We start from the raw sequence: 230,004 nt of genomic DNA on the forward strand, positions 1-230,004 counted from the left end.
CAGAGGCAGAGGCAGAGGCAGAGGCAGAGGCAGAGGCAGAGGCAGAGGCAGAGGCAGAGGCAGAGGCAGAGGCAGAGAATGATTCCATAGTCACAGGCTTATGGGTATTGCTTGATACCCGCGATGGCGCCTCTGTTCACCCCTTAAACCTGATCAGCTGTTCCACGAGCCATAGCAACACTGATGCAATGGCAGGCAGAGCAACCGCCTATCCCCTTAGAGCGCGAATAAAGCATAATCGCATTACAGACGGTGCCTAGGTCAATCCTGGTGAGCCCCTCCCCTTGATCCTCTTCAAATCCCCAGTAATAACTGTTGTGGTTGCGATGGAACTGGGGGCGATTCACAGGGGATGATTACTCCCCCTGAATCGCACGCATAAAAAAACCGGCGCCTTGGCGCCGGTTTTTGCTCACTATCTCTCGATTACAGAGAAGCAGTGAAGGTACGGGTGATGACGTCTTGCTGTTGCTCTTTGGTCAAAGAGTTGAAGCGAACGGCATAACCGGATACGCGGATGGTCAACTGCGGATATTTCTCCGGGTTTTCCATGGCGTCCAGCAGCATTTCACGGTTCATCACGTTAACGTTCAGGTGCTGACCACCCTCTACGTTGGATTCGTGGTGGAAGTAACCGTCCATCAGGCCAGCCAGGTTGGCTTTCTGGGCTTCCATATCTTTACCCAGTGCGTTCGGAACGATGGAGAAGGTATAGGAGATACCATCTTTAGCGTAAGCGAACGGCAGCTTGGCTACGGAAGTCAGGGAAGCAACAGCACCTTTCTGGTCACGACCGTGCATCGGGTTTGCACCCGGGCCGAACGGAGCACCAGCACGACGGCCATCCGGGGTGTTACCGGTCTTCTTGCCATATACCACGTTGGAGGTGATGGTCAGAACAGACTGGGTAGCAACAGCACCACGGTAGGTGTTCAGCTTCTGAATCTTCTTCATGAAGCGCTCAACCAGGTCACAGGCGATATCATCGACGCGAGCGTCGTTGTTACCGAACTGCGGGTATTCGCCTTCGATTTCGAAGTCGATAGCAACGCCATCTTCGTCACGAATCGGCTTGACCTTGGCGTACTTGATGGCAGACAGGGAGTCAGCGGCTACGGACAGACCCGCGATACCACACGCCATGGTGCGATATACGTCACGGTCGTGCAGCGCCATCAGAGAGGCTTCGTAGCTGTACTTGTCGTGCATGTAGTGGATGATGTTCAGCGCAGCAACGTATTGCTTGGCCAGCCAATCCATGAAGTGGTCCAGACGATCCATTACGTCGTTGTAGTCGAGGTACTCAGACTTGACCATCTCGGTTTTCGGACCGACCTGGATCTTGAGCTTCTCGTCCATACCACCGTTGATTGCATACAGCATGGTCTTGGCCAGGTTGGCACGAGCACCGAAGAACTGCATCTGCTTACCAACGATCATCGGGGATACACAGCAAGCGATGGCGTAGTCATCGTTGTTGAAATCCGGACGCATCAGATCGTCGTTCTCGTACTGAACGGAAGAGGTCTCGATGGATACCTTGGCACAGTACTTCTTGAAACCGACCGGCAGCTTCTCGGACCACAGGATGGTCAAGTTCGGCTCAGGGGACGGGCCCATGGTGTACAGGGTGTTCAGCATACGGAAGCTGTTCTTGGTGACCAGAGTACGGCCATCAACGCCCATACCAGCCAGGGTCTCGGTCGCCCACATCGGGTCGCCGGAGAACAGTGAATCGTATTCCGGAGTACGCAGGAAGCGAACCATACGCAGCTTCATGACCATGTGGTCCATCAGCTCCTGGGCTTCTTGCTCGGTGATCAGGCCTTTCTGCAGGTCACGCTCGATGTAGATGTCCAGGAAGCTGGAGGTACGACCGAAGGACATGGCTGCACCGTTCTGGGACTTGACTGCCGCCAGGTAGGCGAAGTAGGTCCACTGTACGGCTTCTTTAGCGTTCTTGGCCGGTACGGAGATATCGCAACCGTACTTGGCAGCCATCACCTTCATCTGTGCCAGGGCACGGTGCTGCTCGGAGATCTCTTCGCGCAGACGGATGGTGGCTTCCAGGTTGACGCCGTTTTCCAGGTCAGCTTGCAGGGACTTGAACTGGGCCAGTTTGTCGGCCATCAGGAAGTCAACACCGTACAGAGCAACACGACGGTAGTCACCGATGATACGGCCACGGCCGTAGGCATCCGGCAGACCGGTGATAACACCAGACTTGCGGCAGTTCAGGATGTCTTTGGTGTAAACGTCAAACACGCCCTGGTTGTGAGTCTTGCGGTATTCAGTGAAGATCTTCTCGACCATCGGGTCCAGTTGACGACCGTACACTTCGCAAGAAGTTTTAACCATCTTGATACCGCCGTTGGCGATGATGGCGCGCTTCAGCGGCTTGTCAGTCTGCAGACCAACGATCTGCTCCAGGCTCTGATCGATATAACCGGCATCGTGTGCGGTAATGGTGGAGGGCAGGTCAGTATCAAAATCAACCGGCGCATGAGTGCGGTTCTCGATTTTGATCCCTTCCATGACCTTGTCCCACAGCTTGGTGGTCGCTTCGGTCGCGCCAGCCAGGAAGGACTCGTCACCTTCATACGGGGTGTAGTTCTTCTGGATGAAGTCACGGGTGTTGACAGAGGTCTGCCATTCACCGGCCGCGAAGCCTTCCCATGCTTTTTGGAACTGTTCGTTAAGTTCTGCCATTTTTCATTACCTCACACGGTATTGATGTAGTATCCCGCAATCATCCTTAATGATGACGACGGAAGATAAACCAGTAAGTCAGACCAACCATCACGCCACCACCGATGATATTGCCGATGGTCACGGGGATGAGGTTGTGTAGGACGAAGTTGGATACGGTCAGGTCAGCAAAGGTTGCCGGATCCTGGCCGATGGCCTGCCAAAATTCCGGACTAGCCACGCTGTGGATAGCGATACCAACCGGAATCATAAACATGTTTGCGATGCTGTGCTCGAAACCTGAGGCAACGAACATGGCAACCGGCAGCAGCATAACCACTACCTTGTCAGTCGCGCTGCGGGCACCAAAGGCCATCCAGGCAGCAAGACATACCATCAGGTTACAGAGGATACCCAGCGCCACCGCTTCAAAGAAGGTGTGGTGAATTTTGTGTTGGGCCACTTTGAGGGCGTTAAGGCCCCACTGGCCGTCTGCTGCCGTGTACTCGGCAGAAACGATGATCAGCGCCACCATCAGCAGACCGCCAATCAGGTTGCCGAAGTAGACCAGACCCCAGTTCTTGAGCAGCTGAGCCCAGCTGATGCGATTGGCAGCCTTGGCCACCAGTGTCAGGGTGGTGGAGGTGAACAGCTCGGCACCGAGCAGCACACAGAGAATAAGTCCGAGAGAGAAGCAGAGACCGCCCACCAACTTGGCCATACCCCAAGGCATGGTACCGGTTCCGGTCGTCACTGTGATGTAGAAGATAAATGCGATGGCGATGAAAGCGCCTGCGGTAATGGCCAGTGGAATGACCTTGTATGCCGGCTTGGTAGCCTTGGCATAGGTGATGTCTTCAGCCAGTGCAGCGATGGCTTCGGGCTTGAGACAATCGAATGGAGATTCAGCTTTCAATTATTTTCTACCTGAATGTTTTGCCTGTTGAAATCATAACAAAGGGCCAAATAGCCAAAATTGACATTGATCAAGTTTATCAGAGTGCGATTGTAATTTTACTACAAATATTTTAGTGCGATGGCTACGCCACTTTACACCAGGTATCAGCTGAAACAGAAATATCACATTTTTAATGCAATGATTTTAAAGAATTTATTCTAGAGCATGGAAATGTGGCATTGGCAAGATATCTTTGCAGATCGACAGCACATCCCCTGCCCTGCCATCAACCCCCTTAGGGGTATTTTTTGTTTTTTATTTCATCTTTGAATAACAATCCCGTGCCTTGCCGCACGATAAACAGAAGGGGCCACACGGCCCCTTCCTTTACAGCAACAATCACGCCCAGTGATGGGCTCGCTTGGCCTTCTGCAGCTTCTCGTAGGCCGCCAGCAGCTTCTGGTGCAGCGGGAACTGGGAGAGCGACAGGTCGGCCGCCTCCAGACCGTGGAAGCGAGCTTCGCCACTGGCGTTGGCCCATGCCTGTGCCAGCGTCTCTTCACCATACATGCGGGTGAAGACGGCGCGATACTGCTCCGGATCCCGCTCCTCGTCGAGGAACAACTCGACGCAGGCACGCAGGGCGCGGTAGTAGCTGGCACGCTCGGCAGTAAACACCGACTGGTTGAACTCCATGGTCCAGTCGATGAGATCCAGTGCGGTCTCCAGCTCACCGGCGGCCAGCGCCAGCATGGCTTTCAGCTCGCCAACGCGCAGGGTGTGCAGCGCGGTACCCTTGGCAGCGGCGATGCCCAGCAGCTCGCGTACACGGGTACGCTCGTCGTGCCCCTCTTCATCCAGTTGATCAAACAACGCCATGTACTGCTCGGCATCCCAATCAAGTGATGGCAGTGCCAGGATCACTTCGCGCAGGTTGGCGCCCATGTTGTTGTTGGCCAGCAGCAGATCTTCGGCCGGATAGATGTCGGACATGCCCGGCACCAGAATGCGGCAGGCGTAGACACCCAGATGCTCGTAGTCGGCGATATAGACCGGCTGTTCCAGCTCGTGGAAGATGCCGATCAGGTGCTCAAACTCCTCCTGCGAGGTGCCACGGAAATCCCAGTCGGCAAACTCGAAGTCCGCATCCTGCTTGAACAGGTCCCAGCTGATAAGGCCGGAGGAGTCGATGAAGTGGGTCTCGAGGTTGTGGTGATCCGCCACCTGTTCGTTATCGAATGACGGTGGCACGAATACGTCGAGCTCCTTGAGACCGCGGCCCTGCAGCAACTCGGTGACGGTCCGCTCGAAGGCCACTTCGAAGCGCGGGTGGGCGCCGAAGGAGGCAAAGCAGGTGCCATTGCTCGGGTTGAGCAGCACCACGCAGATGACCGGATAACGGCCACCGAGGGAGGCATCGAAGCTGTAAATGGGGAAGCCTTCCGCTTCGAGGGCGGCGATGGAGGCGGCAATCCCCGGATAACGGGCAATCACCTCGTCCGGGATCAGCGGCAAGCTGATGGCCTCGGCGATGATCTTGTTCTTCACGTGGCGCTCGAACACCTCGGAGAGCGCCTGGGTGCGCGCTTCGGTCTTGGTGTTGCCAGCGCTCATGCCGTTGGAGACATAGAGGTTGCCGATGATGTTCATCGGGATGTAGACGGTCTCGTGATCGGACTGACGCTCGAACGGCAGGGCGACGATACCGCGCTCTTCGTTGTTTGACTGCAGATCCACCAGCATGTCGGCGGTCACTTCACCGTCCGGGTTGTAGAACTTGCGAGTGAAGCTGTCGAGCAGACCGGCCGGGAACTGGTCACCCTCGATGGGGAACCACTTTTCGTTCGGGTAGTGAACGAAATCGCCGTTGGCGACCTGCTCGCCCAGATAGAAGTCGGCGAAGAAGTAGTTGGTGGAGAGACGCTCGAAATATTCGCCAAGGGCAGACGCGAGGGCCGCCTTCTTGCTGGCACCCTTGCCGTTGGTGAAGCAGAGGGCGCACTCTTTGTCGCGAATATGCACCGACCAGACGTTCGGCACGGGGTTGAGCCAGGAGGCCTCTTCAATATCAAAGCCCAAGGCTTGCAGCTTGGTCTGGAAGCGTTCGATGGAGTCTTCCAGCGCCGCGTCCTTGCCGGGAATAAAAGTGTGGTCAGTCATCACGATATCCTGATTTTTATTGGCTCATGTTCGGCCGCAGATAATAGCAGGGGTCGGCGGCTTTGGCAGGACAAAAATCAGCAAACAGGGATGAGTCGCACGGTGAGAAACCGGCTTGCCCCCTCTCCCCCACCACAAACAGCGCGGGCCCGGGGATTGCCCGGGCCCGCTGGTTACGCGACGCGATACATCGTCAGAGCTGCTTGCCCTGGCTCGCAATCACCTGGCTGTACCAGTGGAAGCTCGCTTTCTTGATCCGGCGAAGGGATCCCCCCTGCTCGTCACGCTCCACATAGACGAAGCCGTAACGCTTCTGGTAGCCGTTGAGCCAGCTCAGGATGTCGGTGAACGACCAGGCGCAGTAGCCGAGCAATTCCACCCCATCCTGCATCGCCTCCTGGCACGCCTTGACGTGGCTGCGCAGGTAATCGATGCGGTACTCATCGTTCACCTTGTCGCCCGCCTCCAGCTTGTCGAACTCGCCAAGACCGTTCTCGGTGATCATCAGCGGCAGGCCATAGCGGGAAGAGAGGCGACGCAGGGCGATGCGCATACCAGTCGGGTCGATGGCCCAATCCCAGTTGCTGGTCTCAAGGTGCGGATTGGGCGCTGTCTTGTAGAGGCCGGGGATGCCGCTCGATGGCGTAGTGCCTTTCTTGCCGGTGGTGTTGATCCGCTGCAGGGTCTGACCGCCCAAGGGGTTATCAGTGTAGGTCAGGGTGTAGTAGTAGTTGACGCCGATGTAGTCGGGCGTCCCCTCGCGCAGCAGCTCCATATCGCCCGGCAGGATCTCGGGTGCCTCGCCGTTTTCCCGCAAGTAAGCGAGCGCCGCCTGCGGATAGCGGCCAAAGCAGTAGGCATCCAGCCACCAGAGGTTGTTGAACTCCTCGGCGTTCTCATAGGCCAGCATATCTTTCGGATCGCACGACGCCGGATAGGCAGGGGAGTAGGCAAAGCTCGGGCCGATGAGGCCATTTGGCACATGCTGGCGAAACGCCTTGATCACCCGGGCATTGGCCAGAAACGCGATGTGGTTGGCGGCAAAGAAGCGCTTGCGATCCTGCACGGCCGGCGGATGGGTGCCGAGCTGATAGGCGTTGGTCAGGTTGTAGTTCTGCTCGTTGAGAGAGACCCAGTACTTCACCTTGCCGGCAAAGCGCTGATAGAGGGTCACGCAGTAGCGCTCGAAATCCTCGATAATGCGTCGGTCTTCCCAACCGCCGTACTCATCCTGCAGCGCCTGCGGCAGATCCCAGTGATAAAGGGTCAGCACCGGTTCGATCTGGTGGGCCAAGAGGGTGTCGATCAGCTTCTCGTAGAAGGCCAGCCCCGCCTCGTTCACCTCCCCCCGACCGGTGGGATAGATGCGCGGCCAGCTCACCGAGAAGCGGTAAGCCTTGAGCCCCATCTCGGCCATCAGCGCCACGTCCTCTTCCATGCGGTGGTAGTGATCCACCGCCACATCGCCGTTGCTCCCCTCAAAGGTCTTGCCCGGCAGCTTGGTGAAGAGATCCCACACCGAGGGCCCCTTGCCATCGGCATTCCAGCCCCCCTCCACCTGATAGGCGGCGGAGGCGGCGCCCCACAGAAAATCGCTCGGGAAGTCGTTGAACTTGTGGTGATGCATCTGGTGTTGCTCCTTCTGCGCTGATGGTGTCAACCATCTCTGATAACTCGGCGCCCCCTGTCTGGGCACCCGAAATGAATTGGCATAAGCATCCAACACTTCTAAAATTCCGTCCAATGACATATATGACCACTCAACATTCCCAACAGGAATGAAAGGAGCCCTGATGGAGCTACGGGATCTGAAAGCCTTCGTCACTCTGGGGGAGGTACTGCACTTCGGCCAGGCGGCGGTACGCCAGCACGTTACCCAGTCGGCCCTGAGCAAACAGATAAGGCGGCTGGAGGAGGAGCTGGGCGGCGAGCTGTTCGAGCGCAACGCCAGTACCACTCGCCTCACCGGACTGGGCAGGGCGCTGTATGAAGATGCCCGCGCTGTGGTCATCCAGAGCGAGCAACTCTCGCGCACCGCCCGCGACGTGCTGGCGGGCAATGTCGGCACCCTGCGCATCGGCTTTGGCGTGGCCACCAAGATCCTGGTGCCCGCCGCCATCGCCCGCTTTCGCGCCGAGCGGCCGCAGGTGACCATCGAGCTCAACGATCTCTCCACCCACCACCAGTTGCTGGCGCTGAGTGAAGGCAAGCTGGATCTCGGCTTTTGCCGCCTGCCCGCCCCCAAGGGGTGGCACGCCCTGCCGGTAGTCGAAGCCCACTTTGTCGCCGTACTGCCCGCCAGCTACCGCGATGTGAGGGAGTTGGCGGATCTGGTGGACAAACCGCTGGCGATCCTGCGTCGGGACAAGGCCCCATCCTTTTACGATCACCTGATGAACTATCTGGCCCAGAGCGGGCTGCGTTTTCGCGATATCCAGTACGTCAACGACTTCGCCGCTGGCGTCGCCACCGCGGCAGCCGAGATCGCCTGGACCCTGGTCCCCTCCTCCACCACCATAGAGCACCCGGATGTACTCACCCTGTCCCTTAGAGATGGGGAAGCCTGCTGGACCATTGGCCTTATTCGTCCGCCCCACAGCAAGGGGCCCTTGATCGATGCCTTCTGGGCAACCATCGCCGATATGGCGCCAAGATAGACACGCCGTTGGCAAACAGCAGATGGCGGCCGCGCATCAACGATAGCGTTCGACGATACGCGCCAACTCGCCGCTTTGTCGCAGCTGTTGCAGGGCATGGTTGAACTCGGTTATCCGGGTATTGAAGCGGGAGTGCTTGCCGATGCAGAGATTGAACGGGGTAGAGGCAAGCTGCAGCGGCACCTCGACCACCTGCCCGGACAATCCCAGCTGGTTGAGTTTGAAACGAGCCACCAGTGGGTCGGTCACCATCAGATCCCCCCGCCCCGCCGCCAGCATTTTGAAGACATTATCGACATTGATGGTGTGATGAACGGCGAAGCCCGCCAGGTTCTCCTTGCCCCAGCCGTTACCGAAATAGTCGAGAAAGGTAAGCGATTTGAAGTCGCTCAAGCGGCTGGCACGCTGAAACTCCGCCATGCGGGGATGGGCACGCTGGGTAAAAATGGTTAGCACAGTGGTGGTGACCGGCTCTTCCACAATCAGGGTATAGCTGCGCCGCTCCTGAGTGGCGATGGTGACAAAACCATCGGCCTGCGCCATCCGCACCAGTTTTTGCGCCCGTTGCCACGGATAACCTTCATGGTGCACCAGCAGCCCCATCTGTGCCGCCACCCGATCCATCACGTCGATCATCAGCCCGCGCATCTTGCCCTGTTCATCACGCCACGAATATGGGGCAAAGTCGTCAAAGTAGACCATCTTCAACTCGGCCGCTGGCGCCGCCCATGCACTCTGCCACATCAGCAATCCCCACAGGATTGCGCTCCCCAGACTGACTCTCATGGCCGCGACTCCATCCACTTCTGCCAACTCTGAGCCTAGTGCAAAGCGGGCTGCGGCAAGGTTCAGGATCCAGTGGAAAAAGTGGCCAACGAAAAAAGAGAGAGGAAGCAGTGGCTTCCCCTCTCTTATTCGTTTGTCAGCAAGCCACCTTACCGATGGCGGTCACGGCTTGCCGGTTACGCCAGCTCGGCCCGCAGCGCCTTGGTGGCATCGACCATCACCTTGAGGGCGGCCTCTGTCTCTTCCCAGCCGCGGGTCTTGAGGCCGCAATCCGGGTTGACCCAGAGCCGCTCGGCCGGGATCTGTTTGGCGGCCTTGCGCAGCAACCCCTCAATCCAGCTCTGGCTCGGCACGTTCGGCGAGTGGATGTCGTAGACGCCCGGGCCAATCTCGTTGGGGTAGTTGAAGCGTTCGAACGCTTCGAGCAGCTGCATCTGGCTGCGGCTGGTCTCGATGGTGATCACGTCCGCATCCAGCGCCGCCACCGCCTCGATGATGAGGTTGAAATCGCTGTAACACATGTGGGTGTGGATCTGGGTGCGGTCCGCCACCGGGCTTGCGCTCAGACGGAAGGCGCGCACCGCCCAGTCGAGATAGGCCTGATGATCCTGCTTGCGCAGGGGCAAGCCTTCGCGGATCGCCGGTTCGTCGATCTGGATGATCTTGATGCCGGCGGATTCCAGATCTGCCACCTCGTCACGAATGGCCAGCCCGATTTGCAGGGCAGATTGCTCGCGGCTCACGTCTTCCCGCGGGAAGGACCAGCAGAGGATGGTCACAGGGCCAGTCAGCATCCCCTTCACCGGCTTGTCGGTCAGGCTCTGGGCAAATCGGGTCCATTCGAGCGTCATGGGGGTCGGGCGGTCGATGTCACGGGTGATCACCGGCGGCTTGACGCAGCGTGAGCCATAGCTCTGTACCCAGCCGAAGCGGGTGATGGCAAAGCCATCCAGCAGCTCACCGAAATACTCCACCATGTCATTGCGCTCGGCCTCGCCATGTACCAGCACATCCAGCCCGATGGCCTCCTGACGCGCGATGGCATCGCGGATCTCGGCCTTAATGCCAGCCTCGTAGGCGCTGTCGTCGATGCGACCGGCGCGCCAATCCTGCCGCAATACCCGGATCTGCGAGGTCTGCGGGAAAGAGCCGATGGTAGTGGTGGGCAGCAGCGGCAGCTTGAGATCCGAGCGCTGCAGCTCGGCCCTGACCGGATAGGGGCTGTGGCGATCAAAATCGCTGTTGGTGAGGCTGGCGAGCCGTGACTGCACCACTTTTTTGTGCACCCGGCTGTCGGACTCCCGATCCACGATGGGCTGGCTGTAGGCGGTGATTTTGTCGAGCTCGCCCCCATCCAGATACTCTCTGAGCAGTCCCAGCTCGAAACATTTTTGCAAGGCGAAGGCGAACCAGCTGCGGGTCTGGGGATCCAGCTCCTGCTCCAGGGTCAAATCCACCGGGCTATGCAGCAATGAGCAGGATGAGGCCACCCAGAGCCGCTCGCCGAGTTTGGCTTTCAGTGCCTTCAGAGTCGGCGCCAGCTTGGCCAGATTGGCACGCCAGACGTTGCGGCCGTTGATCACCCCGGCGGAGATGACCCACTGGGCGGGCAGATGCGGCACCAGGGTCTCCAGCTGCTCGGGGGCGGCAACCAGATCCAGATGCAGGCCATCCACTTTCAGGCTGGTGATAATGTCGCGCTGATGGGCAACCGAACCGAAATAGGTGGTGAGCAGCAGCTTGCAGGAGCCCGCGAGGCGCTCGTAGGCGTTGAGGTAGGCCAGCCGCCACTCGTCTGGCAAGTCCAGCGTCAGCGCAGGTTCGTCGATCTGCACCCACTCCACTCCTTGGGCGGCCAGTTTGGCCAGGATCTCCTGATAGACGATGAGCAGGCGATCGAGCAGTTCAAGGCGGGAGAAGCCGCTCTCTTTCTCCTTGCCGAGCCACAGATAAGAGACCGGTCCCAGCAGTACTGCCTTGACCGGCAGCCCCAGTGCTTTGGCCTCTTCTACCTCGTCAAACAGCTGGCTCCAGCCCAGCTTGAAGCGCTGATCACGGCTGAATTCCGGCACCAGATAGTGATAGTTGGTGTTGAACCATTTGGTCATCTCGGCGGCGGCCGCCGCCGGGCCGGTCGGCGCACGGCCGCGGGCCACCCGGAACAGGGTGTCGAGATCGGTCTCGCCATGGCGGTGGCGGGCAGGCACTGCATCCACCAGCAGGCTGGTACCGAGCACCTGATCGTACCAGGCAAAGTCGCCCACCGGCAGCAGATTGACCCCAGCGCCGTGCTGGGCCTGCCAATGGCGCTCACGCAGCGTCTTGCCCACGGCAACGAGTTCGGCCTGAGTGGTCTCGCCACGCCAGTAGGATTCGAGGGCAAATTTCAGCTCGCGCTTGGCGCCGATACGGGGGAAGCCCAGGGTGTGTGCTCGTGTCATAGGTTCATTTCCTTATGCTCATTCATCTGATGGGAAACTGGATGATTTAGCCATCCAGATGTTTACACATCCAAAATGACAAGATAAGGTGACGCTGGCTATTGAATCCTCTTCAAGTGGCTCTCAAATAATCCTCAACTGACCGCCAATCAGGTTCACCGCGAGGATACAGAGGCCGATGTTTACAGGTGCAAGAGGTGCCGGAGTCAAGAAGCGCAACAGGCCACCGCCGACCGCATCCTCAGCGCCATACGCAATCTCACAAGGAGCCATCTTATGGCAGTGCCAAGCAATGCAGGGATAGAGATCAAACACTTGAAAACATTGACCGCGCTGGCCGAGCAGGGCTCGCTGGCCGGTGCGGCGCTGACCCTCAACCTTACCCAGTCCGCCCTCTCCCACCAGCTCAAAGAGCTGGAGACCCGCCTCAATCTGGAGCTCTACCTGCGCAAAAGCCGCCCGCTGGTGCTGACCGCAGCCGGCAGCCAACTGCTCGCCCTCGCCCGTCAGGTACTGCCCGCCCTGGCCCAGACCGAGAAGCAGTTGCAGGCCTTGCAGAGCGGCGATGCGGGCAGGCTGCATCTGGCGCTCGATTGCCACAGCTGCATCCAGTGGCTGCTGCCGCTATTGCCAGATTTTCGCCGCCAGTGGCCTGGGGTGGATCTGGAGGTGGAGTCGGTGCCGGGCTTTGATGCCATCAATGCCCTGCTAGGCGGCCAGCTCGATCTGCTGCTCACCTCGGATGTGCAGGCCCGCGGCGATCTCCACTTCGAGCCGCTGTTTGCCTTCGATCTGACTCTGGTGATGGCGCCGGATCATCCCCTCTGCCACCAGAGTCGCATCGAGCCGGGCGATCTGGGGGCGGAGGTGCTGCTGGTCTATCCGGTGGAGCGCAGCCGCATGGATATCTTCAGCCGCTTTTTGCAACCCGCCGGGGTGGAGCCCGCCCGCTGCAAGCCGGTGGACAACACCTCGGTGATGCTGCAGATGGCCGCCGCCGGCCTCGGCGTCGCCGCCTTGCCACGCTGGGCCAGCGACGAGTTTGTCAGACAGGGGATGCTCTGCGCCCGCCCCCTCGGCAGCGGTATCCGTCGCCATATGTACGGCGCGGTGCGGGCCGCCGATCGGGATCAAGCCTGCCTGCAGAGCCTGTTCGAGCGCATTCGCCGCAAGATGGAGGGATAGCCCTCCTCAGCGTGGCTGACCGACCTCTGCCAGCAGTGCAGGCAACTGCGCCTTGATAAAGTCGATGAGGGCCCTGACCGCCGGTGACAGACCGCGCCGCGCGGGATAGAGCATCACCAGCTTGCCATCTTTGGGACGCCACTCGGGCAGCAGTTGTTGCAGCCGCCCATCCGCCAACTCACTCACGCAGGCGTAAAGTGGCAAGCCCACCATCCCGAGCCCCGCCAGCGCCGCCTGTTTGAGGGTTTGCACATTGTCGCTGCGCAGCAGCACATTGACCGCCACCTCCTCACTCTCCCCACTGTCGTGCCGCAGCCGCAACAGATCGGCCTGACGCTCCAGCGAGCTGAAGAGCAGGGCATCCTCTCCTTCCAGCTGGCGTGGATGCGCCAGCGCATTGTGGCGCGAGAGCCACGCCGGGGTCGCCAGCACGCCCCACTGCACCGTACAGAGCGGCACCTGCACCAAACTGGAGGGGGGCTGCTCAAAGGCCACCCCGCGGATCACCACATCCAGCCCCTCCTCCAGGAGATCCACCTGCCGATTGCTGGCTTGCACGGCGAGCCTCACCTTGGGGTATTGGGCCATGAAAGCGGGCAGCAAGCGGGCAAGCAGCGCATCGGCCATGGTAATGGGCACGCTGATCCGCACCAGACCGCTCGGCTCCTGCTGCCGTTGCAGCACAGCCGCCTCTCCCGCCTGCGCCTCGGCCAGCATCGCCTGACAGTGGCGATAGAGCACCTCACCGGCATCGGTCAGGCTGAGTTGGCGCGAGGTACGTTGCAGCAGCCGGGTATCCAGCCGCTCCTCCAGCAGCCGGATCCGGCGCGAGATCCGCGACTTGGGCACGCCAAGCGCCCGCGCGGCGGCAGTGAATCCCTGTCGCTGCACCACATGGGTGAAGAGATAGAGATCATTCAAATCAAGTTCCAGTGGTGTCATCGGGCAGCCTTGGTCAGGGTGAGGTGCATTCACATCGTTCCAGCAATAGAACGATAAGAACCTATTTCACCAGATTGTCGCCATTTTTGCAGCCATCATAATGGCCCTGTCCCCATCAGACGGTTGCTGCACGGGCAATCCGCCCCACCAGCAAGGTCCGTTTGACTGTTCCGATATCACAAGGAGTTCACCATGAAACTGCGACAAATCTGCTCTGCCACCCTGCTCGGTCTGGCGACCCTGACCGCCACGCTGGCCACCACAGCGACACCGGCCATGGCCGCCGAGGCTGCCAGCCATCCGACCGTATCACCCAACCGCTATCTGGAGATGCTCTCCCGAGACAATGCAGTACTGCTGCTGGTCGACCATCAGGTCGGCTTGCTCAGCGGCGTGCGCGACACCACGGTGGGCGAGCTCAAGCACAACGTGGTGGCGCTGGCCAACGCCGCCCGCGCCCTCGGCGTGCCGGTGATCGTGACCGCTACCATGCCCGATGGCATGTGGGGCCCCACCATGCCCGAACTGACCAGTGCCCTGCCGGATGTGAAAGTGATCAACCGCACCGTCATCAACGCCTGGGACGATCCCGCCGTGCGCGCCGCCATTGAGAAGACCGGCCGCAAACAGCTGATCATCGCCGGGGTATCCCTCGAGATCTGCGCCAGCTTCCCGGCCCTCTCTGCCAAGGCTGCTGGCTATGATGCCCGGGTGGTGCTCGATGCCTCCGGCACCTTCAACGAAGCCAAGCGCACCACTGGGCTGCAACGCTTGCTGGGGGCCGGTATCCCGGTCACCGACTACGCCTCCGCTGCGGTCGAGATGCTGCGCAGCAACGTCGACCCCAAGGCGCACGATGTCTACAGCGCCCTCGACATGCCTTTCGCCACCCTGGTGTGGCAGATGCAAGAGGGTGCCAAGAAGTCGTAACTCGCCCCGCCTTCGGTCAGATGACCGAAGGCATCTTTTGTCTTCAAGAGGTTATATCGATGACCAGACGCCTGACTCTCTCCACCCCCGTCAAGGGCCAACCGCTGCGCATTGGCAGCGGCTTTGCAGCCAGCCATTTTGGCGAACACTTTTTCAACGGTCTGATAGACCCCGTGGTGATGGTGGATCACTTCCAGATGACCGCCCCCACCTTCGAGCCCCATCCCCACGCCGGGATCTCTGCCGTCACCTATCTGTTCGAGGATTCGACGAGCCCCCACGTCAACTACGACTCCCTCGGCAATCAGGGCCCCATCGAACCGGGCGCGATCCACTGGCTGGCGGCCGGGCGCGGGGCCGTGCATACCGAGCAGCCGGAGGGGGAATCGCCCTATGTCCACGCCCTGCAGATCTTCGTCAACCTGCCTGCCCGTCAAAAGATGATGTCGCCTTTTGCCGTCCACGCAGCCGCAGCCACCATCCCCGAGTTTCATGGCGAAGGGGTGCGAGTACGGGTGGTCGCAGGCCACAGCAACTGGATAACGGCACCACACTCGGCAGAACTACCCCAACCCTTTACCCTGCTCGATGGCCATTGCGCGCCCGGCAGCCGCTTCACCCATCTGCTGGCGGCAGGCTGGAATGCCATGATCTATCCCCTGACCGGATCGCTGACCCTGCTGGCGGAGGGAGAGCGGCACCTCATCCCGGCAGGTCACGGGATGGGTGTCAGCCTGCCTGCCGATGGCGGCGAGGCGGTGGCTCTGCAGCTTGAGGCCACCGAGCCCTGCCACTTCGTGCTGCTCTCAGGCCAGGCGCTCAATGAACCCCTGGTCAAACATGGCCCCTTCGTCATGAACAGCCACGACGCCATTGCAGATCGGCTGCATGCCTATCAGCGCGGCGAATTTGGTCAGCTCAACGATGAGTGGCTGCGCAACGGCCAATATCGGCCATGAGCACGCTCGCTGGCCACCAGCCACAAAGCACGCGCTGGCCTCTGGTCTTCCTCGCCATTTTTGCCGGTGCCAGCGGCGCTCTCTGCCTTGGCAAAGTGCCCGCCGTACTCGGCATACTGCGCAGCGAGCTGGGGCTGACACTGGTCGAAGCCAGCTATCTCGCCTCAGCTTTCAATACGCTGGCGATCCTCTTCAGCCTCTTTCTCGGCCTGCTGCTGACTCGCTGGAGTGGACGGCAAACCGGGGTTGTCGGGCTACTGGTTATCGTCACAGGCGGGGCGTTGGCACTACCCGCCACCGGGCTGGCCATGATGCTGCTGTCGCGCATTGTCGAGGGGATTGGCTTTTTGCTGGTCTCGGTGGCTATGCCCGCCTTTATCGTGGCGGTGACCCGGGAGGAGGATAAACGGCTGGCCTTGAGCCTGTGGGCGGTCAACCTGCCTCTCGGGGCGGCGGCGGGTATGCTGCTCACCCCCTGGCTCACGGCGCAAGGTGGCTGGCGACTTGCCTGGCTGATCCTGATGATCCCGCAACTCTCTGCCCTGCTGCTTCTGCTCGCCAGTCGCTCGGCAGATAAACTGCGGGTCTGGGCATCCCAAAACTCGATCAACTCGGGCCACCCGCTACGCCAACTGACGGTGCTCCGGCAGAAGGCACTCTGGCGCTACGGGTTGGCGTTCACGCTCTACAGCCTGATGCTCTGGGCGCTCTTTGTCTGGCTGCCAACCATGTTGCAAGGCAGCCCCGGGATTGGCCAAAGCCAGATCGCCCTGCTTTCGGCGCTGGCGGTGGTCGCCAATATTCCCGGCAACCTGATGGGGGCATGGCTGCTGCGCCGGGGCGTGGCACGAGATCGGCTCATCAGCTGGGCACTGGGCCTGATGGCACTGTGCGGCATGCTCGCCTTCTGGCCCGGCCTGTCGCCGTGGTGGGCCTATGGACTCTGCCTCGTCCTCTCCCTTTCGGGTGGCATGGCGCCGCCGGCGATCCTCTCGTCCGCGCAGGGAGTGAGTCAGGGGCCGGTGCAACTGGCCATCGTGCAGGGCTTTTTTGTCCAGCTCGCCAACTTCGGTCAGCTGCTTGGCCCCCTGTTGCTGGCGGCCCTGATGACGGACAGCGGCCATTGGGGAAGCGCTCGCTGGCTCTTTCTGGGCGGCTTGCTGCTGGTCGCGCTACTCTATGCCGCGGGCCACCTGCCGGGCTCAAGCATGGCTGCAAAACAGGCTCGATCGCATTCGCGGCAAGATGAAAGGTGACGAATAGAGAGGGAAACATCACAGTTATCGCAGGGAATACTGGCCGGACAAGAGGCTGTTCAGTATGTTAACTGTTTAATCATGCTTAACGGTAGCCACCATGTCTCAAGTCGATCTCAATCTCTTTCGCGTCCTCGATGCGGTGATCCGCTATGGTGGTGTCACCACGGCCGCCGAGATGATGGAGATGACCCCCTCGGCCATCAGCCAGGCCATCAGCCGCCTGACCACCCTGGTGGGCGAGCCGCTGTTTGTCCGCCAGGGACGCGGCATCACCCCCACGGCGCGAGCGCTCAGTCTGCACCACGAGATCATGGTGCCGCTGCACGACATGGAGCGCAGCCTGCAGCGCACCGATCTCTTTGATCCCCAGACCAGTCGGCGCACCTTTCGCATCGCGGGGGTGCCCGATATCGATATCTTCTTCCTGCCGGAGCTCAACAACCTGTTGCAGACCCAAGCCCCCAACTGTCAGCTGGAGTGGAACACCCAGGTGCAGGACGAAGCCCTGCGCCAGAACAGCCTCTATCTGCACAGCGTTGATCTGGTGCTGGCCACCAAGCCGATGGCAGAGCAGGGGATCGAAAACGAGCAGATCATGTCCCAGGCCCTGCGCATCGCCTGCCGCAAGGATCACCCCAGGATCCGCCAAGCCCCCGACATGGCCACCTTCTTCAACGAAAAGCATGTGGTATTGCAAACCAGGCGGCTCGACAGCTTGCTGCTCAACACCCTGACCAAGGCGCCGCTGCCGCCGCGCCAGATTGCCTACGAGAGCGACTCCCTGCTCACCGCCCTTCATCTGGTGAGTCGTACCGACTGGCTCTGCGTCGCCAGCCAGTGGCATATGGAGAAGCTGGGGCAAGCGCTGGATCTGGCCAGCTATCCCCTCCCCTGGCTCTCGGAGGATTGCCCCGTCTACATGAGTTGGCACAAGAGCTCCGGTCAGGATACCGGGCTTAATTGGCTCAAAGATCAGGTGCGGGCCGTCAGTTCGTTTTAAGTATGCTTAACAGTCAAGCATGCCCATCTCCTCATCCGGGCTATCGCTCTTCTCGACAAACCGCCTTATGGATAATTCCCCTTCAGGATAATCGGGGGCCTTTTCTCAACCATTAAGGCGCAGCTCATGACGACATCGTCGTGCCGAAGTAGCTGCGCAGCGCCTCCACCACCCGTCGCACCTTCTCCGGGATCTCCCGCTGCGGCGTGATGGCGTGGATCTCCATCGGCGCCACCCGAAAACCGGGCAACAGTTCGAGCAGACGCCCCTGCGCCAGATCCTCGCCAATTTCTCCCTCCGGTTGCAGCGAGATCCCCTGCCCCGCCAGCGCAAACTGGCGCAGGGGCAACACGTTATTGCAGAGCACCTTGGCCTTGAACCTCACCCTGTGCTCGCCCCCCTTCTCGTCAAGCAGCAGCAAACCGTTGCCCAGCATGTCGCCGCAGAGCCAGTCGTGGGTGGCCAGATCGGCGGGTGTGCGCGGCGTCCCCTTGCGCGCCAGATAGGCGGGCGCAGCGCAGAGCAGCATCCGGGTCTGCCCCAGTTTGCGGGCCACCAGGGTCGAGTCAGGCAAGGTGCCGACCCGCAGCGCCACGTCGATCCGCTCGGCAATGAGATCCCGTTTCTCGTCGTCGGCGATGATCTGGATGGTGAGGCCGGGATGGGCCTGCAACAGCGGCGAGAGGGCCAGCGCCAGCGGCTGGCCCGCCATCCCCACCGGGGCGGTGATCCGCACTTCCCCGAGCAGGGCGTCGCGCACCTCCGAGAGGCGCAGCTCGGTCTCGCTCAGAGTCTGCTGCAACGCCCGACACCCTTGCCACACCACCTCTCCCGCCTCGGTCAGACTGAGACGACGGGTGGAGCGATGGAGCAGGGGCAGTCCGAGCAGGCTTTCGAGCTGGCTGATATGCTGACTGACGGCGGAGGGGGTCATGCCAAGGGATTTGGCCGCCCCTGTCATGCTGCCCGCTTCCACCACGGCGGCGAAGATGGCGTAACGTCTGAGCTGTTCCATTATTAAATCCAGCTTATAAGTGAATGCATTTTTGAGGTGATTATTAAATCATAAATGGCGGCGTAGGATAGCCCCATTCCAACAGTGAAGGAGAGTTCCCCATGAAGATTGCCCTGATCGGTGCCAGCGGTTTTGTCGGTTCAGCCATCCTGAACGAGGCCATCAGCCGCGGCCATCACGTCACCGCCATCGTCCGCGATATCAGCAAGGTGGCCGCCCATCCGCAGGTCACAGCCGTGGCGGTGGATGCCCAAAACCCGCAGGCATTGGCCGAGGTGCTCAAGGGGCACGATCGGGTGATCAGCGCCTACAACCCGGGCTGGACCACACCGGATATCTACGACCAGTACCTCAAGGGCGCCAACGCGATCGTCGCAGCAGCCAAAGCGGCCAACAGCTGGCTGCTGGTAGTAGGTGGCGCCGGCAGTCTGGAGGTTGCCCCCGGCGTGCAACTGGTGGATACCCCTGAGTTTCCGGCCGAGTGGAAACAGGGGGCGCTGGCGGCCCGCGACGGTCTCACCGCCCTGCGTCGTGAAACCACCCTCGACTGGCGCTTTGTCTCTCCCCCGGTGTTCCTCGAACCGGGCGAGAAGCGCGGCGGCTATCGGATTGGTGGCGATCAGGTGCTGTTCAGCGGCGAACAGCCTGCCGGGATCACCGCCGGTGATCTGGCTGACGGTGTGCTGAACGAGGCGGAAAAACCGGCTCACCAGCGCCAGCGTTTTACCCTGGGTTACTGAGAGCCCGCAACCGGTTAAGGCCAGAATGCGCGGTCACTCGCCTGCGCACCCGGTCAGGTGAACACCCGCTCAACCAGAAGGGAGGCATCCGCCTCCCTGCTGTTTTGGCCATTTTCTGTTTTGGTCATTTTTACCGCTTGCAGCATGCCTCTGGTTATCACTCTCCTTCCCATCATTCCCCATTCCGCCCTTAATGGCTGAGCAAAAAGCAGCCAGCCCATTACACACCGAATTCCATTTCGAATTTTGTATATAACTAAGAATAATTTGTTGTTTCCGTCTTATAACACCGAACAGTAGCATCCCCTTCATTCCAGATGGCGCCACACCGCAAGCGCATACCGCCACACTGTCGCGCCATCCCGTTTGCCGCTCATCAAGCCTGCCCGCACCAGAGGCAGCAGAAGAGATGGCGCCAGAGATAACGAAAGAGTGAGGAGGTGCACATGGAACATTCACCACTGCCGATCATCGATCTGGCTGCCCTCAACGGGGCACCCGAGGTGCGTCGCCCTATGCTGGCCCGGCTGGCCGCGGCCGCCCGCGATGTGGGCTTTTTCTATCTGGTCGGCCACGGCTTGAGCAAGATTGAGATGCTAGAGACTCTGGCGCTGGCAGAGCGCTTCTTTGCTCTGCCGGAGCAGGAGAAGATGGCGGTGCAGATGGTCAACAGCCCCCACTTTCGCGGCTATAACCGGGTCGGTGCCGAGCTCACCCGAGCGCGGCCGGACCTGCGGGAGCAGTTCGATATCATGAACGAGGCGCAGGCTCTGCCTGCAGCCCTGATCCGTGAACCCTGGCAGCGGCTGATCGGCCCCAACCAGTGGCCAATCGCCCTGCCAGAGATGAAAGACCATCTGTTGGCGTGGCAGGATCGGCTGAGCGACATCACCCTCACCCTGCTGGCCGCTTTTGCCGAAGTGCTGGAGCAACCGGCCAACGTGTTTGACGACAGCATCCGCGGCGCACCCTACCAGCACATGAAGCTGATTCACTACCCGGGGCAAGAGGCGGGCGGCAGCAGTCAGGGGGTCGGCGCCCACAAGGATCCCGGCTACCTGACGCTGGTGATGCAGGACAATCATTCGGGGCTTGAGGTCGAGACGGCCAACGGCTGGATCTCCGCGCTGCCCCTGCCGGGAGCACTGGTGGTCAATATCGGCGAGCTGCTGGAACTGGCCTCCAACGGCTATCTCAAGGCGACCCTGCATCGGGTAGTAAGCCCGCCGCCCGGCGTATCGCGCCTCTCCTGCGCCTTCTTTATGGCGGCGCGGCTCGATGCCACCGTGCCACTGCTCACCCTCTCCCCCGCGCTGGCAGCGCAGGCGCAAGGGCCGGAGAGTGACCCGACCAATCCGCTCTTCTATCAGGTGGGGGAGAACGTGCTGAAAGGGCGGCTGCGCTCCCACCCGGATGTGGCGGCCCGTCACTATGGGGAACCCGCTCGCCTCCCGCGCACTGAAAGCGAAGCGATACCGGCCTGAGCAACGCAAAGATGCGCAGGCGGGTATATGCATAAGCCACAAGCAGCATGCACATACCCGCACTGACAAAAACAACAAGCAACGAACAACAAAACAAGTCATGGCCAGAGCCTGGCCATCACGGAGCAACACGATGAAATTCAAGACCATGAGCGTACATAGCGGCCAGCGGATCGACCCACAGACCGGCGCCCTCACCACCCCGCTCTACCAGAGCAGCACCTTCAGCTACTTCAACGCTCAAGCGGGCAAGGATCGTTTCGCAGGTCAGGCCCCCGGCTTTATCTACAGCCGCTTTGGCAACCCCACCACCGCCGAGCTGGAGCAGAAGCTGGCGGCGCTGGAAGGGGCTGACGAAGCGCTGGTGGTGGCGAGCGGCATGGCGGCGGTAAGCGCCATCATGTATGCCCTGGCCGACAGCGGCGATGAGGTGGCTTATATCGGCCCGCTCTACGGCGGCACCGATGCGTTCCTCAAGCAGACCTTCAGCCGCGCCGGTATCAAGATCACCGCTTACGAGAGCGATCGGGATCTGCTGGCCAACATCCGCCCTGCTACCAAGGTGGTACTGTTCGAAACCCTGACCAACCCCACCCTCAAGGTGGTGGATCCGCGGCTGGTGGTGGAAGCGGCCCGCAAGGTGGGCGCCATTACGGTATGTGACAACACCTTCCTCACCCCCTACCTACTGCGTCCGCTGGAACTCGGGGTCGATGTGGTGATGCACAGCGGCACCAAATATCTGGGCGGCCACGGCGACATCATCGCCGGGGTGGTGGCGGGCTCTCACGCCCTGATGAAGTCGATCCGCACCGTGGCCCTCAAGCATATCGGCTCCCCCATCGGCCCGCAGGAGGCCTACCTGCTGCAACGCGGGGTCAAGACCCTGCCGCTGCGGATGGATGCCCACCTGCACAATGCCCAGAAAGTGGCCGAGTTTCTGGCGGCACATCCGGCGGTGAAGAGGGTGATCTACCCGGGGCTTGCCAACCATCCGGGCCACGATGCTCTCAGCGCCTTCGCCAGCGGCTTTGGCGGCATGGTGAGTATTGAACTTGAAGGCGGGTTTGAGCGCTGCGCCACCCTGCTCGATAACCTGCAACTGTTCGTGCAGGCGGTGAGTCTGGGGGATCTCGAGAGTCTCGCTTGCCATCCAGCCAGCACCACCCACGCCGCCATGGACGAGGCGAGCCGCCTCGCCGCCGGGGTCAACGACGACCTCATCCGCTTCAGCATCGGGGTGGAAGATGCGGACGATCTGATCGCCGATCTGGCCACCGCGCTGGCGCAGATCTAACCGGGCGCGCTTTTACTCGCCGACAAAACAGCGGCGAGTGATATGCCTCAAACACAACAACGGCCCATCAAGGGCCGTTGTTGTTTGTTGCGCTATGGAAAGACGGGATTTACTCCTCCCACACCACCACCTGGGATGAGGGCCAGCGATCCCCGACCTGGGCGTACTTTTGCTCCAGCAGGTGACGCTTGATCTTCATGGTGGGGGTCAGCACGCCGTTCTCGATATTCCAAGGGGTTTTCACCACCAGAATGCCGCGAATTTTGGCATGAGATTCCAGCTGATCGTTGACCCGAACCCGCGCCGCTTCCAGCCTGGCGTTGACCTCCTCCCGATTGCCCTTCATGGCGCTCTCGGCCAGTTGCACCAGCGCAATGGGCTGGGGCATGCCGTAACCAATCACGCAGAGCTGTTCGATAATGGGCTCCTGCCCCAGCAGTCCCTCGATGGGCACCGGCGCCACATACTTGCCCTTGGCGGTCTTGAACACATCCTTCATCCGGCCGGTGATGGTGAGGTAACCCTCCCGGTCCAGCTTGCCCATGTCGCCGGTGTGGAGCCACCCCTCGGCATCGATGGCCTCGGCGCTGTGCTCGGGATCCTTGTAGTAACCCAGCATCATCCCTTCGCAGCGGCAGAGGATCTCCCCCTCCTCGGAGATCTTGATGGTCACCCCGATCCCCGCCTTGCCGACGGTGCCGATCTTGTCGGCGCGGAACGGGTAATTGATGGTGGAGTAGGCGTGGTTCTCGGTCATACCCCAGGCTTCAGTCACCTTGAGGCCGATGCTCAGATACCACTCAAGCAGCGCAGGGGAGACAGGCGCAGAACCGCAGCCCAACACCCGGGCCTGATCCAGCCCAAGCCCCTTTTGCAGCTTGCGTTTGATCAGGCCGGAGATAAGCGGGATCTTGAGCAGCAACTCCAGTTTGTTCTGGGGCAGCTTCTCGTGGATCTTGATGCGGAACATGGCCCACAGCCGTGGCACCGAGATAAAGACGGTGGGACGGCAGCGTTTGACATCTTCGATAAAGGTGTCGAGGGATTCGGGAAAGGCGATGGTAGCGCCGCCATAGAGGCTGCCGCCGTAGATGTAGACCCGCTCTGTAATGTGGGCCAGCGGCAGGTAGGAGAAGCCCCGATCGGCCTGGCTCAGGCTCACCGTCTCCACCAGCTTCTCGCACGACCAGGCGTAACGCTCAACGCTCAGCATGGCCCCTTTCGGCTTGCCGGTACTGCCGGAGGTGTAGACCAGACTCAGCAGGGAGTCAGGGGCCTGCACCGGGCTGTCAGGGATCGGCTCATGCGCCTCCAGCAGGTCATCCCACTGGTGGCTGGCCGGCATGGTGTCGTAGGGGAAGGCGATGCGCAGCAGATCGGCAGGTACGCCAGGCTCCTGACTCTTCCAGTCATCCAGCTTGCCGACGAAGATCGCCTTGGCCTCGCTGTGGCGCAGCACATATTCGATGGTGTCGACGTTGGCAGTCGGGTAGATGGGCACGCTCACATACTGCCCCATCTGCATCGCCAGATCGGCGATAAACCACTGGGCGCAGTTCTTGGAGAGCAGCGCCACCTTGTCACCGGCCACCAGACCGAGGTGACGCAAGGCCGTCACCATCCGCCGCGCTTCATCGGCCACTTCACCCCAGGTGAAATCGACATATTCGCGGTTGATGGTTTGACGCAGGTAGGTTCGATCAGGACACTGCCGCTCCCAGTGATAGAGCATCTCGAGCGGCAGTTTATTGGCAATGCGTGAGGAGGAGGCCATAGTTTAATCCCTGAAACAAAAGGCGAAACTTATTATTAACCTTTCACTAACTTCAGGGGAAGAATAAACTCAAACTTCAGTTTGAATTGTGTATCCGATCAAGCTTCTGCGTCTTGTTGCAAACGACTCCACATCGCCTGCACCAGTTTTTCATCCTCTTCAGATAGCTCACCTTGCAAGATCGCCTCGTTGAGGCTGCGCAGCACATAGCTCTTGACGTCCCGCACCAGGGTCTTGCCTTCCAGCTCGGCCCGGGCAACGGCCAATGAGATATGACCTCGCAGGTAACCCCCCGCAAACAGCTCATCGTCGGTCGCGGTGGCAACCATGCTGTCGATCAGTCCCAACAACTTGTGCTCAAAATCGTGAATCGTCATGTAACGCAGCCTCATTTGCGGCAAAAAATTCGGGGGTATGGAACCGCAATCCGGTTGATTGCAGCTCTCTGGCGCCAGGCCAGCAGCGTCCTTGGCGTCCTATTCCGGGTTGGCCACCGGGTAGATGACCTGATCCTTGTATCCCGTGGTTATTCGCAGATAACCACGCAACGCCCGGTTTAATTCGGGATCATCGGTGTCCACCAGCAGCGGCCTGCCCGCAAGGGCGGCAAGCTTGGCTTTGGTTGCCAGCACCTGGATATTCTCCAGCCCGACACACCGAATCACCTCAGGACTCAATTGCTGATTTCCGCGCCCGAACAGATGTCCCTGTCCGCCGATCAGGGTAATGATCAGTCGGCAGCGACGGCCGCGGATCCGGGTCAGGATCTCGGCGGCGCTGAGATCCTGCCCGATAAGTCGGCCATTTTCCACCAGATCCACACCGAGCAAAGTATTTTCCAGACCGAGCTCTGCCATACAGGCTGCCACCGTGCTGCCGGAGCCCATCAGATAGAGGGTATCGGGCTCCATCTGCTCCACCACACCGGCGGCGAGATCCGCCAACACCAGCTCTTCGGACTCCTTTCCCCCCTGCTTGACCGCCTGCACATAACGCAGATCACCGGGCACCTTCAGCTGGCCGTAGTGGCGGGCCCGCACCTTGCCCGCGCGAAACGCCTCCTCGTCGATGTCGCGCACCTCGGCATCGATCAGGCTGAGCAATTCCCCAGCAATCATCCGCGCCACCACCCGCCCGCTGGCTGCGGGCGTCACCCCGTAGACGCCGGAGTGGATCTTGCACCCCGCGGGAATGCCGAGCACATGGCAGGACTCCCCCACCGCGGCGCAGATATCCCGCGCCGTGCCATCGCCACCGGCAAACAGCAGCAGATCGACCCCGGCTTCGCGCATCAGCCCGGCGGCGTGGCGGGTATCATCGGCCGAGGAGCTCTCCCCGGCCGGTTGATAGATGACTCGACAGGGTAGTCCCAGAGATCGGGCCACCGCCTCCCCCATCTCTCCCGCTACCGTCAGCAGTTCAAACGGGACGCTCAGCTCGCACAGTGGCAACAGAGCTTGCCGCGCCCGATCCTGCGCCTTGGGCACGGCACCACGAGCAAGCGCCTCATCCACCACGCCGTCACTGCCCTTGAGCCCCACTGCGCCACCAATCCCGGCAACCGGATTAATAATGAACCCTAATCGAAACATGCCAGCCTCCCTTGCGATGGTCACCATTTTTATCTTTTCCCCCCTCTGGGACAAGCAGTGGCGCCCCTGCTAGAATGCGCTGCTTCAATTTTCCAACCAATTTTCAACCAAGGTTCAATCATGCTGGAATGGGTTCTTGATCCCTCTGCCTGGGTCGCACTCGCCACCCTTACCCTGCTCGAGATCGTGCTGGGCATCGACAACATCATCTTTATCTCCATCCTGGTAGGTCGCCTGCCGGAGGCGCAGCGTCAAAAAGCGCGCATTCTGGGTCTGGGGCTCGCCATGGGTACCCGGATCCTGCTGCTGCTCTCGCTGGCCTGGGTGATGCGCCTCACCGATCCGCTCTTCACCGTGCTGGGTGAAGCCATCTCCGGCCGTGATCTGATCCTGCTGCTGGGGGGCCTGTTCCTCATCGGCAAGAGTGCTCACGAGATCCACGTCACCCTGGAAGGGGCGGCCGAGCCGGAGAGCGTCAGCAAAGCGGCCTCGGGCTTTATCAGCACCCTGATCCAGATCGCCATCCTCGATATCGTCTTCAGCCTCGACTCGGTGATCACCGCAGTCGGTATGGCCGATCACGTGCCGGTGATGGTGCTGGCCATCATGATCGCCGTCTTCATCATGATGTTTGCCGCCAAATCCATCGGTGATTTCGTCGACAGCCACCCCACCATCAAGATGCTGGCCCTCTCCTTCCTCACCCTGGTCGGTTTCGCCCTGATGGCCGAGGGGATGGACCTGCATATTCCGAAGGGCTACATCTACTTCGCCATGGCCTTCTCGCTGGTGGTGGAGATGATCAACATCCGCCTGCGCAGCCATCACGACAATAACGGGCAAAATAGCGCGCAGTAACCCTGCCCCACATGCCCTCGCGACCCCAGCTGTCGCGATCAAAAAGAGCGCCGATCGGGCGCTCTTTTTTTTTATGGGTAACGAAACGATGAAAGGGTTATTGATCGCTGATGACGATGGCAACCCGGCGGTTGGCGGCCCGGCCCTCTCTGGTCTTGTTATCCGCCAGCGGCATGGTCTCGCCACGGCCATGGATCTCCAGATTGGCTGGCTTCATGCCGACCGAGACCAGCACATCGGCCACCGACTGGGCCCGCTTCAGGGAGAGCTGCTGGTTGTAGCTGCTCTCGCCGGTATTATCGGTGTGGCCATCCACCCGCGCCTTGTCCAACCCTACGCCAAGCAGTGTTTTACCCAGTTTTTCAACGGATTGGCGAGTCTGGGGATTGAGCGCCCCCACGTTGTTGGCAAACAGCACCCGGTTGGCCAGATCCAGCGTCCACCCCTCATCGGTCAGATAAAAGCCCTGCTCCTTGAGCACGGCGATCTGCTCCGGGGTCAACCCCTTGGGGGCACTCTGGCAACCGGCCAGCAGTGACAACATCAACCCCAGCAGGGTCACTTTCAACAGGTGGGTGATCTTCATGGTTTGCTCCTTGTTTATGTTGTTATGCTTGCCAGTCAGGCGATGGTTTGCTGTTCGCTGCGGCGCGCCCGTTTCGCCAGATACATGGCTGCATCGGCCTGATCACACAGCACGCTGGCACTCATGCCCGCCTGATAGACGGCAAAGCCGACACTCACCTCTGCCACCAGCTGACGACCGTCACGCAGCGCCACCGGTTCGCTCATCGCCTGCTGGATGCGGCCAATCACCTCTTCCACCTCATGCTGTCGCTGGAGTGGACCAACCAGCACCGCAAACTCGTCACCACCGAGGCGAAACACCAGATCATCCGGACGCAACTGATGTTGCACCCGTCTTGAGAGCGCGATCAGCACATCGTCACCGGCGTTGTGCCCCAACGTGTCATTAATTTGCTTGAAACGATCGCAGTCGAGATAGAGCAGCGCAAACCCCTCTTGCTCGCCGAGGGAGATGGCCTGCGCGAGCCGCGCTTCAAACAGGGCGCGATTGGGCAGTCCGGTGAGGGCATCGTGAGTCGCCTGATGGAGCAGGCTGGCATTTTCGCGGGCCTGCTGGGCCTGCCAGGCTTGCAGCTCGTCCAGCAGGGAGTTGAAGTCATCCCCCAGCTCGTTAATCTCGACGATATCGGCCGGTGGCGCCCGCATCCCCAGGGTGCGCTGTCGGCGTACCGAGTGGGCGACAAGTGCCAGTTTGCGCAGCGGTGCGGTGATGGAGACCTGCATCCGGTCGGCCACATAGAGTGCCACCATGGCGCTCAGCATCAGGCAAACCACCATCACTAGCAGCGCCGAGAGCAAAAACAGCAACAGATATTCACCGTGGCCACGCAGCTCGATGGTGGCGATCTGCTCACCACCCCGCAGCATGGGGAGCTTGACAGGCCCTGGCATCAGCAGTTGGGCCAGATAGTCTTCGAGCGTCACCAGCGGGTTGCTTCTGGGGCGTTCCCAACTGGCAAGCAGCTGACCATTGGTCAGCACGATAGTGGCTTCGGCCACCTCTTCCTTGGCAACGATACCACTGAGCGCCTCGCTCGCCGCCTCCTCATCGTGGAACACCACCGCCGCCTCGGCGCTGTAGCTGATGGCGCGGGCTACCAGCTCCAAATTGTGGTCGGCGTAAAAACGCACTACCAGTAGGGCCACCAGTGTAAAAAAGAGTCCCGCCACGCTGACGGCTGTGATGGCGGCCACCAGATGGGTTCGCCCCAGGCTCTGACGCAGGGTCAGACGGCGGGGAGCCGCGCTCACCTGTCGTCTCATGGGACCCCCTTGTCGGCATGAGCCAGCTTGAGCACCGCGGGATGCACCCGCACGCCGCTCAGGGCCAGGGCATCGAGGTTCACTTTAAACCGCACCCGCACGCTGTCCGGCGAGGTCTGCAGGCAGAACACCGAGCTGGTGGAACAGTCGTGGTTGTATTCGCTGATGCTGAGCACTGGGTGTCCCTGCAGGCGGGCAAACAGCGCAATCCGGGTCGGCTCGTCGAGTACCCCCAGATAGAGCACATCGCAGTGATCGCTGATGGCCGGATCGCTCGCCTCGTAACGATGGACCTGCACGGTACGGCCATTGGCCTGACGATCGATGGTAAAGAGGGCGCCGGCATATTCGGTCGGCGCCGCCACGCACATGCGCAGTACCGCAGGCTCGGTGGGCCAGCGGGTGTAACTCATGATATCGAGCACCAGCTCCCTGACCGCCGTCGCCCGGCTCTCTGCGGCCGTTTCCGCCAGCGCGCGGGGCAACAGCAGGCCAAACGCAACCAACAGGAGCGCCAGACGGGCAGTTAAACGGGGGGAAAAGAGTAACAGCATGATCGGGAGGTAGTCGCCTTGACAATACCGCTGCTATGGCATTGCGGTTCGGGTACATGAATCCAGATAGTAAGTTGGCTGACACTGGCCTGACAAGTCTCACCCCGCCATCAACTACAGAGTTCGTGTAAAGAAAACGCAGAGCCCGTCTGGTAACGGGCTCTCTGGTGGCAGGCAGCAAGGTGGAAATCACTTCTTGCTGATGCCGTATTCCCGCAGCTTGTTGGCGATGGCGGTATGCGACACGCCCAGGCGTTTGGCCAGCTGGCGCGTCGACGGGAAGGCGGGATAGAGCCGGGCCAGCAGCTGGCTCTCGAAGCGCTTCACCGCATCGTCGAGATTCCCCTCAAACCACTCGTCGATCAGCGGCATGGTATCGGCCGCCACCGGCAGGTCGATCTGCTCGGGCCCCAGCTCATCCCCTTCCAGCAGGGTCATGGCACGGTAGAGACAGTTGCGCAGCTGGCGCACGTTGCCCGGCCAGCGGTAGGCGGTCAGGTAGTCGGCCATGTTGCGGGTAAAGCGCGGACGGGGTCGCTGCAACTCGCTGGCAAAGCGGGAGACAAACTGCTGGGCCAGCACCATGATGTCCGCCTTGCGCTCGCGCAGGGGGGGCAACGCCAGACTGAGCACGTTGAGACGGTAGTAGAGATCCTCGCGGAAGGTTCCTTCGTGCACCAGATCCAGCAACTGCTTCTGGGTAGTGCAGATGAAACGCACGTTGACCTTCACCTCCTGCTCGTCACCGACCCGGCGGAATACCCCATCCTGCAACACCCGCAAAAACTTGGTTTGCAGATGGGGAGACATGTCGCCGATCTCGTCCAGCATCAGGGTGCCGCCGCTCGCCAGCTCCAGCACGCCGCGCTTGCCCTCGGTGTTGTTGCCAAAGGCGCCGGGGGCATAACCAAACAGCTCGCTCTCGGCCACGTTATCGGGCATGGCAGCGCAGTTGAGGGCCATAAAGGGGTGGCTGGAGCGCAGGCTGGCCCCGTGACAGGCACGGGCCAGCAGCTCCTTGCCGGTACCGGTCTCACCGACAATCAACAGCGGCGCGTCCTGCATCGCCAGTTTGCGCGCTTGCGACAGCACCTCTTTCATCTTGGGGCTCTCGGCCTGCAGATGCTCGAAGCCCCCCACTTCCACCGCATGAAGCGCGCTGAAGTGCAGGCCGACCCGACGGGCAGATTTGAGCACCACCACGGCCCCGGCCAGCGCCTGCTTGCCGCGGGCTTCTGCCACGAACAGCGGCATCAGATCTGCCAGATACTCTTCGCCATTGAAACTGAGCTTGCAGGTCTGCGGCTTGATCTCGCTCGCCTCCAGCCAGCGGGTGAAGGAGAAACCCTTGACCAGCGAACCGAGCGCCACGCCGCGTACCTCCTCCACCGGCAAGCCGAGGGTGGTGAGGGCAGACTGGTTGGCCTGGGTCACCTTGCCCTTGCTGTCGAGGGAGAAGACCAGATCCGGCAGCGCCTTGAGCAACGCCTCAATCTCGTGATGCTCTCGCTCGGAAGGCATGTAGGGGATGGTCTTGACGTCGTAGACGCCGGGAATGCGGCGGATCTCCGGCATCAAATGCTGAAAATCACTGAACTCCAGCTCGGGAAAGTTGAGATAGATGATGCCTGAGGTATCGATTTCGATGCCGCGCAGATCGATATTGTGCTCCACCAGGCGGTCGAGCAGTTCCCGGGTCAGGCCCAGGCGGTCTTCACAGCTGACTTCAAGACGCATTCGGGACACACTTCCTAGCTAACTCTATGAATGAGCGGATAATACAGTCTCGATCCCCCCAGTGCGAGCGCCAGCCCATAAAAATGCGGGCCCGCCCCGCTTTCGCAGGCAGGCCCGGGTCAACCGATGACGCTGGTGTGGGGCGCCATTACCGGAGCAACTGATCGGTACGCGCCGCCATGATGAAGTCGTTGCGATGCAAACCGCCGATCTTATGCATCCACCAGCTGACGGTCACCTTCCCCCATTCGGTCAGAAATGCAGGAAGGGGGATACTCCGCCTCAACCTGTTCTCAGATTATCTGGGCAATTGGTCTGTACGCGCAGCCATGATGAAGTCGTTGCGGTGTAATCCGCCGATCTTGTGGGTCCACCAGCTGACGGTCACCTTCCCCCACTCGGTCAGGATGGCCGGATGATGGAACTCCGCTTCCGCCAGCTCCCCCAGGCGGTTGGTAAACGCCAGCGCCTCCTTGAAGTTGCGAAATGTAAATTCTCGCCGCAGTTGCAGCGCCCCCTCCTCCACCAGCGGCTGCCAGTCGGGAATAAGCTGCATCAGCTCGCGCAGCTCCTCATCGCTCACCTTGGGGGCATCGGCGCGACACGCTTCACACTGCTGGCTGGCCAGTTCGGACATGGGTTACTCCTGCTTGAATTAATGAAAATGAAATAGGGTTGTTTGCTTTTGGTCAGCTCGCCTGTTTGCCAACGGGAACCTCAAAGCGCGGCGGATAGAGGCCAAGCCGACTGGCCTCGGCCAGAGCAGCCATGATCTCCTCCCCGGTCAGCTGGTAGAGATGATCGAGACTCGGCAGCACAAAATAGGTGGGCTGCATGATGTCGATGCGATAGGGGGTGCGCAGCACAGTCAGTAGATCGAAGGGTTGCAGCAGCGGCTTGCCGGAAAGGGCATAGGCGGTCTCGCCAATGGAGGAGAGAATGCCGCCACCGTAGATACGCAGCCCGTCCGGCGTCGCCAAGAGGCCAAACTCCACGGTGAACCAGTAGAGCCGCGCCAGAAAAACTCGCTGCTCCTTGCTCGCCTGCTGCCCCAACTGACCGTAGAGGTGGGTGAAGTGGGCAAAGGCCGGATTGGTCAGCATGGCGCAGTGGCCGAAGATCTCGTGAAAGATATCCGGCTCTTGCAGGTAGTCGAGCTCGTCCCGGCGCCGGATAAAGGTCGCTACCGGAAACTGGCGGTTGGCTAGCAGGGCGAAGAAGCGATCGAACGAAATAAGCGCAGGCACCGCCGCCACCGACCAGCCGGTCGCAGGCTGCAAGACGGCATTGATCTCGGCCAGCTGGGGGATGCGATCACGGGGCAGCCCCAGTCTGTCGAGACCGGCCAGATACTCGTTACACCCCTTGCCATCGAGAGCGGCGAACTGACGTTCGATCAGGATCTGCCAGGTACCATGCTCCTCGTTGCTGTAGTGGATCACCCCGTCAGCATCCGGCTGGTGGGCGGTGTAGAAGGTTGCCATAGCGGTTCCATCCTCTGGCGCCACATCAGGCGCCTTGCCGTTTCATCACGGTTTCACTGTAACGAAATGGCAACAAAAAAAGCAGCCGACCCATGAGTCGACTGCCTGAAACAGTTGTAAATAAATTGTGACAAGCCGCTAACCAATCCCCACTACAACTTGACCATGATATGGCGCGGCACAGTGTAATCCTCCAGCGCATAGAGGGAGAGATCCTTGCCGTAGCCCGACATCTTCATGCCGCCGTGGGGCATCTCGGAGGTGAGCATGAAGTGGGTGTTGATCCAGGTGCAGCCATATTGCAAGTGGCTGGCCACCTTGCTGGCGAGGCTCAAATCCTTGGTCCAGACCGACGAGGCGAGGCCATAGTCCGAGTCGTTGGCCCACTGCACCACCTGCTCGGCATCGTTGAAACGGGTCACCGACACCACGGGGCCAAACACCTCGCGGCGCACGATCTCATCCTCCTGCCGGGCCCCGACAATCAGGGTCGGCTCGAAGAAGAAGCCGTTGCCGGGACGGATCTTGCCCCCCGCCGTCACCTCCACATGACCGCTGCTCTGGGCCCGCTCGACAAAGCTGGCGACCCGGTTGCGCTGTCTGTCCGAGATAAGCGGCCCCATCTCCACACCCTCCTCGTACTGACTTCCCACCTTGATGGAGGCCACCGCATCGGTCATGGCGGCGACAAACTTGTCGTAGATCTTGCCCTGGGCATAGATACGGCAGGCGGCGGTGCAATCTTGCCCTGCATTGTAGAAGCCGAAGGTGCGAATGCCCGCTACCACCGCCTCCAGATCAGCATCGTCGAAGATGATCACCGGTGCCTTGCCCCCCAGCTCAAGGTGGGTGCGCTTCATGGTGCGGGCGGCGCTTTGCAGGATCTTCTGGCCGGTGGCGATATCGCCGGTGAGCGACACCATCCGTACCAGCGGGTGCTCCACCAGCGGTGCCCCCACGCTTTCCCCCCGCCCGCAGATGACGTTGATAACGCCGCGGGGGAAGATCTCGCTGGCCAGTTCGGCAAGACGCAAGGCGGTGAGCGGGGTCTGCTCGGAGGGTTTGAGCACCACCGTATTGCCCGCCGCCAGCACCGGCGCCATCTTCCAGGCCGCCATCATCAGCGGGTAGTTCCAGGGGGCGATACTGCCCACAACACCTATGGGGTCGCGGCGGATCATGCTGGTGTGCCCCTCGAGATACTCCCCCGCCAGCGGCCCTTGCAGACAGCGGGCCGCCCCGGCAAAGAAGCGGAAGCAGTCCACCACCGCAGGCAGCTCGTCATTGAGCACAGCCAGATAGGGTTTGCCGCAGTTGAGGGATTCGAGCGCCGCAAACTCCTCGGCGTGGCGCTCGACGAGATCCGCCAGACGCAGCAGCAGGTTGCTGCGGCTTGCCGGGGTGGTGCGGCTCCACTGGGCGAAGGCGCGCTGGGCACCGTTCACCGCCCGGTTCACCTGTTCGAACGAGGCTTCGGGTACGGCGGCGATCTGCTCGCCATTGGCCGGGTTGAGAATGGGTTCGGCCTGCCCCTCGCCGGTCACAAACTGGCCATCAATCAAGAGTTGGGTAGAGAGTTTCATGGTTGCATCCTTGCGCACGCGTTGAGTCATCATTTACCACTGCCAGCGACATCATGGGTGTCGCGAGTGAGGTAGTAGGCAAGCAAAATAGGGATAGTGGTGAAGGCCACTATGATGAGGGCCACCACGTTGGTGACCGGCCTGTCACGGGGACGGATCAGCTCCTGATACATCCAGATGGGCAGGGTGGTCTGCTGGCCCGCCGTAAAGGTGGTGACGATCACTTCGTCAAAACTCAGGGCAAAGGCCAGCATGCCCCCCGCCAGCAGCGCCGTGGCCAGATTGGGCAGGATCACGTAGCGCAGGGTCTGGAAGCCGTCGGCCCCGAGATCCATCGACGCCTCGATGAGGCTCTGGTTGGTGCGGCGAAAACGGGCCAGCGCATTGTTGTAGACCACCACCACACAAAATGTGGCGTGGCCGATAACGATGGTCCAGAAGCTGAACGGGATCTCCATCAAGCCGTAGGCCGAGCGCAGCGCGATACCGGTGACGATACCGGGCAGCGCGATGGGCAACACCAGCAACAGCGACACCACCTCCTGACCGAAGAAGCGGCTGCGGGCAATGGCCCCTGCCGCCAAGGTGCCGAGGATCATGGCCGCCAGCGTCGCCAGCCCCGCTACCTCCAGCGACAACTGGATAGCACGCCACACATCGGGGCGATTGAGGGTCACCTCGAACCATTTGAGGGTGAGCCCGGGGGGCGGAAACTGGTAACTCTTGCTCTCGCTGGTGAAGGCGTAGAGGAAGATAAACAGAATGGGAAAGTGCAGGAACAGAAGCCCGCCGATGGCGGCGTACTTGAGCAGGCCCGAAGGGCGCTCTCCCTGACGGCTCATTGAGCTAGCTGACATGACGGCCTCCTTGCTGCCGGTTCAAAGCGATAGGGTCAAAGCGCATCAAAAGCCCCCAGTCGTTTCGCAATCGCCAGATAGATGGCGATGATAAGGATCGGCACCAGCGAGAAGGCGGCGGCAAAGGGCAGATTGCCCGCCGTTCCCTGCTGCATGTAGACCACCTGACCGATATACATGGTCGAGTTGCCGATGATGCCGGGGATGATGTAATCACCTAGGGTCAGCGAGAAGGTGAAAATGGAGCCCGCCACCACACCGGGCAACGCCAGCGGCAGGATCAGGTTGCGAAAGGTCTGGGCGGGTGTCGCCCCCAGATCGCTGCTCGCCTCCAGCAGGGATCGCGGAATACGCTCCACCGCCGCCTGAATGGGCAGGATCATGAAGGGCAGCCAGACATAGACGAACACGATAAAGGTGCCGAGCCGCGAGAAGGAGAGCGACGGGCCACCGATCACCGGCAGGGAGAGGATGGCATCGAGCAGCCACTCCAACCCCATGCTGTCCGCCAGCCAGCTCACTACCCCCTCCTTGGCCAAGATCAGCTTCCAGGCGTAGACCCGCACCAGATAGCTGGACCAGAGCGGCAGCATGATCCCCACATAGAACAGCGCCCGGGTCTTGCCACTGGTGTAGCGTGCCATGTAGTAGGCAACCGGAAAACCGAGCAGGGCGCAGGCCAGGGTCACCAGCAGCGACATGCCGACGGTGCGGCCGATCACATCCAGATTCTCCGGTCGCAGCAGGGCGACGAAGTTTTGCAGCCCCAGCTCGTGGCGCACCTGACCGCTGAACTCGTCCAGCCCGAACAGGGAGTTGGAAAGCAGCATCAGCAAGGAGCCGACATAGATGATGCCGAGCCACATCAGCGGCGGCCCCAGCAGGATCGCCAGCAGCAGGCCGGGCCGACCATAGAGCAGGGTCGAGAGGCGCCGCAGCGGCCTGAAACGGGCAGGTTCGGGCTGATGGTTCATGGCAAGACTCGCACTGTGAGGGGCACTCATGGCTGCGCCCCCTGATGGGCGCCGCTCAGGCGATGGATGGCCTGCTCCGGCCAGCTGAGGCTGACCCTGCTGCCACGGGCCAGACGGGCCTGCCCCTCATTGGGGTGGTTGACGATGATCTCGAGCTGCTCCCCGAGATCAACCCGATAACGGACGAAGGGACCCAGATACTCCACCTCGCGGATCTCTCCCGACCAGCCCGGCGCACCCGCCTCAGCGAGCCGGATCCGCTCCGGGCGCACCATCATCTGGCTGCCGTCGCCGCACAGCCGTCTGGCCTGCTCCCCTTCGAACAGATTGACGGTGCCAACGAAGCGGGCCACAAACGGCGTCGCCGGAGCGTCGTAGATGGTATCGGGGGCGGCAATCTGCTCGATCTTGCCCTGACTGAAGATGCAGATCCGGTCGCTCATTGAGAGCGCCTCCTGCTGATCGTGGGTGACGAAGATAAAGGTGATGCCCAACTGGCGTTGCAACGCCTTGAGCTCAAGCTGCATCTGCTCGCGCAACTTGAGATCGAGGGCCCCCAGCGGCTCGTCCAGCAGCAGGATGCGTGGCTGGTTGATAAGCGCCCGGGCGATGGCGATGCGCTGGCGCTGGCCGCCGGAGAGCTGGCTTGGGCGGCGCTTGCCGACCCCAGGCAGTCGCACCAGCTCCAGCATCTCGTCCACCTTGCGGTAACGCTGTGCCTTGGCGACCCCCTTGAGCATCAGGCCATAGCCGATGTTGTCGCGCACATCCATGTTGGGAAACAGGGCGTAGTCCTGAAACACGGTATTGAGGTTGCGATCGTAGGGGGGCACGGTGGAGCAGGGTTCGCCAAACAGGCGGATCTCCCCCTCGCTCGGGTACTCAAAGCCCGCGATCATCCGCAGGCAGGTGGTCTTGCCGGAACCGCTCGGCCCCAGCAGGGTAAAGAATTCCCCGGAAGGGATCTGGAAAGAGATGTCGTCAACCGCCTTCACCTCGCCATAGTGGCGACTGACCCGGTCAAATTGTACGGCGTTCATGGGGCGTCCTTGTCTGTACTGGGATTGGCCGGACTCCTGTCCGGCCCGCTTGATTATCCGCTCTCGGCAGTCGTGCAGAGGAGGCGCAGCTCCCCTGCCGTTGGCAAGGTGGCAACGGTTCCGACCACCTTGCTCACCCCACCTTAGCGGCCGCCCAGAATGGCGATATAGTCGGAAACCCAGCGGTAATAGGGCACGCAAGTTCCCTGGCTCTTGCACTGGGAGACCGGAGTGCGCCAGAAGCGAACCCGATCGAAGTTGTCGATACCGTTGGTTTTGCACCCGGTCGGGCCCAGCAGGGCATTGCCCTCACAGGCGGCAGGCACCACAGGCACCGAGCCAAACCAGGCGGCGAGATCCCCCTGCAGCTTGTTGCTCAGGGAGTGTTCCAGCCACTTGTAAGCGCAGGTGAGGTTCTTGGCATCGCTGTGCACCATGCTGGTATCGGCCCAACCGGTCACTCCCTCTTTCGGCACAGTGGTGGCGATGGGCTGCTTGTCGGCGATCAGGGCATTGGCCTGGAACGGCCAGGAGCCTGACGCAACCACCCCTTCGTTCTTGAAGTCATCGATCTGGACGAAGGCATCATGCCAGTAGCGTCCCACCAGCTGGCGCTGCTTGCGCAGCAGATCGAGGGAGGCCTTGTACTGATCCTCGTTCAGCTCGTAAGGATCCTTGATGCCCAGGGCGGGCTGATGGGTCATCAGATAGAGGGCGGCATCGGCGATGTGGATCGGGCCGTCAAAGGCCTGCACCCGCCCCTTGTTGGACTTGCCATCCGCCAGGGTCTGCTCCTCGAACACCACGTTCCAGGAGTCCGGTGCCTTGGGGAACACCTTGGTGTTGTACATCAGGATATTGCCGCCCCACTGGTAGGGCACGCCGTAGTGCTTGCCATCCACAGTGTGCCAAGGGGCATTTTGCAGCCGGGGATCAATCTTGCTGTAGCTCGGGATGAGCGCCAGATTGAGCGCCTGCACCTTGCCACCGGCAATCAGACGCAGACTGGCATCGCCGGAGGCGGTCACCAGATCGAAGCCCCCCTCGTTCATCAACGCCACCATCTCGTCCGAGGTGGCCGCCGTCTTGACGCTCACCTTGCAACCGGTCTCTTTCTCGAATCCGGTCACCCAGTCGTAGTTCTTGTCGGTCTCGCCACGCTCAACGTAGCCAGCCCAGGCCACGATATTGAGCTGGCCTTCACCCTTGCCGAGCTCGGTCGGGGCAGCCTGGGTCTGGCCTGCCAGCAGCGCCGGAACAAGAGCCAGCATCAGAGGGGTCAATTTCATCATGCACTCCTTGCATTGTGTTGACTTGCATCAGGTGAAGGAACGCCACCATGGGCGTTAACATCCTGTTAACCAGCAATGAGCTTAGGGGAGTGGCAATACGATGAATATTTCAATTTTTGATGGCTCAGGTATCAGCTAAATCGATATCGAGTGCAGATGAATCTGATTTTTGGTGGCTACCCCGCAAGAGATGGCTAGCGAGGGAGCGCCTGACGGGCCCGCAACCGGCTCTGATCCCGCGCAATATCGATAAATTCCCGCGCCGTCCAATCCAGCCGAGAACCACGGCGCCACACCAGCCCGATATCGATGGCGGGAATGGGCTCCTTGATGGGGCGCGCCTCGACCCGCTCCTGCTCCAGCGACCAGGGGCGATAGGCAAAATCGGGCAACAGGGCGACCCCGAGCTGGCTGGCGACCAGACTGCGCACAGCCTCCACCGACGCGGTGCGCAGCACGATACGGGGGGAGATGCCGTAGCGGCGCAGGCCGCCACCGATGATCTGATCGAGCTGATCGGCGGTCAGCGAGATCATCGGCTCCTCCCCCAGCGCGGTGAGCGAGAGGGTCGACTCGGCGCAGAGCGGGTGGTTGGCGGCCAGCCAGAGCCGCAGCGGCGAACGGGTCAGCAATTCGGTATCAAACGCCTCTTGTCGGATGGTACGGTTGGTCATCAGGATCCCCACATCCACCTCGCCATTGACGATCTGGTGCTCCAGAAAAGGCTGTTCATCCTCCTTCACCTCGATCTGTACCGCCGGAAAGGCACGGCGAAAGCGGCCAAGCGCCTCTGAGAGGTAGTAACCCGCCACCAAGGTGGTCACGCCGATGGTGAGTCGCCCCTGATCCTGCTGGGCCACCGCTTTGAGGGAGTGGCTCGCCTCGGTCATGGCGCCGAGAATACGGCGGGCGTGGAGCAAAAACTGGTGGCCCTGAGTGGTGAGGGTGACGCCACGCGGGTTGCGCTCGAATAGCGGGGCGCCGAGCTCGGTCTCCAGCTCGCGAATGGCGCTGGTGACCGCCGACTGGGAGATATGCAGCTCGGCGGCGGCGCGGCTCACTGAAAAACTGTCGGCCACGGCAACGAAATAGCGGATCTGGCGAAAGGTAAAGTTCATCGGGCATCCTTGCCGATTGGTTCGATGAGTGTGATTGGTAAGATTGACTGCCAGCTTAACCGTAAACGGGCGTCTCGCCAAAACCGGGCACTGCTGCCAACTCAATGATCTGCCGATTAAAACCATGCCCCTGCGGCTTGGCGAGCACGACAGGGGCATGGGTCATCGCAGCAAGGTGCAGACAGGGCTATCAGGATTTGTTGAGATACCCCGCCAGCTGGCCGATCAGCCGCTTGCGCAGCTCGCCGAGTTTGGGTTTTTCGTCCGCACACCAGGGCAGCGGACGGCACGCTTCGATGGTGCGCAGGCCAAGACGGGCGGTGAGCAGCCCGGCCCCCACCCCTTGCGCCGCGCGGGCAGAGAGCTTGGCGGCAAACTCGGCGCCCAGCAAGTCCATCCCCACCTCGGTCACCAGCTCGGTAGCACCGGCGTAGAGCATGTTGCGAAACACCTGACGGATCAGACGTATGCGGCTCCAGTAGCCGAGCTCGATGGCGTAGACATCGGCGATATCCTCGATCATCCGCAGGTTGCGCCACAGCATCAGCATCATGTCGACGGTAGCGAGCGGGCTGAGCGCCACCAGCACAGCGGCCTCCCCCGACCATTTGGCCACCCGCGCCTGGGCCAGCTTGTCGCGTTCGCTCAATACCAGCTGGCTGTAGAGGGTCAGCACCTCCCGATCGCTGTGGCTCTCATCGAGCTGGGCCAGCCAGGTTTGATACCCCTCGCGCCCCTTGTCGCCACTTTTGACCGCCAACCCTTCGCAAAAGGCCAGCCCCTGCCCGACTCCCTGATGAGCCAGCAGATCTTCTGCTCGCGAGCGCACATCCTGACGCCGCTTGAGGGTGCGCAGCCGCAGCCACTCGCGCCCCACCACGCTGGCGGTCCCCGCAGCGACCAGCGCCGAGGCCGCCAGCCAGGCGCTGCCCCAGAGCGGGGTGGTGAGAAATTGATCGTAAAGAAAGGCACCATACTGGCCCAACGAGAGCAGACCGACTGCCCCCAGCCCCCACGCCAGCAGCCGATGGCGGCGGCGCGGTTTGCTGACGAGGGCGCTCTCCACCTCGGTGAACTCATCCAGCTCATCTAGACGCTCGAAACTCGCCTCCTCCAGCCGCTGGGCTGGTGCGGGCGGTCGCTCGCCACTGGCCACCGTCAAGGCAGGCTCAAGGATCACCTTGCCCTGCAGCGGCGGCCGCTCTTTTATCTGATCGTTCATCGCATTGTTCTCCTGTGCGCAGCCTTCGGCTCAGGTGCCAAGACCGCACACCGTTATTCGAGGTGATCCCCGAGCAGAAACTCCAGCGCCGCATCGAGCCGGATATGGGGCAGCGCCTGATGGGGGCTCATGGGCATGGGGCGAAACGCCTGAAAATCAAAGCCCTGATTGTTCCACCACTGCGCGGGTGGAATATGGGGCGGCACCTCCCCGGGGAACAGCAGCAGCGGCTCACCGCTCAGGCTGGTGCCACGGATGGCGGGGAACTCGCGGCCATTGGCCACCCCCTTGCCCACCTCGGTCGCCTTGATGGCGGCGAGCGCCAGACACTCGGTGGTGATCCCCTCAAAACGGGCCTGACCGCGGCCGCTGCGTACCAGATGCTGGAGCAGGGAGACCATGGGCGCATGCTGTTCGGGGGTGACGTGATCGGCCTTGCTCGCCACAAACAGCAGCTTGTCGATACGGGGCGAGAAGAGTCGCCGCCACCAGTTGCTCTTGCCGTAGGCAAAGCTCTCCATGATGCGGGCGATGGCCTGCTGCATGTCGCCAAAGCTGGCCGCCCCGGCGTTGAGAGGCTGCAGGCAATCCACCAGCACGATCTGGCGATCAAAGCCGGCAAAGTGCTGCTCATAAAAACCCTGCACCAGATGCTGTTTGTACTGCTCGAAGCGCTGCCTGAGAGTGGCGTAGAGGGTACCATCGGCGGGCTCGCTGTCAGGCATCTCCCACACCCAGGGGACAAATTGCAGCATGGGGGCACCGGCATACTCCCCCGGCAACACGAAGCGACCGGGTTGAATAAGGTGCAATCCCAGCTCCTGTTTGCAGGCATGCAGATAGGCGGTGTAGCGCTCGGCAAGCTCAGCCACCGGCCGCTCTTCGAAGCGCTGATCGACCTGCCACCCGGGTGTCAGCCAGCTGGCGGCAAGAGCCTGCAGCTCTGGGCGACGAAGCTGCTCGCGCACCTGTTCGCTCCACTGCTCGTAGCTCATCTCAAGGAGCGGCAAGTCGAGCAGCCACTCCCCGGGGTAGTCCACCAGATCCACGTAGAGGGTGGAGATCTCCCCCAGATGCTTGCGCAGAGGGTGACGGGTGCGATAGCGGATTTCGAGGCGCACCTCGGCCACGCCGCGGGTGGGCTCGGGCCAGGCAGGTGGATCGCCAAACAGGGAGTCGAGGCCACGCTCGTAGGCAAAGGTGGGGATGTGGGCATTGAGCTGCGGCACCCGGCGGGCGCCGAGGATGCGCCCTTGACGCAGGGCATCCCACAACGGCAAACGGCCATCGATGGCCGCGTGTTCCAGCTGGTTGACCAGCGCCGTGATAAAGGCGGTTTTACCGCTGCGAGAGAGGCCGGTCACCGCCAGCCGAATATGGCGATCCCGCACCCGGTTCACCACGTCATTCGCCTTGTGTTGCAGGCGAGTCAACTTCTGTTCCAGTTTATTGAGTATCAAGGCTTGACCCGTTCTCCCTTGGTGGTTGCATCTGGATAGCTGGTGTCGATGGTGGCGCATCACGGGAGGCGCCGCCATCGACATGGGGGCTTCAGCAAGAACTACAGCTTGCGAAATTCCCGCTGCAGGGTGAACTCCCTGGAGGTCACCAGCTTCTCGATCCGCTGAACTCTGGGCTCCAGCGCGTCAAGTTCCTGCGCGATACGGCCCAGCGCCTGATGAGGGGTGATCCCCGCCTGCCAGCTGCGCGCTTTCATCCGCACCTCGGCAAAGTCGGCATCCTCTTGCGAATAGAGTGTGACCGGCTTTTTATCGAGCAAGAACCAGGCAGCGATATAGGCGGTGAAGGTAATAAAACCGGCGAAGATAAGGCCACTGATGGCGAGCAGCCGCACGATCCAGGTCTCCACCCCGAAATACTCAGCCAAACCGGCACAGATCCCGGCTATCTTGCCACGCTGGGGATCGCGATAAAGGTTACGCCCTTCACGACTGACACTGCTCATACCTTGTTTCTCCAACCGGGTACTTCCGCATCCAGAATCGACTCCAGCGCCCCTACTCGCTCCTGCATCTTCTCGGTGCGAGCCAGCAGCCCTTGCAGCTGTTCCCGCTCGCTATCGGCAAGACCGGCGCCAATCCGCCCCTTGGCACGATAGTGCAGCACCAGCCAGATGGGAGCCACCACCACCATGAAGACCACCATGGGAACCATCAATACGCCCAGCAGATCTTCCATCTGTTACTCCCCCTGTTTGCCTTCGCTTTTGCTGTCGCCCTGACCCAGCTTCTGGCGCATGGCTTCCAACTCGCGGCTTATCTGATCGTCCACTTCCAGCTCGGCAAACTGCTGCGCCAGCGCCTTGTCGGACTGACCCAGATCGGCGCGCGCTTCCATTTCGTCGATGCGACGCTCCATCCGCTCAAACTTGCTCACCACCGCCTGGCTCTCGCCACGGGCTACCTGGCTCTGCACATTGAGACGGCTGCTGGCCGCTTCAGTGCGAATGGCCATCGCCTTTTGACGGGCGCGGGCATCTTCCAGCTTGGCTTCGAGCTGGCGGATCTCCTCACCCAGCTTCTCGATACCGCTGTCTACCGCCTGCTGCTCGCGGTAGAGGGTCTCTGACAACTCGGTCTGTTTCTTCTTCTCGATAAGGGCGGCGCGGGCCAGATCTTCACGCCCTTTGGTCAGGGCCAGCTCGGCCTTGGCTTGCCACTCGTCGACCCGCTCCTGATGACGGGCGACCTGACGGCCAATCTCTTTCTGGCTGGCGAGGAAGCGAGCCAGATTGGAGCGCTCCTTGACCAGCTCGTCCTCCATCTCCTGGATGATCAGGCGCACCATCTTCTGGGGATCTTCTGCCTTGTCGAGCAGGGCCGTCAGGTTGGAATTGATGATGTCGGCCAGACGGGAAAAAATACTCATGATTGCACTCCTGTTATTGGCATGGCTGGCATGGCGTTGTTTCTCCATTGACAATGGCAACTTGTGTGCCAATCTGGAACAAAATTTAACTTGTTGATTTATATGGGGCAGAATAGCCGAATTGCAAGATGTCTCGCGCAAGAGATGATTAAAATCACCAACTTTTGGTAAGATTGACCAGCTTTTACAACTGACAGGGATCACTATGACCACGGCCACGGAAAGCCTGCTGGGGGAATCCAACGCATTTCTCGAGATCATTGAGCAGGCCTCACGGCTCGCCCCGCTGCGCAAACCCGTGCTGATCATCGGTGAGCGGGGGACGGGCAAGGAGCTGATCGCCCACCGCCTACATTATCTCTCGGCGCGCTGGGATCAAAGCTTTGTCACCATCAACTGCGCCACCCTGAGCGAGAGCCTGCTGGAAACCGAGCTGTTCGGTCACGAAGCGGGATCGTTTACAGGCGCGGCCAAGCGCCATCAGGGCCGCTTCGAGCGGGCCGATGACGGCACCCTGTTCCTTGACGAGCTGGCCACCACCAGCGCCCGGGTGCAGGAGAAGCTGCTGCGAGTCATCGAGTATGGCGAGTTCGAGCGGGTGGGTGGGGCCAAGCCCCTCAAGGTGGATGTGCGACTGGTCTGCGCCACCAACGAGGATCTCCCTGCGTTGGCCGACAAGGGGCAGTTTCGCCACGATCTGCTCGACCGGCTCGCGTTTGATGTGATCACCCTCCCCCCCTTGCGGGAGCGGCGGGAAGATATCCTGATGCTGGCGGAGCACTTCGCCCACAGCATGACCCGGGAGCTGGGCTATCCGCTGTTTGCCGGTTTCTCGCGCAAGGCGACCCAGTTGCTGCTGGATTACCACTGGCCGGGCAATGTGAGAGAGCTGAAGAACGTGGTGGAGCGCAGCATCTATCGTCAGGGCAATCCCCAGCTGCCGCTCTCGACCCTGGTGCTCAACCCGTTTGATTCCCCCTGGCGACCACAGGTCACGCAACCTGCGCAAGAGGACCGAAGCGAGGTACAATCTGCATCCCCCCTCGCCTTGCCGCTCGATCTCAAGCAGGCGGTGGCGGAGTACGAGATTAATTTACTCAAGCAAGCGATGCAGCAATCCCAGTATAATCAGCGCAAAGCCGCTCAACTGCTGGCCTTAAGCTATCACCAGTTCCGTGGCATGCTACGCAAATATCAGCTGCTGGATGGCGATAACGATGCAGAACAAGAATGAAGGAGCGCGGTTGATGCCGACTCCAGCAACACGCCAGCCTTCGCGCTGGCACATTTGTATCAAAACGTGCGTACAAAACCCCTATAAGAACATGGTTCAACAATGAGAATGCTCACACCCTTGCTGCTGGGTCTGCTGGTGCTGGTCACCGGCTGCCAGAAGCAACCCGAGGCCTCCAAAACCGGACTCATCTATTGTGCTGAGGGATCCCCCCTCTCCTTCAATCCCCATGTTTCCAACTCCGGGGTGACACTGGATGCCAGTGCCCGTCCGCTCTACGACCGCCTGCTGGAGGTGAACCCCAACACCCTGGCGCTGGAACCAGCGCTCGCCACCAACTGGCATGTCAGCGAGGATGGCCTCACCTATACCCTGACCCTGCGCAAGGGGGTGACGTTTCACCATACCCCCTGGTTCAAGCCCACCCGCACTTTCAATGCCGATGACGTGGTCTTCACCTATGCCCGCCAGCTGGACGAGCAGCACCCCTATCACAATGTGTCCGGGGGCGATTACCCCTACTTCTACAGCCTGGGGCAAGATCTGCTGATCAAGCGGGTGAGCAAGAAGGGGCCGCAGACGGTAGTGTTCGAGCTGAACCAGCCGAACGCCTCCTTCCTCGCCACTCTGGCCAGCGACTATGCGGTGATCCTCTCCGCCGAATACGCCGAGCAGATGTTGCAGGCGGGCACGCCAGCCCTGCTGGATAGCCGCCCCATCGGCACCGGGCCGTTCAGCTTCAAGGAGTATCGCCACAACGAGTTCATTCGCTATCTGCGCCATCCCGGCTACTGGGGTGGCGATGCCAAGATTGAACAGCTGGTCTACGACATCACCCCCAAATCCGCCAAACGGCTGGCCAAGCTGCTGACCGGCGAGTGCGACGTGATGAGCACCCCTTCCGCCAGCCAGCTCTCGGTGATCAAGCAAAATCCGGCGCTGAGCCTCTCGGTCCAGTCGGGGATGAACGTCGCCTTTTTGGCCCTCAATACCCGCAAGCCGCCGTTCAACAACGTCAAGGTGCGTCAGGCCATTGCCAGCGCCATCAACATCGACAACCTGTTGCAGGCGGTCTATTTCGATACCGGCCTGCCCGCCAACAGCCTGCTGCCGACTCTCTCATGGGGGTACAACCCCAGCCTGCCCGAGCGCAAACCCGATCTGAAACGGGCGCGCCAGCTGCTCAAGGAGGCGGGTCTGGAGAAAGGGTTCGAGATGCAGGTGCTGGTGCAACCGGACGCCCGCCCCTACAACCCGGATGCGGTCAAGACCGCCCAGCTGATCCGCAGCGATCTGGCCAAGGTCGGGATCAAGCTCAAGATCGTGCAACGGGAGTGGCCGGTGATCGAAGGCCGCCTCACCAAGGGGCAGTACGACAGTCTGCTCTCCGGCTGGATTGCCGATAACGCCGATCCGGACAACTTCTTCCGCCAGCTGCTGAGCTGCTCGGCAGTGGAGCGCGGCAACAACTACAGCCGCTGGTGTAGCCCGGCCTTCGATCAGTTGCTGGATGATGCGGTCACCACGCCCCAGCTCTCGTTCCGGCTGCGTAACTACTACTATGCCCAGACCCTGCTCAACGAACAGCTGCCGCTGATCCCGCTGGCGCACGCCTTGCGTACCCAGGTCAGCCGCAGCGACATCGAGGGGCTGACGCTGATGCCCTTTGGCGGCACCTCCTTCAACCAGGCTCACAGGGAGTAAGCATGCTTCTATACACCTTGCGCCGCATCAACCTGCTGCTTATCACCCTGCTGGCGCTGACCTTTGTCGCCTATCTGCTGGACTATCGGCTGATCGGCCATCAGCTCAGCTTCTGGAGCGGCTATCCCGACTTCCTGCGCCGCATTTTCGCAGGTGACCTGGGGCTCTCCAGCGTCTCCGGGCTGCCGGTGCTGGACGAGATCCGCCACTACTTCCCGGCAACCCTGATCCTCTGTCTGGCGGCGTTCGCCATCTCGCTGCTGGTGGGCATTCCCCTCGGCACCCTGGCGGCCCTGTCCCAGGGAAAGACGCTGGATCTCTCCATCATGACTGCCGGTCTTATCGGCTATGCGGTGCCGGTGTTCTGGCTGGCACTGCTGGTAGTGATGCTCTTTTCGCTGGATCTCGGCTGGTTGCCAGCCTCCGGGCAGATCAGCCTGCTCTACGACGTGCCCCCCATAACCGGCATCGCGGTGCTCGATGTGCTGCTCAGCAACGAGCCCTGGCGGCAAGCGGCGCTGCATGATGCCCTGCGCCACCTGATCCTTCCGTCACTGGTGCTGGCGGTGGTGCCCACTACCGAGGTGATCCGCCATGTGCGCAGCTCCCTCATCGACGTGATGAAGCAGAACTACATCAAGGCGGCGGCGAGCCGGGGCCTTTCCAAGGCGCAGATCGTTTGGCGCCATGGTCTGAAGAACGCCCTGCCGCCGGTACTGCCGCTGCTGGGTCTGCAACTGGGTAGCGTGCTCACCTCCGCCATGATCACCGAGGTGGTGTTCGAGTGGCACGGGATCGGCCGCTGGCTCATCAGCAGCATCGCCCTGCAGGATTACGCCGCCATTCGCGGCGCGACCCTGGTGGTGGCCAGTTTCGTGATCCTGACCAGCGTCAGCACCGAGTTGCTGACCACCCTTATCTATCCGGCACGGCGCAAAGAGTTGTATGCCAAACAAGATTGAACGCGCTCATGGCGTGACCAGGAGCCAGGTATCCTATGCAAGATAAATCGAACATCTATCCCGAGCTCAAGATCCTCTCGCCCCTTGAGCAGACGTGGGCCTCCTACAGCCGCAATCCGCTGGCGATGGCAGGGCTTTGGTGCTTTTTGCTGTTGCTGCTCATCACGCTGGTGGGGCCGCTGGTCGTCCCCTACGGCATCGATGAACAGCACACCGACAAGCTGCTGCTCGCCCCCTCCTGGGCGGCAACCGGCAACATCGACTACTTCCTCGGCACCGACGATCTGGGGCGCGACATGCTCTCCCGGCTGGTAGTGGGGGCGCGCCTCACCTTCGGCTATGCGCTGGTCGTGGTGGTGATCGCCATGGTGGTGGGCTCCGCCATCGGTATCCTCGGCGGGATGAGCAAGGGGCTTAAATCGAGCGTGCTGCACCACCTGCTCGATACCCTGCTCTCCATCCCCTCCCTGCTGATGGCCATCATCATGGTCGCCATCATGGGGCCGGGTTTTGGCAATACCCTGATTGCCATTACGCTCGCTTTGATCCCGCCCTTTATCCGGGCCACCTATAACGCAGTGCATGCCGAGATGCAGAAGGAGTACATCACCGCCAGCCGCCTCGATGGCTCGCCTCCCTTCCGGATCATGCGGCTGGCTATTTTGCCCAACATCGTCGAAACCCTGGTGGCCCAGACCACCCGCACCTTGTCGGCGGCCATTCTCGATATCTCGGCGGTCGGTTTTCTTGGCCTCGGCGCCCAATCTCCCCAACCGGAGTGGGGCACCATGCTGGCCGATTCGAGCGACCTTATCTATCTCGCCCCATGGACCGTCACCCTGCCCGGCATCGCCATCCTGTTCAGCGTGCTGGTGACCAATTTAGTTGGTGAAGGCATTCGTGAAGCACTCAAAGAGGGGAATGACTGATGCCGCTGCTCGATATTCGCAATCTCACCATCGAGATCGACACCCCGCAAGGCAAGGTCAAGGCGGTGGACAAGGTGAGCCTGACCCTGACCGAGGGGGAGATCCGCGGTCTGGTGGGTGAATCCGGCTCCGGAAAAAGTCTGATCGCCAAGGTGATCGTCGGCATCGAGAAAGACAACTGGACGGTTCGTGCCGACCGGATGCGTTTCAACGACATGGATCTGCTGACCATGGCACCCAAGGAGCGCCGTCGCATCATGGGCCGCGAGATCGCCATGATCTTCCAGGACCCCATCAGCTGTCTCGACCCCTCCGAGGAGATCGGCACCCAGCTGGAAGAGGCGATCCCGACCGATTCGTTCGAGGGACAATTCTGGCAGCGCTTCCAGTGGCGCAAGAAAAAGGCCATCGCCCTGCTGCACCGGGTAGGCGTCAAGGATCACCGCAAGGTGATGCGCGCCTATCCCCACGAGCTGTCGGATGGCATGTGCCAGAAGGTGATGATCGCCATGGCCATTGCCAACCAGCCGCGTCTGCTGGTAGCCGACGAGCCCACCAGCGCCATGGAGTCCACCACCCACTCCCAGATCCTGCGACTGCTGGACAAGATGAACAAGCTGGGCAATACCACCATCCTGATCATCAGTAACGATATCGCCGCCATCGCCAACCTGACCGATACCATCAACGTGATGTACTGCGGCCAGATGGTGGAAGTGGGCACACGGGAGCAGATCCTCGAGACCCCGCATCACCCCTACACCGATGCGCTGCTCAAATCGATCCCCGACTTTGACAAGCTGGTGCGCCACAAGTCGCGCCTAGAGACATTGCCCGGCGTCATCCCGCCGCTGCAACACCTGCCCATCGGTTGCCGTCTGGGGCCGCGCTGCCCCTACGCCCAGAAGCAGTGCGTGCAGACCCCCCTGATGAACAAGATCAAGGGCCATCAGTTCAGCTGTCACTTCCCGCTGAACATGGAGGAGCCAAAAAAATGATGACCGTTAATGCCCCCATGAAGGAGCCCCGCTTGTGATCGAGCCATCCCTGTTGCAGGTCAGAGGCCTTAGCAAAACCTACCAGAACCGCACCGGTCTGTTCCGTCGTCAGGCTGTGGAGGCGATCAAGCCCCTCTCGTTCGACCTCGAAGTGGGCCAGACCCTCGCCATCGTCGGCGAGGCAGGCTCCGGCAAGAGTACCCTCGCCCGCATTCTGGCTGGCATGATCGAACCCACCAGCGGCGACATCGCCATCGACGGCCAACTGATGGTGCATGGCGATTACCAGACTCGCTGCAAACTGCTGCGGATGATTTTTCAGGATCCCAACACCTCGCTGAACCGCAAGATCCGGGTCGGCCAGATCCTGGAAACCCCACTGCGCCTCAACACCGAGATGACTGAAGAGGAGCGCCGTGAGAAGGTGGTGCAGACCCTGCGTATGGTGGGGATGCTGCCGGATCACGCCCTGTTCTATCCGCAGATGCTCTCCTCCGGTCAGCAGCAGCGGGTGGCGCTGGCGCGGGCACTGATCCTCAACCCCAAGATCGTGGTGGCCGATGAGGCGCTCTCCACCCTGGATATCTCGGTACGCTCCCAGATCATCAACCTGCTGCTGGAGATGCAGGAGACCATGGGACTGAGCTATGTGCTGGTAGCCAACGATCTGGGCATCGTCAGCCATATCAGCGACGAAGTGCTGGTGATGCACGAAGGTCGGGTGGTGGAGCGCGGCAAGACCCTTAAAGTGTTTGCCGATCCCCAGCATGAGGTGACTCGCCGTCTCATCCAGAACTACAACAACGAATACCGCAAATAGAGAGGCGCTGGCCACCTCCCTCACCGCTGTGTTTTGCCGAGCTCACACGGCGGGATCAAAAAAGCCCACTGCATGCAGTGGGCTTTCTGTTACCGGCGTTGCTGCTTAGGCTTGCAGCAGCAGACGGTTGATACGGGAGACGAAGCTCGCCGGATCGTTCAGTCCGCCCTGCTCGGCCAGCTGGGCCTGTTCGTGCAGCAGGGTGACCCACTCACCGAACAGTGCCTCGTCTTCAATGGTGTCGAGTTTCTTCACCAGCGCATGGTCAGGGTTGAGCTCCAGAATGTACTTCTGCTCCGGTACCGGCTGGCCGGCCGCGCGCATCAGCTTGATCATCTGGGTGCTCATACCGTAGGCGTCGGTGACGATGCATGAGGGGGAGTCGGTCAGACGGTGGGTGACCCGCACCTCTTTCACTGCATCGCCCAGGCTCTTCTTGACCCGCTCCACCAGACCGGCGTTGGCCTTTTCGGCCTCTTCCTGGGCCTGCTTGGAGGCTTCGTCTTCCAGATCGCCGAGATCCAGTTCGCCACGGGTGACGGAGATAAGCTGCTTGCCGTCGAACTCGGTCAGGTGGCTCATCAGCCACTCGTCCACGCGCTCCCACATCAGCAGCACTTCGACACCCTTCTTGCGGAAGATCTCGAGGTGCGGGCTGTTCTTGGCAGCGGCATAGGAGTCAGCAGTGATGTAGTAGATCTTCTGCTGGCCTTCCTTCATGCGACCAACGTAATCCTCGAGAGAGACGGTCTGGGCTTCGCCCTCGCCAGCGGTGCTGGCAAAACGCAGGAGCTTGGCGATCTCTTCGCGGTTGGCGTAATCCTCGGCCGGGCCCTCTTTGAGCACGTTACCGAACTCTTTCCAGAACTTGGCGTACTTCTCGGCATCGTCTTTCGCCAGCTTGGAGAGCATGGTCAGCACGCGCTTTGAGCAAGCCTTGCGCAGAGAGGCAGTCACCTTGTTGTCCTGCAGGATCTCGCGGCTGACGTTGAGCGGCAGATCGTTGGAGTCCAGCACCCCTTTGACGAAGCGCAGGTAGGTCGGCATAAACTGCTCGGCGTCATCCATGATGAAGACGCGCTGCACATAGAGCTTCAGACCGTGCTTCTGCTCGCGGTTGTAGAGGTCGAACGGTGCGCGGGCCGGTACGTAGAGCAGGCTGGTGTACTCCTGCGCCCCTTCCACCCGGTTGTGACCCCAGAGCAGCGGATCTTCAAAGTCGTGAGCAACGTGCTTGTAGAACTCCTGATACTCCTCGTCCTTGATATCTTTCGGGTTGCGGGTCCAAAGTGCCGTGGCGCGGTTGACCTGCTCCCACTCGCCCGGGGTGCCGACGATGGTCTCGCCATCCTCTTCCCGATCCGGGGTACCCTCTTTGAACATCTCGACCGGTACGCTGATGTGGTCGGAATATTTGCCCACCACGGAGCGCAGACGCCAGTCGTCGAGGAACTCGTCCTCTTCGGCACGCAGGTGCAGGATGACGTCGGTACCGCGACCAGCTTTGGTTACGTCAGCGACGGTGAAGGAGCCTTCCCCTTCCGATTCCCACTGTACGCCCTGCTCCGGAGCAGTACCGGCGGCGCGGGAGACCACGGTCACCTTGTCGGCCACGATAAAGGCGGAGTAGAAACCGACCCCGAACTGACCGATCAGCTGAGAATCCTTGCCCTGATCGCCGGAGAGGTTTTTGAAGAATTCTGCGGTGCCGGACTTGGCGATGGTACCCAGATGCTCAATCACCTGATCACGGGTCATACCGATCCCGTTATCGGAGATGGTCAGGGTACGCTTCTCTTTGTCCACCACCAGACGCACACGCAACTGGCCGTCGTTTTCGAACAAAGAGGCATCGGAAAGCGCCTTGAAGCGCAGCTTGTCCGCCGCATCGGAGGCGTTGGAGATCAGCTCGCGCAGGAATACTTCTTTGTTGGAGTAGAGGCTGTGAGCCATCAGGCTCAGCAGTTGTTTGACTTCAGTCTGAAAGCCGTGGGTTTCGGCATGAACACTTTGGGTCATGGACCAATCCTCAGAAACATCGGGTTGAACATATGCCCAACCTAGATGGGGACAGCGATCCAAATATCAAGGGGGCGAATGTGCAATCCTGCTCATTCGCCCCCTGTTGGCGTGTAACCGCCGATTTTATGTTCAGTTTTTCGCGACTTACCGCCACCCGCCCCTTACTTGAGGCGCTGGCGCCCCATCAGGGAGTGGGAAAGCGTAGTGCCATCCACCAGTTCCAGCTCGCCCCCCACCGGCACCCCGTGGGCGATGCGGCTCACCTCCACCCCGGCCGCACGGGCCATGTCGGCGATATACCAGGCGGTGGCATCCCCCTCGATGGTGGGATTGGTGGCGAGGATCAGTTCGCTGATGTGCTCTTCCTTCAACCGGCGCTCGAGAATATCGAGCCCCAGCTCCTCCGGGCCGATGCCGTCCAGCGGCGACAGATGACCCATCAGCACAAAGTAGCGACCGGAGAACTGGCCGGTCTGCTCGATGGCCGCCACGTCCGCCGGGCTCTCCACCACGCAGAGCAGGCCATTCTCTTCCCGCTTGGGATTGGCGCAGATATCGCAGCGGTCGTTCTCGGTAAAGGTGCGGCAGTGGCTGCAGTGGCCAATCTCGGTCAGGGCGCGAGAGAGCAGCTGGGCCAGCCGCAAACCGCCGCTGCGCTCACGCTCGAGCAGGGTAAAGGCCATCCGCTGGGCAGACTTGGGCCCCACCCCCGGCAATACCTGCAGGGCTTTCATCATCTCATCGAGCAGGGGACTGAACTTCATAACACTCCTTACACGGGCCTGCCCTCGCCACCACCAAGGCCACGACGGGTCAGCAAAACAGGATAACGCCATTGGCGCAGGACTATACCCGAGCCCGCCGCCCATCGCCATCGGCTTGCCCACAGCGCCCGCAAAAAACCCAGATAGCAAAAAGCCCTGATGTTTCCATCAGGGCTTTGCAATGTGGCGGTGAGGGAGGGATTCGAACCCTCGATACGTTGCCGTATACACACTTTCCAGGCGTGCTCCTTCAGCCACTCGGACACCTCACCAAATTTTGGTCTGTGGTTTAACGTGTTCAGCCAACACGATGTTCGCTGCGCTGTTGCGCTGGAACGGGGCGTAATTTAGGGGAAAGCCCCGCCCGCGTCAACGGCTTTTTTCACCTGGCGAACCGTTCGAACACTTAATGCACAGATTCCGGTGCAACCTGGATTTCCGGCAGGTTGAGGAAGCCGGAACGTTCGCATTCGGCAACCAGTTCGTGGGTGGCAGCGATGGTGCTTTGCACGAACAGCAGGAACTGCTCGACGCTGAGTCCGGCCTTGGTAAAGACGGTGTGGCCGACCACCAGCCGCGGCAGGTTGTCATCGATGATATCGAGAAACACCTTGAGGGAGGGGTACTGCATATTGAGTCGGCCCAGTTCGGCAACCAGCGGCAGCATTGCGGAGGGGCGCACTTCCAGCTCGGAGGAGAACAGCAGGCCTTCCTCTTCCACGAAGATCCGGCTCTCCTGAATACCATCGACCGACTGCAAAGAGACAATGTGGATACCGTGACACTGGTCGCAGACATAGTGCTCGATTCGAGCCTGTTGCAACCAACGCATTATCATTTCGGAGCTGGGGATATTCATCATTTCCACGACAAGATTGGGATCAAGGGGCGCAGTCTAAACCAATTTGCTATCAACAAAAAGCACGCCAACCCGATAACCCTGCGGCTCGCTTCTTTTTGGCAAGCGCTATGCATATACTCAGCCAAATCCACGATGACGCTTGCCCCACAGGGGGCCCCATGACTATCCAAGAAAAGTATCGCCTTCATCTGAAATCACTCTCGGATGAGCTGCTCACCCTGCAAAAACCCATCCGCATTCTGGATGCCATCAAATGGCCACGCCATCTGCAGGATCGCTTTCTGGCAAGCGGTGGCAGGGAGCTGCCCGCTATCGACAGGCACTTCTATGATGCCCTCCCCCTCGGCTTCGATCCGCGCAACAAGTATCTGGAGCTCAAGGAGCTGCGGGACCGGATCCGCAGAAAACTGGGGCCACAGGACGATCTTGGCCGGATCCTGCAAGAGACGGTCGATCAGTACATGGTAGTGATCGAGATGCTGCGCCAGCGGGGCCAACCCGATTTTCAGCGTTACAGCCAGCTGCTTTATGGCTCTGCCAGCGATCACCTGCGCGGGGATCGCAAGACTCTCAAGGAGCTGGGCGCCCGCCTGTGCGATATCTTCTCCCTGCCCGGCGCGCGCCATCTGGTGCGCCCCTACCCCAAGGAGTTCGAAGGAGAGGCCGCGGTCGCCAAACTGCAGGGCAAGCTGTCGAGCTACTTCAGTGACGGCACTGTGCAGGTGAAGCTGAGCGATGGCATCGTCTCCGATGCCGCGGCCGGTGGCGACTACATCAAGCTCAACTCCCACGCCCGCTTCTCCGAGCTGGACTTGCAGGTGCTGGAGGTACACGAGGGGTGGGTCCATGTCGGCACCACCCTCAACGGTCGCCAGCAGCCTTATGCCACCTGGCTGAGCGCCGGTTCACCGCGGATCACCGCCTGTCAGGAGGGGCTGGCCGTCCTGATAGAGACCCTCACCTTCAGCTCCTTCCCGGATCGGGCCAAGCGCATCTCCGATCGGGTGATGGCCATCGACATGGCCGAGCGCGGCGCCGATTTTATCGAGGTGTTTCAGCACTTTGTACAGCAGGGCACCAGCGAGCACGACGCCTACAAGATCACCCAGCGGGTCTTTCGTGGCGGCATGGTGGACGGCGGCGCCTGCTTTACCAAGGATCTCTCCTACGTGCGTGGCTATGTGGAAACGGTCAACTTTATCCGCAGCGCCGTGCTGGAAGGGGTGCCCGAAATCCTGCCGATGCTGTTTGTCGGCAAGGTGACACTGGATGACATTCCGGTGCTCTATCAGCACTATCTGGAGGGGCTGATCGCCGCTCCCCGCTATTTGCCGCCGATGTTTCGCGATCTCACCGGCCTCTATGTCTGGTTCGGTTTTGCCTCCGGCATGTCACTGGTCGATATCGGCCGGGTACAGCACCATTTTCGCCAGCTGTTTCAACGCCTGCCGGTGGCCGACCCCATCATTGCGCCGGTGGATATCGAGATCGACTAAACCACAGCGATACAAGTTGGGGAAAATAAAAAGGGCGCCAGATTGGCGCCCTTCTCGACGATTCAAACTGTCGCAGCCGACTTACTTGTAGGCCCGACCTTCGAGATAGTGTTTGCGACAGAGCGACACATAGCGATCGTTGCCGCCGATCTCCACCTGTTCGCCATCACGCATCACCTGACCCGCTTCGTTGACCCGGGAGTTCATGTGGGCCTTGTTGCCACACCAGCAGATGCTCTTCAGCTCTTCAAACTTGTCGGCCAGACAGAGCAGATGGTAGGAGCCCGGGAACAGCTCGCCGCGAAAATCGGTCTTGAGGCCATAGGCCATCACCGGAATATCCTGCTCATCGACGATGCGGGCCAACTGGTAGACCTGCTCACGGGTCAGGAACTGGGCCTCGTCCACGATAAAAACATCGATATGTTTCTTCGCATGGCGCGCTTTCACCATTTCAAACAGATCGCAGCTGTCGCTGAACACGTCCACCTTCAGCTCAAGGCCAACCCGGGCACTGATCACCCCGACCCCGAAACGGTCATCGATGGCTGGCGTCATCGCCAGAGGATGCATGCCCCGCTCCAGATAGTTGAAGTGCGCCTGAATGAGCTGGGTGGATTTGCCTGAATTCATGGTGGCAAATTTGTAGTGCAGTGAAGCCATGATACTGTTCCGAAACTGAATTTATGGGGCGCATGCTAACCAAAGCCCCTGACAAAACCAAGGGGCCCGCGGGCCCCTTGCTCTATAAATGTTACGCGGTGGCCAGCATTGGCCGCGCTTTGGCCTTTTTCAGGTGATAGCCGGTAAAGAGCACGAACCAGAGGGCACTGACACTGAAACCGGCCAGGCTGGAGTGCATCAAGCCCATCGCCAGGTAACCGATGGCCGCACCGAAGGCGATGGCCAGTGCATAGGGCAGCTGGGTCATCACGTGATCGATGTGATGGCAACCGGCGCCGGTGGCAGAGAGGATGCTGGTGCTGGAGATGGGCGAGCTGTGATCCCCGAATACCGAACCTGCCAGTACCGCGGCCAGCATCGGCAGCATCAGGCTGATGTCGCTGGCGGCGGCCATGTCACCGGCCAGCGGCAGCATGATGCCGAAGGTACCCCAGCTGGTACCGGTAGCAAACGCCATGGCACAGGAGAGGATAAAGACCACAGCAGGCAGCACTTCGATCGGCAGGTTACCGTTAGCCAGCGAAGCCAGATACTTGCCGGTCTCAACGTCACGCACCACGGCACCTATGGTCCAGGCAAACAGCAGGATGTTGATGGCTGGCAGCATGGCCATGACGCCTTGCGGAGCGGCCTTGATCCAGTTCTTGGCTCCCAGCTTCAGGCGCATCGCCAGACCGATGGAGACCACCAGACTGCACAGGGCACCGTAGACCAGCGAAGAGCCGACGTTGGTATTTTCGAACGAGCCGAGCACGCTGAATGGCAGCCCTTTCTCGCTCAGCACCGCAGCACCGGAATCAATCATGAAATAGATGGTGGCGGCGGTCAGGGTCAGGATCGGCAGAACCATGTCGATCATGCCGCCGTTGCTCTCTTCCGGGCTCTCCATATCCAGACCGATGGGGCGGCCCTTGGACTCATCCCACAGCTTGCCTTCCAGCGCCCACGCTTCGTGTTGACGCATCGGGCCGATATCGAGTTGGAATGCAATCACCACCAACACCATGATCAGGGTGAAGACGGCGTAGAGGTTCATCGGGATCATCTCGACAAACGCAGCGATGGGGCTCTGTTCAGTCAGACCGTGGGCCGCCATGATGCCGCCAACCAGGGCGATGATATAAGCCCCCCAGGAGGAGATGGGCATCAGCACGCAGACCGGCGCCGCGGTGGAGTCCAGCAGATATGCCAGTTTGGCACGGGAGATCTGGAAGCGGTCGGTGACCGGACGGCAGATTGCCCCCACCGACAGGCTGTGGAAGAAGTCATCGATAAAGAAGGCAAACACCATCATGCCAGTCAGGGCTTTGGCGCCCTTGCGGGTCTTGGCACGACGCTCGGCCCACTCGGCAAAGGCACGGGTCGCCCCGGAGACGCTCATCAGGCTGATGAGGCCACCCAGCAGCAGCATAAACAGGATCATGTTGACATTGTCACGATTGAGCGCGCCATCGACCCAGAAGATCTTGAGCACGGTATTCAACATGTAATGCAGGGATTCGAGGGGCGAAAACTGATTGAGCAGCAAACTGCCGGTGACGATGCCCACACCAAGGGACAGCAGCACGCGGCGGGTCATGATAGCCAGCGCGACAGCCAACAGGGGGGGAAGAACGGACCAACCGGAGTCGGCGAAATGACTAATATCCATGATCTCTTTGCACCTAAAGATTACAGGTGGAGATCTACCGAGAGGATCTAAAGAAACAAAACCTATGGGGAGGTCATACTCCTCAGCCCCTTCAGGTAGCGCTCCATAGTGGATGACTATGGCAGTCCTGCACCTATTAGATGCAGAACCAGCAGCCCGGTATGATGGCCTGGCCACTTCGGCGCTGACTCCTTTCCTTGTGCATCACAGGCATCACCCTCCGCACAAATACTCATAGGCAGCGCGCCTCTACTTAAAGGTATTCGCCGCACATTTTATCGAGATGGCAGCTTATAGCAAGTTTTTTGATTAAATAGTCACGATAAACATATCAAGGTCGAAAAATGGTAGTCAAATGATGCAACAACGCCTGTTTTGACGCTATTTTCACCTACTGCGGTTTCATTGGCATCCAATCTCCAAGCCTATTGCAGGCCATATTAAATATCTGTATTGATGTTCCCCACGGATATTATATTTAACCCGGCTTGACTTATTTAAATCGCCAAGCAAGAATCAGCTAGAACATAATATTTTTCTCTGACTCGACGTGGTAACTCCTATGAATGAATTTTTAAAGGTACTGCTTAATATCCGCAGTCTGCGTGCGACCTGCCGCGAACTTTCTCTGGAACAACTGGAAGAGGCACTGGAAAAACTCTCTGCGATCGTTGCTGAGCGTCAGCAGGATGAAGCTGCCGAGCGTCAGGCCCGTGAAGAGCATCTGCGGAAAATTAACGAATATAGCGAAATGCTGAAAGCCGCCGGTATTGACCCGGCAGAATTGGTAAGCGCTGTCGCTACCAACCCCGGCAAATCAGAAAAAGCCAAGCGGGCGCCACGTCCAGCCAAATATCGCTATCAGGATAATGGCGTAGAGAAAACCTGGACCGGCCAGGGCCGTATGCCTTCGGCTATTGCCAGCGCAGTGGCAGCAGGCAAATCACTGGAAGATTTTGCTATCTGACAGCGCTTGCGTTGCCAATAAAAAACCTCGCTAGGGCGAGGTTTTTTATTGCCGCTTAAACGTGAAATATCAGATAGCCGATTGCGGGCGATCTGCTGCCTTGACCCACAGCACTTCACGATCCCCTGCCACGCAGATGAGATAGCGGGCAACGGTAAAGAACCAGTCACTCATCCGGTTCAGATAGGGCAGCACCTCGGGATTGACCCGCTCTTCCCGGCTCAATGTCAGCAGCAAGCGCTCGCAATGACGCACCAGAGTACGCACCACATGTGCTTGCGCCGCGGCACGGGAACCACCGGGCAATATAAATTGGCGCAGCGGTGGCAATGGCTCACTATAACGATCTATCTGCTGTTCAAGGCGATTGGTCCAGGCGGCATTAACCTGCCAAATCGATTCATTCTGGGCGTCGCTGGAGAATGCCAACTCCCCCCCCAGATCAAACAACTCCTGTTGCAACAGCTGTAAATCAGCCAATAAACCGATCTCTTGCGACGGCACGTCACAAATCAGCAAGCCAATATGGGAGTTGAGCTCATCGATATAACCGTAGGTCTCAACCCGCAAATGATCCTTCGGCAACTGGATACCATCGGCCAGCCGGGTCATGCCCTTGTCGCCCTGCCTCGTATATATTCTCATACCGACATCCTGTTAATAATGGGAATAATCATGGATTCGAGTCCATTGAGTTTGATTTCGTAAGCCAACGCCAGCGTCTGGCCCAATTTACCCGCAGGAAAACCGCTGCGCGCCATCCACACCAGATAGGGCTCGGGAATATCGATGATACGCCGCCCCTGATATTTACCGTAAGGCATCTTGTTGGTCAGAGTCAGCAGCACCTGTTCGTCGGATAGCCAATCCATATTAATCGATATCCAGATATTTATGAGTCTGGATTGAGAGTCGCCAGTTACGCGCGATACAGGTATCCATCGCCAATTGGGTGGCCCGTGGTTTCTGGCTGATCGGCTGCAAGGCAATGACCACATCAGGGCGCAGGGTAGCAGTAGCGAGCAGCGTATCCAGCTCTTCAATATGGTGCTCGGTGGCCACCGGATGCTTGATCTCGTTGGCCCGCTCCAGCGCCGAGACCAGCACAGGCAGCCCCCCTTTCATGCCAATTTTGGGGGAGACGGTCACCCAGGTCTGCTCATGGGTCTTGATCTCGCTGGTGCCACTGGTTTCAATCTGCACCTGATAGCCCGCCGCCAGCAGGGCTGACGAGAGTTCGTGCAGATCGTAGAGGCAGGGCTCGCCACCGGTGATCACCACATGGCGCGCCTGATAACCCAGATCGGTAAAGCTCTTGATAATCTGCGTGGTGCTGAGTTGGCTCCAGCAATCGGATTCATTGGAGCGATCAAGCACCGCCTCCTTGCCCACTTCACGAGCCGGATCAACAACCCAGGTATGACGGGTATCGCACCAGGGGCAGCCCACCGGGCAACCCTGCAGGCGAACAAAGATGGCGGGCAGGCCGGTAAAGATGCCCTCCCCCTGGATGGTCTGGAAAATCTCGTTGATTGGGTAGTGCATCTCGATCACGGCTTGTTGCAAAAGTCGCGGATTATACCCCAAGCCACGGCAAGACGCAGGCTCACTCTGCGCTTTTCTCACCCAGCCCGGTTTTCTCAAATAGTCTGGCCATGATGCCCGCCTTGTCGGCCAGATAGTTTTTAAGACCGCGACTGCGCAGTTCACACGCAGGACACGTGCCGCAACCGTCACCGGCAATGCCGTTGTAGCAGGTCAGGGTCTGCTGACGCACAGTATCAAGGTGACCATAGTGATCCGCCAGTGCCCAGGTCTCGGCCTTGTCGAGCCACATCAAGGGAGTTTCGAAACGGATGCCGCGATCCAGCCCCAGCGACACCGCCTGATTGAGGGCCTTGACGAACTCGTCACGGCAATCGGGATAGCCGGAGAAGTCCGTCTCGCAGACACCGGTGATCACCGCTTCGGCGCCCACCTGATAGGCATAGATGGAGGCCAGGGTCAGGAACAGGATATTGCGACCCGGCACGAAGGTGTTAGGCAGGCCATTATCCTGCAGCTCGCAGCTGACCGGGATGTCGTCACGGGTCAGGGCAGAGACCGCCAGCTCATTGAGCAGCGTCACATCCATCACCTTGTGGGCGGCGATCCCCAGAGCACTGCCCAGACGACGCGCGGTGTCGATCTCTTCCCGATGGCGCTGGCCATAGTCGAAGGTGATGGCGTGCACTTCATCATACCGGGCCAATGCCTGTACCAGACAGGTGGTGCTGTCCTGACCGCCACTGAAAACCACGACTGCTTTTTTCATCTTGATAACTCCTTGAATTGTCACGCGCGGCGGCCTTCGGCAAAGTCCTGCCACTGGGTATTCAACCGATTGAACAGGGTCAGCAAGGGCGCATAGCGCTCCGGCCTCCCCTCCCACCGGGACAAGAGGTGATAGCCCGCCTCTATGGTAGAGAGGGCATCGGGAAAGGGTTTCTTGCGAATGGCATATTGACCGGCAATGGCACCAATGCCGATGCGGGGCAAGCAGGCCAGTGCCGGGTTGCTCTGCAACATGCGATAGGCTTTGCGCCAGGTGCCGTCAAGCAAGATAAAGGCGACTGATGCGGAGCCAGAGGATTCACTCTCCCACTGTTGGCGAAGATCGGTCAGCGAAATGGCATCCTCATCCGGCCAGAGCAAATAATAACGACGGGATTGGTCAGCCAGCAGCACATTGAGCCACTCATCGCGGGAAAAGTCCTCCCCCACATGGATCTCGCACTGTTGCAAAGAGGCCGCCAGCAGTGCCGCGGTCCCCTTGGGATGTGCCACCTCGTTGGGGTGCTGCAAGATGTAGAGGGGCGTGTGATTGTCAACCGGCACAATATAATCGCACAGGCAGGCTTTGAGGGCTCGGGTGCAACGTGTACAGTATCGACTGTTCTTGTCGTTGGACTGTTTCATGTTGTCAGACAAATCTGGATTGCTCTGGGTTATCACGCTCTCTCTCACCAGCTTGCTACTCTTCTTTACCGTTCCCAATCTTCAGCTCTCCTTCGATCGGCCCTTGATCGCCGGGGGCGAAGGGTGGCGGATCATAACAGGCAATCTGGCTCATACCAATCTGTGGCACCTGCTGCTCAATCTGGGCGGCCTCGCCATCCTCTATAGCCTGTTTCGCGACTATCTGGGTGGGGCTCGCCTGCCGCTGCTGATGTTGCTGCTCTGGTTGGCAGTGGGCTTGGGGATCTGGTGGTGGTGCCCGCAGACCCAGTGGTACATGGGGCTATCCGGCTCGCTGCATGGCCTGTTTGTCTGGGGGGCAATGCAGGATATCCGCCACGGACGCCGCACATCGGGCTGGCTACTGTTGGCAGGGATGGGGCTCAAGCTGGCGATGGACTTCTACAACGCAGGAGAGAGTCCGATATCCACCCTGATCAATGCCAGGGTACACATCGGCTCTCATCTTATCGGGGCCGGTGCAGGCCTGTTGCTCGGCCTGCACCGTGTATCACTGAGTGAGCCTGTTACGCACCAACCAGCTCGGCATTGATGCTGGCCAGCATGGCGGCCGGATCGGCAGCCTGTGTAATGGGGCGACCGATAACCAGATAATCGGACCCCGCCTCGACCGCCGCTTTCGGTGTCATCACCCGGCGCTGATCCCCGGCCGCTGAACCGGTCGGGCGAATACCCGGGGTCACCAGCTTGAAATCTTCGCCCAGCAAGGCTTTCAACTCATGGGCCTCGTTGGCAGAGCAGACCACCCCATCCAGACCGGATGTTTTGGTCAAGGTAGCCAGCCGGATCACCTGCTCGGCAGGGCTCACATCCAGACCAAGAGGGATCATGTCGGACTGCTCCATGCTGGTCAGTACGGTCACCCCGATCAACAATGGCGCCTTGTCGCCATAAGGCAGCAGCGCCTCTTTGGCGGCACGCATCATCCGCTCACCACCACTGGCATGCACGTTGACCATCCAGACACCGAGCTCGGCACTGGCTGCCACGGCTTTGGCAACGGTATTGGGAATATCGTGAAATTTCAGATCCAGAAAGACATCGAATCCCTTGGCCACCAGCTGGCGTACAAACTGCGGGCCAAACAGGGTAAACATCTCCTTGCCTATCTTGAGACGGCACTGGGCCGGAGAGATACGTTCAACGAACGCTAAGGCATCTGCCTCGTGCTGATAATCCAGCGCTACCAGTACTTTGGGATCTTGCATCTCACATCCTATTGCTTGTTATTCACCGTCCAGACCACGGATCGGCTTGATGGAACCCCACTGGCGACAAGACGGGCACTGCCAGAACAGCGAGTGAGTGGCAAAGCCGCACTGCCGACACTTGTGGGTTGACTTGATTTTGATCTGCTCGCCGACCAGTTGTTGCAGCAGCTCGAGGCTCTCCTTGGCAGGCCCCTCCTCCGCACTGGCCAGCTGAAAACCCACCAGCTGGTAAAAACCTTTCATCGACGGATGACGACGCAGCTGACGCAGCACCAGCGAACGGGCCTGGCTCAGGCCATCACGCTCTTCAACCAGCTTGGCAAGGGCCAGGGTCACGCTGACACCGGCGTGATCCTCCACCGCCTTCTCAAGCAGCGGGATCAACGCAGGCGTGCGCCCCAACTGCTGATAGCACTCGAGCAATTTGGGCATTGCCTCGGAGGCAAAGTCGATATCCTGCTCGAACACCCGCAGCAGCTCCTTGCTGGCCTGCTCATACTCCCCTTCCGCCATGGCAAGCTCAGCGAGGCGCAAACTGGCCCGGGCACATGCCGGATTGATACTGAGCGCCCGTTTGAGCTTGGCCAGCCCCTCCCCTTTATTGCCCTCACGCAGCGCGATTTCAGCTTGCTCGCAATAGAAATGGGAAATGGGGTCGGCCAGCTTCTTGCCCTGGAATTTTTGCAGACGCATCGCCACATCGATGGCCTTGTCCCAATCCCGCAACTGCTGATGGATGATCAACAGCTGTGCCAGCGCCGTCTCTTCATAGTCGCTGTCGTCACACAGCTCATTCCAGAGCGCTTCCGCTCGGTCCAGCAGACCGGCAGCCAAAAAGTCGCGCGCAAGCTCCTGCAGGGCAAGCTGTCGCTGCTCCCGGGTCAGTTGGCGGGTTACCAGGTTCTGGTGGATCTTGATGGCACGATCGACCTCCCCACGCTGGCGAAACAGGTTGCCGAGGGAGAGGTGTGTTTCGATGGTTTCACTGTCCACCTCCAGCAGTTGGATAAAGAGATCCACCGCCTTGTCGGATTCATCGGACAGCAAATAGTTGAGGCCCGCCACATACTGGCGGGAAAACTGGTTACTCTGTTTTTGGGTGTCCTGGCGAACACTCCTGCGACCCATGTACCAGCCATAACCGGCGGCGATGGGCAACAGCAGGAAAAGCAGTTCAAGCATTGAGGAACATTATTCCTTACCCGGTGACCGGGCCAGCTCCAACTCGCGGGATTGACGACGCATGGTGCGGTTGAGGGTGCGGTTTTGCATTTTCAGGCGCAGGAACAGCAGGCCGAATACCAGCCAGCCCAGCAGAAAGCCGCCAGCGAAGAAGAAGCCCAACAGCATGGCAAGCGAAAACTCACCCTGAGCGATCAAGTAATTGAACTGAACCAGCTGGCCATTTTGTGAGCCCAGCGCCAGGGTCAGAACAAACACCAGCACCAGCGGAATGAGGGCCAAAATACGCTTCATAAGAGCTCCCTGTCAGTATCTAATGAGAGGCTGATTATCCTTAAAATCGCAGGCAGACTCTAGAGTGAATGGGAAAAGAGTTTAAGAAACAAGACGATTGGCACAGGAATCGGTGCCAAAAAGAAAAAAGGCATACCCGAGGTATGCCCATTTCTGCATTATTCAATGATGTTGACGCGCTCGCGCAACTCTTTGCCTGGTTTGAAGTGCGGGACATATTTCCCGGTCAGTTCAACCTTGTCCCCAGTCTTGGGGTTGCGGCCCACACGGGGCGCACGATAGTGCAGTGAAAAACTGCCAAATCCGCGGATTTCAATCCGGTCGCCGTTTTGCAAGGTCGACGCCATCTGCTCAAGGATCTCCTTGATGGCGGCTTCGACATCCTTGGCCGGCATATGCATGCGGCTGGCTGCCAGTTGTTCGATGAGATCTGATTTGGTCATAACGTTAAATCTCCTTCCCCGATCACATGCAATATTCATTTTGCCAGGATAAAAAAGGGCGGCGCAATGCCGCCCTTTTCTTGCATCAAGGATTACTCACCCTTGGCGGCTTTGAACGCTTCCATCATAGCATTGCTGAACACAACTTCTTCTTGCTGGTTCAGGTTATCGATAGCAACACGCTCATCAGCCTCGTCCTTAGCACGGACAGACAGGCTTACGGTGCGGTTCTTACGATCAACGCCCATGAATTTAGCTTCAACTTCGTCACCAACAGACAGCACCAGAGTGGCGTCTTCTACGCGGTCACGAGCAGCGTCGGAGGCACGCAGGTAGCCTTCTACGCCATCAGCCAGTTCGATAACGGCACCTTTGGCATCAACCTCGGTAACCTTACCCTTCACGATAGCACCTTTCTTGTTGTCAGCCAGGTACTTGTTGAACGGGTCTTCTTCGATCTGCTTGACACCCAGGGAGATGCGCTCACGCTCCGGATCCACTTGCAGAACAACGGCTTCGATCTCGTCGCCTTTCTTGAATTCACGCACGGCTTCTTCGCCCTGGTTGTTCCAGGAGATGTCAGACAGGTGAACCAGGCCGTCGATGCCGCCATCCAGACCGATGAAGATACCGAAGTCAGTGATGGACTTGATCTTGCCGGAAACACGGTCGCCTTTGGCGTGAGTTTCGGCAAACAGCTGCCACGGGTTGGATTTGCACTGCTTCAGACCCAGAGAGATACGACGACGCTCTTCGTCGATGTCCAGAACCATCACGTCAACCACGTCGCCAACGTTAACAACTTTGGACGGGTGGATGTTCTTGTTGGTCCAATCCATCTCGGATACGTGTACCAGGCCTTCAACGCCTTCTTCGATTTCAACGAAGCAGCCGTAGTCGGTCAGGTTGGTCACGCGGCCAGACAGACGGGTGGTCTCCGGGTAACGCTTGGCGATAGCAACCCAGGGATCTTCGCCCAGCTGCTTCAGACCCAGGGATACACGGGTACGCTCGCGGTCGAACTTCAGAACCTTGACAGCGATCTCGTCGCCAACGTTGACGATTTCGGAAGGATGCTTAACGCGCTTCCACGCCATGTCGGTGATGTGCAGCAGGCCGTCAACACCGCCCAGATCTACGAATGCACCGTAGTCGGTCAGGTTCTTGACGATACCCTTAACTTCTTGACCTTCTTGCAGGTTAGCCAGCAGGCTTTCGCGCTCGGAGGTGTTCTCGGTCTCGATCACGGCACGACGGGAAACAACAACGTTGTTGCGCTTCTGGTCCAGCTTGATGACTTTGAACTCGAGTTCTTTGTTTTCCAGGTGAGCGGTGTCACGGATCGGACGCACGTCAACCAGAGAACCCGGCAGGAAGGCACGGATGCCGTTCAGTTCAACGGTGAAACCACCCTTGACCTTGCCGTTGATGATACCGATAACGGTAGCTTGCTCTTCGTAAGCCTTCTCAAGCTGCAGCCAGGCTTCGTGGCGCTTGGCTTTTTCGCGGGACAGCTTGGTTTCGCCGAAACCATCTTCGATAGAGTCCAGAGCCACGTCAACGGTGTCGCCGACGTTGATTTCCAGCTCGCCCATGGCGTTCTTGAATTCTTCAGCCGGGATAGCGGACTCGGATTTCAGACCGGCGTCAACCAGTACGAAACCGTTCTCGATAGCAACGACAGTACCCTTGACGATGGAACCTTGACGGGTTTCAACGGCGTTCAGGGACTCTTCAAAGAGTTGAGCAAAAGATTCGATCATTGTTTATGTCACAAATGAAACATCCACTTGCAATCCGGCACAAGCGGGGCTGTTTTAAATAATCTGCGCCATCCTTGGTGCAGACGACCGGATGTCAGCTTGCGCTGGCATCACCAAGTTGTTGCTCTGCATAGGCGAGTACTGTTGCCAGCACTTCATCTATGGTCATGGCGGTAGAGTCTACCACCAGAGCATCTTCTGCCGGTTTCAGGGGTGCAGTAGCGCGATTTCTGTCGCGATCGTCACGTTCCCGAATCTCGGTTAAAAGACGCTCAAAGTTAACATCAAAGCCCTTATCTTGCAACTGCTTATAGCGACGCTGGGCCCGTTCTTCGGCACTGGCGTCGAGGAAAATCTTTACCTCGGCCTCAGGGAAAACCACGGTCCCCATGTCACGACCATCGGCAATCAGACCCGGGGCCTGACGAAATGCCCGCTGACGGCGCAACAATGCTTCGCGCACCCGGGGGAAGGCGGCGATTTTACTGGCAGCATTACCCACTTCTTCGGTGCGGATGGTGCGGGAGACATCTTCCCCTTCCAGGATCACCTTGACCAGATCGCCCTCAACCTGAAATTGCACATCCAGATTGGCAGCCAGTGGCACCAGTGAGGCTTCACTGTCCAGCTCTACATCGTGATGCAGGGCGGCCAGGGACAACACCCGATAGATGGCGCCCGAGTCCAGCAAGTGCCAACCCAGCTTCTCAGCAAGCAGCTGACACAAGGTGCCTTTACCTGCACCACTGGGGCCATCAATTGTCATTACGGGGGCCATCTGAGGCATAACTTCTCTCCTGCACTGTGTTGCTCCCATCCCGAAGGGGTGGGTTAATGGGCGCCGATTATACCCGAATGTGGTGAGCCTGGCAGTCATCAATCCGCACAAAGGGCCAAAACCCCGCCGGACAGCTGTGCTTGTATCTCATTTGGAGATTTCATTAAGCAATGCAGGGACTTGTTCTTATGGTCGTTCCTGACAAGGCGCGCTAAACTGGCCCCCTTTTTTGAGCCGTTAGTAGTAAGGAGCAACCTATGAGCAGCGTTACCCTCGTGGCCAAATCCAAATTGCCAACCCCTTGGGGCACCTTCACGCTGGTAGGTTTTCAGGAAACCGGCACAGGCAAAGATCACGCCGCACTGGTGATGGGCGACATTACCGGTGAAGAGCCCGTGCTGGGCCGGATCCACTCAGAGTGCCTGACCGGCGACGCCCTGTTCAGCCTGCGTTGTGACTGCGGTTTCCAGTTGCAGGCGGCCATGGAGAATATCGCCAAAGCCGGTCGTGGCGTGTTGCTGTATGTGCGTCAAGAGGGCCGTGGTATCGGCTTGCTCAACAAGATCCGCGCCTATCACCTGCAGGATCAGGGGGCCGATACCGTGGAGGCCAACGTGGCCCTTGGTTTCGCCGCCGACATGCGCGATTACACCATCTGCGCCGACATGCTCAAGCAGCTTGAAGTCAAGTCTCTCAAACTGATGACCAACAACCCGCGCAAGATGAAAGCCATGGAATCCTTCGGTATTCCGGTGGCCGAACGGGTTCCGTTGCAGGAAGGACGCAATCCCCACAACGAGTTCTATCTGTCGACCAAGGCCAACAAGCTGGATCATATGCTGAAGAAGTGAGCCAGCATTGACGAATGCCAGATAGTCAAACGCCTCCCATTGGGAGGCGTTTTTCTTGGGATGACCACACATCAACCCAAGCTATCTAAGTGGTACGGTCAAATTGGCCAGCAGAGCTTCAAGCTCTTCGCCAGTGCGGGCAGCACAGTATTGTTCGACCCGCTCGCGGGTCAATTGCGGCGCGAGACGTTCAATCAGATCGTAGAGATAGCCGCATAAAAATGCCCCTCTGCGCAACCCGATAGCGGCCACACCGCCTGGTAGCCAGGGCGCCGTTTTGAGCACCAGATCCCCATCGCGCTGGGGCTCCCAGGCAAAGGTTGCCATCACCCCTATACCCATCCCTTGTCTGACATAGGTCTTGAGCACATCGCTGTCGCTCGCACAGCAGGCGATCCGGCTCTCGGCATGAGCACAATCAGTGCCATGTGCAGCAGAGAGCGCCCTTCCATCGGTCACCAATGCAAACTCCACCAGCTCGGCCGGGGTCAGCGATGTTGCTTTGGCCAACGGATGATCCTTGGGTAGCACCAAGCCCCGTTGCCACTGAAAAGAGGGGAGCACAAGCAGATCGCTCCCCTCCTCCGGTTCATCCGCCAGCAGCAGATCGGCAGCGCCATCATGCGCGGCTGCGCGGCACTGCGTCGCACTCCCCTGCATCACAGTTACGGCAACTTTGGGAAAGCGGGCCATAAACCCCTTGAGGATGGCGGGCAGAATATAACGGGCTTGCAGATGAGTAGCCGCAATGGTGAGGGTTCCCTGCTCCGGATGCACATGCTGCCTGGCCATCACTTTGATGGTGGCGACCTTGTCCAACACCTCGGCGGCCACTTTGATCACATCCCGACCGATGGGGGTGATCTGGGTCAGGTGTTTACCGCTGCGCTCGAAGATCTGGATCCCCAGCTCATCCTCCAGCATCCGCACCTGTTTGCTGATCCCGGGCTGGGAGGTAAAGAGGCTCTCGGCGGTGGCCGACAGATTCAGCCTGTGGTTCGCCACCTCGACGATATAGCGCAATTGCTGCAATTTCATGGTGTAGCCCTCAAGCGAACCCACCGTTAATAGTAACAAACTTTCAGCAATGGCCCGCCGCCATCAGGCCGGGCGATCCTTGAGTAGGAAATCACGCAAGGCACGGTTGGCCATGGAGAGCGGATCGCCACGCCGCCACGCCACACAGAGGTCGAGGTAGATGGGCGGGGCGAAGGGCACGCCACTCAGATCCGGCTCCTCTTCCAGCACCATCCGCAAGAAGGTGGTCACCGCAAAACCTTGCCGTACCACCGCCTTGAGCAGAGGGATAAGATTGCTCTCGAAGGCGATATCGGGTTCAACGTCCAGGCTCTGGGCTAGCGCCTCCATATGCTCTCGGTGGTAAAAACCACGGCGAAACAGCGCCAACTCCTGAGCAAAGAACTGCGAGAGGGTGACGGCCGATGCGCCACGCAAGGGGTGATCGTCCCCCACCACCATCAACATCTCTTCGCTCAGCAGATGCGCTCCCTCGATGGCGGGGGGCAGATCACTGGTGATGAGAATGGCCAGATCGAGGGAGCCATCCACCATCCGGCTGAGCAGCTCACGGGTGCCGGCCTCTTCGACCCGGATCTTGAGGCCGGGATAGCGATGCTTGAAGGCCATCAGACGAGGGGGAAAATAGTAGGAGCCCATCATGTAGGGGATCCCGATCCGCACCTCCCCCCGCTCCAACCCCTTGAGCTCGGCCATCTCGGCCTCGGCCTGATGCATCTGCAGCAACAAGCGCTCGGCATGGCGACAGAGCACCTCTCCCTCCGGGGTGAGCCGTACCGCCCGGTCCTGTCGATCAAACAGCCGCAATTCGAGCTGCTGCTCCAGCTTGGCGATGGCCATGCTGATGGCGGGCTGTGCCACATGCAGACTGTTGGCTGCCTTGGTAAATGAGCCGGCATCCCTGACCGCCAGCAGATAGGTGAGCTGTTTCAGATCCATGTATCAATTCATCTTATGAGATGGATAATTTAAATATATTATATTTATAACCGCAAGGACTCTACCCTGACCAAAAGTAGTCAGGACAATACGCAATGATTGAAGTTGGAAGTCGCGAGTGGATACGTGCAACCCTGGCCCTCAGCCTGGGCTCTTTTCTGGTGTTTCTGAACCTCTACCAGACCCATCCCCTGTTACCCCTGATTGCCGAGGTCTTCTCGGTCAACTCCCTCTCGGCCAGCTGGACCCTGGCAGGATGCACTGCAGGCCTCGCCGCCTCCCTGCTGATCTGCGCCAGACTGGCGGATCGCCATGGCCGTCGGCAAGTCATGCTGGGGACACTCACCCTGGCGATCCTGCTCTCACTGTTAATCCCGCTGGTTGAGCAGTTTGGCACCCTGCTGCTGCTACGCATCCTGCAGGGCGCGCTGCTGGCAGGACTGCCCGCGACCGCGATTGCCTATATGGGGGAAGAGTTCAGCAAACGGGCGCTCCTCTCGGCGGTGGGGGTCTATATTGCCGCCAACTCCCTCGGTGGCATTGCCGGTCGGGTGGTCGGCGGTCTGTTGGCGGGCTGGTTTGGCGACTGGCAGCATACCTTTCTGGGGATTGGTGTGATCAGCCTGTCACTGCTGCCGCTGGTCTTCTGGCTGCTGCCCCATCAGACCCGCTTTGTGGCGAGCGCCCCCGTTCGCGGCCAATTTGCTCGCGCCTTGCAGCAACACTTGACCAATCCCTTGCTGGTAGGGGCTTACCTTATCGGCGGGCTCAACTTTATGGTGTTTCTGAACCAGTTCAGCTATCTCACCTTCTTGCTGGCCAAGCCCCCCTTCTCCCTGCCCACCCAGTGGCTCGGCATGCTGTTTCTCACCTATCTCTCGGGAACGGTGGCCTCCTCCTTGAGCGGCCGCTTTGCCAACCGCTGGGGGGCACAACGGATGCTGCTAGTGGGGATCGCGCTGATGGCTATCGGCAGTCTGTGGCTGCTGCAGGGCAGTCTGCTCGGGATCCTGAGCGGCTTGCTGATCTCCAGCTTCGGCTTTTTCCTGGCACACGCCTGCGCCAGTGCCTGGGTCGGTCATCATGTCGAACACAACCGCGCCCTCGCCTCCTCCCTCTATCTGGTGGCCTACTATCTGGGGGCGAGTCTGGGTGGACTTTACCTGCACCCCTTCTGGAAGCAAGGCGAGCTGGGCGGTCTGGTCATGGGAATTGAACTGGTCCTCATCCTGACGGCGGGCTTGAGCCTCTGGCTCGGCCGTCTCAAGCAGCGAAGCCAATCGCCACTGCCCGCCCAGCACCCCCACCGACACGGGTAACGGGCTCAGCGCAAACAGGGTCACCCACGAGCAGATGGCGCTCTCGCAACCCAGCACCGCCAGATAACAAAAGGGGTCAAACCGGTGACCCCTTTTGCTGCGTTATTCAAGAGCCTGTCAGGCTCGCACGGTATTTAGAGCAGGATCACTCCTGATCGAAATAATCCGCAGGCACCGCGACCACAGCACCGGTCGCCACCTCTTCGGCGATCACCTCAGCCAGCGGGCGCAGATGAAACTTGATCTGTCCGGAGGGCAACATCAGGCCAATATCGGGGTTGCGGATATCCTGCATGTTGCCGGTTTTGAATGGCAGCTCGGGATAGCGCGCTACCAGATCTTGCAGTGAAGTGACCACCAGCTCGATATGTTCCAGCCCCGCCTGATGGGCGCGACCCGGTTTCGGTGCAGCCAGCTCTATACAGGATACCTGTACCTCACCAGCCAACAGCGGCTGATGCAACTGATAGGTGGCGATGGGACGTCCGCCAATCATACCCTCCACCAGCAAGGTACCTGCCTCAGCCAGCACAGCACATAGCGCGCGGTACTCCTGCAGGGTAGCCGCTCGATAACAGAGGTGATCGACCGTTGGCCGGGAAATGGTGACGCCAGTGGCGGCCAGTTCGGCCAACAGCTGAGAAACAAATGGGGCCATTGGCCCCAGTGTGGAATCGAGTGGGTGGGACATGCTTACCATTTCTTCTTGGGTTGAAACAGGACATCGAGCTCGTCAGCTTCCTTGTCCTTGATGTTTTGCAGATCCTGCGCGCTATTTTGCTGCTGCAGCTCTTCAAGCTCCTTGAGCCCCTGACGCATATCTTCTTCACGGGCCAGCAGATAGGGATCCTTGTCGCCCACGCTCGCCATGGCCGACAGACCCTTGGTATAGAGCTGGCGGCAAGTACCATATTGGCCCTGAATGCGGGCATCCATCGCCCGCTTGACCAGATTGGAGATGTTGATCTTGAGCTGCATCAGCTCGAGGCGGCGCTCTTCCTGGGCAAACCCCTGAGGGTCAATCTTGCCCTTGTTGTGCTCGACCCGCAGCACAGCCCGCATCTTCTTGACCAACTGCAGCATCTGGATCGCCTGACGATCGGACTCCGGGGTCTTGAACTGCCCCTCATCCTGCACGCTGTAGTTCTCCTGCACATTTTTGATCTGGGTCTGCACATCAACGATACGCTGCTTGATCTGATTGTTCGGCATCACCTGGGCGATGGCGCGATAGGCATCGAGGATCCGGTGCTGCAACAGCAACACCATGTTCTTGGAGAAAGGCACCAGATTGACGTTCAGCAACACCTCTTCGGTCTCGTCAGCCACCGTCTTGTGTCTGGCAACGGCGTGACGCTTGTCCGCCTCTGCCTTCTGCTTATATTGCTGCACCACGTTATAGGCGATAACCAAAAACAGGAGTGCGCCAATAGACAGCAATACCAAAGTTAAAATCATAGGATGTCCAAACCCCTGTTCCTATCCAATTGCGTGATCCTACAACAGCTTACCCACTTAAGGTAGCCTGCAGATCCCCCCTTGCCCACGATTTGTCACCAAGCTGTGCCCCCGGTCTCAGGGAGAGATTGCAGGATCAGGGGATGATGACCATGACGGTCACCTCCCCATAGTATCGCCCATCAGCGCCATTACTTGAGGTTAAAGCCCCGCGATTGCAGGAATCCCAGCATGAAAGGTCGGGACTCCTTGCCCAGAATGGCGCGGATCTGGCCGCTCCAGGTCTGCTGCTTGTTGTTGCTGCTACGGGCCTGATAGTAGTCCGCGATTTGCTGATCGTACTGGGCCAGCAGGTCGCGATCCAGCTCGTGCTGGTAGCGCTCCTGATGCACCACCAATCCCCTGGGCAGACGGGGTTTCTGTTCCGGCTGCTGGGCAGGATGACCAAGGCAGAGGCCAAACAGCGGGATCACCTGATGGGGCAAGCCGAGCAGTTCGCTCACCTCGGCCGGATGGTTGCGAATGCCGCCGATATAGACCCCGCCCAGCCCCAGCGACTGCGCCGCCAGCAAGGCGTTTTGCTCCATCAGGGCGCCGTCGATGGCTCCGATCAGCAACTGCTCCGCATAGCCGGTCTGGGCCTCGGGCACGATCTGGGTGTGGCGGTGGTAATCGGCGCAGAACACCAGAAACTCGGCCGCCTGCACCACATAGGGTTGATTGCCCGCCAGCATGGCCAACTGCTGACGCGCCTCGGGCTCGCAGACTCGCACAATACTGGTCACCTGCAAAAAGCTCGAGGTTGAGGCGGACTGGGCGGCGGCGAGAATGGCATCCAGCTGTTGCGGGGCGATCGGCTCGGCAGTGAACTGACGAATGGAGCGATGGGAAAGGATAAGATCGATGGTCTGATTCATGGCACCTCCAAAATGAGGTAACACCATAGCGAAAAAAACGAGGGAGCCCAAGGCTCCCTCGCACACCCAGCTTAAGGGGCCGGATAGACGTAAGGGGCTTGCAACCCGAGCGGGAAGCCGAGCGCCCAGTAGAGCAGCAGGAAAATCGTCCAGCTCACCAGGAAGGCAAGCGAGTACGGCAGCATCATGGAGACCAGAGTACCGATCCCGGTGCTCTTAACATACTGCTGGCAATAGACCACCACCAGCGGGAAGAAGACCATCAGCGGGGTGATGATGTTGGAGGCGGAATCCCCTACCCGATAGGCCGCCTGGGTCAGCTCGGGGGAGATCCCCACCGCCATCAACATGGGTACCAGGATCGGACTGATCAGCGCCCACTTGGCCGAAGCCGACCCCACCACCAGATTGACGCTGGCGGTCAGCAGGATCATCCCGACGATGGTCACTTCACCGGGCAGCGCCAGCGCATGAAGCACTTCGGCACCGGAGAGGGCCAGCAGGGTGCCCAGGTTGGAGTCGCCAAACGCCTTGATAAAGAGCGCGCAGAAGAAGGCCATCACCATGTAGGAGCCCATCTTGTTCATGGTGGCCGACATGGCATCGATCACATCCTTGCCACTCTTGAAGCTGCCTGCGACAAAGCCGTAGACAATCCCGGGCAGGATAAAGAGCAAGAAGATGAGCGGCACAATGGACTTCATCACCGGCGCGGCGAAGGTGGTCAGGGAGCCATCGGCAGCACGCAGCGGTGAATCGCTCGGAGAGAGCGCCAGCGCCAGCAGCACGATAGCCGCCAGCATGGCAAACCCGGCCCAGTTGAAAGCCCGGCTCTCTTGCGCGCTGTAGCGCCCCATCTCGTCGGCACTCTCCAGATCCTCGTTGAGCGCCACGTGCTTGAGGCGCGGCTCCACCACCTTTTCGGTGATGAACCAGCCGACGCAGATGATCAGCAACGAAGAGGCACCGGTAAAAATGATGTTGCACAGGGTGTTGACCATGTAGTCAGGATCGAGCAACTGAGCAGCGGACTGGGTAAAACCCTGCAGCAGCGCATCCCCGCCGGAGGGCAGGAAGTTGGCGGCAAAACCGCCGGAAACGCCGGCAAAGGCAGCGGCGATCCCCGCCAGCGGATGGCGTCCGGCAGCGTGGAAGATGATGCCACCGATGGGGATCACCAGCACATAGCCCGCATCTGCGGCGGTGTGGCTGACGATCGCTACCAGGATCAGCATGGGAGTGAGAAAACGGGCAGGCGTCACCTTCAGCAACTTTTTCAGACCGGTATTGATAAAACCGGACTGCTCGGCCACCCCGACCCCGAGCATGGCCACCAGCACGATCCCCAGCGGGGCAAAGCCGGTAAAGGTCGTGACCATGGTAGAGAGAAACTCGGCCAGACCGGCACCGGTCAGCAGGTTGTTGACCACTACTGCCTCCCCGGTACGGGGGTTGACCAGATCAAACTGGAATTGTGACAACACCCAGGAGCCGACCCAGACGATCAGCAAGGCGTAGAGGAACAGCATGGCGGGGTCGGGTAATTTGTTCCCGGCTTTCTCGACGCCATTGAGGAAACGGTTCAGCCAACCTTTGGGAGGGCTGGCCGGACGGTCATTGACAGCAGCATGACTCATTATTGCGATACTCCTTTCCCTAGAAACGAGGTCGCATGCTAGCAATTCCAGTCAATCCGTCTCATGACCGATCGCAAAAGAATGATTAATTTTGATTAAATATTGCGGAATAAAATCCCAAGTTGTGGCCTAACGCACACTTGTTACTCTGCCATCACGGCATCTAGCAGTGGATAACGCCCGACCTGGCACTCCACCACAAAACCGCTCGCCTCGACTTGCGCCACTGTAAGCGGCTTGCTGAACAGATATCCCTGGAACACATGGCACCCCTGGGTCTGCAGGGCGGCCAGCTCGTGAGGCTCCTCCACCCCTTCCGCCATGATCCCCAGCCCCAGATTGGTGGCCATGGCTGCAGTCGCCCGGATCACCGGCAAGTTGAGACCGACCACGAAGGAGCGATCCAGCTTGATGTTGTTGATCGGCAACCGGTTGAGATAGGCCAGCGAGGAGTAGCCGGTACCGAAATCATCGATGGCAATCTTGATCCCCTGCTCGCTCAAATCGTCGAGAATGCCGAGGCACCCCTTCATATCGAGCATCAGCACGGTTTCGGTCAGCTCCAGCGTCAACAGGGAGGCATCCACCCCGTGCAGCTCCAGCTGCTGGCGAACTTGCCCGGGCAGCGCCGACGAGAGCTGGAAACCGGAGAGGTTGACGGAGACCGGCACCCGCTGATGGAAGCGCTTCTGCCAGCTGGCTACCTGTGCCAGCGCGGTGGAGAGCACCCAGCTGCCGATCTCGCGGATCAGCCCCATCTCTTCGGCCAGCGGGATAAATTCCACCGGCGACACATGGCCGAGCACCGGGTTGTACCAGCGCAGCAGTGCCTCGTAACCGATCAGACGCCGTTTGGCGGCATCGACCTGCGGCTGGTAACAGAGGCTCAGCTCCTGACGGCCGATGGCCTTGGCCAGAAACTGTTTGAGATTGAGCTTGCGCTGCAGGGTCTGTTGCATGCTGGGGGTGAAACGCTGCCAGCGCAGCCGCCCCATCTGCTTTGCCTGATACATGGCCATATCGGCACGGGTGATAAGGTTGTCCCCGTCATCCGCATCATCGGGATAGATGGCGATACCGATACTGCCACCGATGGTCACCTCCGGCAGCCCGCTCAGTTGCAGCGGCTTGGTCATCTGGGAGAGCATCTGATCGGCCACCTCTTGCGCCCGATCCCCCTGATTGCCCAGCGGCACCAGTGCGGTGAATTCATCGCCACCGAGGCGAGCCAGCTCCACATCCCGCGGGCAAATCTGTTTGAGGCGACCGGCGACCCGCTCCAGCAGGCGGTCTCCCGCCTTGTGGCCGTAGTTGTCGTTGACCAGCTTGAAGTTGTCCAGATCCATGAACACCAGCGCGAAACGCTCCCCCAGCCCACAATAGGCCTCAAGGGATTTCATCAAGCCATACCGATTGAGCAGGCCGGTCAGGGAGTCGTGCCAGGCGAGGTGGCGATGCTCCAGCTCTTCGAGTTTGCGATCGGTAATATCCCGCATGGTGAGCAGAATGCGGGCCCCCTGCTGGATATAGCGGAACTGATACTGGAACCAGCGCATCCCCTTGAGGGTTCGGCACTCCCCCTCGGTCACCACTTCATCGAGACGGGAGAGCTTCTGGTAGAAGCTGTCATCATTGCCGGAGAAAACCTGGGAGAGCTTGGCGATCTGGTGGCCGAAACACATTTCGAAGTGATAGTTGCCACTCTCGAACACACCATGGCTATCGAACAGGCAGGCAAGGGTATCGCCGGTTGCCAGCGAGGACTCCTGATAGAGGGTATCGGAGTCGAGCACCGCTTCGGTCATCATCATCAGACGGCCAGCCAGCTGAATGCCAGAGAGGCGTAGATAGATCTGCTTCTTGACCCCCTTTGGGGAGAGGGTCCACCACTCGTTGTAACTGCGCCCCTGCTGAAAATCACCCAGATAGCGCTGTAGCAGCAGATCGATGGCGGTTGCCATATCGGCAGAGAAGTCGCGGGAGCAGAGTTCGTCGAGAGACGTCGCCTCCCACACGGAGAGCGCGGCGCTGTTTGCCCAGAAAATATGGTGATGCTCGATGTCATAAACCCAGATCGGGGTATGCAGAACATCCATCGTCTTCAGTAACCGTTCGTCAAGCGTATTCATCTGGTCAAGGTCATTCATGCTGGATGGTCACTGGTTAACCGGAAAACAGATCTGGCAAACCGCTAGCTGCAGAATGCAAGGTGCAAATACCTCTCGGCCATTATCCCTTTTCACATAGCCAAGAGCGGACAAAACTATTTCAGATATCAACAACAGGGCAGCCTGTACGGCAATACTACAAAGGACTCAGCCAAGGACCCTGTTAATCCAGGCAAATCATATAGTCGATTTTTAACTTTTTTCCCCAGTAAAAACAAGCACTAAGAGCTATCCACTCGAGACCTTGAAAGAGCAATTGCATATTTGCTGCGACAAATTTGTTATTAACATTTAAATCAATGGTGGAAATAGTCATCACTCTCTGTCACAAAGCTTCCATTAATTAACCAAGCGGATGGATAAACAGCCAAAAAAACGCCAAAACGGACAAAAATAGTTCACTAAGGCGGAATTGATATACCCCAAATTCATTTTTCAACAGGCAATGAGCAAAACCCGAATATATGATCTGCATCACATTGGCAGTGGATGGCAAACCACCCCGGCTGAGTACGCAGAGCAACCCGGCGCCCTTCCATCAGGTTGCAATATCGGCCTTCGCCTGCGGTTATAGCTGAACAAATCAGGGAATATGGCAAACATCACTGCCGCAGTACCATTTGGCATCGTGCCGGAATAATCACCAGCTCGGGGAAACTGAGATGACGGGCGGGTGGATAACTGGTATCAACAGAAATCGAATCCAGATCAATTAAACGCTGAATTACCCTTGCCAACCCGGAACGCTCTTTTTATGGTTGCCCCCTTGTTACACCCAGAACAGCGTTTATGAAGCACATCGAAGAGTTCTACCTGTTCGTCAAGGTGGTGCAAGAGGGAGGATTCTCCCACGCTGCAGCCGCACTGGGCATGCCAACAGGCACCATCAGTCGACGCATTTCCCAGCTGGAAGAGCAACTGGGTTGCTCCCTGCTACATCGCTCTACCCGCAAGCTCCGCCTTACCGATGATGGCCTCAGATACTACGAACGTCTCTGCACGCCACTCGCACAAATCGAGCAGGCCACCAGCGAGATCCAGGGTCAAGAGGCCGATATCACAGGGCTTATCCGGGTAGCGGCACCCATCGCGCTCTCCAACACCATCCTCATCGATATGCTGGCCGAATTCGGGCTGCACTATCCCGAGGTACAGTTCGATATCACCCAGACCAATGATCACCAGCACCTGTTCGACAATGATCGGGACCTGGTGTTCTTCAACGGTGAGCTGCCCCAGTCGCTGCCCAATGCGATCTGTCTCGGCCATATCGAGTACGGCCTGTTTGCCTCACCACTCTATTTGACCAAGAAGGGCACTCCCTCCCATCCCAACCAGCTGGAAGAGCATGATCTCATCTACTGCTGGCCTCACCAGCACTGGCAGCTGACCGACAAGGATGGCCAGAGCGTCTGCATCAAACGCAGCGCCAAACTGACCGTCAACCAGACCCAGGCCGCGGTACGCGCAGCCCGGCGTCATCTGGGGATCGTCAACGCCCCGCTGCACTATCTGAGCAGCTTCCTCCATGACGAGCAGCTGGTGCCGGTACTGACCGACTGGCAAACCGGCAATCGCCCCTTCTACATGTTGTGTTGCCAGCACCAGTTCGCTCCGTTGCGTGTTAAGATGTTCGTTGAATTTGTTGAAAAATACTCAGCACGCTATCGCAATCGGCAGTGGGACAACCAATTTTCACAAGGTGATAGCCTCACCCATTGCATCTGACCGTTAGCGGGCCACACTTATAGCATCCCTTGCCAACAGAGCCTGCCTAACGCCATGAATGTATTGATATGTGATGACTCCGGGTTTGCCCGCAAACAGCTGGCGCGGGCGCTCCCGGCCGACTGGAAAGTCGATTTGCACTACGCAGCCAATGGTCTCGAAGGGATCGAACAGGTGCTGATGGGTCATGGCGATCTCATCTTCCTCGATCTGACCATGCCGGAAATGGACGGTTACGGCGTGCTGGAGACCCTCCAACGGGAGGGGTTGCGCAACAAGGTGATCGTGGTCTCCGGGGATATCCAGCCAGAGGCCTATCAACGGGTCATGGGGCTGGGGGCGCTCGATTTCATCAAGAAACCCGCCGCCCCAGAAACCCTGCTCGCCCTGCTCAAACAACACGGTTTCTGGAGTGCCGCCCCGAGTGGTCAACCAAGCGCCCCCGAGCAGCTGACAAGCGGCGTGGTAGCCGATGCAGGCGTCAAGATCACCCCCGAAATCCGCGATGTCTATCAGGAGCTGGCCAACGTCTCCATGGGTCAGGCAGCCGACTTGCTGGCTCGTCTGCTCAACGCCTTCGTGGTACTGCCTATCCCCAACGTCAACGTGCTGGAGGTCTCCGAGCTGCATATGGCCCTCTCGGCCGCTGCGGATTCAGATACCCTCTCCGCCGTCTGTCAGGGGTTTATCGGAGCGGGGATCGCCGGTGAAGCGCTGATCCTGTTCCATGACTCCAGCTTCAAAGATTTGGCCAAGCTGATGAACCATCAGGGGACGCTGGACCGCACCGCCGAACTGGAGCTGCTGATGGATACCGCCAACGTGCTGATCGGCGCCTTCCTGCGCGGCTACGCCAACCAGCTCGACACCCCCTTCAGTCAGGGGCACCCGGTGGTGCTCGGCCAGCACAGACCCATCAACGAGCTGATCAACACTAACAAGAGTCGCTGGCGCCGCACGCTCGCCATCGAGATCAACTACCGGATCCAGGATTACGCGGTGCAGTGTGATCTGCTGCTGCTGTTTACCGAAGATTCCATCGCCACCATGAACAACAAAATCATGCACATGCTCTAGGAGTGACTATGGAAATCCGTGAATTTCATTGGTTGATGAACATAGTCCAGAACCTGGACGTAGGCCTGGTGGTGCTCGACAAGGAGTACAAGGTTCAGGTGTGGAACGGCTTTATGGAGAGCCACAGCGGCCGACTGGCCAGTGACGTGCGCGATGGCGTACTGTTCGAGCTCTTCCCCGATGTGGACAGAGCCTGGTTCGAGCGCAAGGCCAACATGGTCTTCAAGCTCAATAACCGCGCCTTCAGCACCTGGGAGCAGAAGCCCTATCTGCTGCGTTTCTCCAACTACCGCCCCATTACCGGCTCGGCCCCCCACATGTTCCAGAACCTGACCCTGGTACCACTGGCCGATTTCGGCGGTCAGGTGACTCACATTGCGGTGATGATCTACGATGCCACCGATGAGGCCATGCTGATGAGCGGCCAGCGGCAGGCTTGAGCTTGCTGCAAATAACAGAGGGCGCCGCGGCGCCCTCTGTTATTTCGGTATAAACAGGTCTCGGTATAACCTCTACCTCACCAGCCGTCTCAACGCGCTCCGAGATACTCGGTGAAGGCGTCGATCACCTCTTCAATATCGTCATCGTTGATCTGCAGATGGGTCACCAACCGCAGCTCGCCGTAACCGGAGAAGAGGATCCCCCGCTCCTTCATAAAAGCGAGCAGAGGGGCCGATTCCCCCTCATGCAGCCGCAGGAACACCATGTTGCTCTGCACCAGCGAGAGGTCGAGCTCGATGCCCGGCTGTGCAGCCAACCCTTCGGCCAGCCGTTTGGCACGGCGGTGATCATCGGCCAGGCGGGTCACATGCTGCTCGAGGGCAAACAGACCGGCTTGCGCCAGAATCCCCGCCTGACGCATGCCACCTCCCAGCATCTTGCGTAGGCGGCGCGCACGGGCGATGAAATCGTGGCTGCCCACCAGCAGCGAGCCCACCGGTGCGCCCAACCCCTTGGAGAGACAAATCGAGATGCTATCAAATGGAGCGGCGATCACCTCGACCGGGGTCTCGCTGGCCACGGCGGCGTTAAAAAGCCGTGCGCCATCGAGATGGAGCTTCAAGCCACGTTCAGCAACAAATGCCCCCATCTCCTGCAGATAGGAGAGCGGCAGCACCTTGCCGTTGTGGGTGTTCTCAAGGCAGATCAGGCGAGTCTGGACGAAGTGGGCATCATCAGGGGCCAGCGCAGCCTTGATATCATCGAATGCCAGCGTGCCATCGCGCTGCATCGGCAAGGGTTGCAGGGCTACGGAGCCCAGCACGGCACTCCCCTGCGCTTCATAGCGATAGATGTGAGCGGCGTTGCCGAGGATGGCCCCCTCACCGCGCTGACAGTGGCTCATCACCGCCAACAGATTGGACATGGTGCCGGACGGCACAAACAGCGCCGCCTGTTTGCCCAGCAATCTGGCCCCAAAGGCCTCCAGCGCGTTGACGCCCGGATCTTCACCATAGACATCGTCACCGACTTCGGCGTGGAGCATGGCTTGACGCATGGCGTCAGTAGGCTGGGTGACGGTGTCACTTCGTAAATCGATATAGCGCATGAGATCCCTCCTGAAACAGGAGAGTGACGTTAGCCATGCGCCCCTCGCTTGGCAAGGGGCGCATGAGCAGAATGTGAAGCCAATAGACGTCCATAGAACCCGCAGGCGGGATTTACCAAGGCAGCGGCTGACCGTTGAGATCCAGTAGCTGACCCGATTGGGTCAACGATAACCCCTTGATGAGATTGAGCAGTTTCACCGCCACCTCGGCAGGCTCCTGCAATTGCTCCGCAGGCAACTCGCTCAGAAAGGGGGTGTTCATCGGGGAGTCCATCAAGCCGGGCGCCACCGCCACCACCCCCGCTTGCGAGAAACGTTGCGCCCACTCGAGGGCCAGAGTTTTCACCCCCATGTCGAGGGCCGCCTTGCTCATCCGATAGCTGTAACGTCCCCCCTCCAGATTGGAGGTGATGGAGCCCGCCAGATCGGAGATGGCACAGAGCCACAGCGGATGGTCATTGCCCATCAACCGACTGAAACGGGCAGCCAGCGCCAGTGTTGGCCAGGCATTGGCCAGCAGGCTGTCGCACAGCCACTTGGGGTGCACCTCTTCGACCCGCCGCTCTGGCATAAAGCTGACATCGTGCAACAGGCCGATGGTGTTGATTACCACAGTGGGAAGCGGATCGGTGTCGTAGAGGGTAAACAGGGCGTCGAACGAGATGGCGTCCACCTCTTGCAGCGGGAAGAAAGCCCCCATCTCGATCCCTTTTGGATAGGTGCGCCCGGCCAGAAGGAAGGACTCCCCCCTTGCCATCAGCTCTCTTGCCAGCGCCGAGCCCAGCGCACCACTTCCGAGGATCAAGTAGCTCATCGCCCATTCCATGGAGAGTTCTCTTGCTTAGAGCGTATCAGAATAATCAACCGGCCGTGACACGACCAAAGGGTAATATGCCCCTCATCACGCTTCCCCCAGATGGCGACCAAACTCCCGCGCCAGCGCCAAGTCGAGAAAACCGTCCGCTTTCTTGTGGGTGCGCAAAAACTGGTAATAGGCAAGCAGGGTGACCAGTGCCTCCTCATCGGGCAGCCCCACCCCGGGTTGCTGCTCGCCCAGCAGTAGCTGCGCCGCTGCCAGCGCCTCCCTGTCTACCACTTCCGCCTGACGGTAGAGATAACCGCAGCCGGTTGCCAGCCACTCCAGCGAGCAGTTGGCCCCCATGGCGATCTGGTTGGCCCGCGCCAGGCCAGGCTCGGCTCCCTTCAAATATTTGCGGATCAGCGCTTCACTGAGCCCCACCTTGCGGGCAAACGCGCTCACGCTCATCTCCCCGATCAGGCTCTGCAAGCGCTCGGCAAATCCTTCCATCCAACTCTCTCTCCTACTCTGCGATCAGAACCAAAGTTCGAATCATGCCATTGCCCATTATTGCTTTGCCAGCCACATGAGGCCAAGATGCCCGCAGTCATCTATGTTGCACATCGTTTTCGCATCGTGTTTTTCAAGGAGTCAACCATGTCTGTATCCCGTGTCGCCCTGCATCCGCAAGGCCCCACCTTCTCTCGCCTCATCATGGGTTACTGGCGCCTGATGGAGTGGCAGCTCTCTCCGTCCGCTCTGCTCGATCTGATGAAATATCATCTGGATCTGGGGGTCACCACCATCGATCACGCCGATATCTATGGTGGCTACCAGTGCGAAGAGGCCTTTGGTCACGCCCTGCGCCTCGAGCCTTCCCTGCGCAGCCGGATGGAGATCGTCACCAAGTGCGGTATCGCCCTTACCGCCAAGCCGGAGCATGCTCTCAACCACTACAACACCGGCAAGGACCATATCATCGCCAGCGCCGAGGCCTCGCTGCGCAAGCTCGGCACCGACCATCTGGACCTGCTGCTGATCCACCGCCCGGATCCCCTGATGAACGCTGATGAAGTGGCCGACGCCTTTATCACCCTGAAACAGGCGGGCAAGATCAAGCACGCCGGGGTATCCAACTTCACCGCCCGTCAGTTCGAGCTACTGCAATCGCGCCTCCCCTTCCCGCTGGTCACCAACCAGCTGGAGATCTCGCCGCTTCATCAGGAAGGGACCCTCGATGGTACCCTGGATCAGTGCCAGCAGCTTGGCATCAAGCCGATGGCCTGGTCATGTCTCGGCGGCGGCCGACTGTTCAGCGATGACGCCTATGCCCCGCTGCGTGCCGAACTGGAGCAGATCCGTCAGGAAGTGGGCGCCCAGACTATCGAGCAGGTGGTCTACGCCTGGGTAATGATGCTGCCAAGCCAGCCGCTGCCATTGATTGGCTCCGGCAAACGAGAGCGGATTGCTGCCGCCGTGGCCACCGAATCCATCGTCCTCAATCGCCAGCAGTGGTTCCGCATCCGCAAGGCGGCGCTCGGTTACGACGTCCCCTGATAACAGCAAAACGTCCAGAAACAAAAACGGCATGGGGGAAACCCATGCCGTTTTTTTATTGCCGAGGCACCTTAGCGGTGGCGCTGTTGCGGGCGACCACGGGGAGCATCTGTCTTCGGTTTGGCCTGGTTGACGGTGATGGTACGGCCACCGACTTCTGTGCCATGCAGACCAGCGATGGCCTTTTCGGCATCACCATTGACCGGCATTTCAATAAAACCAAACCCCTTTGACTGGCCGGTATCGCGGTCGATGATGATATCAACCTTGTCGACCTGTCCAAACTGGCTGAACAGGGTTTTCAGTTCGTCGGCCGTCATCCGGTACGACAGATTTCCTACGTAAATCTTCATGCCATCCACTCTCGATTCAAGGTGCCTTCTCTATGCAATTCCCAGCATAACGGTAAGGGCACAACCCCTATGCCGGACCTGCCATGGCTTCATGCCGTGGCCTTCTCCACACTGTCGTCAAGTGATTGATCTCTTGGGTTAACAGTGCAGACAAGATCAATTCGAGTCACTGGCAGTATCTGAGCTTTGCCGGGAATTGTCGAGAAAATAGTCGACTCAGGCCGATTGCAGATCTGACAACCGTTGCGCCAGCATCCGGCGACCGTGCCAGGCCCGTTTAAAGCCGAAGCGATAGACAGACGGGCTCACCAGATGGAGCTCCCCCGCCTTGAGATCCAGCAAGGCCATAGCCGCCGCCAGCTCCTCTTCACTCAGTTGCAGATCGAGGCTGAAGTCGAGCCACTGGCCGTCGTGACCCACTCGCCGCTCCCGTTCGAGCGCCACCAGCTGGCTGCGGGGCAACGCCAGCGCCTCATCCTTGTTGCCATTGAGCAGATAGATATGCTGTTCGTCCCACCCCAGCTCCGCCAGGCGCCAGGGCTGCCAGCTGCGGGGCAGCGACACCATGATCCCGGTGATGCCACCAAAGAGCACGCCCACCCAGTTGAGCAGCACCATGGCGCCCCAACCATCCCACAAGGAGGCCGCCACCACGCCCCAACTCACCAGCAACAGCAGAAAAATGACGCAGCGATAGCGAACCGCTGGCGGCATCAACAGCTGCACCTGCGAACCGGCAAGCAAGGATGTAATACGCATGAAAAGCTCCTGTCATCACGAAATGGCGCCATTGTGAATAGCCATCAGGATGCTGACAAGGGGGTTTTCTTTGTCATCCCCCTATAAAATCAATACCATGGCGTAAATGATTCTCAGTGGAACCCGCTTCTTGACCAGCTCGCAACCCTGTGTGCGCTTTTGTGGCGTCGACAAATTCTATGGCGATTTTCAGGCTCTTCATCACATCGATCTCACCATTGAACGGGGAGAGAAATGGGTTATCTGTGGCCCATCAGGCTCGGGAAAATCGACCCTGATCCGCACCATCAACGGGCTGGAGGGGATCGACGACGGCCAGCTGTTCCTGTTTGGCGAGCCGGTGACCCCTTCCTACCTGCGCCGCCTGCAAGGTCGGGTTGGCATGGTGTTTCAGCAGTTCAACCTCTTCCCCCATATGACGGTGCTGGAAAACCTGATGGTGGCGCCGGTGCATACCCTAGGGTTGCGCCCTGAGGAGGCCAAAGCCCGGGCGCTCGGGCTGCTCGAGCGGGTGCGCATTCAGGCACAGGCCGACAAGTACCCCCACCAGCTCTCCGGCGGCCAGCAGCAGCGGGTCGCCATCGCCCGCTCCCTCTGCATGCAACCCGAGCTGATGCTGTTTGACGAGCCCACCTCCGCCCTCGACCCCGAGATGATCCGCGAAGTGCTCGATGTGATCCGCGAGCTGGCTGACGAGGGGATGACCCTGATCTGCGTCACTCACGAGATGGGCTTTGCCCGTCAGGTGGCGGATCGGGTGCTCTTTATGGATGAGGGGAAAATCATCGAGTCGGCCCCGCCCGCTCAGCTGTTCAACGCCCCTCGTCACCCGCGTACCCGGGCCTTCCTCGAACAGGTGCTCAGCTATCATGGCTAGGCTCAATCGCCCCCGCCTGCTCGGCTGGTTGTCAGGCACTGTGATGCTCTGTGCGCTACTGGGCTGTGCACTCTATAGCGGCGCTCGCCAGATGGGCTATGAGTGGCAGTGGCCGCGGGTGTTGCCCTTTCTCGGCGAATGGGATGAGGGAACCTTTTATGCCGGCCCCTTGCTAAACGGCCTGCTGGTCACTTTGCAGGTAGCGCTGCTCAGTCTGTTGGGCACGATGGCTGTCGGGGTGTGCGTGGTTAGCCTGCGGCTGTTTCCCTCCAGGCTCGGCCCCTGGCTCGCCATCGCCTATCTGGCGCTGGTGCGCACCACGCCCCAGTTGGTGCAGCTCTATATTCTCTATTTCTTGCTGGGCCCCATGCTGGGATTGGCCCCCCTTGCCTGCGCCGTGTTGAGCCTCTCCCTCTATCAGGGGGCCTTCACCGCCGAAGTGCTGCGTGCAGGTGTACAGGCCATTCCCAAAGGACAGTGGGAGGCAGCCCAGTCGCTTGGCTTGTCACGGGCCATCACCCTGCGCAAGGTGATCCTGCCCCAGCTGGTGCGCATCACCTTGCCGCCGCTCACCAACGAGCTGGTCTCCCTTATCAAACATTCGGCGCTGGTGAGTGTGATCGCCATCTTCGATCTGACCAACGAAGGGCGTACTCTGGTTGCCGATACGTTTCTGACCTTTGAGGTGTGGTTTACCGTGGCCGCCCTCTATTTGCTGTTAACCCTGACGCTGTCAGCCTGTTCGCGGGTGCTGGCCCGTCACCTGAATCCGGATCAACAAGGACGCTAACCATGAATCTGTCATTCAAGACCACCCTGTCGGGCGCTGCCCTGCTACTGACAAGCCTGCTCACTCCGGCACTGGCACAAACTGCCCCCTCCGACACCCAGGCACAGATCGAGCAGAGCGGTACCCTGCGGGTCGGCATGTCCACCTTCGCCCCCTGGGCGATACGCGACAAGCAGGGGGCCCTGATCGGTTTCGAGATTGACGTGGCCCGTCGCCTCGCCACAGATAACGGCTGGCAGGTAGAGTTCGTGCCTACCGCCTGGGATGGCATCATCCCCTCCCTGCTGGCGAAAAAATATGACGTCATCATCGGCGGCCTCACCATCACCCCCGAGCGGGAGAAGAGCGTGCGCTTCACCCAAGCCTACTCCCATTCGGGGGTGCAGCTGGCCGCCTCCAGCACGCTGGCCAAAGAGAAGAAAACCGTGGCGGACTTCAACCAGCGCGGGGTGATCCTGGCGGTACGTCGTGGCGCCTCACCGGTACAGGTGGCAAAAGAACACTTCCCCAAGGCCACCCTGCGCCAGTTTGATGACGAGTCACAGGTATTTCAGGAGGTGCTGAACGGCCGCGCTCACGGCGCCCTCTCCTCTTCCCCGAAACCCGAGCAAGAGGCGCTGCGCCACCCGGATGCCCTCTTTATGCCGTTTGCCGAGCCGTTGGCACAAGGCGATGAAGGCTTTGCCCTGCGCAAGGGGGATGATGCCCTGGCTGAACAGTTCAACGAGTGGATCGCCGCCCGTCAGGCCGATGGCTGGCTCAAGGCGCGCCATGACTACTGGTTCAAGTCGCTGGCGTGGGAAGCGCAGGTCGCCAACCCCTGATGCTGATTGCTCTAAAAGAGACCATCCGGCGCATCGTCCGTGGGGCATGTCGGAACATCAACTGGCTGGATGGGGCGATCGCCCTGATCCTGCTGCTGGCTGGCCTCTGGCTGACCAGCCGCTTGCACATCGGGGTAGCCTATCAGTGGCGCTGGCATGAGGCCTTCGATCTGCTGTTCACCCCTGGCCCTCACGGCGAGTTGCCCTACTTTTTCAGCGGTCTGCTCACCACCTTGCGCATCGCCCTGCTCGGCATGGTGCTGGCGCTGCTGCTCGGCACTGCGCTGGGGGTAGCCGCCTTCAGCCGCCGCCCCTGGCTGGTGATGCCCGCGACCCTGTTTATCCAGCTGATCCGCAATCTGCCGCCGCTGGTCTTTATCTTCATCTTCTACTTCTTTATCGCCAACCAGCTGCTGCCTGCGAGCGGCCTCTCACGCTGGCTCGGCACCGTATCACTCTCCCCGTGGCAAGAGGCGCTGTTTGGCCCACCTGCCCGCTGGGAAAACCTCATCTCAGGCACCCTCTGCGTTGGCATAATCAGCGCAGCCTTCGTCGCCGAGATCGTCCGCGCCGGGCTGGCCGCCATCCCCCGTGGCCAGTGGGAGGCGGCTCAGAGCCTCGGGCTCTCTCCCTGGGTGCGGCTGCGCCATGTGATCCTGCCGCAGGCCATGCTGCTGATGCTCCCCCCCCTCACCGGCCAGCTCATTGCGCTGGTGAAGGATACCGCCATTGTTTCCCTTATCTCGGTGCAGGAGCTCACCTTCGTCGGCACCGAGATGGCCAACTCCAGCGGACTGGTCTACGAGATCTGGCTGCTGGTGGCCGCAGCCTATTTATCTATATGTTTGAGTCTGTTCGTATTGCTGAGCCGACTCGAAGCAAGACAAGGAGCACGCACATGCTGACGTCCCTGTTGCTGGCGACCGTATTGCAGGCAGAAGCCATCGGCGGTTATGCCGCCGGTTGCCTGAAAAACGGCGTATCCCTGCCCCTTGAAGGGCCGGGTTATCAGGTGATCCGCACCAAGCGGCTGCGCTACTACGGCCACCCCGACCTCATCCACTATCTGCAAGCGCTGGCCAACCAGACCCGCATGGCCGGGCTGCCGGATCTCTACATCGCCGATCTGGCGATGGCCCGTGGCGGCCCCTTTACCTCCGGCCATCGCAGCCATCAGACCGGACTTGATGCCGATATCTGGTTTCGCATGGCCAACCGCCCCATCAGCAAATGGGAGCAGGATGCCCCCAAGGAGTGGGCGCTGATCGACGAACCCAGCTACAAGATGTTGCCGGGTCGCTTTGGCCCCCAGCAGCTCACCCTGCTGCGGCTGGCGGCCAGCAAACCCGAGGTGGCCCGCATCTTCGTCAATCCGGTGATCAAATCCGCGGTCTGCCAACAGGCTGGTAACGAACCCTGGGTCGCCAAGCTGCGCCCCTGGGTGGGCCACTTCAGCCACTTCCACGTGCGGCTGCGCTGCCCGGTGGGCAGCCCCGATTGTGAACCTCAGGCCCCCATTCCGCCCGGCAATGGCTGTGGGGAAGAGCTGGCATCCTGGCTCAAAGACAAGCCCCAGCTGCCCAAGGTCTCCGGCATCAACAAGCGACCTGAACTACCTGCTCGTTGTGGCAACTGACCCCAAGCTGGTATGGTGGTGCACGCTTGGTCGTACACCATCCATGGCGCACTATCGACTCGAAATACCAAAGGAGAACAACAAGATGGCCACATCACTCTGGCGCAGAATCACGCAGAGCCTGTTGACCCTGACCCTGCTGCTCGGCCTGACCGGCTGCGGCATGAACAACATTCCGACCCTGGATGAGCAGGTCAAGGCGAGCTGGGGACAGGTTGAGAACCAGTATCAGCGCCGTGCCGACCTCATTCCCAATCTGGTCGCCACCGTCAAGGGCTACGCCAGCCATGAGCAGGAGACCCTCAAAGCGGTCACCGATGCCCGTGCCCGGGTCGGCAGCGTGCAGGTGAGCGATCCTGCCCAGCTCAAGGAGTTTGAAGCGGCGCAGAACCAGCTCTCCAGCGCCCTCTCCCGCCTGATGGTGGTGGTAGAGCGCTACCCCGAGCTGAAAGCGGATCAGCAGTTCCTTGCCCTGCAGGCCCAACTGGAAGGAACCGAGAACCGCATCTCGGTGGCACGCCGCGACTATATCGAGGCGGTGCGCCAGTTCAATACCGAGATCCGCACTTTCCCCGGCGTTATCTGGTCCAAGCTGCTCTACTCGGATCTGGAAGCCAAACCCAGTTTCAGTGCCAAACCCGGTGCCGATGAGGCGCCCAAGGTCAGCTTCCAATGAAGATGATGCTGCGCTGGTTTCTTCCCTGTCTGCTGCTCTGGGCCAGTGCCCTGCAAGCGGCACCCGACTTCCCGACGCTGAGCGGACGGGTGGTGGATGAAGCCAGTCTGATGTCCCGCAAACAGGCCCATCAACTGACCCAGCAACTGGCGGCCTTTGAAAAACGCAGCGGCATCCAGCTGGTGGTGGTCTCTGTCGACAGCCTCGATGGGGAGACTATCGAGGAGTACGGCTACCAGCTCGGTCGCCACTGGGGGATCGGCCAGAAAGACAAAAACAATGGCGTGCTGTTGCTGATCGCCCAGGATGAGCGCAAGGTGCGGATCGAGGTAGGCTATGGATTGGAAGGCGCCCTGCCCGACGCCATCGCCGCCAACATCATCCATGGCCGCATCCTGCCCGCCTTCAAGCGCGGCGATATGGTGGCCGGGATCATGGCGGGCAGCCAGAGCATCATGAAGGCACTCGCCGGAGAATATCAGCCGGTCGAGCAGCCAAAGAGTGACAAGGGTGGCGGCCCCTGGCTGTTTATTCTGGTGGTGATTGCGATGATCGTGCTCCACAACCTGCGCGGCGGTGGTGGCGGTGGGCCGGGAGGACGACGTCGGTCGACCTACATGGCCGGTGGATTGGGTGCCGGCTCCTTTGGTGGTCGCTCCGGCGGCGGATTCAGCGGTGGCGGCGGCAGTTTTGGCGGCGGCGGAGCCTCCGGTGGCTGGTAACAGGAGTAAAGAGACAAATCATGATTTCTAAACAGTTCTTCCACACGCTTCAGGCAAAGGTGCGCGAAGCGGAGCTAGAGACTGATGCTGAACTGGTCACCGTGCTGGCCCCGGCCAGCGATGGCTATCGCTACATTCCCACCCTCTGGGCGGCGCTGCTGGCGATGCTCACCCCGCTGCTGGTGTTCCAGCTCGGCTTCTGGCTAGGCTGGTACGAAATCCTGCTGGTGCAGTGGTCGGTCTGGCTGCTGCTGAGCCTGCTGTTCCACTGGACCCCCATCAAGATGCGGCTCATCCCGAAGAAGGTTCGCCAGCACCGGGCGGCCCTGATGGCTCGCCTGCAATTTGTCGAGCAAGGGCTGCACCGCACCCGCGACCGGCTCGGGGTGCTGATCTTCGTCTCGGCCGCCGAGCACTATGTAGAAATACTGGTGGATGATGGCATCGCCCAGCATATCGACAACGGCCAGTGGCAGGAGATCATCGACGACTTCGTGGCGCGAGTGCGCAACAGGGAGATCGAACAGGGTTTTCTGGAGTGCGTGGAGCGCGTTAGCGCCATTCTGACCGATGCCTTCCCGGCCACCCGGGATCAAAACGAGCTGCCGGACAGTCTGATCATTCTCGACAAGCCCTGATCCGGTTTAAAAAACCGGCATTCTGCGCAAGGGTTAGGCATTCGGAAAAGATTATGAAAAATAAGGGGAAAAGTGGTTGACCCACACAGCCCTTTCCCCTAAATTACGCCCCGTTCCAGCGCAACAGCGCAGCGAACGAAAATTTGGTGAGGTGTCCGAGTGGCTGAAGGAGCACGCCTGGAAAGTGTGTATACGGCAACGTATCGAGGGTTCGAATCCCTCCCTCACCGCCAAATTTAAAAAAACCGACCTCAGGGTCGGTTTTTTGCTTTCCGGCAAACACCTATGCCGACAAGTGAGCCAGAGCCACGCAGCGGCGGATCATCCACGCACTCATCCCCCGGTTTGAAAAGCCCTGATGGAACATCACTGCTTTTCGTATTGCCAGCTCCCGCCCCTTACCTTGCTTTTGTGATTGCCCCACCCAACAAGCGCTCCTTCCTGTCACAACAGGAGCAACAAGATGATTGCAATGCCATCTTATGGCCGCAACACGCCTTCTTTTATGGACGTTACCCAGCGCCCATTAATTGCTCAGCGATTGGATTTCATTTTGAAAAACTGATACTTAAGTAGCTACACTAGCCATTATCAACATGCAGGGACGTGTAAAAAATGAGCTTGATTGGCTTGGTACTGGCGTTGATCGCCATCCTTGGCGGCAACATGATCGAGGGTGGTCATCCCAGTGCACTGCTCGATCTGCCCGCATTTCTTATCGTGATAGGTGGCACCATAGGTGCTGCGCTGACCCAGTTCCCTTTCTCCGTCGTCGGCAGCACCATGAGGCGTTTCAAATGGCTGCTCTCTCCCCTCAAACTCGACCTGCTGGAACAGGCCCAGTTGCTGGAGACCCTGGCAGGCAACGCCCGCCGCAGCGGTATGCTGGCGCTGGAAGGGATGATCGAGGAGATCAAGGATCCCTTCCTGAAGAAAGGGGTGCAGATGATGGTCGATGGCTACGAGAAGGCCAAAATCCATGAGGTGCTGGAGAACGAGATCGAATTTGAACAGGAAGATCTCGAACAGACGGTCAAATTCTATGAAGCCATGGGCGGCTACTGCCCGACCATGGGGATCGTCGGCGCGGTATTTGGCCTGATCCACGCCATGGGTCTGCTGGATGCCCCCGACAAGCTGGGCGGCGCCATCGCGGTGGCCTTTATCGCCACCATCTACGGGGTATCCGCAGCCAACCTGATCTTCTTGCCGTTCGGCAACCGCTACAAAGGGTTCGCCCACCAGATCCGCCACTACAAGGAGATGACCCTGACCGGCATTCTCTGCATCGTGGATGGCGAATCCCAAGCGCGCCTGCAAGTTACCCTCGAACCTTATCTGGGAGGTCATGGTGGCCAAAAAGAAAAAGGCTGAAGCACCGGAGAACCACGAACGCTGGCTGGTCTCCTATGCCGACTTCATGACCCTGCTGTTCGCCCTGTTTGTGGTGCTCTACTCCTTTGCCATGGCAAAGCAGTCCGAAACCCGGGTGCTTATCCAGGGCTTTATCGAGTCGCTGGGTAAAATCGGCCTCATCTCCCCGCCTGCCGGCTCACCCCTGATGCAGGGGGGCACAGGGATTCTCGAGCCAGAATCAAAAACTACGCCGAGCAGCCCGAAAGAGGAGACTGTGCTGGAGAAAGATGCCCCCATGGCGGCATCGGACCCCTTCAACGAGACCATAGGTGCCTCGGAAAAACCGAGCGCCACCGAAGCCTGGCCCCACAAGACCCGGGAGCAGGAGTGGGTGCAGGTGACCAAGCAGAAGCTGGAGCAGCAGCTAAAGGCCCAGATTGAATCGAAGGATCTGGAGGTCGAGCAGCTTGGCAGTCAGCTGGTGATCCGCATCGGCGAGAAGGCGCTGTTTCCCGCCGATTCGGCGTTCCTGCAGCCCCAGTTCATCCCGCTGGTCAACAAGATCGCCGGCATTTTGGCCAACATCCCGGGGGAGGTAGTGGTCACCGGTCATACCGACAACTCCCAAGCGCCGGTGGAGCTCTATCGCAACAACTGGGAGCTCTCGGTGCTGCGGGCCTCCTCCATCGTGCAGACCATGCTGACCAACCCCCAGCTCGATGCCAGACGAGTCATCGCTCAGGGTGTGGCCGACACCCAACCCCGCTTTGCCAATGACACCCCCGAACATCGCCAGGCGAACCGCCGGGTCGATATCACCCTCTCCCAAGGCAAGGCCGCAGAAGAGTCGCTGCAACTGCTCAAGCCCTGATCCCCTCCGCTCCCGCTTCGCGCGGGAGCCTCTTTTTTAAAAACAAATAACTCAATAATATCAACACCATAAGATCTTAATGATAATGATTGCCATTTATTGTCAAGTGGTCAGGCCTCTGCAATAATGCCGCCCCTCAGGCTTAAATAAAAACAATTATCATTATGAACAAACTGCTTCAGGCATGGCCGGCACTCCTGTGTGCCTCCGCTGGCGCGGCCGATCTTCCCCCTGTGGAGAAGGCTCGCAGCGACGACACCATCATTGTCACCGGGCAACGGGTACAACAGAAACTCTCCGATGTTTCCGGCTCCATTACCGTCATCACCCAGGAAGAGCTGGACCGTCAGGTCGCCAGCGAGCTGACTCATGTGTTTCGCAAGATCCCCGGTGTCTCGGTCACCGGCTCTGCCGGGCGACCGCAAAACATCAGCGTGCGCGGCATCGGTGGCAACCGTATCCTGCTGATCAAGGATGGGGTGCGCGTCAGCGACGGCTTTGGCGCCGACAACATCAATGACAAGGTGGGTCGCTTCAACTTCGACCTTGATGACATCAAGCAGATTGAGGTGGCCAAGGGGGCCGGCTCCTCTCTGCATGGCTCCGATGCCATCGGCGGCACCGTGGTGATGAATACCAAGCAGCCGGAAGATTATCTGCAACAGCAAGATAGCTATCTGGCGGCCAAAACCCTCTACGGTGGCGACAGCAACAAGAAGAAGCTCAGCATGACCGGCGCGGTGCGGGCACTGGAGAGCGAACATCTGTTGCGCCTCTCCGGCTGGCGTGGCAACGAAACCGCCAACTTTGAGGAGAATCGCATTCCGGCGGATCTGGATGGCATGAGCGCCTCCACCAGCAGCCGCCTCCCCCTCAATGCCCATCACGCTCTGCGGCTGGAGCTGGACTACTACGAGGATCACGCCAAACGCCAGATGGGGCCCAAAGCGGTGCCCCAACCCGATGGCAGCTGGGACGTGGTCGGTTTTCAGGAAGATGGCGATCAGCGCACCCAGGGCGGCAAGTTCAGCTGGGAGGCCAACGATCTGGGCATGATCGATACCCTCAACTGGAGCTTGTTTGGCAACCAGTCACGCAACGAAGCCAACCAGCGCCAGTTGCTGCGCAACGATGCCCTGAGCGGCTATCCCAGATATCGCAGCCAGCGCACCCTCTCCACCTTCGAGGAGCTGCGCCTTGGCAGTGAGCTGGAGCTGCAGAGCAAGCTGAGCACCGGCTCGCTGGATCACACCTTCAGCTACGGTGTGGAAGTGGAGCAGGCCAACCACGAGCGGCCGGTCAGCAATCTGACCCTGGAAGATGGCATCACCACCCAGGGACAGAAAGCCCCCTTCAGCAAGGCCGAGACCCGCCGCGATGGTATCTGGCTGAGCGATGTGATCGATCTGGGCAACTGGCAGTTTACCCCGACCCTGCGCTTTGACCGCCAGCGCCTGCGCGCACCGGACAGCAATCTGGCCGAGAACCACAGCGACCACATCTCCCCCAGTGTGGCGGCCAGTTACCGCTTCAACGAGACATGGCGCAGCTGGCTCAGCTATGCCAACGGCTTCCGCGCCCCCGCTTACGATCAGGTTTACGGCAACATTCCTCACTACTTTGCCATGCCGCCGTTCGAGATCATTGCCAACCCCAACCTCAAGGAGGAGACCAGCCACAGTCTGGAGTGGGGAGTGAATGGCCAAAGCGACAACTGGAGCGTCAAACCGGCCGTTTTCTACAACCGCTACTACAACTTCATCGACTGGCGCCAGACCGGTTTTCGCCTCGATGACGGTGTCTTCCTGCGCCAATATCGCAACGTTGCCAAAGCAGAAACCTGGGGCGCCGAGCTGGCCGCCAGCCTCTGGGTGAGCGACGAGTGGGAGCTTTCGACCAATCTGGCCTGGATGGATGGCAAGGATCACCGCGGTGAGCCGCTGCGCACCCAGACACCGCTGGAAGGCAACACCACCCTGCGCTGGCAACAGCTCGACTGGGGGGTTGAGCTCAGTGGCAACTATGCCGCAGCCATGACCAAGGTGCCCCAGTGCGCCAATGCGCAGACTGGCTACAACGGTGCCTGCCAGAGCAGCGCAGGCTGGTTCAGCCTGGACCTCACCGGCGACTGGCAGATCACCGAAGCGCTCAAGGTCAATGCCACCATCGGCAACCTGCTCGATACCCGCTATGCCCGCTATCAGGATGTAGCCGGACTCCCGGCTGGTAGTGACACCTCTCTCTACAGCCAGAGCGGCCGCTACCTGTCAGCCAGCCTCAGCTATCGTTTCGTGGGGATGTGATGAAACATCATGCAATCATGGCGGCCCTGTTGACCGCCCCGTTGGCGTGGGCGCAAGAGGCCACACCTCCGCCAATTGAGTCCCACCCCCACCTGATTTCAGGCAATCCCGCACGCCAGGATCCCTACTTCTGGTTGCGGGACGAGAGCCGCAGCAACCCGGCCATACTCGCCCTGCTCAAGCAGCAAAATCGCTGGAGCGAGCAGCAACTCGCCGCGCAGCAGCCGCTGGAGGCAACCTTACGCGCCGAATTTACCCGCCATCCGGCGGGGGAATCTGTGCCAGAGAACTGGCTTGTGCGCGGCGATCAGGCATGGCTGCTGCGCCCGGATGGCTCACTCTGGCAACGCCACGGGGGCAAGGTGCAACAACGACTTCCCGCTAGAGCGGGTGAGGGCTACTACGACGCGGGCGGCTGGGCCCTGAGCCCGGATAACCGCACACTGGCCATCGCCGAAGACAGGCGCGGCGATCTCGACTATCAGGTCACCCTGCTCGATCTCCAGAGCGGCAAGGCGCTGGCCAGTTTGGCGCAGCGCAGCGCTGATCTCGCCTGGTCACAAGATGGTCGCACCCTCTACACCATCGCCAACGAGCGCTACACCCTACGCCCCTGGCAGCTGCGCGGCTGGCAGGATGGCCAGGAGCAGATTCTCTATGAGGAGCAGGATCCCGCCTGGCTGCTCAGCCTCTATCGCACCACGGATGGCCAGCATCTGGTGTTGCAGGGCAACAACCACGACAGCTCGGAGCAGTACCTGCTCGACTCGGACAAGCCGCAGCAGATCAAACCCCGCCAGCGCGGGGTGGAATACTATCTGGACAGCCAGTCTGGCTGGGTGATCAAGAGCAACCGGGAGGGGTCGTTTGCCCTCTACTCAGCCAGCACGCCGCTCGGTGAGTGGCAGCGCCTGTGGCCCGCCAAAGAGGAGGATCTCGGCGATCCCGAGAAGTGGCGACTGTTTGATCGCCATCTGGTGGTGCAGTTTCGCCAGCAGGGGGAGGATTGGCTCGCCCTGCTCGACCGCAACGGCCATGAACGCCAGCGCCTGCCGCTGGCCAGTGGCGCCGGTACCGGCTGGCTGCAAGGAGAACATGACCCGGCCAGCGACCGCATTCTGGTGCGTAGTCAGGGCTTGAGCCAGCCCCCCGGCCAGCGCTGGCTGGATTTGACCAGCGGCCACTGGATCAACGACCAGCACACCGCAGGCAATAAAGCATTGCCCTATCAGAGCGAGCGGCGCTGGATCACCTCTGCCGATGGCACCCGGGTGCCTGTCTCGCTGGTGTGGCGCAAAGATCTGGCCCCTCGCGCTGTACTGCTCTATGGCTATGGCGCCTATGGCACGCCGATGCGTCCCTACTACCAGAAAGAACTGTTAAGCCTGCTGGATCGGGGCTTTGTCTACGCCATCGCCCATGTGCGCGGCGGCGGCATGCTGGGGGAGCAGTGGACCCGCGACGGACGGGGCATCCACAAGCAGAACGGCATCAGCGACTTTATCGCTGCCGGTCAAGCCCTGCGCCACTGGTCGCCCGACTCAGCTCCCCTGCCCCTGTTTGCCATGGGGGGCAGCGCGGGGGGCACCCTGGTTGCTGCGGCCCTCAACCAGCAACCGACACTCTTTAGCGGCGCCGTGTTGCAGGTTCCCTTCGTCGATATGCTCGGCACCATGAGCGATCCTGCCCTCCCCTTGACCCGTCAGGAGTACCAGGAGTGGGGCAATCCGGCCAAGCCCGCAGAGTATCAGGCGATGCGCCGCATCAGCCCCTACGACAACCTGCACCGCGCCCCCTACCCGCCCCTGCTGGTCACTACCGCCCTGCACGACAGCCAGGTGCCCTACTGGGAGCCGGTCAAGTGGCTGGCCCGCCTGCGGGAGCACAGCACGGGCTCCGGCCCCTACCTGCTGCTGACCGAACTGGAGGGAGGCCACCGCGCCGGTGGTGGCGATCGGGCTCGTGAATTTGCCTTCTTGTTGCATCTGGCGGGGATCAATCAATGACCCTGCCGCTGATTGGGAGTACCACTATGAAACCCCTGTTGCCCGCCCTCTTGCTGGGGCTGGCTGGCTTTTCCACTCAGGCCGCCGAACTGCGTTTTGTCGAACAGGACGCCCCGGCCGATACCCGCCTCTGGCTCGAACAGCAGCTCGGCGTCACCCTGAGTGATGCCCCGGCCTATCAGCGCCAAGGCAAGCTGGGCCACTATCTGCATTATCGCCAGCAGCTCAATGGCACACCGATCGCCGGCCTGATGGCCGCCGTCAGTCTCGATGAGCAGGGTCGCCCGTGGCGCCTTTATCACAATACCCGGCTGATGCAGGCACAGGCGGCTCCATGTGATGAGGCAAGCCGCGCCGGGGTGGATGCCTATACCGCCACGCTGGATGGTACGGTGTGGCAATTCGCTGGCAGTGACGAAGCCCAGCCCTGGTACTGGCAGGATGGCGACACACTGACTGCGGCCTGGCGTCTGCTGGCGGTGGAAAGCCAGCCGGGCAACAGCAAAAGCAGCCACTGGCAACTGTTTGTCACCTGCGATGGCAGCGCCCTGCTGGGGCGCACGCTGCAAGAGGCCAACAGCCGTGCCGAAGCGGCCCCGCTGGCAGGGGAAGCGGCCACGGTGCAGGCCCGCATCTTTGCCCTCGACCCACGCACCCAGCTGCAAGATGGCAATTTGCTGTGGCGCCACGATCTGGTACTGGACAACGGGGCCTATCGCACCGTCCCGCTCACGGTACAAAAGGTGGATGACACCTACCAGCTGAGTGGCCCACGCGCCCGGGTCGTGGATGGCACGGCGCCGGAAACTGCCCCCTTTAGCAGCCCTGATGCCGATGGCTTCCAGCTGGATCACCAGCAGCCCGCCTTCCTCGATATCAATGGCTACTACCATCTGGATCTGGCCCAGCGCCATGTGGAATCCCTTGGCTACCCAACGCTGATGGGCGGCCCCCTGGCCATCGATACCGATGCCGGGGAGCAGGACAACTCTCTCTATGACCCCTTCCTGCGCCGGTTGGAAATTGGCCGGATAGGGGTACCCGATGCGGAAGATCCCATGGTGATCTGGCACGAGTTTGGCCATGCGGTGCAGCACCATATCCTGCCCGACATGGGAGAAGAGGGTGACTGGGGCGCCATCGGCGAGGGCTTTAGCGACTATCTGGCCGCCAGCTGGCGCCAGCGCAGTCCAGAGGCTCGCCAGTTCGAGCCTTTCATGGTCTTCAACTGGGACGCCAGGATCAGCGGCCGGACGCCCCGTCAGCTCGATGATCTGCGGGCGCGCTATCATCCGGGCTTCCTCTATCCGGCTCACCTCACCATCAACGGCAGCAACGGCGACCAGCTGTGGGGCACCCCGCTCTTCACCGCGCTGCGCCAGGCCGTTGAACAATATGGCGAGGTAGCCCGTGACGAGTTCGATACCCTGCTGATTGAATCCCACTTCGGCCTCGGCCCGCAGGTGCGGATGCCCCAGCTGGCGCGGGTCACCGTGGATACCGCCAACCGCCTCTATCCGGACCGCAGCTATGGCAAGCTGCTGGAGCAGGCCTTCCGCCACCACGCCCTGCTGCCCACTCCCATCGCGGCCCGTCTTGCCGATGACAGCTACCTGCTGCCCGGGGAGAAAAAGAGCCTCGCCATCGAATTGACCAACCAGAGCGGCCGCCCCCTGACCGTGGCTGACGCCAGCCTGCTCCCTAGCAAGGGGCTCATGGGTGACGGTCACTGGCAGGGAGAGCTCAACGCCGATGGCACCGCCCGCTGGACCCTGCCGCTGGAAGCAGCGAGCAACCTGACCTGTGGCGAGGCAGTCACCTTGCCGCTGCAGTTCCAGCTCACCCTGCCCAGCCCCACCGAGCGCCAGACCCGCCTTGACCTGCAACTGCCGATCGGTGAACCGCTCTGGCAGCGGGCCATCGGCCAGGGTGGCCAGATCAAGGATGCGGTGAGCGATGAACGGCACGGCCTGTCCCGCTTCACTCTCACCCTGCCCGAGAGCAAGGCCCGTATCGACAGCGGATTCGTGGTCGCCCTCGATCTGGAGCACAGCAAACTGGAGCAGCTGGAGATCTGGCTCACCTCCCCTTACGGCACCCGGATCAGCCTGTGGAACAAGGGTTACGCCAGCCATACCCGGCTCAAGGGGGAGTTCCCCCGTGAACTGGTACCGTTCGAATCACTCGATAAGCTGCACGGCGAACCTCTCGCTGGCCGCTGGCTGCTGGAGATCAACGACACCATCGCCGGTGACACCGGTCAGTTGCGCAGCTGGCGGGTCGCCCAGCAAGTCGGCGCCCGCTGCGACAAGGATGAAGCCCTGCCCAACACCGGCATCATTCCCCTTGAGCAGGATGAAGGGGGTGGCGGCACGACTTCCCCCCTGCTGCTGTTGCTGGCCCTCTGGCCCCGCCTCTGGCGCCGGAGCACCCCGCGCCGCTGAATTCTGCACCACGGGGGTTACCGCCCCCGTGAACCTGTGACCGACTCAAGGAATGTGAAGTGAAACCATCCGTACTGGTTATTGCAACCCTCTCAGCCCTGCTCAGCGCCTGTGGCGGCGGGGAAGATAACGCACCACTGGCGATCCCGGACTACCGAGTCGATGTCGCCCTGCCGACTGCCGGTACCCTGTGCGCCGATCTGGATCAGAACTGGCAATGTGATCCTACCGACCCTGCCGTCAGCGGCGAAGGAGTTGTGGCCCTGGTCAGCCGTTCGGCCAACATCGTCAACTCGCCCCTGCTGTTCGTACCGAGGAGCGGAGGCCTGCTGCTGGCACATCCGGCCGCCAAAGGGGATCCACAACGGCTACAACCGACCCTGCTCAGCACCCTGTGGCAGAGCCGCATTGCCGAAGGGGTGGCAGCCGATCGCGCACTGTCACTGCTGCTGGCCGATCTCGCGCCGCTGCAACCGGGCAGCGACCGCGTGGCCCTCGCGGGCCTCGGCCAGTTTGATCAGGCGCTGCAGCAGGTGGCGATCAGCTTGCAGCAACAGGCCCGCGTACGACTTGCCACCGCCAAGGAGACCCAATTGCTCACCACCAGCTATCGCGCCATCAGCCTGATGCTGGAGCAATTGGCTCAGGAGTGGCAGCGCAACGGCCAGTTTGCCGAAGAGACCCAAAGCGAGCTGCTGACCCTGCTGGTGCAGCAGCAGCCACGCAACCTGCTGACCGTCACCGGCGTCACCACCTTCAGCGATGGCAACGATCCGCTGCTGGAACAGGAGCCCGACGACTATCCGGGACAAGATGCCAGCTGGAATCGCACTCGTCCCCAGCTTGCCTATCGCAAACTCGATGATCTCGGTCAGGTTCTCCCCGACAACGCGCCGAGCTGGCAGTGCGTCAAGGATCTCAATACCGGTTTGGTGTGGGAGGTCAAATCGGACGATCCCTTGAGCCCGGCCTGGAAAAGCAGACCCTTTGCCTATGAAGATGAGCAGTTCAAGGCGACCGCAGGCGAGCAGCAAGCGGCCTACCAGCATATTCATAAGAGGATCGAACAGCTCACCGCCGAAGGAGATCTGTCGGCCCTCGCCCGGGCACAGGCGCTGACCACCATGCTGACCACCCGCGCGTATCAGCAGTGGCTCAATGGCGAGCAGCGCTGCGGCATCAGCCAGTGGCGGCTGCCCACCATGGGTGAGCTGATGTCACTGATGCACTACGGCAGCCTGGCCAAGGACCCGCTGGGTCAGCGCATCATCGTGGATACCCGTTACTTCCCGGATATCGCCTCCTCGGAAGATGACACCTACCATGGCTACTACTGGAGCGCCACCAGCAACACCGCCCAGCGCTTCTCCGGTGGCCCCATCAGCAAACGCACAGTCCTGCTCTTGGGAGAAGATGCGGGCACCACCTATCCCGCGCTGGTGCAGCAAGATACCTATATCGAGCTGATGCAGGTACGACTGGTCGCCACTCCCCAATAATCCGAGGAATATCATGAGCCTTTATCGCTTTTCGTTCGCCATGATGGCACTGATGGCCCCCCTGGCCCACGGTGCTGCCATTTGTGATGACACCATGGATCGCACCGCCCCCTCTGCCCGTTTTCTTGACCATGGCAACGGCACCGTCACGGATCAACACACCGGCCTCACCTGGATGCGCTGCAAACTGGGACAGACATGGAGTGGCAACAGTTGCCTGGGTGAACCGACCGTTTACTACTGGCAGCAGGGGCTGCAAGTGGCGGAGCGGATCCGCAGTGACAGCAGTCATGCTCTCTATCACTTCGGCGGTATCAGCCAGTGGCGTCTGCCCGACATCAAGGAGTTAGCGACCCTGGTCGAGCATGCCTGCTACAAGCCCTCTCTCAATGAAGCCATTTTCCCGCGCGCCATGGCGGGGGGCGGTAAAGAGGTCAATGAGGGCTATGTCTATCTGATGAGCAGCACGGTAACCTCCGCCAATGGTCAGCGGGCGTATCTGGATATCACCTCGGGAGATATCGGTCTTCGCTCCATTGGCGCCTACCCGGATCAGGTCTTGCTGGTCGCCAATAAACCCTGACCGCCCCACGCTCGAAACCGGAACGCGATGACAGGAGAGGCTTGCGAGCCTCTCTTTTTATTGCTCTTGCCGCTCCCCTATCTCACCCGCCATCACGCTCTTCTCCCGCCTGTGCCCCCTGCCCGCGATACCGACCTGATCCTGCTTCGCCCGCGGCATTTACCCCTTTCAGGTGATGACGAGGAGCAGCTCTCTGCGCTTTACAGGCCTTTCTCGCCCGCCATAACCAGCAAAAAAGTGCGCTTCTTAACAAAATTTAATTACCGGTTAACCGATTAATAATTAACCCGTAAAAATGACATGTAAATCAGTGCGAAAGTGTCATAATGCGTAACATTATTGTTAAGTCGCTTGATTAATTTGGTTAGGAAAAACCTCTATGTTTGCTGATATTTCTGCTCAACATTGGGCTTTTGCCATTTATGTCATCGGTGCCATCACCATCTGTCTGGTGATGATAGGCCTCGCCGCCCTGCTGGGAGGTCGTGCCTACGGCCGCACCAAGAACAAGCCATTTGAATCTGGTGTCGACTCGGTCGGCAGTGCCCGCCTGCGTTTTTCCGCCAAGTTCTATCTGGTCGCCATGTTCTTCGTCATCTTCGACGTCGAGGCGCTCTACCTGTTTGCCTGGTCTGTCTCCGTGCGGGAGAGCGGCTGGGTCGGCTTTATTGAAGCCACCATTTTCATCGGACTGCTGCTTATCGGCCTGATCTACCTCTGGCGCATCGGCGCACTGGACTGGTCACCGCGCAAACCGCAGCTGAACAACAAAAACAGTGATTGAACCACAGACCCTTTCCTTGAGGTTGCACCATGAAGTACACCCTGACCCGGATTGACCCGGATGCACCCGTTGAGCGCTACCCCCAGGAGCAGCGCCAGACCGTCGATGACCCACTGGCGCAAGAAGCGACGCGCGGCATCATGATGGGCCGCCTCGAGGAGGTGCTGCAAGACACAGTCAACTGGGGCCGCAAAAACTCCCTCTGGCCTTACAACTTCGGCATCTCCTGCTGCTACGTGGAGATGTGTACCGCCTTCACCTCCCCCCACGATGTGGCCCGCTTCGGCGCCGAAGTTATCCGCGCCTCGCCCCGTCAGGCCGATTTCATGGTGATTGCAGGGACCCCCTTCATCAAGATGGCGCCAGTCATCCAGCGCCTGTATGAACAGCTGCTCGAACCCAAGTGGGTGATCTCCATGGGGGCCTGTGCCAACTCCGGCGGCATGTATGACATCTATTCAGTGGTGCAGGGGGTGGACAAGTTCCTGCCGGTCGACGTCTACATTCCGGGTTGCCCGCCCCGTCCCGAAGCCTTTTTGCAAGCCCTGATGCTGCTGCAGGACTCCATCGGCAAAGAGCGCCGCCCCCTCTCCTGGGTGGTGGGCGATCAGGGGATCTACCGTCCCCAGATGCAGGCCGAAAAAGAGCGCAAGCGCGGCGAACGGATCAATGTGACCAACCTGCGCACGCCGGATGAGATCTGACCATGAAACTGACTCGTGATTTTCCCAGCAATTACGCCATGGCCCAGTGGCAGCCCAGCGACCACAAGGATGCCAAAGTCATTGGCGAACTGTTTGCCCACTTCGGGGCCGAGCACTTCACCGTGCAGACCACGCGCACCGGCGTGCCGGTGGTCTGGCTTCCCCGCGAACTGCTTCAGGATGTGATGGGCTTTTTGCGCAAGGTGCCCTCCCCGTTTGTGATGCTGTTTGATCTCAGCGCCACCGATGAGCGGCTGCGCAGCCATCGCGACGGTCTGCCCCAGAGCGATTTCACCGTCTTCTATCACCTCATCTCCATCGACCGTAACGCCGATGTGATGTTGAAAGTGGCGCTGGCCGAGAGTGACCTGCATCTGCCCACCATCACCAACCACTTCCCCAATGCCAACTGGTACGAGCGGGAAGTGTGGGATCTGATGGGCATCACCTTCGATGGTCACCCCCATCTGACCCGCATCATGATGCCCAAGAGCTGGCAGGGTCACCCGCTGCGCAAGGATTACCCGGCGCGCGCTACCGAATTTGATCCCTTCATGCTCGATGCCGCCAAACAGGACATGGAGCAGGAGAACCTGCTGTTCAAACCGGAAGAGTGGGGCCTGGCCCGCGGCAACGAGAATGAGGACTACATGTTCTTGAACCTCGGCCCCAATCACCCCTCTGCCCACGGTGCCTTCCGGTTGGTGTTGCAGCTCGATGGCGAGGAGATCCGCAACTGCGTGCCCGACATCGGCTACCACCATCGTGGTGCCGAGAAGATGGGCGAGCGCCAGTCCTGGCATAGCTACATCCCCTATACCGACCGGGTCGAGTATCTGGGCGGGGTGATGAACAACCTCCCCTATGTGCTGGCGGTCGAGAAGCTGGCTGGCATCAAGGTACCGCAGCGGGTCGACATGATCCGGGTGATGATGGCGGAGTTGTTCCGCATCCAGAGCCACCTATTGTTCCTCGGGACCTATATCCAGGACGTGGGGGCCATGACCCCGGTCTTCTTCACCTTCACCGACAGGCAGAAGATCTACACCATCATCGAAGCGATCACCGGTGCCCGCATGCACCCGGCCTGGTTCCGTATCGGCGGTGTCGCCCACGACCTGCCGAAGGGATGGCAACGGCTGGTGCAGGACAACCTGTTGAGCTGGCTGCCCAAGCGGCTGATGGATTACGAAAAAGCAGCGATGCGCAACAGCATTCTGCGCGGTCGAACCATAGGCGTCTCTGCCTACACCACCGAGCAGGCGTTGTCCTGGGGCACCACGGGGGCCGGATTGCGCGCCACCGGCCTCAACTTCGACGTGCGCAAGTGGCGCCCCTACTCCGGTTACGATCAGTTCGACTTTGAAGTGCCGGTCGGCAGCAATGGCGATGCCTACGACAGAGCCACCGTGCGGATCGAGGAGATCCGCCAGAGCATGTCGATCATCGAGCAGTGCATGAAGAACATGCCGGAGGGCCCCTTCAAGGCGGATCACCCCCTCACCACCCCGCCGCCCAAAGAGCGCACCCTGCAGCACATTGAGACCCTGATCAACCACTTCCTGCAAGTGTCTTGGGGCCCGGTGATGCCCGCAGCCGAGTCGTTCCAGATGATCGAGGCGACCAAGGGGGTCAACAGTTACTACCTGACCAGTGACGGCTCCACCATGAGCTACCGGACCCGGATCCGCACCCCGAGCTTTGCTCACCTGCAACAGATCCCCTCGGTGATCAAGGGCAGCATGGTGTCGGACCTCATCGTCTATCTGGGCAGTATCGATTTTGTTATGTCGGATGTGGACCGTTAAGTGATCCGCCCTCCCGGCCATGGCCGGGAATTGGGATCGCCGGACGAGCAGTAAAAGGACAAGCCACCAAAGGTCAAGTCATGAGCCAGCAATGTCAGTGTCACAATAATCAGACCCCACAGGGGCAAGGGGCATGCAGCAGCAAACAGGACGACTTCGTTCTGAGCCAGGCTGAACGCGATGCCATCGAACACGAGAAACACCACTACGAAGATCCCCGCGCCGCCAGCATCGAAGCGCTCAAGATCGTGCAGCAGGCCAGAGGCTGGGTACCCGACGGTGCCATTCACGCCATCGCGGCCGAGCTCGGCATTCCCGCCAGCGACGTGGAGGGGGTTGCCACCTTCTATAGCCAGATCTTCCGCCAGCCGGTAGGCCGTCACATCATCCGCGTCTGCGACAGCATGGTCTGCTACATCAATGGCCATGAAGATCTGATGGCCGGTCTCAAGGAGGTGATGAACCTCGGCCCCGGTCAAACCACCCCGGATGGCCGCTTCACCCTGCTGCCGGTCTGCTGCCTTGGCAACTGCGACAAGGGGCCAGCGATCATGATCGATGACGACACCTATGGCGGCCTCGATCCGGTGACCTTACTGAAAACGCTGGAGGCTTACCCATGAGCCTGCCGCAGAACAAGATCCTCGCCTCTCTTGGCTCCGCCAATCGCACCCCGCGAGCCCCCGAGACCCACCCGCTCACCTGGCGGCTGCGGGACGACGGCCAGCCGGTGTGGCTGGAGGAGTATCAGGCCAAACAGGGCTATGAAGCCGCCCGCAAGGCGCTCGGCCAGATGAGCCCGGACGAGATTGTCAGTACCGTCAAGGATGCCGGTCTCAAGGGGCGTGGCGGCGCGGGCTTCCCCACGGGTGTGAAGTGGGGGCTGATGCCCAAAGACGAGAGCATGAACATCCGTTACCTGCTCTGCAACGCCGACGAGATGGAGCCCAACACCTGGAAAGATCGCCTGCTGATGGAGCAACTGCCCCATCTGCTGCTCGAGGGGATGATCATCAGTGCCCGGGCGCTCAAGGCCTATCGCGGCTATATCTTCCTGCGCGGCGAATATGTGGATGCTGCCATCCACCTGCGCCGGGCGGTGGAAGAGGCAAAAGCTGCGGGCCTGCTGGGCAAGAACATTCTGGGATCCGGTTTTGACTTCGAGCTGTTCGTCCACACCGGCGCCGGTCGCTACATCTGTGGCGAAGAGACGGCCCTTATCAACTCGCTGGAAGGGCGCCGTGCCAACCCGCGCGCCAAACCCCCCTTCCCCGCCGTCTCCGGCGTCTGGGGCAAACCCACCTGCGTCAACAACGTCGAGACTCTCTGCAACGTCCCCGCCATTATCGGCAACGGGGTCGCCTGGTATCACGGACTGGCGCTGCCGGGCTCGGAAGATCACGGCACCAAGCTGATGGGCTTCTCCGGCAAGGTGAACAACCCCGGGGTCTGGGAGCTGCCGTTTGGCATCACCGCCCGCGAGCTGTTTGAAAATTACGCCGGCGGCATGAAGAGCGGCTATCGCCTGAAAGCCTGGCAACCGGGCGGCGCGGGAACCGGCTTCCTGCTGCCGGAGCACCTCGATGCGCAGATGTATACCGCTGGTATCGGCAAGGTCGGCACCCGGATGGGGACTGGCCTCGCCATGGCGGTGGATGACTCCATCAGCATGGTCTCCCTGCTGCGCAACATGGAGGAGTTCTTCGCCCGCGAGTCGTGTGGCTGGTGCACGCCCTGTCGCGATGGCCTGCCCTGGAGCGTCAAGCTGCTGCGGGCACTGGAACGTGGCGAAGGGCAATCCGGCGATCTGGCGACTCTGGAACAACTCTGCGGTTTCCTTGGCCCGGGCAAGACCTTCTGCGCCCACGCACCGGGCGCCGTCGAGCCGCTCGCCAGCGCCATCAAATATTTCCGCTCCGAATTCGAGGCCGGGATCAAAGGCAGCGGTGATAACCGCAAGCCGGTCAAAGGGATCCAGCCCAATCTGCTGGGCGAGCGCTGGTAACGACACCACAGATTTCACAAAACAGGTTTCAGGGAAGTTGTATGGCAACCATTTATGTAGACGGCAAAGAGTACGAGGTAGACGGAGCAGATAACCTGCTGCAAGCCTGTCTGTCGCTGGGTCTGGACGTCCCCTATTTCTGCTGGCATCCGGCGCTGGGTAGCGTTGGCGCCTGCCGCCAGTGTGCGGTCAAACAGTATCAGAATGCCGATGACAAACGCGGTCGTCTGGTCATGTCTTGCATGACCCCGGCCACCGATGGCAGCTACATCGCCATCGAGGATGAAGAGGCTAAAGAATTTCGCAAGAGCGTGGTGGAGTGGCTGATGACCAACCACCCCCACGACTGCCCGGTGTGTGAAGAGGGCGGCGCCTGCCACCTGCAGGACATGACGGTGATGACCGGCCACAACAGCCGTCGCTACCGCTTCACCAAACGCACCCACCAGAATCAGGAGCTGGGCCCCTTCATCGGTCACGAGATGAACCGCTGCATCGCCTGCTACCGCTGCGTCCGTTACTACAAGGATTATGCCGGTGGCGAGGATCTCGGGGTCTATGGTGCCCACGACAACGTCTATTTCGGGCGGGTCGAGGATGGCACCCTGGAGAGTGAATTTTCCGGCAACCTGGTGGAGGTCTGCCCCACCGGCGTCTTCACCGACAAGACCCACTCCGAACGTTACAACCGCAAGTGGGACATGCAATTTGCCCCCAGCATCTGCCAGCAATGCTCCGTGGGCTGCAACATCAGTCCGGGCGAGCGTTATGGCGAGCTGCGCCGCATCGAAAACCGCTTCCACGGCAGCGTCAACCACTACTTCCTTTGTGACCGTGGCCGCTTTGGCTATGGCTATGTCAATCTGGCCGACCGCCCGCGCCAACCGCTGCTCAAAGATGGCAACGACCAGCTGACCATCACGGTCGATGGCGCCCTCAACCGAGCCGCCGATGCCCTACGCAGCGCTAGCAGCCTCATCGGCATCGGCTCGCCCCGCGCCTCGCTGGAGAGCAACTTTGCCCTGCGCGAGCTGGTGGGTGAAGCCAACTTCTACGCTGGCGTCGAGCAGACCGAGTGGGCCTGTCAGCTGAAGATGCTGCAGATCCTGCAACAGGGCGGCGTGCCAACCCCGAGCCTGCGGGACATGGAAGAGGCCGACGCCATTCTGCTGCTCGGCGAGGATGTCACCATGAGCGCAGCCCGTATCGCGTTGGCGCTGCGCCAAGCCGTCAAGGGCAAGGCCCGCGAGCTGGCCCGCAAGATGAAGGTCGATCTGTGGCAAGTCGCCGCCGTTCAGACCCTGGGTCAGAACGAGCGCTACCCGCTGCTCATCACCAGTCTCGACACCACCCGTCTGGACGATGTGGCGGCCGACAAGCTGCACGCCCCCTATGCCGATCAGGCGCGCATTGGCTTTGCCATCGCCAACCTGCTCGACCCGGCCGCACCGGCCTTGACCGATCTCGGCCCCGAACAGCAGGCACAAGCGACTCGCTGGGCCGAGCTGCTCGGCAACGCCAAGAAGCCGCTCATCATTGCAGGCTCCAGTGCCCGCGATGTGGCGCTGCTTGAGGCGGCCAGCAACATTGCCCGCGCCCTGAAAGGCCGTGGACAGGAAGCCAACATCGCGCTGGTTGGCCAGGAGGCCAACTCGCTGGGTCTGGCCATGCTGGGCGCTCAAACCTTGACAGACAAGCCACTCGAAGCCGCCCTTGCGCGTATCGAGTCAGAAGAGGGGTTGGCGCTGGTCACCCTGGAGAACGATCTCTACCGCCGCGCGCCGCGCAACCGGGTGGATGCTGCACTGGCACGGCTGCAGCACCTGCTGGTCATCGACCATCAGGCGACCCCGACCGCCAACAAGGCTGATCTGGTGCTGCCAGCGGCCAGTTTTGCCGAGGCCGATGGCACGCTGGTGAACATGGAAGGGCGCGCCCAGCGCTTCTTCCAGGTCTATGCGCCCGCCTTCTACAACGCCGATATTCAGGTGCGTGAAGGGTGGCGCTGGCTGACGGCGCTGCAAGGGGCGATCGAACGCAAGCCGCTGCGCTGGCAAAACTTCGACCAGGTCAACCATGACTGTGCCACCAGCAATCCGCTGCTGGCTACCATGCTGGAAGCGGCGCCCAACGCAGGCTTGCGGATCCGTGGCATGCGACTGGCCCGTGAGCCGCATCGTTACAGCGGTCGCACCTCCATGCTGGCGGATCAGAACGTCAGCGAGCCGCGGGTAGCGCAAGATCCCGACTCCCCCTTCAACTTCTCCATGGAAGGGTATGCCGGAGCCCGTCAGCCGCTGCCGCAAGTACCGTTCGCCTGGGCGCCGGGCTGGAACTCTCCCTCCGCCTGGAACAAGTTCCAGGATGAAGTGGGTGGCAAACTGCGTGCTGGCGATCCGGGTCGCCGTCTGCTGGAAGCAACAGACCCGCAGGCAGAAGGCAAGGAGCTGCTCGGCTGGTTCACCACCATCCCTGCCCCCTTCAAGGCCGCAGAGGCGCTGCAAGTGGTCAATTATGCCCAGCTGTTTGGCGGCGAGGAGCTCTCCGCTCGCAGCCCGGTCATTCAGGCCCGGATGAACGAACCCGAGCTGGTGCTCAATCCCCTTGATGCGCAGCGTCTGGCCCTCCACGGGGGCAGTCAGGTCTCCTTCTCCTGGGGCGGTAGCCACTGGCAACTGCGTCTGCGGCTTAGCGAGCAGCTGAGCGCCGGTCTGGTGGGGCTCCCCCTTGGGGTGAACGGCCTGCCGACGGCCCTGCAACAAGCCTCAATCACTAACCTGCAGGAGGTGATCGCATGAGCGAGTCGCTGATCGATCTGTTGCTGGAGGTGGGCAAGGCACTGATCGTGCTGGTGGGGATCGTGGGGGCTGGCGCCTTCATGAGCTTCATCGAGCGTCGTCTGCTGGCCCTGTGGCAGGATCGCTACGGCCCCAACCGGGTGGGGCCGTTTGGTCTGCTCCAGCTGGCCGCCGACATGATCAAGATGTTCTTCAAGGAGGACTGGATCCCGCCGTTCGCTGATCGGCGGATCTTTATCCTGGCCCCCATCATCGCCTTCACTGCCTTTATTCTGGCGTTTGCGGTGGTGCCCATCACCCCCACCTGGGGCGTGGCGGATCTCAATGTGGGGCTGCTCTACATCCTGGCCATCGCGGGGCTGGCGGTCTATGCGGTGCTGTTCGCCGGCTGGTCGAGCAACAACAAATACTCATTGCTCGGCAGCTTGCGCGCCTCGGCCCAGACCCTCTCCTACGAGGTGTTTCTCGGACTCTCCCTGATGGGGATTGTGATCCAGACCGGCAGTTTCAACCTGCGGGATATCGTCGAGGCACAGGCAGACTTGTGGAACGTGGTGCCCCAGATCCTGGGCTTTGTCACCTTCCTGTTTGCCGGTGTCGCCGTCACCCACCGTCACCCGTTCGATCAGCCAGAAGCCGAGCAGGAGCTCGCCGACGGCTATCACATCGAGTATGCGGGGATGAAGTGGGGTCTCTTCTTCGTGGGCGAATATATCGGCATCGTGCTGATCTCCTCGCTCATCGTGACCCTCTTCTTCGGTGGCTGGCATGGTCCCTGGTTGCCCCCCTTCATCTGGTTTGCCCTGAAGACCGCCTGTTTCATGGTGTTCTTCATCCTGCTGCGGGCCTCCCTGCCTCGCCCGCGCTTTGACCAGGTGATGTCGTTTGGCTGGAAAGTCTGCTTGCCGCTGACCCTGATCAATATGCTGGTCACCGCGGCAGTTGTACTGATAAGTACGCAGTGAGGCACTCAATATGAAAATTGTTAGCATTATTCAGGGTGTCGGCACCCAGTTACGCAGTCTGGCCATGGTCTTCTCCCATGCCTGGCGGCCCCGTGAAACCCTCAACTATCCGGAGCAGGCAGTCTATGCGGCCCCCCGCTACCGCGGTCGCATCGTGCTGACCCGCGACCCCGACGGGGACGAGCGCTGCGTGGCCTGCAACCTCTGCGCGGTTGCCTGCCCGGTCGGCTGCATCTCGCTGCAAAAATCCGAGCGGGAAGATGGTCGCTGGTATCCGGAGTTCTTTCGCATCAACTTCTCTCGCTGCATCTTCTGCGGCCTGTGTGAAGAGGCTTGCCCCACCACCGCCATCCAGCTGACACCGGATTTCGAGATGGGTGAGTATCGCCGCCAGGATCTGGTGTACGAGAAGGAAGATCTGCTGATCAGCGGGCCCGGTAAATACCCGGACTACAACTTCTATCGCATGAGCGGGATGGCCATCGACGGCAAGCCGAAAGGGGATGCCGAAAACGAAGCCAAGCCCATCGATGTCAAGAGCCTGCTGCCCTGAGGAGTCAATCATGGAACTGGCATTTTATGCCTCGGCCCTGGTGGCCATTTACAGCACGCTGCGGGTGATCAGCACCAGCAATCCCATGCATGCGCTGCTCAATCTCATCATCTCCCTCATCGCCGTGGCCATGATCTTCTTCTGCCTGGGTGCCGCCTTTGCGGGCGCCCTGCAGGTGATCGTCTACGCCGGCGCCATCATGGTGCTGTTCGTGTTCGTGGTGATGATGCTGAACCTGGGGAGTGCCCAGGCACAGGAGAAAAAGTGGCTCACCCCCATGACCTGGGGGGGCCCAGCCCTGCTCTCGCTGATCCTGCTGGGCTTTCTGGCCCACGGCATTCTCGGGGTGACCGGGGGCCTGATCGGAGTGACCGAGGTGACCGCCAAGCAGGTGGGTGTCGAGCTCTTTGGCCCCTATGTGCTGGCGGTGGAGCTTGCCTCCATCCTGCTGCTGGCGGGTCTGGTAACCGCCTATCACCTGGGTCGGGAAGAGAAGAGCGGTGAAGTGCTCTCCGTCCCGCGCTCTGCTTCCCGCTCTGCACAAGAAGGAGGTCAGCAATGAATGGAATCCCTATGGAGCACGGCCTCCTGCTGGCCGCGGTGCTCTTCTGCATCGGCTTGTGCGGTCTGCTGATCCGCCGCAACCTGCTCTACATCCTGATGAGTATCGAGATCATGATGAATGCCTCGGCACTGGCGTTTGTGGTGGCGGGTAGCCGCTGGGCCCAGGCCGATGGCCAGATCATGTATATCCTGGTGATTTCTCTGGCGGCAGCGGAGGCCAGTATCGGCCTTGCCCTGTTACTGCTGCTCTATCGTCGTTACCACACCCTGAACGTGGACACTGTGAGCGAGATGCGCGGATGAGCCTCTTATATCTGACTTTTCTATTTCCGCTGCTGGGATGGCTGGTGTTGGCCTTCTCCCTCGGCCGGTTTGGTGAGCGTACCTCGGCGCTGATCGGGGTAGGCTCCATTGGCCTGTCGGCCCTCACTACCCTGTGGGTGGGCATCGACTTTCTGGGCAACCCGCCCGAGGGGGGCGTCTATGTCCAGCGCCTGTGGCAATGGATGGCGGTGGGCAACTTTACCCCGAGCTTCTCGCTGGCACTGGATGGCCTGTCGCTGACCATGCTGGGGGTGGTGACCGGGGTGGGTTTCTTCATCCACCTGTTCGCCTCCTGGTATATGCGCGGTGAAGAGGGCTACTCCCGCTTCTTTACCTACACCAACCTCTTTATCGCCAGCATGCTGTTTCTGGTGCTGGCCGATGACCTGCTGTTTGTCTACCTCGGCTGGGAAGGGGTAGGGCTGTGCAGCTATCTGCTGATCGGCTTCTACTACAAGGATCGCAACAACGGCGCAGCGGCCCTCAAGGCATTTGTCGTGACCCGGGTGGGTGATGTCTTCCTCGCCATCGGCCTGTTTATCCTCTATCGGGAACTGGGCACCCTCAATATCCATGAGCTGCTGGTTCGTGCCCCGACCCTGTTTGCCGAGGGCTCCCCTGCCCTGTCGCTGGCCTGCCTGATGCTCCTGGGCGGTGCGGTCGGCAAATCGGCCCAGCTGCCGCTGCAAACCTGGCTGGCAGATGCGATGGCTGGCCCGACCCCGGTCTCCGCGTTGATCCACGCTGCCACCATGGTGACTGCTGGTGTCTACCTGATTGCTCGTACCCACGGCCTGTTCCTGCTGGCGCCAGAGATCCTCCATCTGGTCGGGCTGGTTGGCGCCATCACGCTAGTGCTGGCAGGCTTTGCCGCGCTGGTTCAGACCGATATCAAGCGGATCCTCGCCTACTCCACCATGAGCCAGATTGGCTACATGTTTCTGGCACTGGGTGTCGGCGCATGGGAAGGGGCCATCTTCCACCTGATGACCCACGCCTTCTTCAAGGCGCTGCTGTTCCTCTCCGCCGGTGCCGTTATCGTTGCCTGCCACCATGAGCAGAACATCTTCAAGATGGGTGGCCTGCGCAAGAGTTTGCCGCTGGTCTACGCCTGCTTCCTGGTGGGGGGCTCGGCGCTGGCGGCGTTGCCGCTGGTCACTTCCGGTTTCTACAGTAAGGACGCCATCCTGTGGCAAGTAGAAGCATCGGGCCAAAGCGCGCTGCTGTGGGCAGGTCTGGTAGGGGCATTCCTCACTTCGCTCTACACCTTCCGGCTAATCTTTATCGCCTTCCATGGCAAAGAGCAGACCAAAGCCCATGCGGGTCACGGTCTGGCTCACCATCTGCCGCTGCTGGTGCTGCTGGTGCTTTCTACCGGCATAGGCGCGCTGATCACCCCGCCACTGGCAGGTGTACTACCCGCAGGCCCGGGGGACCATATCGAAGAGGGTCGCCATGCGCTGGAGGTAGCCTCTGGCATCATCGCCATCGCTGGCATTGTGCTGGCTGCGTTTCTGTTCCTTGGTGAGCGCCGTCTGGCCACCGCCATTGCCAACAGCGCGCCAGGCCGGCTGCTCAGCACCCTCTGGTTCAACGCCTGGGGCTTTGACTGGCTCTACGACCAGCTGTGGGTCAAACCCTATCTGCTGGCGACCCGTCTGCTGGCCCGAGACCCGCTGGACTGGATGATGGGCCTGCCCGCCTGGTTTGCCCTGCGGGGCAACCAGCTGCTGGCCTGGACAGTCACCGGCAAGTTGCGCTGGTATGCCGCCTCCATGGGGATCGGCGCCGTGCTGGTGCTGGCGCTGTTGCTGTTGGGGTAACGCGATGAACAACACGAAGACCGAAACAGCCGGGCTGTTTGCTCTCCCTGATGGAACAGGGAGCGCAATCTCATATGAACTTGAACGAGAGCTGATACCGTGACCTTACTCTGGATCTTGCTAATTCCTTTTATCGGCGGCTTGCTCTGCTGGCAGATGGAGCGTCTCGGCGGGCAGTTTGTCCGCTGGGTTGCCCTGCTCTCCATGAGCGCCAGCCTGCTGCTCTCCTGTGCCATCTGGCTAAGTGGTGATTTCTCCCTTGCCACCACGGGTCTCGACAGCGCGGGCGTCACCGGTGCTGCCTCCGCCTGGGCCGCCGAGTGGCACCTGCCGTGGATCCCCCGCTTTGGCATCTCTTTGCATCTGGCGGTGGATGGCCTGTCGCTCTTGATGGTGATCCTCACCTGCTTTATCGGGGTACTGGCCATCCTCTGTTCGTGGAAAGAGATCGTGCAACGCATCGGCTTCTTCCATCTGAACCTGCTCTGGATCCTGGGTGGCGTGCTCGGCGTCTTTATGGCGCTGGATCTGTTCCTCTTCTTCTTCTTCTGGGAGATGATGCTGGTTCCCATGTACTTCCTGATTGCACTCTGGGGCCATTCGGTCACTGACGGCAAATCACGGATCAACGCCGCGACCAAGTTCTTCATCTACACCCAGGTGAGCGGCCTTATCATGCTGGTGGCCATCATCGGGCTGGTGCTGACCCACCAGCATGCCACCGGAGTCTTCACCTTCAACTATCTGGAGCTGCTCAATACCCCGATGAGCAAGGGAGTTCAGTGGCTGCTGATGCTGGGCTTCTTTATCGCCTTCGCGGTCAAGATGCCGCTGGTACCGCTGCACGGCTGGCTGCCGGATGCCCACAGTCAGGCGCCGACCGCAGGCTCGGTGGATTTGGCAGGTATTTTGCTCAAAACCGCCGCCTACGGTCTGCTGCGCTTTGCCTTGCCGCTCTTCCCCGAAGCATCCGCCGAGTTTGCTCCCTACGCCATGGTGCTTGGCCTGATCGGTATCGTCTACGGTGCCATCGTGGCCTTTGCCCAGACCGACATCAAACGGCTGGTAGCCTACACCAGCATCTCCCACATGGGTTTTGTGATGATCGCCATCTACTCGGGTAGCGAGCTGGCCCTGCAGGGCGCCGTGGTGCAGATGATCGCCCACGGTCTCTCGGCTGCCGGCCTCTTTATCCTCTGCGGTCAGCTCTACGAGCGGTTGCACACCCGGGATCTGCGCCAGATGGGCGGCCTGTGGGGACGCCTGCGCTATCTGCCCGGCGTGATGCTCTTCTTCTCGGTCGCCTCTCTGGGCATGCCGGGCACCGGCAACTTTGTCGGCGAGTTCCTGATCCTGGTCGGCAGCTTCCAGGTTGCCCCTGTCATCACGGCGGTCGCCACCTTCGGTCTGGTACTGGCCTCGGTCTACTCTCTCATCATGTTGCAGCGTGCCTGCTTTGGCCCCGCCAAGGATGAGAGCATGCTCAAGGGGCTGGATCGCCGCGAGCTGACCATGATGATGGTGATCGCGGGCCTGCTGGTTCTGCTTGGCCTCTATCCCCAACCCGTGATTGACACCGCCAGCAGCAGCCTTATCAACGTGCTGCACTGGTATCTGCTGCCGACTGCTGGAGCCCTGCAATGACTTTCTCTGCTTCCCAACTGCTGGCACTGCTTCCCCTGCTGTTGACCACCGGGGCCATGGCAGCCCTGATGCTGGCCATCGCCTGGCGCCGCTGTGTCACCACCGCCTTTACCGTGACCATTGTTGGCCTCAACCTTGCTCTGTTCTCGCTGCCCATCGTGATGGCGCAAGGGGATCAGGGGGTCACCCCGCTGCTGCAAGTGGACAGTTACGCCGTCTTTTACATGGGACTGGTGCTCATCGGCGCCCTGGCCACCTGCACCTTCGGTCAATCGTGGCTGAAAGCCTACCCGGACAACCGGGAGGAGTTCTTCCTGCTGCTGCTGATCGCCACCGCTGGTGGTCTGGTGCTGGCCTGCTCCCGTCACCTCGCCTCCCTCTTTATCGGGATTGAGATGCTGACCCTGCCGATGTTCGGTCTGGTGGGTTACGCCTACCGCGAGCGCCACTCGCTGGAAGCCGCGGTGAAATACATGGTGCTCTCTGCCGCCGCCACCGCCTTCCTGCTGTTTGGCATGGCGCTGCTCTATGCACAGGCTGGCAGCCTGAGCTTTGCAGCCCTGGGGCAGACCCTGGCCGAGAGCCCGGCTCACCATCCGCTGCTGATGGGCGGTTTGGGGTTAATGCTGGTCGGCTTTGCCTTTAAACTCTCCTTGGCCCCCTTCCACCTCTGGACCCCGGATGTCTACGAAGGTGCCCCGGCACCGGTCGCCACCTTCCTCGCCACCGTAAGTAAGGTGGCGGTCTTTGCCGTGCTGCTGCGCTTCTATCTGGCGGTACCGGCGGCGAGCGATCCCATGATCCACTGGCTGCTGGCAGCCATGGCGGTCATCTCCATCCTGGTCGGCAACCTGCTGGCCCTGGTGCAGACCAACGTCAAACGGATGCTGGGTTACTCCTCCATCTCCCACTTCGGTTACCTGCTGGCGGTGATCGTGGCGAGCCGATTCGGCCAGATGCCGGTGGAAGCAGCCGGGGTCTACCTGCTGATGTATCTGTTCACCAGCCTGGGAGCCTTTGGCGTGGTGAGCATGATGTCGAGCCCCTATCGTGGCAAGGATGCAGACTCCCTGCACAGCTATCGCGGTCTGTTCTGGAAGCGTCCTTACCTCACAGCCGTGCTGACGGTGATGATGCTCTCTCTGGCGGGCATCCCGATGACCCTCGGCTTTATCGGCAAGTTCTACCTCATCGGCGTCACCGTCGAGGCGCAGCTCTGGTGGCTATCCGGTGCCATCGTGCTCGGCAGCGCACTGGGTCTCTACTACTACCTCAAGGTGATGGTGACCCTCTATCTGCGCGAACCGGGTATGCAGCAGCGCGATGCCAGCGCAGACTGGGCGCTCTCCTCCGGTGGAGTGGTAGTGCTGCTCTCTGCAGCGCTGGTGGTGTTGCTGGGGCTCTATCCCCAGCCGGTCATCAGCCTGGTACAAGGGTTCCAGCACGCGGTCTTGCAGTAACCTTTACCGTCGCTACCCCTCATTACCCGCAAAACCGGCAGCCTTGGCTGCCGGTTTTCTATTTGCGTAACAACAGCATCGCGCACTCCACAGGCCAGCAAATGACAGATCAGTCAGCGAGGGTGATACCCATCATGGTTTTTGCCATACAACCAGAACCGGGCGAGATCCTCATACCCTCTTGAATTCCTTATTGATATATTGGTTATATTCTGGAATGGAGTTCAGATTGATGAAGCAACACTACGTTTGCCAATTTAACCCGACAGAACTGGCCGCCACGCTGGCACCCTTGCAAGGAGGCAAGCTGACCATACTGCTGGCCGAACAGGATTGCGCACAGGTTCCCCTGTTGCAGCAGTTGTGCCGCGACTTCAACATCGCCCTGGATGGCGCCATTTTCCCCCAGCTGATCGGTGCGCAAGGATTGTTGCCGCAAGGGGCCTGGCTACTGCCCAGAGCCAACCCCTATCACGCCACACTGCTGCCCCTGACACCGCAGGCCAGCGCAGTATCCCTTGCCCACCGGATTGCGGAACAGGTGGAGAACATGCTGGCCACCTGGCCAACCCCTTCGCCGCCACCAACCCTGTTTCTGACCTTCGACAACCTCATTCCCAATATCGCCTCCATTCTGGATGCGCTTTATCTGCAACTGGCCAATCGCGTCAACTATGCCGGCGCCAACGCAGGCAGCGGCAGCTTCACCCCCCTTGCCTGCCTGTTCGACAATCAACGGCAACTTGCCTACGGGGTCAACTGCACACTGCTGCCCAGCAACAGCTTTCCCTTTCTGGAACATGGTTACCAACTCTCGGCCCAACCGATGCTGGCCACCAGCAGTGAAGCGAACAAGATTGCCTACATCGATTGGCAACCGGCCTTTCAAAAATATCAGGGGCTGATCCGCCAGCAATTCCAGCACACTATGGTGCGCAAGGAGCTCTACCGTTTCGTGGTGCACATGCCACTGGGCCTGCTGCGGGCCAACGGGGATGTGATTGTCAGGATCCCCGTCGAGGCAAACGATGACGGCGCCCTGCTCTGCGCCGGCGAGGTCGCGGAGCACAGCATCCTCACTCTGCTGAAGGCGCCAGAGAGTGCCACCGAACATGCCTGCTTACTGGCCAGGCGCCTCAACCAGCAACAAACCCTCACCCGGGCACAGTTGCTGGAGGTCTACTACTGCGCAGGACGCCAGCTGCACTTCGACCAGCAGACAGTGACCGAGCTGCACACCCTGCTGACTCACTCGGGGGCCGGCGATCTGGCAGGAGCCCTCTCCCTTGGCGAAATTGGCAGCGTGCGCCACGGGGATTACCCCCAATTTCATAACGGCGCCATTCTCTGTAACGGGGCATTGATATGAACAACGACCACGCCATGGCCATCGTCTGCGATCTGGCGCTCTGCATCGGGCGTGAAGTGACGCTGGATGCGCTGCTCACCAAGGTACTGCAACGTTTTATGCATCACTGCGCCACGCCGGTTGGTGCGGTATTGCAGCAACAACGGGAGGAATACAAGCTGCTCAAGGTGATCGGCGACGAGCAGCTTCGCCAGCACACCGGCACCACCCTGGCCCTGCCTGGGTGGGTCAGCGAGGAGGAGCACTGCCTGCTGCAACAGACGCTCCCCCTGCCGGGCAGCCGCCCCTACCAGTTTGCCTATCGGCTCAAGGTTGAAGGGGGTTATCTCATCTTGCTGCTCGCCCCCCAGCCACATCAGCAGATCGTACCGGTCTGCCATCTGTTCAGCCCGGTGCTTGGCAACCTGGCCCGCGCCATTTCCCTCTGCAAGGACAGCGAGCTGCTCGCCCTGCGTCAGCAGGCCGAACTGAAGGATCTGAAACACTTCAACGAATCCCTGCTCAAGGCCATCCCGATCCCTGTGTTCTACAAAGATATCGAGGGGCGATTTCTGGGCTGCAACCAGGCCTTCAATCAGGTGATCGGCATCGGCAAGGAGGCGCTGCTGGGTCGACGGGTCGAGGAGCTGCTGCCAGTCGGGCTTGCCGAGGCCTACAGCATGCGGGAAGCCGAGTTGCTGCGAAGTCGCCAGCCCCAGTGCATCGAACAGCAGTTGCATGACCGCAATGGCATGCGCTATCAGGTCATCTGTTTCAAGGATCTCTTCTATGACCATCAGGGGATGGTTGCCGGCATCATCGGCACCCTGGTCGACATCACCCGCCTCAAGGAGAGCGAGCGCCACCAGCGTGAGCTGCTGTTCCAGACCATCAGTGCCCTCGCCAGCGCCATCAGCCACAAGGATCGCAACAGTGCGGGCCATGAGCTGAGGGTACGCGATTTGGCACTGGCCATCGGGCAGGCCATGCAGCTGCGGCAAGAGCGGCTGGATGCGCTGGGACTGGCGGCCATGGTGCACAATATTGGCCTGCTGCAGATCCCTACCGAGATCATCACTCGCCCCCGTGAATTGCGGCCGGTGGAGTTCGAACTGATCAAGCAGCACCCCCAGGCCGGCCACGATATTCTCAAACAGATCGACTTCCCCTGGCCCATCGCCACCATAGTGCTGCAGCACCACGAAAACCTCGATGGCAGCGGCTATCCGCAGGGGCTGGCGGGCAACGCCATTTCCCTGGAGGCGCGCATTATCCGGGTGGCCGACTCGCTGATCGCCATGACCTCCCATCGCCCGTTCCGCCGGGCCATGCCCCTGAGTGACGCCTTTGCCGAACTGACCCGCTATGCCGGGATCCATTACGATGAAAAAGTGGTCAACAGCTGTATCGTGCTCTGGCAGACCGGCTACCACTTCGGCCCTCCCATCAGTCAACTTGCAGACAAGGCGGGATAAGATGTCCGAACTCCTCACCTCCTGTGCACTCCCCCACCCACTGACCGATGCTCTCCCCTCCTCGGCGCTGTTGCTGACCCAGGTGATGGATCAGCTTCCCTATCGGGTGCTGCTCAAAGACACCCGATTCAGCTACATTGCGGGCAACCGCCTGCTGGCGGCGGATCTCGCCCTCTCCCCAGAGGCACTGGTGGGCAAGAATGACTGCGACTTTTTTCCCCCCGAACTGGTACAGCGCTATCGGGAGGATGACGCCCGAGTCATGCGCGAGGGGATACACCAGCACATCGAAGAGCCCTATCTGAAGGGGGGAGAAGCCCGCTGGCTCAGCACCACCAAATTTCCCCTGCGTGATGAGGCGGGGGTCATCGTGGGGGTCGGCGTCTTCTTCGAAGACATTACCGAGCAGAAGTGGCAGCAGGAGAAACTGCAACAGTACACCTGGACCCAGCAGGCGATCAGCCGCGCCCACCACGCCCTGCTCAAACCGGGCGATGAGCCACAACTGCTGCAGGATATCTGCGATGCCATCGCCGTCGATGACCGTTTTCCGCTGGTCGCAGTGCTGCAAGGCCAGCCCGAACTCGCCCAACCGCCGAGGATCGTGGCGCAGGCAGGCAGTGCCGATGCCTCGGAACAAACGCTGTGGTTGAACGATGAGGCCCTCACCCAAGCCATCCTCCACCAGCGGCGTCTCAATCAGGTGATCTTCCACGAGCGGCCCCATACCGGCCACCACCCGTTGCGCTCCCGCCTGCTGATCCCCTTGCCACTGCAGGAGGATCTGGCTGGTGCGCTGATCATTCACAGCGACCAGCCACGGTTGTTCAGCCAGGAGGAGGAGCAGCTCTTCATCCAGCTGACCGACTACCTCACCTATGGCCTGCAGGCGCGCCATACCCAGCAGGCTTATCTGCGCTCGCAACAGGAGAAGATCTTTCATGCCCGCCAGCTGGAGCTGGCACTGGAAGATGCGCTGGGTGCCATCGCTGCCGTGCTGGAGCAGCGCGATCCCTATACCGCTGGCCATCAGAAACATGTGGCCAAGCTGGCCCAAGCCATCGGCCGGGAGCTCAGGCTGGAAGAGAAGCGGCTGCGGGGGATCTATCTGGGCGCCATGGTGCACGATATCGGCAAGATCCAGGTACCGGCCGAAATTCTCACCAAACCGGAGCGCCTCACGCCGCTGGAGTTCGAGCTGGTCAAGGAACACCCCGCCATCGGCTATCTGGTGCTCAAGGATATCGACTTCCCCTGGCCCATCGCCCGGATGATCCACCAGCACCACGAGTATCTCGATGGCTCCGGCTATCCGCTGGGACTCAAGAGGGATGAGATCCTGCTGGAGGCCCGCATCCTCACCGTCGCCGATATCGTCGAATCCATGTCCTCGGATCGCCCCTATCGCGCCGCCCTCGGCATTCCCCAGGCCAGGGAGCAGATCATCCAGATGCGCGGCCATCAGCTCGATGCGGATGTGGTGGATGCCTGTCTGCGGATCCTCGACCGGGGAGACTTTATCCCCCAACCGCTCGGCAAGCCGTAACGACACGGATTAAAAAACCGGCCAATTGGCCGGTTTCTGTTTTTATGCGCTGGTGCTGTCTCTATTAACCCAGACGAACCCGGGCGTTGCGGAACATCCGCATCCAAGCGCCGTCCTCGCCCCAGTTGTCGGGGTGCCAGGAGTTGGCCACGGTGCGGAACACCCGCTCCGGGTGCGGCATCATGATGGTGGCGCGACCGTCGGTGGTGGTCACGGCGGTGATACCATCCGGCGAGCCATTCGGGTTGGCCGGGTACTGCTCGGTCACGCTGCCGCGGTTGTCGACAAAACGCAGCCCTACCAGACCGCTCTGCTGCAGTGCGCTCAGGTGAGCGGCATCGCGCACCTCGACACGCCCTTCCCCGTGGGAAACGGCAATGGGCATCACCGAGCCTGCCATGCCGGCGAAGAAGGCCGATGGGGACTCCTGCACCTCAACCAGACTGAAGCGGGCCTCGAAGCGCTCGGAGCGGTTGCGCACAAAGCGCGGCCAGAGATCGGCACCCGGGATGAGTTCTCGCAGGTTGGACATCATCTGGCAACCGTTGCAGACACCCAGAGAGAGGGTATCGCCGCGCTCGAAGAAGCGCTGGAACTGCTCGCGGGCGTTGTCATTGAACAGGATGGACTTGGCCCAGCCTTCCCCCGCCCCCAGCACGTCACCGTAGGAGAAACCGCCACAGGCCACCAGGGTCTGGAACTCCTCCAGCTTGATGCGACCGGAGAGAATGTCGCTCATGTGCACGTCCACTGCCGTGAAACCGGCACGATCGAACGCCGCCGCCATCTCCACATGGGAGTTGACCCCCTGCTCGCGCAGCACCGCCAGACGGGGGGAGACCCCGCGGGCAATGTAAGGGGCTGCCACATCCTCGGACGGGTTGTAAGTCAGCTTGGCATGCAGACCCGGATCGGTGGCGTCCTGACGGGCCGCGTGCTCACTGTCGGCGCACTCGGGATTGTCGCGCAGGCGCTGCATCTGCCAGCTGGTCTCACCCCAGATGGTGCGAAGTGCGGTACGGCTGGCACGATAGACCTCCTGACCGCCCCGCTGCAGGGTGATGAGGTCCCCTTCGCGCACGGTACCGAGCACATGGGAGCAGGCCGCCAGACCGTGACCGGCCAGCAGGGTCATCACCGTCTCTTTGTCTTCACGACGCACCTGAATGACGGCGCCCAGCTCTTCGTTGAACAGCGCCGGCAGCAGCTCGCCGCCGATGCGATCAAGCTGGATGTCGAGGCCGCAGTGGCCGGCAAACGCCATTTCGGTCAGGGTGACGAACAGGCCGCCGTCGGAGCGGTCGTGGTAGGCGATCAGTTTGCGATCGGCCACCAGCGCCTGAATGGCGTTGAAGAAGCCCTTGAGCTGGACCGGATTGTCGAGATCCGGCGCCTTGTCACCCAGCTGGCGATAGACCTGCGCCAGCGCCGAGGCGCCGAGGCGCTGCTTGCCATTGCCAAGGTCGATGAGGATAAGGTCGGTTTCACCGAGATCGGTACGCAGCTGCGGAGTAACCGTGTTGCGCACATCCTCGACCCGGGCAAAGGCGGAGATGAGCAGGGAGAGCGGCGAGGTGACGCTGTGCTCCTTGCCATCCTGCTGCCAGCGGGTCTTCATGGACATGGAGTCCTTGCCCACCGGAATGGTGATGCCCAAGGCCGGGCAGAGCTCCTCACCTACCGCTTTGACCGCCTCATAGAGACCGGCATCTTCACCCGGATGACCGGCAGCGGCCATCCAGTTGGCGGAGAGCTTGACCCGCTTCAGCGACCCGATATGAGCCGGCGCCAGGTTGGTGAGCGCTTCCGCCACCGCCATACGAGCGGAGGCGGCGTGGGAGAGCAGCGCCACCGGGGTACGCTCGCCCATGGACATGGCTTCGCCGTGATAGCTGTCATAGGTGGCAGCGGTGACGGCGCAATCGGCCACCGGGATCTGCCAGGGGCCAACCATCTGGTCGCGATTGACCAAGCCAGTCACGCTGCGATCGCCGATGGTGATAAGGAAGGACTTCTCCGCCACGGTCGGCAGGCGCAGTACCCGCTCGGCCGCGTCACTCAAAGTGATGCCATCAAGCTGGAGCGCTTTGCCTTGGGCAGGCAGGGTCACCACGTCGCGGTGCATCTTGGGCGCCTTGCCCAGCAGCACGTCCAGCGGCAGATCGATGGGCTGATTGTCAAAGTGGCTGTCAGAGAGGGTCAGATGCTTCTCTTCGGTCGCGGTACCGATGACGGCATAGGGTGCGCGCTCGCGCTCGCACAGCGCCTTGAACAGCGGCAGCTTGTCCTGCGCTACCGCCAGCACGTAACGCTCCTGGGATTCGTTGCACCAGATCTCCAGCGGGCTCATGCCCGGCTCGTCGCTCTGGATGGCGCGCAGATCGAAACGACCGCCACGCTCACCGTCGTTGACCAGCTCCGGCATGGCGTTGGAGAGACCACCCGCCCCCACGTCGTGGATAAAGACGATAGGGTTGTCGTCACCCAGCTGCCAGCAGCGATCGATCACCTCCTGGCAACGGCGCTCCATCTCGGGGTTATCACGCTGCACCGAGGCAAAGTCGAGATCTTCGGCTGACTGGCCGGAGGCCATGGAGGATGCGGCACCACCGCCCAGACCGATGTTCATCGCCGGGCCGCCCAGCACGATCAGCGCCGCGCCAACCGGGATATCCCCTTTCTGGACATGCTCGGTGCGGATGTTGCCGATGCCGCCCGCCAGCATGATGGGCTTGTGGTAGCCACGCACCTCGACGCCGTTGTGGCTCGGCACCTCCTCTTCGAAGGTACGGAAGTAGCCGAGAATGGCCGGACGGCCGAACTCGTTGTTAAACGCGGCGCCGCCGAGCGGCCCCTCCTGCATGATGTCGAAGGCACTGACGATACGGCTCGGCTTGCCGAAATCCTGCTCCCAGGGCTGCTCGAAGCCGGGAATGCGCAGGTTGGAGACGGAGAAACCGACCAGACCCGCCTTGGGCTTGGCACCGCGACCGGTGGCTCCCTCGTCGCGGATTTCGCCGCCGGAGCCGGTGGCTGCGCCCGGGAACGGGGAGATCGCGGTCGGGTGGTTGTGGGTCTCCACCTTCATCAGGATGTCGACCTGTTCCTGGTGATACTGGTATTCGCCGTTGGCCGGGCTCGGGAAGAAGCGGCCCCCCTGGCTCCCTTCCATCACGGCGGCGTTGTCTTTATAGGCAGAGAGGACATGATCCGGCGTCTGCTCAAAGGTGTTCTTGATCATCTTGAACAGCGACTTGGGCTGCTGTTCGCCATCAATGGTCCAGTCGGCATTGAAGATCTTGTGACGGCAGTGTTCGGAGTTCGCCTGGGCGAACATGTAGAGCTCGATGTCGTTGGGGTTGCGACCCAACTTGGTGAAATTCTCCACCAGATAGTCGATTTCGTCGTCGGCCAGCGCCAGACCGAGCGCCACGTTGGCTTCGGCCAGGGCTGCGCGACCACCGCCCAGCACATCCACCTGGGTGAAGGGGCGCGGTTCGTGGTGGGCAAACAGGGCGCTCGCCGCTTCCATGTCGGCAAACACCGTCTCCATCATGCGATCGTGCAGCACGGCCGCCACATCGGCGCGCTGGGCGGCACTCAGCTCACCCGGCCCCTTGATGGTCAAGTAATAGGCAATACCACGCTCCAGCCGCTTGACCTGTTTCAGGCCGCAGTTGTGGGCGATGTCGGTTGCTTTGGAAGACCAGGGGGAGATAGTGCCGGGGCGGGGGGTAACAAGAAACAGCTGACCGCTGGGGGTGTGTTCGGGGATGGTCGGGCCGTAGCGCAAGAGCTGGCCCAAGGTCGCTCGCTCGGGGGGAGAGAGGGGGCTTGTCAGCTCGGCAAAGTGCACATACTCGGCATAGACATCCTCTATCTCTACTCCGCTCTCTACTCCACTCTCGTTTCTCATCTGTGCGAAGCGTTGCAGCAGTTTTTGGACACGAAAATCAGACAGTGCTGGGGCACCACGCAAGATATCCATATGACCTTTCTCACCAAGTTTTAAAGTGGGGGGGAATTGAGACGCGCGTATTATAGGGATCTGGCTCACAGCGGACAAACGTTTTTCTCACTTCGTGCAGTGTGACTCTGCGCACACTCTCTGGTATAAAGGTGCCTCTTTTTTGACAAATGCCGATTTTTTCAACAAAGGTACTCACCTACTTGCGCTGCATTTTTCGACTGTTTATCGGGCTGTTGTTGACGCTGACACTGGTTGGCTGCGACTTCTATAGCCCCTCCAGCCAGCTGGAGCAGATCCGCCAGCGAGGCGAGATCCGGGTTGGCACCATCTATGGTCCCACCTCCTATTACCAGCGTGACGACCTCGCCCAGGGGTTCGATTACGAGCTGGCGCAAAATTATGCCGACTGGTTGGGGGTGAAACTCACCATCATCCCGGTCGACACCACTGACCAACTGGTCACCCTGCTGAAAAAGGGCAAACTCGATCTGGCGGCTGCCGCCATCATGGTCACCCCCGAACGGCGCGAGCTGTTTCGCTTCGGCCCGGGCTTCTATCAGGTCTCTCCCAAACTGGTCTACCGCAACGGCAAACCCAAGCCGGCCTCATTGAACGATATCAAGGGCAAGCTGGTGGTGGCCGCCGGCTCCACCGGTGAAGATCTGCTCAAAGAGATGAGCAAAGAGAATCCGAAACTAGCCTGGAGCACCAGCGACAACGCCGATGTGGAGGAGCTGCTCAAGCAGGTGGTGGATGGCAAGATTGACTACACGGTGGTGCAGGATACCGTGCTGGCCCGTACCCAGCGCTACTACCCGGAGCTCACCGAGGGGCTGACCCTGGCCCAGAAGCAGACCGTTGCCTGGGCCATGAGCAAGCTGCCCGATGACAGCCTCTATGCCAGCGTGATCGACTTCTTCGGTCAGCGCTTTATGGATGGTGCCATCGCCAAGCTGGACGAGAAGTACTTCGGCCACGTGCAGAACTTCGACTTTGTCGATACCCGTACCTTTCTCAAACGCGCCAAGAGCCTGCTGCCCAAGTACCAGCCGCTGTTCCAGACTCACGCCAAGAATATCGACTGGCGTCTGCTCGCCGCCATCAGCTATCAGGAGTCCCACTGGGACCCGCAGGCCCGCTCCTACACCGGCGTGCGCGGCATGATGATGCTGACCGAGCCCACAGCCAAGGCGATGGGAGTCAACGACCGGCTTCATCCGGAAGAGAGCATCAAAGGTGGCTCCCTCTATCTGCAACAGATGATGGAGAAGGTGCCGGATTCGGTGCCCGATGACGAGAAGGTGTGGTTTGCCCTCACCGCCTACAACATCGGTTACGGCCACATGATGGACGCCCGCCGCCTGACCAAAGAGCTCGGCAAGAATCCTGACGCCTGGAGCGACGTGAAAGAGGTGCTGCCGCTGCTGCAGCAAGCGCGCTGGCACCGCAAGGTACGTTACGGCTATGCCCGTGGCAGCGAGGCGCGCAACTATGTCAACAACGTGCGCCAGTATTACCAGAGTCTGCTCTGGCTCGACAACGAGCAGCAGAAGGCACATCAGCGGGAGAGTCTCGACAACGACAGCGAGCCCGAGCTGGCCGAGCGCCCCACCGCCATCGCCGAAGTGGTCAATCAAATCACCATGCGCTAACCAGCCATTATTCGGCTGTTTTCACGCAAACTTCTCTGTTACCATCGATTCACATCGGAGCCTATCCGAAATCGCATTGTTTTCATTATGTTGAGAGATTAAATAACAGCAATTTCGGATGGGCTCCATCAATGACCCAAGGCCGGGATGGCCACCTGAGTTGGGAGGAGACCAAGATGCAAAAACGTAGAAAAATCAGTCTGGTCAGAAAAGCGAAGTGCAGCTGGAGCCCCAGACGCAAACTCAAGCTTAATGACATCAAGCGCAACCTGTGGCGCAGAAATCGATCCTATACCCTGCTTATTGCAGAGCACACAGCATAAACCCGGCATTCGCCGGGTTTTTTTATCTTCTTTCTCACCTGAATGCTGTTTTACACCAGTGCCGCCTTGAACTGTACCGACCGCTTGGAGATCAGCGAGTTGCAGTGGTTGCAGAAGTAATCCACCGCGCCGCACGCCTTGAGACGCTCCAGCTCCTGCTGGCAGGTGGGGCAGATGGCAGTAACCCGAACAGGGGCCTGGCACTGGCCACAGGTTTGCTCCTTGCTGCGGGTATCCAGTTCAGCCTGGCATGATGGACAAAGCAGGGCTTCCATAATCAACTCCTCGAAAAGTGGATCTGCCATGGTCTTGTTCCATGGCAGATCCCCCTCACCTTATTCCTCACCTTAACATGGCGAGGATAACAAAGCGGCTGCCGGTGAGGGCAGCCGCAAGGACTTATTTCTTCTTCATTTTCAGCAGGCGTTTGCGCTGACGTTCCTGACTCAGGGTCATGGTGTTTTTCTTGCCTTCAAACGGGTTGACCGACTCCTGGAACTCGACCCGGATCGGCGAGCCCATGATCTTGAGGGACTTGCGGAAGTAGTTGATCAGATACCGCTTGTAGGAGTCCGGCAAGTCGTTCAGCTGGTTGCCGTGGATCACGATGCGCGGTGGGTTGTAGCCACCGGCGTGGGCATACTTGAGCTTGACGCGGCGACCATTGACCATCGGCGGCTGGTGATCTTCCTGCGCCATCTGCATGATGCGGGTCAGCATGGCCGTGCTGGTACGACGGGTGGCGGACTGGTAAGCCTCCTGAATGGATTCAAACAGATGGCCGACACCGCTGCCGTGCAGGGCGGAGATGAAGTGGACGCGAGCGAAGTCGATGAAGCCCAAGCGACGATCCAGCTCGTTCTTCACATCCTCTTTCACCTTCTGATCCAGACCATCCCACTTGTTCACCACCAGCACCACGGAGCGACCGGCGTGGAGCACATAGCCAAGGATGCTCAAGTCCTGATCGGTGATGGTCTCCTGGGCGTCGATCACCAGCAGGCAGACGTTGGCATCTTCGATGGCTTTCAGGGTCTTGATAACGGAGAACTTCTCAACCGTCTCGTGCACCTTGCCACGACGACGCACACCGGCTGTGTCGATAACCACATACTTCTGCTCGTCACGCTCCATCGGAATGTAAACGGAGTCACGGGTGGTGCCGGGCATGTCATAGACGATGACCCGATCTTCACCCAGCATACGGTTGGTCAGGGTAGATTTACCGACGTTGGGACGACCAACGATGGCGAACTTGATGGGCAGGTCAGCGAACGGGGTCTCCTTGGTGTCCTCTTTGGTATCGAGTTCACCGGCAGCCACCATGCGCAGCAGGGCTTCTTCGTCGAAGTCCTCCTCTTCCTCATCCTGCGCATCTTCATCGGTAGCGGAGTCGACCAGGGTCTCCAGATGGGGAGCCAGGGCCAGTTCCAGCAGGCTCAGCACGCCACGACCGTGTGCGGCCGCGATCTGGTAGACCTCGCCCAGCGCCAGACCGTAGAACTCGGAGACAGCGGAATCACCGTCGATACCGTCGGTCTTGTTGGCCACCAGAAATACCTTCTTGTGGGCCTTGCGCAGGTGCTCGGCAATGGCTTGATCCGCCGCGGTCAGACCGGCACGGGCATCCACCATGAACAGCACGACGTCCGCTTCTTCGATGGCCAGCAGGGATTGCTCGGCCATCTTCAGCTCGATCCCCTCTTCGGTGCCATCGATACCGCCGGTATCGACCACGATAAATTCCAGCTCGCCCAACTTCGCCTGACCGTATTTACGGTCCCGGGTCAGACCGGGAAAATCGGCAACCAGGGCATCCCGAGTACGGGTCAAGCGGTTAAACAGGGTGGATTTCCCCACGTTGGGGCGGCCCACCAGGGCTACTACAGGAGTCATAAAAGCCTCATTCTCAAGACGACAAAGGCTCCGGGTCCGAAGACCAGGAGCCGGATATTCACATTATCGGACGATCAAGGACGCTTGAGGGCGTACAACTTGCCGTCACGGCTCTGCACATACAGGGTCTCGCCATCCACCAGCGGGGCGGCATAGAGACCACTGCTATCGAGCTGCTGCATCGCCTTGATGGTACCGTCGGTACGATCAAGCCAATACAGGTATCCTTCCACATCACCCACCACCACATAGTCACCGAAGATGACAGGTGCAGTGACGGTACGATTTTCCAGCTGGGTGTTGGACCACAGCTCCAGACCGTTGCGACGGTCGATGGCAAACAGGTGGCTGCGACTGTCGGTCAGCACGATGGCATTACCGGTCATCGCCAGATCGCGATAGCCGGAATACTTGCGCTTCCACACTTCATCGCCGGTCATCAGCTTGCGCGCCATCAGCTGACCGTTGTAGGCGATGGCGTAGAGCTCATCACCGGCAATCAGCGGGCTGGCATCGACGTCAACCATACGGTCCAGCTCGGTGGCACCGCGCGGATCAGCCACCTTGGACTGGCGCACCGGCTGGCCGTTGCTCAGCAGGGCGATGCCCACCTTGCCATCGGCACGACCGTAAATCACGGCGCCGTTGGTGATCACCGGTGCACCGGCACTGCGCAGGGTCAGCGGCGGCTGCTCTTCGGAGAGCGACCACTGCATCTTGCCTTCATCAGTGTCGAGGGCGATCAGGCGACCGGAGGTGGTCAACACCACCACGCGGCCATCTTCCACCGCGGGGCTTGCCACCACTTCGCCGGGCACATTGGTCTGCCACAGCACTTCACCGTTCTCTTCGTTCAGGGCGTAGACCACCCCGTTCTCGGAGCCGAGGAACAGCTTGCCGTAACGGGAAACCAGGCCACCGGAGAGACGAGCGCTACGCTTGTCGGCGTTGACCGGCAGATCGGCCAGATCGACGGTCCAGAGGCGATCGCCACTGGCACGGTCAAAGGCGCTTACATCGCCGTCGCGGGCAGCCGCGTAGATGCGATCCTCTTCCACCACCGGCTTGAGCTGGGAGTAGAAGTCACCGATGCCATCACCCACAGTAGATGACCATGCGGTGTCGGCAGTGAAGGCAGATTCAACCTTGGGCAGCGGCGCCATCGGATTGAGATCCTCTTCGGAACTGAACAGGGAGCAACCCTGCAGAGCGAAGGAGACCGCAGCCCCCAGCGCCACCATCTTGAATAAATTACGCATCCGGTGCCTCACCAGTCGCTACGGCCGGCAGGGCCAGATCGTCCATTTTCAGCTTGAGCTCAGCGCTACCCTGCAGGCCGCCGGCATCGGCCGCTGCCTGATAGGCATCACGAGCCTCTTCGGTCTTGCCCTGCTTTTGCAGCACATCACCACGGGCTTCGGCTACCTGCGCCTTGAAGGCCTCATTCTGGATGGTTGCCAGCTTGGCCAGCGCTTCATCTGCCTTGCCCTGATCATTCAGCACCCGGGCCAGACGCAGCGCCGCGATGGGACGAATGCTCTCGTCACCCGTGGTCGCCACCAGCTCCAGCTGCTCGGCAGCCAGATCCAGCTTGCCCGCCTTGACGGCAGCGGCAGCCAGTTGCAACGCGGCCAGTTCACCGTAGGAGTCACCCTTGTTGGCGGTAACAAACTGCTGTGCCTGCTCGAAACCGGCGGCATCGCCCTTGGCCAGCTGCTCAATCACCTGGTTGTAAGAGTGGGAGGAGGCCTCCATGGTCTCTTGCTGGTGCTGGTTGTAATAGCGCCAGCCGAACAGACCGACCAGACCGATCACGGTCCCGGCAATCACCGAGTTTCCGTTCTCTTTCCACCACTCCTTGATAACCTCAACCTGTTGTTCTTCGGTGGTATAGACTTCCACAGCTTACTCTCCTTTGGCTGCCAGCAGGGCAATGGCGGCGTCAACCTTGACGGTCTGTTGCTCGGCCTGACCACGCAGATATTTGATAGTGATCTCCCCGTTTTGCACCTCGGTCTCACCAAGGATCAGGGCGATTGCCGCGCCGCTCTTGTCGGCACGTTTGAGTTGTTTCTTGAAGTTGCCACCACCGCAGTGGCTCATCAGGCGCAGGTCCGGCAGGGCATCGCGCAGACGCTCGGCCAGCTGGAAGCCAGCCTGTTCGGTCCCCTCGCCCACCATCGCCAGATAGACATCCACCGCCGGGCGGATATCGGCGTTGAGCTCGAGAGTTTCCAGCATCAGCACCAGACGCTCCATGCCCATGGCAAAGCCCACGGCCGGGGTCGGTTGACCGCCCAGCTGCTCTACCAGACCATCGTAGCGGCCACCGGCACAGACGGTGCCCTGGGCACCCAGACTGCTGGTGACCCACTCGAACACGGTCAGGTTGTAGTAGTCAAGACCACGCACCAGACGCTCGTTCACTTCGTATTTGATACCGGCAGACTCGAGCAGGCGCTTGAGCCCCTCGAAGTGGGCCAGGCTCTCTTCGCCCAGATGGTCGAACAGACGCGGGGCACCCGCCAAAATGGCCTGCACCTTTTCATCCTTGGAGTCGAGCACCCGCAGCGGGTTGCTGTACATGCGGCGCTGGCTCTCTTCGTCCAGCTGCTCCTTGTACTGCTCCAGATAGGCCACCAGCGCATCGCGGTAAGCGGCACGCTCGGCGCTCTGACCCAGGGTGTTGAGCTGCAGGGTGACATGCTCGCTGATGCCAAACAGACGCCACAGACGGTGGGTCAGCATGATCAGCTCAGCGTCAATGTCCGGCCCGTTGATGCCAAACAGCTCGACACCGAACTGGTGGAACTGGCGATAACGGCCCTTCTGGGGACGCTCGTGACGGAACATGGGGCCCATGTACCACATCCGGCGTTCCTGGTTGTAGAGCAGACCGTGTTCGATACCGGCACGGACGCAGCTGGCGGTCCCTTCCGGACGCAGGCTCAGGCTGTCGCCGTTACGGTCTTCAAAGGTGTACATCTCTTTTTCGACCACGTCGGTCACTTCACCGATGGCGCGCTTGAACAGATGAGTCTGCTCGACAATCGGCATGCGCACTTCGCTGTAGCCATAGCTTGCAACGACCTGGCGCAGGATCTGTTCAACCTTCTGCCATACCGGGCTCTGCTCCGGCAGGCAATCATTCATACCGCGAATAGCTTGGATCTGTTTTGCCACGTTGATACTCGAGAAAAAGAGGTAAAATTTGGCCGCATTATAGGGATTTTCCCCCCCAAGGTAAAATCAGGGAATCCGGATGCGGGATTTAAAATCAGTCACCTGGAAAAAGGGCCACCCAATGTGGCCCTGTTTCGCTCACTCCTTGTCCATCGGGATCCGGTTGGCGGGATCCAGCATGGCGGCGCGGGCGCGAATGCGGCGCTCCAGAGTTGGAATGAGATCCTTGTTGTCGAGCCGATCGACCCGCTGGCCTCCCTCATAGAAGGCACTCTTGTTGGCGGCACCCGCCAGACCAAGGTCGGAGACCAGCGCTTCGCCCGGGCCATTGACCACACAGCCGATGATGGAAACATCCATCGGGGTGATGATGTCTTCGAGCCGCTCTTCCAGCGCGTTGACAGTGGCGATCACATCGAACTCCTGCCGTGAGCAGGATGGGCAAGCGATAAAGTTGATGCCACGGGAGCGAATACGGAGGGATTTGAGGATATCGAAACCGACCTTTACCTCCTCCACCGGATCCGCCGCCAGCGAGATACGCAGGGTATCGCCGATGCCGTCGGTAAGCAGCATCCCCAGACCGATGGCAGACTTCACCGCGCCGGCACGGAAACCGCCCGCTTCGGTGATGCCAAGGTGCAGCGGCTGTTCAATCTGCTTGGCCAGCAGGCGATAGGCACCGACTGCCAGGAACACATCGGAGGCCTTGACGCTCACCTTGAAGTCCTGGAAATCGAGACGATCGAGATAGTCCACGTGACGCATGGCGGACTCCACCAGCGCCTCTGGGGTCGGCTCGCCGTACTTCTCCTGGATATCTTTCTCCAGCGACCCGCCATTGACCCCGATACGGATCGGGATATTGAGGTCGCGTGCACAATCGACCACCGAGCGCACCCGCTGCTCGTTGCCGATGTTGCCCGGGTTGATACGCAGGCAGTCGGCACCGTACTCGGCCACTTTCAGGGCGATGCGATAGTCAAAATGGATATCGGCAACGATGGGGATGCGGGTTTGCTGTTTGATGAGCCGGAAGGCTTCCGCCGCTTCCATGGTGGGCACGGAGACACGGACGATATCGGCACCGACCCGCTCGATCCGCTGGATCTGCTCGATGGTGGCGGCGACATCTGTGGTCTTGGTGTTGGTCATGGTCTGCACGGTAATGGGGGCATCGCCCCCAACCGGTACATTACCAACCATGATCTGTCTGGATTTACGACGAATGATGGGTGATTCGTGAGAAGACATGGGAAACAGATTACTCCTGCGGCAGTGAGAAGCGGGCTGTACGGCCGTTGTTGTAACGGCTCATATCAAACGACTGACCCTTGTAGTCAAGCTTGACGGCCATGGGCGCGCCAATGATGAACTTCAGGGGCTCGGCGCCTTCCAGCACCAGCTCGTCGTTGGCCTTCTTCAGACCACTGAACAGGGTCTTGCCGTTGGCATCCTTCACATCCAGCCAGCAATCGGCGGTGAAGCTCATCTTCAGTTGCGGCGCCGTCGCCGGATCAACGACAGCCTCTTCAGATTCGGTGCCATTGGCGCCGGATACCGCTGCATCGGTCGCAGTGCCGACAGCCGCGCTGACATCGGTCGGGGCAACAGCCGCAGAAGCAGGCGCCAGGGTAGCCGTCGCATCGGAGACCACCGCAGGGGCAGCCACGTCCGTGGCGGCCGGTGCGATGGCAGCGCCTTCGGCCGGAGCTGTGTTGATCGCATCGGGCGGCGTGATAGCAGGTTCAGCCGGAGTCGAACCGGTTGCACTCATCTCGGTGGCTGCCAGCGCTTCATCACCGGCGGAGCGACGGGAAGTACTCTGCCACCACCAGGCGACCGAGAGCGCAATCAACACCAGGATCACCAGCCAGGTCACCACCTTGAGCCGACTGTCGTTGGCTTGCTGGCGGGAGCGACGGGAGAAGCTCTGCATGTCGATATTGTCGGGAGGAGTCAGACCCAGCTTGTCGTAAGCAGCCAGAATGGTCTCGTCGGGGATCCCGACCAGCTTGGCATAGGTACGCAGATAGCCCCGAATAAAGGTATGGGAGGTGTGCTTGTCGTAGGTATCCGATTCGATAGCGGCGATCAGGGTCAGACGAAGGTGAATGCGGGACGCAACCTGTTCTCGTGTCCAGCCAAGCTGTTCACGGGCGTTGCGCAGCAATTGGCCTGGGCCTACTGCCTGGGAGTCGTCTTGGAAATCGTGTTGCTGTTCAATAGTCATTGGCTAAATAACGCTTGGCTTGTTGCGAAGTGGGATATTGCCTTACCAGCTCAGTCCCGAATTGGTGAAGTAATGCCGGCTTGTCCATCGCCTGTGCCAGCCGAAGTCTCAACCAGAGACTCTCCTCGTTCTCGTCTGACACATCGGCAAAACGGGCGAGGTAGGACTGCACATCAGGCAGCTTGCCATCTTTCATGGAAAGCTCGGCCAAGTCCAGCAATAACCCTGGATTGCGGGGATTATACCCCAAGGCCAGGCGATAGTACTCGCCTGCTTTATCATTTCTGCGATTTTGCAGCGCACAAAGTGCCGCATTTTCATAGGTATCGGCAATTTTTACGTAACCTGGCTGAATAACAGCCTGGTTGAACGCCTGATCTGCCTCGGCATACCTGCCGCGATCACAGAGGAAGGCACCATAGTTGTTCATTGCGTCAGCATTGGACGGATCCATGGCAAGGGCGTTCTTGTAATGGGTCTCGGCTGCCTTGAAATCTCCTACCTTCTGGTAGAAGTAGGCAAAACCGATCTGGATCTGGGGGTTGGAGGGGTCATACTGGAGGGCGCGGTCAAGATTGAACTTGGCCTGCTCGGCATTGCCCTGACGCAGGTACTGGATACCCAGGTCTAGGCGGGTTTGGGCAGCCGCCTTGAGGTCAGGACCCACTTCACGCTGGGTCGAGTTCTGGCCAGCGTAAGTGGTCTCGGTCACACAGCCTGGCAGCGCGCAGAGCGCTGCCACTACGATCAATGTACGTGTATCCATTCCCTGTCTATACAATGGCTTAGCATTTAAACCATTTTGACGGAAATCCCATCCTGTTGCATCCGATTTTTGATAGTTCGCTTGGTACGGTCAATCACGTCACCCACCAGCTGACCACAGGCGGCATCGATGTCATCACCACGGGTCTTGCGGACAATCACGGTGAAACCGTACTCCATCAGCACCTTGGAGAAGCGATCGATACGGCTGTTGCTCGGCTTGCCGTAAGGGTTGCCCGGGAAGGGGTTGAACGGGATCAGGTTGATCTTGCTCGGCGTGTCCTTGAGCACCTTGGCCAGCTCGTGCGCATGCTGCATATCGTCATTGATATGATCGAGCAGCACATACTCGACGGTCACCCGACCACCGTTGGCATTGGATTTGGCCAGGTAACGACGGACACCGGCGAGGAACTCCTCGATGTTGTACTTGTCGTTGATCGGCATGATCTCTGAACGCAGCTTGTCGTTCGGGGCGTGCAGGGAGATAGCCAGCGCCACGTCGATCTGGTCACCCAGCTTGTCCAGCGCAGGTACCACGCCAGAGGTGGAGATGGTCACCCGGCGCTTGGAGATGCCAAAGCCGTAGTCATCCATCATCAGACGCATGGCGGGCACCACATTGGCGAGGTTAAGCAGCGGCTCGCCCATCCCCATCATCACCACGTTGGTGATGGGACGCTTGCCACCGACCACGCGGGCCGCACGCCACACCTGACCGATGATCTCGGAGACTTTCAGATTGCGGTTGAAGCCTTGTTGAGCCGTGGAGCAGAACTTGCACTCCAGCGCACAGCCAACTTGAGAGGAGACGCAGAGGGTCGCGCGGTCATCTTCCGGGATGTAGACGGTCTCGACCTCCTGATCGCCCACCTGCAAGGCCCACTTGATGGTGCCATCGGCAGAGCGCTGCTCGCGGCTGATCTCGGGCGCCTTGATCTCGGCGATTGCCTTGAGGCGCTCTTTGAGCACCTTGTTGACGTTGGTCATCTGATCGAAATCATCACACCCAAAGTGATAGATCCACTTCATGACCTGATCTGCCCGGAATGGCTTCTCGCCCAGTTCGACGAAAAAGGCACGCATGGCATCCCGATCAAGATCCAGCAGGTTGATTTTTGTTTCGCTCATCAATGGCCTCAGTTCAAACACTTCATCAATTATTGGCTGACGACGTCAGGGGGCGGCATTGTACAAATAATGGGTCTGGCTTTCCACCTGGAGAATAGAGGGATATTGCGTAAACGGCGAAAACAACAAAGGGAGCCGAGGCTCCCTTGGGTCATCATCCACAAAAATCAGCCGCGCGGGCAGATCTCGTTGTCAGAGAAGAAGTAGGCAATTTCGCGGGCAGCGGATGCAGGTGCATCAGAGCCATGCACTGCGTTGCGATCGATGCTCTCGGCATAACAGGCACGCAAAGTACCAGCCAGCGCCTCTTTCGGGTTGGTAGCCCCCATGATCTCGCGATTGCGACGGATGGCGTCTTCCCCTTCCAGCACCTGCACCATGACAGGGCCAGAGGTCATGAAGCTGACCAGATTGTCATAAAAAGGCTTGCCCTGATGCTCGGCATAGAAACCGGCAGCCTGTTCACTGCTCATGTGCAGCATTTTGGATGCCACCACTTTCAAGCCTGCGCTTTCGAAACGGCTATAGATGGCACCGATCAGGTTCTTGCTGACAGCATCCGGTTTGACGATAGAGAAGGTACGTTCGATGGCCATTGATATCTTTCCTTAACTACAGAGTTTTATTGTTAGAATCCATGTTCGCTGGCGATTATACGTAAACAAAAACCGGAAAAACACACAAACAAGCAACTTTTTATTAAACATCACTCCCTTGCAATCAACATCCACACTCATCTTGACCGAGCAGAGCCGGAAAATATGTGCGCTTGCGCACGATAGTTACCTTAAGCCGCCAAAACCCCATCTTTTGTTCACAATTCGAACAGCATGAAAAAGGCACCCTAAGGTGCCTTGTCTCGCCTATTTGGCTTCCGCCAGCAGGGCCCGCGCTATGGTGCGCATCCCCAGAGTATTAGCTCCCGGCGCCCAGAGGGCATCGCCGTTGTCACTGAAGCAGGCGGCCAGATCGATATGCAACCAGCCCATCCCTTCGTTGGCAACGAAACGGGAGAGGAAACCCGCAGCGTTGGAGGCGCCACCCGGCCCGCCCCCCTTCACCGGACGGCTGTTGGCCGTGTCGGCGTAATGGGAAGGGCACTGCTGGCGGTGCCAGGGCTCCAGCGGCAGCGGCCAGGCAGGCTCATGCTCAGCATCGGCATAGGTCATTGCGCGGCTTACCAACCCTTTGTCGAGGCCGAACAGAGCATTGTAGCGCCCACCCAGCGCCATCACGGCTGCGCCGGTCAGGGTCGCGGCATCGATGATCAGCGGTGCGCCGGACTCGCTCGCCAGTTGCAGGCCGTCGGCCAGCACCAGCCGCCCCTCGGCATCGGTATTCACAATCTCGACCGTGGTGCCGTTCTTGTAGGTGAGGATGTCGCCCAGCTTGTAGGCGTTGCCGGAGACCAGGTTCTCAGCGCAGCAGAGGATCAGCTTCACCCGCTTATCGAGCCCGCGCAGCATAGCCAGCGCCAGCGCACCGGTGACAATCGCCGCACCACCCATGTCGCACTTCATGGTGAGCATCCCCTCGGAGCTCTTCATGGAGTAGCCGCCGGAGTCAAAGGTGATCCCCTTGCCCACCAGCGCTGCCGCTACCGGCGCCTTGGGGTCACGCCCCGGGTTGAAGTCGAGCTCCAGCAATACCGGTTCGCGCGCACTGCCGCGGCCCACCTGATAGAGGCCGACCCAGCCCGCCTGTTGCAGCGCTTCGCCTTTCAAAATGCGATGACTCACCTTGTCCGGCGCCACCTCGGTAATAAAGGAGGCAGCTTCCACCGCCAGCTCCAGCGGGCCCAACTGCTCCGGGGTGGCATTGGTCATCTCGCGCACCCAGCGGCCGCAGAGCCAACGCGCTTCCAGCTCCTCTCTGTCCTCTTCCGAGGACATGGCCCACTGCAGTTGCACCTCCGCCTTGGGGGTTTGCAGCCCTTGGGCAAAAGCCCACTGCTGTTCACGCTCCCAGTGACCAGCCAGGGTCACTTTCTGGATCCCTTGCTGGCAGAGGCGACGGGCCGCCTGCTGGATATCGAGCAGTGGATTGGCCGTCACCAGATGGATCACCATGCCGTCGGCACGGTGAGAGAGCAGCGCCCCCTCCCCCCACTCGGCCGGTGCAAATTCACGACTTAACCAGACATTCATGCGGTCACCTCCTGCAGCCAGCGTGCGATGGTGCGCAGACCGTGCCCCTTGGCGCCGGTCGCCCAGAGATCGTTGCCCGATTTCTGATAGGAGGCCGCCAGATCCAGGTGCACCCAGCCCTTGCCCTCATCGCGCACGAAGCGGGAGAGAAACGCAGCAGCCGTGGTGGCACCGGCTGTGCCCTCTGCCGAGGCGACGTTGCCCAGATCGGCAAAGGCCGAGGTGAGCTGGCTGGCATGCCAGGGCTCCAGCGGCAGCGCCCACGCCTGCTCGTTTTCCACCTTGGCGGCGGCCAGCGCACGCTGCTGTTCGGTCTCATCGAGGGCAAACACCGCATTATAATCGCGCCCCAGCGCCATCTTGGCGGCGCCGGTCAGGGTGGCTGCGTCAAGGATATAAGCCGCACCACTGTCGGAGGCCGCCATCAGGCCATCGGCCAGCACCAGACGACCTTCCGCATCGGTGTTCTGGATCTCGACCGAAACCCCATTCTTGTAAGTGAGGATGTCGCCCAGCTTGAAGGCGTGGCCGGAGACCAGGTTCTCGGCGCAGCAGAGAATGAGCTTCACCCGCTGGTTCAGACCGCGGCTGATAGCAAGCGCCAACGCGCCGGTCACCATGGCGGCACCGCCCATATCGGACTTCATCGGCAGCATGTTGTCAGAGGACTTCATGGAGTAGCCACCGGAATCGAAAGTGATCCCCTTGCCCACCAGCGCCGCCACCACGGGTGCATTGCGATCACCGGTCGGGTTGTAGTCAAGCTCCAGCAGCACAGGCTCGCGCTCGCTGCCACGGCCAACCGACCAGATCCCGATATGGCCGGACTCGCGCAGCGCTTCACCGGCGGTGATGCGAGCTGTAACCTGATCCCCGGCCAGACCACGAATGAGCAACAGGGCCGATTCCGCCAGACTCATGGGGTAGATCTCTTCCGGACAGCCATTGGTGATGTCACGTACCCAGCGAGCCGCCTTGAGCAGCGCATCCAGTTCACGGGCTTCCGCGTCGCTCTGCTGGCCGAAATCCAGTTCACGCGCACCCTTGGCGGCGTAGAAACCCTGGGCGAACGCGTAGCGACGCTCCAGATCCCAGCCTTCACCGACCAGCATCACCCGCTTGATCCCGCTCGATTCGAGGCGACGGGCGGCGCGCTGAACGGTGCGCAGAACATCCTTCTCCTGACCCGCGGCACCAAGATGGATCAGTGCCTCGTCGCCATTGAAACTGAGCTGGGCGCCCTCGCCCCAATAGGCGGCCGCAGCCTGGGTGGATAACGCTACCTTCATCATGTCAGCCATCGTGTTTGCTTCCTTTTTACTGGCACTATGTATAAGCACTCTTTATGGGAAAGAGCTTATTGGCAAAGAGAGAATAACGAATACAAAAAAGGCCGTGCCCCCTAGGGTCACGGCCTTCCACCATATCACTGAAGCACCACAGGATGCTGCACGTGCAATTCACTCATGTGTAATTAATGGCGTTCAGAGGCAAGGTTCAGGGTGTACTTGGGCAGTTCCACCACCAGATCCTCGTCTGCCAGTTTTGCCTGGCAGCTGAGGCGCGATTCCGGCTCCAACCCCCACGCCTTGTCCAGCATGTCGTCTTCCAGCTCGTCACTTGGCTCGAGCGAGTCAAAGCCCTCGCGCACCACGCAGTGGCAGGTGGTGCAGGCACAGGATTTCTCGCAGGCATGCTCGATTTCGATACCGTTGCGCAGCGCCACATCCAGAATGGTCTCGCCGCTTTGCCCCTCGAGGGCGGCGCCATCCGGACAGAGTACGGGATGAGGAAGAATGATCAGTTTTGGCATATTACACCTTGTTGACGTTTTGTCCGGTCAGCACCTTGCGGATGGAGGCGTCCATCCGGCGGGCTGCAAACTCGCCACTGACAGCGTCGGCTGCCTCAATGGCTTCTTTGATTTGATGGGTTGCGCCGCTGTTGCGCATGGTCAGCAGATGGGCGATGGCGGCATCAATCTCGGCACGCTCGGCAGCATTGAGCAGGGCATCGCCATCGGCGGCCAGCGCCGCATTGAGACTCTCGACCACCCGGTCGGCTTCAACCTGCTGCTCGGCCAGCATGCGGGCATCCATATCCTGCTGGGCATTCTCGATGGAGGCACTCAGCATGTTGAGGATATCCTGCTCCGCCAGCCCGTAAGAGGGCTTGACCTGGATCTCGGCCTGCACGCCGGAGGATTTCTCCATGGCGCTGACCGAGAGCAGACCATCCGCATCCACCTGGAAGGTGACGCGAATATGGGCGGCGCCGGCTGCCATCGGCGGAATACCAGTCAGGGTAAAGCGGGCCAGGGAGCGGCAATCGGCCACCAACTCGCGCTCACCCTGTACCACGTGAATGGCCATGGCGGTCTGACCATCCTTGAAGGTGGTGAACTCCTGGGCGCGGGCAACCGGAATGGTAGTGTTGCGCGGGATCACTTTCTCGGCGAGACCACCCATGGTCTCCAGACCCAGCGATAGCGGGATAACGTCCAGCAGCAGCATCTCGGCATCGGGCTTGTTGCCCACCAGAATATCGGCCTGGATGGCGGCGCCAATGGCGACCACCTTGTCAGGATCGATGCTGGTCAGCGGCGTACGCTGGAAGAACTCGCCCACCAGTTCACGCACCAGCGGCACCCGGGTGGAGCCACCGACCATTACCACTTCCAGCACTTCCACCTGCTCGAGACCGGCATCGCGCAGGGCGCGGCGACAAGCCAGCAAGGTCCGTTTCACCAGCGGGGTGATGAGTTCATCAAACTGGCTACGGCTCACTGAACCCTGCCAGCCAGCAAAGGTGCACGCCACCTGCTCGGCATCGGTCAGACCGTGTTTGACGGCCGCGGCCACATCCAGCAGCTCGCGCTGCAGATGGGCATCCAGCTCGCCGGAGAGGCCCGCCTGCTCCTTGATCCAGTCCGCCAGCAGGTGATCAAAATCATCGCCGCCGAGGGCGGAATCGCCGCCGGTCGCCATTACTTCAAACACACCGCGATGCAGACGCAGGATAGAGATATCGAAGGTACCGCCCCCCAGATCGTAAACCGCGATCACCCCTTCCTGACCGGAGTCAAGGCCATAGGCAATCGCGGCCGCGGTCGGCTCGTTGAGCAGACGCAGTACGTGCAGACCGGCCAGACGGGCCGCATCCTTGGTCCCCTGACGCTGGGCATCATCGAAATAGGCGGGCACGGTAATGACCACGCCATCTAGATCGCCCCCGAGTGTCTGGGCGCCACGCTCGGCCAGCTTTTTGAGAATTTCGGCCGATACCTGCACCGGATTGACCAGCCCCTGACGGGTTTGCAGTTGCGGCATGCCATTGTCGGCGGCAACAAACTGGTAAGGCTGCTGGCGGGTATCGATATCGGCCAGCGCCTTGCCCATCATCCGTTTGACCGAGACGATGGTGTTGTGAGGATCGAGCGCCGCTTCGCGCTTGGCATCAATTCCGACTCGAATGGCGTCGCTTTGATAGTGCACCACTGACGGGAGCAGGTCGCGCCCTTGCTCATCGCAAAGGGTATCGGCGTGACCACTGCGAACCGCAGCGACGAGAGAGTTGGTGGTGCCGAGATCGATGCCGACGGCACGTTTGTGCTGATGAGGAACAGCGCTCTGGCCGGGTTCGGCGATTTGCAGTAATGCCATGGGTAATGAAACTTCCAGCGTTAAAGGATCAAGACTCGAGAAGCGAGTCTTCGAATCGTTCCAGCTCTTCGAGGAGCTTGTCGACAAACTTGAGTTTGCGAACGCAATCAGCGGCAACGAGATCTTTGCCGGCGGCAAGAGACTCGGTCAGCTGCTGCATCAACATCTGGTGATCATGCCTGATCTCGCTGCGAAAATCCTTGATGGCGCGCTCAGGGTCGGCGTCATCTTTCAAGTCGGCCAGACGCTCGCGCCACTCCAGCTGCTGCATCAGAAATGCGGTATCTTGCAGGGTCTGCTGTTCACCACGGATATCAGTGCCACGCAGGGAGAGCAGATATTCTGCACGGCGCAGCGGCGCCTTGAGGGTGGTGAATGCTTCGTTGATCTGGGCGGCACGTTGCACAGCAGCCAGCTGCTCCCGTTCGGGGGCGGTGGCAAAACGATCAGGATGGAATTGGGTTTGCAGCTGGCGGTAGGTATCAGCCAACTGACGGGTATCGAGCTCAAAGCCTTCAACCAGCCCAAACAGCTCGAAATGATTCATGCAAACCTCTTGGAAACGTTCGCCACTACCTCACTCGCCCCTGGCAAATGAGATGTGGTTGAACGGGTCATGGACAACCCGCTCAACCACAGACGAAGGATCATTGACGTCAAACAGCTCAGACACTGAAGCTTTCGCCGCAACCACACTCGCCTTTGGCATTGGGATTGTTGAACTGGAAGCCCTCGTTGAGGCCCTCCTTGACGAAATCCAGCTCGGTGCCATCCAGATGGATCAGGCTCTTGGCATCGACAATAATCTTGACGCCCTGCTGCTCGAACACCTGATCCTCATCGGTCAGTTCATCAACGAACTCAAGCACGTAGGCCAGACCGGAGCAGCCGGTGGTTTTGACGCCGAGGCGCAGGCCAATGCCCTTGCCCCGGTTAGCCAGAAAAGAGGAAACCCGTGCCGCGGCGGCATCTGTCATGGTAATAGCCATACTGCTCTCCGGCGCTTAGAGACCTTTCTTCTGCTTGTAATCGGCGATGGCGGCCTTGATGGCGTCCTCGGCCAGAATGGAGCAGTGGATCTTCACCGGTGGCAGGGCCAGCTCTTCGGCGATATCTGTGTTCTTGATGCCAGCCGCTTCGTCCAGGGTCTTGCCCTTGACCCATTCGGTCACCAGGGAGCTGGAGGCGATGGCAGAACCGCAGCCGTAGGTCTTGAACTTGGCATCTTCGATGATGCCTTCGTCGCTGATCTTCAGTTGCAGCTTCATCACGTCGCCACAAGCGGGCGCACCGACCATGCCGGTTGCAACGCTGGGATCATTCTTGTCGAAACCACCGACGTTGCGAGGATTCTCGTAGTGGTCGATTACTTTTTCACTGTAAGCCATATCTCACTCCTGCTAATTCTGTTGCTCACTGAAGTAATCAGTGATGAGCCCATTCGACCGTGTTCAGATCGACGCCGTCTTTGTACATCTCCCACAGGGGGGACATCTCGCGCAGACGACCGATGGAGTCACGAATAAGCTTGACCGCGTAGTCAATCTCTTCCTCGGTGGTGAAGCGACCCATGCTGAAACGGATGGAGCTGTGTGCCAGCTCGTCGTTCAGACCCAGTGCGCGCAGCACATAGGAAGGTTCCAGGCTGGCGGAGGTGCAGGCCGAACCGGAAGAGACCGCCAAATCTTTCAGCGCCATGATGAGGGATTCCCCTTCCACATAGGCAAAGCTGACGTTGAGGTTACCCGGAACACGCTGATCCAGATCGCCATTGATGTAGACGGCTTCAATATCCTTGATGCCATTCCACAGACGCTGGCGCAGAGCCAAGATGCGCTCGCCTTCACTCACCATCTCTTCTTTGGCGATGCGGAAAGCTTCGCCCATCCCGACGATCTGGTGGGTAGGCAGAGTACCGGAACGCATGCCGCGCTCGTGGCCGCCACCGTGCATCTGGGCTTCCAGACGAACGCGGGGTTTGCGGCGAACAAACAGTGCACCGATCCCTTTCGGACCATACACCTTGTGCGCTGAGACGGAGAGCAGGTCCACTTTCAGTGCTTCCACATCTACCGGGATCTTGCCCACACTCTGAACGGCATCCACGTGCAGCAGGATCTTGCGGGAACGGCACAACTCGCCGATGGCGGCAATGTTCTGAACCACGCCGATTTCGTTGTTCACATGCATGATGCTGACCAGGATGGTGTCATCACGCATGGCATTCTCGATCATCTCGATAGTGAACAGGCCGTTTGGCATCGGCTCAAGATAGGTCACCTCGAACCCTTCACGCTCCAGCTGGCGACAGGTATCGAGCACCGCCTTGTGTTCGGTCTTGGAGGTGATGATGTGCTTGCCCTTGCTGGCATAGAAGTGGGCAACACCCTTGATGGCCAGGTTATTGGATTCGGTCGCACCGGAAGTGAAGACGATCTCGCGGGGATCGGCACCGATCAGCTCTGCCACTTGATTACGGGCCAGATCCACCGCCTCTTCGGCTTGCCAGCCAAAGCGGTGAGAACGGGAAGCCGGATTGCCGAACAGGCCATCCATGGTGAGACACTGCATCATTTTTTCTGCGACACGCGGGTCCACCGGACAGGTTGCCGAATAATCAAGGTAAATAGGCAGTTTCATGTTTTTCTCCGTCACAGTCCGGGTCATACAGAGTCCCGCTGTGGAAAGCACGTTTATAGTTGGACTTTCAAGCTCACATCGCCGTGTTCTGCCCGATCAACCAGGGACAACACGGTCTTCATTTGTTCATCTTGCTTGCCGGCAATGCGGCGCACATCGGCCTGCCGTACCAGCTCGGCCAAGGTGATATCCCCGAGGAAACTGGAGATCCGCTCACTCAGGTCGCGCCACAGGGAGTGCGTCAGACACTGGGTACCACCGTGGCAGCCGCCCTTGCCGAGACACTTGGTGGCATCGACCGACTCATCGACCGCGGTGATCACCTGACCAACCGAAATCTCGCCTGGGGCCAACCCGAGGCGATAACCACCACCCGGGCCACGCACGCTGCTCACCAGACCATGTTTGCGCAGGCGGGCAAAGAGCTGCTCGAGATAGGACAACGAGATGCCCTGGCGCTCGGAAATATCGGCAAGGGGGACGGGCCCCTGCTCTGCATGCAGCGCCACGTCTAGCATGGCGGTTACAGCGTAACGTCCTTTTGAAGTCAGTCTCATGTGCCTTACCGTCTTGCGAAGCAATTTAATGGGGCACATGGTCACATACCCGACCAAAACAGTCAAGTATATGGTTGAGTAAATCAGTCGGATTAATCCGGTACGCGCGCTTTCTGTACCGAGGTCAGAATTCCGCGCAGAATGTTGAGCTCTGCCGCTTCCGGCCGAGCCCGATTGAACAGGCGACGCAGCTTGCTCATCACATGACCCGGATGGTCATCGGCAATAAAACCGGTCTTCATCAGGGTTTGTTCCAGGTGCTGATAGAACCCTTCCAGCTGGGCGGCACTCGGATAGACCATCTCATCTTCAGGCTCGGCGGCCTGCCCCTGCAGCCAGCGCATCCGCACTTCGTAGCAGAGAGTCTGCACCGCCATGGCCAGATTGAGGGAGCTGTAATCGGGATTGGCCGGAATGGCCACGTGGTAGTGGCACTTTTGCAATTCGTCGTTGGTGAGACCGGTGCGCTCACGACCAAACACCAACGCGACCGGGTGCAGCATCCCCTCAACCACCGACTTTTCGCCGGCTTCACGGGGATCGAGCATGGGCCAGCTCAGGGTTCGAGAGCGGGCGCTGGTGCCAATGACCAGACCACAATCGGCGATCGCGTCGTCCAGTGTCGGGACGATACGGGCATTGGCAAGCACATCGCTGGCACCAGCCGCCAGGGCGAAGGCATTGTCATCCGGCAAGGCTTGCGGATCAACCAATACCAGCTGGGTCAACCCCATGGTCTTCATGGCGCGTGCCGCAGACCCCATGTTGCCGGTATGAGAGGTGTTTACCAAAACGATACGAATCTGATCCAACATGCCCAGTCAATCTTCAGTCAAAAATGGCGCGCAATTGTAACATAAGAGAACACCATGTTGGCACCGTAAAAGCCGAGCCATTTCAGAACAAAACTACCCGTTTGTATAACAAACCAGCATGAGGGAAGTGAGAGGGGGGGCTAAACTTGATGGATATCCGATAAACGGCACAGGAGACACCACGCCATGCTTCCTCCCTTTATCTATGAGAGATTGCCCAGCCTCTACCTGCTGGCAGCCATTGCCATTATTACGTTGAGTGAACGGCCCCTGCTCTGGTTTGCAGGCACCTTGCTGTTTATCGCCGGAGCGGTGACCTGGATGATGCGCTCCAGCTACCGACGTACCGATCTGATTATCTTTCCGAGCAAACGCTGGCTACAGCCGGAGTGGCTGTATGAAGCGCAACCCTTTATCTGGCTGGCTGCGGGGCTGGCCATGTCACAGCTGCCCGCCCCTGCGGCACTCATCGCCTTGGTGCCCTGTCTGTGGGCCTGTCGCTGCCTCTGGGCACGGCACCATTATCGTCGCCATGCCCATGGGGTGATTGTCCACTTAAGACGGGATCCCGCCCGGCGCCGTCTGCACCGGAGCCTGCGCTGACTCTGTGCGGGCGCGTTCGATAAACGTCGCCAGATCCATCAGGGGATACTTCATCAGGCTTGGCAAGCCATCGAGATCCAGACTGTCCATCAGGTTTTTCACCTCAAGGCCCAGTTCGGTATCCCCTTCTATCTTCAGCTTGCGCTGGAAAAAGAGCGAGTCCGGATCCTCTTTGCGACCGGCAATCAGGATCAGGTCGTTGGCCGTACCGCTGAAGCAGACATCGGCCTTGTCACACTCGCGAGCTACCACCAGCTGGCCATTCTGCTCACTGATAAACCAGCACAGCTCCAGATCAGAGACTTCGACTTTCAGCCACTTGTCTGCCAGAAACTCGAAATCGCCATCTTCGATAGCCTCTTTGAAAACCCGGGCCAGCAAACTCTCCATCAGCTGCTTTTGCAGATTGAACGGAACCAGCTTGAGGGGATGGCGCAAGAAGCGCGGAGCCTGTTCGACCAGGCGGCGTTGCAGTTGTTGAAACACGATAGACTCCCTTTTTTGCGCATTCAAACACAGGGAGAGTGGCAAGATCATGTTGGAAATCAAACTTGTGCAGGGTTACCTCAAGAAGGGTAAAGCCACACAAAGCTGCCTCAGGTCAAAAAGCGGGAGTGCATGGCTGCATACAATCAGGGCTCGTTTGCCCTTCATATGCACTCTCGGAGCGTACCAATGGAATTACTCTGTCCGGCAGGCAGTTTGCCGGCACTGAAAACCGCCGTGGATAACGGGGCCGATGCCGTTTATATCGGTTTCAAGGATGACACCAATGCCCGCCACTTTGCCGGTCTCAACTTTACCGACAGCAAACTGGAGAAGGCGGTGGATTATGTGCATCAACATGGTCGCAAGCTGCATATTGCTATCAATACCTTTGCGCATCCCGGGGCCGATACTCGATGGAAACAGGCGGTTGATCGCGGAGTGGCCCTCGGCGCCGATGCGTTAATCATCGCCGATCTCGCCGTGCTGGAATATGCCAGCCGCCACTACCCCGAGATGGAACTCCATGTCTCGGTGCAGGCCAGCGCCACCAATGCCGCCGCCATTCGCTTCTATCAGCAGCAATTCAATGTCACACGGGTGGTGCTGCCCCGGGTGCTCTCCATGCATCAGGTCAAGCAACTGGCCCGCGAAACCGATGTTGGCCTTGAGGTATTCGCCTTTGGCAGCCTCTGCATCATGGCCGAGGGGCGCTGCTATCTCTCCTCCTACATGACTGGCGAGAGTCCCAACACCGTCGGCGCCTGCTCACCGGCCAAGTTCGTCCGTTGGGAAGAGACCCCGAATGGTCTCGAGTCGCGGCTCAACGAGGTGCTGATCGACCGCTATGGCCCGGGCGAAAATGCTGGCTATCCGACCCTGTGCAAGGGGCGTTTCGACGTGGATGGCCAGACCTACCACGCGCTGGAAGAGCCCACCAGTCTCAATACCCTGGGTCTCCTGCCAGAGCTGTTCAAGACTGGGATCCAGTCGGTCAAGATTGAAGGGCGCCAGCGCAGCCCCGCTTATGTGGAGCAAGTGACCCGGGTCTGGCGTGCAGCCATCGATGCCTATCAGGCCAATCCCGAGGCCTATCAGGTTAAAGCTGAGTGGGATGCCCAGCTAGCCCGCGTCTCCGAAGGTAGCCAAACTACCCTCGGCGCCTACCATCGTCAGTGGCAATAAGGAGTCCACCTATGCAATTTTCTCTCGGGCCTCTGCTCTTCTACTGGCCCAAAGCCGATACCGAATCCTTTTACCATGCCGCTGCCGACAGTCAGGCCGACATCATCTATCTGGGCGAGACGGTGTGCAGCAAGCGGCGCGAACTCAAAGTCGATGACTGGATTGCGCTGGCCCGTCAGGTCGCCAACTCCGGCAAGCAGGCGGTGCTCTCGACCCTCGCCCTTATCTCCGCCCCTTCCGAGCTCAAGGAGGTGAAGCGGCTGGTCGACAATGGCGATCTTATGGTCGAAGCCAACGATCTCGGTACGGTGCAACTCGCCTGGGAGGCTGGGATCCCCTTCGTCTGTGGCCCCGCCATCAACGCCTATAACGCCGATGTGCTGCGCATGCTGCTCAAACAGGGGATGAAACGCTGGGTCATGCCGGTGGAGCTCTCCCGTGACTGGCTGATCCAGCTCAATCAGGATCTGGGCTCCCTGCGCGACCAATTTGAGGTGGAGGTGTTTGCCTACGGCCATCTGCCGCTCGCCTACTCGGCGCGCTGCTTCACCGCCCGCTCCCTCGACAAACCGAAAGACAACTGCGAGCTCGCCTGCATCAACTACCCCACCGGACGACTGGCCAACAGCCGCGAGGGACAACGGGTGTTCAATCTCAACGGGATCCAGACCCAGTCCGGTTACTGCTACAACTTGGGTAACGAGCTGGCTGGTATGGAAGGTCTGGTGGATGTGGTCAGACTTTCACCGCAAGGGATGGAGACGCTGGAGATGGTGGCCCGCTTCAAAGCCAATCGGCAGGGCCAGGCTCCCCTCCCCTTGCAGCAAGGAAGCGACTGTAACGGCTACTGGCGCCAGATCCCCGGCATGAGCCTGGTGGAGTAAACCCGCCATTCGCCCAACAAAAAGGCCTCATCGCGAGGCCTTTTTTACCACTATCTGGCAGTGGATCAGGAGGGCTGATCACTCTTGTTACGAGCGCTCTGGGCACCTGGCGGCAAGGGTTTGCGCGCCATCAACTCCAGCTCCAACAGCGCATAGCGGTGCTCAATGAAGTCATAGACGTTGTTGGATAAGGCCAGCTTGAAGTAGCTGATGGCCTCCTTGCGGTTGCCTTTGCCCAGCTCGAACTTGCCCAGATAGAAGTAGGTTTCACACAGGCGCTCGGCAAGCTCCCGGTTATCCTTCACCCCTTTCACCACGTTGCCCATCAGCTGGGAAGCGTTGATCTCGCCGGTATAGAGGCGAACCAGATCCCAGTTCCAGGCGTCGTCATCGTACTTGTTGAGACGCTCGCGCATCCGGCTCATGGCGGCCGACGGGTCGAGTTTCTGCTCAGCCAGATAGAGCCAGATCACCCGATAGGGGTCTTCCGGCTGCGCCTCGTAGAAACGCTTCATATCGGCCGCGGCCAGCTCGGGACGGTTACCGTAATAGAGGGCGATGCCACGGTTGAGATAGGCATAGTCATAGTCCGGCGCCAGTTCGAGGGCGGAATCGAACGCATCATAGGCTTCGTCGTAATTCTGCTGCTGTACCAGATAGACGCCGATGAAGTTGTAGGCCTCGGCGAAATCCGGTTTCTCCCGCAGGGCACGGTTGAAATCGAGCCGCGCGAGGGAACGCAGACCAACCCGATCAAACACCACGGCACGCTCATAGAACAACTCTGCCCGTTGCTCGGTGGTCAGTTCCATTTCACTGAGCATCTGCCCGAGTCGGGCGAGCGCCAGCTCACTCTGGTAGGAGACCTGCAGGGGGGTCGCCAACACCAGTGAAGCAGGCTGCGGCTTGGGAACCTTGGGGGTGTTAACCTGACTGCTACTGCTGCAACCCCACATGGGAAGCAACAACAGGATACCGAGGAGGTATCCAATCCCTTTCCTGACGTTCAATGAACACTCCGACGCTTACGCTTGACCCCGCATATGGTAAAGGTCAACTGCCGCTTTGTCATGTAGCTGTGCCCCTCTACCTCAAATAAATCAGGATTCGACAGGGTATCCGGCATCGCACCAACCGCGAAAGCCGCCGTCGACGCTGATCACCTTGCGATAACCCATCTGTTGCAGGTTGTCCGCCGCCAGAATTGAGCGAAAACCACCACCACAATAGAGGTAGAGCTCGGTCTCGAGATCCGGGAACTGGGTCTCGATATCCCGCTCAATCACGCCACGACCCAGATATCGGGCACCGGGCAGATGGCCCCTGGCCCACTCGCTCTCTTCCCGCACGTCAATCAGGTGAAACGTGCGCCCTTCGTCCTGCCAGCGCTTGATCTGGTGAACATCGGTTTCGGTGATGCGGGAGCGGATCCCGTCAACCAGCGCCAAAAAACGGGGATTGTGATGCATGACAAACTCCTGTTGTTTAAATCATGTGCGTCAGCAAACGACACGCAGAGATAAGAAAAGAGCGCCATGAGGCGCTCTTCACTGTTACGGCAGGATTTCCTGTTGGTCCGCACCCTCTTTCTCTACCTGGGTGGGCAGCATGTGCTCGCGCTTGACGCCGAGGAACATGGCAAACGCACTCGCCACATAGATGGAGGAGTAGGTACCGAACGCCACACCGATCACCATGGCCACGGCAAAACCGTGGATCAGCGCACCGCCCTTGAGCAGCAGCGCCAGCACCACGATAAAGGTAAGGCCGGAGGTGATGATGGTACGACTCAGGGTCTCGGTCATGGAGAGATCCAGAATGTACTCGGTATCCCCTTTACGCACCTTGCGGAAGTTCTCCCGCAAGCGGTCGAACACCACGATAGTATCGTTAAGGGAGTAACCCACCAGGGTCATTAGCGCCGCCAGTACTGTCAGGTCGAACTCGTACTGGAAGTAGGCAAAGACACCTAGCGTGATCACCACGTCGTGCACCAGGGAGAGAATGCCCCCCAGCGCCAGACGCCATTCGAAACGCACTGCCACGTAGGCCAGGATACAGAGGATAGAGGCCAGCATCGCCAGCGCACCGTCTGTCGCCAGTTCATCACCCACGGAAGGGCCGACGAACTCGACGCGTTTGAGCACTGCGCCCTCGTCGAGCTGCTTGGCCGCCGCCAGCACTTCGTTACCCTGTTGTTCTACCTTGACCCCCTCTTTCGGGGTCAGGCGGAACAGCACATCACGGCTGGAGCCAAAGTGTTGCAGGGTTGCCCCTTCAATCTTCTGCTCTTCCAGAGCGTCGTGGATCTTGTCCAGGCTCACCGACTGCTGGAACCCCACCTCGATAGTGGTACCACCGGTAAAGTCCAGACCCCAGTTCAGGCCCCGATCAAACAGGAAGAACAGGGCTACCACCATCAGCACGGAAGAGAAAACCACACCCGGCTTGGCATAGCGCATAAACGGGATCGGTTTTTCAAAATGTAGAATCTGAAACATCTCTCTATCCTCAGATGGGCAGCTTGTCGATACGCCGTCCACCCCAAGCCAGGTTGATAATGGCACGGGAAACTGTGATGGCAGTAAACATGGAGGCGGTCAGACCAATGCCCAGCGTCAGGGCAAAGCCCTTGATGGCGCCGGTGCCGATACCGAACAGGATCACGCAGGTGATCAGCGAGGTCACGTTGGAGTCGGCGATGGTGGAGAATGCCCGATCAAAGCCCAGATGGATGGCTTGCTGAACACCCCGACCGTTGCGGATCTCTTCACGAATACGCTCGTAGATCAGCACGTTGGCATCCACCGCCATACCCAGCGTCAAGACGATACCGGCGATACCCGGCAATGTCATGGTGGCCCCCGGAATCATCGACATGATGCCGACAATCAACACCAGGTTCATACAGAGCGCCAAGTTGGCAACCCAGCCGAACGCGCGGTAGTAGATCCCCATGAACAGCACGATCACCAGCATGGCCCAGCCGATGGCTTCCATACCGCTGTCGATGTTCTGTTGACCCAGGCTCGGGCCAATGGTGCGCTCTTCCACGATCTGGATCGGGGCGATCAGGGCACCGGCACGCAGCAGCAGCGCCAGGTTGTGGGCTTCGTTGGCGTTGTCGATACCTGTGATACGGAACTGGCTGCCAAGACGCGACTGGATGGTGGCGACGTTGATCACCTCCTCCTGCTTGCGGAACTTGCGCTTGCCATCCGGACCCGGTTGACCGACCGGCTTGTACTCGATGAAGACGGTCGCCATCCCTTTACCGACGTTGTCCTTGGTAAAGTTGGCCATCTTGTTGCCACCCTGGCCATCCAGCTTGATGTTGACCTGGGGACGGCTGTACTCGTCGAAACCGGACTGGGCACCCACGATGTGGTCACCGGTCAGGATCACCCGCTTTTGCAGCACCACGGGACGACCGTTGCGATCGTTATAGACCTTGGAGCTGGGCGGGACACGGCCGTCGGCCGCAGCCTGGATGTCGGCAGTCTCATCGACCATGTGGAACTCCAGGGTCGCGGTCGCACCGAGGATCTCCTTGGCACGGGCGGTATCCTGAATACCGGGCAGTTCAACGACAATGCGCTCGGCGCCTTGCTGTTGTACCAGCGGCTCGGCCACGCCCAGTTCGTTGACCCGGTTACGGATGATGGTGATGTTCTGCTCGAGGGCGTACTTCTTCACTTCCTTGATCTTGGCTTCGCTCAGACCAGCCAGCAGGATGAACTCATCCCCTTTCTGCTCGGTAGTGAAGGACAAATCAGGGTTCTGACGACGCAGATGAGAAACGGCGCGTTCCTGATCGGCTTCGTCACGGAAGATCACCTGCACCTGATCTCCGACCCGGCGTACGCCGGAGTAACGGATCTTCTGGGTGCGCAGCTCGGAGCGGAAATCCTGCACCATCTGCTCTTGCTGCTTGGTCAGTGCTTCGGCCATGTCCACTTCCATCAGGAAGTGCACACCACCGCGCAGATCAAGACCCAGCTTCAGAGGCGCCGCACCGATGGCTTCGAGCCAGGCGGGAGTGGAAGGTGCCAGGTTGAGTGCGGTAATGAAGTTGTCGCCCAGCTTGTTGGCAACGATATCGCGCGCCTTCAGCTGGTCTTCGGTGTTCTTGAAACGGATCAGGATAAAACCGTGCTCGAATGCAGCATGTTTGACCGGGATCTTGGCCGCTTCAAGGGTCTCTTTAACCAGATCAAGAGTATCTAGCTTGACTTCGGCACCACGGCTGGCAGAAACCTGCAAAGCCGGATCTTCGCCGTAAAGATTGGGGGCTGCATATAGAAAACCGATGGCGATCACCAGGATCACCATCAGGTATTTCCACAGCGGATAGCGATTCAACACGCTGCGCTCCTTGGGAGATTAAAGGGACTGGATAGAACCCTTGGGCAGAACGGCAGAGACGAAGTCCTTTTTGATGGTGACTTGAGTCTGGTCGTTCAGGGCGATCACCAGGTAATCGCTGTCTGCAGCCACTTTGGCAATTTTGCCAACCAGGCCACCGGAAGTGAGCACTTCATCACCCTTGGACAAGGAGCTCATCAGATTGCGATGATCCTTGGCACGCTTGGCCTGGGGACGATAGATCATGAAGTAGAAGATCAGGCCGAATACGGCCAGCATGATGATCATTTCCATACCACCACCCTGTGCACCCGGTGCTGCGCCTTCTGCATACGCCTTGGAGATAATGCTCATTTAACAACCTCTTATTGATGTAGATTTAAAAAAACAAAATTATATGTTGTTGTTATTTAACGTCATTTTCAGCTAACGGAGGCACAGGCTTCCCTTGCCGACGGTAAAACTCTGTTACAAAGTCGTCTAATTTACCCTGCTCGATCGCGTCCCGCAAACCCTGCATCACACGCTGGTAGTAACGCAGGTTATGAATCGTATTCAGACGGGCACCGAGGATCTCGTTGCACTTGTCCAGATGGTGCAGGTAGCTACGGCTGTAGTTCTTGCAGGTGTAGCAATCGCACTCGGCATCCAGGGTGCTGGTGTCGTTGCGGTGGTGGGCATTGCGGATCTTCACCACGCCATCGGTGGTGAACAGGTGGCCGTTGCGGGCGTTGCGGGTCGGCATGACGCAGTCGAACATGTCGATACCACGGCGCACCCCTTCCACCAGATCTTCCGGCTTGCCGACACCCATCAGGTAGCGCGGCTTGTCAGCCGGAATTTTCGGGCAGACGTGCTCGAGGATGCGGTGCATGTCCTCTTTGGGTTCGCCCACGGCCAGACCACCGACCGCATAACCGTCGAAACCGATCTCCAGCAGCCCCTTGAGGGAGACATCCCGCAGATCTTCGTAGACCGAGCCCTGAATGATGCCGAACAGGGCATTCTTGTTGCCCAGCGCATCAAACTTGTCGCGGGAACGCTTGCCCCAGCGCAGGGACATCTCCATGGACTTGCGCGCTTCTTCATAAGTGGCCGGGTACGGGGTGCACTCGTCGAAGATCATCACGATGTCGGAGCCCAGATCGTACTGGATCTCCATGGACTTCTCGGGGTCGAGGAAGATCTTCTCGCCATTGATGGGGTGACGGAAGTGGACGCCCGCTTCGGTGATCTTGCGAATATGTCCCAGGCTGAACACCTGGAAACCACCGGAGTCGGTCAGGATCGGGCCCTGCCAGTTCATGAAGTCATGCAGATCGCCGTGGGCACGCATCACTTCCTGACCCGGACGTAGCCAGAGGTGGAAGGTGTTACCCAGCAGGATCTCGGCGCCGGTTTCACGCACTTCTTCCGGGGTCATCCCCTTGACGGTGCCGTAAGTCCCGACCGGCATAAAGGCCGGTGTTTGTACCACACCACGTTCGAAGACCAGTTGACCGCGACGGGCACGGCCGTCGGTGGTTTTCAGTTCAAATTTCATTGCTACCTCGGCTGCGTCAGATAAACAGTCTGACAATAGGAGGGCCGCGCACGGCCCGGTAAATAAGCTGAAGCTTATGCTTCAACCTGGCGACGGGTGACGAACATGGCGTCCCCGTAGCTGAAGAAACGGTACTGCCCGGCCACGGCTGCCTGATAGGCCGCCATCACGTTGTCATAACCGGCAAAGGCGCTGACCAGCATGATCAGGGTCGACTCCGGCAGATGGAAGTTGGTGACCATGGCATCGACAATCTGGAACTTGTAACCAGGGAAGATGAAGATATCGGTGTCACTAAAGAAGGGCGCCAGCGGTTTGCCCTGCGCCAGGGTGACCTTGGCCGCGCTCTCCAGCGAACGGACCGAGGTGGTGCCAACGGCAATCACCCGACCACCACGGGCACGGGTGGCCGCGATGGCATCTACCACCTCTTGCGGCACTTCCGCATACTCGGAGTGCATGTGGTGATCTTCAATCTTCTCAACCCGCACCGGCTGGAAGGTCCCCGCCCCTACATGCAGGGTGACGAAGGCCGTTTCAACCCCTTTGGCCCGAATTTTCTCAAGCAGCGGCTCATCAAAGTGCAGGCCGGCGGTCGGCGCGGCGACGGCGCCCGGCTTTTGATTGTAAACGGTCTGGTAGCGCTCCTTGTCGGCATCCTCGTCGGGACGGTCGATATAGGGGGGCAGCGGCATGTGGCCGATGGCCTCCAAAATTTCCAGCACCGGACGCGGGTCGAGGAAGTGGATCTCGAACAGAGCGTCGTGGCGGGCGCGCATCTCGGCTTCAACGCCACCATCCATGATCATCCGGGTGCCGGGCTTGGGCGCCTTGGAGGCACGGACATGGGCCAGCACGCTGTGCTCGTCCAGAATGCGCTCGACCAGTACCTCCAGCTTGCCGCCGCTGGCCTTCTGGCCAAACATGCGCGCCGGAATGACACGGGTGTTATTGAATACCAGCAGGTCACCCGGATTGAGCTGATCCAGCACATCCACAAATTGACCGTGGCGCAGGGCGCCAGTCTGACCATCGAGCTGCAACAGGCGGCTGGCGGTACGCTCTGCCATCGGATAGCGGGCAATCAGCTCGTCTGGCAGATCAAAATGAAAATCGGATACTTGCATCTTTCACCTCGGGGGGAATCGGCGGCTAGTCTAGTTATCCCCATCTTCCAAGGCAACCCAAAAGACCAAAAACCCAAGAGAGACAAGGGGTAGCGAGCAATATTGAGACACACCTCCGGTTAATGATTCTTTAATGTTCTGTATTGACCCTGATCATGTTTTGCCAGTTGGGGCTGGGCTAGGGTGAAAGCAGATACACAAGGAGGCCCACCATGATGACCCTATCCGAAATCATGACCGAACATCCCTTCACTCTGGGTCCGTCAAACAGTGTCAAACAGGCGATGGACCTGATGCAGCAGGAGCGGATCCGCCACATTCCCATCGTCGACGAGCAGCATCACCTGCTGGGGTTGGTAACCCTCACCGATATCCTGGCCACCCGGGAATCCAAGCTGCTGCTCATCAGCCCGGAGCGGGAAGCAGAATTTACCGACAGCGTGCAACTCGACGAGATCATGACACGGCAAGTGGCGAGCGTAGATCCTCACGCCGGCATCAAGGAGGCAGCACTCTACCTGCAGCGCCACAGATATGGCTGCCTGCCGGTACTCAAAGGACGCAAGCTGATCGGCATTGTCACCGAGTCGGACTTTATTTCCGTGGCCATCAACCTGCTGGAATTGATGGAAGAGCAGGAACCACCTACCGACTTTTGACAGATTTAGCTGTAATTAAATTACAATAAAAGCGTTTTCAGCCGTCAAAACAAGCTGAAATGATGAAACACTTTCATTTTGATTGAAAAATTACACCAAATGCTTGCCTTGTGATCTGCGTCACACTATCATCCCTCTCATGCAATAGTTGCCGAGGGGGAGACGAGGGATTGTGCACCCATTATCTTCCTCTCATATGTCTGCAAGTTTGCACACCCCGTAGTTAGTCTTTGCTGTAAAGCATTTGTTTATATAGCCATTCCTTGTTTGATGACCCGGCCCTGTCGTTGCGATAGCGCCGGGATTTTTTTTATCTGCGCCTTTCGGCCTCCCCTTGCCAGCACATCCCCATCGCTGCGACCAACGGCCTCAACCTCCTCGCCACCTGTTTGCACCACCGTTTATCTCATCGCGTCATCGTGGCTCTGCACACCCCTTCTTATGCCTTGAAAAGGCGATGCAGCGCACAGACATTGAACCACGACAAGGAGTTATCTCAGTAGGTCAGAGATATTCATGTTAGGTACAGCCATAGTGAGCTATCTAATAAGTAGATTTAAGCGATTCAAAATTGCGGCTTTTATCGATTAACGGAAGCCCCTATGATGAATCCATCGAAAGTTAAGCGCCTCGTCTGGCAAGACTCTTCAACACCAGACCGGCATATGTACATCACCAAGGAGCAATTACATGTCTACCTACATCAACACTGAAATCAAGCCGTTCAATGCTACCGCCTACCACAATGGCAAATTCGTTCAGGTGTCTGACGCTGACCTGAAAGGCAAGTGGTCCGTGGTCTTCTTCTACCCGGCTGACTTCACCTTCGTTTGCCCGACCGAGCTGGGCGACCTGGCTGACAACTACGCTGAATTCCAGAAGCTGGGCGTCGAGATCTACTCTGTCTCTACCGATACCCACTTCACTCACAAAGCATGGCACGACACTTCTGACACCATTCAGAAGATCCAGTACCCGATGATTGGTGACCCGACTGGTACCATCACCCGCAACTTCGGCGTGATGATCGAAGAAGCTGGTCTGGCTGACCGCGGTACCTTCGTAATTGACCCGCAGGGCATCATCCAGATCGTCGAGATCAACGCCGGCGGCATCGGCCGTGACGCACTGGAACTGCTGCGCAAAGTCAAAGCAGCCCAGTACGTTGCCTCCCACCCGGGTGAAGTGTGCCCGGCTAAATGGAAAGAAGGCGAAGCCACTCTGGCCCCGTCCCTGGATCTGGTAGGCAAGATCTAAGCCTCCCGCTTCCAAGACCGGCCCGCATAAGGGCCGGTCTGCTTTCCGGCATTGCCAAATAGGCCTGAAAGCAGACCGACTCACATTTAATGCCAACTCGCCATTACAAGAAGGAATTCGACCATGTTGGATACCAACCTCAAACAACAGCTGAACACCTATCTGCAGTACATCGTCAATCCCATCGAGATCAGCGTGTCCGGCAACGACAGCGACAAATCTGCAGAGCTGCTGGCACTGGCCAGCGAGATCGCCGAGATGTCCCCCAAGATCACCCAGACCTCTGGCACTGCCGCTCGCAAGCCTTCCATGAGTGTCGCGCCGCAGGGCCAAGCCCCGCGCGTTCACTTTGCCGGCATCCCCATGGGTCATGAATTTACCTCTCTGGTGCTCGCCCTGCTGCAAAGCGGCGGCCACCCCTCCAAGGCCGATGCGGCCGTGCAGGAGCAGATCCGCAATCTCAAGGGTGAGTTCCACTTCGAGACCTATATCTCCCTCTCCTGCCACAACTGCCCGGACGTAGTACAGGCCCTCAACCTGATGGCGACCCTGAACCCCGGCATCACTCACACCATGATCGACGGCGCCCTGTTCCAGGAAGAGGTCAATGAGCGTCAAATCATGGCGGTACCGAATGTCTACCTGAACGGCCAACCGTTCAGCCAAGGGCGGATCTCGCTGGAAGAGATCGTCGCCAAACTTGACACAGGTGCTGCCGAGCGCAAGGCAGCCGAGCTGAATGAGAAAGATCCCTACGATGTGCTGGTCGTGGGCGGTGGCCCGGCTGGCGCCGCAGCGGCCATCTATGCCGCTCGTAAAGGCATTCGCACCGCCATCGTTGCCGAACGTTTCGGTGGTCAGGTGATGGACACCGTCGGCATCGAGAACTTTATCTCAGTGCCCTACACCGAAGGCCCCAAGCTGGCCGCCAGCCTGGAGCAGCACGTCAAAGAGTACGGCGTGGAAGTGATCACCGAACAGCGCGCCGCCGCCATCAGCAAAGATGGATATGTGAACGTGGATCTCGCCTCTGGTGCCACCTTGAAGAGCCGCGCCGTGATCCTGGCTACCGGTGCCCGCTGGCGCGATCTGAACGTACCGGGCGAGCTTGAGTACCGCACCAAGGGCGTGGCCTACTGCCCGCACTGCGATGGTCCCTTCTTCAAGGGCAAGCGAGTAGCTGTGATCGGTGGCGGTAACTCCGGTATCGAGGCGGCCATCGATCTGGCTGGCATCGTCGAGCATGTGACTGTGGTGGAGTTCGCCGACACCCTGCGTGCCGATGAAGTGCTGCAGAAGAAGGCTCGCTCCATGGGCAATATCGACATCATCATGAGCGCGCGCACCACCGAAGTGATCGGTGATGGCACCAAGGTGGTCGGTATGGACTACGAAGATCGCACCACAGGTGAGATCAAACACCTGGCGGTGGCGGGTATCTTCGTCCAGATCGGCCTGGTACCGAACACCGAGTTCCTGAAAGGGAGCGAGATTGCCCTGACCCGCTTTGGCGAGATCGAGATCGATACCAAGGGCGCGACCTCCCTGCCCGGCGTCTACGCCGCAGGGGATGCCACCACGGTACCGTTCAAGCAGATCATCATCTCCATGGGCGCTGGCGCCACCGCCGCACTGGGTGCATTTGATTACCTCATCCGCAACCCTGCTCCTGAAGCGACCAAGGCTGATGCTGTAACCGCCTGATAAACCCCGCCAACAAAAAGCCGACGCGCGATTAAGTAAACACGAGCGTCGGCTTTTTTATATCTGCATCGATGTGCAATAAAAACCCCGCAGCAAATGGCGGGGTTGTTCATGACTGGACTTAAACGACGGGCATCACTCCAGCAAGAAAACAGCCTCGATATTATCACTTACCGTGATCTGCTGTTGTTGATAGCTGTTGTCCGCCATATCCGGCGCGGGAGCAGCCATCGCCATGGCCTGCACCACCTTCAGGTTGCGGCTGTAGGCGGTAATGGGCGAAGCATTGCGGTACTCCACACTGTAGACCTTGCCAAGCTTCATACCGAACGCCTTGGCCAGAGATTCAGCCTTGGTTTTGGCATCCTCAACTGCTTTCAAACGGGCCTGCTCCTTGATGACCTGCGGCGACTTCAACCCGTACTCAATCTGGGATACAGACTCCAGCCCGGCTTTGAGGGCGGTATCCATCAGGGGGCTCAATTTATCCAGTTGATAGAGTTTGACCGCCAATTGCCGTTGGGCACGATACCCCAACAATACCGGCTTCTTGTTCTCGCCATACTGATATTCCGGAGAGACCATCAGGTTGCCAGCCTCAACATCGCTGCGCTTGATCCCCAACCCTTCCAGTTGGCTGAAAAAGGCTGCGACCTTGGTATCGACCTGCTGCTTGGCCTTGAGGCCCTGCTTATCCAGTGCACTCACCGCCACATTGAGGGTGAGCATATCGGGTTCGGTCTTCTGCTCGGCATAACCGCTCACCACCAGATGGGGCGCTTGCGGCACTTCAATCGCCAGCAGCGGAGCACTGACAACCAGAGCGGAAAGAGTAAGAAGGGGACGCCACATAGAAAAAAACCTCAATCGGAAAGATTGAGGCCATTATGCCCGTGCAGCTGCGGGATTCATATATCGTGCAAGGGGGGGAGCTGATCCAGTATCTGATTGGTCAGATCGAGACTAATGGTGACCATGCTGCCGGGATCCTGGCTCTGGTTTGCCATATCCAGCGCAGGAGCCGCGCCACAGACCAACACCTCATCATCGAAATGGAACGAGTCCCACGACAGAACGTGTCCTTGCACCGCCTGTCCGATATTGGTGCCACCACTATCCTCCTCCATCGCAGACCAAGGGATGGTATCAGATGGTCCTAGCAAATCTTGCAACAACGGAGAGTGAAAACTGGCCAGCGGATATTCCTGCTGCCCCTGATGATGGCCAACCAGAATCATGTTATGGGCAGACTCGGTATCCATGACCGGCACATAAGTGATAGAGGCAGTAGCGAAGTCAACATAGAGCGAGCCCGCTACATCACCGGCCTCATTCTCAATCTCCATCCCATCCAGCCGATCCCCCGCGATCGAGGCCTGATAGCCAAACTGGCCTGCGCAGGTAATGTTCCCCTGCCCATCCCAGCTATAACGGATGCCATCAATGTCGACCCAGTTGAATGACTGCATGATTAACCCTCTCCTCTACTGCCGCTATCTTATCCATCCCCTTGAGGAAAAAACAGGGGCCAGGCAAGCCCGGCCCCAAGACAGGGTTACGGATCAACCTTCAAGTTACCGTCATCCAGCAAGTGCTTGATGATCTCCTGATTGGAGCCCAGTGAGGCGAGGTCGAGTGAATTCTGGAACTGGATGGTCAGTTCCGGGCTCCCACCGGCCCCGGCAGGATCTATCGTCAACGTCTTGGTCGTCGTGTTGAACTGCAGATAGTTGTCCAGCACGGCTGCCAGATCCTCGTTGTTCCCCACTGCAGGTACGCCGACCAGCAGATCCGAGAGATCCAGTACATCTCCACCATTGTTGGTATCACCTAAAGTGAAATCAGTAATGGTATCGATACTGCCGTCCGCATCCCCCGCCAGCCACTTGAAGCTGTCACTCTCCCCACCACCGGTCATGGTATCGCTGCCAAGGCCGCCGATCAGAATGTCCTTACCAAGGTCGCCCGTGAGTATATCGCTACCAGAACCACCATCCAGATAATCATCACCGACACCTCCAACAAGGGTGTCGTTCCCTTCCTGGCCAAAAAGGATATCGTTGCCACTGCCACCATATAGGGTGTCATTACCACCACTGCGGCTACTCTCCCCACTCAGCTCAGTAATATGGGTCCGGATGTAATCCACCGTCTGTTCACGTGTCCACCCATGACTGGACTCCAGCGTTTCAAATACCAGCCAACCAGAACCTTGGGGCAGATCCAGTCCCAACTCGCTGGCCAGCGTATCGGTATTGAGTACATCGCCAAACAGGATGTCATTGCCAACACCACCATCGGCCACGTCATTGCCGGCCCCCAGCAACACGGTAATCTGATCCCCCTCGGTCAGGGCTGCCGTCAACTGCTCGGCACTGGTCACAATCTGGGCATCGCCGATCGGAGCATTGAAACCCTGCTCGATCCGGATATTGTCTATCCGTACCTCAGCATTCCGGTCATTGGAGCTGTCGAGCAGTTCGAACACAAACCCGTATTGCCCGACAGGCAGTCCATCGGTTGTGATAGTGCTGTAAGCCGTCAAAACAGACGAACTAACGCCAGTAATGGTGCCCGTTTGCACTGGATTGAGCATATCCCAGAAACCACCCTCGAGTTTCACCAACTTCCAGGTGAAGCTGTCGCTGCTATTAACACCATTCAAGGCATACTGGAACTGCAGACTTGCTCCGGCTTGTGCCGCAGAAACCTGGATGGCATTGGCCACGGCGAGCGCCAATATTGTCCTGTCAGAATCAGAACCGGTTCGATCATCCCGGATCCGCAAGCTTCCATTCGTAACAGTATGCGATCCCTGAGCATCACCACTGAGCACCCATCCCGAGGCGGCATTTATGCCGCTACCACTACCAAAGGTGGCCAAGTCAAGGAAGCTGCCTGCCGAGTAAAACTGATCTGCCGTTTCAGTCGTGTTATCAAAGAACTTCAACAAATCCTTGTTAACATCATTGGTCACCCCGATTGCATTGACCTGACTGATGGCACTGAGTGAAACAAAAGCATCCACCGACTCCTTGATCACCTCAAATGTGGTGCTGTTGCCTGGTCCGGCGACCTGATTGCTGTCATTGAGGTAGTAAGTCGGGTTACCATCCGTGACAAAGAATGTCAGGTTCTGGTAACCGGGAGCAGCCTTGCTACCATCATTGAACCACTGCACGGCCTGATTGAACGCGGCTTCATAGTTGGTGCCACCATTGGCAACCAGTGCATCAATGGCATTGGTCAGGTTGCTCACATTACTGGCACCAAGCCCTACTATTGTCACACTCTCGCTGGCATTCGCCGCAAAACCAATCAAGGTGACATTGATCTCACCATCATGATCTTTCAACTGGTTGACCAAATGGGTCAGGGAGGCCTTGAGCATATTCAGTCGTGATCCAGCCATACTGCCAGACACATCGACCACCAGGGCAATATTGTAATTCTTACCCGGGATGAAATTGGTACTGGTGCCTCCGATGTCCCCCACCACAATATCGTGACCAGCACCGCCTGCAACCAGACCATCCAGACTACCGTTGGAGTTGGGCACCTTGTGATCATCATCCGTGCCGGGGGTCCCGGTAGTGTCGGGGGTATCCGAGGTGTTGCTGCCCACAACCAGAATATTGGACGCGACGGGAGGCTCATTGCTCTTGACCGATACAGTAAAGTTGGCGCTGGCTTTATCTCCATCGGCATCAGTCAAGGTAGCACTGAAATCAAGGTCAATATCAGGAGGCGTGATCTTGTCGATCACTCCGAAATTCTCGATCCTCACTGAGTCATTGCCATTCAGCACAAAGCGGACATAAAGCTGGCTGAACTCCCCATCGGGTTCTATGCTGGCCAACTGCATCGACCCTTTGAGTCCTGACAGAACAAGCTCTCCGGAATCGACGACGGTCACGCCATCGGCAGCATAAGCCACCCACTGTATGGTGCTGGTATTGGTGTTGCCAACCCCGTAGACGTTGAAAGAGAGCCCATCAACGGCTGTCGTCGTGGATACCTTAAACCCTTCGTTATTGTCCAGGTTGCCGTTCTTAATCCCGAAACCATTGTTGTTCGGGTTGAGATTATCTGCATCACTCCCCGGCAGATCCTGAGGATTATTGACGCTGCCATTGAACAGCAGACCATCGAACAGGACACCAATACTGCCAGCAGTAACTCCGATCGTCTCAACAGGCCCGCCAGCACCGAACTGTGCTCCGATCGAGAAAGTCTGGGTTGGCTGGGGAGTAACCAGTTCAAAGCTGTAAGTATTGTCGTCACTGAGTGTCAATGTATAGAACACTTTAGGTGGCTGCCCACTACCATCAATGGTTGCTACCAGAGTCTTGCCATCAGTCGACAATGTTTCGGTGATCCCTGCCAAATCAGGCCATCCAGTCAGTTTCAGTCCACCAGTACCCAGAGGGCCATCAGCACCAAAAGAGACGCCAAACAATCCACCGGTGGTAATGTCGGCAACATTCATCACTTCCAGACTTTCGATGCCTGTGATCACGGGCATATCGTCTTCAATAACAACACTGACCTGCTTGGTATCACTCAAGTCACCATCACTGGCTGACATGTTGAAGGTAAATGTCTTCAGTCCTTCCTTATTGTCTCCAAATTCATGATCGATGGGCCCCAGCAAGGTGACGGTATATTTTCCAACCGGATCTACAGATACTTGTATGACAGGGAGCCCTCCCGCTGACCCCACCAGTGTCGCAGACCCCATACCACTCCACACAACTGGTAAACCTCCAGAGCTCAGGCCAGATGGAGCAGAAAGAGTGAACGTAAAGGTATTGCTGTCTATATCTGTCACATTTGCCGTCGCATTGGTCGAGGTGCTGTCGGTAATATCGCCGGGATTGGGTGAATTGTCTGGATTGGATCTCGGCAATCCCTCCTCGGATATGCGCAGATCCGAGACAGTCAGCATGGGAGCATCGTTAGTTGCAGTGACGGTCACGGTGAAGGGCTTGTTGTCTGCCCCGCCCTCGTCCGTGGTCCCCGCCACATTGCCATTCACGACCCCGCTCCAGTCCGCCGGCAAGCTAAAGCCCGGCACTCCCGCTGTGCTCGCACCGCTCCAGCTGTAGCTGCCCGCCACCGCGCCAGCCACCCAGCCTGCCCCCATCAACGCACCTGCCGGGACACCGCTCAGGGTCACCGTCACGCCGGTCACCTGCTCCGAACCATCCGCGTCGCTCGCACTCACGCTCAGCTGCGCCGCCAGCGATACCACTATCGGGTCGTCTGTTTCAGCTTCCACCAGGTCAGTCGCGCTGACACTGATATCCCCTTCCACATTGATGGTGATGCTGCCACTGCTGCTCGCGCTACCTTCGTTGGTGGTCGCCACAACTGTGTAGCTGATAGGCGCGCCACTATTGCTGGTACTGCCCGCCACGCCTGCGGTCGAATAGTCTGCAGGGAACACCAGCCCGAACGCCGGCGGCAATGCCCCCGCCACCACGTTCACTGTCAGGACGTTACCCACCAGGGTGCCACCCACTGCAGTGGTATTCGCAGGCAAATTGTTGAAGGTATACACCAGGCTGGTCCAGGTCTCTGACCCGTCGCCATCGCTGATACTCACTGTGTTGGTCAGCAGCACCTGTACCGTGCCATCCGTTTCGGTCGCACCCGCATTCAGCGCCTCGACGTTGAAGTCGATGTCATGGCCGGCATTGATAGTTACGGTGAAGGGCTTGTTGTCTGCCCCGCCCTCGTCCGTGGTCCCCGCCACGTTGCCACTCACGACCCCGCTCCAGTCCGCCGGCAAGCTAAAGCCCGGCACTCCCGCTGTGCTCGCACCGCTCCAGCTGTAGCTACCCGCCACCGCGCCAGCCACCCAGCCTGCCCCCATCAACGCACCTGCCGGCACACCGCTCAGTGTCACCGTCACGCCGGTCACCTGCTCCGAACCATCCGCGTCGGTCGCAGTAACACCCAGCTGCGCCGCCAGCGATACCACTATCGGGTCGTCTGTTTCAGCTTCCACCAGGTCAGTCGCGCTGACACTGATATCCCCTTCCACATTGATGGTGATGCTGCCACTGCTGCTCGCGCTACCTTCGTTGGTGGTCGCCACAACTGTGTAGCTGATAGGCGCGCCACTATTGCTGGTACTGCCCGCCACGCCTGCGGTCGAATAGTCTGCAGGGAACACCAGCCCGAACGCCGGCGGCAATGCCCCCGCCACCACGTTCACTGTCAGGACGTTACCCACCAGATTGCCACCCACCGCCTCGGTCCCCGCCGGCAGGTTGTCGAAGGTGTATACCAGGCTGGTCCAGGTCTCTGAACCATCGCCATCACTGATACTCACGGTGTTGCTCAGCAGCACCTGTACCGTGCCATCCGTTTCGGTCGCACCCGCATTCAGGGCCTCAGCGTTGAAATCGATGTCACCTTGTGGAGTCACTATCAGCGTCAAGGTTGACGTGACGATATCAGTGCCATCGGTAACCACATAACTCACGGTAGGTACGGCTCCGGAATAATCAGGAGCCGGGGTAAAGGTGAAAGAACCATCACTATTGATGATCAGCGTGCCAATTCCTGTCAGAGTCGACGACACGCCAGCAGGTACGTCTATGTTGCTCCCCCAGCTGTAACTGATGATAGAGGCAGCCTGCGGACCATCGGGGTTGGAACTGTTTGCCAGTAGATTACCGCTTGTAGAGCTATCTTCATCAAGCGAAATGACCTCGCTTTCATCTAGCAGGATATTCTCCAGCGGCTCTGGCTCAAGCAGCGGTTCAGCTGCTTGTTCAGTGTTGATAAACGGCTCGGACTGATAGGTGGTATCAAACCCTGCAGCCGCTATCGTGGCATCGCCTGTTCGATCAATTGTGACGAAACCACCATTACCACTGGCCCCCGCAACCCCACCAATACCGCCACCACCACCGGCCGCTGGTGCCCCACCAGCAGCAGAAGCCTCAAAGTTTTGAGTCGGGTCAACACCCTGCAGAATCGATTCTTGCAATGCGGCAATATCTGAAGGTGCGCCTTCCTGGCTGGCCGCCACTTGCGGTTGAGCAGGTTCAGCGGACTCGGAACCTGCCGGTACATCCGATGCTGGAGTATCGTCATAAGGGGAAAGAGCCAGCTTGGCGTCATCAGCTATGGTCAATTTGGCTCCGGGTTGGAGAATTTCCCCTTTTTGCAGAGGGCGGCTGCTTCCATCAGCCAGCACAATCTCCACATTGCCTTCGATAGCTGAGACAACCACGGACTTGTCGATGATTTGGGTACGCATATCCATTGCTCCAAGGTGACAGATCTTGATGTCTACACCGTAGAAGGAGATAGCGCGCTGTTCCGTTGCAAAAAAACGTACGTTCGAGAGGAATTCAACAAAAGGACGGAAAAAAATCGAAGAGTTGGAATTTCTTAATACAAATCAGAACCCTAGACACAGCCCCATTCAAGACCGGCCTTGAGTTGGTTATAGAAAAATGGCGAAAAGAGAAGTGACTGGTATAAAAAAGGCCCCTATCGGGGCCATTTCCAGCATTTAATTCAAGACAATGGGAAGGCAGGATGAACAAATCCCTGGTAACCATCTATATGCAACTTGGAAAGCAGTTCCACTTGATGTTGATCTTCGACTCGGGTTGCAATAGTCGTCACACCGGCATTGTGTGCGGCGCGACACACTGCAGCCAGGAATGAGGTGTCAGCCCCCGGCTCCATGACCTGACTGGTATAACCGTGATCAACCTTGACATAAGCCGGCGACAACTCCTCCAGATAGCCCAGAGACTGGAAGTGACGACCATAGTGGTCAACCCCCCACTGGAAACCATGAGCTTGCAAGGTGCCCACCAACGCAGCCACGTTGTCTTTATGTTTCATGATGGCAGCTTCAGGTATTTCAAATAACAACCGCTCTTTGAGCTCTGCATACTCGGTCAGATAGCGCGTCAGCCAGGTTAAAAATTCATCCGAGCAGAGCGAGCCAGCAGTGATGTTGATCGCCAGTACCAGATCAGACTGTTTTTGCAGTAATGGAACGCAAGCATCAAGCACCGCCTGGTCAAACTCGCCACCCAATTTGAACTGTTCAATCGCGGGCAAGAACTGACCTGCAAAATAATCTGTGCCATCCCGAGAGATAGAAGCAAACAGCTCGGCATGCAACCTTGCTCCATTATCAAACCGGCAAGCTGGTTGTGCTTTGAAGCGCCAAAGTTGTCGTGAAATGGCATCTTGTACCAGATCTCGCCAGGCCAAACGCCCCATCAAACCTTGCTCGGTCCCCCCTTCCATCACCACAGCACCACGGCGTTCATTGCGCGCCTTGCCAAGCGCATTATCGGCTTTGGTCAACAAGGCAGAGAGATCATCATTGCCATCACGACCGGCAATACCGATGACGGAGAGCGCATCCCCTTCGCCCATTGGATTCACCACCAGATCGGCAATGCGGCTATTAATCACTTCAGCCAGCTCTTTTAGCTGAGTCAGATCGTCAGTTGGACAGAGCAGCGCATATTCCGTCGCGGAGATCCGTGCCAAGGCTGCGCCATCCCACCCTTTTAATTGCTCTTTCAAAGCCTGAGCTATCGATTTGACCATGTTGTCACGGGCAGCAAAGCCTTCATCGCGATAGATATCATCCAGCATGTCGACCGCAACCAGCATGACGCCACCTTGGCCAGCCTCCGCTATCCATGCGTTTACCTGACCCACAAAATAGGCTCGGTTGCCAAGCCCCGACACGGCATCGACATAAACCCGCTCACGCAATTTCTCGGCCTCATCGGCTTGCTCTTTGAACTGCAACGCCAACTTGCTTGAGAGGATGTTGATCGCCTGAACGACCTGCTTCAATTCATGGGTTTTAGGCTCCGGGATCATATGACCGAAATGGTGCAGCTCAATCTCGACGGCTTGATCACAGATCTGTTTGAGTGGCTTGAGCAAGTAGTTGAGTGCTCTCATCAACAAAATTGTGGTGATCAAAAAGCCGACCAGAAACCAGCTCGCCAGCTCGCTCATCCCCCGCCACAACTCGTAATAAGCCTGGCCGGGGTGACCCACTACTTTTAATTTTCCAAGCTGCAACCAGCCAGATGTCAGAATTGATTCGTTGGATACCTCAGGAAAAAGTCCCAAATTTACAAACCACCGCGGTACCCCCTGAATATTGTTGGTATTTTCCTGCTCGATGACATCCTTTGATGCCAGCAGATCAAGGCGAACCAATCGATAATAGCCGCCATCAAAAATAGCCTGGATCACCGACTCGGCACCGACCTTGTCACCGTTTTCCAGATAGGGTGTGAGCGCAAGCCCCAGCGAAGTTGCCGTATTGATGACCGTTGTTTCCTGTTGCTGCGCCAGATAAGTGCGGGTTGAATTGAATTGCACCCAGTATGTGGCCGCAAATAACAATCCAAACAGCAGCAGCATGGTGGCTAATAACTGTCGATAGAGCGTCATAGGTTAATCATCCAAATTCACCACTGGCCGAGCCAATCGCCCCGAGGTCATGCGATTGCGTAAATCATTCCATAATCCCAAGCGGGATGATTGACCAGCCAGTTCCCCTTGGCCTCGTGCCTTCATCAACCACAAGTGACTACCGTTAAAACTGTAAATAGGCACCAGATCACGCCGCTGTGTGGCAGGGCGAATCGAGCCTATCAAATTATCCAAAATAACCGGAACGGAAGAGGGTGTCTCATAATATGCCACCACCATGTGAAACTGGTTGTAATCAAGAGCCTTGACGTACACCATCCGCATTTTATCATCCGGGATCCCAAGCTCGAGCAGCGTAGAGTATTTGGCGATACTGAAATCTTCACAGTCTCCCCCGGCGGCTCCCAAAAATTCTAGCGGGGTTGCCCAATAATCCTTTTTGCGCCACAACTTGATATCGTCAATAAAACGCATCCGATTGAAAAAATTATTTACCCGCTCAAGCTTTTTTTCTTCGCTCAGGGCCCTGCCCTTCGTCTCCATGACCAGCATACGCCAACTGGTTACACGCTTGCCGGCTCTGGCGCCATAGGTCTGCTCCGCCCGTTTGATCAAGTTGAGATCTTCCTGTGGCAGAGGCTGACTGGCACAGAGCAGAAGTGAGAAGGGTAACAGCAAGATCCATAAGGAGTGGCGCAAAGCGCGTAGCGATCGGTATCTCCATTCATTGAGAAGATAACACCATCTGCTACCGGTACCACGCTGGAGTGTCACGTCATATTCCTGCTGCATTATTACTGCTGCACACCTCAAAGCTCGTACAACAACCTGCGTTAGCCAAACATGGTGACTGCCAGCAGCAGTCACCATGTTGGCGTTCATGATCCCTGCGGGATCATGAACAAACGGTTATTGCCTGGCCTGCCATTCAGCGGGTTGTTTGACGCTAAATGCATTGAGCAGGCTGCCTGTCGCGTTGAGAATGCGATAGTCCGCCAGCAGTGCATCATACTCAGCGGTGATATAGCTGCGACGCGCCTCGAACAATTCGTTCTCGGTGTTCAATACGTCCAGCAATGTCCGTTGACCCAAACCAAACTGCTTCTTGTATGCCTGTACGGTGTCATAGCTGGCGTCAACATGCTCTTTCAGGAAGGTCTTCTGCTTGGCCAGCGACTCTTTCGCGTTCCAGGCCAGACGAGTGCCTTCCTCAACCTGGCGAAACGCATTCAAATGAATGTCTTTCGCCTGAGAGTAGAGCGCAGATGTTGCATTACTCTCTGCCACATCAGAACCACCACGGAACAGGTTGTAACGCATGCGCACCATTGCGGTCAGATCATCGTTGCGCCCTTTGACCGCATCGATATCCTCATTCCAGTTCTGATCGACCTCGAATGTTACATTCGGGTAGAAACCGGATTTGGCGCCTTCATGTTGATACTTGGCCGCTTCGATATCCTGCAGGGAAGAGAGCAGGGTCGGGTGGACTTCGGTCGCCGTTTTCAGCGCACTATCGAGGCTGGTCGGGATAAGCTCGGTATTGGGAACCGGCTGTACCAGATCTTTTGGTACCTCGTTCACGACACGAATAAATTCACTCTCTGCGTCGCGATAGTTGTTTTCAGCAGCGGCCTGATTTGAATAGGCCCGGGCAACACGACCTTCAATCTGGGTCTGATCCGCAGTAGAACCAAGCCCTGAATCAGTCCGCTTGCTGATGTCGCTGCGGATTTGTTCGTGGGTTTCCAGGTTCTGTTTGGAGAGTTCCAAAATCTCCTGCTGACGCAGCATATTGAGGTAGACCTCAGCTACTCGCAGCGCGGTATTTTCAGCTTCGGAGATCATCGCCAGACGCTGGGCATTGGCTTCAGCTTCGGTTCTGGAGACGTTGTTGCTGACATCAAAGCCATCAAACAACATTTGCCGCAGACTGAGTCCAGCCTCTTTGCGAGTCATGGAATCATCAATATTGCTGTTGGCGCTGGCAGCGCGGGTAGAAGGGCTGTCAGTTTTTTCATAGCCTACGCCGCCACGCAGATCGATCGTAGGATAATAGCCCCCCTTGGCTCCATCATGCTGATAGAGTCGTGCCTGATACAGATCAAACGCTTCCTTGATCTTGGGATGCGTAGCAAGTGTCTGTGCCACCGACTCTTCCAGAGTCTGGGCCTGACCCAAACTCGGTATCAGGATGCAGCCACTGACCAGCATGGCAACAATCGTTTTTTTCATGTTATCTCCAGTCATGTTTTGTTTTTAGATTGTTGGCTTATCGTTCTCTCAGTGCCGACTGCTTTGCCCGTAAAATCGGCTTAAGCAAATAGTCTAGGACACTTTTTTTACCAGTAATGATATCAGCACTGGCTAACATACCGGGGATGATGGGAAGAGCGTTAAGCTCATCGCCCAAGTAACTCTTCTCTGTTCGAACCCGAACCAGATAAAAGGAGTTCCCCTCCTCATCCTGGATCGAATCCGCACTTATCTGTTCAACCTTGCCATGCAATCCTCCATAGATTGTAAAGTCATAGGCAGTAATTTTGACGATGGCATCCAGCCCCGGTCGCAGGAAGGCGATATCTTTCGGTGACACCTTGGCTTCTACCAGCAAGGTATCCTCCAACGGCACAATCTCCATCAAATCCATGCCGGGCTGAACCACGCCGCCCAGGGTGTTGATCTTGAGTTTCTTGATGGTGCCCTTGAGCGGAGCAATCACGCTGGTCCGGTCAACCCTGTCTCGCAAGCCAACCTGCCCTTCTGATAACTGGCCAAGCCGCCCCTGTTTCTCATTCAGTTCAGTCTGGGAGTCTGCTCTGAACTTCAGCGCAATATCATTACGCTTGGAGATGGTCTCACGCAGTACCGAATTGAGTTTTGGGATCAGCAGACGGTTGCTCTCCAGCTCCCCCTGCATCTCGTTGACCTGCCGCTCAAGCTTGATTAGCTCCACTTGAGGCACTATACCTTCTTTCGCCAACGGACGGCTAATATTCAGTTCCTGTCTGGCCAGATCCACACTGCGATTCACGGTGCGGATCTTGGCATTCAGTTCAATCAGCTCCTGCTCTTTCTGTTCGATTTGCTGACCAAGAATATAGAGCTGGTTTTTCAGGTTATTTAGGCGATCCCGCTGTACAGACCGCTCACGGTGTGCGTATTCGGCAAAGACGGTTTCATAACCATCGGGAAACTGGATTGGCGCTTCACCTACCACGACCTGTTCACGCCACCCCAGTGCCGGGTCGTTTTTCACCTCGACACTGGCCATCTCGGCGCGCAGACGGGCCACATCCCCCTTGAGGGTGACTACCTCTTGTTCCCGTTCTCTAAAGTCGGAGCGGAAACGGGTGTCATCAATGCGCAGCAGCGGCTGCCCCTTTTCGACGATATCCCCCTCTTTGACGAAGATCTCTTTGACGATCCCCCCTTCCAGGTTCTGGATCACCTGCAGCTGACGGGACGGAATAACCTTGCCCTGACCCACGGTGACTTCATCCAGTTCGGCCCAGGCCGCCCAGACGATGGCACTCATGAAAAAGAGGAAACAGCACCATAGCAGGATACGAGCTCCGGTCGGCGTGGTCAGCAGTACAGCTGCCGCGCCGTCATCGACAAACTCCAGATGCTCGGGTGCTGGCAATACCTCGCCGGAAGGCGTCTTTTTGCTGCGCTTGAACCAGTCCATGAGCCCCTTAACCATGGGACACCTCCTGCACGCGCACCTTGCCTTCCTTCAACTGCTGCAACACCACCTCTTTGGGGCCATCAGCAACGATCTGCCCCTGCTCGATGACGATCACTCGCGATGCCACATCCAGCATCGAGGTTTTGTGAGTGATGAGGATCAATGTGGTTTCCGGGCCCAGTCTGGCGAGCTCCTGTTTGACCTGCATCTCGGACTGATTGTCCATGTTGGAGGTCGGCTCATCCATCACCAGAATGGGGGGATCATTGAGCAGGGCGCGTGCCAGCAGGATCGACTGACGCTGGCCACCGGAGAGCTGACGCCCCCCCTCACCTATCTGCCGATCCAGCCCGTTGGGATCCCGGTTGGTAAAGTTGGTGACACCCGCCCGCTTGGCTGCGCGCAAGACTCTCACATCATCCACCAGCGGATTACCCAGCATGATGTTGTCCCGCACCGATCCGAAAAAGAGAATGACATCTTGCGGAACACAGCCGATATTGCGACGGATCACCGCAGGTGGCAGTTGATCGAGTTCAAAGCCATCGATACGTACCGAGCCATCGGTCGGTCGATAAAGTCCCATCAACAACTTCTCGAGGGTCGTTTTACCCGCCCCAATCCGGCCGATAATCGCCACCTTTTCGCCCGGCTGAATGCGCAAATTGATATTGTGCAGCGTGCTGGTTTCCATTCCCGGATATTTGAAGGAGACATTTTCGAATTCAATGCGACCGGCAATCACCGGATGATGGATATATTGCTTGCCTTCCTCCTGCTCACCCGGGGTTTGCATGATTTTTTCCAGAATATCCAATGCAGATTTGGCCTGGTTATAACGGGTCGACAACACGGAGAGTTGCACCATAGGCGCAATGGCGCGGCTGGAGAGCATCACGGCAGCAATCATCCCCCCCATGGTAACCAAACCTTCGGAGATCTGGTAAACACCGACGATCACCAGACCGACCGTCACCACCTGCTGGATATAACTGGCCAGTGAGGACATAGAGTTGGTAATGCGGCGGGTCTGTACGCCCCAGGTGGAAATATGGGAGACGGCCTGTTCCCAGCGATGCTGGAACATGCTCTCGGCACCGAAAATCTTGACGGTTTCCAGCCCGGAAATACTTTCAATCAGGTTGGCGTTCTTCTGGGACGCAAGGCGTGAACCCTCTTCGATGGACTGCTTGAGGGGCTCCTGAATATAGAAGCTGTAGGCGATGAGGATCAGCATGGCGACGATGGGGACCACCACCATCACACCGGCAAACATCCAGATAATAAAAAGGAAGAAGACGGCAAAGGGCAGATCGATAAGAGTAGAAACCGTTGCGGAGGTGAAAAACTCTCGCACCGATTCAAATTCCTGCAGATGTTTGGCGAACGCGCCAGTGGAAGCGGGACGAGATTCCATCCGCATACCCATCACCTTGGCGAAGATCTTGGCGGACAGTAGCACATCAGACTTTTTGCCAGCGATATCGATAAAGTAACTGCGCAACTGCCGCATCACAAAATCGAAGGTAAAGACCACCATAGCCCCGACCGCCAGCACCCAGAGCGAATCAAACGCCAGATTGGGCACAATCTTGTCATAGACGTTCATGGTGAAAAGAGGGCTGGCGATGGCAAACAGGTTGATCAGAATGGAGGCGATCAGCACATCGCGATAGATGCCGCGGGATTCGAACAAGGTGCTCCAGAACCAGTGGCCATCACGGGTTTCCAGCACCTTGGGCGAGCGTTCGTCAAACTTGAACTGCTTCTTCACGTAGAAGAGGCGTCCCAGATACTCATCACCCAACTGGGCTGCTGTCAGCCATTGCGCGGCATCACCGGCCTGTGGGAAAATCACTTTCCCCTGGCTGCGATCTTCGTTCCACTCCAGCAAAATGCAGGCGCCACCACTGCGCATCTGCAATACACAAGGCAGCAGCAAGGGAGAAATATCGGCCAGTGGCTGGATCACTTCACGGGCGGATAACCCGCCCCGCTCGGCAGCACGGCAAAAGAGTGCGGTTGTCAGGCGTCCGGAGACCAGTGGCAACCCGGTCGTCAGGGCATCCTGACTGTTGGGTACACCATAAAAACGGGTCAAGAAGACCAGACACTCCAATAACTCATCAATACGACTTGTTTCTGCTTGCATAGCATCCTGTCACTGCATAAATGAGGTAGATAAGAGCGTTCATCGCTCATATTTCCCTGCTATAGCCACGCTAAAACCGAGTAGCCCTCCCGCTGATGAGACTTATCAGGGGATAAACCTGTCCAGATAGATCGCGACACTCATCCCCAATTTCCCGGCACAGCAGCAATGGCGGCATGATTCGTTATTGGTAAAAATAATCGACTCATCAACACCATGCTAACACTGCAACCAGGGTGAATGTCGGAGTTAATTGATAATGACATTTATTATGGCGCACCACTATATCAACCGGCACGTACCAAAACTATAGTTTAGGGTATGAAGTTTTTTATATAACCCTATGTTTTACGTGAAAATAATAATCTGGTGCTCAATTATAGGTCAGGAAGTATGAAGGGTCTGCCAAACGCGTGACCTTGCGGGCCGCTCAATGAGAGTGCTTTGGCAATATCCGCCATGGCAGTCCAGCGGTTTTCACACCAGGCTGGCGCCAACAGAGTCGGACGGCGCGCGGATGCCGAAATCCGGTGATACACCACCTCGGGCGGCGTGTGCTGGATCATGGCGACAGCGGCTTCCACATACTGCTCCAGCGTCAATACCTCAAGGCGCCCCGCCTGCCACGCCTTGCCGAGAGTACTGCCCTCTACCACATGAAGCGGATGCAGCTTGATCCCCTCAACACCGGTCTCAACGATACGATGCAGGGTATCGAGGCTGTCCATCGGCACCTCCCCCGGCAGGCCGACGATCAGATGAGCACATACCTTGATGCCGCGCTGATGGGCACGTCTTACCGCATCCTCATAGGCGGCATAACCGTGGCCGCGGTTGATCCGTTGCAGGGTCTTGTCGTTGGCACTTTGCAGCCCGAGCTCCAGCCACACCTCGTAGCCCCGGGCCTGATAGCCCGCCAACAGATCCAGCACCGCATCCGGTACGCAATCGGGGCGAGTGCCCACGCAGAGCCCCACCATATCGCTCACTGACAGCGCCTCTTCATACATCCGCTGCAGATATTCGACCTCGGCATAGGTACTGGTATAGGCCTGAAAGTAGGCAAGATAGCGCTTGGCACGGGTGACTTCGTCCCGGCGAGCCAGCAGTTGTTGCACCACGGAGAGTTGCTGAGCCGACTCGTCAGCAAAAGAGGATACGTTGCAGAAGGTGCAGCCACCACGGCCCAGGGTGCCGTCACGGTTCGGGCAGGTGAAGGCCCCGTGGATGGAGAGTTTGTGGATCTTCTGACCATGACGCTGCTTGAGATCCTGACCGAATGTATTGACGAGTTCGTGTAACTGCATGACACCTCCGCTAAAGGAGCGCCATTGTACGAGCTTGCGCAAAACAGGGGCTGAGCTGGATCAAGCTAGCGGAGAGGGTAAAACATATAAATACCCGACCAATTTTGAATAAATATAGAGAAAAAGCGCAAAAAAAGGATTTTTACAGTTCTTTGACGATTTAAACAATAAACATCCATATGAAAATGAGACCTGATAACCCACTGTTGAATAATGAAAAATTCAAAGAGACCCGACAGCACACAATTGCAAGCATGGGATATTGAAAATGTGATCCCTTCCGCTGTCGGCCACATCGGGTTGGTAAAATTACTACATTCGCCCATCGTCGCCGAGCGCACCATTGAGCCCGTCAATGGCGATATATTTAACCAACAAAATCAAACCAAACAGAATAAACACTCCATAACTACGAGCCAATCCCCCTAACCCGACATTTTGTTATGCGAATGTAACCATGAAGACAAACCTGACCTGCGATTGACCTCGCCAGAAAATCCCATTAGTTTGGAGATTCGCCACGTCAGGCAGACGGAACCACAAGAGCCAATCGCAATTTATGCAGTCAGGTGATGACTGTGCGATACAAGGCCGAGCAAGGGAGAAATGCAATGTCACTATATGATCCAAAGCTGGAGAGGGATAACTGTGGCTTCGGCCTGTTGGCCCACATGGAAGGGGAAGCCAGCCACAAGCTTGTCCGTCTCGCGATGTCAGCATTGGCTCGCATGCAGCACCGCGGCGGGATCTCCGCCGATGGCAAGACCGGCGATGGTTGCGGTCTGCTGCTGCAAAAACCGGACAGCTTCTTCAGAGCTGTCGCCGAGGAGAAGGGATGGCACCTTGGCCGCAACTATGCGGTCGGCATGCTGTTTCTCAACCCTGACCCCGTATTGGCCCAGCAGACCCGCGACATCATCGACGAAGAGCTGGAAAAAGAGACCCTGAGTCTGGTCGGCTGGCGCAAGGTGCCCGTCGATACCAACGTACTGGGTACCATCGCCAAAGCCTCCCTGCCCAGCATTGAACAGGTCTTTGTCAACGCCCCGCCCGGCTGGGTCGACAAGGATCTCGAGCGCCGTCTCTATATCGTGCGTCGCCGCATCGAAAAGCGCGTCAACGACGACTACTTCTACGTGGTCAGCCTCTCCAACCTGGTCACCGTCTATAAAGGGCTGTGCATGCCGGTGGACTTGCCGCGCTTCTATCTGGATCTCGCCGACATCCGTATGCAGGCGGCCATCTGCGTCTTCCACCAGCGTTTCTCCACCAACACCAGCCCGCGCTGGCCGCTGGCCCAGCCGTTCCGCTATCTGGCCCACAACGGCGAGATCAACACCATCGCCGGCAACCGCCAGTGGGCCAAGGCGCGCAGCTACAAGTTTGCGACGCCGCTGATCCCCGATTTGCAGGAAGCGGCCCCCTTCGTCAACACCACCGGCTCTGACTCCTCCAGTCTCGACAACATGCTGGATCTCTTCCTCGCCGGTGGCATGGACCTGTTCCGCGCCATGCGCCTGTTGATCCCGCCAGCATGGCAAAAGCACCCGAACATGGATGACGACCTGCGCGCCTTCTACGACTTCAACTCCATGCACATGGAGCCGTGGGATGGCCCCGCCGGTATCGTCATGACCGATGGTCGCTACGCCACCTGCGCACTTGATCGCAACGGTCTGCGTCCGGCCCGCTACGTCATCACCAAGGACAAGTTCATCACCCTCGCCTCCGAGGTCGGCACCTGGGACTATACCCCGGACGAAGTGCTGGAGAAGGGCCGGGTCGGCCCGGGCGAGCTGTTCGTGGTGGATACCAGCAACGGCAAGGTGTGGACCAGCTTCGAGATCGATGACGACCTCAAGAACCGTCACACCTACAAGCAGTGGATGGATAAACATTGCCGCCGACTGGTCCCCTTCGAGCAGATGGACGACAGCCAGACCGGTAGCCGCGAGTTCTCCGATGACCAGCTGAAAACCTATCAGAAGTTGTTTGGCTACTCCTTCGAGGAGCTGGATCAGATCATCCGGGTTCTCGGTGAAAACGGTCAGGAAGCGGTGGGCTCCATGGGGGATGACACCCCGATGGCGGTGCTCTCCTCCGGCCCGCGTACCCTCTATGACTACTTCCGCCAGATGTTTGCCCAGGTGACCAACCCGCCCATCGACCCGCTGCGGGAAAACCACGTCATGTCTCTCGCCACCTGTATCGGTCGCGAGCAGAACGTCTTCAACGAGACCTTCGGCCACGCCCACCGGGTGCTGTTCCAGTCGCCGATCCTGCTCTACTCCGACTTCCACCAGCTGCTGGCACTGGAAGGTGAGTACTACCGTCATCAGGTGATCAGCCTCAACTTCAAGCCCGAAGAGGGACTGGAAGCGGCCATCGAGCGCATCTGCGAGGAGGCCAAAACCGCCGCCAGGAGCGGTACCGTACTGCTGGTGCTGTCGGATCGCGATATCAGCGCCGACACCCTGCCGATCCCGGCAGCCATGGCGGTGGGTGCGGTACAGCGCACCCTGGTGGACAACAACCTGCGCTGCGACGCCAACATTCTGGTGGAGACCGCAAGCTGCCGCGATCCGCACCACTTCTCGGTGCTGCTGGGCTTTGGCGCGACCGCCATCTACCCCTATCTGGCCTACGAAACCCTGGCCAAACAGGTTGAAGAGGGCGTGCTCACCATGTCCCTGCGCCAGGCCATGGTCAACTACCGCAACGGCATCAACAAGGGGCTCTACAAGGTGATGTCCAAGATGGGCATCAGCACGGTCGCCAGCTACCGCTGCTCCCAGCTGTTCGAAGCGGTAGGCCTCGCCAAGTCGGTGGTCGATACCTGCTTCCGCGGCGTTTCCAGCCGTATTCAGGGTGCCGACTTTGCCGACATCCAGCAGGATCAGCACAATCTGGCCCGTCAGGCCTGGCTGGTGCGCAAGCCCCTCGCCCACGGCGGCCTGCTCAAGTTCGTCCACGGCGGCGAGTACCACACCTACAACCCGGATGTGGTGCAGACCCTGCAAACCGCGGTGCGCTCCGGCAACTATGCCGATTACAAGGAGTACGCCCGTCTGGTGAACGAGCGCCCGGTTGCCACCCTGCGCGATCTGCTGGCGCTGAAGAAGGTCGACAATCCGGTCGCTCTGGATAAAGTGGAGCCGGCCGACAAGCTTTTCCCCCGCTTCGACTCCGCCGCCATGTCCATCGGCGCCCTCGGTCCTGAGGCTCACGAGGCGCTGGCTGTTGCCATGAACCGCCTCGGCGGTCAAAGCAACTCCGGCGAAGGGGGCGAAGATCCCAAGCGTTTCGGTACCGAAAAGAACTCCCGCATCAAGCAGGTGGCTTCCGGCCGATTCGGTGTCACCCCCCACTACCTGATGAACGCCGATGTGGTGCAGATCAAGGTGGCGCAGGGTGCCAAGCCCGGCGAAGGTGGCCAACTGCCCGGTGACAAGGTCACCGCCCAGATCGCCCAGCTGCGTTATTCCGTGCCCGGCGTGACCCTGATCTCGCCGCCGCCGCACCACGACATCTACTCCATCGAGGATCTGGCCCAGCTCATCTTCGACATCAAGCAGATCAACCCGAGCTGTCTGGTGTCGGTGAAACTGGTCTCCGAGCCTGGCGTCGGCACCATTGCCTGCGGCGTGGCCAAGGCCTATGCCGACTTCATCACCATCTCCGGTTATGACGGCGGCACTGGCGCGAGCCCCCTCACCTCGGTCAAATATGCCGGTTCCCCGTGGGAACTGGGTCTGGCCGAGACCCAACAGGCGCTGGTCGCCAACGGTCTGCGCCACAAGGTGCGGCTGCAGGTGGATGGCGGTCTCAAGACAGGCCTCGACATCATCAAGGCGGCCATCCTCGGCGCCGAGAGCTTCGGTTTTGGCACCGGCCCCATGGTGGCGCTCGGTTGCAAATACCTGCGTATTTGCCACCTGAACAACTGCGCCACCGGCGTTGCCACTCAGGATGAGAAGCTGCGTCGCGAGCACTTCACCGGCCTGCCGGAGATGGTGATGAACTACTTCAAGTTCATCGCCGAGGAGACCCGCGAGCTGATGGCCCAGCTCGGCGTCACCCAGCTGACCGACCTGATTGGCCGCACCGATCTGCTGGAAGCCCTGCCCGGCCTCACCGCCCGTCAGGCCAAGCTGGATCTTTCCGGCATACTGGCCCGTCCGGTGGCACCGGCAGGCTCCAGCCTGTTCAGCCAGCAGCACAACCCCACCTTCGACAAGGGGCCGCTCAACCTGAAAATGGTGGAAGATCTGCTGGAAGCGGTGGAAACCTCAAGCGGCGGCGAGTTCCGCTATGACATTCGCAACACCGACCGCTCCGTGGGTGCACGCCTCTCGGGCGAAATCGTCAAACGCCACGGCAACCAGGGGATGGCGGCAGATCCGGTCAAGGTGCACTTCAACGGTACCGCAGGCCAGAGCTTCGGCGTCTGGAACGCAGGCGGCCTTGAGATGATCCTCACCGGGGACGCCAACGACTACGTGGGCAAGGGGATGACCGGCGGCAAGCTGGTGATCAAGCCCCATGTCGGCGTGGCGTTCAAATCCCACGAAGCAGCCATCATCGGCAACACCTGCCTCTACGGCGCCACCGGCGGCAAACTCTACGCCGCGGGCACTGCCGGCGAGCGTTTCGCGGTGCGCAACTCCGGTGCCCTGGCGGTAGTCGAGGGAATTGGCGACAACGGTTGTGAATATATGACCGGTGGTATCGTCACCGTACTCGGTCAGACCGGCGTCAACTTCGCGGCGGGTATGACCGGCGGCTTTGCCTACGTGCTCGACGAATGCGGCAACTTCGCCAAGCGCACCAACCCCGAGCTGGTGGAACTGCTGGACGTGGCGGATCTCGCCATCCATCAGGAGCACCTGCGCGGCATCATCACGGCGCACCTCAATGAGACCGGCAGCTCGCGCGCCGAGGAGATCCTGGCCAACTTCGACTCCTATGTGCCCAAGTTCAGGCTGATCAAACCCAAGTCCAGCGACGTGAAATCGCTGCTGGGTCACACCAGCCGTTCCAGTGCAGAACTCAGAATCCAGGCGCAATAAGGAGGGAACCCTATGAGCCAGAACGTATTTCAGTTTATCGATGTCCAGCGGGTCGACCCGCCCAAGAAGCCGCTCAAGATCCGCAAAATCCAGTTTGTGGAGATCTACGAGTCCTTCAATCAGCCGCAGGTACAGATGCAGGCGGATCGCTGCCTCGAGTGCGGCAACCCCTACTGCGAGTGGAAGTGTCCGGTCCACAACTACATCCCCAACTGGCTGAAGCTGGCCAAAGAGGGGCGCATTCTGGAGGCGGTGGAGCTCTCCCACCAGACCAACAGCCTGCCGGAAGTGTGTGGCCGGGTCTGCCCGCAGGATCGCCTCTGTGAGGGCTCCTGCACCCTCAACGATCGCTTCGGCGCGGTGACCATCGGCAACATCGAAAAGTACATCACAGACAAGGCGTTCGAGATGGGCTGGAAGCCCGATCTCTCGAACGTGGTCAAGACCGGCAAGCGGGTCGCCGTCATCGGCGCCGGCCCAGCGGGTCTCGCCTGTGCCGATGTGCTGGCACGCAATGGCGTCACCCCGGTGGTGTTTGACAAGTATCCGGAGATCGGTGGCCTGCTCACTTTCGGTATCCCCTCCTTCAAGCTGGAAAAAGAGGTGATGCAGCGTCGCCGCGAGATCTTCCAGGGAATGGGCGTGGAGTTTCGTCTCGAAACCGAAGTGGGCAAGGACATCACCTTCGCCGACCTGCTCGGCGAGTTCGATGCGGTCTTCCTCGGGGTCGGCACCTACAAGTACATGAAGGGCGGCTTTACCAACGAAGAGGCGCCGGGCGTCTATGACGCCCTGCCCTACCTCATCGCCAACGCCAACCGGTTGCTGGGCTTTGAGAAGGCGCAAGCCGACTATATCGACTTCGCTGGCAAGCAGGTGGTGGTGCTGGGCGGTGGCGATACCGCCATGGACTGTGTACGTACCGCCATCCGTCAGGGGGCTGACAAGGTGATCTGCGCCTATCGCCGCGACGAGGAGAACATGCCGGGCTCCAAGCGGGAGGTGAAAAACGCCCGCGAGGAGGGGGTTGAGTTCATGTTCAACCTGCAACCAGTAGCGGTCGAGCTGGATGCCAGTGGTCGCACCGTCGGCATCAAGGTGGTGAGCACCGAGCTGGGTGAACCCGATGCCAATGGCCGCCGCAATCCGGTGGTTATCGAGGGCTCCGAGCAGGTGCTGGCTGCCGATGCGGTGGTGATGGCGTTTGGCTTCCAGCCCAACCCCCAGCCCTGGATGGCGGAGTTCGGCATCGAGCTCGACAACCGGGATCGCATCAAGGCCCGCGAGCAGGCGGAATACGCCTTCCAGACCAGCAACCCCAAGGTGTTCGCCGGTGGCGATGCGGTACGTGGCTCCGATCTGGTGGTGACCGCCATCTACGAAGGGCGCAAAGCGGCCGAAGGGATCATGGACTATCTGGCGGTCTGATCCGACCGACCAAGACCCTGATGCGCTTTCACAATCAGCCCCGCCAATGCGGGGCTGATTTCTTTGACATGCCGCCAGTGAATAGCGATGGCTAACTCTTTGGCATCGGACAAACCCAAGAACTGCGCCATTCTGGCGCGGCATACTCATCGGGCCAATACTCGGTCTGCTGTTGAATTTTACCTTCCGCAACATGGTGAAATGTGATGGCGCGAGCATTTACGACCCCATCGCTGACCAGCACCTCACTGACCACCTCACTCCCTTGTGCCAGAAGACGGACAATCTCGAAGCGCCACAGGCCAGCTGCGGGGTAGCGACGATTGATCTCAATAAAATTCTCTCGCCCCACAATCCGTTCTCCCGATTGGGGCCAGTCACAGAAAAAATCATCTCCCAGCCAGCTTGCCGCCTTCGCAAAGTCATTGCTCTGCATCTCCTGCCAATAGGCCTCTACCACTGCTTTTGGCTCCATGGTGTTCAATTCCATACTCACTCTCCCTACACACGCACCACCAGCCACTCCCCCTTGCCGACCGGCACCAGCGAGGTGGCAAAGGCCGGATCCTGCCCGACCTCGTTCATCCACTCCACCATCTCGCTGCGATGGGAGATGGCGTTATCGACCACCAGCAGGCCACGGGGTGCCAGCAGGCGGCGGATCTGTGGCCACCATGCCCGGTAGTGCTGACGATCCGAATCGAGGAAGATGAGTTGATAACCGCCTTGCGGCAAGGTCGGTAACAGCTCACTCGCATCCCCTGCCAGCAAGGTTACCCAAGGGGCCAGCCCTGCCCGCTGAAAGTTGTCATGGGCCAGCACGCGCTTATCCTCATCCAGCTCAATGGTGGTAACGTGCCCCTCCAGCCGACGCACCGCTTCTGCCAGCCAGAGTGTGGAGTAACCATTGGAGGTGCCGATCTCCAGCACCGCCTGCGCCCCACGGGTCTGCACCAGCACTGACAGCAACTCCCCCGTGTCGCGGGTGATATTGAGCAGCTTGCGGTGGCGTGCCTGCTGCATGCTGTCATTGCGCTCGCCCAGCTGCTCCAGCTGGCGTTTTAACTGTTCCAGTTCCATTGATATCCCTCTCGTCCTTGCCCAAAACCGTTAGCCCACACCTCCAAGCTTGGCATTTGGGAGTCAAATGATTGCTTTCAACCGCCATTCACACCACAAAGGATGAGAAAAGGACAACCATTTGAGGCAGAATTTGTGACGTCTATCTGTTACACTTCGCGCCCGCCATTTTCCGGCTCACTCTCTGACTTGATGTCAGGCGCAGCCGTCGGTGGTTACAACCTCCGTCTCGCTCATGCCGAGCTAACCAAGCCAAACACAGCCCAGCTGGAACACAGGAACCCATTATGAGATTTGAATCGTTCGATTTTGCCCCCGAGATTTTGCGTGCTGTCTCAGATTGCGGTTATCAGGAGATGACCCCTGTGCAGCAACAGGCGATCCCGGCCATTCGCCGTGGCCGCGATGTGCTGGCCAGCGCCCAGACCGGTACCGGCAAGACCGCCGCCTTCGCCCTGCCCATCTTGCAGCGTCTGGTAGACAATCCGGCTCCGGTCCAGCCTTCCAACGCCCGTGTGCTGATCCTGACCCCGACCCGCGAGCTGGCGGCTCAGGTGGCGAGCAACATCAATGACTTCGCCAAGTATCTCGATATCACCACCATCACCATCGTCGGCGGTGGCAAGCAGGACGTGCAGGCCAAGAAGCTCAAAGCGGGCGCTCACATCATTGTGGCCACCCCGGGCCGTCTGCTTGAGCACCTCACCGCCTGCAACCTCAGCCTCTCCGGCGTCGAGTGTCTGGTGATGGATGAAGCGGATCGCATCCTCGACATGGGCTTCAGTGCCGATGTGCAGAAGATCCTGCAAGCGGTCAACAAGACCCGTCAAAACCTGCTCTTCTCCGCCACCTTCTCCGACGCGGTGAAGAAGCTGGCCAACCTGATGCTGGACAGACCGCAGATCGTCAGCGTCAACAAGCAGAACTCCACCGCCGACACCGTCAGCCACACCGTCTATCCGGTCGAGCAGAAGCGCAAGCGCGAGCTGCTCTCAGAGCTGATTGGCAAGCAGAACTGGCAGCAGGTGCTGGTGTTCGCCAGTACCCGCGAGAGCTGTGATGTGCTGGTCGAGGAGCTGAACCTCGACGGCATCAAGTCCGCCGTGGTCCATGGCGAGAAGGCCCAGGGCAACCGTCGCCGCGCCCTGCGCGAATTCATGGAAGGCAAGGTACGGGTACTGGTCGCCACCGAAGTGGCCGCCCGTGGTCTGGACATTCCGGATCTGGAATACGTGGTCAACTATGATCTGCCGTTCCTGGCGGAAGATTACGTGCACCGCATCGGCCGTACCGGTCGTGCCGGCAAGCGCGGCATGGCCATCTCCTTCGTCAGCCGTGAAGAGGAGCGTACTCTGCTGGAGATCGAGGCCCTGATCGGCCAGAAGATCCGCCGCATCATGGTACCGGGCTATGAGGTGAGCAGCCGTGACGAGCTGATCAAGCAGTTGCAGGAGCGTCGCCGCTTCGGCAAGCGCCCGCAGCGTGAAGATAACGCCGTAGCCCAGGTGATGGCCGAAGCCAAGCTGCAGGGTCAGCGCCTCAAGCGTCTGGCCGCCGCCAAGAAGCCCCGTCAGCCGAAATAAAGCGGGCAGTTGCTCTATTTGAACCGCAAAGGCGCCACTGGCGCCTTTGCCATCTCTGTCATCGGTGTTGGCCCCTGGTGGTCAACTCAAGGATTGCTTATGACCTCTCCGACCTACAATCAGGCCCTGTTCGAGATGGCCACCCAGAGTCTGGCCGAACTGGCCCGCACCGCCGAGCAAAAGGCGGGCAAGCGCACTCCGGCCCAAGAGAGCCACTTTCTCTGCACCTGGATGGCCGACTCCCTCAAGGAGAAGCGCTTCTCCCGTCTGGTGATGGAAGATTTGAAAGCTTGGGTGCAGCTTGGCCGCACTCTGGGTGCAGGCGCCGATCTCAAGGGATTGCTGGAGCGCATCGCCTTCCAGTACCAGTGCGCCATGACCAATCCGCAGCAACTGGGGGCCAAGCTGGCTGCCCTGCTGGAGGAGCTCTCAGCGGCAGGCTGGCTGGTGCTGACCGAGAGCGAAGTGAACGCCAAGCTGCGCCTGCAATCGGGCGGTCAGCCGAGTCTGGTGGTAAGCCATAGCGAATATGAAGGCCATATCGAGGACGGTGAGCTTGTCAAACCCCTCACCCTCTATGTGCGCGGTGACGAGAAGGTGCTGGCTGAGGCGGCCTTCAAGCACGGCCTGCTGCTGAGCCAGGGCAACAAGAAGACCACCCTGGTCAAACACCACAAAGCCTACCGGCTGATGCCGGACAACGCCCAACCGGCGCTGGCACTGCTGAGCGAGGCTCGCCAAGGCGCCTGAGCCCGCCTGTCTTCAGCAATAAAAACGGCAGACCCTTGAGCAGGATCTGCCATTTTTTATTGTTCGATGTTTGGTGATGAGGTTGAGTAGTCGTTTAGCGGATCTTGAATCCAATCTGGCCCGCGTCACACCACTCGAACATCACCTCCTCGCTCTTGCCGCAGCAACTGCCACCACAGACCCGACTCTCGCGCTTGATGACCCGCCCCTTGCGCATCCAGACGCCGAGCATGGCCTCCACCGCATCTTCCGAGGTGTGGAAGTGGCGAGCCAGTTCACGCCGGCTCACCTTCTGCTGCGCGGCGAGGTAATCCCCCAGCTCGCGCAGGATCATAAGGTCACCACCTTGCGGGCAACGATGTCACCGTGACGGCGACCGGCCCACCAGAGCAGTACCAGAGAGAGGCCGTAGCTGGCGATCCAGAACAGGCTCTGCTCCGGGTGAGCGGCGAAGGTGGCCACCTGATAGAAGAGGGTGGCGCACATAAAGGCCATGTAGTTGCACCATACCGCCGTCATCAGCGCCCACTGGCGACCGGTTTCCCGCACCAGCGCGCCCATGGCTGCCGCGCAAGGCATGTAGAGCAGCACGAACAAGAGGTAGGCAAAGGCACCGGCCGCCCCGTCGAAGTGGGTCTGCATATTGCCGTAGGTGGAGACATCCACCTCCTGCGCCTCGGCGGCAGCTTTCTGATCGTCGAGGTTGCCAACATCAAGCCCCATGGGGTCGCTCGGGTTGATCTCCGCCAGATTGGCCGCCACGGCATCGATCGCCTCGTGGAAACTGGCCACCAGCGAGAACTCGCTCGCCTCCTCTTCATCTGCGCCACCACCGGCGTAGAGGCTGTTGAGGGTACCGACCACCGCCTCTTTGGCGAAGATACCGGTGACGATACCGACTGTGGCCTGCCAGTTGTCATCGCGTACACCGATGGGGTGCAGCACCGGGGTCACCGCCTGGCTGATTTTGCTCAGGACCGAGCTCTCCTGCTCCTGATGGCCAAAGCTGCCATCGGTGCCGAGCGAATTGAGCACGCTCAGCACGGCGACCACCAGCACGATGGTTTTACCGGCGCCAAAGACGAAAGATTTAAGCTTCTGCCAGGTCTTGATGGCAACGTTGACCGGACGCGGCCACTCGTAATCCGGCATCTCCATCAGCATGGAGTCGCTCTTGCCCGGCAGCAGGGTGCTGCGCAGCAACAGGCCGGTGAGCACCGCCACCAGAATGCCGATGAGGTAGAGACCGAACACTAGGTTCTGACCTGACTCGGGGAAGAATGCCACCGCAAACAGGGCGTAAACCGGCAGACGGGCACCGCACGACATGAAGGGGGCCATGGCGGAGGTCATCAGCCGCTCCCGCTCGGAGTTGAGGGTACGGGTCGCCATCACCGAGGGGACGGTACAACCAAAGCCCATCAGCATCGGCACGAACGCCTTGCCCGGCAGGCCGAGACGGCGCATCAGGGCATCCACCACGAAGGCGGCACGGGCCAGATAGCCGGAGCTCTCCAGCACCGCGAGGAACAGATAGAGGCAGCCAATCACCGGAATAAAGGTGGCCACGGTCTGCAAGCCAACGCCAAAGCCGTCCGCCAGAATGGCGCCCAGCCACTCGGGGGCATTGACCAGCCCCAGCAGGTGGTGCACCCCATCGACAAACAGGGCGCCGCCCATGATGTCGAAGAAGTCGATAAAGGCGCTGCCAACGTTGATGGCAAACAGGAACATCAGGTACATGACAAACAGAAAGAAGGGGATGCCAATCCAGCGATTGAGCAGCACCCGATCCAGCCACTCGCTCTGGGCCTCGGTGAGCTTGCCCTTCTGCTGACGAGCCTGTTGTACCCACTGGTGGATATGGCCGTAGCGAATATCCGCCAGTTGCAGGTCGATATCCTGTCCCTGATGGGCGCGAGCCACTACATTGGCGGCGGCCGCCTGCTGACCGGGCAGCAGGGTCTCCTGCATCACCGCATCCTCTTCCAGCAGGCGCAGGGCGCGGCCACGGGTAGTGAGGTGATGCGGGGCGAGCAGGGTCTCCAGCTCCGCCAGATCGGTTTCAAGCGCGTGGCCGTAATCGAGTTGCAAGGCGGCTTGCGGCTGACCGATAAACTGCCGGATCTGCTGCTTGAAGGCGGCAACCTGCTTGCTGTTGTGGGCAGAGAGGGCCACTACAGGGCAACCGAGGGATTTGCCGAGCTTGCTCTCGTCGATGACGATGCGGCGCTTTTGCAGGATATCCAGCTTGTTGAGCACCACCACCATGGGCAGGCCCAGTTCGCGCAGTTGCAGCGTGAGGTAGAGGGAGCGCTCCAGATTGGCGGCGTCGATGACGTTGAGCAGCAGGTCGGGTTGTTGGCCCTGGGCAAAGCGGCTGGCGATCTGCTCGTCCAGACTGCCATCCTGACTGGCCAGGCTATAGATGCCGGGCAGATCCATCAGCTTGAAGTGATGCTCACCCGCGCTGAACTCACCCATCTTCTTGTCGACGGTGACACCACTCCAGTTGCCTACCTGCTGGCGGGCGCCGGTCAGGGCGTTGAACAGGGAGGTCTTGCCGCTATTGGGGTTACCTACCGTTACCAGGGAATAATTCATACCAGCTCTACCTCTATTTTCTTCTGAACCCGCCGCGTGCGTGTGACAAGCCGCTTTGCAGGTTCGACTTCTTGTCTCTGAACCGCTCCCGGTGACGTTTCTGAACCAGAGCGGTAGCCGAACAGGGGGTTATACCGGCTCGACTTCTATTTGCTGGGCCAGACTCTTTTGCATGGAGAGACAGATCCCCTGGCACTGGATCTGGAGCGGGTCCCCCAGGGGGGCGGAGCGCAGATAGATGACTTCAGTCTGGGGCAACAGGCCCATCACCATCAGTTTGCGGCGCAGCGGCCGGGCGAGCTGATTCATATTCTTGATGCGAGCACTCTGTCCCGGTGACAACTGCGTGAGTACCATGACTGACTCCTGAAGTTAAACAATAATAATTCGCTTTTACTTGGGGCATTATAAGCTGTGTCTTCAACTTTTATTTGAGTAAAATCAAACTCCGCTTAGCTAACCCATAAAGTATTGCCATGAGTCACGACAACAACAGCCGCCTCGTTTACAGCACAGATGGCGGCATGATCAAGGAGCAGAGCGCTCCCCAATCCGCCTCCCCCTTCCCCACCGACGGCACCGTGCGCATTCGCCGCGAGACCAAGGGGCGCAAGGGTGCCGGGGTGATCACCATTCATGGCGTACCCGCCGATCAGCAAAAATCCCTGGCCACCCTGCTCAAGAAAAAGTGCGGCACCGGAGGCGGTATCAAGGAGGGGGTAATCGAGATCCAGGGGGATAAACGGGACCTGATCAAAACCGAGCTGGAGAAAGCCGGTTTCAGCGTCAAGCTGGTGGGTGGCTGATCCCCTTGTCACTCATGCGGTTTTTCCCTAGAATGCCCGCTCCCATCGAGGGGGAGTAGTCTCGCACACCGGTGCCATCCATTGCATGAATACCGGTTTGCGACCCTGATCAACATACTTGGTGCCAAATCACCATGGTCAGGGTGATCCATGCCAGCCATGGATTTGACAAGACCTTTGACGGGCCAGTGCCAATACCGGGGACGGATGGCGCAGGCTTGTCTTTGGTTTATAACAATTCCGTCCCCCGGTCATTTTTATGGAAGCCTTGTTAACCTCAACCCTCAGCGTCGCCATTGCCGAAATCGGCGATAAAACCCAGCTGTTGGCGTTGCTGCTCATCTGCCGTTTTCGCAAGCCCTGGCCCATCATCGCCGGCATGCTGGCGGCTACCCTGCTCAACCATGCGGGCGCTGCCTGGATTGGCGAGTTCATTAGTCGCTGGCTCGATCCCAAGATAATGACCTGGCTGGTCGCCATCGCCTTTATCGCCATGGCTATCTGGATTTTGGTGCCGGACAAGATGGATGACGAGGAGAGCTCGCTGGATAAATACGGCCCCTTTATGGCCACCTTCGTGCTCTTCTTTATCGCCGAGATTGGCGACAAGACCCAGATCGCCACCGTGCTGCTGGCCGCCAAGTATGACTCGCTGGTGCAGGTCATTACCGGGACTACCCTCGGCATGATGCTGGCCAACGTGCCTGTGGTGCTGATCGGCAAGCTGGGGGCAGACAAGCTGCCGCTCAAGGGGATCCGCATCGCCTGCGCCATCCTCTTCGTCGGCCTCGGGGTGAGCACCCTGATCTTTGCCTGATGGCCCGTACCCGATGACCAAGCCCTCCCCTGTGGAGGGCTTTTTTGTTTACTGCTGTGTCTATTGCGTAACCCGCTGTCGCAACCACCAGCCGCAGAGCCAAGGGGCAGTGCACGGTTGCGGGTGCCTCATGCCATAATGGGGCAAACCTCGCGGAGTCCCCCCATGCACAACGTATCAAGAGAGACGCTTCTCGAATGGGTCAAACAGGGACGGCTGGCGCCAGAGAAGCTGGCGGACGCCCTGACCCTCGCCGATCTTCCCCCCCATCCGGCGCGCTGGCAGTGGCTGTTTGACCGGCTGCTGCTCTGGCTCGGCGCCCTCTGCATCGGGGCTGGCCTCATCTTCTTCGTCGCCTTCAACTGGCAAGAGCTGGGCCGGGTCTCCCGCCTCGCACTGCTGGAGGCACCGCTGCTCGCCATGCTGCTTCTGCTGTGGCACAAACCGCTGGGGGATACCCCCCGTCAGGCGCTGCTGCTCGCTATCGCCCTCAATATCGGCGCCCTGCTGGCGCTGGTGGGTCAGACCTACCAGACCGGCGCCGATCCCTGGCAGCTGTTCGCCACCTGGGCGCTGATGCTGGTGCCGCTGGCGGCATTTGGCCAAAGCCCGCTGCTCTGGACCTTAAGCTGGCTGCTCGGCCAGCTGGCGCTAGTGCTCTACTGGCGGCTCGGTTTGTTCACGTTCTTCTTTACCTTCGATGAAGAGGGATTGGGCTGGTGCCTTACCCTGCTCAACGCCGCCCTCTGGGGTCTGCTTCTGCTGGCACCAAACCGCTGGCGCCTGATGCCAAGCTGGCTGGCGGGTCTGGCCGCAGGTCTGGGGACCACCCTGCTCACCCTGCTGGCGCTCTTCGATGCTGCCTCCCCGCTGGTGTGGCCGCTCTGGCTTGGCTGGCTCGCTGCGGCCTATGCCCTTTGGCACCACAGATTTATCGCCGGACTCGCCATGGGGTGCCTCAGTCTGATTGCCGTCATCCTCGCGGCGCTGGGCAAGTGGATGGAGCCCGATATCAACGGTTTCTTGCTGCTGAGCCTGATCGCCATCGGCCTTTCGGTCACCGCCGCCCGCTGGCTGCAACAACAACGGAGGTCTCATGAGTGATCTGACCCTTTGGCAAGCACTGCAACAGGCCAATCTGGTGGAGGGGGAGATGCCCCGCAACAACCAGCCCCACTGGTCGAGCCGCTTTCTGCTGGGGCTGGTGGGCTGGATTGCCGCCCTGTTCCTGCTCTTTTTCCTGTTTCTCACCTTCGAGCAGCTGACCCGCGAGGCCAACAGCGCCCTGCTGCTGGGGGCCGTGCTGCTGGCGGGGGCCTACGCCCTCAATCGCAGCCAAAGCGGCGATCTCTGGGATCAGTTCGTGCTGGCCCTCACTCTGGCGGCCGATGCCTGGCTGCTCTATGGCCTGCTCGATCAGCTGGATCTCCATCACGCCCTGCTCTGGTTCGGTCTGTGCCTGCTCTCCCTTGCCATCGCCGTGCTGTTCGATCACTGGCTGGTGCGGCTGTTTCACAGCGTGGCGGCGGCCCTGCTGCTCACCCTTGGCCTCGCTTGCCTCGGGCTGCAACTGCTGGCGCTGCCGCTAGTGATGGCGGCCATCACCTTCTGCTGGCTGCGGGCAGATAGGGATCCAGAGCGTCACCAGCTCTACCACTCCATCACGCTGGGGCTCGCCCTCTCCCTGCTGGTGCTGGGCCGTCTGCACCACCCGCTTTGGGATGGTGGCAGCAGCGTGCTGGACGAGCTGGGGCTGTCTCGCCTGCCGCTCTGGCTCAATCCCCTGCTCTGCGCCGCCCTGCTGCTGGCGGTGATGGTGAAGCTGAGGCTCCCCCTGCTGTTTGGCCTGCCGCTGGTGCTGATCAGTGCCATCATCCCCGGCATGGGGGCAGGCGCACTGGTGCTGATCCTCGGCTTCTATGCCGGCAGTCTGGGGCTGATGACCCTCTCGGCCCTGCTGCTGCTCGGCTATGGCTCGCTCTATTACTACGATCTGGGGCTCACCCTGATGACCAAATCCTGGCTGCTGCTGGGCTCCGGCATCCTGCTGCTGGGGGCCCGCCAGCTGCTCACCACCTTCGCGGCAAGGAGCGACTCATGAAACCCGTCACCCGACAACTCGCCCTGTTGCTGAGCGGCCTCGCCATCCTGGCGGGCATCAATGCCACCGTCTGGCGCTATGAGCACGCCATGAGCAGCGGCGAAGTGGTGCTGCTGCGGCTCGCTCCGGTCGATCCCCGCTCCCTGATGCAGGGGGATTACATGCGGCTCAACTATGAAATTGCCCGCGAGCTGACCAGCCGCGACACCCGTACGACTCAAAACAAGGGCAGCGATACCCTGGTGATCCGCCTCGATGCCCATCAGGTGGCCAGTCTGGTGATCGATGGCAAACCGGATCGACTCGCCAGCGATGAGCGGCTATTGCAGGTGCACCAGAGTGAGCGGCAGTGGCAGATCGGCCCCGATGCCTACTTCTTTGAAGAGGGCACGGGGGAGCAGTACGAAGCGGCCCGCTACGGCGAGTTCCGGCTGCAAGCGGATGGCAAGACCCTGCTGGTGGGGCTGCGGGATGAGGCCTACCAGCCCATCGGGCAGATCCGCGCCCGCTGGTAGCGGCAGTGAGTGGCTATTTACTCTGTTCATGGTCACACTCAAGGGAAGGTTGATCGCTAAGGATGTTCCCAATGAGGATATGGCTGATCTGTCATCTGTTGCTGCTCTGCTGGGCCTCGACGGCCCGGGCTGATCTGGGCAAGCTCGAGTACCTCACCGAAGAGTACCCCCCCTACAACTTCAGCGATCCGCAAGGCCAGCCCACCGGCCTTGCGGTCGATCTGCTGCAGATGGTCTGGCAACACAGCGGCGTGACACCCCAGCCGGTGCGCATCCTGCCCTGGGCGCGAGGTTATTACTTGCTAACCCAGAAGCCCAACGTGGTGCTCTTCTCCACCGCCCGCACCCAGGCGCGGGAGGATCTCTTCAAGTGGGTCTGCCCCATCGGCTACTCGGAGTACATACTGCTCGGCCGCAAAGCGCAAAACATCACCCTGACCGCTTTCGAACAGATGAGCCAGTACAAGATCAGCGCGGTGCGCTCGGATGCCGCCGAGCAGCTGCTGCTCAACAACGGCATGGATGACAACAACATCATCCCGGCCAACCGCCTGTCGCAGGGGTTGAAGATGCTGCTCTCCGGCCGCGCCGACCTGCTCGCCACCAGCAAGCTGGCGGGATATGACGCCATCCGCGAACTGAAGCTGAGCAGCGACGACTTCAACGTGGCCATGGTGCTGAGCGCCGAGCAGCTCTGCTACGCCTTCAGCCGTCAGGTGCCCGACAGCGAGATCACCCTCTTTCAGCAGGGCCTGACCCGCGCCCTCGCCTCGGAAGAGTTTCGCAAATTGCAGGCCAAATACCTGCCGGTGCGCTGAGCACTCACTCACCCGATGGGCAGCGGTTCGCTGCCCATTTTATTGATGAAAGATGCAATAGAGGTGGCTAGCTATTCCCGCCGCAAGCAGTCAAACTGGGCTACATAGTTGATTGCGAAGGATCTTTCCCGTGCGGACATGGCACCTACCTCATCTGCTACTGCTCTTGTGGGCCACCTTCGCGCAGGCCGATCCGGGCAAGCTCGAGTATCTGAGCGAAATATCTCCCCCGTTTAATTTCAGCGACCAGCAAGGGATGCCGACCGGATTGTCGGTGGAGCTGATGCAGCTTATCTGGAAAGCGCGCGGCGTGTCGCCCCAGCCCATCCGCATTATGCCCTGGGCCCGGGGCTACAACCTGCTGCAACAAAAACCCAATGTGGTGCTGTTTGCCACCGCCCGCACCCCGCAGCGGGAAGCACTCTTCAAGTGGGCCTGCCCCATCGATCACTCGGAATTTGTGCTGCTGGGGCGCAAGGCGGACAACATAACTCTCGGCTCGGAGGCCGAGATCAGCCGCTACAAGGTCGGCGTGGTGCGCTCCACCGTCTCCAAACAGCTGCTGCTCGAACGCGGTATCGATGAGCGCCAGCTGATGCTGGCCAACCGCCTCACCCAGGCGGCCAAAATGCTCACCTCAGGTCGCGCCGATCTGTTTGCGACCAACAAGCTGGCGGGCTATCAAACCCTGCAACAACTGGGCTTCAAGCCGGATGACTTTCATGTCGCCTTTGTGCTGGATGCCAGACCGCTCTGCTACGCCTTCAGCCGTCAGGTGCCCGACAGCGAGGTCGCCCTCTTTCAGCAGGCGCTGACCCAGGTCGTCGCCTCGGCGGATTTCTCGGCCCTGCAAGTCAAATACCTGCCGCTGCGCTAACGCCCCGATCGCCGCCGACATAGGGCGCAAGATGGCGGCCGCCCCTCACGCATTTTTGCCAAACATGCTCCCTCGCCTTGGCGAAATCGGCCAGCTTGGTCACACTTGAGCAGATATTCCCTTGATCAGGATGGCAAAAATGAAACCATGGATTGGATTGGCCGGGGCGCTGCTGGCCACCCTCGCACAGGCGAGTCCTGAGCTTGGCAAACTGCACTACATCACCGAAGAGTACAAACCCTACAACTATGCCGATGCCAGCGGCGCCCCCACCGGCCTCGCGGTCGAACTGCTGCAACTGGTGTGGAAAAAAACCAATACACCGGCGCAGCCCATCACCATCATGCCGTGGGCGCGCGGTTACTACCTGCTGACCCAAAAGCCCAATGCGGTGCTCTTCTCCACCGCCCGCACCCAGGCGCGGGATCCCCTGTTCAAGTGGGCCTGCCCCATCGGGTATGCCGAGATCGTGCTGGTGGGGCTGGCCGATCGCAATATCACCATCACCAAGCTCGACGATGCCAAGGCGTTCAATATCGGCGCGGTGCGGGCCGATGTGGGGGAGCAACTGCTGCTCAACAACGGCTTTGACGAAACCAAACTGATGGCCGCCAACCGGCTGGCACAGGCGCTGAAGATGCTCACCTCAGGCCGGGTCGATCTGGTCTCCACCAACAAGACCACCATGGAGCAGCTGATCGTCGAACAAAAACTCGATCCCGCCCGCTTCAAGGAGCAGTGGGTGCTGAGCTCCGAGCAGTTCTGCTTCGCCTTCAGCCATCCGGTGAGCGACGAGCTGGTCAAGGAGTTCCAGACCGGTTTGACCCAGGTGCTGGCGAGCAGCGAATACCCGCTGCTGCACAGCAAATACTTCCCAACCCCCGCCGCCAAATAGCGGCGCGGCGTCGAACGCCAACAACAAGGGGCCCATTGCGGGCCCCTTCGCTTTTTCCGTTTGCGCTCCCCTCTTTTACCTTTTGCGTCCCCCCTCGCGGCGTCACCCCACCGCCCCGCTACGACCAAACCCCGGCAACCAACAACTAATCACTAATTAATAAAAGTTTGTGCCAGCGCAAAAAATCACTCTTTTCTGATAGTTAGCTCATCAAAACCATAGATAAGACCACTCTGGCTCCGTAATATGGCGACGGGCGTCTGTTGACCCCTTTTCCGAGATCAATGGTCAACGGCGCAATCTGGTAGCGACAGTCAGGGGCGGTAGCCACTTTAGCGGAGACCAGCCGGTCTCCCGCCCCTGCGCCAAGGTAACCGTCCCCTCTCCCCTTGCGGGAGAGGGCTAGGGTGAGGGGTCACTAGCCTGATGGGCATGACTTCGCCATGCAGGACACGAGGACTCCGTCCTCGACGGGGTGTCGCCGCCGCTGCGCGGCTTGGCGAGTGACTTTGGAAAGACCCGCTCTCTTTGGCAAATAACACCAAAAGTCTTCTCCCCCAATTGTTCGCCCTCCTGCGTCGGGTTCCCTCAGTTCACCCGTTTGTCCCATGGCACAGCGGCGCTCGCTCGGCGGCCTGGCAAACGGGCTCACCTCGGCGAACAACAGGGGGCAACACCCGACCCATAGCCCTGAGGAAAATATCAGATACAGGATTCATGCCGATCTGAGATAGAGGTGTAATTCACTTCGTTCATTACACCCTACGATATACACCGATTTCCATTGCATTATTTCCTATCAGACAAGATACATTTTCGAGATTTGTATGAGCGATAACCTAATTGATAATTTGAAATCGTTTAACCGCAAAGAGCGGTTTTACCTAATTGGCCAAATGCTGGGAAACCCAGAATTTCGCATGGATGACAACCAGCTTGATAAGATATCAAACCTAATCGGTCTCACCATCCCCAGAAAATACTTTGCTGCAATGGATTACCACCTTGACTGGATTTATGCCAGCTTGTTCCTAACCCAAAATGATGCCAACACAGCCTTCAAACGGAATTCGATAGAAAATGACGGTGTTAAGATAGACTATCAAATATCAGGTACTCAAGAGGATGTCGACTTTCTTCTTGCCTTTGTTGATCACGAAAACACAACCCATATTGTGATGATTGAGGCTAAAGGCGACAGCTATTTTACCAACGCTCAGTTAAACAGTAAAAACAAACGATTCAAGGCTATTTTCGGCGATGAAGATACTTGGCCAAATGTAAAGCCTCACTTTTTACTTTGCAGCCCAAAAGAGCCACAGAACGTAACCATTGAAGATCCAGTCTATTTTATGCTTACCAAAGATAAAAATCCTATTTGGTTCCCGCTTTTAATGGGCACAGGAAAAAATAAAGTGACTCGATGTATGGATGACGATAAAAATAACAAACCATCTAGTGAAGGTGACTATTGGAAAGTTGAAAACCGTACTTAGAAATAGCGGGGCAATGTACTTCGTGTACTGCTCCGGTCCAAGTGTTATCGGGATAACAATTGGGGAACCCTTATCTCAGAACCAACCCCTCGCCCACCCCGTGGCGAGCTCAGATTGTCGCTCCGATACAACAGGTGTCATCGACATGGTTGCATAGGTGGAAAAATCATGGTGATTACAACGGCAAACGGCACATATCCCTATAGGAAAATAGCTTTATCTTGGATACCCAAAAGTGCCTATTTCACCGCAATAAAACCTTTTTCTATAACGCCATATTGCGCTTTGTTAATCGCACTTGTGAGCTAAAGCAATGAATAACAGTACACACTTTGGGGAATATTATGACGACGGTCCGAAATCAAATAACCAGTGCTGACAATGTTATATGCAACAATATTGACTTACTATCAAAGCAGAGAGGGCTTCTATCTCAAAATATTCTTTCTCAACTGCGTAATTTAGTTGAAGGTGTTGCAGTAAGATTACAGAGTGGTTCATCAGAAAGTACTTTCAACTACGACTGTGTCGGACCATCCATTGAGTATGTAAAGTCAAGCGGGAAATTAAATTTTATAGGGAAGTTTCACAAACTGATCCAGAAGAGTGCTTCTCACTATACATTAGATGGCGATAACTCAGAGAGGTTAATGCTAAAGTACTATGAGTATCTTCATAGAATAAGAAGTTTGGTTGAGAAAGAAACTGATTTAAAAATATTAAGCAATTTAGAAAAATTCCCTATAGATATTGATCCTGCACTATTTGAATATCATCAAAAAATTGTAGAAGTGATAGATAAATGGAAATCAAGAAAAGACAACAACGCTCATTCAGAAAGATACTATATTCATAAAGTGTGTCCTTTCTTCTGTAATGGTAGGGTTTTTTATGAAGTTACATTTTTCCGTGCAACAAATCTAGCAAACAAATTTGATAGAGTTATTGCATTTACCGACATTGATATATCGAATGATCATGCGGCCATGCTCAAGTTACAACACGACTCTATAGAGGTTATTGGATATAATATGCCAATAACAGTTATAAGAAGCTGGGAAGTATCTATTAGGCCTTGTGAGCTTGATAATTTCGCCAAGCTTTTTAGTGTAAAATTAAAGGCTAGAACAAGTTCTGATGAATATAAATTTTTAATGCAGTATTTAACGGAACGATCAGAAAGTTTGTTGGATGTTGTAACCCTTAACGATGACAAATATATTACATTTAGAGCATTATCTACGCAAAGTGGCTCTAACACACAAATTTTTGATGTTTTGGATAAAGCTCGAGCCATAATAAAAAACTCCTATTCTGGACATAATGTAATCCGCTACCTCATGCTCCATATGAACAATCAGATTATAAAATCTCAATATCAACGAGATACATGCAGTTTATTATCAGGCCTAAAAATAAAGTTTGGATGCATTCCTTTTGACAGCATGCCATTTTGTACTTCTTTACCTGGACACAATCCACGGTATTGGGATCTTCTCAACTGTATTGAGTCAGAGAGTAGACAAAATGAACTATTAGCTAGAAAAGTAAAAAATAATATCGAAGTCAATGGAATATTATATACACCTGAAAGTGAACTAGCTGGATTTGGTAACGTACAACATTTAATTAATCAATATAACTCTAAGCTCTACTATAAGCATCAAGGCCGTAAGATTTTCATTGACAGGGGGCATATATCCATAAGTGAATATGAAAATGAGATTGTTTCCATTATTGAGATGCTTCAAAGCAAAGCATCATCTGGTATTTCAGGGTATGCAGCGTCTGTAGAGCAGTGGCTAAGCGAAAGTCAATATAGAATAGATGACCATATAAAATCAGAAGCTCTTCAAAGACTCTTTGAAAAGTCTCGTATCGCTCTCATTTATGGTGCAGCTGGTACTGGAAAATCAACGATGCTAGATCATATAGCTCGTTATTTTAACGACAAAGAAAAATTATTCTTAGCACATACCAATCCAGCAATAGACAACCTTCAAAGGAAGATAGCAGCCAGAAATTCAGAGTTTCGGACAATTCGAAGTCATGCATCTAAGAGCCAAATTAATAAAAGTTATGACTTACTGATAATTGATGAATGTAGTACTGTTAGCAACACTGATCTTTTAACTGTTCTTGATAAAACCTCATTTAAATTACTAGTATTGGTAGGAGATATTTACCAAATTGAATCTATCCAGTTTGGCAATTGGTTTGAACTAATACGGCATTTCATAAATAAAAACTCTGTATTTGAATTAACCACTCCTTACAGAACTAACAACAAAGAGCTATTAGCATTTTGGACAAAAGTAAGACAAAATGAAGATGATATTGCAGAGATCATTGCTAAGAATGGATATTCAACCCTGTTAAATAATTCACTTTTTGATAGTCACTCTGATGATGAAATCATATTGTGTTTGAATTATGACGGTCTGTATGGAATCAATAACATTAATCGTTTCCTACAAAGCAGGAACAATAATGAAAGCTTTTCTTGGCGAGAGTTAACTTATAAAGTCGGAGATCCTGTTTTATTTTCAAATGCCGAACTTTTTCGCCCCGTCATTTATAATAATCTAAAAGGTTGGATTGTAGATATCGTTCAGCAACCTGGCTGGATTAGATTTGATGTAAAACTTGACCGCCCACTAAGTGAGTTTGATGTTGACATTGATGGATTAACATGGATTAGAGAGTCAACCATTCAATTCACAGTTTATGATTTCCCTAATGTTAGTGATGATGATGATGACTCATTAAATACTGTTATTCCATTTCAGGTAGCCTACGCTAGCTCAATTCATAAGGCGCAAGGCCTTGAGTATAACTCGGTGAAAATAGTAATAACTGACGCTAATGAAGATGATATAAGTCATAGTATTTTTTATACGGCAATTACGAGAGCTAGAGAAAAACTTAAAATTTTCTGGACACCAGAAACACAGCAAAAAATACTAAGTAGACTAAATCACAAGACTAATAAAAAGGATGTTCATTTGCTAAAAACCCGTAGAGGGCTTAAACCGTGTTAACGACTTCAATAACTCACTAAGGTGTTAGTGTCTCCCTCAGCAAATCGGCTGCTCGAGTTCAACAGGTCTGTGAAAAATTAAGCACCGGTACAGAAATATGCCCAGTGCAGTACACCATTCAACTAGTTGGGAGAAGACCTTTGGTGACTTTTGGTCTTTCAAAAGTCACTCGCCAAGCCGCGTAGCGGCTGCGAAACCTCTTCGAGGGCAGCGCCCTCGCGTCCTGCATGGCGAAGCCATGCCATTAAGGCGTTGGAGGGCATTCAGCTGAGGAATGACGTTAGCCCCCCCTCACCCTAGCCCTCTCCCACAAGGGGAGAGGGGATCAGGACTCAGGCCGCCGAGGCTTGAGCGGTGGCGAGGGAAAATGCCCAAACAAAAACCGCAGCCCAAGGGCTGCGGTTTTTTATTGGCTCAACCTGTTGGCACCAGACGCCAACAAGGCCCACCGACCTTAGGCACGGCGCCAGCTGGTCTTGCCGGCGCTGTCTTCCAGCACGATACCCATCTCGGTGAGACGGTTGCGGGCGGCATCGGCAGCAGCCCAGTTCTTGTCGGCACGGGCCTGATTGCGCTCGGCGATCAGGCGCTCGATCTCGGCAACCTCTTCATCCGCTTCGTCACCCTTGAGGAAAGCCTCGGGGTCTTGCTGCAGGATGCCGAGCACGGCGCCCAGCTCGCGCAGACGGGCGCCCAGCGCGGCGGCAACGGCCATGTCTTCGCCCTTCTGACGGTTGATCTCGCGCACCAGATCGAACAGGGCGGAGTAGGCTTCCGGGGTGTTGAAGTCGTCGTCCATCGCTTCCTTGAAGCGCGCCACCTGCTCGTCACCACCGGCAGCAGCGGCGACCGGCAGATCGCGCAGGGCGGTGTACATGCGCTCCAGCGCGGCGCGGGCTTGCTTGAGGTTATCTTCCGAGTAGTTGAGCTGGCTGCGGTAGTGGCCAGACATCAGGAAGTAACGGACGGTTTCGGCGTCGTAGTGGGCCAGCACGTCACGGATGGTGAAGAAGTTGCCAAGGGATTTGGACATCTTCTCTTTATCCACCATCACCATGCCGCTGTGCATCCAGGTGTTGACGTAGTCGCCACCGTGGGCGCAGCAGGACTGGGCGATCTCGTTCTCGTGGTGCGGGAACTGCAGATCGGAGCCGCCGCCGTGGATGTCGAAGTGGTTGCCAAGGTGCTTGGAGTTCATGGCGGAGCACTCGATATGCCAGCCAGGACGGCCCGGGCCCCAGGGGCTTTCCCAGGTCGGTTCGCCGGGCTTCGACATCTTCCACAGCACGAAGTCGAGCGGGTTGCGCTTGGCATCGACCACGTCAACGCGGGCACCGGCTTGCAGCTGTTCCAGATCCTGGCCGGAGAGTTTGCCGTAGTCGGCGTAGGATTCGACGATAAACATCACGTCACCGTTATCCGCCACGTAGGCGTGCTCTTTTTCCAGCAGGGATTGCACCAGCTCGATGATCTCTTCGATGTGCTGGGTGGCGCGCGGTTCGATATCAGGGCGCACCATGCCGAGGGCGTCGAAGTCGGCGTGCATGTCGCCAATCAGACGCTCGGTCAGCTCGTCGCAGGTCACTTGGGTCTCGGCGGCGCGCTTGATGATCTTGTCATCCACGTCGGTGATGTTGCGCACGTAGGTGAGGTCATAACCGGCGTAACGCAGGTAGCGAGCCACCACATCAAAGGCGACGAAGGTGCGGCCGTGGCCGATATGACAGTGATCGTAGATGGTGACACCACACACATACATGCCCACCTTGCCCGGGTGGATAGGTTTGAATTCTTCTTTTTGACGAGTGAGTGTGTTGTATATCTTCAGCATCTTCTAACCACTGCCTGTGAGTAAAATGGTTGGTCATAATACCCCGTTCAGGGGCAGAAAACGAGGCAGAAAACGTGGCCAATCCCGCCTGCCAGCACGGTTACGGCGCCTGAGAGACTATGCCGCCAGCCCCTGATGGGCTAGAATTGCCACCACTTTATGCCATACACCTGCGGGCACTTCGTCGTCCGCATCAAATGAAAGGACATATCATGGTCACTCTGCACACCAATCACGGCGACATCACCCTCACCCTGAACGCTGAAAAAGCCCCGGAAACCGTGGCCAACTTCCTGCAATACTGCCGTGACGGTCACTACGACAACACCATTTTCCACCGCGTTATCGACGGCTTCATGATCCAGGGCGGCGGCTATGCCCCGGGCTTTGAAGAGAAAGACACCCGCGCTCCCATCAAGAACGAAGCGGCCAACGGCCTGTCCAACAAGATCGGCACCATCGCCATGGCCCGCACCATGGAGCCGCACTCTGCCAGCGCCCAGTTCTTCATCAACGTGAACAACAACGACTTCCTCGACTTCAAATCCGCCACCACTCAGGGCTTCGGCTACTGCGTATTCGGTGAAGTGACCGCCGGTATGGACGTGGTCAACAAGATCAAGGGCGTCAAGACCGGTAACTACGGCCGCATCCACCAGGACGTGCCGGTAGAAGACGTGGTGATCACCAAGGTGACCCTTGCTGACTGATCTCTGCCGACTCGGCACTGACAAAACTGCGGCCCCGGCCGCAGTTTTTCCATCTGCCTCCCCCACAGCCAGTCCGAACTGGCGCCGCCTCGACTATCTGGCCCACGGTAACCCGCGCCAGCGCTCGGCCCATGCCCTGCTCACCGCCGGTGTGTGGGATGATCTGGCCGCGCAGTGCGCCGATATGGCGCTGGTGAGCACGCTGGCCATCGGGCTGGATCGGCCGGGCAGCGATCTCGATATCCTCTGCCAGCATGCTAATCCGGCGGCATTTGCCGCTACTTTTGCAGCTCAAGGCTGGCAGGCGAGCCCCAAGGGCGACAATGTCTGGCTGCTGGAGCGCACCTTTTCCTGCCTCGACCAGCACTGTGCTGTTAGCGGTTGCGTTGAGAGCGATTCCCGCTGGCCGCTGGAACTCTATGTCACCCCCGCCCCCATCGAGACGCTGAACGGCTGGCGCCACCTCACCCTGATGGCCGCGTTGCTCGAGCGGTTTGGTGATGCCTTCTACCGCGAAGTGCTGCGCCTGCGCCTTGAAGAGGGACTAAAAGGGGAAGCGGCCATGTGCCGGTTGCTGGGGTTGGCTGGCGATCCTTATGAAGCGCTGCTGACGCTGGAGGGACGCAATCTGGCCGAGCTGTCATGGCAGCCGCCATCCCGTGACGATATCCATACCTCAACTGGCGCGATGGCGCCCGCAGCGCACGATTCGTCCCCAGTTGTTTCTACTATCTCTGCCCCCCCCCGTTTGCCCTGTTTCGACCGAGAGCCCGACCCCCACATCATGAGCACCCTCTTTATTAGTGACATTCACCTCTCTGCCCAGCGGCCCGATATGACCGCGGCACTGGTGCGCTTTCTCGAGCACGACGCCCCCGGCGCCGATGCCCTCTATGTGCTGGGGGATCTCTTCGAATTCTGGATTGGCGACGATGACCCCAATCCGCTCCATCAACAGATGGCCGATGCCTTCTTGGCCCTGAGCCAGCAGAACGTGCCCATCTACTTTATCCACGGCAACCGTGACTTTCTGCTGGGGCAGCAGTTCGCCAAGCGCGCGGGGATGACATTGCTGGGAGATCCTTGCGTCATCGACCTCTATGGGGAGCGGGTAGTGCTGAGCCACGGCGATCTGCTCTGCACCCTGGATGAGGGGTATCAGAAGTTTCGCCGCATCACCCAGCTCAAGTGGCTGCGCTGGCTCTTTTTGCGACTGCCGCTCGCCCGCCGTCAGGCCATCGCTTGCAAGATGCGCGGCCAAAGTCAGATGGAAAATGCCCACAAGAGCCAGATCATCATGGATGTGACGCCCGCGGCGGTGGACGACACCCTGCGCGCCCACGACTGCCAGATGATGATCCACGGCCACACCCACAGACCCGCCATCCACGACTTCACCCTTGATGGCCAGCCCGCCCGCCGCATCGTGCTGGGAGACTGGTTCGAGCAAGGCTCGGTGCTGATCTGCCGCCCCGGCGAGCAGCGGCTGGAAATGCGGGCGCTGGCAACGATCGACCCCGCCGCTCAGCCATCCGTCTGACATCCCCCCTGTGCGGGTTGCAGGTAAAACCTGCGGCCCGGCGCCCCCCTGTAAACCCGGTGAACCGACGTATCACGATGAGCTCAGGCTGGTATAGCCTGTGCCGATGGGGTGCTCGCCCCATCCCTATCGGTTCTGCTGCGCCAGCAACACCAAATACGGCAAGAGCCGGCCCAAAAAACATCCAAGATGCTGAAAATAAAGCAAAATGACCATTCAATCAGCGTTGAAATAAGCAAGGCAGCTCATTAGACTACCGACTCCCCTACCCGTCGTAACACAAGGAACGTATCAAACAATGAAAAAGACGGTTCTCACCCCCTTACTGGCGCTGTTGATCACAGGCTGTGGCGGCGGTGATGGCGAACAGGAAGAGACCCCTATCCGTCCCCCTGTCACCCCCAACTATTTCGAGGCATCCAGCCAGAGCAGCGCGGGCGGACAGTTGAACCCCACCAGCCTGCGGTTGGCGGCGGGTGAACATGGGCGCTTCTCGGTACAGGCTGACAGCGGTTACCTCCTGACCGAGATAAGCGGATGTGATGGCACCCTGGACGGCCTCACCTATACCACTGGCCCCATGAGCAGCGATTGCCAAATCTCGGCCAGCTTCACTCAGGAGAGTGCCGCCGTCTATTTCAACGCCACCACCCAAGCTTCTCAGGGGGGCGCACTCAGCCCCGACGCCCTGCGTCTGAACGCCGGTGAACAGGGCCGTTTCACCGTGCAGCCCGAGAGTGGCTTCGTGCTGGCGCAGATCGCTGGGTGTGAGGGCACCCTGACGGGTAATACCTACACCACAGCACCCATGCGCGCCGATTGTCAGATCTCGGCCCGCTTTATCAGCGATGCCGCCAATGCGATTGCCCGGGAAGATCATACCCTTGCCAGCGAGCAATCCCTGATCGCCCATGCCCGTGCGGCGATTGCCGACAGTGAGACGCACCGCACTGAGCTGGTTCGCAGCCTCTATCACGGAATGGCACAGATCAGCTGGAACCCGAGCCACGACTCCATCACCTTTTCCAGCTTCCAACCGGAGAGCACGGTGACCCTGCTCCCCTCCAACATCAATGGCAAGGGGGAGAGCGAGATCCGGGGGCTGGTGATGGTCTCAGAGCAAGCCGATTACCGTCAGGCCGCCATGGGGGCGAACCTGTTTTCCGTTGACCGCACAGCGCAGAGCGAGGCGCTGCTCAAGGGCCTAATTGGCTGGCTGACCCGGGGCAAGGATAGCGATGGCCTGCGCATCATTACCACCCAGATGCCAAGCCGCGCCGATAGCGTCTATTTTCCCCATAACGAAGGCGTGCGTGACTGGCTCAAGGCGATCTATCCCGACAAGCACAACATCAACCCGGCCAATACCTGCGATTATCAGGCGCTGAGCGACTGTATCGACACCATGGCGCCGGAGCTTATCGTGATCAGTGATATCGACCGCCAGGGGCTGGGGTATCAGGGGATCGCACAGGGGATCGCCAAGGCCAAAGCGGCCGGGATCCCGCTGCTGCTCTCCAACTATCGGCGCGATGCCAGCCCGCTGCTAAGCCCCCTCTATCTCAATATGGGGCTGGTCACCTGGGGCAACTACTGGTCAAAACTCAGAGCCAGCGATCTGGCAGTGAACACCATCATGACACCCGACACCCAGCTGATGGCGCTCGATACCCTGCTTGGCAACCTTCAGGATCGCAACTTCACTACCCAGTGGCTCGATAGCTGCGGCGGCAACTTTATCAATTGCGGTGGCTCGGAGAGCTTCAACCAGCAGTTCAAGCTGGGGGCCGACTGGCTGAGAAATGCGGCCATCACCCTCGACAAGGCAGGGATCAGTCCCTTTGCCCGTGACGGCGTGACACTGTTGCCCGCCACCCTGCTGCTGGCCGACAAATACCGTGCCGCCATCGACTACCCGATTGCCTGGGATGAACATCAATCCTGGCAGCAGGCGATGTTTGCCGACTGGCTGGTGAGCTATGCCCGCACCCGTACCCCGGCCCAGCCCGATCTGGGGGAGTACGTCACCGATCGCAACAAGGTGGTGAAGGGACAAGCAGCTCACTACGCCTATCCCGCGACGCTCACCGACAGTCGGCGCATTGCGGTTCCCTACAGCGGGCAGTGGACCACCACCGGCTGGTATGCCCTGCCGGGACAAACCATCACCCTGAGACGCACCGATAACGCCGATGTGTCCGCTACCGTCCGACTCAACTACCACAGGCCCAACACCAATCGAGCCTATGAGCAGAAGATCTATCGAGCACCGCTGGAGCTGACCACCGGACGACTGCTCTTGGCCAAGGGGGGCAGCGTCACCTTCACCTCTCCTTATGGCGGCCCTATCTATCTCTATCTGGAAGGGGGGGCAGCATCGCTGGCCGTCCAGGTAAGCGCCACGGGCGTCACCCGTCATCCGGCCATCATGGATTTCAGTGATGAGCAGCAGATACGCGAGTTCAACGAGCGGCTGGAACAAACCGAGCTGCCCCATATCGATCTGCGGGCCGATGGCGCCGAACAGCATCTGCGCCGGGATCGCTTCACCAAGGCGGTGGGTGGCGTCATCCCCGACACCAATGCCCTGCTCGACAGCATCGCCCGGGATCACATCAATGGCGTCTACACCCTGGCAGGCCTGAAAATTCAGGGCAAGGGGCTCGATGAGTCGCTGCCTGCGGATGTTAAAAACGCCTGCGTGGCACTGCTGGGGGAGGGTTGTCTCGATGAGTCGATTCATACCCGCACCATCATCCAGCATGCCAACTATGACCAGAATGCCCATTGCGGCAGCGGTTGCAGTGGCAACCCGTGGGACTCTTCCGGCAGCATCAGCCCGACCGGCTGGCTCGACAATCACGAGCTGGGCCACAACCTGCAGACCAACCGGTTGAACGTGCAGTACGCAGCGGCAGACGATGCCGACAACTGGAGTGGCTACGGCAGCCGGGCGGGGGAAAACTCCAACAACATCTTCCCTTATGTGGTGAAGTGGCGCGCCCATTATCTGAGAGATGGCAACACGGCGCCCATCAAGGATGGGCACATGAATCACAAGGATCTCTTCTATGTGTTCATGTCTGATGCGGCGCAGGTACGGGACAGGAGTGGCAACCGCGTCGTGCTCGGGGCCAACTGCCAGGTGCTCGATACCGGCGAGAGTCGCTACGAAGCCCCCTGGAAGAGCAATGCCTACGCCGTCCACAACGGCTATCGCATGGCGTTTTATATCCAGATGGCATTACGCGCTCACGGTATGATCCTGACTGATGGCACCCGTCTGAACGATGGCTTCACTATCTTCACCCTGCTCTATCAGCATTCACGGATCTTCGGCGCGGCAGCCGACAGTGAAGCGCAGTGGAATGCCAACAAGGATACGCTCGGCTTTAGCCTGTTCCCCTACTCGGGGCATGCGGTCTATGGCGGCAAACGGGTGCGCGACATACCGGGCAATGACTTTATGCTGGTTGCACTCAGTCGGCTCACCGGTTGGGACTGGCGCAATCACTTCGATCTGCTTGGCCTGCGTTACTCCAGCCTCGCGGTCGCTCAGGTGCAGGCCAACCAGCGTTATGGCAGCCTGCCGATGGGGATGTATGTGCTGGAGGATGACCTGCCCCCTGCCAACATGAGCGAAGGCGTCACATTCCTGCCGCTCTCTGAAAGCGACGGATCCACCCTCTGGCCCCGCAACAGCGGCTCGCCAAGCGCCTGCCCAACACCCTGAATAGGGTCATCGCGATAACCACAACAAGCGCCCGGCTGGGCGCTTGTTGTTTATCCGGCCTCTGGCCCCGTTGTTGATGATGTAAAGAGGGTGGGATAAGTGGCGATTGCTCACAGATCAGCAAAGCAAACCTGCACTCCTCCTTCAGTCCCCGGGTTGTGTGAACTCCGTCACCTTGCCCCTTGCCAATTGAGAGGATGATGGCGCTCAGGCAGAAACATCTTTCTCGCCAGCTATTTCAACAAGTTGAGGTTTGTATGCCTGACAGCAATGCGGTCGCTCACCCGTTAGATGCCAAGAAGATCAATGTCAACGATCCCTATGAGATGAAGCAGTGGATCAAAATGTTTGAGTGCACCGAAGTCCAGCTGAAACGGGCGGTCAAGGCAGTCGGCACCTCAGGCAAGGCGATCAGAAAACACCTCAAGAAGTGAGGGCACAACCCCGTCACAAACCCGGCCCCGCTTGCGGGGCTTTTCTCATTTTGGCCTTTACGTGGGCCATCCCCCGCCTGTTTGGCGGCGCACATAACGCCATTCAACCGCTCATAACCGGACTGTGCAGCCCGACCAGCGCCGGCCGCCGTCCGACAGCTTGTGACCAGCCAGCGCCGTCCGGCCCTTCGCATCCCGGCAACCCTGCCTATAATGCGGGCTCAAACACACAGAGAGGATTAATCCATGGGCTTTATCACCTGGATCGTATTGGGACTGTTGGTGGGTATTCTGGCGAAGTGGATCATGCCGGGTCGCGACGGTGGTGGTTTCTTTATGACTGCCCTGCTGGGGATTGTCGGCGCCATGGTTGGCGGCTATGTGGGTACCCTGCTGGGGCTGGGCTCGGTGACCGGTTTCAATATCCCGAGCATCGCGCTGGCGACCGTGGGTGCCCTTATCGTCCTGTTTGTCTTCAACAAGATCCGCAGCTGACCCCCAACGCCATCTATGTGTAGATAAACAGGGCACCGCGAGGTGCCCTCTCTTTTTTATCGCCCTCACGATGTTGCCAGCGGCAAGATCAACCTCACCAACAAGCCCCCCAGCTGGGTTGCCGGCAGCAACACCACTTCGCCGTGGTGGTAGTGGGCGATATCGCGCACCAGCGCCAGACCCAGCCCCGCTCCCGGCTGTTCACTCCCCTGCTCGAGGCGCTGGAACGGCTGCCAGACTCGCTCCGCCAGCTCGGGGGCGATGCCGGGACCACTATCCTCCACCTCCAGCCAGATCTGCCCGTTGCTGCGCACCACCCGCGCCGTCACAGTACCGTGGGGCGGGGTGTATTTGATGGCGTTGTCTAGCAGGTTGGCGCACAACTCCCCGAGCAGCAGCGGCTCCCCCGCCACCATGATGGCGGACTCCTCCCCCTCGTAACCGAGATCGATCCCCTTGCTGCGGGCCTGCGCCAACCGTGACAGACAGGCCTGCTGCACCAGCGCCGTCAACTCGATGGACTCACGCTGACGCAGCCCGGAGCACTCGTCCGATTTGAGTCGCGCCAGCAGCAGGAGCCGTTCGGTCAGGGCGATGGTGTGATCGAGCCGCACGGCCATGGCATCGAGGCTTTCGCTCATCAGGGCCGGATCGCCACTGCCGCGCGCCACCTCAACTTGGGTTTTCAAAATGGTGAGCGGGGTGCGCAGCTGATGGGCGGCATCGGCGCTAAAGCGCTCCTGCCGGGCCACTAGCTGGCGCAATCGGGTCAGCTGGCGGTTGAACGCCTGCACCAGCGGCCGGGTCTCCTGCCAGGGGAGCAGATCCGGCAAGGGAGCGAGCGTGGCGGCATCGCGGCGCAGGATCTCCCGCGACAGGCGGCGCATCGGGGTGAGCAGCCGCTTGAGCAACAGATAAGCGAGCAGCAAGGTGAGCACCACCAGCGCCCCCTGGGTCAGCAGGGCCGACCAGAGCAGTTGCTCCGCCAGTTGCTGGCGGCCGAGCAGGGTTTCCGCCACCGTGATGCGGGCCATGCCGTTGACGCCCCCCTCACCTACCGGTTGCAGCAGCATCACGGCGCGGATCGGCGCCTCCTGATAAAGCCCGTCATAGAAGTAGGCAAGCGCCGGATAGCGGTCGGTCAGGGGCGTACCGTCCGGCATGGGGGGCAAGTCGTCAAAGCCGGAGATGACCCTATCGTCGATGCCGCGCACCTGATAGAAGAGGCGATCGCGCATGTTGCGCTCGAAGCTGTCGAGCACCACATAGGGCACATCCACCCTGAGGCTGCCTTCGGCTGCCGTCAGCCGCTCGGCAACGGTGCGGGCCGAGGCGAGCAGGGTGCGATCATAGGCCGAGGTGGCCGCCGCCAACGCGCCGTAGTAGCTGTACCAGGCCGAGGCAGCCCAGAGGATCAGCAAGGGGCCCCCCAGAAACAGCAGCAGTTGATGGAGCAGGGAGCGACTAATGGGAAGCCTCCGGCGCCGCTTCCAGCAGATAGCCCAGCCCGCGCAAAGTGGTGATCACCACCCCGCTGCCCACCAGCTTTTTGCGCAGCCGGTGGATATAGAGATCGATACTGTCGAGCCCCACCTCGTCATCGAGGTTGAACACCTGCTCGAACAGCTGCCCCTTGGCGACCGGCCGCCCATGGCGATACATCAGCGCTGTCAGCAGCGCCAGTTCGCGCGGAGTCAGGGCAAGGCGGGCATCGGCCAGCAGAAAATAGCCGTCGGGGTGCAGGGTCAGGCGCCCCAGCCGCAGCTCGGCACCACCGCTTTCGCTGCGCCGCAGCAGGGCTCGCAACCGGGCATCCAGCTCCCCCAGATCGAACGGCTTGGCCAGATAGTCATCGGCTCCGGCATTGAGGCCGCAGATCCGCTCCTCCACCGCGCCGCGGGCGGTGAGCAGCAGCACCGGCACCCCCTGCCCCCGACTTCGCAACCGGCCGAGTACCGCCAGCCCGTCGAGCTTGGGCATCTCGATATCGAGCACCGCCAGCGCGTACTGTTCGTGGCGCAGCAGGTGGTCAGCCTGAGCTCCGTCAGCCACCCAATCCACCGCGAAACCGGCGCTGGTGAGTGCCCGCGACAGCCAATGAGCCAGTTCGTGATTATCTTCTGCCAACAGCAAGCGCATCCCTCTCCCCTTGTTCCTAACCGCAGCATTCAGCCGCAGTGCTTCAACTGCATCCCTTCGTCACTGCTATTGCGGGAGAAGGTGCGATCAAGGTCACACTCCCGGCTCTTGGTCAGCGATTGAAAGGTGAATGAAAGGTTGTTGTTTTAACAATTTCGCATCACTTCGTCTATCGACGGAGTCACACCCAGGAAAAACAACGACAAGATGGAGCACACAACCATGAAGCAACGCACACGTCATGCCCTCGCCCTGCTGACCCTGCTCGGCGCCCTGCCACTGCAGGCGGCCGAAAGTGCCGCGACCCCGAGCCGTACCGAATGCATCGCACCGGCCAAACCGGGCGGTGGTTTCGATCTCACCTGCAAGCTGCTGCAGGTGAGCCTGCAGGAGACCGGCACCATCGACAAGCCGATGCGGGTCACCTACATGCCGGGCGGGGTCGGCGCCGTGGCCTACAACGCCATCGTGGCCCAGCGCCCCGCCGAGGCGGGGACTGTGGTCGCCTTCTCCGGCGGCTCCCTGCTCAACCTCTCACAGGGCAAATTTGGCCGTTACGGGGTGGACGATGTGCGCTGGCTGGCGGCGGTGGGCACCGATTACGGCATGATCGCGGTGCGCCACGATGCCCCCTATCAGAATCTCAAGGAGCTGGTGAGCGCCATGGAGCGCGATCCCAACAGCGTGGTGATCGGCGCGGGTGCCTCCATCGGCAGTCAGGACTGGATGAAGACGGCGCTGCTGGCCAAACAGGCCGGGGTTGACCCGCACAAGATGCGCTACGTCGCCTTTGAAGGGGGTGGCGAGCCGGTCACCGCGCTGCTGGGCAACCATGTGCAGGCGGTCTCCGGCGATCTGAGCGAGATGGTGCCCTATATCGGCGGCGACAAACTGCGGGTGCTGGCGGTGTTCTCTGCCGAGCGGCTGCCCGGCAAGCTGGCCACCATCCCCACCGCCAAGGAGCAGGGTTATGACCTGGTGTGGCCGGTGATCCGCGGCTTCTATGTCGGCCCCAAGGTAAGCGACAGCGAATACCAGTGGTGGAAGCAGACCTTCGATCAGTTGGTGAAGACCGACACCTTCAAGGCGCAGCGGGATCTACGCGGCCTGTTCGAGTTTGACCTCACCGGCGAGGCGCTCGACAGCTACGTCAAGGAGCAGGTGGCGCAATATCGCGAGCAGGCCAAAGCCTTCGGTCTGGCCAAATAGGAGCCGCAGCCATGAGCGATCGCATCTTCGCCGCCATCTGGCTGCTGCTCTGTCTGGCAGGCGCCGCCATCGCCTGGCAGATCCAGAGCGAATACAGTTATGAGCCGCTGGGGCCGCGCCCCTTCCCGCTCGGCATCATCGGCCTGATGGCGCTCTGCGCCCTGTTGCTGCTGCGCCGCCAGCCGGACACCGTCAGCTGGCCGCCGCTGCGTACCCTGCGCCACCTCGCCATCATGGTGGTGGCGCTGGCCGGGTACGGTGCCAGCTTCGAGTGGCTGGGCTTTCCGCTGGCCACCACCCTGCTCACCTTTGTTCTGGGGCGCCTGTTTGGCGCCTCTGCCAAAGCCGCCCTGCTCTCCGGCGTCGTCGGCGGTCTGGTGCTCTATCTCGCCTTCGACCGGCTGCTGGATGTCACCCTGCCCCTCGGCGTCTGGTTCTCTTAAGGAGTCAATATGGATACCTGGATGTACCTCTCCCAGGGCTTTGCGGTGGCACTCACCCCGGAGAATCTGGTGATCGCCCTGATCGGCTGCTTTGTCGGCACCGTGGTCGGCCTGCTGCCGGGCCTTGGCCCCATCAACGGGGTCGCCATCCTGTTGCCGCTGGCCTTTGCCCTGAAACTGCCCCCCGAATCGGCGCTCATTCTGCTCGCCACCGTCTATATCGGTTGTGAGTATGGCGGGCGGATCTCCTCGATCCTGCTCAACGTGCCGGGGGATGCCGCCGCCATCATGACCGCGCTGGATGGCTACCCCATGGCCCAGCAGGGCAAAGCGGGAGTGGCCCTCTCCATCTCGGCGGTCAGCTCCTTTGTCGGCTCCATGCTCGCCATCGGGGGGATCATCCTGTTCGCCCCGGCGCTGGCGCGCTGGTCACTGGCCTTCGGCCCGGCGGAGTATTTCGCCCTGATGGTGTTCGCCATCGCCTGCCTTGGCAGCATGATGAGCCAGAACCCGCTCAAATCCTTTATGGCGGCGCTGATTGGGCTGGGGCTCGCCACCGTCGGGGTGGATGCCAACACCGGCGTCTATCGCTTCACCTTCGACAGCGTTCACCTCTCGGACGGGGTGCAGTTTATCGTGGTGGTGATCGGCCTCTTCTCGGTGAGCGAAATCCTGCTGATGCTGGAACACACCAGCGGTGGCGGCAAGCTGGTGCGCACCACCGGGCGGATGCTGTTCAACTTCAAGGAGCTGGTCCATTGCACCGGCACCATGTTGCGCTCATCCACCATCGGCTTCTTCGTCGGCATTCTGCCCGGCGCCGGTGCCACCATCGCCAGTGCCATCACCTACATGACCGAGAAGCGTCTGGCGGGGCCGAATGCCAAATTCGGCGAAGGGGACATTCGCGGCGTGGCCGCACCGGAGGCGGCCAACAACGCCTCAGCCTGTGGCTCCTTTATACCCATGCTGACCCTGGGAGTGCCGGGGTCGGGTACCACGGCGGTGATGATGGGGGCGCTAACCCTGTATAACATAACCCCTGGCCCCACCATGTTCACCGAACAGCCCGATGTGGTGTGGGGACTGATCGCCGCCCTCTTGCTGGCCAACGTCATGCTGCTGGTGATGAACATCCCCATGGTGGGGCTCTTTACCCGCATGCTCTCCATCCCGCTCTGGTTTTTGGTGCCCGCCATCGCCAGCGTCTCGGCAGTGGGAGTCTATGCGGTGCACAGCACCACCTTCGACCTGTTGCTGATGGTGGCCCTCGGGGTCTTTGGCTACCTGCTGCGCAAGATGCACTTCCCCATGTCACCGCTCATTCTGGGCTTCGTGCTGGGTGAAATGCTGGAGCAGAACCTGCGCCGCGCCCTCTCCATCAGCAATGGCGACACCGCCATCCTGTGGAGCAGCGGCATCAGCCAGACCCTGCTGGTACTGGCCATTGCAGTGATCACCCTGCCCCCGCTGGTACGCCTGCTGCGCCGCCGCAAAGCCGATCCGCTGATCCCGGACGCCCGCCCGGAGCAGGGTGCCTGATCCCCTCTGAACAGAAAGAGGCACGCCAGCAAACTGGAGTGCTGTTAACGAGCAAGGGCCCACACAGTGGGCCCTTGTTTATGAATGGCGTGTTGATGCCATCCCGCGATTCAAGTCAGTAGGTCACTGCGCGTCCGGCTGGTTGGCGGGGGCCGCCTTGATAAAGGCTTGCAACTGTTCGCAGTTGGCGACGATGCGACGGATGGTGGGGTAATCGTCCAGGGTCATGTCGTAGCGGCGGGCGTTGTAGACCTGGGGCACCAGCATGCAGTCGGCCAGGGTCACTTCGTTGCCGACGCAGTAGACACCGGCGGTGGTCATCAACAGCTGTTCGAGGGCGGTGAAGGTCTCGTCAATCCAGTGGCGATACCAGCGAGCCTCCTGCTCGTTGTTGGCCCTGAAGTGTTCTTCCAGATAGTTGAGCACCCGCAGATTGTTGAGCGGGTGGATATCGCAGGCGATCATGTTGACGATCTGGCGCACTCGAGCCCGTGCATCGGGGGAAGAGGGCATCAGAGAATAGGCGGGATAGGTCTCGTCAAGGTACTCCATGATGGCGACCGATTGACCGATCTGCACATCGCCATCCACCAGAAACGGCACCAGCCCTTGCGGGTTGATCCGACGATAGGCCTTCTCGCTCTGCTCGCCTTGCCGCAAATTGATGGGATGCTGCTCGTAGGCGAGCCCCTTGAGCTGCAACACGATCCGCACCCGAAAACTTGCCGACGAACGCCAATAGCCAAACAACTGCAACATAATCTGTCCCTGCATCTTATCTGGGCCCGAAGCCCGGCAGGTGCTCACCACCTGCCTCCTTGTGTATCCGGCACCGGTTGAGGGCTCGTCGTGATCCGGACATATCCCGAATATCCTTGCCGCCAACCGGCGCTGGCCATCAACCTCCCTGACCGCTCGCTGGCACCACCTGTTGAAAGATGGTGCCAAACAGGTTTTGGCCAGAGCGATCCTCCATCGCGATCGACACTCTATCACCAAACTGCAAATAGGGGGTTATAGCTTGATCACAATCAAGAATTTCCAGCATGCGGCGCTCGGCGATGCAGGATGAACCGGCGCTGCGATCGTAGTTGGAGACGGTGCCCGAGCCGATGATGCAGCCCGCACCAAGGGGGCGGGTCTTGGCCGCATGGGCAATCAGCTCGAAGAAGTTGAAGGTCATGTCCACCCCGGCTTCGGGCGCACCAAACAGGGCACCGTTGAGGTGGGTCAGAAGCGGCAGATGCACTTTGCCATCACGCCAGTCATCGCCCAGCTCGTCCGGGGTGATGGCCACCGGCGAGAAGGCGCTGGATGGTTTGGACTGGAAGAAGCCAAAGCCCTTGGCGAGCTCCCCCGGAATGAGGTTGCGCAGGCTCACGTCATTGACCAGCATCAGCAATTTGACGTGGCTGGCGGCCCCCTGCGCGCTCACCCCCATCGGCACGTCGTCGGTGATGATGGCTACCTCCGACTCGAAATCGATCCCCCACTCCTCAGAACCCATCACGATGGGCCCACGGGGAGCCAAAAAGCTGTCGGAGCCCCCCTGATACATCAGGGGATCGTGCCAGAAGCTCTCCGGCATCTCGGCGCCGCGTGCCTTGCGCACCAGCTCCACATGGTTGACGTAGGCGCTGCCATCGGCCCACTGATAGGCACGCGGCAGCGGAGAGAGGCAAGACGCTTCGTCAAAGGGGAACGCCTCTACCGCACGGCCCTCGTTAAGCAGCTGATAGACAGCCTCCAGCCTGGGGGCAACCTCGGCCCACTCGTCGAGGGCGGCCTGCAGGGTGGGAGCAATCTCGCTCACCCGTACAGCTCGGGTCAGATCCCGGCTCACTACCACCAAAGCGCCATCGCGCTTGCCATTGTTCAATGTTGCCAATTTCATAAGCGATTCCTTATTTGCCGGCAGCCGCGTCCGGGCGCTGCCAGCTGGAGACATACCGGGTGTTCTCGATCCCTTCGCACAGGCTACCGACGTTCAGCGCATCGCGGGTATCGAGCATGACCGCCACCTCGTCGGTGAACTTCTTGGCATAGGCCTGCCCTGCCGCAAACGCCTTGGGATGGGGGCCGTGGGTAAAACCGGCAGGGTGGAAGGTGACCATGCCCCGCTCGATATTGTCCCGGCTGAAGAAGTCCCCCGCGTGGTAAAAGAGCACTTCGTCGTAGTCGTCATTGCTGTGGTAGAAGGGCACCTTGAGGGCGCCGGGATCGCTCTCGATGGGGCGCGGCACGAAGGTACAAATCACGAAGCGGCTCGCCACAAAGGTCGAATGAGCCGACGGCGGCAGATGGTAGCGGTGGCTCATCAGCGGGCGGATATCCCGCCAGTTGAGGCGCACCACGCACAAGTCGCCGTGCCACCCTTGTGCATCCAGCGGGTTGAACGGCCAGGTGATGACCGACACCTGATCGTGGCGCTTCACCTGCAGCGACCAGGGATTCTCATCCTGCTGGGCCAAAAAGCGCTCGTTGATGGCGGGCACATCCAGCGCCGCCGGGTCGAAGATGGCGTGATTGCCCACCAGCCCCTTGTCCGGCAGCTGGTAGCTGTCGTTGGTCGCCTCGATCATCAGGATGAACATGGGCGCACTGGGTTCGATGCGCCACATGGTGCCGCGGGGGATCACCACATAGTCGCCGTCCCGCAGAGTCAGATGGCCGTAATCGCAGAAAAACTCGCCGCCCCCCTCGTGGATAAAGAGCAGCTCGTCGCCGTCTGCGTTGCGCACCAGAAACGGCATCGCCTCGGAGAGCCGCCAGATGCGATAGCGGCAGTGGGGGTTGCTGAGAATGTCGGGAGCCACCCAAGGGGAGAGGGAACTCACCTCCTCTTGCAGGGCATTGAGGTCAAACAGCCGTGGCCGCAGCGGCCCCTCCCAACTGCTCCAGTCGGTAGGGGCATGCTTGTGGTGCATGTGGGTGGCGGGGCCGAAAAAGCCGCTGCGCCCCAGTTCGCGCTCATAGATGGCCTGTTCCGGCAGGTCGGCATGGGCCTGCCGGGAGTGGGTTCCCTCCCGATGGGGGAAGTTAATCCAGTTACGCATCGCTCGCTCCCTCTTTGCGGGCACCCTTCTCATCCTCGCCGCCATCCAGCACGCCACGGCGGATCTGGTCCAGCTCGATCGATTCAAACAGCGCCTTGAAATTGCCCTCGCCAAACCCTTCGTTACCCTTGCGCTGGATGATCTCGAAGAAGACCGGGCCTATCACGGTATCGGTGAAGATCTGCAACAGGATGCCATCCTTGGTAGGGGAGCCGTCGATGAGGATGCGCAGCTCTTTGAGGGCCGCCAGATCCTCCTGATGCCCCTCGACCCGGCTGTTCACCTTCTCGTAGTAGGTATCCGGGGTCGGCATAAAACCGGTACCGCGGCTGCGCAGGGTGCGGATGGTGTGGTAGATATCGCTGGAGGCCATGGCGATGTGCTGGATCCCCTCCCCCTTGTACTGGCGCAGGTACTCCTCAATCTGGGACTTGTCATCCGCCGACTCGTTGATGGGGATGCGGATCTTGCCACAAGGCGCGGTCATGGCGCGTGAATGCAGCCCGGTCAGCTTGCCCTCGATATCGAAGTAGCGAATTTCACGGAAGTTGCCGATCCGCTCGTAGAAGTTGGACCAGACATCCATATTGCCGCGATGGACGTTGTGGGTCAGGTGATCGATCTCCATAAGACCGGCATCTACCTCTGCCATCCGGGCCTGCCAGTCGGGGTAGAAAACAAAATCCACGTCATAGATGGAGCCCTTGTCGCCATAGCGGTCAACAAAGGAGAGGGTGCTCTCGCCGATACCGTAGATGGCGGGAATATTGAGCTCCATCGGCCCAATCTTGCCGACAAAAGGCTTTGCCCCCTTGGCGATGGCGTACTGCTGGGCTTTGCCCGCATCGCTCACCCGAAATGCCATGCCGCAAACGCTCGGCCCGTGCAGGCTGGCAAACTGCTCCGCCTGGGAGTGAGGCTCAGCATTGACCACGAAGTTGATATCCCCCTGCCGGTAGAGCCAGCACTGCTTGTGTTTGTGCTTGGCGACCTCGGCAAACCCGAGCGAGACAAACAGGCTCTTGAGGGCGGCAATCCCCTTGGCATCGGGGGCCGTGTACTCGACAAACTCGAAGCCATCTGTGCCTAACGGATTGATGGTGTGGGTGGCGGAAGAGGTGGCATTCATCGGGCGCTCCTTGCTCTTGATTCGGTTAAAACGGATTGCAGCACCCCGCGGCGCGGCAAGTGTTAACAACTTGTTTCATTAGAAGCAGGGCGTAGCAGGAAGAGAAGAGGCGGGTTGCAGATAGTTTTTCGCAGCTGGCAGCAAAAGATGTAAATAGATTGTGACATTCAAGCGGCAGCCCTGCGGATCAAACGGTGACGACCAGTATGGCTGTCAGCTTTGCCTTACAGTTGCCAGTTTTTGACCATCAGATGGGGCAAGCAGGCCCGGGCCTTTTGCAGTCGCGTGGGCGTCGGATTGATCAACCACGCCTCTTTCCCCAACCCCAGCAGCGGCAGATCGTGCAGGCTGTCGCTAAGCGCCAGCTCGGCATCGAGGGCGCAGATCTCCGGCAACAGCTTGTGCTGGCCGTGGCAATAGAAGCGCGGCATCAGGCCGCCAAAACGGTAGTGCATCTGCGAGCCAATGATCCGGTGGGGCAACTGGCCGGGCAGTTGCTGATAGAGCTGGGCTCGCACCAGCGGGCAGGGACTGGCGGAGATCACCCAGCAGCGCGCCCCCTCGCTTTGCAGCAACTCGCGAGCCTGACGATACAGCCCCGGCCTGGTGCGGCAATAGGCACGCACCAGCTTGCGCCAGCCCAAAGGAGAAAGCCCCAACGTGATGGCCCACCAGATAAGGGAGATACCGCGCCGCCGCTGGCTGGGAAGAAGATAGACCAAGCCACCCAGCGCAATCACTGGCAACAGCAGCAGCGGCCAGATCCGGCGGCGCAGGATATAGCGCAGCAGACCGGCGTGGCTGTCGCCGGGGGCCAGGGTGTCGTCAAAGTCGGCCAGGATCCAGCGCGGAGTGCTCCCGTCAGAGGCATTGGATGCATCACGCTCTTTTGCTGAATGGATAATGGTGTCAGACGCTGGGCGCATAAGCATCAGGGCGCAAGGGCTGCGATGGCTGCCGTGAGCTCGGGAGTGACAAATTCACTCCCCACATCGGGCGGGCAGACAAAATCGAACGGCTCGCCCGCCAGGGTAAAGCTGAGCCGCCAGGCGTGCAGATAGCCGCGATCGGCTGGCATACCGCCATAGCGCTCATCCCCGAGAATGGGGGCGCCGATACTTTTGAGGGCAACCCGGATCTGGTGGGTTTTGCCGGTCTGGGGCTTGATGCGATAGAGCCGCAGCCCCTCGCGCACCGACACCGAATCAAACCAGCTGATGGCAGGATTATCCAGCGTGCGCGCCAGCATCCAGCTACCACCGCGCCCCTTTTGCATATCCCCTTTTACCCAGCCCTGCTTCTTCTTGGGTTTGCGATCGGAGAGCGCCAGATACTGCTTGCTCACCTCACGGGCCGCAAAAGCCATGCTCAGCTCACGGTTCGCCTCCGTGCTGCGGGCCAGCAGCACCAAGCCGGATGTCATCTTGTCGAGCCGGTGCACCGGATAGAGCGTGAGCCCTGTATCGGCCTTCACCCGATTGACCAGCCCCGGATTGACCGACTCACCGTCCCCCTTCTCGTCGTGCATGCCGATGCCGGGCTGCTTGTCGATAACCAGGAAAGCGGGATGCTCAAACAATATCCGGTACATAAAACCTCGGGAACTGGGGAATAAGGCATGCAGCCAACGACTGGCGGCGCTCGGGAGTGCTGCATTCTCCCTGCTCGTCCGCCATTTGGCAAACCGGACGGGCAGAGGATAAAGATAAAAAATGGCCCCGCCTGCAACAGGCGGGGCCATTTTCGCTCATCTTGGCAGATCACACCTTACACATTGCGCGGGCGCAGGTGAGCGTGCCAGCGCGCTTCCCACTTCTTGAACAGCCAGACGATGACAAAGGTGAGCAGCATATAGAGCAGCCCTGCGGTCAAAAAAGCCTCGAACGGACTGTAGTAGCGAGAGTTGATGATCCGCGCCGCGCCGGTCAGATCGACGATGGTGATGATGCCCGCCACCGCCGAGCCTTGCAGCATGAAGATCACCTCGTTGCTGTAAGCCGGCAGTGCCCGACGAAACGAGTTGGGCAAAATGATCCGGGTCAGGGTCTGCCAGCGGGTCATGCCAAAGGCGTTGGCTGCCTCAATCTGGCCGCGCGGCATATTGTGCACCGCCCCGCGCACGATCTCGGCGGTATAGGCAGCGGTATTGAGGGTGAAGGCCAGCAGCGCACAGAACCAGGCTTCGGAGAAGAGCGACCAGGCGGCACTGTTCTTCAGCCACTCCCACTGGGCGGCGCCGTAGTAGATGATAAAGAGCTGCACCAGCAGCGGGGTGCCGCGAAAGAAGTAGATATAGGCCCAGATCGGCCCCTTGATCAGCCAGTTGCGGCTATTGCGCAGGATGCCCATGGGCACCGCCAGCATCAACCCAAGGATCAGAGAGAGGGCCACCAGCCAGACGGTGGTATAGAGCCCCTCCCAATAGGTGGGCCACTCTTTTAGAATGATTGAGAAATCCATGGCTTACCTCGTCTTGATGGCATAGTGACGCTCGGCCCACTTGAGCGCCGAGGTGGAGACTGCGGTGAAGATCAGGAAGATCAGCGCCACCGCCATGTAGAAGGTGAAGGGTTGCTGGGTCGAGCCCGCCGCCAGCGAGGCTTTGCGCACCATGTCATCGAGGCCGATGATGGAGACCAGCGCGGTGGTTTTCAGCAGCACCAGCCAGTTGTTGCCAAACCCCGGCAGGGCGTGGCGCATCATCTGGGGGAAGAGGATCCGCACAAACACCTGGGTTGCCCGCATGCCAAAGGCCCGTGCGGCCTCCAGCTCACCTTTGTCCACTGCCAGAATGGCGCCGCGAAAGGTCTCGGTCATGTAGGCGCCGAAGATAAAGCCGATGGTCGCGACACCGGCCACAAAGGGGCTGATGTCGATATAGTCCGGAAGCAGGGAGACCCACTCCTGATTGGGATTGCTCTCCAGTAACCAGCTGTTGTAAGTCTCGTTGACCCAGGTGCAGATGCCGTTGATCAGCACCTGGCCGCCAAAGAAGAGCAGCATCATCAGCACCAGATCGGGGATGCCGCGAATAATGGTGGTGTAGCCGGTGGCGATGGCCCGGGCCCACTTGTAGGGAGAGAGTTTGGCCAGCGCCCCCAGCATCCCCAGCAGCAACGCCAGCAGCAGGGAGGCCAGCGCCACTTCCAGGGTGACCCAGGCGCCCTCCAGCAGCGAGGCTTCGTATCCTTTCAAATCAAACATATGCAGCTCCATCGCCACTGAATCTTCACGCACCTGCTAACCAGAAGGCTCCATAGCAGTCCGAATGAAATATGTGCAGCTCCATTGCAATCAATGCGGGCCCGTAAACTCCCTCAGGGAGGTGACGGGCCCGATGACTACTGACGGGATCAACCTGTCGTTACTCGCCGTAAACGTCTCTTTGTTTTACTCTCCGTAAACGTCGAACTCGAAGTACTTGTCGTTGATTTCCTTGTACTTGCCGTTGGCACGCAGCGCCAGAATGGCGGCGTTGAATTTCTCTTTCAGATCCTTGTCAGCCTTGCGCACTGCAATACCGGCACCCTCGCCAAACCACTTGGGGTCGGTCAGTTTCGGGCCGACGAATTCGAAAGCATCACCGCCCTCTTTCTTCAGCAGACCGTCGGTGATGGCGGCAGAGTCGGCCAGCACATAGTCCACACGACCGGATTTCAGATCGAGATAGGCTTCATCGGCGGTGCCGTAACGCTTGATGGTAGCGTTGGGGAAGTTGTCGGTAATAAAGGTATCCATGGAGGTCGCACGCTGCACTGCGACGGACTTGCCTTCCATAAAGGCTTTGTCGAGCTGCACATCAGTGCCCTTTTTGGCGGCGAAGCGGGCCGGAATGTGCTGGTACTTCTGGGTGAAGTCCACCTTCTTCTTGCGCTCTTCTGTGATGTCCATGGTGGCGATGATGGCGTCAAACTTGCGCGACAGCAGCGCCGGAATGATGCCGTCCCAGTCCTGCTTGACCAGGGTGCACTTCACTTTCATCTCTTCGCACAAGGCGTTGGCGATGTCGATATCAAAGCCTTTCACCTCGCCACTGGGCTCGGTCCAGGAGAAGGGGGGATAGGCACCCTCAACCCCGATCCGGACCTCTTTCCACTCCTTTGCCATCAGGCTACCGGACGCGAGGGCAGTAACTACGGCTGTCGCCAGCATCAGCTTGTTCATGTATCTCTCCTTGATAAAACAGTTGATTGGGTAACCAGGCATCCCGCCATCAGTAGATGGAGGAGATGAATTGCTTGAACCGCTCGGATTTGGGATGGGCGAAAATCTCCTTGGGGTTGCCCTCCTCTTCCACCCGCCCCTGATGCAGAAACATCACCTTGTTCGATACATCCCGGGCAAACGACATCTCGTGGGTCACCACCAGCATGGTGCGCCCCTCTTCGGCCAGCTCGCGCATCAGGCCGAGCACCTCCCCCACCAGCTCTGGATCCAGCGCCGAGGTGGGTTCATCAAACAGCATCACCTCGGGCTCTACCGCCAGCGCACGGGCAATGGCGGCCCGCTGCTGCTGACCACCAGAGAGGTGGCCGGGATAGTAGTCACGCCGCTCCCAGAGTCCAACCCGGTTGAGCAGCTGCTCTGCCTTGGCCAGTGCTTCGGCGCGAGGCACCTTGAGCACCTGGATTGGCACTTCGATGATGTTCTGCATGATGGTCATGTGTGACCAGAGATTGAAACTTTGAAACACCATGGCCAGCCGGCTGCGGATCCGCTCCACCTGACGCATATCCTCGGGCAACCGCTCGCCGGCGCGGCTGGTTTTCATCCGGATCAGCTCGCCATGGAGCGAGACGGTGCCGGATGAGGGGGTTTCGAGCAGATTGATACAGCGAAGAAAGGTCGACTTCCCCGAGCCGGAGGAGCCGATAAGGGAGATCACATCCCCCTTGTGGGCGGTCATGTCGATGCCCTTGAGCACTTCGTGGGTGCCAAAATATTTGTGCAGATCACGTACTTCCAGTGCGGCAACGTCGCTCATCCATTACAACCTTGTCTGTCCCTAGACGCCGCAGGGGCGTGACTCAACCATCGTCCATTTAACAAAAAGTTAACCGATGGCAACCTTCAGCGAAAATATCACCCGGATAGTGAAAAAACAATACAGAACGAGGGTCTTCAGGGGATTCGCTCTATTTTCATTCGCCCTTTGCGTATTTTTCAGCACTTTGTTTGCATAAACAGCCGTTTCAATGGCTGTTCCGATACCGCCTTTTTATACCCCAATCATATCAGTGGCAAGAGAAAAGCGTGATGTGTGCCAAACCGGCGCCAAAATGGCTTTATGCACCCCCTTGCCGAGCGAAATATCGGCCCCCCGATCGGATCAACTTGATTTCATTGGTGCACTCGGGCTCGCACAGAACCTTATCAAACAGGGAGGTTGTGGCAAAAAAGTAACAATCCGCCCCCAAAAGGGCTGTTTTCGGCCATGAAAGCGAGAGATATGTGACACAGAGCCAATAAGTAATGATAAGGTGGTGTTTTTATCAGTTTTTGTGATCGAGGCCTCGATGCTGCTCAATGTGTTGCTGATCCTGTTGCCACTGGCAATCGGCTATCTGATTCCCCTCTCCTCTGCCCGGCTGATCAAGCTGGTCAACCAGAGTCTGGGCAAGATGGTCTACCTCATTCTGTTTCTGATGGGGCTCGGGCTTGCCTATGTGGAGAACCTGGGCAGCAATCTGGCGGTGATCTTCAAGGTCGCCGGGGTAATGCTCACCGCGATCACGATCTGCAACCTGCTGGCCCTCTGGTGGCTCGACAAGCGCACACCGCCGACCCATGAGGCGAGTGATACCAAGATGCCGAGCAAGTTGCACCTGCTGTGGGAATCCCTGCAGCTCTGTTTTGTGGTGCTCGGCGGCGTGCTGCTGGGTCTACTGGTGGATCTGCGCGCCCTGCCCATCGACAAGTGGAGCGAATGGGCCCTGATGCTGCTGCTGTTTCTCATCGGGGTGCAGATGCGCAACTCCGGCATGCGGCTGCGCCAGATCCTGCTCAACCCCTGGGGGATGAAGATAGCCGCCACTGTCATCCTCAGCAGCTGGCTGGGCAGCCTGCTGGCGGCCCAGTTGCTGGGCATGCCCTTTGCCCATGGTCTGGCGATGAGCTCCAGCTTCGGCTGGTATTCGCTCTCCGGCATTCTGGTGGCCGACAAACTGGGGCCGGTGCTCGGTTCTGCTGCCTTTATCAACGATCTTGGGCGCGAGCTTATCGCCATTCTGATCATCCCGGTCCTGATGCGTCGCCACCCCTCGGCGGCCATCGGTTACGGCGGCGCCACGGCGCTGGACTTCACCCTGCCGGTTATCCAGAAATCAGGGGGCATTCAGGTGGTGCCGGTGGCCATTGTCTCCGGCTTTATCCTGAGCCTGCTCGGCCCCATCCTGATCCTCGGGTTTCTGGCGCTCTAAGCCTGATTCCCACATTGCAGATAAAAAAGCCCGACCTTGTTGTCGGGTTTTTGCTGTTTGGAGCAACCACGTACTCGCACTGGCTGCGATATTGCCCGCAGCCTTATTCGCGCCACTGGCCGCCACTCATCACCCGTTCGATAGCAAACGTCCGGTCGTGCACCAGCAGCAGATCCGCATCCTGTCCGACCCCGATACGCCCCTTGCTGCCGAGCCCCAGCGCCTGTGCCGGATTGCTCGTTACCGAGGCCAACGCCCTCTCCAGCGAGACACCGAGCCGGGTCGCGCGCACGCACTGCTGCCACAGGCTGGCAATCTGGCCGCAGCGCATCTCGATTAGCCGCCCTTCGCCATCAAAGCGCGGCAGGCTGGCGTTGGCATCCGAGCTGAAGGTGATGCGCTCGGCAGGCACATTGGCGGCCAGCAGCTCGAGAAACGCATCGGCGGCAAGCCGCTCGCCATCCTCCAGCAGATCGGGAAAGCTCGAGGTGGTGAGGTCGACCCAGCCTCCCGCCTTGCCCCACTCGATGGCCTCGGCAAAGAGCCAGGGGTTGCGGTTGCAGTGGGTAGGATAGAGCTGGCGTAGCGGAATGTCAGTCTCATCGCGCAGGGCCCGCAGGGGCGCCAATGCCCCCTTGCCATCCCCGACATGGAAGAAGCTGACCCCGCTCTTGCCCGCAAGCAGCCCGGCTACTCGCGCCTCGCTGGCAAGCCTGGCCAGCTCATCGTGGGTCGGCGCGCTGGATCTGTGGTCACTGATGGCCACCTCCCCCACCCCCAATACCTCGGGGATCAGGATGATGTCCGACTCCACCGTGCCGGTCAGGGTCTTGACCGGCAGATGGTAGGAGCCGGTATACATAAAGGCGCTCACCCCGGCGGCGCGAAACTCACGCACCTTGCCGAGCACCTGCGCGGGAGTGCGGGTCAGGCTGTCGGTGCCAAGCGCCGCCACCAGGGTAGTGACACCTGCCTTGAGCGCCTCGCTCGCCGCCAGTTCCGGGGTGCGAAAAGCAAAGCCCCCCTCACCGCCGCCGCCCGTGATATGGGCCAGCGGATCCACCAGTCCGGGCACCAGATAGCGGCCACGACCATCGACCCGATGCAGCGGCCAGTTTGTGGGCACCGTCAACCCCTTGCCCATCCAGGCAATGCGGCCATCAGCCACCAGCAGATCCTGCTGGCCAAGGTGGGTGGGGCTGAAGATCTCAGCCCCCTCGATCAGGGTCAACATGGCGATCCTCCTTGCACGATTGTCGCTTGCCCAATGAAAAGAGAGGGAGCAAGCTCCCTCCCCCCGTCAACCACCATATATATCGTACTTGAAGTACTTCTGGTTGATCTGCTGATAGGTACCATTGGCACGCAAGGCCTTGATCGCCTCGTCCAGCTTGCCCTTGAGCTCCTTATCACTCTTGCGCACGGCGATCCCCATCCCATCACCAAACCACTGGCGATCGGTCAGGGCGGGCCCCACATAGTCGAACTTGTCGCCCCCCTCTTTGCCAAGCAGCCCCTGCTCGATGGCAGAGGCATCGGCCAGCAGGGCCAGCACCCGACCCGCTTTCAGATCGAGATAGGCCTCATCGGCATTGCCGTAACGGACGATGGTGACATTCGAGCCAAAATTGTCGGTCAGGTACTTATCGTGGGTGGTGGCCCGCTGCACCCCGATGCGCTTGCCCGCCATGCCTTCCGGGGTCAGCGTCAGCTCGGTCCCCTTGGCCGCCACAAAGCGATTGGGAATATGGGCATATTTCTCGGTGAAATCGACCTTCTGGCGCCGCTCGTCGGTGATCGACATGGCGGCGATGATGGCGTCGTATTTGCGCGACAGCAGGGCCGGGATCATGCCGTCCCAATCCTGCGCCACCAACTCGCACTTGACCGCCATCTGCTTACAAAGGGCGTTGGCGAGATCAATATCAAACCCCTTGATCTCGCCCGACGCATCGGTCCAGGAGAAGGGCGGGTAGGCCCCCTCCACCCCGAAACGCACGGTTTTCCACTCCTTGGCCATAGCGGGGGTGGCCAGCAGGCTGGCAACAAACAGGGCTGAGAGGGTCAGTCTGATCTTCATCATGTGTACTCCATTACATAAAAAGCGCACAGGCGCGGACAAGGCACCGCAGGCGAATACATGCGATGACCAAAAGCAGCAAAATCTGGATGAGCGAGATCACGCCCGAGCGGGCGTCAGTGAACTGCTCCAGGGGTTCGATCTATTCGTCGAACCACTCGGAGAGATAGAAAGGCTTGAAGTAGAAGGCCAGAAAAAAGCCTCTGGCTTTGCGCATCATGGTGGTTTGTCGCGTCCTGTGACAAAGATGGCATCACCTTAGCACGCCCGAATTTTGCCCAGCAAGAGGCAGCCGCAGGGCAGTAGCAAAATCCCGATCATGGTCAAGGCGGGCGGGATCCGTTAGGCTCGAAGCACCTTGCCATCCCATAACAGACCCACAGCGACCGATGAATTTTCTGGCCCATCTCCATCTGGCTGCCCACACCCGAAGCTCCCTCACCGGTAATCTGCTCGGCGATTTCGTCAAAGGCACGCTGCCCACGGGGCTTGCCGCCCACTTCGATGAGGGGATCTGGCTACACCGCAAAATTGACGCTTTCACCGACGGCCACCCTGAGCACAAGGCGGCCGTCGCCTGTTTCGAGGCCCCCTGGCGCCGCTTTGGCGGCATAGTGGTGGATATGATCTACGACCACTGGCTGAGCCAGCACTGGGAGCTGTTCAGTACCGAGCCCCTTCCCCGCTTCCTGCAACGCAGTTATGAACAGCTATTGGCGGATCACCCACGCCTGCCGGATGGACTGCCACTCCCCCTCAAGCGGATGGCCGAGCAAAACTGGATCGCCTCCTACCGCCACAAGGAGGGGCTGGGGCAAGCGCTGAATGGCATAGGTCGCCGACTGCGCCGCCCGGTACAACTGGGAGAGGCGCTACTGACCCTCGATGAGTCGCAGTGGCAAACATGCGAGGCGGGGTTTTTGCGCTTCTATCCCGCGCTGATGGACTTTAGCCAGCAGCAGCTGGCCCAATATCGGGCAGCCCAAGGGGCACAGTGATCCCTCTGGATAGCCCTGCGTCCCCATAAAAAACGCCCCTTGCGGGGCGTTTGTCATCAGTTGGCTTCGTCTTTCTTTTTGCGAATGCTTAAGCCCAGCTCCCGACCACGCAGTCGGGCGTAATAGATGGTGCCGACAAAGGCGATAGTGGTGAACAGCAGTTCCACCACAGCCAGCCACCGCTCCCCCTCATCCGTGGTGATCAGGGTGAGGGCGTGGAGGAAATAGGGCATCAACACGAAGTTGCCCCAGGCGTGGGTGTAGGGGTTGCCCTGCACTATCCCCTTGAGAGGGAAGAGCAGCGGCACCGTCCAGATCACCGGCAGCAGCCAGGGGTTGAGGTCCGGATGGGGCGACAGCCACAGATGCCAGAGGATGACCCAGCACAGCAGGCCGAAGAAGCCGACCAGAGTCAGCCAACGTGCGAAGCGGGTGCTCACTTGAGGATCTCCAGCACCTGCTCCGGCGGGCGACCAATGCGGGCCTGACCATTCTTGATGACAATTGGGCGCTCGATCAGCTTGGGATGCTGGTGCATGGCGCGAATAAGGGCATCACCGCTGACATCGGCCAATCCCAGCTCCTTGTAGAGATCCTCCTTGGTGCGCATCAGCTGGCGGGGATCGCTAAAACCGAGCAGAGAGAGCAGGTTGCGGATCTCATCTTCGCTCGGGGCCTGCTCCAGATAGAGCACCACATCAGGGGCGATCCCGTGCTGTTCCAGCAGGGCCAGGGTTTCGCGACTCTTGGAGCAGCGCG

205 protein-coding genes, 2 tRNA genes, 1 pseudogene and 1 riboswitch (1 of these 209 running past the window's edge) are annotated in these 230,004 nt (G+C 59.3%); of the genes and pseudogenes, 89 read left to right on the forward strand and 119 right to left on the reverse strand.

Annotated features, from left to right (window positions below; all coding sequences use genetic code 11):
- Positions 1-426 precede the first annotated feature (426 nt).
- From pflB to OKC43_RS00820, 4 genes are all read right to left on the reverse strand, one after another.
- The gene (gene pflB / locus OKC43_RS00805; RefSeq protein ID WP_005352571.1) at positions 427-2,709 is read right to left on the reverse strand and encodes a formate C-acetyltransferase; all 2,283 of its coding nucleotides are present in this window, start codon (positions 2,707-2,709) and stop codon (positions 427-429) included.
- Positions 2,710-2,755: 46 nt separating this feature from the next.
- Positions 2,756-3,604 (reverse strand): formate transporter FocA, encoded by an 849-nt coding sequence (focA, locus tag OKC43_RS00810; RefSeq protein WP_258720672.1) that lies wholly within the window; start codon positions 3,602-3,604, stop codon positions 2,756-2,758.
- A gap of 381 nt (positions 3,605-3,985) precedes the next feature.
- A complete protein-coding gene (gene ycaO, locus OKC43_RS00815) occupies positions 3,986-5,746 on the reverse strand; it encodes a 30S ribosomal protein S12 methylthiotransferase accessory factor YcaO (RefSeq protein ID WP_270658731.1) in 1,761 nt (586 codons plus the stop codon).
- A 193-nt stretch (positions 5,747-5,939) separates the two neighbouring features.
- A complete protein-coding gene (locus tag OKC43_RS00820) occupies positions 5,940-7,373 on the reverse strand; it encodes a glycoside hydrolase family 1 protein (RefSeq protein ID WP_021231363.1) in 1,434 nt (477 codons plus the stop codon).
- 166 nt (positions 7,374-7,539) lie between these two features.
- On the opposite strand from OKC43_RS00820, the gene OKC43_RS00825 reads away from it, so the two are divergent.
- Positions 7,540-8,403 carry a LysR family transcriptional regulator gene (locus OKC43_RS00825; protein ID WP_123172914.1) on the forward strand — a complete coding sequence of 288 codons (864 nt, stop codon included), beginning with the start codon at positions 7,540-7,542 and terminating at the stop codon, positions 8,401-8,403.
- Positions 8,404-8,439: 36 nt separating this feature from the next.
- Here OKC43_RS00825 and OKC43_RS00830 read toward each other — a convergent pair whose 3' ends face one another.
- Both OKC43_RS00830 and metE read right to left on the reverse strand, forming a co-directional pair.
- The gene (locus OKC43_RS00830; protein WP_270658729.1) at positions 8,440-9,189 is read right to left on the reverse strand and encodes a substrate-binding periplasmic protein; all 750 of its coding nucleotides are present in this window, start codon (positions 9,187-9,189) and stop codon (positions 8,440-8,442) included.
- 176 nt (positions 9,190-9,365) lie between these two features.
- Positions 9,366-11,630, reverse strand: a complete 2,265-nt coding sequence (gene metE, locus OKC43_RS00835) for a 5-methyltetrahydropteroyltriglutamate--homocysteine S-methyltransferase (RefSeq protein ID WP_270658728.1) — start codon at positions 11,628-11,630, stop codon at positions 9,366-9,368.
- 276 nt (positions 11,631-11,906) lie between these two features.
- On the opposite strand from metE, the gene OKC43_RS00840 reads away from it, so the two are divergent.
- Positions 11,907-12,815, forward strand: a complete 909-nt coding sequence (locus OKC43_RS00840) for a LysR substrate-binding domain-containing protein (RefSeq protein ID WP_270803706.1) — start codon at positions 11,907-11,909, stop codon at positions 12,813-12,815.
- Positions 12,816-12,821: 6 nt separating this feature from the next.
- On the opposite strand, the gene OKC43_RS00845 is transcribed toward OKC43_RS00840, so the two are convergent.
- Entirely contained in the window at positions 12,822-13,757 is a 936-nt protein-coding gene (locus OKC43_RS00845) for a LysR substrate-binding domain-containing protein (RefSeq protein WP_270803707.1), read from the reverse strand.
- A 192-nt stretch (positions 13,758-13,949) separates the two neighbouring features.
- Between OKC43_RS00845 and OKC43_RS00850 the strand changes: the two genes are divergently transcribed.
- From OKC43_RS00850 to OKC43_RS00865, 4 genes are all read left to right on the forward strand, one after another.
- The gene (locus tag OKC43_RS00850; protein ID WP_041210334.1) at positions 13,950-14,687 is read left to right on the forward strand and encodes an isochorismatase family protein; all 738 of its coding nucleotides are present in this window, start codon (positions 13,950-13,952) and stop codon (positions 14,685-14,687) included.
- A 59-nt stretch (positions 14,688-14,746) separates the two neighbouring features.
- Complete coding sequence (locus tag OKC43_RS00855; protein WP_270803708.1) at positions 14,747-15,646, forward strand: pirin family protein; 900 nt, start codon at positions 14,747-14,749, stop codon at positions 15,644-15,646.
- On the forward strand, positions 15,643-16,902 hold the full coding sequence (locus tag OKC43_RS00860; protein WP_270803709.1) for an MFS transporter: 1,260 nt from the start codon (positions 15,643-15,645) through the stop codon (positions 16,900-16,902). Before OKC43_RS00855 ends, OKC43_RS00860 begins: the two co-directional genes overlap by 4 nt.
- A gap of 100 nt (positions 16,903-17,002) precedes the next feature.
- Entirely contained in the window at positions 17,003-17,905 is a 903-nt protein-coding gene (locus tag OKC43_RS00865; RefSeq protein ID WP_005352600.1) for a LysR family transcriptional regulator, read from the forward strand.
- Between the two features lie 124 nt (positions 17,906-18,029).
- Here OKC43_RS00865 and OKC43_RS00870 read toward each other — a convergent pair whose 3' ends face one another.
- A complete protein-coding gene (locus OKC43_RS00870; RefSeq protein ID WP_043824627.1) occupies positions 18,030-18,920 on the reverse strand; it encodes a LysR family transcriptional regulator in 891 nt (296 codons plus the stop codon).
- A gap of 101 nt (positions 18,921-19,021) precedes the next feature.
- Here OKC43_RS00870 and OKC43_RS00875 point away from each other — a divergent pair, with 101 nt between their 5' ends.
- Positions 19,022-19,660 (forward strand): NAD(P)-dependent oxidoreductase, encoded by a 639-nt coding sequence (locus OKC43_RS00875; protein ID WP_270803710.1) that lies wholly within the window; start codon positions 19,022-19,024, stop codon positions 19,658-19,660.
- A gap of 53 nt (positions 19,661-19,713) precedes the next feature.
- Here the strand turns inward: OKC43_RS00875 and OKC43_RS00880 are convergent, their stop codons facing one another.
- Positions 19,714-19,881, reverse strand: coding sequence for a hypothetical protein (locus OKC43_RS00880; RefSeq protein ID WP_270803711.1), 168 nt, complete (start codon positions 19,879-19,881; stop codon positions 19,714-19,716).
- A gap of 225 nt (positions 19,882-20,106) precedes the next feature.
- Between OKC43_RS00880 and OKC43_RS00885 the strand changes: the two genes are divergently transcribed.
- Entirely contained in the window at positions 20,107-21,144 is a 1,038-nt protein-coding gene (locus OKC43_RS00885) for an isopenicillin N synthase family dioxygenase (protein ID WP_270803712.1), read from the forward strand.
- A gap of 133 nt (positions 21,145-21,277) precedes the next feature.
- Complete coding sequence (locus tag OKC43_RS00890; protein WP_270803713.1) at positions 21,278-22,441, forward strand: trans-sulfuration enzyme family protein; 1,164 nt, start codon at positions 21,278-21,280, stop codon at positions 22,439-22,441.
- Positions 22,442-22,550: 109 nt separating this feature from the next.
- Here OKC43_RS00890 and OKC43_RS00895 read toward each other — a convergent pair whose 3' ends face one another.
- From OKC43_RS00895 to OKC43_RS00905, 3 genes are all read right to left on the reverse strand, one after another.
- Complete coding sequence (locus OKC43_RS00895) at positions 22,551-24,215, reverse strand: AMP-binding protein (RefSeq protein ID WP_129503876.1); 1,665 nt, start codon at positions 24,213-24,215, stop codon at positions 22,551-22,553.
- 98 nt (positions 24,216-24,313) lie between these two features.
- On the reverse strand, positions 24,314-24,592 hold the full coding sequence (locus OKC43_RS00900) for a YfcL family protein (protein ID WP_005333639.1): 279 nt from the start codon (positions 24,590-24,592) through the stop codon (positions 24,314-24,316).
- Between the two features lie 99 nt (positions 24,593-24,691).
- Positions 24,692-25,807: an ATP-NAD kinase family protein gene (locus OKC43_RS00905; RefSeq protein ID WP_270803714.1), complete on the reverse strand. Its 1,116-nt coding sequence runs from the start codon at positions 25,805-25,807 to the stop codon at positions 24,692-24,694.
- 120 nt (positions 25,808-25,927) lie between these two features.
- Between OKC43_RS00905 and OKC43_RS00910 the strand changes: the two genes are divergently transcribed.
- Positions 25,928-26,665, forward strand: coding sequence for a TerC family protein (locus OKC43_RS00910; RefSeq protein ID WP_005333641.1), 738 nt, complete (start codon positions 25,928-25,930; stop codon positions 26,663-26,665).
- Positions 26,666-26,762: 97 nt separating this feature from the next.
- Here OKC43_RS00910 and OKC43_RS00915 read toward each other — a convergent pair whose 3' ends face one another.
- From OKC43_RS00915 to pspA, 18 genes are all read right to left on the reverse strand, one after another.
- Complete coding sequence (locus OKC43_RS00915) at positions 26,763-27,251, reverse strand: OmpA family protein (RefSeq protein ID WP_005333642.1); 489 nt, start codon at positions 27,249-27,251, stop codon at positions 26,763-26,765.
- Positions 27,252-27,286: 35 nt separating this feature from the next.
- Positions 27,287-28,516: a diguanylate cyclase domain-containing protein gene (locus OKC43_RS00920; RefSeq protein WP_058056947.1), complete on the reverse strand. Its 1,230-nt coding sequence runs from the start codon at positions 28,514-28,516 to the stop codon at positions 27,287-27,289.
- A complete protein-coding gene (locus tag OKC43_RS00925) occupies positions 28,513-29,070 on the reverse strand; it encodes a YfiR family protein (RefSeq protein ID WP_005333646.1) in 558 nt (185 codons plus the stop codon). The genes OKC43_RS00920 and OKC43_RS00925 overlap by 4 nt, the downstream gene beginning before the upstream one ends.
- Before the next feature lie 189 nt (positions 29,071-29,259).
- Complete coding sequence (gene tyrR, locus OKC43_RS00930; protein WP_005333656.1) at positions 29,260-30,807, reverse strand: transcriptional regulator TyrR; 1,548 nt, start codon at positions 30,805-30,807, stop codon at positions 29,260-29,262.
- A 148-nt stretch (positions 30,808-30,955) separates the two neighbouring features.
- The gene (locus OKC43_RS00935) at positions 30,956-31,093 is read right to left on the reverse strand and encodes a 4a-hydroxytetrahydrobiopterin dehydratase (RefSeq protein ID WP_080559464.1); all 138 of its coding nucleotides are present in this window, start codon (positions 31,091-31,093) and stop codon (positions 30,956-30,958) included.
- Between the two features lie 12 nt (positions 31,094-31,105).
- Complete coding sequence (locus OKC43_RS00940; protein ID WP_005352635.1) at positions 31,106-31,444, reverse strand: 4a-hydroxytetrahydrobiopterin dehydratase; 339 nt, start codon at positions 31,442-31,444, stop codon at positions 31,106-31,108.
- A gap of 52 nt (positions 31,445-31,496) precedes the next feature.
- A complete protein-coding gene (phhA, locus tag OKC43_RS00945; RefSeq protein ID WP_129503874.1) occupies positions 31,497-32,291 on the reverse strand; it encodes a phenylalanine 4-monooxygenase in 795 nt (264 codons plus the stop codon).
- Positions 32,292-32,443: 152 nt separating this feature from the next.
- Positions 32,444-33,874: a gamma-aminobutyraldehyde dehydrogenase gene (locus OKC43_RS00950; RefSeq protein WP_040069353.1), complete on the reverse strand. Its 1,431-nt coding sequence runs from the start codon at positions 33,872-33,874 to the stop codon at positions 32,444-32,446.
- A 29-nt stretch (positions 33,875-33,903) separates the two neighbouring features.
- The gene (locus tag OKC43_RS00955) at positions 33,904-34,731 is read right to left on the reverse strand and encodes an ABC transporter permease (RefSeq protein WP_019444920.1); all 828 of its coding nucleotides are present in this window, start codon (positions 34,729-34,731) and stop codon (positions 33,904-33,906) included.
- A gap of 35 nt (positions 34,732-34,766) precedes the next feature.
- Entirely contained in the window at positions 34,767-35,735 is a 969-nt protein-coding gene (locus OKC43_RS00960) for an ABC transporter permease (protein ID WP_129503873.1), read from the reverse strand.
- Positions 35,732-36,745, reverse strand: coding sequence for an ABC transporter ATP-binding protein (locus OKC43_RS00965; protein WP_129503872.1), 1,014 nt, complete (start codon positions 36,743-36,745; stop codon positions 35,732-35,734). The genes OKC43_RS00960 and OKC43_RS00965 overlap by 4 nt, the downstream gene beginning before the upstream one ends.
- 143 nt (positions 36,746-36,888) lie before the next feature.
- Positions 36,889-38,034 carry an ABC transporter substrate-binding protein gene (locus OKC43_RS00970; RefSeq protein ID WP_019444922.1) on the reverse strand — a complete coding sequence of 382 codons (1,146 nt, stop codon included), beginning with the start codon at positions 38,032-38,034 and terminating at the stop codon, positions 36,889-36,891.
- Between the two features lie 197 nt (positions 38,035-38,231).
- Positions 38,232-39,155, reverse strand: a complete 924-nt coding sequence (locus OKC43_RS00975; RefSeq protein WP_005346246.1) for a LysR family transcriptional regulator — start codon at positions 39,153-39,155, stop codon at positions 38,232-38,234.
- A gap of 190 nt (positions 39,156-39,345) precedes the next feature.
- The gene (locus OKC43_RS00980) at positions 39,346-40,377 is read right to left on the reverse strand and encodes a YcjF family protein (RefSeq protein WP_129503871.1); all 1,032 of its coding nucleotides are present in this window, start codon (positions 40,375-40,377) and stop codon (positions 39,346-39,348) included.
- A gap of 53 nt (positions 40,378-40,430) precedes the next feature.
- Complete coding sequence (locus OKC43_RS00985; protein WP_164979951.1) at positions 40,431-41,837, reverse strand: YcjX family protein; 1,407 nt, start codon at positions 41,835-41,837, stop codon at positions 40,431-40,433.
- Between the two features lie 101 nt (positions 41,838-41,938).
- A complete protein-coding gene (pspC, locus tag OKC43_RS00990) occupies positions 41,939-42,343 on the reverse strand; it encodes an envelope stress response membrane protein PspC (RefSeq protein ID WP_005333670.1) in 405 nt (134 codons plus the stop codon).
- The gene (gene pspB / locus OKC43_RS00995) at positions 42,340-42,576 is read right to left on the reverse strand and encodes an envelope stress response membrane protein PspB (protein WP_005333672.1); all 237 of its coding nucleotides are present in this window, start codon (positions 42,574-42,576) and stop codon (positions 42,340-42,342) included. The genes pspC and pspB overlap by 4 nt, the downstream gene beginning before the upstream one ends.
- Positions 42,577-42,579: 3 nt before the next feature.
- Positions 42,580-43,266 (reverse strand): phage shock protein PspA, encoded by a 687-nt coding sequence (gene pspA / locus OKC43_RS01000; RefSeq protein WP_005361184.1) that lies wholly within the window; start codon positions 43,264-43,266, stop codon positions 42,580-42,582.
- 205 nt (positions 43,267-43,471) lie between these two features.
- Here pspA and pspF point away from each other — a divergent pair, with 205 nt between their 5' ends.
- The 6 genes from pspF (at position 43,472) to OKC43_RS01030 (ending at position 49,913) form a co-directional block, all read left to right on the forward strand.
- Entirely contained in the window at positions 43,472-44,500 is a 1,029-nt protein-coding gene (pspF, locus tag OKC43_RS01005; protein ID WP_270803715.1) for a phage shock protein operon transcriptional activator, read from the forward strand.
- A 108-nt stretch (positions 44,501-44,608) separates the two neighbouring features.
- Positions 44,609-46,204, forward strand: a complete 1,596-nt coding sequence (gene sapA / locus OKC43_RS01010; RefSeq protein ID WP_041202111.1) for an ABC transporter substrate-binding protein SapA — start codon at positions 44,609-44,611, stop codon at positions 46,202-46,204.
- Positions 46,205-46,206: 2 nt separating this feature from the next.
- A complete protein-coding gene (locus OKC43_RS01015; RefSeq protein WP_129503868.1) occupies positions 46,207-47,166 on the forward strand; it encodes an ABC transporter permease in 960 nt (319 codons plus the stop codon).
- 35 nt (positions 47,167-47,201) lie between these two features.
- A complete protein-coding gene (locus OKC43_RS01020; protein ID WP_005333677.1) occupies positions 47,202-48,095 on the forward strand; it encodes an ABC transporter permease subunit in 894 nt (297 codons plus the stop codon).
- On the forward strand, positions 48,095-49,093 hold the full coding sequence (locus tag OKC43_RS01025) for a peptide ABC transporter ATP-binding protein (RefSeq protein WP_005333679.1): 999 nt from the start codon (positions 48,095-48,097) through the stop codon (positions 49,091-49,093). The genes OKC43_RS01020 and OKC43_RS01025 overlap by 1 nt, the downstream gene beginning before the upstream one ends.
- A gap of 34 nt (positions 49,094-49,127) precedes the next feature.
- On the forward strand, positions 49,128-49,913 hold the full coding sequence (locus tag OKC43_RS01030; protein ID WP_005333681.1) for a peptide ABC transporter ATP-binding protein: 786 nt from the start codon (positions 49,128-49,130) through the stop codon (positions 49,911-49,913).
- Between the two features lie 105 nt (positions 49,914-50,018).
- Here the strand turns inward: OKC43_RS01030 and htpG are convergent, their stop codons facing one another.
- The 4 genes from htpG to OKC43_RS01050 form a co-directional block, all read right to left on the reverse strand.
- Complete coding sequence (gene htpG / locus OKC43_RS01035; protein WP_040097518.1) at positions 50,019-51,932, reverse strand: molecular chaperone HtpG; 1,914 nt, start codon at positions 51,930-51,932, stop codon at positions 50,019-50,021.
- Between the two features lie 164 nt (positions 51,933-52,096).
- Entirely contained in the window at positions 52,097-52,699 is a 603-nt protein-coding gene (gene recR / locus OKC43_RS01040; protein WP_019444931.1) for a recombination mediator RecR, read from the reverse strand.
- Between the two features lie 184 nt (positions 52,700-52,883).
- Positions 52,884-52,971, reverse strand: a tRNA-Ser gene (locus OKC43_RS01045).
- A 134-nt stretch (positions 52,972-53,105) separates the two neighbouring features.
- Positions 53,106-53,561, reverse strand: a complete 456-nt coding sequence (locus OKC43_RS01050; RefSeq protein WP_005337119.1) for a YbjN domain-containing protein — start codon at positions 53,559-53,561, stop codon at positions 53,106-53,108.
- Positions 53,562-53,719: 158 nt separating this feature from the next.
- On the opposite strand from OKC43_RS01050, the gene OKC43_RS01055 reads away from it, so the two are divergent.
- Positions 53,720-55,057: a flavohemoglobin expression-modulating QEGLA motif protein gene (locus tag OKC43_RS01055; protein ID WP_129503867.1), complete on the forward strand. Its 1,338-nt coding sequence runs from the start codon at positions 53,720-53,722 to the stop codon at positions 55,055-55,057.
- 81 nt (positions 55,058-55,138) lie between these two features.
- On the opposite strand, the gene OKC43_RS01060 is transcribed toward OKC43_RS01055, so the two are convergent.
- Both OKC43_RS01060 and OKC43_RS01065 read right to left on the reverse strand, forming a co-directional pair.
- Positions 55,139-55,720, reverse strand: coding sequence for a thymidine kinase (locus OKC43_RS01060; RefSeq protein WP_005351181.1), 582 nt, complete (start codon positions 55,718-55,720; stop codon positions 55,139-55,141).
- 91 nt (positions 55,721-55,811) lie between these two features.
- Positions 55,812-57,392 carry a Na+/H+ antiporter NhaC family protein gene (locus OKC43_RS01065; protein ID WP_270803716.1) on the reverse strand — a complete coding sequence of 527 codons (1,581 nt, stop codon included), beginning with the start codon at positions 57,390-57,392 and terminating at the stop codon, positions 55,812-55,814.
- Between the two features lie 88 nt (positions 57,393-57,480).
- Positions 57,481-57,652, reverse strand: a riboswitch (Lysine riboswitch).
- A 302-nt stretch (positions 57,653-57,954) separates the two neighbouring features.
- On the opposite strand from OKC43_RS01065, the gene OKC43_RS01070 reads away from it, so the two are divergent.
- Positions 57,955-58,359, forward strand: coding sequence for an H-NS family histone-like protein (locus tag OKC43_RS01070; protein WP_005337123.1), 405 nt, complete (start codon positions 57,955-57,957; stop codon positions 58,357-58,359).
- Between the two features lie 69 nt (positions 58,360-58,428).
- On the opposite strand, the gene OKC43_RS01075 is transcribed toward OKC43_RS01070, so the two are convergent.
- From OKC43_RS01075 to OKC43_RS01095, 5 genes are all read right to left on the reverse strand, one after another.
- Positions 58,429-59,004, reverse strand: a complete 576-nt coding sequence (locus OKC43_RS01075; protein WP_129503864.1) for a cob(I)yrinic acid a,c-diamide adenosyltransferase — start codon at positions 59,002-59,004, stop codon at positions 58,429-58,431.
- Positions 59,001-59,231 (reverse strand): DUF3820 family protein, encoded by a 231-nt coding sequence (locus OKC43_RS01080; protein WP_005337126.1) that lies wholly within the window; start codon positions 59,229-59,231, stop codon positions 59,001-59,003. Before OKC43_RS01080 ends, OKC43_RS01075 begins: the two co-directional genes overlap by 4 nt.
- Position 59,232: 1 nt before the next feature.
- Positions 59,233-59,904: a 7-carboxy-7-deazaguanine synthase QueE gene (queE, locus tag OKC43_RS01085; RefSeq protein ID WP_164979950.1), complete on the reverse strand. Its 672-nt coding sequence runs from the start codon at positions 59,902-59,904 to the stop codon at positions 59,233-59,235.
- Positions 59,905-59,965: 61 nt separating this feature from the next.
- Positions 59,966-60,673: a 7-cyano-7-deazaguanine synthase QueC gene (gene queC, locus OKC43_RS01090; protein WP_129503863.1), complete on the reverse strand. Its 708-nt coding sequence runs from the start codon at positions 60,671-60,673 to the stop codon at positions 59,966-59,968.
- Positions 60,674-60,693: 20 nt separating this feature from the next.
- Entirely contained in the window at positions 60,694-61,317 is a 624-nt protein-coding gene (locus tag OKC43_RS01095; RefSeq protein ID WP_129503862.1) for a tRNA-uridine aminocarboxypropyltransferase, read from the reverse strand.
- Between OKC43_RS01095 and rrtA the strand changes: the two genes are divergently transcribed.
- A complete protein-coding gene (rrtA, locus tag OKC43_RS01100) occupies positions 61,316-61,909 on the forward strand; it encodes a rhombosortase (protein ID WP_074042643.1) in 594 nt (197 codons plus the stop codon). The genes OKC43_RS01095 and rrtA overlap by 2 nt on opposite strands.
- On the opposite strand, the gene pyrF is transcribed toward rrtA, so the two are convergent.
- The 6 genes from pyrF to cmk form a co-directional block, all read right to left on the reverse strand.
- Complete coding sequence (gene pyrF, locus OKC43_RS01105; RefSeq protein WP_270803717.1) at positions 61,884-62,585, reverse strand: orotidine-5'-phosphate decarboxylase; 702 nt, start codon at positions 62,583-62,585, stop codon at positions 61,884-61,886. The genes rrtA and pyrF overlap by 26 nt on opposite strands.
- Before the next feature lie 18 nt (positions 62,586-62,603).
- Positions 62,604-63,770, reverse strand: coding sequence for a lipopolysaccharide assembly protein LapB (gene lapB, locus OKC43_RS01110; protein WP_040098465.1), 1,167 nt, complete (start codon positions 63,768-63,770; stop codon positions 62,604-62,606).
- A 9-nt stretch (positions 63,771-63,779) separates the two neighbouring features.
- A complete protein-coding gene (locus tag OKC43_RS01115) occupies positions 63,780-64,064 on the reverse strand; it encodes a LapA family protein (RefSeq protein ID WP_005337143.1) in 285 nt (94 codons plus the stop codon).
- 158 nt (positions 64,065-64,222) lie between these two features.
- Positions 64,223-64,507: an integration host factor subunit beta gene (ihfB, locus tag OKC43_RS01120; RefSeq protein WP_005299934.1), complete on the reverse strand. Its 285-nt coding sequence runs from the start codon at positions 64,505-64,507 to the stop codon at positions 64,223-64,225.
- Between the two features lie 92 nt (positions 64,508-64,599).
- Positions 64,600-66,270 carry a 30S ribosomal protein S1 gene (rpsA, locus tag OKC43_RS01125; protein WP_005337148.1) on the reverse strand — a complete coding sequence of 557 codons (1,671 nt, stop codon included), beginning with the start codon at positions 66,268-66,270 and terminating at the stop codon, positions 64,600-64,602.
- Between the two features lie 94 nt (positions 66,271-66,364).
- Positions 66,365-67,057: a (d)CMP kinase gene (gene cmk / locus OKC43_RS01130; RefSeq protein ID WP_019444698.1), complete on the reverse strand. Its 693-nt coding sequence runs from the start codon at positions 67,055-67,057 to the stop codon at positions 66,365-66,367.
- Between the two features lie 248 nt (positions 67,058-67,305).
- Here cmk and ribA point away from each other — a divergent pair, with 248 nt between their 5' ends.
- Positions 67,306-67,899 (forward strand): GTP cyclohydrolase II, encoded by a 594-nt coding sequence (ribA, locus tag OKC43_RS01135; protein ID WP_005337152.1) that lies wholly within the window; start codon positions 67,306-67,308, stop codon positions 67,897-67,899.
- 81 nt (positions 67,900-67,980) lie between these two features.
- On the opposite strand, the gene OKC43_RS01140 is transcribed toward ribA, so the two are convergent.
- Both OKC43_RS01140 and OKC43_RS01145 read right to left on the reverse strand, forming a co-directional pair.
- Complete coding sequence (locus OKC43_RS01140; RefSeq protein ID WP_199427414.1) at positions 67,981-68,937, reverse strand: LysR substrate-binding domain-containing protein; 957 nt, start codon at positions 68,935-68,937, stop codon at positions 67,981-67,983.
- Between the two features lie 63 nt (positions 68,938-69,000).
- The gene (locus tag OKC43_RS01145) at positions 69,001-69,876 is read right to left on the reverse strand and encodes a LysR family transcriptional regulator (RefSeq protein WP_199427413.1); all 876 of its coding nucleotides are present in this window, start codon (positions 69,874-69,876) and stop codon (positions 69,001-69,003) included.
- 95 nt (positions 69,877-69,971) lie between these two features.
- Here OKC43_RS01145 and OKC43_RS01150 point away from each other — a divergent pair, with 95 nt between their 5' ends.
- Positions 69,972-71,195: an MFS transporter gene (locus tag OKC43_RS01150; RefSeq protein WP_199427412.1), complete on the forward strand. Its 1,224-nt coding sequence runs from the start codon at positions 69,972-69,974 to the stop codon at positions 71,193-71,195.
- 145 nt (positions 71,196-71,340) lie between these two features.
- On the opposite strand, the gene OKC43_RS01155 is transcribed toward OKC43_RS01150, so the two are convergent.
- From OKC43_RS01155 to OKC43_RS01175, 5 genes are all read right to left on the reverse strand, one after another.
- Positions 71,341-71,895, reverse strand: a complete 555-nt coding sequence (locus OKC43_RS01155) for a VOC family protein (RefSeq protein ID WP_201938063.1) — start codon at positions 71,893-71,895, stop codon at positions 71,341-71,343.
- Positions 71,889-72,653 (reverse strand): hypothetical protein, encoded by a 765-nt coding sequence (locus OKC43_RS01160; RefSeq protein ID WP_005337161.1) that lies wholly within the window; start codon positions 72,651-72,653, stop codon positions 71,889-71,891. The genes OKC43_RS01155 and OKC43_RS01160 overlap by 7 nt, the downstream gene beginning before the upstream one ends.
- Before the next feature lie 191 nt (positions 72,654-72,844).
- A complete protein-coding gene (nfsA, locus tag OKC43_RS01165; protein ID WP_270803718.1) occupies positions 72,845-73,570 on the reverse strand; it encodes an oxygen-insensitive NADPH nitroreductase in 726 nt (241 codons plus the stop codon).
- A gap of 71 nt (positions 73,571-73,641) precedes the next feature.
- Positions 73,642-75,207: an AbgT family transporter gene (locus OKC43_RS01170; RefSeq protein ID WP_005351146.1), complete on the reverse strand. Its 1,566-nt coding sequence runs from the start codon at positions 75,205-75,207 to the stop codon at positions 73,642-73,644.
- Positions 75,208-75,350: 143 nt separating this feature from the next.
- Positions 75,351-77,303: a putative bifunctional diguanylate cyclase/phosphodiesterase gene (locus OKC43_RS01175; protein WP_013723827.1), complete on the reverse strand. Its 1,953-nt coding sequence runs from the start codon at positions 77,301-77,303 to the stop codon at positions 75,351-75,353.
- Positions 77,304-78,164: 861 nt separating this feature from the next.
- Here OKC43_RS01175 and OKC43_RS01180 point away from each other — a divergent pair.
- From OKC43_RS01180 to OKC43_RS01190, 3 genes are read left to right on the forward strand one after another with little or no spacing between them, the layout of a single operon-like run.
- The gene (locus tag OKC43_RS01180) at positions 78,165-79,103 is read left to right on the forward strand and encodes a LysR family transcriptional regulator (protein WP_047438361.1); all 939 of its coding nucleotides are present in this window, start codon (positions 78,165-78,167) and stop codon (positions 79,101-79,103) included.
- Positions 79,104-79,157: 54 nt separating this feature from the next.
- Entirely contained in the window at positions 79,158-80,180 is a 1,023-nt protein-coding gene (locus tag OKC43_RS01185; RefSeq protein ID WP_042081918.1) for a response regulator, read from the forward strand.
- Between the two features lie 8 nt (positions 80,181-80,188).
- Positions 80,189-80,620 (forward strand): PAS domain-containing protein, encoded by a 432-nt coding sequence (locus tag OKC43_RS01190; protein ID WP_005337175.1) that lies wholly within the window; start codon positions 80,189-80,191, stop codon positions 80,618-80,620.
- An 89-nt stretch (positions 80,621-80,709) separates the two neighbouring features.
- On the opposite strand, the gene ltaE is transcribed toward OKC43_RS01190, so the two are convergent.
- The 3 genes from ltaE to OKC43_RS01205 form a co-directional block, all read right to left on the reverse strand.
- Complete coding sequence (ltaE, locus tag OKC43_RS01195; protein ID WP_270803719.1) at positions 80,710-81,729, reverse strand: low-specificity L-threonine aldolase; 1,020 nt, start codon at positions 81,727-81,729, stop codon at positions 80,710-80,712.
- A 112-nt stretch (positions 81,730-81,841) separates the two neighbouring features.
- On the reverse strand, positions 81,842-82,543 hold the full coding sequence (locus OKC43_RS01200; protein WP_129503856.1) for an SDR family oxidoreductase: 702 nt from the start codon (positions 82,541-82,543) through the stop codon (positions 81,842-81,844).
- 87 nt (positions 82,544-82,630) lie between these two features.
- Positions 82,631-83,038 (reverse strand): helix-turn-helix domain-containing protein, encoded by a 408-nt coding sequence (locus OKC43_RS01205; RefSeq protein WP_005351138.1) that lies wholly within the window; start codon positions 83,036-83,038, stop codon positions 82,631-82,633.
- 147 nt (positions 83,039-83,185) lie between these two features.
- On the opposite strand from OKC43_RS01205, the gene OKC43_RS01210 reads away from it, so the two are divergent.
- Positions 83,186-84,085, forward strand: coding sequence for an aldo/keto reductase (locus OKC43_RS01210; protein ID WP_270803720.1), 900 nt, complete (start codon positions 83,186-83,188; stop codon positions 84,083-84,085).
- Between the two features lie 71 nt (positions 84,086-84,156).
- Here OKC43_RS01210 and OKC43_RS01215 read toward each other — a convergent pair whose 3' ends face one another.
- Positions 84,157-84,438 (reverse strand): RNA recognition motif domain-containing protein, encoded by a 282-nt coding sequence (locus tag OKC43_RS01215; RefSeq protein ID WP_005337180.1) that lies wholly within the window; start codon positions 84,436-84,438, stop codon positions 84,157-84,159.
- Positions 84,439-84,654: 216 nt separating this feature from the next.
- Positions 84,655-85,197 carry a hypothetical protein gene (locus tag OKC43_RS01220; protein WP_270803721.1) on the reverse strand — a complete coding sequence of 181 codons (543 nt, stop codon included), beginning with the start codon at positions 85,195-85,197 and terminating at the stop codon, positions 84,655-84,657.
- Between the two features lie 106 nt (positions 85,198-85,303).
- On the opposite strand from OKC43_RS01220, the gene OKC43_RS01225 reads away from it, so the two are divergent.
- The 32 genes from OKC43_RS01225 (at position 85,304) to OKC43_RS01380 (ending at position 122,223) form a co-directional block, all read left to right on the forward strand.
- Positions 85,304-86,074, forward strand: a complete 771-nt coding sequence (locus tag OKC43_RS01225; protein WP_005337182.1) for an amino acid ABC transporter ATP-binding protein — start codon at positions 85,304-85,306, stop codon at positions 86,072-86,074.
- Positions 86,067-86,864, forward strand: coding sequence for an amino acid ABC transporter permease (locus OKC43_RS01230; RefSeq protein WP_270803722.1), 798 nt, complete (start codon positions 86,067-86,069; stop codon positions 86,862-86,864). The genes OKC43_RS01225 and OKC43_RS01230 overlap by 8 nt, the downstream gene beginning before the upstream one ends.
- Positions 86,865-86,866: 2 nt before the next feature.
- Entirely contained in the window at positions 86,867-87,688 is an 822-nt protein-coding gene (locus OKC43_RS01235; protein WP_270803723.1) for a transporter substrate-binding domain-containing protein, read from the forward strand.
- Positions 87,688-88,593, forward strand: coding sequence for an amino acid ABC transporter permease (locus OKC43_RS01240; protein ID WP_270803724.1), 906 nt, complete (start codon positions 87,688-87,690; stop codon positions 88,591-88,593). The genes OKC43_RS01235 and OKC43_RS01240 overlap by 1 nt, the downstream gene beginning before the upstream one ends.
- Positions 88,587-89,324, forward strand: coding sequence for a penicillin-insensitive murein endopeptidase (mepA, locus tag OKC43_RS01245; protein ID WP_005359850.1), 738 nt, complete (start codon positions 88,587-88,589; stop codon positions 89,322-89,324). Before OKC43_RS01240 ends, mepA begins: the two co-directional genes overlap by 7 nt.
- Positions 89,325-89,409: 85 nt before the next feature.
- Positions 89,410-90,000 carry a LemA family protein gene (locus tag OKC43_RS01250; RefSeq protein WP_270803725.1) on the forward strand — a complete coding sequence of 197 codons (591 nt, stop codon included), beginning with the start codon at positions 89,410-89,412 and terminating at the stop codon, positions 89,998-90,000.
- Positions 89,997-90,722, forward strand: a complete 726-nt coding sequence (locus tag OKC43_RS01255; protein ID WP_270803726.1) for a TPM domain-containing protein — start codon at positions 89,997-89,999, stop codon at positions 90,720-90,722. Before OKC43_RS01250 ends, OKC43_RS01255 begins: the two co-directional genes overlap by 4 nt.
- A gap of 20 nt (positions 90,723-90,742) precedes the next feature.
- The gene (locus tag OKC43_RS01260; RefSeq protein WP_058058422.1) at positions 90,743-91,360 is read left to right on the forward strand and encodes a TPM domain-containing protein; all 618 of its coding nucleotides are present in this window, start codon (positions 90,743-90,745) and stop codon (positions 91,358-91,360) included.
- Between the two features lie 145 nt (positions 91,361-91,505).
- Positions 91,506-91,593 (forward strand) — tRNA-Ser (locus OKC43_RS01265).
- Positions 91,594-91,975: 382 nt separating this feature from the next.
- Positions 91,976-92,734, forward strand: a complete 759-nt coding sequence (locus OKC43_RS01270; protein WP_005351127.1) for a flagellar motor protein — start codon at positions 91,976-91,978, stop codon at positions 92,732-92,734.
- A complete protein-coding gene (locus OKC43_RS01275; protein WP_270803727.1) occupies positions 92,709-93,587 on the forward strand; it encodes a flagellar motor protein MotB in 879 nt (292 codons plus the stop codon). Before OKC43_RS01270 ends, OKC43_RS01275 begins: the two co-directional genes overlap by 26 nt.
- A gap of 164 nt (positions 93,588-93,751) precedes the next feature.
- On the forward strand, positions 93,752-95,890 hold the full coding sequence (locus OKC43_RS01280; protein WP_270803728.1) for a TonB-dependent hemoglobin/transferrin/lactoferrin family receptor: 2,139 nt from the start codon (positions 93,752-93,754) through the stop codon (positions 95,888-95,890).
- The gene (locus tag OKC43_RS01285; protein WP_270803729.1) at positions 95,890-97,896 is read left to right on the forward strand and encodes a prolyl oligopeptidase family serine peptidase; all 2,007 of its coding nucleotides are present in this window, start codon (positions 95,890-95,892) and stop codon (positions 97,894-97,896) included. Before OKC43_RS01280 ends, OKC43_RS01285 begins: the two co-directional genes overlap by 1 nt.
- Positions 97,893-100,340, forward strand: a complete 2,448-nt coding sequence (locus OKC43_RS01290) for a proprotein convertase P-domain-containing protein (RefSeq protein ID WP_270803730.1) — start codon at positions 97,893-97,895, stop codon at positions 100,338-100,340. The genes OKC43_RS01285 and OKC43_RS01290 overlap by 4 nt, the downstream gene beginning before the upstream one ends.
- A gap of 59 nt (positions 100,341-100,399) precedes the next feature.
- Complete coding sequence (locus OKC43_RS01295; protein WP_270803731.1) at positions 100,400-101,839, forward strand: Lcl C-terminal domain-containing protein; 1,440 nt, start codon at positions 100,400-100,402, stop codon at positions 101,837-101,839.
- A gap of 13 nt (positions 101,840-101,852) precedes the next feature.
- Positions 101,853-102,422, forward strand: a complete 570-nt coding sequence (locus tag OKC43_RS01300; protein ID WP_069527989.1) for an Lcl C-terminal domain-containing protein — start codon at positions 101,853-101,855, stop codon at positions 102,420-102,422.
- A gap of 379 nt (positions 102,423-102,801) precedes the next feature.
- Entirely contained in the window at positions 102,802-103,206 is a 405-nt protein-coding gene (locus OKC43_RS01305) for an NADH-quinone oxidoreductase subunit A (RefSeq protein ID WP_005344919.1), read from the forward strand.
- A 29-nt stretch (positions 103,207-103,235) separates the two neighbouring features.
- Positions 103,236-103,910, forward strand: coding sequence for a NuoB/complex I 20 kDa subunit family protein (locus OKC43_RS01310; protein WP_005344917.1), 675 nt, complete (start codon positions 103,236-103,238; stop codon positions 103,908-103,910).
- 2 nt (positions 103,911-103,912) lie between these two features.
- The gene (nuoC, locus tag OKC43_RS01315; RefSeq protein ID WP_040067274.1) at positions 103,913-105,718 is read left to right on the forward strand and encodes an NADH-quinone oxidoreductase subunit C/D; all 1,806 of its coding nucleotides are present in this window, start codon (positions 103,913-103,915) and stop codon (positions 105,716-105,718) included.
- Between the two features lie 80 nt (positions 105,719-105,798).
- Positions 105,799-106,341, forward strand: coding sequence for an NADH-quinone oxidoreductase subunit NuoE (nuoE, locus tag OKC43_RS01320; RefSeq protein WP_042658436.1), 543 nt, complete (start codon positions 105,799-105,801; stop codon positions 106,339-106,341).
- Complete coding sequence (gene nuoF / locus OKC43_RS01325; protein ID WP_270803732.1) at positions 106,338-107,723, forward strand: NADH-quinone oxidoreductase subunit NuoF; 1,386 nt, start codon at positions 106,338-106,340, stop codon at positions 107,721-107,723. The genes nuoE and nuoF overlap by 4 nt, the downstream gene beginning before the upstream one ends.
- A 41-nt stretch (positions 107,724-107,764) precedes the next feature.
- Positions 107,765-110,521 carry an NADH-quinone oxidoreductase subunit NuoG gene (gene nuoG / locus OKC43_RS01330; protein ID WP_270803733.1) on the forward strand — a complete coding sequence of 919 codons (2,757 nt, stop codon included), beginning with the start codon at positions 107,765-107,767 and terminating at the stop codon, positions 110,519-110,521.
- Positions 110,518-111,486: an NADH-quinone oxidoreductase subunit NuoH gene (gene nuoH, locus OKC43_RS01335; RefSeq protein WP_005337244.1), complete on the forward strand. Its 969-nt coding sequence runs from the start codon at positions 110,518-110,520 to the stop codon at positions 111,484-111,486. Before nuoG ends, nuoH begins: the two co-directional genes overlap by 4 nt.
- Before the next feature lie 10 nt (positions 111,487-111,496).
- Entirely contained in the window at positions 111,497-112,039 is a 543-nt protein-coding gene (gene nuoI / locus OKC43_RS01340) for an NADH-quinone oxidoreductase subunit NuoI (protein ID WP_005337245.1), read from the forward strand.
- A gap of 10 nt (positions 112,040-112,049) precedes the next feature.
- Complete coding sequence (gene nuoJ, locus OKC43_RS01345) at positions 112,050-112,601, forward strand: NADH-quinone oxidoreductase subunit J (protein WP_005337246.1); 552 nt, start codon at positions 112,050-112,052, stop codon at positions 112,599-112,601.
- Complete coding sequence (gene nuoK / locus OKC43_RS01350; protein ID WP_005337247.1) at positions 112,598-112,906, forward strand: NADH-quinone oxidoreductase subunit NuoK; 309 nt, start codon at positions 112,598-112,600, stop codon at positions 112,904-112,906. The genes nuoJ and nuoK overlap by 4 nt, the downstream gene beginning before the upstream one ends.
- Entirely contained in the window at positions 112,903-114,750 is a 1,848-nt protein-coding gene (gene nuoL, locus OKC43_RS01355; protein WP_270803734.1) for an NADH-quinone oxidoreductase subunit L, read from the forward strand. Before nuoK ends, nuoL begins: the two co-directional genes overlap by 4 nt.
- A 99-nt stretch (positions 114,751-114,849) precedes the next feature.
- Positions 114,850-116,394 carry an NADH-quinone oxidoreductase subunit M gene (gene nuoM / locus OKC43_RS01360; RefSeq protein ID WP_270803735.1) on the forward strand — a complete coding sequence of 515 codons (1,545 nt, stop codon included), beginning with the start codon at positions 114,850-114,852 and terminating at the stop codon, positions 116,392-116,394.
- The gene (gene nuoN, locus OKC43_RS01365) at positions 116,391-117,854 is read left to right on the forward strand and encodes an NADH-quinone oxidoreductase subunit NuoN (RefSeq protein WP_040067262.1); all 1,464 of its coding nucleotides are present in this window, start codon (positions 116,391-116,393) and stop codon (positions 117,852-117,854) included. Before nuoM ends, nuoN begins: the two co-directional genes overlap by 4 nt.
- Positions 117,855-118,086: 232 nt before the next feature.
- Positions 118,087-119,223 carry an FIST C-terminal domain-containing protein gene (locus tag OKC43_RS01370; RefSeq protein ID WP_270803736.1) on the forward strand — a complete coding sequence of 379 codons (1,137 nt, stop codon included), beginning with the start codon at positions 118,087-118,089 and terminating at the stop codon, positions 119,221-119,223.
- Positions 119,220-120,677 carry an HD-GYP domain-containing protein gene (locus OKC43_RS01375; protein WP_270803737.1) on the forward strand — a complete coding sequence of 486 codons (1,458 nt, stop codon included), beginning with the start codon at positions 119,220-119,222 and terminating at the stop codon, positions 120,675-120,677. The genes OKC43_RS01370 and OKC43_RS01375 overlap by 4 nt, the downstream gene beginning before the upstream one ends.
- Position 120,678: 1 nt before the next feature.
- The gene (locus OKC43_RS01380) at positions 120,679-122,223 is read left to right on the forward strand and encodes an HD domain-containing phosphohydrolase (protein ID WP_270803738.1); all 1,545 of its coding nucleotides are present in this window, start codon (positions 120,679-120,681) and stop codon (positions 122,221-122,223) included.
- Between the two features lie 64 nt (positions 122,224-122,287).
- On the opposite strand, the gene purL is transcribed toward OKC43_RS01380, so the two are convergent.
- Entirely contained in the window at positions 122,288-126,211 is a 3,924-nt protein-coding gene (purL, locus tag OKC43_RS01385) for a phosphoribosylformylglycinamidine synthase (protein ID WP_270803739.1), read from the reverse strand.
- 149 nt (positions 126,212-126,360) lie between these two features.
- On the opposite strand from purL, the gene mltF reads away from it, so the two are divergent.
- The gene (mltF, locus tag OKC43_RS01390; RefSeq protein ID WP_005344877.1) at positions 126,361-127,845 is read left to right on the forward strand and encodes a membrane-bound lytic murein transglycosylase MltF; all 1,485 of its coding nucleotides are present in this window, start codon (positions 126,361-126,363) and stop codon (positions 127,843-127,845) included.
- A gap of 373 nt (positions 127,846-128,218) precedes the next feature.
- Here the strand turns inward: mltF and OKC43_RS01395 are convergent, their stop codons facing one another.
- From OKC43_RS01395 to trmJ, 20 genes are all read right to left on the reverse strand, one after another.
- The gene (locus OKC43_RS01395; RefSeq protein WP_005333789.1) at positions 128,219-128,443 is read right to left on the reverse strand and encodes a zinc ribbon domain-containing protein; all 225 of its coding nucleotides are present in this window, start codon (positions 128,441-128,443) and stop codon (positions 128,219-128,221) included.
- A 124-nt stretch (positions 128,444-128,567) separates the two neighbouring features.
- Positions 128,568-130,064, reverse strand: coding sequence for a ribosome biogenesis GTPase Der (der, locus tag OKC43_RS01400; protein ID WP_005333794.1), 1,497 nt, complete (start codon positions 130,062-130,064; stop codon positions 128,568-128,570).
- A 74-nt stretch (positions 130,065-130,138) separates the two neighbouring features.
- On the reverse strand, positions 130,139-131,323 hold the full coding sequence (gene bamB / locus OKC43_RS01405) for an outer membrane protein assembly factor BamB (protein ID WP_005333796.1): 1,185 nt from the start codon (positions 131,321-131,323) through the stop codon (positions 130,139-130,141).
- The gene (locus OKC43_RS01410; RefSeq protein ID WP_270803740.1) at positions 131,316-131,966 is read right to left on the reverse strand and encodes a YfgM family protein; all 651 of its coding nucleotides are present in this window, start codon (positions 131,964-131,966) and stop codon (positions 131,316-131,318) included. Before OKC43_RS01410 ends, bamB begins: the two co-directional genes overlap by 8 nt.
- A gap of 3 nt (positions 131,967-131,969) precedes the next feature.
- Positions 131,970-133,247 (reverse strand): histidine--tRNA ligase, encoded by a 1,278-nt coding sequence (hisS, locus tag OKC43_RS01415; protein WP_005351051.1) that lies wholly within the window; start codon positions 133,245-133,247, stop codon positions 131,970-131,972.
- A 138-nt stretch (positions 133,248-133,385) separates the two neighbouring features.
- The gene (ispG, locus tag OKC43_RS01420; RefSeq protein WP_005333801.1) at positions 133,386-134,501 is read right to left on the reverse strand and encodes a flavodoxin-dependent (E)-4-hydroxy-3-methylbut-2-enyl-diphosphate synthase; all 1,116 of its coding nucleotides are present in this window, start codon (positions 134,499-134,501) and stop codon (positions 133,386-133,388) included.
- Positions 134,502-134,511: 10 nt separating this feature from the next.
- Positions 134,512-135,480 carry a cytoskeleton protein RodZ gene (gene rodZ, locus OKC43_RS01425; RefSeq protein ID WP_128815429.1) on the reverse strand — a complete coding sequence of 323 codons (969 nt, stop codon included), beginning with the start codon at positions 135,478-135,480 and terminating at the stop codon, positions 134,512-134,514.
- Complete coding sequence (tapF, locus tag OKC43_RS01430) at positions 135,470-136,261, reverse strand: PilW family type IVa pilus biogenesis/stability lipoprotein TapF (protein ID WP_085943024.1); 792 nt, start codon at positions 136,259-136,261, stop codon at positions 135,470-135,472. Before tapF ends, rodZ begins: the two co-directional genes overlap by 11 nt.
- Positions 136,262-136,272: 11 nt before the next feature.
- Positions 136,273-137,376, reverse strand: coding sequence for a bifunctional tRNA (adenosine(37)-C2)-methyltransferase TrmG/ribosomal RNA large subunit methyltransferase RlmN (locus OKC43_RS01435; RefSeq protein WP_005344856.1), 1,104 nt, complete (start codon positions 137,374-137,376; stop codon positions 136,273-136,275).
- Positions 137,377-137,543: 167 nt separating this feature from the next.
- A complete protein-coding gene (gene ndk, locus OKC43_RS01440) occupies positions 137,544-137,972 on the reverse strand; it encodes a nucleoside-diphosphate kinase (protein WP_005333805.1) in 429 nt (142 codons plus the stop codon).
- Positions 137,973-138,239: 267 nt separating this feature from the next.
- Positions 138,240-139,523, reverse strand: coding sequence for an aminopeptidase PepB (gene pepB / locus OKC43_RS01445; RefSeq protein WP_270803741.1), 1,284 nt, complete (start codon positions 139,521-139,523; stop codon positions 138,240-138,242).
- Positions 139,520-140,824 (reverse strand): aminopeptidase PepB, encoded by a 1,305-nt coding sequence (pepB, locus tag OKC43_RS01450; protein WP_129504226.1) that lies wholly within the window; start codon positions 140,822-140,824, stop codon positions 139,520-139,522. Before pepB (OKC43_RS01450) ends, pepB (OKC43_RS01445) begins: the two co-directional genes overlap by 4 nt.
- A 173-nt stretch (positions 140,825-140,997) precedes the next feature.
- The gene (fdx, locus tag OKC43_RS01455) at positions 140,998-141,336 is read right to left on the reverse strand and encodes an ISC system 2Fe-2S type ferredoxin (RefSeq protein WP_005333808.1); all 339 of its coding nucleotides are present in this window, start codon (positions 141,334-141,336) and stop codon (positions 140,998-141,000) included.
- A 1-nt stretch (position 141,337) separates the two neighbouring features.
- A complete protein-coding gene (gene hscA, locus OKC43_RS01460) occupies positions 141,338-143,185 on the reverse strand; it encodes a Fe-S protein assembly chaperone HscA (RefSeq protein ID WP_005351033.1) in 1,848 nt (615 codons plus the stop codon).
- A 28-nt stretch (positions 143,186-143,213) separates the two neighbouring features.
- Positions 143,214-143,732: a co-chaperone HscB gene (hscB, locus tag OKC43_RS01465; RefSeq protein ID WP_042013204.1), complete on the reverse strand. Its 519-nt coding sequence runs from the start codon at positions 143,730-143,732 to the stop codon at positions 143,214-143,216.
- Positions 143,733-143,850: 118 nt separating this feature from the next.
- Positions 143,851-144,174, reverse strand: a complete 324-nt coding sequence (gene iscA / locus OKC43_RS01470) for an iron-sulfur cluster assembly protein IscA (protein ID WP_005333812.1) — start codon at positions 144,172-144,174, stop codon at positions 143,851-143,853.
- A gap of 15 nt (positions 144,175-144,189) precedes the next feature.
- Positions 144,190-144,573: a Fe-S cluster assembly scaffold IscU gene (iscU, locus tag OKC43_RS01475; protein ID WP_005333813.1), complete on the reverse strand. Its 384-nt coding sequence runs from the start codon at positions 144,571-144,573 to the stop codon at positions 144,190-144,192.
- A gap of 37 nt (positions 144,574-144,610) precedes the next feature.
- A complete protein-coding gene (locus OKC43_RS01480) occupies positions 144,611-145,825 on the reverse strand; it encodes an IscS subfamily cysteine desulfurase (RefSeq protein WP_270803742.1) in 1,215 nt (404 codons plus the stop codon).
- Positions 145,826-145,878: 53 nt separating this feature from the next.
- Positions 145,879-146,382, reverse strand: coding sequence for a Fe-S cluster assembly transcriptional regulator IscR (iscR, locus tag OKC43_RS01485; protein WP_026035025.1), 504 nt, complete (start codon positions 146,380-146,382; stop codon positions 145,879-145,881).
- A gap of 92 nt (positions 146,383-146,474) precedes the next feature.
- Positions 146,475-147,197, reverse strand: coding sequence for a tRNA (cytosine(32)/uridine(32)-2'-O)-methyltransferase TrmJ (gene trmJ / locus OKC43_RS01490; protein WP_270803743.1), 723 nt, complete (start codon positions 147,195-147,197; stop codon positions 146,475-146,477).
- 186 nt (positions 147,198-147,383) lie between these two features.
- On the opposite strand from trmJ, the gene OKC43_RS01495 reads away from it, so the two are divergent.
- The gene (locus OKC43_RS01495; protein ID WP_270803744.1) at positions 147,384-147,800 is read left to right on the forward strand and encodes a hypothetical protein; all 417 of its coding nucleotides are present in this window, start codon (positions 147,384-147,386) and stop codon (positions 147,798-147,800) included.
- On the opposite strand, the gene ubiT is transcribed toward OKC43_RS01495, so the two are convergent.
- Positions 147,753-148,286: a ubiquinone anaerobic biosynthesis accessory factor UbiT gene (ubiT, locus tag OKC43_RS01500; protein ID WP_005344837.1), complete on the reverse strand. Its 534-nt coding sequence runs from the start codon at positions 148,284-148,286 to the stop codon at positions 147,753-147,755. The genes OKC43_RS01495 and ubiT overlap by 48 nt on opposite strands.
- A gap of 189 nt (positions 148,287-148,475) precedes the next feature.
- Here ubiT and ubiU point away from each other — a divergent pair, with 189 nt between their 5' ends.
- Positions 148,476-149,471 carry a ubiquinone anaerobic biosynthesis protein UbiU gene (ubiU, locus tag OKC43_RS01505; protein WP_042080116.1) on the forward strand — a complete coding sequence of 332 codons (996 nt, stop codon included), beginning with the start codon at positions 148,476-148,478 and terminating at the stop codon, positions 149,469-149,471.
- Positions 149,472-149,482: 11 nt separating this feature from the next.
- Complete coding sequence (locus OKC43_RS01510; protein ID WP_216948815.1) at positions 149,483-150,355, forward strand: U32 family peptidase; 873 nt, start codon at positions 149,483-149,485, stop codon at positions 150,353-150,355.
- A 65-nt stretch (positions 150,356-150,420) separates the two neighbouring features.
- Here the strand turns inward: OKC43_RS01510 and nlpI are convergent, their stop codons facing one another.
- From nlpI to queA, 7 genes are all read right to left on the reverse strand, one after another.
- Entirely contained in the window at positions 150,421-151,365 is a 945-nt protein-coding gene (nlpI, locus tag OKC43_RS01515) for a lipoprotein NlpI (RefSeq protein WP_280638861.1), read from the reverse strand.
- A gap of 90 nt (positions 151,366-151,455) precedes the next feature.
- Positions 151,456-151,824 carry a rhodanese-like domain-containing protein gene (locus OKC43_RS01520; RefSeq protein ID WP_005351016.1) on the reverse strand — a complete coding sequence of 123 codons (369 nt, stop codon included), beginning with the start codon at positions 151,822-151,824 and terminating at the stop codon, positions 151,456-151,458.
- Between the two features lie 84 nt (positions 151,825-151,908).
- Complete coding sequence (gene secF, locus OKC43_RS01525) at positions 151,909-152,856, reverse strand: protein translocase subunit SecF (protein WP_005337322.1); 948 nt, start codon at positions 152,854-152,856, stop codon at positions 151,909-151,911.
- A gap of 10 nt (positions 152,857-152,866) precedes the next feature.
- Entirely contained in the window at positions 152,867-154,720 is a 1,854-nt protein-coding gene (gene secD, locus OKC43_RS01530) for a protein translocase subunit SecD (protein ID WP_106843940.1), read from the reverse strand.
- Positions 154,721-154,738: 18 nt separating this feature from the next.
- Positions 154,739-155,074 (reverse strand): preprotein translocase subunit YajC, encoded by a 336-nt coding sequence (yajC, locus tag OKC43_RS01535; protein WP_005337327.1) that lies wholly within the window; start codon positions 155,072-155,074, stop codon positions 154,739-154,741.
- 52 nt (positions 155,075-155,126) lie between these two features.
- On the reverse strand, positions 155,127-156,263 hold the full coding sequence (gene tgt, locus OKC43_RS01540) for a tRNA guanosine(34) transglycosylase Tgt (protein ID WP_270803745.1): 1,137 nt from the start codon (positions 156,261-156,263) through the stop codon (positions 155,127-155,129).
- 74 nt (positions 156,264-156,337) lie between these two features.
- Positions 156,338-157,390 carry a tRNA preQ1(34) S-adenosylmethionine ribosyltransferase-isomerase QueA gene (gene queA / locus OKC43_RS01545; protein WP_021229691.1) on the reverse strand — a complete coding sequence of 351 codons (1,053 nt, stop codon included), beginning with the start codon at positions 157,388-157,390 and terminating at the stop codon, positions 156,338-156,340.
- 212 nt (positions 157,391-157,602) lie between these two features.
- Here queA and OKC43_RS01550 point away from each other — a divergent pair, with 212 nt between their 5' ends.
- The 3 genes from OKC43_RS01550 to ahpF all read left to right on the forward strand — a co-directional run bounded on the left by OKC43_RS01550 (position 157,603) and on the right by ahpF (position 161,010).
- The gene (locus tag OKC43_RS01550; RefSeq protein ID WP_005337333.1) at positions 157,603-158,049 is read left to right on the forward strand and encodes a CBS domain-containing protein; all 447 of its coding nucleotides are present in this window, start codon (positions 157,603-157,605) and stop codon (positions 158,047-158,049) included.
- A 690-nt stretch (positions 158,050-158,739) separates the two neighbouring features.
- Positions 158,740-159,306 carry an alkyl hydroperoxide reductase subunit C gene (gene ahpC / locus OKC43_RS01555; protein WP_005337335.1) on the forward strand — a complete coding sequence of 189 codons (567 nt, stop codon included), beginning with the start codon at positions 158,740-158,742 and terminating at the stop codon, positions 159,304-159,306.
- 123 nt (positions 159,307-159,429) lie between these two features.
- The gene (ahpF, locus tag OKC43_RS01560) at positions 159,430-161,010 is read left to right on the forward strand and encodes an alkyl hydroperoxide reductase subunit F (protein WP_270803746.1); all 1,581 of its coding nucleotides are present in this window, start codon (positions 159,430-159,432) and stop codon (positions 161,008-161,010) included.
- A gap of 135 nt (positions 161,011-161,145) precedes the next feature.
- Here the strand turns inward: ahpF and OKC43_RS01565 are convergent, their stop codons facing one another.
- The 9 genes from OKC43_RS01565 to OKC43_RS01605 form a co-directional block, all read right to left on the reverse strand.
- Positions 161,146-161,862 carry an SIMPL domain-containing protein gene (locus OKC43_RS01565; protein ID WP_181281650.1) on the reverse strand — a complete coding sequence of 239 codons (717 nt, stop codon included), beginning with the start codon at positions 161,860-161,862 and terminating at the stop codon, positions 161,146-161,148.
- Positions 161,863-161,918: 56 nt separating this feature from the next.
- Entirely contained in the window at positions 161,919-162,479 is a 561-nt protein-coding gene (locus OKC43_RS01570) for a hypothetical protein (protein WP_005337339.1), read from the reverse strand.
- Positions 162,480-162,565: 86 nt separating this feature from the next.
- Complete coding sequence (locus tag OKC43_RS01575; protein ID WP_270803747.1) at positions 162,566-168,286, reverse strand: retention module-containing protein; 5,721 nt, start codon at positions 168,284-168,286, stop codon at positions 162,566-162,568.
- A gap of 263 nt (positions 168,287-168,549) precedes the next feature.
- The gene (locus tag OKC43_RS01580) at positions 168,550-170,475 is read right to left on the reverse strand and encodes an EAL domain-containing protein (RefSeq protein WP_106843944.1); all 1,926 of its coding nucleotides are present in this window, start codon (positions 170,473-170,475) and stop codon (positions 168,550-168,552) included.
- 3 nt (positions 170,476-170,478) lie between these two features.
- Positions 170,479-171,231: a transglutaminase-like cysteine peptidase gene (locus OKC43_RS01585; RefSeq protein ID WP_005350994.1), complete on the reverse strand. Its 753-nt coding sequence runs from the start codon at positions 171,229-171,231 to the stop codon at positions 170,479-170,481.
- Between the two features lie 135 nt (positions 171,232-171,366).
- A complete protein-coding gene (locus OKC43_RS01590; protein WP_005359768.1) occupies positions 171,367-172,692 on the reverse strand; it encodes a TolC family outer membrane protein in 1,326 nt (441 codons plus the stop codon).
- Between the two features lie 37 nt (positions 172,693-172,729).
- A complete protein-coding gene (locus OKC43_RS01595) occupies positions 172,730-174,163 on the reverse strand; it encodes an HlyD family type I secretion periplasmic adaptor subunit (protein ID WP_005350982.1) in 1,434 nt (477 codons plus the stop codon).
- Positions 174,156-176,300 (reverse strand): type I secretion system permease/ATPase, encoded by a 2,145-nt coding sequence (locus OKC43_RS01600; RefSeq protein WP_005350980.1) that lies wholly within the window; start codon positions 176,298-176,300, stop codon positions 174,156-174,158. Before OKC43_RS01600 ends, OKC43_RS01595 begins: the two co-directional genes overlap by 8 nt.
- A 377-nt stretch (positions 176,301-176,677) precedes the next feature.
- On the reverse strand, positions 176,678-177,607 hold the full coding sequence (locus tag OKC43_RS01605; RefSeq protein WP_216962156.1) for a TIGR01212 family radical SAM protein: 930 nt from the start codon (positions 177,605-177,607) through the stop codon (positions 176,678-176,680).
- A 611-nt stretch (positions 177,608-178,218) separates the two neighbouring features.
- Here OKC43_RS01605 and gltB point away from each other — a divergent pair.
- Together gltB and OKC43_RS01615 are read left to right on the forward strand one after the other, a co-directional pair.
- A complete protein-coding gene (gene gltB / locus OKC43_RS01610; protein ID WP_201941594.1) occupies positions 178,219-182,676 on the forward strand; it encodes a glutamate synthase large subunit in 4,458 nt (1,485 codons plus the stop codon).
- A 12-nt stretch (positions 182,677-182,688) separates the two neighbouring features.
- Complete coding sequence (locus OKC43_RS01615; RefSeq protein WP_270803749.1) at positions 182,689-184,104, forward strand: FAD-dependent oxidoreductase; 1,416 nt, start codon at positions 182,689-182,691, stop codon at positions 184,102-184,104.
- A gap of 91 nt (positions 184,105-184,195) precedes the next feature.
- Here the strand turns inward: OKC43_RS01615 and OKC43_RS01620 are convergent, their stop codons facing one another.
- Both OKC43_RS01620 and OKC43_RS01625 read right to left on the reverse strand, forming a co-directional pair.
- Positions 184,196-184,594 (reverse strand): nuclear transport factor 2 family protein, encoded by a 399-nt coding sequence (locus OKC43_RS01620; protein ID WP_064341968.1) that lies wholly within the window; start codon positions 184,592-184,594, stop codon positions 184,196-184,198.
- 11 nt (positions 184,595-184,605) lie between these two features.
- Positions 184,606-185,184 carry an O-methyltransferase gene (locus OKC43_RS01625; protein WP_201906379.1) on the reverse strand — a complete coding sequence of 193 codons (579 nt, stop codon included), beginning with the start codon at positions 185,182-185,184 and terminating at the stop codon, positions 184,606-184,608.
- A 287-nt stretch (positions 185,185-185,471) separates the two neighbouring features.
- Here OKC43_RS01625 and OKC43_RS01630 point away from each other — a divergent pair, with 287 nt between their 5' ends.
- Positions 185,472-186,767, forward strand: a complete 1,296-nt coding sequence (locus tag OKC43_RS01630; RefSeq protein ID WP_005337380.1) for a DEAD/DEAH box helicase — start codon at positions 185,472-185,474, stop codon at positions 186,765-186,767.
- A 99-nt stretch (positions 186,768-186,866) separates the two neighbouring features.
- Positions 186,867-187,517 (forward strand): DUF2913 family protein, encoded by a 651-nt coding sequence (locus OKC43_RS01635; protein WP_270803750.1) that lies wholly within the window; start codon positions 186,867-186,869, stop codon positions 187,515-187,517.
- Between the two features lie 94 nt (positions 187,518-187,611).
- Here the strand turns inward: OKC43_RS01635 and OKC43_RS01640 are convergent, their stop codons facing one another.
- The 3 genes from OKC43_RS01640 to OKC43_RS01650 form a co-directional block, all read right to left on the reverse strand.
- Positions 187,612-187,851: a FeoC-like transcriptional regulator gene (locus tag OKC43_RS01640; RefSeq protein ID WP_043819323.1), complete on the reverse strand. Its 240-nt coding sequence runs from the start codon at positions 187,849-187,851 to the stop codon at positions 187,612-187,614.
- The gene (feoB, locus tag OKC43_RS01645) at positions 187,848-190,121 is read right to left on the reverse strand and encodes a Fe(2+) transporter permease subunit FeoB (RefSeq protein WP_270803751.1); all 2,274 of its coding nucleotides are present in this window, start codon (positions 190,119-190,121) and stop codon (positions 187,848-187,850) included. The genes OKC43_RS01640 and feoB overlap by 4 nt, the downstream gene beginning before the upstream one ends.
- A 129-nt stretch (positions 190,122-190,250) precedes the next feature.
- On the reverse strand, positions 190,251-190,478 hold the full coding sequence (locus tag OKC43_RS01650; protein ID WP_005337384.1) for a FeoA family protein: 228 nt from the start codon (positions 190,476-190,478) through the stop codon (positions 190,251-190,253).
- A 119-nt stretch (positions 190,479-190,597) separates the two neighbouring features.
- Here OKC43_RS01650 and OKC43_RS01655 point away from each other — a divergent pair, with 119 nt between their 5' ends.
- From OKC43_RS01655 to OKC43_RS01700, 10 genes are all read left to right on the forward strand, one after another.
- The gene (locus OKC43_RS01655; protein ID WP_005337385.1) at positions 190,598-190,927 is read left to right on the forward strand and encodes a translation initiation factor; all 330 of its coding nucleotides are present in this window, start codon (positions 190,598-190,600) and stop codon (positions 190,925-190,927) included.
- A gap of 259 nt (positions 190,928-191,186) precedes the next feature.
- Positions 191,187-191,744 (forward strand): TMEM165/GDT1 family protein, encoded by a 558-nt coding sequence (locus OKC43_RS01660; RefSeq protein ID WP_005337386.1) that lies wholly within the window; start codon positions 191,187-191,189, stop codon positions 191,742-191,744.
- Between the two features lie 165 nt (positions 191,745-191,909).
- Positions 191,910-192,848, forward strand: coding sequence for a DUF2157 domain-containing protein (locus tag OKC43_RS01665; protein ID WP_270803752.1), 939 nt, complete (start codon positions 191,910-191,912; stop codon positions 192,846-192,848).
- Positions 192,841-193,845 (forward strand): DUF4401 domain-containing protein, encoded by a 1,005-nt coding sequence (locus OKC43_RS01670; protein WP_100646147.1) that lies wholly within the window; start codon positions 192,841-192,843, stop codon positions 193,843-193,845. The genes OKC43_RS01665 and OKC43_RS01670 overlap by 8 nt, the downstream gene beginning before the upstream one ends.
- Positions 193,842-194,360 carry a GDYXXLXY domain-containing protein gene (locus OKC43_RS01675; RefSeq protein ID WP_270803753.1) on the forward strand — a complete coding sequence of 173 codons (519 nt, stop codon included), beginning with the start codon at positions 193,842-193,844 and terminating at the stop codon, positions 194,358-194,360. The genes OKC43_RS01670 and OKC43_RS01675 overlap by 4 nt, the downstream gene beginning before the upstream one ends.
- 71 nt (positions 194,361-194,431) lie before the next feature.
- Positions 194,432-195,178, forward strand: a complete 747-nt coding sequence (locus OKC43_RS01680; protein ID WP_236321850.1) for a substrate-binding periplasmic protein — start codon at positions 194,432-194,434, stop codon at positions 195,176-195,178.
- 130 nt (positions 195,179-195,308) lie between these two features.
- A complete protein-coding gene (locus tag OKC43_RS01685) occupies positions 195,309-196,055 on the forward strand; it encodes a substrate-binding periplasmic protein (RefSeq protein ID WP_270803754.1) in 747 nt (248 codons plus the stop codon).
- A 139-nt stretch (positions 196,056-196,194) separates the two neighbouring features.
- A complete protein-coding gene (locus tag OKC43_RS01690) occupies positions 196,195-196,950 on the forward strand; it encodes a substrate-binding periplasmic protein (protein WP_042056222.1) in 756 nt (251 codons plus the stop codon).
- Between the two features lie 827 nt (positions 196,951-197,777).
- Positions 197,778-198,446, forward strand: a complete 669-nt coding sequence (locus OKC43_RS01695) for a hypothetical protein (RefSeq protein ID WP_270803755.1) — start codon at positions 197,778-197,780, stop codon at positions 198,444-198,446.
- A 344-nt stretch (positions 198,447-198,790) separates the two neighbouring features.
- Positions 198,791-201,487, forward strand: coding sequence for an ATP-dependent DNA helicase (locus OKC43_RS01700; RefSeq protein ID WP_270803756.1), 2,697 nt, complete (start codon positions 198,791-198,793; stop codon positions 201,485-201,487).
- A gap of 454 nt (positions 201,488-201,941) precedes the next feature.
- Here OKC43_RS01700 and cysS read toward each other — a convergent pair whose 3' ends face one another.
- Positions 201,942-203,318: a cysteine--tRNA ligase gene (gene cysS, locus OKC43_RS01705; RefSeq protein WP_041208491.1), complete on the reverse strand. Its 1,377-nt coding sequence runs from the start codon at positions 203,316-203,318 to the stop codon at positions 201,942-201,944.
- Between the two features lie 212 nt (positions 203,319-203,530).
- Between cysS and OKC43_RS01710 the strand changes: the two genes are divergently transcribed.
- From OKC43_RS01710 to OKC43_RS01735, 6 genes and pseudogenes are all read left to right on the forward strand, one after another.
- Positions 203,531-204,028 (forward strand): peptidylprolyl isomerase, encoded by a 498-nt coding sequence (locus OKC43_RS01710; protein ID WP_005337417.1) that lies wholly within the window; start codon positions 203,531-203,533, stop codon positions 204,026-204,028.
- A pseudogene (locus OKC43_RS01715) lies at positions 204,018-204,816 on the forward strand (DUF4269 domain-containing protein). The gene OKC43_RS01710 and the pseudogene OKC43_RS01715 overlap by 11 nt, the downstream one beginning before the upstream one ends.
- A complete protein-coding gene (lpxH, locus tag OKC43_RS01720) occupies positions 204,813-205,568 on the forward strand; it encodes a UDP-2,3-diacylglucosamine diphosphatase (protein WP_270803983.1) in 756 nt (251 codons plus the stop codon). The pseudogene OKC43_RS01715 and the gene lpxH overlap by 4 nt, the downstream one beginning before the upstream one ends.
- 298 nt (positions 205,569-205,866) lie before the next feature.
- Positions 205,867-209,301 (forward strand): ImpA family metalloprotease, encoded by a 3,435-nt coding sequence (locus OKC43_RS01725; RefSeq protein ID WP_270803757.1) that lies wholly within the window; start codon positions 205,867-205,869, stop codon positions 209,299-209,301.
- 257 nt (positions 209,302-209,558) lie between these two features.
- Positions 209,559-209,735 carry a DUF3606 domain-containing protein gene (locus OKC43_RS01730; RefSeq protein ID WP_270808796.1) on the forward strand — a complete coding sequence of 59 codons (177 nt, stop codon included), beginning with the start codon at positions 209,559-209,561 and terminating at the stop codon, positions 209,733-209,735.
- Positions 209,736-209,981: 246 nt separating this feature from the next.
- Positions 209,982-210,230, forward strand: a complete 249-nt coding sequence (locus OKC43_RS01735; RefSeq protein WP_005359720.1) for a GlsB/YeaQ/YmgE family stress response membrane protein — start codon at positions 209,982-209,984, stop codon at positions 210,228-210,230.
- A 65-nt stretch (positions 210,231-210,295) separates the two neighbouring features.
- Here the strand turns inward: OKC43_RS01735 and OKC43_RS01740 are convergent, their stop codons facing one another.
- Positions 210,296-211,651: a sensor histidine kinase gene (locus tag OKC43_RS01740; RefSeq protein ID WP_270803759.1), complete on the reverse strand. Its 1,356-nt coding sequence runs from the start codon at positions 211,649-211,651 to the stop codon at positions 210,296-210,298.
- A 43-nt stretch (positions 211,652-211,694) separates the two neighbouring features.
- Complete coding sequence (gene tctD / locus OKC43_RS01745) at positions 211,695-212,369, reverse strand: transcriptional regulator TctD (protein WP_005350926.1); 675 nt, start codon at positions 212,367-212,369, stop codon at positions 211,695-211,697.
- A 222-nt stretch (positions 212,370-212,591) separates the two neighbouring features.
- On the opposite strand from tctD, the gene OKC43_RS01750 reads away from it, so the two are divergent.
- From OKC43_RS01750 to OKC43_RS01760, 3 genes are read left to right on the forward strand one after another with little or no spacing between them, the layout of a single operon-like run.
- Positions 212,592-213,578 carry a Bug family tripartite tricarboxylate transporter substrate binding protein gene (locus tag OKC43_RS01750; protein WP_042082378.1) on the forward strand — a complete coding sequence of 329 codons (987 nt, stop codon included), beginning with the start codon at positions 212,592-212,594 and terminating at the stop codon, positions 213,576-213,578.
- Positions 213,579-213,589: 11 nt separating this feature from the next.
- A complete protein-coding gene (locus OKC43_RS01755; RefSeq protein ID WP_005350923.1) occupies positions 213,590-214,021 on the forward strand; it encodes a tripartite tricarboxylate transporter TctB family protein in 432 nt (143 codons plus the stop codon).
- Between the two features lie 9 nt (positions 214,022-214,030).
- Positions 214,031-215,563, forward strand: coding sequence for a tripartite tricarboxylate transporter permease (locus OKC43_RS01760; RefSeq protein ID WP_019445074.1), 1,533 nt, complete (start codon positions 214,031-214,033; stop codon positions 215,561-215,563).
- 123 nt (positions 215,564-215,686) lie between these two features.
- Here OKC43_RS01760 and maiA read toward each other — a convergent pair whose 3' ends face one another.
- From maiA to OKC43_RS01810, 10 genes are all read right to left on the reverse strand, one after another.
- Positions 215,687-216,322 (reverse strand): maleylacetoacetate isomerase, encoded by a 636-nt coding sequence (gene maiA / locus OKC43_RS01765; RefSeq protein WP_005361400.1) that lies wholly within the window; start codon positions 216,320-216,322, stop codon positions 215,687-215,689.
- A 139-nt stretch (positions 216,323-216,461) separates the two neighbouring features.
- Positions 216,462-217,457, reverse strand: a complete 996-nt coding sequence (locus OKC43_RS01770) for a fumarylacetoacetate hydrolase family protein (protein WP_270803760.1) — start codon at positions 217,455-217,457, stop codon at positions 216,462-216,464.
- A gap of 10 nt (positions 217,458-217,467) precedes the next feature.
- Positions 217,468-218,619 carry a homogentisate 1,2-dioxygenase gene (locus OKC43_RS01775; protein ID WP_064341988.1) on the reverse strand — a complete coding sequence of 384 codons (1,152 nt, stop codon included), beginning with the start codon at positions 218,617-218,619 and terminating at the stop codon, positions 217,468-217,470.
- Positions 218,612-219,748 (reverse strand): 4-hydroxyphenylpyruvate dioxygenase, encoded by a 1,137-nt coding sequence (gene hppD / locus OKC43_RS01780; protein WP_005352890.1) that lies wholly within the window; start codon positions 219,746-219,748, stop codon positions 218,612-218,614. Before hppD ends, OKC43_RS01775 begins: the two co-directional genes overlap by 8 nt.
- A 224-nt stretch (positions 219,749-219,972) precedes the next feature.
- Positions 219,973-220,680, reverse strand: a complete 708-nt coding sequence (locus tag OKC43_RS01785) for an HAD family hydrolase (protein ID WP_270803761.1) — start codon at positions 220,678-220,680, stop codon at positions 219,973-219,975.
- Positions 220,680-221,339, reverse strand: coding sequence for a TIGR01621 family pseudouridine synthase (locus OKC43_RS01790; RefSeq protein ID WP_270803762.1), 660 nt, complete (start codon positions 221,337-221,339; stop codon positions 220,680-220,682). The genes OKC43_RS01785 and OKC43_RS01790 overlap by 1 nt, the downstream gene beginning before the upstream one ends.
- A gap of 176 nt (positions 221,340-221,515) precedes the next feature.
- Positions 221,516-222,208 carry an ABC transporter permease gene (locus OKC43_RS01795; protein WP_005337302.1) on the reverse strand — a complete coding sequence of 231 codons (693 nt, stop codon included), beginning with the start codon at positions 222,206-222,208 and terminating at the stop codon, positions 221,516-221,518.
- A 3-nt stretch (positions 222,209-222,211) separates the two neighbouring features.
- Positions 222,212-222,952 (reverse strand): ABC transporter permease, encoded by a 741-nt coding sequence (locus OKC43_RS01800; protein WP_005352911.1) that lies wholly within the window; start codon positions 222,950-222,952, stop codon positions 222,212-222,214.
- Between the two features lie 186 nt (positions 222,953-223,138).
- Positions 223,139-223,912 (reverse strand): ABC transporter substrate-binding protein, encoded by a 774-nt coding sequence (locus OKC43_RS01805; RefSeq protein WP_005337307.1) that lies wholly within the window; start codon positions 223,910-223,912, stop codon positions 223,139-223,141.
- A 49-nt stretch (positions 223,913-223,961) separates the two neighbouring features.
- The gene (locus tag OKC43_RS01810) at positions 223,962-224,732 is read right to left on the reverse strand and encodes an ABC transporter ATP-binding protein (RefSeq protein WP_005337310.1); all 771 of its coding nucleotides are present in this window, start codon (positions 224,730-224,732) and stop codon (positions 223,962-223,964) included.
- 532 nt (positions 224,733-225,264) lie between these two features.
- Here OKC43_RS01810 and OKC43_RS01815 point away from each other — a divergent pair.
- Positions 225,265-226,167 carry a lysine exporter LysO family protein gene (locus OKC43_RS01815; RefSeq protein ID WP_270803984.1) on the forward strand — a complete coding sequence of 301 codons (903 nt, stop codon included), beginning with the start codon at positions 225,265-225,267 and terminating at the stop codon, positions 226,165-226,167.
- A gap of 103 nt (positions 226,168-226,270) precedes the next feature.
- Here OKC43_RS01815 and iadA read toward each other — a convergent pair whose 3' ends face one another.
- Together iadA and OKC43_RS01825 are read right to left on the reverse strand one after the other, a co-directional pair.
- Positions 226,271-227,401: a beta-aspartyl-peptidase gene (iadA, locus tag OKC43_RS01820; RefSeq protein ID WP_270803763.1), complete on the reverse strand. Its 1,131-nt coding sequence runs from the start codon at positions 227,399-227,401 to the stop codon at positions 226,271-226,273.
- 66 nt (positions 227,402-227,467) lie between these two features.
- Positions 227,468-228,250: an ABC transporter substrate-binding protein gene (locus OKC43_RS01825; RefSeq protein WP_101529955.1), complete on the reverse strand. Its 783-nt coding sequence runs from the start codon at positions 228,248-228,250 to the stop codon at positions 227,468-227,470.
- A gap of 386 nt (positions 228,251-228,636) precedes the next feature.
- Between OKC43_RS01825 and OKC43_RS01830 the strand changes: the two genes are divergently transcribed.
- Positions 228,637-229,245, forward strand: a complete 609-nt coding sequence (locus tag OKC43_RS01830; RefSeq protein WP_139444288.1) for an acyl carrier protein phosphodiesterase — start codon at positions 228,637-228,639, stop codon at positions 229,243-229,245.
- A gap of 56 nt (positions 229,246-229,301) precedes the next feature.
- Here the strand turns inward: OKC43_RS01830 and OKC43_RS01835 are convergent, their stop codons facing one another.
- Together OKC43_RS01835 and arsC are read right to left on the reverse strand one after the other, a co-directional pair.
- Positions 229,302-229,685 (reverse strand): DUF2069 domain-containing protein, encoded by a 384-nt coding sequence (locus tag OKC43_RS01835; protein WP_216950561.1) that lies wholly within the window; start codon positions 229,683-229,685, stop codon positions 229,302-229,304.
- Positions 229,682-230,004, reverse strand: partial view of an arsenate reductase (glutaredoxin) gene (gene arsC, locus OKC43_RS01840; RefSeq protein ID WP_042657676.1) — the 3' portion only. 28 nt of this gene lie beyond the right edge of the window; 323 of the gene's 351 nt are visible here — the last part of the coding sequence; its start codon lies beyond the right edge, outside the window; it ends in the stop codon at positions 229,682-229,684. Before arsC ends, OKC43_RS01835 begins: the two co-directional genes overlap by 4 nt.

This window comes from Aeromonas sp. Y289-2 (assembly GCF_027705925.1).
In the GTDB taxonomy this organism is placed as follows: domain Bacteria; phylum Pseudomonadota; class Gammaproteobacteria; order Enterobacterales; family Aeromonadaceae; genus Aeromonas; species Aeromonas veronii.

What these genes read in the sequence shown, in the direction of transcription:
- pflB (WP_005352571.1), bottom strand. Translation starts at nt 2,709, where the DNA reads ATGGCAGAACTTAACGAACAGTTCCAAAAAGCATGGGAAGGCTTCGCG.
- ycaO (WP_270658731.1), bottom strand. Translation starts at nt 5,746, where the DNA reads ATGACTGACCACACTTTTATTCCCGGCAAGGACGCGGCGCTGGAAGAC.
- OKC43_RS00820 (WP_021231363.1), bottom strand. Translation starts at nt 7,373, where the DNA reads ATGCATCACCACAAGTTCAACGACTTCCCGAGCGATTTTCTGTGGGGC.
- OKC43_RS00825 (WP_123172914.1), top strand. Translation starts at nt 7,540, where the DNA reads ATGGAGCTACGGGATCTGAAAGCCTTCGTCACTCTGGGGGAGGTACTG.
- OKC43_RS00830 (WP_270658729.1), bottom strand. Translation starts at nt 9,189, where the DNA reads ATGAGAGTCAGTCTGGGGAGCGCAATCCTGTGGGGATTGCTGATGTGG.
- metE (WP_270658728.1), bottom strand. Translation starts at nt 11,630, where the DNA reads ATGACACGAGCACACACCCTGGGCTTCCCCCGTATCGGCGCCAAGCGC.
- OKC43_RS00840 (WP_270803706.1), top strand. Translation starts at nt 11,907, where the DNA reads ATGGCAGTGCCAAGCAATGCAGGGATAGAGATCAAACACTTGAAAACA.
- OKC43_RS00845 (WP_270803707.1), bottom strand. Translation starts at nt 13,757, where the DNA reads ATGACACCACTGGAACTTGATTTGAATGATCTCTATCTCTTCACCCAT.
- OKC43_RS00850 (WP_041210334.1), top strand. Translation starts at nt 13,950, where the DNA reads ATGAAACTGCGACAAATCTGCTCTGCCACCCTGCTCGGTCTGGCGACC.
- OKC43_RS00855 (WP_270803708.1), top strand. Translation starts at nt 14,747, where the DNA reads ATGACCAGACGCCTGACTCTCTCCACCCCCGTCAAGGGCCAACCGCTG.
- OKC43_RS00860 (WP_270803709.1), top strand. Translation starts at nt 15,643, where the DNA reads ATGAGCACGCTCGCTGGCCACCAGCCACAAAGCACGCGCTGGCCTCTG.
- OKC43_RS00865 (WP_005352600.1), top strand. Translation starts at nt 17,003, where the DNA reads ATGTCTCAAGTCGATCTCAATCTCTTTCGCGTCCTCGATGCGGTGATC.
- OKC43_RS00870 (WP_043824627.1), bottom strand. Translation starts at nt 18,920, where the DNA reads ATGGAACAGCTCAGACGTTACGCCATCTTCGCCGCCGTGGTGGAAGCG.
- OKC43_RS00875 (WP_270803710.1), top strand. Translation starts at nt 19,022, where the DNA reads ATGAAGATTGCCCTGATCGGTGCCAGCGGTTTTGTCGGTTCAGCCATC.
- OKC43_RS00880 (WP_270803711.1), bottom strand. Translation starts at nt 19,881, where the DNA reads ATGGGCTGGCTGCTTTTTGCTCAGCCATTAAGGGCGGAATGGGGAATG.
- OKC43_RS00885 (WP_270803712.1), top strand. Translation starts at nt 20,107, where the DNA reads ATGGAACATTCACCACTGCCGATCATCGATCTGGCTGCCCTCAACGGG.
- OKC43_RS00890 (WP_270803713.1), top strand. Translation starts at nt 21,278, where the DNA reads ATGAAATTCAAGACCATGAGCGTACATAGCGGCCAGCGGATCGACCCA.
- OKC43_RS00895 (WP_129503876.1), bottom strand. Translation starts at nt 24,215, where the DNA reads ATGGCCTCCTCCTCACGCATTGCCAATAAACTGCCGCTCGAGATGCTC.
- OKC43_RS00900 (WP_005333639.1), bottom strand. Translation starts at nt 24,592, where the DNA reads ATGACGATTCACGATTTTGAGCACAAGTTGTTGGGACTGATCGACAGC.
- OKC43_RS00905 (WP_270803714.1), bottom strand. Translation starts at nt 25,807, where the DNA reads ATGTTTCGATTAGGGTTCATTATTAATCCGGTTGCCGGGATTGGTGGC.
- OKC43_RS00910 (WP_005333641.1), top strand. Translation starts at nt 25,928, where the DNA reads ATGCTGGAATGGGTTCTTGATCCCTCTGCCTGGGTCGCACTCGCCACC.
- OKC43_RS00915 (WP_005333642.1), bottom strand. Translation starts at nt 27,251, where the DNA reads ATGAAGATCACCCACCTGTTGAAAGTGACCCTGCTGGGGTTGATGTTG.
- OKC43_RS00920 (WP_058056947.1), bottom strand. Translation starts at nt 28,516, where the DNA reads ATGAGACGACAGGTGAGCGCGGCTCCCCGCCGTCTGACCCTGCGTCAG.
- OKC43_RS00925 (WP_005333646.1), bottom strand. Translation starts at nt 29,070, where the DNA reads ATGCTGTTACTCTTTTCCCCCCGTTTAACTGCCCGTCTGGCGCTCCTG.
- tyrR (WP_005333656.1), bottom strand. Translation starts at nt 30,807, where the DNA reads ATGCGTCTTGAAGTCAGCTGTGAAGACCGCCTGGGCCTGACCCGGGAA.
- OKC43_RS00940 (WP_005352635.1), bottom strand. Translation starts at nt 31,444, where the DNA reads ATGTCCGAACTGGCCAGCCAGCAGTGTGAAGCGTGTCGCGCCGATGCC.
- phhA (WP_129503874.1), bottom strand. Translation starts at nt 32,291, where the DNA reads ATGGCAACCTTCTACACCGCCCACCAGCCGGATGCTGACGGGGTGATC.
- OKC43_RS00950 (WP_040069353.1), bottom strand. Translation starts at nt 33,874, where the DNA reads ATGAAACTCTCTACCCAACTCTTGATTGATGGCCAGTTTGTGACCGGC.
- OKC43_RS00955 (WP_019444920.1), bottom strand. Translation starts at nt 34,731, where the DNA reads ATGTCAGCTAGCTCAATGAGCCGTCAGGGAGAGCGCCCTTCGGGCCTG.
- OKC43_RS00960 (WP_129503873.1), bottom strand. Translation starts at nt 35,735, where the DNA reads ATGAGTGCCCCTCACAGTGCGAGTCTTGCCATGAACCATCAGCCCGAA.
- OKC43_RS00965 (WP_129503872.1), bottom strand. Translation starts at nt 36,745, where the DNA reads ATGAACGCCGTACAATTTGACCGGGTCAGTCGCCACTATGGCGAGGTG.
- OKC43_RS00970 (WP_019444922.1), bottom strand. Translation starts at nt 38,034, where the DNA reads ATGAAATTGACCCCTCTGATGCTGGCTCTTGTTCCGGCGCTGCTGGCA.
- OKC43_RS00975 (WP_005346246.1), bottom strand. Translation starts at nt 39,155, where the DNA reads ATGAACTTTACCTTTCGCCAGATCCGCTATTTCGTTGCCGTGGCCGAC.
- OKC43_RS00980 (WP_129503871.1), bottom strand. Translation starts at nt 40,377, where the DNA reads ATGAACGATCAGATAAAAGAGCGGCCGCCGCTGCAGGGCAAGGTGATC.
- pspC (WP_005333670.1), bottom strand. Translation starts at nt 42,343, where the DNA reads ATGAGCAGTGTCAGTCGTGAAGGGCGTAACCTTTATCGCGATCCCCAG.
- pspB (WP_005333672.1), bottom strand. Translation starts at nt 42,576, where the DNA reads ATGGAAGATCTGCTGGGCGTATTGATGGTTCCCATGGTGGTCTTCATG.
- pspA (WP_005361184.1), bottom strand. Translation starts at nt 43,266, where the DNA reads ATGAGTATTTTTTCCCGTCTGGCCGACATCATCAATTCCAACCTGACG.
- pspF (WP_270803715.1), top strand. Translation starts at nt 43,472, where the DNA reads ATGACCACGGCCACGGAAAGCCTGCTGGGGGAATCCAACGCATTTCTC.
- sapA (WP_041202111.1), top strand. Translation starts at nt 44,609, where the DNA reads ATGCTCACACCCTTGCTGCTGGGTCTGCTGGTGCTGGTCACCGGCTGC.
- OKC43_RS01015 (WP_129503868.1), top strand. Translation starts at nt 46,207, where the DNA reads ATGCTTCTATACACCTTGCGCCGCATCAACCTGCTGCTTATCACCCTG.
- OKC43_RS01020 (WP_005333677.1), top strand. Translation starts at nt 47,202, where the DNA reads ATGCAAGATAAATCGAACATCTATCCCGAGCTCAAGATCCTCTCGCCC.
- OKC43_RS01025 (WP_005333679.1), top strand. Translation starts at nt 48,095, where the DNA reads ATGCCGCTGCTCGATATTCGCAATCTCACCATCGAGATCGACACCCCG.
- htpG (WP_040097518.1), bottom strand. Translation starts at nt 51,932, where the DNA reads ATGACCCAAAGTGTTCATGCCGAAACCCACGGCTTTCAGACTGAAGTC.
- recR (WP_019444931.1), bottom strand. Translation starts at nt 52,699, where the DNA reads ATGAAGTTCAGTCCCCTGCTCGATGAGATGATGAAAGCCCTGCAGGTA.
- OKC43_RS01050 (WP_005337119.1), bottom strand. Translation starts at nt 53,561, where the DNA reads ATGATGAATATCCCCAGCTCCGAAATGATAATGCGTTGGTTGCAACAG.
- OKC43_RS01055 (WP_129503867.1), top strand. Translation starts at nt 53,720, where the DNA reads ATGACTATCCAAGAAAAGTATCGCCTTCATCTGAAATCACTCTCGGAT.
- OKC43_RS01060 (WP_005351181.1), bottom strand. Translation starts at nt 55,720, where the DNA reads ATGGCTTCACTGCACTACAAATTTGCCACCATGAATTCAGGCAAATCC.
- OKC43_RS01065 (WP_270803716.1), bottom strand. Translation starts at nt 57,392, where the DNA reads ATGGATATTAGTCATTTCGCCGACTCCGGTTGGTCCGTTCTTCCCCCC.
- OKC43_RS01070 (WP_005337123.1), top strand. Translation starts at nt 57,955, where the DNA reads ATGAATGAATTTTTAAAGGTACTGCTTAATATCCGCAGTCTGCGTGCG.
- OKC43_RS01075 (WP_129503864.1), bottom strand. Translation starts at nt 59,004, where the DNA reads ATGAGAATATATACGAGGCAGGGCGACAAGGGCATGACCCGGCTGGCC.
- OKC43_RS01080 (WP_005337126.1), bottom strand. Translation starts at nt 59,231, where the DNA reads ATGGATTGGCTATCCGACGAACAGGTGCTGCTGACTCTGACCAACAAG.
- queE (WP_164979950.1), bottom strand. Translation starts at nt 59,904, where the DNA reads ATGCACTACCCAATCAACGAGATTTTCCAGACCATCCAGGGGGAGGGC.
- queC (WP_129503863.1), bottom strand. Translation starts at nt 60,673, where the DNA reads ATGAAAAAAGCAGTCGTGGTTTTCAGTGGCGGTCAGGACAGCACCACC.
- rrtA (WP_074042643.1), top strand. Translation starts at nt 61,316, where the DNA reads ATGTTGTCAGACAAATCTGGATTGCTCTGGGTTATCACGCTCTCTCTC.
- OKC43_RS01095 (WP_129503862.1), bottom strand. Translation starts at nt 61,317, where the DNA reads ATGAAACAGTCCAACGACAAGAACAGTCGATACTGTACACGTTGCACC.
- pyrF (WP_270803717.1), bottom strand. Translation starts at nt 62,585, where the DNA reads ATGCAAGATCCCAAAGTACTGGTAGCGCTGGATTATCAGCACGAGGCA.
- lapB (WP_040098465.1), bottom strand. Translation starts at nt 63,770, where the DNA reads ATGCTTGAACTGCTTTTCCTGCTGTTGCCCATCGCCGCCGGTTATGGC.
- OKC43_RS01115 (WP_005337143.1), bottom strand. Translation starts at nt 64,064, where the DNA reads ATGAAGCGTATTTTGGCCCTCATTCCGCTGGTGCTGGTGTTTGTTCTG.
- ihfB (WP_005299934.1), bottom strand. Translation starts at nt 64,507, where the DNA reads ATGACCAAATCAGATCTCATCGAACAACTGGCAGCCAGCCGCATGCAT.
- rpsA (WP_005337148.1), bottom strand. Translation starts at nt 66,270, where the DNA reads ATGATCGAATCTTTTGCTCAACTCTTTGAAGAGTCCCTGAACGCCGTT.
- cmk (WP_019444698.1), bottom strand. Translation starts at nt 67,057, where the DNA reads ATGCCTCAGATGGCCCCCGTAATGACAATTGATGGCCCCAGTGGTGCA.
- ribA (WP_005337152.1), top strand. Translation starts at nt 67,306, where the DNA reads ATGAGCAGCGTTACCCTCGTGGCCAAATCCAAATTGCCAACCCCTTGG.
- OKC43_RS01140 (WP_199427414.1), bottom strand. Translation starts at nt 68,937, where the DNA reads ATGAAATTGCAGCAATTGCGCTATATCGTCGAGGTGGCGAACCACAGG.
- OKC43_RS01145 (WP_199427413.1), bottom strand. Translation starts at nt 69,876, where the DNA reads ATGGATCTGAAACAGCTCACCTATCTGCTGGCGGTCAGGGATGCCGGC.
- OKC43_RS01150 (WP_199427412.1), top strand. Translation starts at nt 69,972, where the DNA reads ATGATTGAAGTTGGAAGTCGCGAGTGGATACGTGCAACCCTGGCCCTC.
- OKC43_RS01155 (WP_201938063.1), bottom strand. Translation starts at nt 71,895, where the DNA reads ATGGTAAGCATGTCCCACCCACTCGATTCCACACTGGGGCCAATGGCC.
- OKC43_RS01160 (WP_005337161.1), bottom strand. Translation starts at nt 72,653, where the DNA reads ATGATTTTAACTTTGGTATTGCTGTCTATTGGCGCACTCCTGTTTTTG.
- nfsA (WP_270803718.1), bottom strand. Translation starts at nt 73,570, where the DNA reads ATGAATCAGACCATCGATCTTATCCTTTCCCATCGCTCCATTCGTCAG.
- OKC43_RS01170 (WP_005351146.1), bottom strand. Translation starts at nt 75,207, where the DNA reads ATGAGTCATGCTGCTGTCAATGACCGTCCGGCCAGCCCTCCCAAAGGT.
- OKC43_RS01175 (WP_013723827.1), bottom strand. Translation starts at nt 77,303, where the DNA reads ATGGATGTTCTGCATACCCCGATCTGGGTTTATGACATCGAGCATCAC.
- OKC43_RS01180 (WP_047438361.1), top strand. Translation starts at nt 78,165, where the DNA reads ATGAAGCACATCGAAGAGTTCTACCTGTTCGTCAAGGTGGTGCAAGAG.
- OKC43_RS01185 (WP_042081918.1), top strand. Translation starts at nt 79,158, where the DNA reads ATGAATGTATTGATATGTGATGACTCCGGGTTTGCCCGCAAACAGCTG.
- OKC43_RS01190 (WP_005337175.1), top strand. Translation starts at nt 80,189, where the DNA reads ATGGAAATCCGTGAATTTCATTGGTTGATGAACATAGTCCAGAACCTG.
- ltaE (WP_270803719.1), bottom strand. Translation starts at nt 81,729, where the DNA reads ATGCGCTATATCGATTTACGAAGTGACACCGTCACCCAGCCTACTGAC.
- OKC43_RS01200 (WP_129503856.1), bottom strand. Translation starts at nt 82,543, where the DNA reads ATGAGCTACTTGATCCTCGGAAGTGGTGCGCTGGGCTCGGCGCTGGCA.
- OKC43_RS01205 (WP_005351138.1), bottom strand. Translation starts at nt 83,038, where the DNA reads ATGGAAGGATTTGCCGAGCGCTTGCAGAGCCTGATCGGGGAGATGAGC.
- OKC43_RS01210 (WP_270803720.1), top strand. Translation starts at nt 83,186, where the DNA reads ATGTCTGTATCCCGTGTCGCCCTGCATCCGCAAGGCCCCACCTTCTCT.
- OKC43_RS01215 (WP_005337180.1), bottom strand. Translation starts at nt 84,438, where the DNA reads ATGAAGATTTACGTAGGAAATCTGTCGTACCGGATGACGGCCGACGAA.
- OKC43_RS01220 (WP_270803721.1), bottom strand. Translation starts at nt 85,197, where the DNA reads ATGCGTATTACATCCTTGCTTGCCGGTTCGCAGGTGCAGCTGTTGATG.
- OKC43_RS01225 (WP_005337182.1), top strand. Translation starts at nt 85,304, where the DNA reads ATGATTCTCAGTGGAACCCGCTTCTTGACCAGCTCGCAACCCTGTGTG.
- OKC43_RS01230 (WP_270803722.1), top strand. Translation starts at nt 86,067, where the DNA reads ATGGCTAGGCTCAATCGCCCCCGCCTGCTCGGCTGGTTGTCAGGCACT.
- OKC43_RS01235 (WP_270803723.1), top strand. Translation starts at nt 86,867, where the DNA reads ATGAATCTGTCATTCAAGACCACCCTGTCGGGCGCTGCCCTGCTACTG.
- OKC43_RS01240 (WP_270803724.1), top strand. Translation starts at nt 87,688, where the DNA reads ATGCTGATTGCTCTAAAAGAGACCATCCGGCGCATCGTCCGTGGGGCA.
- mepA (WP_005359850.1), top strand. Translation starts at nt 88,587, where the DNA reads ATGCTGACGTCCCTGTTGCTGGCGACCGTATTGCAGGCAGAAGCCATC.
- OKC43_RS01250 (WP_270803725.1), top strand. Translation starts at nt 89,410, where the DNA reads ATGGCCACATCACTCTGGCGCAGAATCACGCAGAGCCTGTTGACCCTG.
- OKC43_RS01255 (WP_270803726.1), top strand. Translation starts at nt 89,997, where the DNA reads ATGAAGATGATGCTGCGCTGGTTTCTTCCCTGTCTGCTGCTCTGGGCC.
- OKC43_RS01260 (WP_058058422.1), top strand. Translation starts at nt 90,743, where the DNA reads ATGATTTCTAAACAGTTCTTCCACACGCTTCAGGCAAAGGTGCGCGAA.
- OKC43_RS01270 (WP_005351127.1), top strand. Translation starts at nt 91,976, where the DNA reads ATGAGCTTGATTGGCTTGGTACTGGCGTTGATCGCCATCCTTGGCGGC.
- OKC43_RS01275 (WP_270803727.1), top strand. Translation starts at nt 92,709, where the DNA reads ATGGTGGCCAAAAAGAAAAAGGCTGAAGCACCGGAGAACCACGAACGC.
- OKC43_RS01280 (WP_270803728.1), top strand. Translation starts at nt 93,752, where the DNA reads ATGAACAAACTGCTTCAGGCATGGCCGGCACTCCTGTGTGCCTCCGCT.
- OKC43_RS01285 (WP_270803729.1), top strand. Translation starts at nt 95,890, where the DNA reads ATGAAACATCATGCAATCATGGCGGCCCTGTTGACCGCCCCGTTGGCG.
- OKC43_RS01290 (WP_270803730.1), top strand. Translation starts at nt 97,893, where the DNA reads ATGACCCTGCCGCTGATTGGGAGTACCACTATGAAACCCCTGTTGCCC.
- OKC43_RS01300 (WP_069527989.1), top strand. Translation starts at nt 101,853, where the DNA reads ATGAGCCTTTATCGCTTTTCGTTCGCCATGATGGCACTGATGGCCCCC.
- OKC43_RS01305 (WP_005344919.1), top strand. Translation starts at nt 102,802, where the DNA reads ATGTTTGCTGATATTTCTGCTCAACATTGGGCTTTTGCCATTTATGTC.
- OKC43_RS01310 (WP_005344917.1), top strand. Translation starts at nt 103,236, where the DNA reads ATGAAGTACACCCTGACCCGGATTGACCCGGATGCACCCGTTGAGCGC.
- nuoC (WP_040067274.1), top strand. Translation starts at nt 103,913, where the DNA reads ATGAAACTGACTCGTGATTTTCCCAGCAATTACGCCATGGCCCAGTGG.
- nuoE (WP_042658436.1), top strand. Translation starts at nt 105,799, where the DNA reads ATGAGCCAGCAATGTCAGTGTCACAATAATCAGACCCCACAGGGGCAA.
- nuoF (WP_270803732.1), top strand. Translation starts at nt 106,338, where the DNA reads ATGAGCCTGCCGCAGAACAAGATCCTCGCCTCTCTTGGCTCCGCCAAT.
- nuoG (WP_270803733.1), top strand. Translation starts at nt 107,765, where the DNA reads ATGGCAACCATTTATGTAGACGGCAAAGAGTACGAGGTAGACGGAGCA.
- nuoH (WP_005337244.1), top strand. Translation starts at nt 110,518, where the DNA reads ATGAGCGAGTCGCTGATCGATCTGTTGCTGGAGGTGGGCAAGGCACTG.
- nuoI (WP_005337245.1), top strand. Translation starts at nt 111,497, where the DNA reads ATGAAAATTGTTAGCATTATTCAGGGTGTCGGCACCCAGTTACGCAGT.
- nuoJ (WP_005337246.1), top strand. Translation starts at nt 112,050, where the DNA reads ATGGAACTGGCATTTTATGCCTCGGCCCTGGTGGCCATTTACAGCACG.
- nuoK (WP_005337247.1), top strand. Translation starts at nt 112,598, where the DNA reads ATGAATGGAATCCCTATGGAGCACGGCCTCCTGCTGGCCGCGGTGCTC.
- nuoL (WP_270803734.1), top strand. Translation starts at nt 112,903, where the DNA reads ATGAGCCTCTTATATCTGACTTTTCTATTTCCGCTGCTGGGATGGCTG.
- nuoN (WP_040067262.1), top strand. Translation starts at nt 116,391, where the DNA reads ATGACTTTCTCTGCTTCCCAACTGCTGGCACTGCTTCCCCTGCTGTTG.
- OKC43_RS01370 (WP_270803736.1), top strand. Translation starts at nt 118,087, where the DNA reads ATGAAGCAACACTACGTTTGCCAATTTAACCCGACAGAACTGGCCGCC.
- OKC43_RS01375 (WP_270803737.1), top strand. Translation starts at nt 119,220, where the DNA reads ATGAACAACGACCACGCCATGGCCATCGTCTGCGATCTGGCGCTCTGC.
- OKC43_RS01380 (WP_270803738.1), top strand. Translation starts at nt 120,679, where the DNA reads ATGTCCGAACTCCTCACCTCCTGTGCACTCCCCCACCCACTGACCGAT.
- purL (WP_270803739.1), bottom strand. Translation starts at nt 126,211, where the DNA reads ATGGATATCTTGCGTGGTGCCCCAGCACTGTCTGATTTTCGTGTCCAA.
- mltF (WP_005344877.1), top strand. Translation starts at nt 126,361, where the DNA reads ATGCCGATTTTTTCAACAAAGGTACTCACCTACTTGCGCTGCATTTTT.
- OKC43_RS01395 (WP_005333789.1), bottom strand. Translation starts at nt 128,443, where the DNA reads ATGGAAGCCCTGCTTTGTCCATCATGCCAGGCTGAACTGGATACCCGC.
- der (WP_005333794.1), bottom strand. Translation starts at nt 130,064, where the DNA reads ATGACTCCTGTAGTAGCCCTGGTGGGCCGCCCCAACGTGGGGAAATCC.
- bamB (WP_005333796.1), bottom strand. Translation starts at nt 131,323, where the DNA reads ATGCGTAATTTATTCAAGATGGTGGCGCTGGGGGCTGCGGTCTCCTTC.
- ispG (WP_005333801.1), bottom strand. Translation starts at nt 134,501, where the DNA reads ATGTCTTCTCACGAATCACCCATCATTCGTCGTAAATCCAGACAGATC.
- rodZ (WP_128815429.1), bottom strand. Translation starts at nt 135,480, where the DNA reads ATGACTATTGAACAGCAACACGATTTCCAAGACGACTCCCAGGCAGTA.
- OKC43_RS01435 (WP_005344856.1), bottom strand. Translation starts at nt 137,376, where the DNA reads ATGAGCGAAACAAAAATCAACCTGCTGGATCTTGATCGGGATGCCATG.
- ndk (WP_005333805.1), bottom strand. Translation starts at nt 137,972, where the DNA reads ATGGCCATCGAACGTACCTTCTCTATCGTCAAACCGGATGCTGTCAGC.
- pepB (WP_270803741.1), bottom strand. Translation starts at nt 139,523, where the DNA reads ATGAATGTCTGGTTAAGTCGTGAATTTGCACCGGCCGAGTGGGGGGAG.
- pepB (WP_129504226.1), bottom strand. Translation starts at nt 140,824, where the DNA reads ATGGCTGACATGATGAAGGTAGCGTTATCCACCCAGGCTGCGGCCGCC.
- fdx (WP_005333808.1), bottom strand. Translation starts at nt 141,336, where the DNA reads ATGCCAAAACTGATCATTCTTCCTCATCCCGTACTCTGTCCGGATGGC.
- hscA (WP_005351033.1), bottom strand. Translation starts at nt 143,185, where the DNA reads ATGGCATTACTGCAAATCGCCGAACCCGGCCAGAGCGCTGTTCCTCAT.
- hscB (WP_042013204.1), bottom strand. Translation starts at nt 143,732, where the DNA reads ATGAATCATTTCGAGCTGTTTGGGCTGGTTGAAGGCTTTGAGCTCGAT.
- iscA (WP_005333812.1), bottom strand. Translation starts at nt 144,174, where the DNA reads ATGGCTATTACCATGACAGATGCCGCCGCGGCACGGGTTTCCTCTTTT.
- iscU (WP_005333813.1), bottom strand. Translation starts at nt 144,573, where the DNA reads ATGGCTTACAGTGAAAAAGTAATCGACCACTACGAGAATCCTCGCAAC.
- OKC43_RS01480 (WP_270803742.1), bottom strand. Translation starts at nt 145,825, where the DNA reads ATGAAACTGCCTATTTACCTTGATTATTCGGCAACCTGTCCGGTGGAC.
- iscR (WP_026035025.1), bottom strand. Translation starts at nt 146,382, where the DNA reads ATGAGACTGACTTCAAAAGGACGTTACGCTGTAACCGCCATGCTAGAC.
- trmJ (WP_270803743.1), bottom strand. Translation starts at nt 147,197, where the DNA reads ATGTTGGATCAGATTCGTATCGTTTTGGTAAACACCTCTCATACCGGC.
- OKC43_RS01495 (WP_270803744.1), top strand. Translation starts at nt 147,384, where the DNA reads ATGCTTCCTCCCTTTATCTATGAGAGATTGCCCAGCCTCTACCTGCTG.
- ubiU (WP_042080116.1), top strand. Translation starts at nt 148,476, where the DNA reads ATGGAATTACTCTGTCCGGCAGGCAGTTTGCCGGCACTGAAAACCGCC.
- OKC43_RS01510 (WP_216948815.1), top strand. Translation starts at nt 149,483, where the DNA reads ATGCAATTTTCTCTCGGGCCTCTGCTCTTCTACTGGCCCAAAGCCGAT.
- OKC43_RS01520 (WP_005351016.1), bottom strand. Translation starts at nt 151,824, where the DNA reads ATGCATCACAATCCCCGTTTTTTGGCGCTGGTTGACGGGATCCGCTCC.
- secF (WP_005337322.1), bottom strand. Translation starts at nt 152,856, where the DNA reads ATGTTTCAGATTCTACATTTTGAAAAACCGATCCCGTTTATGCGCTAT.
- yajC (WP_005337327.1), bottom strand. Translation starts at nt 155,074, where the DNA reads ATGAGCATTATCTCCAAGGCGTATGCAGAAGGCGCAGCACCGGGTGCA.
- tgt (WP_270803745.1), bottom strand. Translation starts at nt 156,263, where the DNA reads ATGAAATTTGAACTGAAAACCACCGACGGCCGTGCCCGTCGCGGTCAA.
- queA (WP_021229691.1), bottom strand. Translation starts at nt 157,390, where the DNA reads ATGCAAGTATCCGATTTTCATTTTGATCTGCCAGACGAGCTGATTGCC.
- OKC43_RS01550 (WP_005337333.1), top strand. Translation starts at nt 157,603, where the DNA reads ATGATGACCCTATCCGAAATCATGACCGAACATCCCTTCACTCTGGGT.
- ahpC (WP_005337335.1), top strand. Translation starts at nt 158,740, where the DNA reads ATGTCTACCTACATCAACACTGAAATCAAGCCGTTCAATGCTACCGCC.
- ahpF (WP_270803746.1), top strand. Translation starts at nt 159,430, where the DNA reads ATGTTGGATACCAACCTCAAACAACAGCTGAACACCTATCTGCAGTAC.
- OKC43_RS01565 (WP_181281650.1), bottom strand. Translation starts at nt 161,862, where the DNA reads ATGTGGCGTCCCCTTCTTACTCTTTCCGCTCTGGTTGTCAGTGCTCCG.
- OKC43_RS01570 (WP_005337339.1), bottom strand. Translation starts at nt 162,479, where the DNA reads ATGCAGTCATTCAACTGGGTCGACATTGATGGCATCCGTTATAGCTGG.
- OKC43_RS01575 (WP_270803747.1), bottom strand. Translation starts at nt 168,286, where the DNA reads ATGCGTACCCAAATCATCGACAAGTCCGTGGTTGTCTCAGCTATCGAA.
- OKC43_RS01580 (WP_106843944.1), bottom strand. Translation starts at nt 170,475, where the DNA reads ATGACGCTCTATCGACAGTTATTAGCCACCATGCTGCTGCTGTTTGGA.
- OKC43_RS01590 (WP_005359768.1), bottom strand. Translation starts at nt 172,692, where the DNA reads ATGAAAAAAACGATTGTTGCCATGCTGGTCAGTGGCTGCATCCTGATA.
- OKC43_RS01595 (WP_005350982.1), bottom strand. Translation starts at nt 174,163, where the DNA reads ATGGTTAAGGGGCTCATGGACTGGTTCAAGCGCAGCAAAAAGACGCCT.
- OKC43_RS01600 (WP_005350980.1), bottom strand. Translation starts at nt 176,300, where the DNA reads ATGCAAGCAGAAACAAGTCGTATTGATGAGTTATTGGAGTGTCTGGTC.
- OKC43_RS01605 (WP_216962156.1), bottom strand. Translation starts at nt 177,607, where the DNA reads ATGCAGTTACACGAACTCGTCAATACATTCGGTCAGGATCTCAAGCAG.
- gltB (WP_201941594.1), top strand. Translation starts at nt 178,219, where the DNA reads ATGTCACTATATGATCCAAAGCTGGAGAGGGATAACTGTGGCTTCGGC.
- OKC43_RS01615 (WP_270803749.1), top strand. Translation starts at nt 182,689, where the DNA reads ATGAGCCAGAACGTATTTCAGTTTATCGATGTCCAGCGGGTCGACCCG.
- OKC43_RS01620 (WP_064341968.1), bottom strand. Translation starts at nt 184,594, where the DNA reads ATGGAATTGAACACCATGGAGCCAAAAGCAGTGGTAGAGGCCTATTGG.
- OKC43_RS01625 (WP_201906379.1), bottom strand. Translation starts at nt 185,184, where the DNA reads ATGGAACTGGAACAGTTAAAACGCCAGCTGGAGCAGCTGGGCGAGCGC.
- OKC43_RS01630 (WP_005337380.1), top strand. Translation starts at nt 185,472, where the DNA reads ATGAGATTTGAATCGTTCGATTTTGCCCCCGAGATTTTGCGTGCTGTC.
- OKC43_RS01635 (WP_270803750.1), top strand. Translation starts at nt 186,867, where the DNA reads ATGACCTCTCCGACCTACAATCAGGCCCTGTTCGAGATGGCCACCCAG.
- OKC43_RS01640 (WP_043819323.1), bottom strand. Translation starts at nt 187,851, where the DNA reads ATGATCCTGCGCGAGCTGGGGGATTACCTCGCCGCGCAGCAGAAGGTG.
- feoB (WP_270803751.1), bottom strand. Translation starts at nt 190,121, where the DNA reads ATGAATTATTCCCTGGTAACGGTAGGTAACCCCAATAGCGGCAAGACC.
- OKC43_RS01650 (WP_005337384.1), bottom strand. Translation starts at nt 190,478, where the DNA reads ATGGTACTCACGCAGTTGTCACCGGGACAGAGTGCTCGCATCAAGAAT.
- OKC43_RS01655 (WP_005337385.1), top strand. Translation starts at nt 190,598, where the DNA reads ATGAGTCACGACAACAACAGCCGCCTCGTTTACAGCACAGATGGCGGC.
- OKC43_RS01660 (WP_005337386.1), top strand. Translation starts at nt 191,187, where the DNA reads ATGGAAGCCTTGTTAACCTCAACCCTCAGCGTCGCCATTGCCGAAATC.
- OKC43_RS01665 (WP_270803752.1), top strand. Translation starts at nt 191,910, where the DNA reads ATGCACAACGTATCAAGAGAGACGCTTCTCGAATGGGTCAAACAGGGA.
- OKC43_RS01670 (WP_100646147.1), top strand. Translation starts at nt 192,841, where the DNA reads ATGAGTGATCTGACCCTTTGGCAAGCACTGCAACAGGCCAATCTGGTG.
- OKC43_RS01675 (WP_270803753.1), top strand. Translation starts at nt 193,842, where the DNA reads ATGAAACCCGTCACCCGACAACTCGCCCTGTTGCTGAGCGGCCTCGCC.
- OKC43_RS01680 (WP_236321850.1), top strand. Translation starts at nt 194,432, where the DNA reads ATGAGGATATGGCTGATCTGTCATCTGTTGCTGCTCTGCTGGGCCTCG.
- OKC43_RS01690 (WP_042056222.1), top strand. Translation starts at nt 196,195, where the DNA reads ATGAAACCATGGATTGGATTGGCCGGGGCGCTGCTGGCCACCCTCGCA.
- OKC43_RS01695 (WP_270803755.1), top strand. Translation starts at nt 197,778, where the DNA reads ATGAGCGATAACCTAATTGATAATTTGAAATCGTTTAACCGCAAAGAG.
- OKC43_RS01700 (WP_270803756.1), top strand. Translation starts at nt 198,791, where the DNA reads ATGACGACGGTCCGAAATCAAATAACCAGTGCTGACAATGTTATATGC.
- cysS (WP_041208491.1), bottom strand. Translation starts at nt 203,318, where the DNA reads ATGCTGAAGATATACAACACACTCACTCGTCAAAAAGAAGAATTCAAA.
- OKC43_RS01710 (WP_005337417.1), top strand. Translation starts at nt 203,531, where the DNA reads ATGGTCACTCTGCACACCAATCACGGCGACATCACCCTCACCCTGAAC.
- lpxH (WP_270803983.1), top strand. Translation starts at nt 204,813, where the DNA reads ATGAGCACCCTCTTTATTAGTGACATTCACCTCTCTGCCCAGCGGCCC.
- OKC43_RS01725 (WP_270803757.1), top strand. Translation starts at nt 205,867, where the DNA reads ATGAAAAAGACGGTTCTCACCCCCTTACTGGCGCTGTTGATCACAGGC.
- OKC43_RS01730 (WP_270808796.1), top strand. Translation starts at nt 209,559, where the DNA reads ATGCCTGACAGCAATGCGGTCGCTCACCCGTTAGATGCCAAGAAGATC.
- OKC43_RS01735 (WP_005359720.1), top strand. Translation starts at nt 209,982, where the DNA reads ATGGGCTTTATCACCTGGATCGTATTGGGACTGTTGGTGGGTATTCTG.
- tctD (WP_005350926.1), bottom strand. Translation starts at nt 212,369, where the DNA reads ATGCGCTTGCTGTTGGCAGAAGATAATCACGAACTGGCTCATTGGCTG.
- OKC43_RS01750 (WP_042082378.1), top strand. Translation starts at nt 212,592, where the DNA reads ATGAAGCAACGCACACGTCATGCCCTCGCCCTGCTGACCCTGCTCGGC.
- OKC43_RS01755 (WP_005350923.1), top strand. Translation starts at nt 213,590, where the DNA reads ATGAGCGATCGCATCTTCGCCGCCATCTGGCTGCTGCTCTGTCTGGCA.
- OKC43_RS01760 (WP_019445074.1), top strand. Translation starts at nt 214,031, where the DNA reads ATGGATACCTGGATGTACCTCTCCCAGGGCTTTGCGGTGGCACTCACC.
- maiA (WP_005361400.1), bottom strand. Translation starts at nt 216,322, where the DNA reads ATGTTGCAGTTGTTTGGCTATTGGCGTTCGTCGGCAAGTTTTCGGGTG.
- OKC43_RS01770 (WP_270803760.1), bottom strand. Translation starts at nt 217,457, where the DNA reads ATGAAATTGGCAACATTGAACAATGGCAAGCGCGATGGCGCTTTGGTG.
- OKC43_RS01775 (WP_064341988.1), bottom strand. Translation starts at nt 218,619, where the DNA reads ATGCGTAACTGGATTAACTTCCCCCATCGGGAGGGAACCCACTCCCGG.
- hppD (WP_005352890.1), bottom strand. Translation starts at nt 219,748, where the DNA reads ATGAATGCCACCTCTTCCGCCACCCACACCATCAATCCGTTAGGCACA.
- OKC43_RS01785 (WP_270803761.1), bottom strand. Translation starts at nt 220,680, where the DNA reads ATGCTTATGCGCCCAGCGTCTGACACCATTATCCATTCAGCAAAAGAG.
- OKC43_RS01790 (WP_270803762.1), bottom strand. Translation starts at nt 221,339, where the DNA reads ATGTACCGGATATTGTTTGAGCATCCCGCTTTCCTGGTTATCGACAAG.
- OKC43_RS01795 (WP_005337302.1), bottom strand. Translation starts at nt 222,208, where the DNA reads ATGGATTTCTCAATCATTCTAAAAGAGTGGCCCACCTATTGGGAGGGG.
- OKC43_RS01800 (WP_005352911.1), bottom strand. Translation starts at nt 222,952, where the DNA reads ATGTTTGATTTGAAAGGATACGAAGCCTCGCTGCTGGAGGGCGCCTGG.
- OKC43_RS01805 (WP_005337307.1), bottom strand. Translation starts at nt 223,912, where the DNA reads ATGAACAAGCTGATGCTGGCGACAGCCGTAGTTACTGCCCTCGCGTCC.
- OKC43_RS01810 (WP_005337310.1), bottom strand. Translation starts at nt 224,732, where the DNA reads ATGAGCGACGTTGCCGCACTGGAAGTACGTGATCTGCACAAATATTTT.
- OKC43_RS01815 (WP_270803984.1), top strand. Translation starts at nt 225,265, where the DNA reads ATGCTGCTCAATGTGTTGCTGATCCTGTTGCCACTGGCAATCGGCTAT.
- iadA (WP_270803763.1), bottom strand. Translation starts at nt 227,401, where the DNA reads ATGTTGACCCTGATCGAGGGGGCTGAGATCTTCAGCCCCACCCACCTT.
- OKC43_RS01825 (WP_101529955.1), bottom strand. Translation starts at nt 228,250, where the DNA reads ATGATGAAGATCAGACTGACCCTCTCAGCCCTGTTTGTTGCCAGCCTG.
- OKC43_RS01830 (WP_139444288.1), top strand. Translation starts at nt 228,637, where the DNA reads ATGAATTTTCTGGCCCATCTCCATCTGGCTGCCCACACCCGAAGCTCC.